We start from the raw sequence: 230,686 nt of genomic DNA on the forward strand, positions 1-230,686 counted from the left end.
CATCAGCGTCGCGAGGGGGTAGTAGACCATCGGCTTGTCATAGATGGGCATGAGCTGCTTGCTGATGCCGCGCGTGATCGGGTGAAGCCGCGTGCCCGAACCACCGGCCAGAATGATGCCCTTCATGGGCGCCACCCTAGCCACCGGAGGTCAGCCCTCGTACCGACACGCCTCGGTCAGTAGCCTTGGGGCCGTGCGCACACTAGTCACCGGCGGTGCCGGCTTCATCGGGTCCAACTTCGTCCACCTCACCCTGGCGGCGCGGCCCGACGTCGAGCTCACAGTCCTGGACTCGATGACCTATGCCGGGAACCGCGCCTCACTGGCGGACCTCGGCGACCGGGTCGAGGTCGTCGAGGGAGACATCACCGACGCCGAGCTCGTCGACCGCCTCGTCGCCGCCACGGACCTCGTCGTGCACTTCGCCGCGGAGTCCCACAACGACAACTCCCTGTCGGACCCGTGGCCCTTCGTGCACACCAACGTCATCGGCACCTACACCCTGCTCGAAGCCGTCCGCCGCCATGACGTGCGCTACCACCACATCTCCACCGACGAGGTCTACGGCGACCTCGAGCTCGACGACCCCGAGCGGTTCACCGAGGCCACGCCCTACAACCCCTCCAGCCCCTACTCGTCGACCAAAGGCGCGAGCGACCTGCTGGTCCGTGCCTGGGTGCGTTCCTTCGGCCTGCGGGCCACGATCTCGAACTGTTCCAACAACTACGGCCCGCGCCAGCACGTCGAGAAGTTCATCCCCCGCCAGGTCACCAACGTCCTCGACGGCATCCGCCCCAAGCTCTACGGCGACGGCCTCAACGTGCGCGACTGGATCCATGTCGACGACCACAACAGCGCCGTCTGGGCGATCATCGACCGCGGTGAGCTCGGCGAGACCTACCTCATCGGGGCCGACGGTGAGGTCGACAACAAAACGGTTGTGCGCGACATCCTCGAGCTCATGGGGCAGGAGGCCGACGCGTTCGACCACGTCACCGACCGTCCAGGGCACGACCGTCGCTACGCCATCGACTCCTCCCGCCTGCGCACCGAGCTCGGCTGGACCCCCGAGTACCCGAGCTTCCGCGAGGGCCTCGCGGCCACGATCGAGTGGTACCGCGACAACGAGGCCTGGTGGCGCCCGATGAAGGACGCGACCGAGCGCAAGTACGCCGCAACGCAGTCCGTCGTCCCGCGCTGATGGCCCGCTGGCTCGTCACCGGCGCGGGCGGCATGCTCGCCCACGACCTGCTCCCCCGGCTCACCGCTGCCGGCCACGAGGTCACCGCCCTGCGCCGCCCCGATCTTGACGTCACCGATGCAGCCGCCTGCGCGTCCGCTGTCGACGGGCACGACGTGGTCGCCAACCTCGCCGCGTGGACGGCAGTCGACGACGCTGAGACCCACGAGGCGGACGCCTTCGCCGTCAACGCCGTCGGCGCCGCCAACCTCGCCTCCGCGTGCGCGCGCACCGGGAGCCGCCTCGTCCACGTCTCGACCGACTACGTCTTCTCCGGAGACGCCACCACGCCGTATGCCGTGGACGCGCCGATCGCTCCTCGCTCGGCCTACGGCCGCACCAAGGCGGCAGGTGAGTGGGCCGTGCTCGCCCACTGTCCCTCGGCGCTCGTGGTGCGCACCGCGTGGCTCTATGGCGCGGGCGGCTCCAACTTCGCCGCGACCATGGCGCGCCTCGCAGGTGAGCGCGAGACCCTGTCGGTCGTCGACGACCAACGAGGCCAGCCGACGTGGACCGGCGACCTCGCCGATGCCCTCGTCCGCCTCGTCGATACCGAAGCCGCCGGTGGGCTCTGGCACGGCACCAACGGAGGCGAGACGACGTGGTTCGGCTTCGCCCGTGCGATCTTCGAGGAGCTCGGCCTGGACCCCGAGCGGGTCACCCCCACGACGACCGATGCCTTCCCGCGTCCGGCGGCCCGGCCGGCATACAGCGTCCTCGACCATGCACGCTGGGAGGAAGCGGGGCTCGAACCGCTCCCGGACTGGCGCGACGCACTGCGTCGAGCGGCACCGACCGTCCTCGGAACGACCTGAGGTCAGCGGCGCGGAGTGATACCGCGCAGGACCCGGCCTGCCAGACCGAGCCCGGCTGCCATTGACGCACCCAGGGCGGCACCCAGCGCGAGGTTGAGCCGGTCGTCCGACCGTTTGGCGGTGGGCGCCACGACCCGGTCCGTGTGCCGTTCGGCCGGGCTCGAGCCCGATGGCACCGTGGCCAGCTCGGGGCGCACGGGCCCTTCGAGCAGCTTGGCGCGCTGGCCGTCGGTGAGGTCGGCGACGGCATCAGGCTCGAGGGAGTTCGCCGACCAGGCAGCCGCCAGGAGAACGACGCGTGACATGAAGTTGAGCCAGGCGAGCAGACCCACGACAAGGCCGATCGAGGTGAAGAGCGGGTTCGACGTCGTCCCGGCGATGAGGGTCGTGCCGAGCACCTTGAGCAGGGTGAGGCCGACGCCGCCGACGACCGCGCCACCGAGGAGGCCACGCCACGGGACGTCGACGCCCGACAGCAGCCGCAGCATCACGAGGACGACGAGGCCGTCGAGCACGGCGCCCACGGCAAAGGCGATGACGCTGAGGAGCCAGCCCTGCCCGCCGAGCCCGATGTGGTCGGCGATCCATGAGGTGGCCGCACCCGCGATGCCAGTGACGGCAGCGGACACGACGATGGCCAGCCCGAGGATGACGAGGACGCCGAGGTCGCGCAGCTTGGCCACAAGGAAGTTCCCGGGCGCGCCCTCGGCGCCGAAGATTGCGCGGATGCCGTCACGCAGGGCGCTCAGCCAGCCCAGACCCGCCCAGAGCAGACCTGCCAGCCCGATGAGTCCCGTCACAGTCAAGGTGTTGCCCGACGGGACCTCGAGCGGGATGAGCCCCCCGTTGTCACCGTCCTTGATAAAGCCCGGGAGCGTGGAGTTGAGGTAGTCCCTGATCTGCTGGAGCCATTGCGGGTTGTCCTGGAGCAGCACCCCGAACACGGTGAACGCGAGGGCCACCGCCGGGAAGATCGAGAAGAACGCGAAGTAGGTCACCCCTCCGGCGAGCAGGTTGCCACGGGCGTCGCCGTAGCGCTTCCAGGCGTGCCAGAGGCGAGTGCGCTGTAGCGTGACCCACAGCTCCTTGAGGCGGTCCATGGTCATCCCTCCAGGGCGAACGAGGACAGTGGTCCCCACACTCCGTCGTCGGTCTGGTGGAACAGCTCGAATGACGACACCTCGAAGGTGCATCGGAAGTCGGCCAGGCCCTCGAAGGCTTCGTCGAGCTGCTCCTCGCTGAGCTTGTGCGCGACGGTGACATGCGGGTGGTAGTTGAAGTCCAGGCAGCGCTCGACCGGCCCCCGGCGGACGGCCTTCTCGAGGCGCTCGCACTGCGAGATGCCCGATGACACCTGGACGAAGACGACCGGCGACAGCGGCCGGAAGGTGCCGGTGCCCGCCAAGGTCATCCGGAACGGCGCCTGGCTCCCGGCGACGACGTCGAGGTGCTCCTCGAAGGCCTCGAGCGACGGCGCGTCGATCTCGGTCGGCGGCAGCAGGGTGACGTGCGGTGGGATGGCGTGGGCCAAGGGATCACCGAAACGTTCGCGGGCCTGCTGCAGCACCGACCCGTGGGGTTCGGGGACGGTGATGGCGACGCCGTGAGTGGGCATGAGCTCGACCCTACCGAGAGGAAGCAGGCAGCAGGCCAACGCGGTCACGCACCCGAGCCATCGTGGCCTCGGCGACGCCCCGGGCGCGCGCGGCGCCCGAGGCCAGGATCCGGTCGAGCTCCGCCGGGTCGTCGAGCAGCTCGCGCATCCGCCCCTGGAACGGCTCGACGGCCGCCACGACCACGTCGGCGACCTCCTTCTTGAGGTCGCCGTAGCCGCGCCCCATGAAGGAGCGCTCCAGCTGCTCCACCGGCGTGCCGGAGAGGATGGAGTGGATGACGAGGAGGTTGGACACGCCGGGCTTGGCGTCTACGTCATAGCGGATCTCGGCCTCGGTGTCGGTCACGGCGGACCGGATGTTCTTCGCGATCTTGGCCGGGTCCTGCATGAGGTCGATGAGGCCCTTGGGCGAGGAGCCGGTCTTGCTCATCTTCGACGTCGGGTCCTGCAGGTCCATGATCTTGGCGGCACCCTTGACGATGTAGGGCTCGGGCACGACGAGCGCCTCCCCGAAGCGCGTGTTGAAGCGGCCGGCGAGGTCGCGAGTGATCTCGAGGTGCTGGCGCTGGTCCTCGCCCACCGGCACGTAGGCCGCGTCATACATGAGGATGTCGGCCGCCATGAGCATCGGATAGGTCAGCAGGCCGACGTTCGCGTTCTGGCCCTTGGCGGTCTTGTCCTTGAACTGCGTCATGCGGCGCGCCTCGCCATCGGCGGTGAGGCAGTTCATGACCCACCCGAGCTCGGCGTGCTCGGTGACGTGGCTCTGGCAGAACACGGCCGAGCGCTCCGGGTCCACCCCGCCGGCGATGAACTGCGCCGCCGTCGCGCGGGTACGTGCCCGCAGCACCTCGGGTTCGGTCGGCACCGTCAGCGCGTGAAGGTCGGCGACGAAGTAGTAGGCATCGAACTCGTCCTGCAGCGTGACCCAGTTGACCAGTGCCCCGAGGTAGTTGCCGAGATGTAGCGAGTCACTGGTGGGCTGCATCCCGGAAAGGATCCGGGGAGCCGCCTGGGGGGTCTCAGGTGCGGACATGCGCGTCATTGTGTCAGGTGCCCGCGCCTAGACTCGCAGCGTGCCGCGCCTCACGAGGACCTTCACCGACCGCTTCAGCCACTCCCCCGAGGGAGTGTGGTCCGCGCCCGGGCGGGTCAACCTCATCGGTGAGCACACCGACTACAACGGAGGGCTGGCCCTCCCCATCGCGCTCCCCCACCGCACCCGGTGCGCCGCCTCCGCGCGCGACGATGACACCCTGCGCATCCACTCCCTCCAGGAGGACTCGTTGGTGGAGGTGCGCATCGACGACGTGGCCGCCGGGCACCCTGGTGGGTGGGCGGCATACGTTGCGGGAGTTCTGTGGTCGCTGCGCGAGGCGGGGTATGCCGTGCGCGGACTTGATGTCGTCGTCGACGGCCAGGTGCCCCTCGGGGCGGGCCTGTCCAGCTCCGCAGCCCTGGAGTGTTCGGTCGCCGCCGCGGCCTCGGACCTCTTCGGGCTCGGGCTGCTGGACACCGCCGAGGGTCGTGAGGTGCTGGCCGCCGCATGCCAGAGGGCCGAGAACGACATCGCCGGGGCACCGACCGGCGGCATGGACCAGGCCGCCGCCATGCACTGCACACCAGCGCACGCGCTGCGCCTGGACTGCCTCGACGGCTCCACGCGCCAGGTGCCCTTCGACCTGTCCGCGCATGACCTGGCCCTGCTCGTGACGGACACGCGGGCCAGCCACGCGCTGGCGGACGGTCAGTACGGCGCGCGCCGCGACGCCTGCGAGAAGGCTGCTGAGATCCTCGGGGTCGAGTTCCTCCGGGAGGTCGACATGGCGTCGCTGGAGGACTCGCTCGCCCGGCTGCCCGACGACGTCCTGCGTCGTCGGACGCGTCACGTCGTCACCGAGATCGCTCGCGTCGACGCCGTGGTCGAGGCGCTGCGCGATGGGGACCTCGCCGAGGTGGGGCGGCTGTTCGTCGCGTCGCACGAGTCGCTGCGGGACGACTACGAGGTGTCGTGCACCGAGCTCGACCTCGTCGTCGACACGGCGATGGCCCATGGCGCCCTGGGAGCACGGATGACCGGCGGCGGTTTCGGTGGCTCTGCGATGGCGCTCGTGCCGGTCGCGGAGGTCGAGCGGGTGTCCTCCGCCATCGCAGAAGCCTTCGCGGATGCCAACCTCACGGCGCCAGTGTCGTTCTCGGTCACCGCTGCCGGCCCCGCGCACCGCGACTAACCGAAGCCGGACCAAAGCGACTGATTGCTCGTTCGGCTGTGCGAGCGCAGCGAGTGCGGCGGAACTCGCAATCAGTCGGCCTGCAATGCGAGGTCATAGTCGACCGTGAGGGGCGCGTGGTCACTCCAGCGCTCGGCATAGGTCGCAGCGCGGCCGACCTCCGCTCGCAGGGCGAGCTTGGCCAAGGATGCACTGGCGAAGCGGTAGTCGATGCGCCAGCCGGCGTCGTTGTCGAAGGCCTTCCCGCGCCACGACCACCACGTGTACGGACCCGGCCCGGGCCCGTGAAGGTCGCGGTGCACGTCGGCATAGCCGTGCTCCCGGATCCAGCGATCGAGGTGGGCCTGCTCCTCCGGGAGGAAGCCGGACTTGCCCACGTTGCCCTTCCAGTTCTTCAGGTCATCCGCCGAGTGGCAGATGTTGAGATCACCAGTAAGGACGGCATATCCGTCGTTCTCGGCGAGCGAGGCCAGGCGGAGGCCGACGGCGTCCAGGAAGCGGAACTTCTCGTCCTGCTTCGCGGTCTTGGCCTCGCCCGTGTGGACGTAGGTCGAGATCACGGTCACCGGCCCGTCTGACCCTGCGAGGTCGGCCTCGAGCCAGCGGCCGGCATCGGCGAACTCGACCGGCCCGACGCAGCTGCTGACGCGCAGGGGCGGCTGGCGAGTGAGGACGGCGACGCCCGCGTGACCCTTGGTGCGGCCCTCGGCGGAGCTCACGTGCCACTCCCCCAGACCGCCGTCGGCGAGGACCTCACGGAGCTGCTCGTCGCTGGCCCGGACCTCCTGCAGGGCGATGACATCAGCGTTCTGCTCGCCGAGCCAGCGAAGGCCCCCACGCCGGGCCGCGGCCCGAATTCCGTTGACGTTGGCCGTGATCAGGCGCATGCGTTCAGTGCCAAGGGGCGGAGTCGAGCGCGCGAGCAGGCACTCCGGCTACCACGACCCCCGAGGGCACGTCTCGGGTGACGACCGCCCCCGCGCCCACCGTGCTGTCCGAGCCGACCGTCAGGCCTTGGAGCACCGTGGCGTTCGCACCGATCTGGGTGCCGGCGCCTATCGTGACGTCCCCCGAGACACACGCCTGCGGGTTGAGGCGCACGAAGTCCTCGAGCACACAGTCATGGCCGACCGTCGCGTTCTGGTCGATGTGGACGTGACGCCCGAGACTGACGTTGGTGTTCAGCCGCGCCCCGGCACAGATGATGGCGCCCTCGCCGAGGATGACGTCCGGGCTCACCCAAGAAGTGGGGTGGACAAGCGTCGCGAACGTCGCGCCCGCGTCGTCGAGCCGTTGGGTGATTGCTTTGCGGGCGGCTGCGCCACCGATGCCGAGTGCCACCTGAGTGCCCCGCGGGTTGCGCATGAGGTCGTCGACCGTGCCGAGCAAGGGGATCCCGAGGCGGTCGAGCCGCTCCCGGTTGGTTGCGGTCGGCGTGTCGTCGACCACGCCTGCCACATCGAACTCTGAACCGGCTGCGCGCAGCTCGCGGACGAGCGCCACGACCTCACGGCCAAATCCGCCGGCCCCCACGACGACAACCCCATCAACCGGCCAGTGCCCCATGCCCGTCAGCGTAGCGGCCAGCGAACAGCCCTGATCACCCGCGAATGTTCGACGCATTCGTGCGGCGCGCATCTCGCGCATAGAGTGCAGACATGCCTGCGGATGCCGACCCCCACGCCGCTTCTGGCCACGTCTTGGTGGTGTGCACAGGCAACGTCTGTCGCTCCCCCTACATCGAGCGTGTTCTCGCCCACGAGCTGGCCGGGACCGGCATCACCCTCTCGAGTGCGGGGACAGGTGCCCTGGTCGGATCACCCATCGATGCGCAGTCGGCCAGCCGCTTGGCGGCCGTCGGGGCGGACGCTGACGGCTTCGCAGCCCGACAGGCAAGTCGTGAGATCGTGGCCGAGGCCAACCTCGTCATCGGGGCAACTCGTGAGCACCTCGGCCCCGTGGTGCAGCTGTACCCGCGGGCCCTGCGCTACGCCTTCGCCCTGCATGACCTGGCTGACCTGCTGGCAGGGGTAAGCTCCACGGACATCGCAGCCGCACCAGGCGACAACCGCGTCGCCAAGGTCGCCGCGACTGCCATCGCTCAGCGCGGCATCGTCAACCCGCGCCTCCCCGAGCAGTCGGGGATCGTCGACCCCTACCGCCAGTCAGCGCAGGTTTTCGACCAGATGGTCGACGAGATCGCAACGTCACTTCCGACCATCGCGACGGCGCTGCGCGGCTGACCGACCCCCAGTCGATCGAGTCAACTACCGACGAGGTCCTTGCGGAGGGGGGTCGTGTCCTCTTCGCCGCGCCCACGACGCCGTCGACGGCCATCGGAGGGCTTGCTCGCGGCCTCGGGACGGTATTCGTAGCGGTAGTCGTAGTAGCCACCACGAGCTTGCCGTGGGACCCGGTTGAGGACGATGCCGAGCACGGTTCCGTTGACGGTCTCGAACGTCTCGAGGGCGTGGTCGAACTGGTCCTTGCTGACGATCCCACTACCAGCGACGATGATTGCCCCGTCAGCGAGTCGGGTGAGTACCGTCGAGTCGGTGACCGGCAGTACGGGCGCTCCGTCGATGAGCACGTAGTCGAAGCGGTGGCGCAGCTCGTCGAGGACGTTGCGCATCGACGTCGAGCCCAGGAGCTCGCTCGGATTCGGCGGGGTCGCACCGGCGCCCAGGACGGTCAGCGAGTGTGCACCGAAGGGCTGGAGCACGTCGTCGAGCTCGTAGCGGCCGATGAGGACGTCCGTGAGTCCGACCGAACCCTCGAGACCGAGGTAGGTCAGCAGTCGGGGGCGGCGGAGGTCACCCTCAACGACGCACACGCTCGCGCCGGACTCGGCCATGGCAAGCGCGAGGTTGGCGGTGGTTGTCGACTTACCCTCGCCGGCGATCGACGACGTCACCACGATCACACGAGGATGGTTCGTGGCATCGACGAACTGCAGGTTCGTCCTCAGCGCACGGAACGACTCGGCCCGACCGGCATGCGGGTCTGCTTGGATGATCAAGGGGTGCTTTTCAGCGTCCCCATCAAAGGGGATCCCTCCGAGGACGACTGCTTCCGTCAGGGCCTCCACGTCCTCCTTGGTGCGCAGCTTGGTGTCGAGGAGCTGTTTGAGCACGGCCGCGCCAAAGCCGAGCAGGAGGCCGAGCACCAACCCCAGAGCGAGGTTGCGGGCGGGGCGAGGACTCACGGGCGAGCCGGCCACGGTCGGCTCTCGAAGCAAGGTGACCTTGACCGGGCTGTCTGCTTTCGGGCTGATCCGCTCGAGGTCGGCGACAGTCGTGGGAAAGACCTCAGCGATCGCTTGCGCGATGTCGCGTGCCTTCGTGGGGCTCGGATCCGTGACGGTGACATCAATGAGCACAGTGTCCGGCGGGGTTGTCGCCGACACCTTGCCGGCCAGCGCCCCCGGCGTGTCAGTCACACCCGCTTTGGCAATGACTGGCTCGAGCAGTTTCGGGGCCTTGAGAAGCAGGCTGTAGGACTTCACGCGCTGCTGGGTGAACGTACTGCCTTGGGCCAGTTGGCTGCTGTTGGCGGAGTCCGCGGTCGACACGAAGAATTGTGTGCTCGACGTGTACTGGGGGGTCGCCAATAGCGTGAAGACGGCCGACAGCGCGACAACGCCCAAGGTCACGCCCATAAAGATCCGCCAGCGGCGTCTCAGGATCTGCACATAGGCCATGAGGTCCAAGCGAGCGTTCCTAACATCAAGGGGGCCGGGCATCGGGACCCATTAACCCTAGCGGGCCCAGATGAACTAGTCTCTTCGGCGTGCCGGGGGAGCCAGCTCGAGGCCCATTCTCGCGCGCCTCCCCCATATCGACTCCTGAGAAGGCGATCCTGATCTCCGTGCCGTCCGTCGTCAAGCCGCGTGAATTGGCGGTTCAAGCAGGCTGGGCCCTCGTGGACGCGATCATCGTCTTCGGGGCGGCCCTTGCAGCCGCTTGGCTGCGCTTCGACCTCGACGCCATCCAAGCGACCAGCACGAGCATCATCGCCTTCGCCGCCGTTGCGTCCGTCACGCAGCTCGTCGTGAGCCTCGGGCTCGACGTGCTCTGGCTCGATCACCGCCGTGGTTCGTTCGAGGAGACCGCTCAGGTGGCCCGTGGTGCACTCATCGTCGGGGTCTTCCTAGCGGCGATGAGGTTCTTCACAGACTGGTTCCCGGTCCCACGCAGCCTTCCTCTCGTCGTGCCACTCGTAGCCCTTGTGGGCATGTTCGCCCTGAGGTTCATCGTCCGCTCCTACCGCTGGGGGCGACCGAGCGTCGGCGACAAGGACATCCCAGTCATCGTCTACGGCGCCGGTGAGGGCGGGCGCCAGCTGCTGCGCGCCCTGGCGCGGGACACCTCCTCCGATGGCCGGTTCATCGCTGTGGCCGTCATCGACGACGACGCCCGCAAGCGGCGCATGCCGGTCGAGGGGCTCCGGGTGAACGGTGGAAGCAGCCGCCTACCCGACGTCCTCAACCGGACGGGCGCGACGACGCTCGTCGTGGCCATGCCGTCGATCTCCGCCGATCGGCTTCGTGACATCCGCGGCCTTGCCCGTCAGCACAACCTGCAGCTCTTGGTGCTTCCTCCGGTCGGTCGCCTCCTCGGGCCGCCGAGCGGTGCTGACCTGCGTCAGCTCAACCTTGAGGATCTCCTCGGTCGCCAGCAAATCACCATGGACGCTGCCTCAATCTCAACCTCCATCACCGGCAAGAGGGTCCTCGTCACTGGGGCCGGCGGTTCGATCGGCTCTGAACTCGCGCGTCAGATCGCGAAGTTCAGCCCTGCGAAGCTCGTGCTGCTCGATCGCGACGAATCCGCACTGCACGGGACCCAAATGAGCCTGACCGGCCGTGCGCTCCTGGACGACGGAACCCTTGCGCTTTGCGACATCCGCGACGTCGACGCGCTGCACCGCCTCTTCCAGAGGGAGCTGCCCGACGTCGTCTTCCATGCTGCCGCTCTCAAGCACCTCACCTTGCTCGAGCAGTATCCGATGGAGGCTTGGCAGACGAACGTGCTGGGGACAGCGAACGTTCTCGAGGCTGCGCGATCCGCAGGGTGCCAGATCTTCGTCAACATCTCTACCGATAAAGCTGCCAGCCCCACGTGCGTCCTCGGTTACAGCAAGCGCCTCGCCGAGCGGCTGACTGCCGAGTACGCCGGCCGCGGTGACGGCACCTACGTCAGCGTTCGATTCGGCAACGTCTTGGGCTCCCGGGGATCGGTCATCACCGCGTTCACCGCCCAGATCGAGCAGGGGGGACCGGTGACCATCACCCACCCTGACGTCGAACGGTTCTTCATGCTCATCCCCGAAGCGAGCCAGTTGGTGCTCCAAGCGGCGGCGATCGGCGCGAACGGCGATGTCATGGTCCTCGAGATGGGTCAGCCGGTGAAGATCCTTGACGTCGCACACACACTCATCGACCTGTCGGGCAAGTCGGACGTCGACATCGTCTTCACCGGTCTGCGGCAGGGCGAGAAGATGTCCGAGGAGCTCTTCGCCGACGGCGAGACCATCCAATCCGCCGGGCACCCCCTGATCAACAAGGTCGAGGTTCCACCAATGACGACAGACGAAGTCTCTCGCGCGCGCCTGACCGAGCCCGAGGATGCGCGCCGCTTCATGCAAGCCGAGTCGACCGAATCGGCGATGCTTCCGTGAAGGAGCGCATCCACCTCTCGAGGGCGCACGTCACGGACGTTGAGGAGAAGTACGTCCTCGAGGCCCTGCGCTCCGGCTGGGTTGCCCCGCTCGGACCGATGGTCGACCGCTTCGAGCATGAGGTCGCCCAGCGCAGCGGTGTCGCCGGCGCCCTCGCGCTCGCCTCCGGCACCGCTGCCCTGCACTTGGCGCTGCTCGAGCTCGGCGCCTGCCCCGGCACCGTCGTCGTCCTGCCGTCGATGACCTTCGCCGCCTCGGCCAATGCGGTGGCCTACACCGGTGCCGAGCCGGTGTTCGTCGACTCCACCGAGGACGCCAACGTCGACGTCGACCTCCTGGTCGAGACGGTCGAGACGCTCCTCGCCGAGGGACGCACGGTCGCCGCCGTGATGACTGTCGATCTGTTCGGTCGCTGCTGCGACTACACCGCGCTCGGCGACCGTCTCGAACGCCTCGGGGTGCCGCTCGTCGAGGACGCTGCCGAAGCCCTCGGCGCGAGCCACGGCAACCGGCCTGCCGGCTCGTTTGGCCGGGCCGCGGCGCTGTCCTTCAACGGCAACAAGATCATGACGACCTCGGGCGGTGGCATGCTCCTCAGCAACGACTCGGACCTGCTGGACCGGGCACGCTACCTCTCGACGCAGGCACGCCAGCCCGCGCCGTGGTACGAACACACGGAGATCGGCTACAACTACCGGATGTCCAACATCCTCGCGGCCCTGGGCATCGGTCAGCTCGAGCGGCTTGACTCGATGATCACGCGCCGCCGCGAGATCCGAGACTTGTATGCCGCGGCGCTGGCCGACATCGAAGGTGTCACCTTCCTTGGTCGGGACCAGGGTGGCGACGCCGAGGACAACCACTGGCTCACCTGCATCATGCTCGACCCGGGATCGGTTGCGGCCGACCCCACCAGGGTCATGCAGGAGCTCGATGCCGCCGGCATCGAGGCCCGCCACCTCTGGAAGCCCATGCATCTGCAACCGATCCACGCATCAGCCCGCGCCGCCATCACCGGCAGGGCCGAGGCACTGTTCCGGACCGGCGTCACCCTGCCCTCCGGCTCCGAGCTCACCGACAGCGACATCGACCGGGTCCTGGGCGTGCTCACTCCCCTGCTTCAGGGCCAGCCCGCGTGACCGACGGCAAGCGGCTGATCGACCTCGTCGTCTCCGTCCCTGCACTGGTGCTGTCGCTGCCGGTGCAAGCCGCCGTCGCCGTCGCCGTGCGCAGGAAGCTCGGCTCACCCGTCCTCTTCAGCCAGGAGCGCCCCGGTCTGGGGGGTCGCATGTTCGTCATGCGCAAGTTCCGCACCATGATGGCGACGGACCCGCGCAAGGGCCTCGTGACCGACGCCGACCGGCTCACTCCGTTCGGCATCTTCTTGCGCTCGACGAGCCTCGACGAGCTACCGACCCTGTGGAACATCGTTCGCGGTGACATGTCTCTCGTCGGCCCCCGCCCGCTCCTCGTGCAGTACCTCGGCCGCTACTCCCCCGAGCAGGCACGCCGCCACCAGGTCCGACCCGGCCTCACCGGGCTGGCCCAGGTGAGTGGGCGCAACGCGGTCGGCTGGGAGCAGCGGCTCGCGCTGGACGTCGAGTACGTCGACAACCACACCATGCGCGGCGACCTCGCCATCATCGGCCGGACGGTGGCGGCGGTGTTGCGTCGCGACGGGATTGCTGCCGAGGGTGACGTGACCATGCCTGAGTTCATGGGCGCCCCCGACGCCACGGAGGTCCGACCATGAGCCTGCCCCGCCTTGTCATCATCGGCGCTGGCGGCTTCGCCCGCGAGACGGCCGAGATCGCCCGAAGCGCCCGCCCCGAGCTGGCCCTGGCCTTCGTCGACGACGCTCCGACCGAAGACGCCCTCCGCCTCATGGCCCTCCACGACGCCGCGTACCTCGGTGCGGTGAACTCTTGGCAGCCCAGTCCCGGCGACACCTGCGTCATAGCCATCGGCGACCCTGGCGCCCGAGCGACGATCGCGGCGCGCCTGACCGAGCAAGCCGTCACGTTCGCGGTGCTCGTGCACGCGGATGCGACGGTCACCCCCTCGGCGGTGCTTGAGCCCGGCGTCATCGTCGCCCCGGGCGCGCGCGTCAGCGCCGACGTCGTCTTCGGGGGCCATGTCCACGTCGACCAGAACGCGACAATCGGTCATGACACGAGGGTCAGGGCCCACGCCCGCCTCAACCCTGCGGCGTGCGTCTCGGGCACCGTGACCATCGGCGAGCGCGCCTACATCAGCGCGGGTGCTGTCGTGCTGCAGGGGCTCACGCTCGGTCGCGGCTCCGTCGTTGGCGCGGGCGCCGTAGTGACGCGCGATGTCCCGGAAGGCTCAACGGTCGTCGGCGTCCCTGCCCGGCGGTCACATCCAGTGGGGTGCACCTCTGACGGCCTCGCACGACCGCAGGATCCGACGTGACCACGATCTGGCTTGTCAACCAGTACGCCCTTCCCGCCGAAGGTTCAGGAGGCACCCGCCACCACGCGTTGGCCTCGGCGTGGTCGGAAGCGGGCCACTCCACGGTCATCTGGGCCGCGCCACACAGCTATGCAACCGGCGACTCGAGGAACCTCGACGGAGCGCAGGTCGCCGGTCGCGGGGTGGTCTTTCACTGGGTCCCAACAAGCCCGCACATCGGCAACGGCGTACAGCGGATCTTAGGGATGGTGGGTTTCGCCGTACGGGTCGCCGCGAGGGGGATGCGGCGAGTGAGCGATACACCCCAGGTCGTCATTGGCTCCTCCCCCAACCTCTTCGCCGCCTTGGCTGCCTATGCCATGGCACGACGGCAGGGCGCCCTGTTCATCCTCGAAGTGCGCGACATCTGGCCCAGCTCGGTCATCGAACTCATGGGAGTGAAGGGCTGGCATCCGTTCGTCCTCCTGCTGTCGTCCATGGAGCGGTTCCTCTACCGGCGGGCCGACCAGATCGTGGGTCTGATGGACGGCCTCGAGTCGCATGTCGAGAGCGTCATCGGTCCGTCCCACCCGCCCGTCGCCTGGATCCCCAACGGTGTCGACCTTCGTCGTTTTGCCATCGTGGCGGCGTCTGCGGCCGACACCGACCAGCCGTTCACCTTGGTGTACGCAGGAGCCCACGGCGTGCCCAACAGTCTCGACACGGCCATCGAGGCGATGCGCGAGCTATCGGGTGAGCCGATCCAGCTGCACCTCTACGGCAGCGGCGTCTCAAAGGAATACCTCCAGCGGCAGGCGGCGGACCTTCCCGCCGTCGTCTTCCATGACGCCGTTCCCAAGACGGAGATTCCCCACATCCTGCACGCGGCTTCTGCGCTGCTCATCTGTTGGCGCGACTCGCCTTTATACTCGCGGGGCGTCAGCGCCAACAAGCTGTTCGACTACCTCGCCAGCGGACGTCCGATCGCCCAGTCCTACTCCGGTGCGAACGACATCGTCGAGGCGTCGGGAGCCGGGGTTACCGTGCCGGCCGAGGATCCGCGGTCTCTGGCCCGCGCGATCCTGCGGCTCTCCCGGATGCCCTCCCCCGAGCTGGACGACATGGGAGAGCGAGGTAAGAGCTGGGTGCGGGACCACCGATCCATCGACGTGCTGGCCGAGCGCTTCCGCAGCCTCTTCAGCAGCAGCGTGTGATGGGGCCGTGTCACCCACCACTCTCTCGCGCCGAGGCCAAGCGGTGAGAGTCGGTGGTGCTCTACGGGGTCTGCGGAGCCGACTGGCCGGAGCTGGCGCCTCGTCGACCGCCGCCATGGCTGCCGCCGCGGTGGCCTTCGTGGTCAACATCCTTATGGCACGCCTCTTGGGACCAGCCGCGCGCGGTGAGGTGGCCTGGATTCTGCAGGGCGCCTACGTCGTTGCCCCCCTTCTCGCCCTCGGCGTCGATCGAGAATCCCTTCGTGGCCTCACTAGCCACAGCGCCGTGTCTCAGCTTCACGTCTGGGTGGTCGTTCCGCCCGTCGCGATCGCCGGTTTCCTCCTCGGGGGGTGGCGCATCGCGGCTCTCGTGGTGCTGGCGGGAATCGGTGCTTCGCTCGGGATTGAGCGCGGCCATGCGATGGCGAGCGGTCGCTTCCAGCGCTACATGGGCTTGCAGCTCAGCGTCCAGGCGTGGACGCTGACCGGGGCGGTCATCCTCTACGTCACCGAGGTCTCGAGCGTCGACGCTTGGCTGCTCATCTACCTCACGCCGGCCCCCTTGCTGTTCGGCCTGTGGCTCGTTTCGATCTGGCGCGGCCGCCCAGTGGCGAGTCCGGCGCGCCCGAGTCGCATCGCCATCTCCACTGCATCGCTGTCGCACGTGCCAGGGACATTGGGCGCGATCATCGCGTCACGCGGAGAGCGACTGCTGCTACCAGTCCTGGCCTCGAACTCCGCCCTAGGGCTCTACGTCGTGGTGGCGACGGCCAGTGAGTCCCTCATCTGGTTCACCCAAGGCATCAGCGACTCCCGCGTGGCCGGCCTCGTCTCCACGCGTCCCACACGTCGTCAGATCGCGAAGTCCGCGGCCCGCGATTTCGTCGTCTTTGTCTGCCTCTCGCTGGTCTTGGCCCTGCTGATCGCCCTGCTCCTGGTCCCCGCCCTTGGACCCGGCTTCACCCAGGCGCGGCACCTTGTCATCCCCGTGTGCATCTCCGCTGCGCTCTGGGCGACGTACCGCCAGGTCATCGCCACTTGGATCGCGCGCCAAAGCGCGGCTAGCACCTCAAGGCTGGAGATCGTCGGTGCCGTCCTGGTGCTGCTGGCCTCAGCCCTCTTGATTCCCGCATGGGGCGCCCTCGGCGCGGCCTTCGCATGCATCACCGCTTACGGTCTCATGATCGTCATCGCCATCCTCACGATGAGAGTCTCGGAGACCGACCATGTCTGACAGCCCGCCGGGGAGCGTGCACCGCTCCAACGCCGGAGCACTCCTGACTCTTCTACTATTCGTCGCCCTGCTCGCCGGTCAGTTCGACTTCGCACGGGTGGGGATGGACAACCCGCTGCTCATCCCGGAGCGTCTCTTCGCAGCGCTCGCGCTCACCTGGCTCGCACTGACCATGGCGAGCAGGCGGGGACCGCGATCGACCCCCGTATGGCCCAGCCACCTGCTCATGGCCCTGGCGCCGCTGATCGTCTTTGTCACCTCTAGCGCGTGGTCACCGCCCGGCGCCGAGCTCGGCCCTGTCTGGGTCGACCTCACATGCATGGTGCTGTACTCGGTGACGTTCGTGGTGCTGCTGGCCTGGGACATGGACGCAGTCATCACCACTCTCATGTGGTGCCTGTGGGTCACGGGTGGGCTCTTCGCCGTCGCCGGACTGGCAGCGTCAGGTGCCGGTGCCCGAGCCACCGCGTTCGGGGGTGGACCCAACGTCTATAGCCGGGTCACCGACCTCGGCCTAGTCGGCCTCGCATGGCTGATCTCCACCGGCCGCATTCCCACCTGGACCTTGGTCACAGCCCCAGTCCTTCTGGCGGCGACAGTGGCCTCCGGATCCCGAGGCGGGATGCTGGCTGGGATCCTCTGCCTCTTGGTGCTCTCACCACTCGTGACCCAGCTGTCGCCCGGAAAACTCATCATGTCCTCCATCGTGGCCATGGCTGGCAGCGTGGCCGTGTTTCGCAGGTTCGGCGACGTCGTCACCGAGACCGTGCAGGGCCGCGTCGTGGAGCTCACGCTTCAGCAGGGGTACTCGTCCGGCCGTGACGACCTGCTAGTCGTGGCTGGGCGCATGTTCGAGGAGCGCCCCCTGAGCGGCTATGGACTACGCAGCTTCGCCACGACGTACGGAAACGGCTTTACCTACCCCCACAACCTCTTGGCCGAGGTGGCCGCCGAAGCGGGACTGCTGGGCCTTTTGCCCCTCCTGATCTTTCTCGGGATGGTCGTTGGCGTCGGCTGGCGCAACTCCGGGTCGATCCACGTACGGTGCCTCAGCGCAGCGACCTCGGTGATCCTGACCTCGTCGATGTTCTCGGGTGACTACTTCGACGCGCGGTTCCTGTGGGTCTTCGGCCTGGGCGTTCTGGCCGCGGGCTGGGCCGAACGTCACCCTGCTGCGCAGCGGTCGACGGGTGCTAGTCGTCGGCCATCCAGGCCGACGACGAGGGCGGCTGGGTTCCACTCCCTCAACAGTGCGGTTCAGTCGCGGCCGAAGAGGTCGCGGGTGTAGACCTTGTCGGCCGCGTCGTCCAGATCCTCGCTCAGCCGGTTGGCAACGATGACATCGGCACGAGCCTTGAACTCGTCGAGGTCGCGGATCACCTGGGAGTTGTAGAACCGCTCCTCTCCCAGCGACGGTTCGTAGAGCACGACCTCCACCCCCTTGGCCTTGATCCGCTTCATGATCCCTTGGATGCTCGACACCCGGAAGTTGTCCGAGCCCGCCTTCATGATGAGCCGATACATCCCGACGACCTTGGGTTTGCGTCGCAGGACGTCGGTGGCGATGAAGTCTTTGCGCGTCGTGTTGGAGTCGACGATCGCGCGGATGAGGTTCTGCGGCACGCGGTCATAGTTGGCGAGCAGCTGTTTGGTGTCCTTGGGCAGGCAGTAGCCGCCGTAGCCGAAGGACGGGTTGTTGTAGTGCGAGCCGATCCGGGGGTCCAACCCAACCCCATCGATGATCGAGCGGGTGTCGAGACCATGCGACACGGCATACGTGTCCAACTCGTTGAAGTAGGCCACCCGCATCGCCAGGAAGGTGTTGGCGAAGAGCTTGATCGCCTCGGCCTCGGTCGGGTCGGTGTGCAGCAAGGGCACGTCGTCGTCCAAGGCACCTTCGACGAGCAGCTCGCCGAACCGGTGCGCCGCGTCGCTGTGGCCGCCCACCACGACCCGACTCGGGTGGAGGTTGTCATAGAGCGCACGCCCCTCACGCAGGAACTCGGGCGAGAAGACGACGTCGAGCTCGGGGTGCATCGCCCGCAAGCGCTCGGTGAAGCCGACGGGCACGGTGGACTTCACGACCACCGTCGCCGCAGGTGCCAGCGCAGCCACGGACTCGACAACGGACTCCACCGACGACGTGTCGAAGAAGTTGCGCACCGGGTCGTAGTCCGTCGGCGTCGCGACGATGACGAAGTCTGACCCCGGCAGCGCTTGCTCAGCATCGGTGGTCGCCGTCAGTGACAGCTCGTGGTGAGCGAGGTAGTCCTCGAGCTCCGGATCCTCCAGAGGGGACTCGCCCCGGTTGACCTGGTCGACGCGCGCGGCGTTGAGGTCGACGGCCACCACCTCGTGACGCTGCGCCAGGACGACGGCGTTCGACAGCCCGACGTACCCCAGCCCCACCACAGAGATCTTCACGCCGCTCACGCTACCGGTCGACAGTGTCGCGTCACGCGCCACGCCATACCCGTGGGCCACAATGGGCGACATGCGGATCCCTCAGATGTCCAAGCGCCTCATTGCCGAGTTCGTCGGCACGTTCTGGTTGGTCTTCGGAGGGTGCGGGGCGGCGATCTTCGCCGCCGGTTTCCTGTCCACCCCGACGCTGGGTTCCGGGTCACCGGTGCACCTCGGCATCGGCTTCCTCGGCGTGGCCCTCGCCTTCGGCCTGACGGTCGTGACCATGGCGTATGCCGTGGGGCACGTCTCCGGAGCCCACTTCAACCCCGCGGTGACGGTGGGCGTCGCCATCGCGAAGCGCTTCGAGTGGAAGGACGTGCCCGGCTACGTCATTGCGCAGGTCCTCGGTGGCTTGGCGGCCGGCACCGCGCTGTGGGCCATCGCCAGCGGGCGTGACCTCTTCGACGCCACCGGCAACATGGCGGCCAACGGCTACGGCGAGCACTCCCCCGGCGGTTACTCGCTCATGGCCGTGCTGTGCGCGGAGATCCTGCTGACGATGTTCTTTGTCTACGTCTTCCTTGGCGTGACGCACGACAACGCCCCCACTGGCTTTGCGCCGCTGGCCATCGGGCTGTGCCTGACCCTCATCCACCTCATCTCCATCCCGATCTCCAACACGTCGGTCAACCCGGCACGGTCCACGGCGGTCGCCTTCTTCAACGGCGACGGTGCACCGGGCCAGCTGTGGCTGTTCTGGCTGGCACCGTTCGTTGGCGGAGCCATCGCCGGCGCGACCTTCCACCTCATCACCGGTGTCGACCGGCGCGACCGCGACATCACCGGCGAGGTCGACCTCGAGGACGTCATGGTCGCCCCGGGCGTCGACCCGGACGCTCCCCGAGTCCTCTGAACGACCAGCCACAGGGGCCGGTGCGTGGGCGGCATACCGGCTTGTCGTGGTGTTCGATAGATTCGCCGCATGGCGAAGATCATCTACACCCTCACCGACGAGGCACCCCTCCTCGCGACCTACTCCTTCCTCCCGGTCATCGAGGCCTTCGCCTCCACCGCCGGCGTCGACGTCGAGACGCGTGACATCTCAGTCGGGGCGCGCATCCTCGCGAACTTCGCCGACCTCCTCCCCGAGGACCAGCGGGTCGCGGACGCACTCGCCGAACTCGGGCAGCTCGCGACGACGCCCGAGGCCAACATCATCAAGCTTCCCAACATCAGCGCCTCGGTGCCGCAGCTCAAGGCTGCGATCAAGGAGCTGCAGGGCAAGGGCTTCGACCTCCCGGCCTACAGCGACGAGCCCAAGACGGACGCCGAGAAGGACGCAAACGCCCGCTACAGCAAGGTCATGGGCAGCGCGGTCAACCCGGTCCTGCGCGAGGGCAACTCCGACCGGCGCGCCCCCGCCGCCGTCAAGAACTACGCGAAGGCACACCCGCACTCGATGGGCGCCTGGAGCTCGGACAGCAAGACCAACGTCGCGACGATGGGACAGAACGACTTCGCGAGCAACGAGCAGTCGGTTGTCCTGCCTGCCGACGACACCCTGACGATCCAGCTCGTCACGGACTCCGGCACGACCGCCCTCAAGGAGGGCCTCAAGGTCCTCGAGGGCGAGGTCGTCGACGCGACCGTTCTGCGCGCCGCCGCGCTCGACCTCTTCCTCACCGAGCAGATCGCCAAGGCCAAGGCCGACGGCGTCCTCTTCAGCGTCCACCTCAAGGCCACGATGATGAAGGTCTCGGACCCGATCATCTTCGGCCACGTCGTGCGCGCGTTCCTGCCCCAGGTCTTCGAGAAGCACGGAGCCGCCCTGGAGGCCGCGGGCCTCTCCCCCAACAACGGTCTGGGTGCCATCCTCGGCGGACTCTCCGAGGTCGACAACGGTGACGAGATCCGGGCCGACATCGAGGCCGGGCTCGCCGCCGGTCCCGAGCTGGCGATGGTCAACTCCGACAAGGGCATCACCAACCTCCACGTCCCCAGTGACGTCATCGTCGACGCGTCCATGCCCGCGATGATCCGCACCTCCGGCCACATGTGGGGCCCCGACGGCGACGAGCACGACACCCTCGCGGTCATCCCGGACAGCTCGTACGCCGGTGTCTACCAAGCCGTCATCGACGACTGCCGGGCCAACGGCGCCTACGACCCCACGACGATGGGGTCGGTGCCCAACGTCGGTCTCATGGCCCAGAAGGCCGAGGAGTACGGCTCGCACGACAAGACGTTCGAGATCGCCGCGGCCGGCAAGGTCCAGGTCGTCAACTCTGCGGGCGACGTCCTCATGGAGCACGACGTGCAGCCCGGCGACATCTGGCGTGCGTGCCAGACCAAGGACGCCCCGATCCGCGACTGGGTCAAGCTCGCCGTGACCCGCGCCCGCGCCTCGCAGACGCCGGCCATCTTCTGGCTCGACGACAAGCGAGCCCACGACGCCAACCTCATCGCCAAGGTCAACACCTACCTCGCCGACGAAGACACCGACGGTCTGGACATCCAGATCCTCAACCCCGTCGAGGCCACCAAGTTCTCCATCGAGCGGATCCGCCGCGGCGAGGACACCATCTCGGTGACCGGCAACGTGCTGCGTGACTACAACACCGACCTCTTCCCGATCCTCGAGCTCGGCACCTCAGCCAAGATGCTCTCGGTCGTGCCGCTCATGGCCGGCGGAGGCCTCTTCGAGACCGGTGCCGGTGGCTCGGCTCCCAAGCACGTGCAGCAGCTCGTGCAGGAGAACTACCTGCGCTGGGACAGCCTCGGTGAGTTCATGGCCCTGGCCGAGTCGTTCCGCCACCTCGCCGACTCGACCGACAACGCCAAGGCCCGCGTCCTCGCTGAGACGCTCGACCGCGCCACCGAGACCTTGCTGCAGGAGAACAAGGGTCCCGCGCGCAAGGTCGGCCAGATCGACAACCGCGGCAGCCACTTCTACCTCGCGCTCTACTGGGCGCAGGAGCTGGCCAAGCAGACTGACGACGCCGACCTCGCAGCCGCGTTCGCCAGCGTCGCGGACAAGCTCACCTCCGACGAGCAGAAGATCAACGACGAGCTGCTCGCCGTGCAGGGCTCGCCGGCCGACATCGGTGGCTACTACCGCCCCGACGAGGCCAAGGTCAGCGCCGTCATGCGCCCGTCGACAACCTTCAACAACGCGCTCGCCATCCTGCTCTGACCACGCGACCGCGCGTGGCCTCACTATCACGCACACCACGCACCGCCGCTCTCCGTGACTCCACGAGGGCGGCGGTGCCGTGGATTGGCCCTGCCGTCGCTGCCACGGCATCACTCGCCATCCTGCTGTGGTCGCTACCGCGGGGCCTCGACCTCACGGACGAGGGTTACTACCTCACCGAGATTGCCCATCCCGGGGACTCGACGGCCACGGCCCTGCTCTTCGGGTGGGTCTGGCACCCCGTGTACGCCGTCCTCGGTGGGTCAGTGGTCGGCCTGCGGCTCGTGTCGTCCGGGCTCGTCGCCCTCCTCACGGCCAGTCTGACCCTCGCAGTCCTGCGACTGGCCCCTTCGCGGACCCGCCCCGGCCGATTCGCGGTGGCCTGCGTCTGCGCGGTGGCAGTGGCGCTCGCCTTCCTCCCCATGTCGACCCTTCCGGCGACCCCGTCCTACAACACCCTCACGTGGCTGGCCATGGCTGCCGCAGCACTTGGGTGCGTGTGGGCTTGGAGCGGGCGGCGGCCCATGCTTGGGGGCGCCCTCGTCGGCGCTGCCGGAGCGGCCGCCGTGATGGGCAAGCCCACTACGGCGCTGGTCCTCGGCGCGGCGGTCCTGTTCACCACGCCGTGGCGGCGTACGGGGCCCCGGCCGGTCCTCGCGGCACTCGCCGTCCTCGTCACCTGCCTCGCCGCCCTTGTCATGGTCACGCCTGGCCACCTCGCCGGTCTCGTCGAGGTGGTGCAGCGGGGAGTGGAGGCGACCGTCGGGCACGCTCGCCTCGTCCGACGGGATCCATTCCTCCGTTCGGCACAAGTGTTCCTCGGCCTCGGGGCCGCCGCGCTGGGTGGAGCCGCGGCCGGATTGCTCGGTCGACACCGTCCTGTCGTGGGGCTCGTCCTCGGATCGGTGTCCGTCGCCGTAGCTGTGGCAAGCCTCTGGAGGTGGCGGGACGTCGGGATGATCGCGTCGATCGACCTGCTGCTGCCGACCGCGGCTCTGACCCTTTTCGGGCTCCTCGGTGCGGTCGCCGTCGTCCTCGTCATGCGGGGAGGCGACGGCATGCCTGGCCCTGAGACGGTCCGGATTCGCCTGGTGGTCCTCCTCGTGCTCCTTCCCTTGGCGTACGCCTTCGGGACGAACAACAACCTCTGGCACTGGTCGGGCCAGTGCGTCGTCTTCTGGTTCCTCGCGGTCCTCCTGCTCGTCGGCACGACCGGTGCCGCTGCGGCAGCGGCAGGCGGGCTCGCGGCATACACGGCTCTCGTCTCGGCAGTCATCACACCACTGGACCCCTACCGCAGCACTTCCCTCACAAAGACCGTCGACGCCCGGGTCTCGCACGACGGGACCATGATGCGGCTACCTCCGCAGGAGGCTGGGCTCGTCACTCAGATGCTCGATGTCGGCGACCGTCTCGGCGTGACCCGCTCCACGAAGGTTCTCGACCTCACCGGCGCCTCCCCCGGCGTCGTCTGGGCGTGGGGCGCGCGACCGCTGGCGTCCGGATGGGTCATCGGCGGTTACCCCGAGAGCCTCCATGCGGCGCGCACGAGCATCGCCCCTGCCCGCTGCGACCTCGATCGGGCACTCGTCCTCTGGGCGCCGGAACAGCCCCGGGCCATCCCGGACGAGGTGCTCGAGCCGTTCGGCGTCGAGCTACCCGGCGACTACCGGGTGGTCGCGACGTTCCCCGGGCCCCGTCCGGCGCCGACCGCAGGTGATCCGGCACCTCATGTCCCTGTGGTCTCGGTGCTTGAGCCAGTCAGCGTGTCCCCAACGGCGTGTGCCGGACCGTGACGCCGCCCAGCACACGGCCGTCGTCGCTGCTTTCACGGCGCGTTGTCAGAGCGAGAGCTTCATGCCGACGTGGCTCGCGACGAAGCCGAGCCGCTCGTAGAAGCGGTGGGCGTCCGCGCGGCTGGCGTCGGTCGTGAGCTGCACGATCACGGCTCCCCGACGGCGCGACTCCTCGACCGCCCAAGTGACGAGCTGCTCACCGAGGCCGTGACCGCGCCGGCTCGACGCCACGCGCACCGCCTCGACCTGGGCCCGCAGTGCGCCGCCACGGGACAGGCCGGGCAGCAGCGTGAGCTGCAACGTCCCGACCACCTCACCGCCGTCATCGAGGACGACGAGCTCGTGCGCCGGATCGGAGTCGATCGCCTCAAAGGCTCTCAGGTAGGCCGTGGGCTCGCCCTGCGTCTCCCGGGTCGCCCCGAGCGGGTCGTCGACGAGGAGCGCGACGATCGCGGGCACGTCCTCACGCGTCGCGCGCCGGACCGCCACCGTCCCACGGCTCACGGGTAGCCGTCGGGGTTGGCGCTCTGCCACCGCCACGTGTCGACACACATGTCGTCGACGGTGCGGGTGGCCCGCCAGCCGAGCTCGGCCTGCGCCTTGGTGGGGTCGGCGTACGACTCGGCGATGTCGCCGGGGCGCCGGTCCACGACCTCGTGGGCGAGCTCGTGGCCGACCGCCCGCTCGAAGGCGTGCAGCATCTCCAGGACCGAGGTGCCGTGCCCCGTGCCGAGGTTCCAGGTGTTGACGGAGGTGTCGGTCTGACCGAGGCGGTGCAGGGCCGCGACGTGTCCGGCCGCAAGGTCCTCGACATGGATGTAGTCGCGCACCCCGGTGCCGTCGGGCGTCGGGTAGTCACCGCCATAGATCGACAGCTTCTCGCGGCGGCCCACCGCCACCTGCGCGATGAAGGGCATGAGGTTGTTGGGGATGTCGCTCGGGTCCTCGCCGATGGTGCCGCTCGGGTGCGCCCCCACGGGGTTGAAGTAGCGCAGCAGCGCGATGCGCCACGACGGGTCAGCCTCGGCCACGTCGCGCAGGACCTGCTCGATCATCACCTTGGTCCACCCGTAGGGGTTGGTCGCGCTCGTGGGCGCGTCCTCCTGCATGGGGACCTGCGCGTTGTCGCCGTAGACCGTGGCCGAGCTGGAGAAGACGAGCTTGCGCACGTCGTGCCGCCGCATCGCCCGTACGAGCGAGAAGGTCGAGACGAGGTTGTTCTCGTAGTACTCCAGCGGCTTCTCCACGCTCTCCCCCACCGCCTTGAAGCCCGCGAAGTGGATGACCGCGTCGATCTGCTCGTCGGCGAACAGGTGCTCGGTCTTGTCATGGTCGGTGAGGTCGAAGGACCGCACGTCCAACGGCATACCGGTCAGTGCCTCCAAGCGGCCCACCACGGACGGCTTGGCGTTCGCGAACGAGTCGACGACGATCACGTCGTGCCCGGCGGCGATGAGCTGGATGACGGTGTGCGAACCGATGTAGCCGGCACCACCCGAGACGAGAACGCGCATGCGGCTCAGCCTAGGGCCGGACTCGGTGACGCCACCTCTGCGTGCGCTGATAGCGTCACGAGCGACCAACATCTGCCCCGTAGAAGAGGTGTCCATCGTGAGCCAAACCCCCGTCAAGGTGGCCGTGACCGGCGCTGCCGGTCAGATCGGCTACAGCCTCCTGTTCCGCATCGCGTCCGGCGCCCTCCTGGGTCCCGACACCCCCGTCGAGCTGCGGCTGCTCGAGATCACCCCGGCGCTCAAGGCTCTCGAGGGCGTCGTCATGGAGCTCGACGACTGCGCCTTCCCGACGCTCGCCGGTGTCCAGATCGGCGACGACGCCGAGAAGGTCTTCGACGGCGTCAACCACGCCCTGCTCGTCGGCGCCCGCCCCCGCGGCCCCGGCATGGAGCGCGGTGACCTCCTCGAGGCCAACGGCGGCATCTTCGCGCCCCAGGGCAAGGCCCTCAACAAGGTCGCGGCCGACGACGTGCACATCACCGTCACCGGCAACCCGGCCAACACCAACGCGCTCATCGCGATGAGCAACGCTCCCGACATCCCCACGTCGCAGTTCTCGGCGCTCACGCGGCTCGACCACAACCGCGCGATCAGCCAGCTCGCCGCCAAGCTCGGCGTGCCCGTCACCGACATCACAAAGATGACGATCTGGGGCAACCACTCCGCGACGCAGTACCCCGACCTCTTCCACGCCGAGGTCGGCGGGCGCAACGCCGCCGAGGCGGTCGGCGACCAGGAGTGGCTGGCCAACACCTTCATCCCGACCGTCGCCAAGCGTGGCGCGGCGATCATCGAGGCCCGCGGTGCGTCCTCGGCCGCCTCCGCCGCGTCCGCGACGATCGACCACGCCCGCACCTGGGTCGAGGGCACTGCCGAGGGCGACTGGGTCTCCATGGCCGTGCGCTCCGACGGCTCCTACGGCGTCCAGGAGGGCCTCATCAGCTCCTTCCCGGTCACCGTCAAGGACGGCCAGTGGAGCATCGTCCAGGGCCTCGACATCGACGAGTTCTCCCGCGGCAAGATCGACGCCTCCGTGGCCGAGCTCGCCGAGGAGCGCGACGCCGTCAAGGGCCTGGGACTCATCTGACCAAACCGGCACACCGGTGCGTTGACAGCGCACCGCACGCACGCGGCATACCTCCAAAGACTCGGAGGTATGCCGCGTTCTTGCGTCCCGTGGTCAGGTAGACAGGGGACATGCCTGAGGAAAACCTGCCCGAAGCCTTCACGCTGTCCGGCGACTGGAGCGGACAGCACGTGGCCACGGCCATCCACACGGGCCATGACCTGCGTCCCGAGGTGGCCGAGCTGATGTCCCTCGACGAGGAGACGCGGCTGCGCGAGGAGGACCCGTTCACCGACGCGATCGGGGCCCGCTGCCCGGCGCGCGTCGTCGTGAACCGCTCGCGCTTCGAGGTCGACCTCAACCGCGCGCGGGACGAGGCGGTCTACCGTCGTCCCGAGGACGCTTGGGACCTCGAGGTCTGGCGCGAGTCACCCCTGCCCGAGGACGTCACCGAGCGAAGCCGCGACCTCCACGACGCCTTCTATGCGCAGCTGGGCGAACGGTTGGACGAGGTCGCCGCGCGAGGGCCGTTCGTGCTCTATGACATCCACTCCTACAACCACCGCCGCGACGGTGCGGACCGGCCGGAGGCGCCGTTCGAGGGCAACCCGGAGGTCAACGTCGGCACGGGCTCGCTCGACCGCGGGCGCTGGGGCGCCGTCGTCGACGCCTTCATGGAGTCGGTCGCCAGTGAGCAGACCCCCGGTGGGCGGATCGACGTGCGCGAGAACGTGCGCTTCAAGGGTGCTGAGCTGTGCCGGTGGGTGCACGAGCGCTACCCGGACCGGGGCGTGGCGCTGGCGCTGGAGTTCAAGAAGACCTACATGGACGAGTGGAGCGGCGAGCCCGACCGCGAGCGCATCGACGCGCTGGCCGAGGCCGTCGCGCAGAGCGTGGAGCCGGTCCTGGCGGCGCTGGCCACCGTGTCCTCGGCGAGGGAGGGCTCGGCTTGAGTGCAGGCACCAGCGAGCTCTCCGTCGCCGACCTCGCGATCGACCACGCCCTGGCCCAGACCGCCGGTGGCATGCAGTTCCTCCTCGACGTCACCCCGGTCAACGCGGACGCAGTCAAGGCGGACTTCCTCGAGGGGCGCATCGCCCCGCCGGAGTTCACCTACCGCGAGCTCGAGGTCGACCCGGACGTGCTGTCCAAGGCGTTGTCGAACATCGACGTCTCCACGGTCGAGGACACGACGCTCGGTCACCTCCTGCGCGCGAAGCACCGTGAGCTCGCGCTGCAGTTCGACATGCTCAAGGCCCGCAACACCTCGGACTTCAGCGCCCTGAGCATCGAGCTCTATGGCGGCACCTCGCTCGAGCTGCGGACCCAAGCGCAGAACATCCTCGACCGCGTGGAGCGCACGGAGGGCAAGGGCGAGCGGGTGAGCGCGCCGGAGTTCCTCGAGCTGGCCCAGGCCGAGATCGACCACTACCGCGAGGTCGACCCCGAGATCGACATCCACGCCGAGATGCGGGACGACGTCAACGGGATCATGGTCACCGGCAACACGCTGCTCATCGACCGCAACTCCGTCGTCCAGCGCGCCCGCGCCAACGCCCTGCTCCAGCACGAGGTGGGCACCCATCTCGTCACCCAGGTCAACGGCGCGGCCCAGCCGATCCAGGTGCTCGGCGCTGGCCTGGCCGGCTACGACGAGACCCAGGAGGGCTTGGCCGTGCTCGCCGAGATCGGGTGCGGCCAGCTGACCCCGTTCCGGCTGCGGCAGCTCGCGGCCCGCGTGCTCACCGTGAACCGCCTGCACGACGGCGCCTCGTTCGTCGACGCCTGGCGCGCGCTCGTCGACGACGGCTTCCCCGAGAGCAGCGCGTTCACCACGACCATGCGCGCCTACCGCTCCGGGGGCCTGAGCAAGGACGCCATCTACCTGCGCGGGCTCGTGGACCTCCTCGTCCACCTGCGCGGAGGCGGCGAGCTGGGCCTGCTGTGGCTCGGGAAGTTCTCGCTGCAGGACCTGCCGCTCATCAGTGAGCTCGCCGACCGCGAGGTCCTTCGCGGCCCGCGTCTCCTCCCCCGTTATCTCCAGGACCCTGCCTCGACAGATCGACTCACCACCGCGGCCGACCGGGCCGACGACGTGGCACGCCTCATCGAAGGAGCAGCATGAAGATCGGATTCGTCGTCAACGACGTCATGAGCGAGAAGCCCGTGTACACGACCACCCGACTGGCCATGGCGGCGAGGCAGATGGGGCACGAGGCCTTCCTCATGGGCATCGGTGACTTCGCCTACGAGCCGGACGGGTCGCTCACCGCTCGCGCTCGCGGCGGAAAGGCGAAGAACTACCGGTCGCTCGAGCGCTTCCTCGACGACGTGCAGAAGCCCGACGTCGAGCAGCAGCTCCCGCTCGGCGAGTTCGACGTCGTCATGCTGCGCAACGACCCCGCCGAGGACGCCGAGGACCGCCCGTGGGCCAACACCGCGGCGGTCGCGTTCGGCGAGCTGTTCGCGAGTTCGGGGGTGCTCGTCGTCAACGACCCCACCAACCTCGCCCAGGCGCTGTCCAAGGCCTACTTCCAGCACTTCCCCGAGGCGGTGCGACCCCAGACGCTCATCACGCGCGACGAGGATCGGATCTCGGGATTCATCGCCGACCTCGGGGGACGGGCCGTGCTCAAGCCGCTGCAGGGCTCGGGTGGCAGCGGGGTCTTCCTCGTCAACAGCGAGGAGTCGCCCAACCTCAGCCAGATCATCGAGGCGATCGCCCGCGACGGCTACGTCGTGGCGCAGGAGTACCTGCCCGCCGCCAGCGACGGCGACGTGCGCATGTTCGTCATGAACGGGCGCCCGCTCGAGATCGACGGCCAGATCGCCGCCTTCCGTCGCAAGAGCAACAGCGATGACCTGCGCAGCAACATGTCGGCCGGCGGCAAGGCGAGCAAGGTTGCGGTCACCGACGAGATGCTCGCCCTCGTCGAGGCCGTGCGCCCCAAGCTCGTTGCCGACGGCATGTTCCTCGTGGGCCTCGACATCGTGGGCGACAAGCTCATGGAGGTCAACGTCTTCAGCCCGGGCGGTCTGGGCTCCTGCGAGAACCTCTACGGCCACGACTACGCGCCGCCGATCATCGCGGACCTCGAGCGCAAGGTCGGGATCAAGCGCCACTACCCCAACGAGCTGACCAACCTCCGGCTCGCGACCCTCTGAGGTGAGCCGCCGGCGGGCGGCGAGCGGACGGCATACGCGGCAAGGACCACCTGACCCCTTGCGTCTGCGGATGTGGCTGCTCCAGCGACCTCTTCCGCGCACGCACCGGTGACGGGCAACGGTCGTGCGGTCAGCGAAGGGCAGCCTGCTTCTCGGCGATCTCGACGACGTTGGTGAGCAGCATGGCCCGGGTCATCGGCCCGACGCCGCCGGGGTTGGGGCTGACCCAGCCGGCGACCTCGGCCACGTCGGCGGCGACGTCACCGGCGATGACCGACTTGCCGTCCTCGACGACCCGGCTCACGCCGACGTCGAGGACGGCGGCTCCCGGCTTGACCATGTTGCCGGTGATGAGGCCGGGGACTCCGGCCGCGGCGATGACGATGTCGGCGCGGCGGACCTCGGCGGCGAGGTCGACGGTGCCCGTGTGGCACTGCACGACGGTGGCGTTCTCGGAGCGGCGCGTGAGGATGAGCGAGAGGGGCCGGCCGACGGTGATGCCACGGCCCACGACGACCACCCGGGCCCCCGCGATCGGCACGTCGTAGCGGCGCAGCAGCTCCACCACGCCGACGGGGGTGCACGGCAGGGGCGCCTCCTGGCCCAGGACGAGCCAGCCCAGGTTGGTCGGGTGCAGGCCGTCGACGTCCTTGGCCGGGTCCACCTCGGCGAGGATGCGGTTCTCGTCGAGGCCAGTGGGCTGCTGCACGAGGAAGCCGGTGCAGTCCGGGTCGGCGTTGAGCTCACGCACCACGGTGAGGACGTCGTCGAGGCTCGAGTCAGCCGGGAGGTCGCGGCGGATGCTCGACAGGCCGATCTCGGCGCAGTCCTTGTGCTTGGCGTTGACGTACCACCTGCTGCCGGGGTCCTCGCCGACGAGCACGGTGCCCAGCCCGGGAGTGATGCCCTGCTCGGCAAGCCGGGCGACCCGGCCGCGAAGCTCCTCCTTGATCGTCGCGAGGATTGCCTTGCCATCCAGAGTCGTCGCAGTCACGCTGGTCATCCTGTCACGCCGGCCAGCGACGTCCTCGCCCCTCGCTGCCGGGGGGGGTACAGCGTCATTCTCGTCGGGGCGCCCCCTCCTCGACCGCGACGGATCCCTGCCACTGAGGTGTCTCCCCGGCCTCGTCGAAGGCGCGCGCCACCACGACGTCGGTCGAAGAGTGCAGGATGATCGAGATCACCACGGTGAGGGCGACGAGGTGGAAGATGAGGTCACTGTCGGGTATGCCGGAGTCCACGACGAGCAGCCCGTAGACGACCGAGGCAAAGCCCTTGGGTCCGAACCACATCGCCGCCGCCTGCTCTCGCATGCTCAGGTGACTGCCGAGGAACGAGAGCCACAGCGCGACCGGACGGGCCACGACGATGGCCAGCACGGCGAGCAGCCACCCCCACACGTCGATCTCGTCGACGAACATCGGCGTGATGAGCGCCCCGAAGACCAGGAGTGCCCCAAGCTTGAGCAGCTCGGAGATGAGCTCCCCGAACTCGGTGAACCGCTCGGCCTGGTGCGGCCCGACACTGGCCAAGGTGATTCCGGCCGCGAACGAGGCAATGAAGAGATTGGCGTGGGTGAGGCTGGCGGCAGCGAACACGAGGAGCCCCACGGCCAGCGCGCTCAGCGGCTCGTAGGCGTGCGAGGCGCGGAAGAACGAGGTGTTCTCCAGCGAGATGGCGACCCAGGGCAGCACCACGCCGATGGCCAGACCGAGAGCGAGCTCACCGGCCAGAGGCCCCAGCTCGAGATCCTTGCTGCCCTGGGACAGCGCCAGGAAGATGACGACGAAGGGCAGCGCCAGGCCGTCGTTGACCCCGGACTCGACGTTGAGCAGGTGCCGGAGCCGACCGGGCACCCGCGCGTTGCCGACGAGAGCGGACGCGAAGACAGGGTCGGTGGGTGACAGAATCGCGCCGATGAGCAGCGCCTGGGGCCAGCCCAGACCCACGAGGTAGTGCGCGAGCACGGCGGTGATGGCCAGCGTGAGCGGCAGACCCAGCAACAGCGCCCGCCCCGGCAACCGCCAGGCTGCTCTCAGGTCAGACCAGCCAGCCCGCATCCCGTCAGTGAAGAGCACGGCAAACAGGGCGATCTCGGCGATGACGGAGACCGTCTCATCCTCTGCGTCAAAGCTGATCGCGCCGATGAGGCCGTCGCCCAGGACGATTCCTGCGACAAGGAAGAGCACCGCGGTGGACAGGATGGTCCGGTTGGCGCGGTGGGAGAGCAACACCGCAACGAACAGTGTTCCGGCGAAGGCAAGGAGCAGCACGAGCACTCACGCTAATGCCTGTCAGGCGTCGGTCGCTGTGAGGCAGTGCCCACCGTGCGTCTGCGGAAGTGGTCGCCAGGGCAGCCACATCCGCAGACGCAAGGGAATCGCGGGTCAGGTGCGGGTGGCCAACGCTGCCAGCGCAGCCGGGAAGCACTCGGCCGGTGGGGTCACGAGCCCGGCTCCGACCTGCCCAGTGCCGGCCACCCGCCCCGCCATGCCGGTGTTGATCTGCGGCAGGATCCCGGTCCGCACGACCGACACCACGTCGATGCCCGTCGGGGTGCCGCGGAAGTCGAGGATCGGCACCTGGAACATCGGGTGCTCCCCCAGCGTGATCTCGTACATCGTCTGCGTCGCCCGCAGCGCGAACGCCACGTCGCCGCCGACGAACTTGACGATCGCGGGTGCCGCAGCCATCGCGAAGCCACCGATGCCGCCCGTCTCGGTGATGGCCGAGTCGCCGATGTCGGGGTTGGCGTCATCGGGACCGTAGTCGCCGAGAAAGAGCCCCTCGGGAGTGTTGGCCGGGCCGGTGAACCACTCGTCGCCAGTGCCGGAGACCCGGATCCCGAAGTCGGTCCCGTTGCGCGCCATGGTCGTCACGAGCGACGAACCGGGTATGCCGTGTGCCGCCATCGTCGCGAGCTTGCAGGCCGGCATACCGAGGTTGAGGAAGAAGTGCTCGTTGGCGCCGGAGAAGCGCACCGCCTCGGCGATGTCGGTCGAGCTCGCGTCGGCGGTGATCATGCCGGGCAGGAGCTCACGCAGCAGCATGAGCGAGCCGGCACGGTTGCGGTTGTGGCCCTCGTCGCCCATCTGGAGCATCTGGGCGAGGATCGACTTGATGTCGAACGGACCGGTGCTGCGCACCGACTGCTGGAGGATCGGGCCGAGCACGTCCGTCATCCAGTGCAGACGGTCCACGACCTCGGGCCCGTAGGCGCCGTAGCGCAGGACCTTGCCCAAACCCTCGTTGAGCGAGCACCAGGACCACGCGTCGTGGACCTCGTCGCGCAGGCCGTACATCCACATCGACGGCGACACGACGCCCGCCATGGGACCCACTGCGTCGCGGTGGTGGCATGGCTCGAAGGTGAACGTGCCTGCGGCGAGCGCCTTCTCGGCCTCCTCCGCGTTGTCGGCCAGTCCCTCGAAGAGCACCGCACCGATGAACGCACCGCGCAGCGGACCGGAGGCGCGCTCCCAGTCGATGGGCGGACCGGCGTGCAGGAAGGTGCCACGCTCGAGACCGAGGGCGTCCTTGGCCTGCTTGACGTCGCAGAGCTCGGCGGTCGACGCGGTCATGCGTGCGTATGCCGTGGCGTTGGCTTCGGCGCGGCGCGCGTCGGCCATGACCTTGGCCAGGTCGGCCTCGGTGCCCTCCATCGGCGGCTGCCAGTCACTCTCGGTGACAGAGACGGCCTGGCCCCGAAGGGCGTCAGCAAAGAGCTGGACTCCCGACGTGGCCACGGACGGCGACTCGGCGGACAGCAGGCCGTGCAGTGGCTGCGCAGTTTCGGTCATGACGCGCTCCCGAGGAAGGTGAGGGCGTGCCGGGTGGCATCGCGGTTGGACAGGAAGACGGACGCGCCCGCCGCGGCGAGCGTCTCGGCAGTGCGGGTCAGGCCCTGGGGGTCGCCCTCGGTGCCGGTGACGGACACGACGACCGGCAGCTCGCGGCCCTGCTTGGCGTCGCGGATGGCCTCGGCGAGCTCGCCAGCCGGGTCCTGGTGCGCGCCGTAGCCCAGGACGAGGTCGAGCAGGAGAACGCCACAGCTGGGGTCGGCGGCCTCGGCGGCGATGCGCTCCATGCGCAGGGTCGGGTCGATCATCGGGTGCGCACGGCCCTGGGTCAGGCCGTCGTCACCGAAGTCGATGACCACGTGGCCATCGTGCTTGAGGTCGGAGCCGAGGGCGAGGTCGTCACGCAGCGGGATGTTGGAGCGGATGTCGCCCAGGCTCTCGGCAGCCAGGAGCATCGCGTCGTCGGCCAGCGTGCCGCCGCAGAAGAGGCCGCGCAGGCTGCCCGTCACCGAGCCCGGCGCGGGATCACCGTCCGCCACCCACTTCGGCCACTCGGGCACGTCGTGACCCTCGGCCTCGAGCACTGCCTCGAGCGCGGTGGTGAGATCAGGCCGGCCCGCGCCGAGCGTGGCCCAGCGAACCGGCAGACCCAGCCCTGCGGCATACGACTCGAGGTCCGCGAGGACCTCCTCGTCCGGCGGCTTCGAGACGACGACGATCGAGGTCGTCGCGGGGTCGGCTGCCAGAGCGGCGAGCGCCTGGCGGGTGGAGCGCCCGCCGACAGCCGTCTTGAGGTCGCGGCCACCGACACCGAGGCAGTGCGAGATCCCGAGCCCGGCGGCGTCGAGGAGGCACATGAGCTGCTGGGCGCCGGTCCCGGAGGCGGCGACCATGCCGATCGGGCCCGAGCTGACGACGTTGGCGAAGCCCAAGGCCACTCCCCCGACGCTGGCGGTGCCGCAGTCGGGGCCCATGACGAGGACGTCGGCCCGCGCGGCGGCGTCCTTGAGCATGACTTCGTCCTCGACGGACACGTTGTCCGAGAACAACATCACCGAGGCGCCGGCACCGATGGCGTCGAGCGCCTCGGTGGTGGCATAGCGCCCGGGGACGGAGATGAGGGCGATCTCGGCGCCGCCTGCACGGATCGCTGCCGCGGTGGTGCGTGGTGCCGGCGCGTCACCGAAGCCACCGCTCGGTGCGGACTTCGCGGACAGGGCGGCCTCGGCAGCAGCAACTCCCGCAGCCACCGCGTCCTCGTCGGCGGCGCGCACGGCGACGACGAGGTCGTTGGGGCCGGCGCCCTCGGGGACGTCGAAGCCCATCCCGGTGAGCACCTCGACGTTGAGCTCGGTCGCCATGGCGACCTGGGCGGCCTCGACGCCATCGACGTCAGCGACGGTGCGCGAGACCTGCAGCAGCGTCACGGAGTCGTGGTAGGCGCCTCGGCGCAGGTCGACGTGGGTGGTACTCACGACGGGATTCCTTCCGGCAGAGGGCAGTGGGAGGTGTTGCGGACAAGATCGATGCCTTCGAGCAGGCCTGCTCCCGAGGTGTGCCCGATGGCGAGCACGGCCTCGCGAGTCGACGTGGTGTCGGCGGACCCGGCCACGACGGCGGTGACGTGGTCGATGACGGCCGGCACGGCATACCCGGCATGAGCGGCCTCGAGAAGTGAAGCCGACAGGCTCGTCGTGCGCTCCACGGGCAAGGTCGCCGGCAACGACACGCCCAGGGCGCGGGCGGCCAGCAGGGCTCCGCAGAGGACGTCATCGGCACGCGGGGTGAGCCCTTCGCCGCGTCCGACCTGGGCCAGCAGCGAGGTCCAGTCGACCGTGACGGCGCTGGGGCTTCCGATGGTCACCCGTCGTGGTCGCCACGAACGGACGACCCGTATGCCGTGTCCGGGCAGGGCGACGAGCCCGCCTCCCAGCGTGACGACGTCTCCAGCGTCGACGCCCCAGTCGTGGGGACCGGGCTCGGCCAGCCGGAGTGCCGTCGGGAGGATGAGCGCGTCGCGGGTGACGACCGGCAGCACCTTGGCGTGCTCGGGCCGCCCGAGGTAGAGCGCCGTGGGGAAGGCCGCGAGGACGACCGCCTGCTGCGACGGGCCCGCGACGAGGTCCAGCGTGAGCGGAGAGGCCGCTGCCGGAATTGTGGGATGCACCCCTCGAACGCTAGCCAGCCTGACTACAGTGGCCGGATGGTAAATGTTGCCAACGATCTCGCCCTTCAGGGCCACACCTTGCCATCGCCTCATGAGGAGGCCGCCGGGGGCGACGCCACGGTGGAGTCCCTGCGTCGCCTTGTCGACCACCAGGCCGAGCTGTTGCGCCGTGAGGACGAGGTCAACCAGATCCTCGTCCAGACCGTGCTGCGCGGGGGCACGCTCGTCGACCTCTGCGAGGCGCTGGTCGGCCTCTTCACCGGCGTCGCCATGGTGGCGACGACGGACGGGCGGATCATCACGACTGCTGGAGCCGACGAGGACCTCGCCGGCGTCCTGGCCCTGGACTGCTTCGACCGCACCGGCCGGCTCATCGTCGAGGACGAACCCGTGGGGGTGCGCGAGAGCGGAGCCGTGAAGTCGGAGCGGACGATGGTGCGCATCGTCGCCGGCACCTCCGACCACGGGCTGCTGGCCGTGTTCACCCCCGGGCGGGTGCTGACGACGACGGACGTGCACGGACTCGAGCGCGCAGCCACCGTGGCCGCCCTGGCGATCACCAAGGAGCAGGCCGTCTCGACGGTGCAGAGCAAGTACCGCGCCGAGTTCCTGCGCGACACCCTGGTCGGCCGCGGCGGTGGTCCCGCCGAGGCCGTCGCCCACGCCGCCTCACTGGGCTGGGACCTCGACCGGCGCATGGTCGTCGTCGTCGCGGAGACGGACGAGGACGACGACCAGACCACCCGTGACAGCGACGAGCTGCGTTCTCTCCAGGAGCGATTCGTGCGGGCGTGGGTCCAGGCGGTGCGCACCCGGGAGCCCAAGGCACCGGTGGCCGGCTTCTCGCAGGAGGTCGTCGCCCTGCTGCCGGCCCCCTCCGAGGGAGAGGGTGCTCACGAGACCGTCATGCGCAACGTCGGCGAGGTCGTCAAGATCGTGCGCGGAGACGGCGGCGGTGGACGGCGCTCCTTCTCGACCGGGGTCTCACGCCCGGTGGACTCCGTCGCCGACATCCCGCGCGCTTATGCCGAGGCGCTGCGCGCGGTGGCCGTCGGGCGCCAGATGCAGGGCGAGTCCGCGGTCATGCACTTCGACGGCCTCGGCATCTATCGGCTGCTGTCTCTCATCCCCGACACGGCCGACCTGAGGGCGTTCGTCGACGAGGCGCTGGGCGAGCTCGCGACCGACGACCAGTCGTCCTATGCCGACCTGCGCCAGACGCTGCAGGTGCTCATCGACACCAACCTCAACGTCGCCGAGACCGCCCGCATCCTGTTCTTCCACTACAACACGCTGCGCTACCGGATCGCCAAGCTCGAGCAGATGCTCGGGCCGTTCACGAGCGACCCGCAGCTGCGGCTGACGCTCGCGCTGGCCCTGCGCATCCGCCAGATGCGCGGCGTCTGACCCGCTTCCTCCTCGCGCTCCGGCGAGTTGCTCCAGACCTGGTCCGCGGGGCTGGCGACCGTGCCACGATGACGCTTACGACGCCCGGTGACCGCGGCCACACCGAGTTGCCAACGGTCCGTGCGGGCGACTGTCACAGATTGACGAATGCCCGACGAGGACGGCCCGGTTAGCGTCCTCTCTATCCACGACGGCGTGGCTCCCTGGCTGCCCGTCCACCTGAGGAAGGTCGCACACGACATGGCTCTCGGACTTGGTTGGAAGCTCAAGGAAGGCGCGCTCGGGCCCGACGACGTCGTCGCCCCTGACGAGCGGCTGGACTGGGGCCGCACCGTCGGCCTCGGTGCGCAGCACGTCGTCGCGATGTTCGGTGCGACATTCGTCTTCCCCCTGGTCATGGGGCTCAACCCGCAGCTCGCCATCATGATGAGCGGCATCGCGACGATCGCGTTCCTCCTCATCGTGCAGGGACGGGTGCCGAGCTACCTCGGCACCTCCGCCGCGTTCGTCGGCGGCGTCGCAGCCATCCGTGCCCAGGGCGGCGACTCCTCCGAGGTCACGGGCGCGATCCTCATCTCCGGCATCGTCCTCGCCCTCATCGGCCTCGCGATCCACTTCCTCGGGTCGGGCATCCTGCACAAGGTGTTGCCTCCCGTGGTGACCGGCGCCGTCGTCATGCTCATCGGCTTCAACCTCGCACCGGTGGTCGCCAACATCTACTGGCCCCAGGACCAGTGGGTGGCGCTGCTGACCATGCTCTTCACCATCGTCTGCGCGGTCGCGTTCAAGGGCTTCATCAGCCGCATCGCGATCTTCCTCGCCCTCATCTTCGGCACCGTGCTGTCGTGGCTCCTCGACAAGGTCGCCGGCCCCATCACCTCCGTCCTCGGCGGTGCCACCGAGGCCACCGAGCACGTCCGCTGGAACACCTCCGGCATCGGTGACGCCTCGTGGTTCGGCTTCCCGGCCAAGACGATCTTCAAGGCCGACGGCAGCGAGGTGGCCGGCTGGCACACCCCGAGCTTCTCGACGACCGCGATCCTGCTCGTCCTGCCCGCCGTCATCGCGCTCATCGCCGAGAACACCGGACACGTCAAGGCCGTTGCCGAGATGACCGGCCACAACCTCGACAAGGACATGGGCCGCGCCATCGCCGCTGACGGTGTCGGCACCATCCTCGCGTCGTCCGTCGGTGGCTCCCCCACGACGACCTACGCCGAGAACATCGGTGTCATGGCCGCGACCCGCGTCTACTCCACGGCCGCCTACTACGTCGCCGCCGTCGTCGCGATCCTCTTCGGTCTCTCGCCCAAGTTCGGTGCGCTCGTCGCCTCCGTCCCCGGTGGCGTCCTCGGCGGCATCACCGTCGTCCTCTACGGGATGATCGGCCTGCTCGGCGCCAAGATCTGGAAGGAGAACGGGGTCGACTTCGCCAACCCGATCAACCTCGTTCCCGTCGCGGCCGGCATCGTGATCGGCATCGGTGACGTCAAGATGAAGTTCAGCGAGGACTTCACCCTCAGCGGCATCGCCCTTGGCACCATTGTCGCCATCGGCGCCTTCCACCTGGCCCGCTCGATCGCCCCGGAGGACCTGCGCAACCGCGCTGACGGTCCCGGCGGCCTCGGCGGCCGCGGGGGCACCGCGATCGCCACCGGTGACCGCGTCTACGGTGACGAAGATGGCATCGACGACCTCTACCAGACCGGCTACCCGGGCGAGCCGGGGACGCGCGACCCCGACCGCGACCGCCGCCTCTGAGATTCTCCCGCCGCCCCGCCCGGGGACGACTCCGGGCGGGGCGGCGCCATTCCCCCAGAACCTCCCCCAGAACTTCCAGCAGGCAGGAGCACCCAGGTGAAACCCGCACCGTTCGTGCACCACTCCCCGCACACCCTCGACGAAGCCGTCGAGACTCTCCGCGAGGTGGGGCACGACGGCAAGGTCCTCGCCGGGGGGCAGAGCCTGATCCCCGTCCTCAACATGCGCCTGGCCCAGCCGGCGCACCTCGTCGACATCAACCGGGTCGCCGGGCTGGACACCATCACGGTCACGGATCACTTCGTGCGCGTCGGTGCGACCGTGCGCCACGCCGCCCTCCAACGACACGACGACGCGTATGCCGTCCTCCCGGTTCTCCGTCAGGCGCTCAACAACGTGGCCCACCCGGCCATCCGCAACCGCGGCACCACCGTGGGCTCCATCGCCCACGCCGACGCCGCCGGCGAGATGCCCTCGATCGCTGTCCTCACCAACGCCGTGATGGAGGTGATCGGGCCCAAAGGCCGACGTGAGGTCGCTGCCGGCGACTTCTTCGAGGGCCCGCTCCAGACCGTGCTCGAGGCCGACGAGCTCCTCGAGGCGGTGCGCTTCGCCCGCTTCGGACCGTCGACCCGCACGGCCTTCCTCGAGTCCGCCCGACGCCATGGCGACTACGCCCTCGCCGGCGTGGGGGTGGCCGTGGACGTCGAGGGTGAGGGCAGTGACGCGGTCGTGCGAGGGGCGCGGGCGGCATACGTCTCCGTCACCGACATCCCCGTCGTCATCGACCTCACCGAAGTCGTTGCCGGACAGCGGATCTCGTCGAGCTGGGACGGCGTGGACGAGCTCGTCCAGGCCGGTATCGCTCCGGAGGCCGACATCCACGCCAGCAGTGACTACCGCCGAGTCCTCGCCGCAGAGCTCACCCGCCGAGCCCTCACAGGAGCCGTTTCATGACCACCGAAACCAGCAACACCACCGTCGAGGTGACCCTGAACGTCAACGGGGTCGCCCACACCCGCGAGGTGGAACCCCGCCGGCTGCTGTCGGACTTCCTGCGGCACGACCTGCGCCTGACCGGCACCCACGTCGGCTGCGAGCACGGCGTGTGCGGTACCTGCACCGTGCTCGTCGACGGCGACCCGATGCGCTCGTGCCTAATGTTCGCCGTGTCAGCCCAGGACGCCCGGATCACCACCGTCGAGGGCCTCGGCACGCAGGACGACATGGGTCCCGTGCAGCAGGCGTTCGTCGAGTGCCACGGCCTCCAGTGCGGTTTCTGCACACCGGGGTTCGTCACGACGATCACCGCCTTCATCGAGGAGAACCCCGACCCCACCAGCGAGGAGGCGCGCGAGGCGATCTCGGGCAACCTCTGCCGCTGCACCGGCTACCAGAACATCTGCAAGGCCGTGCTCCGAGCCGCCGAGATCAAGCGTGAAGGGGCGAACGGGGGCGACGGCGCATGAGCACCCGCCAGTTCGGCCAACCCGTCCAGCGCAAGGAGGACCCGCGCCTCGTCACCGGCAACGGGCGCTACCTCGACGACCTCGGGCAGGACGCCTACGAGGTGGCCTTCGTCCGCAGCCCGCACGCCCACGCGCGCATCACCGACATCGACGTCGACGAGGCAGTCGAGATCGACGGCGTCGTCGCGGTCTTCACGCATGAGGACCTCGACGGCCCGGCCGCCGACCGCCTGCCCCTGCTCATCCCCCACCCGAGCATCGAGGCCGGTCGCACCGGTTACCCGCTGGCCAAGGACGAGATCAACCACGTCGGTGAGGCCATCGTCATGGTGGTCGCCCGTGACCGCTACCTCGCCGAGGACGCGGCGCAGCGCATCGTCGTGACCTACGAGCTGCTGCCGCCCGTCGTCGGGATCGCGAAGTCGCGCGACGGCGAGCTCCTCGTGCACGACGACGCCCCCGGCAACGTCGCCGCCCATCTCCTCCAGGAGGTCGGCAACGTCGAGCCTGCCATGGCCGCGGCCCCGCACACCCTGACCCTCGACCTCGAGATCGAGCGCAGTGCGTGCATGCCGATGGAGGGCAAGGGCGTCCTCGCGCACTGGGACTCCGACGAGCAGCGCATGCGCATCCACTCGTCGACGCAGACCACGACCGGTGTGCGCGCTGCTGTCGCCGCCAAGCTCGCCCTGCCTCTGGCGCAGGTCGAGTGCATCGCCCCCGACGTGGGTGGTGGCTTCGGGGTCAAGATCATGCACCCGTGGCCCGAGGAGGTCCTCATCCCCTGGGCCTCGCGCAGGCTCAACCACGACGTGAAGTGGACCGAGGACCGGCGGGAGCACTTCACCTCGAGCGCGCACGAGCGCGGCCAGCTGCAGACCGTCACCGTCGGCTTCGACGACGACGGGCGGCTGCTCGCCCTCGACGTGAAGTTCTGGCACGACAACGGCGCCTACCTGCCCTACGGCGTCATCGTCCCGATCATCACCGCCACCCAGCTGCTCGGCCCCTACAAGCCGCAGAACTACCGCGTCGAGTTCTGGTCCATGTACACCAACACCGTTCTCGTGACGCCCTACCGGGGCGCCGGACGTCCGCAGGGGTGCTACGCCATGGAGCGCACGATGGACGCCATCGCGGCCGAGCTCGGCCTCGACCGCACCGAGGTCCGCTCCCGCAACTTCATCCAGCCCGAGGAGATGCCCTACGACCAGGGCCTGCTCTTCCAGGACGGGCGCCCGCTAAAGTACGACTCCGGTGACTTCCCCGCCTCCCTCGCCAAGCTCAAGGCGCTCGTGGGCTGGGACGACTTCCCGGCATACAAGAAGGAAGCCGAGGCACAGGGACGCAAGGTCGGACTCGGCATCGGTTGCTACGTCGAGGGCACCGGCGTCGGCCCCTATGAGGGCGGGCACGTGCACGTCGAGACCAGTGGTCGCGTCAACGTCGCCACGGGCCTCACGACCCAGGGCCAGGGCCACCAGACGATCCTCGCCCAGATCGTCGCCGACGAGCTCGGCGTCTCCATCGACGACGTCCACGTCACCACCGGTGACACCCGGCGCATGCCGTATGCCGTGGGGACCTTCGCCTCCCGCGGTGCGGTGATGTCGGGCAACGCCGTGGCCCTCGCGGCGCGCGCCGTGCGTGCCAAGGCCCTGCGGATCGCTGCCGACGCCCTCGAGGTGTCCGAGGACGACCTGCAGATCGAGGACGGGACGATCAGCGTCAAGGGCGCACCCCACGCGTCGATCGCCCTCTCGACCGTTGCCGTCATGTCCAACCCCCTGCGCTACGCCTTCGACGAGTCCGCCAAGGCCGCCACGCAGTTCGCCGGCACCTACGACCCCGACAAGCCGCCCATCGCCGACGACGACGAGCCGGGCCTGGAGGGCAAGGACTTCTACTCCCCCACACAGGCGACGTTCGCCAACGGCATGCACGCGGCCATCGTCGAGACCGACCCCGTCACCGCCGAGATCAAGATCCTGCGCTACTGCGTCGTCCACGACTGCGGCACCGTGGTCAACCCGATGATCGTCGAGGGGCAGGTCCACGGCGGCGTGGCCCAGGGCGTCGGAGGCGCGCTCTACGAGCGCATGGCCTACGACGAGAGCGGGCAGCTGCTCAACGCCTCGTTCATGGACTTCCTCATCCCCTACGCCTCCGAGGTTCCGCACATCGAGACCGACCACCTCGAGACGCCGTCCCCGCTGAACCCCCTGGGGATCAAGGGTGCCGGCGAGGCGGGCACGATCCCCGTGACCGCCACCATCGCCTCCGCGATCTCGGACGCCGAAGGCTTCGCGATCCGCTCGATGCCCATCAGTCCAGACGAGCTGTGGGACCTGCGCCGCCAGCGCGCCCTGGCCGCCACCTCCAGCAGCACTCCCGAGGAGCCCGCATGAACATCTCCGGCACCGCCACCATGGCTGCCTCCCCCGACCAGGTGTGGGCAGCCGTCCACGACCCAGCCGTTCTGGCCCGGTGCATCCCCGGGTGCCAGTCGCTACGGGAGCTCTCCCCCGGCAGCTACGCCATGACCGTCATGGCCGGAGTGGCAGCCATCAAGGGCTCCTACGACGGCCAGGTGGCGATCTCGGACGTCACCGAGCCCAGCGCGTTCGTCATGAAGGCCGAGGGCGCTGGCGCACCGGGCACCATCGCCACGACGGTCGACGTGAACCTCACTCCTGCTGATGGCGGCGGGACGTCGATCACCTATGAGGCGGACGCCCAGGTCGGCGGCCCCATCGGCGGTGTCGGTCAGCGCATGCTCGCCGGGGTCGCCCGCAAGATGGCCGGCCAGATGTTCACGTCCCTCGACGCCGACATCGCCGGGAAGCGCCCTGCCGCGCCCGAACCGGCAGCTGCCGGCGTGTCGCGTCCTGGAGAAGGGGAATCGGCGAGGTCGGGACAGCTGGCGGGCGGAGGGCAGACCGCTTCGTATGCTGGTGGGGCGCCCTCGTCCGCATGCGGACCGGGTCTCGTGCCCAGCGCCCTCCTCGGTGCCGGGATCGCTCTGGCCGGCGTGCTCGTCGGCTGGCTGATTGGAGGTCGTCGCTGATGCGTGCTCTCACTGCTGCTGCCATCCAGGTCGCACCGATCCGGGGTCCGCTGAGCCCCGAGGTCGTGCAGGCCAACATCGAGCGGTGCATCGACTTCGTGCGCCGCTGCGTGGTGGAGACCGACGCCGAGCTCGTCGTGCTGCCGGAGTCGGCGACGACCGGCTTCACGCCCGACTGCTCCGTCGAGGAGCTGTGGGACCTCGTCAGCGAGCTCCCCGGTGCCATGACCGAGCCCTTCCAAGAGGTGGCACGTGAGCTCGGAGTCGTCCTGTGCGTGGGGACCTACGAGCGCGGACCCCAGCGAGGAGTCGTCTACAACGCCTCGGTGCTCATCGACAGCGACGGTGCCCTGCTCGGCGTCTATCGCAAGACCCACCCGTTCTGCACCGAGGCCGTCGATGGTGGCGGCTGGGTGACCCCGGGCGACACGGTGACGGTGTGCGACACCGCGATCGGGCGCATCGGCATGATCATCTGCTTCGACGGCGACTACCCGGAGCTCTCCCGCATCCAGGCCGTGCAGGGCGCCGAGATCATCTGCCGCCCCTCTGCGCTGCTGCGCTCGGCCGACATCTGGGAGCTCACGTCCCGGGCGCGTGCCTATGACAACCACGTGTTCGTCATCGGCGCCAACGCGACCGGCATCGACCCCGCCGGGGTCATCTACTTCGGCAACAGCCACATCGTCACGCCCAACGCGACGATCATCGCCAAGGCCGCCTCGCACGAGGGCTGGGTGTCGGCACGGCTGGACCCCGAGACGGCACTGTCCTCGCTCACGCCCGGGTCCAACATCTCGCAGGGTTTCGACCACCTGCGCGACCGCAACCTCGACCTCATCCGCAACCACCGCGAGGAGCTCGAGTCGCCGGCGAAGACCTCCTTCGCGCACGGAGGCCCGCGCCGCGACCACAAGCCCGAAGGCAACTAGCAGCCGTCGAGAGTAGACAAAGTCCCGCCTCGAAGGGTCCGAGGCGGGACTTTGTCTACTCTCGACAGCTGCTCCACTGGGTTGGCTAAGTCTGGCTAAGGCCGCGCTAGAATCGGTGCATGCCCACTCAGGTCAACGTCCACGAGGCGAAGTCACAGCTGTCCAAGCTCATCGAGAAGGTCCTTGCCGGTGAGCAGGTGACGATCGCCCGCGCCGGCAAGCCCGTGGTCGACCTCGTCGTGCACGAGGAGCCCAAGATCGTCTTCGGGGTCGAGGGCTGGATCGGAGTCGAGTACGACGACGACGTTGTGGAAGGAATCGACCCAGACATCCAAGAGATGTTCTATGGCAAGGACTGGGACAAGTGATTCTGCTCGACTCCAATGCCCTGCTCTGGCTCATCACCCGTGACGGCCGGCTCGGGTCAGCCGCTCAGGGCATGCTCGCTGCCGCCGCAACGCCGGCCTTCTTCTCACCCATCAGCGTCGTGGAGCTCACCATCAAGCAGATGCTGAGCAAGCTCCAGCTCATGGGGCCACTCAGCGACGCCTCTTTCGCGGCAGGCCTGCGCGAGTTGCCTCTCACCGCGCCGCACGCAGAGGGCATCGCGGGCTTTCCAATGTTGGTTCGACACGACCCTTTCGATCGGATGCTGCTGGCTCAGGCACAGGTCGAGGGCATGCGCCTCCTGACGTCCGATCGAACGCTGCTCGCCGCTGCGCCGGACCTGACGATCGACGCACGCGCCTGAGCCCCCGTCGCCGGCCCGGCCCTTGGCGGGTTCTGAGGCGATATCCCCGATCCGTTGGCAGGGATTGACAAGGCGAGCAACCGGCATACCGGGCTTGAATCTCTCCCATGGCGCAACGACGGATCAGAATCGGCATCGACACGGGCGGGACGTTCACGGACGTCGTGGCTTTCGACGAGGACTCGGGTGAGCTCGTCACCACGAAGACCCCGAGCACCCCCAGCAACCCCGCGGATGGCTTCATCAACGGCATCGACAAAGTGCTTGGACTCATGGGGGCGGCCGGTGACGACATCACCGCGGTCTGCCATGGCACGACCGTCGCGACCAACAAGCTCCTCGAGGGCAAGGTCGAGCAGCTCGGGTTCATCACGACCGAGGGCTACGAGTTCATGCTCGAGATCGCCCGCCAGGCGGTGCCCGACGGTTACGGCAACTCCTACTTCTGGGTCAAGCCGCCGCGCATCGTCGCCGCCGACCACGTGCGCACGGTCGGTGGGCGGATGGACTTCGAGGGCAACGAGATCCGCCCCTTCGACGAGGAGAGCGCTGTCGCGGCGGCCCGCTGGTTCAAGGAGCGCGGCATCACGACGATCGGCGTCTGCTTCCTGCACTCGTATGCCGCGGACGACCACGAGCTGCGGATGCGCGAGATCCTGCGCGCCGAGCACCCCGAGGCCATCGTGTCGATCTCGAGCGAGGTGCTGCGCGAGTACCGCGAGTACGAGCGCTCCATGACGACGCTGGTCGACGCCGCGGTCAAGCCCAACGTCAGCCGCTACGTCAGCAACATCCACAGCCGCCTCGAGGGCTTCACCGGCGGCTCGGGACGCGAGATCCCCTTCTACATCATGAAGTCCAACGGTGGCGTGCTCTCCGCCGACGAGGTCGTGCACCAGCCGATCACCACCGTCCTGTCGGGTCCGGCTGCCGGCGCCCTCGGTGCCGCGCTCATCGCCCAGAAGGCCGGCTTCGACAAGGTCCTCACCTGCGACGGCGGCGGGACCTCCACCGACGTCTCGGTCGTCCTCGGCGGCGAGCCGACCCTGACCACCGAGGGCACCGTGGGTGCCTACCCGAGCAAGATCCCGATGATCGACGTCGTGACCGTCGGCGCCGGCGGGGGCTCCATCGCGTGGGTCTCGCCCGAGGGTGCGCTCAAGGTCGGTCCGCACTCGGCCGGTGCCGACCCGGGCCCGCTCTGCTACGGCAAGGGTGGCGCGAACCCGACGATCACCGACGCCCACGTGACGCTCGGCCGCATCCCCGCGCACCTCCTCGGCGGCGAGATCCCGCTCGACGTGGACGCCGCGCGGACCGGGATCGAGTCACTGGCCGGCAAGCTCGGCCTCGACTTCGAACGCTGCGCCACCGGAATCCTCGAGATCTCCGCCTGGAACCAGGCCAACGCCCTGCGCCAGGTCTCGGTCAAGCGCGGGCTCGACGTGCGTGACTTCATGCTCACGACGTTCGGTGGCTCGGGCTCGCTCCTCGCGTGCCTGCTCGTCGACATCCTCGACCTCGCCGGCGTCGTCGTCCCGCAGAACCCGGGCAACGTCAGCGCCTTCGGCCTGCTCACCGTGGACGTCAAGAACGACTACGTGCAGACCCAGGTGGCCAAGCAGTCCGCCCTCGACTTCGCCGCCATCGAGAAGACCTTCACGTCGCTCACCGAGCGCGCGGCGGCCGCCCTCGCCAAGGAGGGCTTCGCGGCCGAGGATCACCAGTTCACCCGCACGGTCGACCTGCGCTACTTCGGGCAGGCCTACGAGGTGCGGGTCACCGCGCCGACCGATGTCGCCGTGGACGAGTCGTATGCCGACGCCGTCGCCCAGGCGTTCCACGACGCCCACCACCAGCTGTACGGCTACGACTTCCGGACCGACCCCACCCAGCAGGTCGAGTGGGTCAACCTGCGCGTCACGGGAGTGGGACCCATCACCCGCCCCGAGCTGCGCGAGATCGACGCGGCCGACGCCGGCGACGGTGGATCGGTCGAGGAGCGAGCACAGCGCTCGACCCGCCAGGTCTGCTTCGACGCCGACCACGGCTACGTCGAAACGGGCGTCTGGTGGCGACCTGACCTGCGGGCCGGCGACACCATCACCGGTCCGGCCGTCATCGAGGAGTTCGGCTCGACCGTCCCCGTCCACCCCGGCTTCACCGTCACGGTCGACGCCTTCGGCAACCTCGTCATCACCAAGGAGGACAAGTGAGCACCACGACTGTGGAGCCCCAGGCAGCACCGGTGAACCCCGCGGGCCTGCCCACGGCATACGAGCACGGAAAGCGCCTCACCGCGCCCGGCAGCACCGTCGACCCGATCCTCGTCGAGATCGTCCAGGGAACCCTGGCGAGCGTCGAGATGGAGGTCGAGACCGCGATCGCGCGCACCAGCCGCTCCCCCATGATCCGCGACGCGCACGACTTCCGCGCCGGCATCCACGACCGCCAGCTGCGCAAGCTCACCGGGCGCTCCTACTCGGCCCTCGTGCACCCCATCGTGCGCGACTTCCCGCTGGAGGAGATGCACGAGGGTGACGTCTTCTTCCACAACGACGTCTACGAGTCCGAGGGTGGCATCGGCCACCTGCCCGACCTCTGCGTCACCGTGCCCGTCTTCCACGACGGTGCCGTCGTCGCGTTCGTCCAGGCCTTCGGTCACCACGACGACATCGGCGGCGCGGTGCCCGGGTCGATGCCGAGCCACGCGACCAGCGTCCACGAGGAGGGCCTGTCCGTCCCGCCGATCAAGCTGTGGGACGCCGGCGTCCCCAACAAGGCCGCGCTGCGGATCATGACGCGCAACTCGCGCATGCCCGACAGCCTCGCCGCCGACCTCGACGCCGAGTGCTCGGCCTGCCTCATGGGCGCACGACGGCTCTCCGACCTCTTCGCGCGCTACGGCCGCGACGAGATCGAGACCGCGTTCGACGCGATCCTCGACAGCACCCAGGAGACCTACCGCCGCGAGATCCTCAGCAAGATCCCCGAGGGCACGTATGTCTGGGAGGACTACGCCGAGCACGACGGCGTCGACGAGCCGATGCTGCACACCCAGCGCATCACGCTGACCAAGGTCGACGACGCACCGGCCGACCCGGAGACCAACTTCGCCGGCGGTGCCCGCCTCATCGTGGACTTCACCGGCACCGCGCCCCAGGCCAAGGGCCCGATCAACCACTGCGGCGACTACGTCGGTGGCAACTTCCTCAAGAAGTGGCTCGCGCCCATCCTGCGCAACCTTGCCGACACCCCCGAGCGGATGGCCGAGCTCGACGTCAACGAGGGCATCGTGCCCCTCATCGAGATGCGCTTCCCGGAGAAGGGCACCTTGCTCACGCCGATCTACCCGGCGCCGACCAACGCCCGCACCTTCGTCATCCTGCGACTGCTCGGCGTCCTGTCCGGCGTGGTCGCCAAGGCGGTCGACGGCCAGATGCCTGCCGACCAGGAGACGATCCGCTACACCGGCGTCTACGGCAAGGACCGCGACGGCAACGACTACCTCATGCGTGAGGTGCTCGGCGGCGGCTCCGGCGGTCGCTACTACGCCGACGGCGAGGACACCATCCACGTCGTGCCCGACTCCCGCAACCTGCCGAGCGAGTTCACCGAGTCACGCTTCCCGTTCCTCGTCGAGCGCCTCGGGCTCGCGGTGGACTCCGGTGGTGCGGGCCGCTATCGGGGTGGACTGGGCTACGAGAAGCACATTCGCATGCTCCAGGACGCGAACTTCATGTCGATCGCCGACCGCTCGATCCTCGCCTGCTGGGGAGTCAAGGGCGGCAAGGCCGGTATGCCGTTCCACGTCACCATCGACGTGGGCGGGCCCGACGAACGGGTCGTCGACGCCCTCGCCGACGCCGAGCCGGTCAAGGCGGGACAGCTCATCCGGATCCGCACCACCGGTGGCGGTGGCTGGGGCGATCCTCTCGAGCGCCCGCTGGACGAGGTCGAACGCGACCTGCGCTGGGGCAAGGTGTCCCTCGAAGGTGCGCGGACGGCATACGGCGTCGTCGCCTCGGGCGGCAAGGACGACGTGAGCATCGACGTCGACGCGAGCGAGGCGCTGCGGGCGCAGCTGCGCGAGGAGCGCGGCGAGGAGCCGTTCTTCGACCGCGGCCCCGGCTACGCCCGGCTCGCGGACGGCGCTCTCGCCAGCGAGTACGACTGGATGTGAGATGGACCTGACCGAGGTGCTCGTCATCGGCGCGGCCGGCAAGACCGGCCGTGCCGTGTCGAGAGCCCTGGTCGGGCGCGGAGTGACCGTCCGAGCTGCGGTGCGTCCGGGGTCGACAAGCCCCGTGTATGCCGCGGGGCAGGTTCGCGCTGTCCCGCTCGACCTGGTCACCGGGGAGGGACTGGGAGCGGCCATGACGGGAGTCGCGGGCGTCTACCACCTCGCACCCAACGTCCACCCGGACGAGGTGGCGATGGCCGAGCGTGTGGCCGAGGCTGCTGCCACAGAGGGGGTTTCGCGGTTCGTCTTCCACTCCGTGCTGCACCCGGACGATACCTCGATGCCGCATCACGTCCGCAAGGGGAAGGCGGAGCGGGCGATCCGTGCGCGTCTGGAGACCGCCACGATCCTGCGCCCGGCGGCATACGCGCAGAACCTCGAGTCAGCCGCGCGAGCCGGACGGATGGGGGTGCCCTACTCGGTGGACACCCCGTTCACGAACGTCGACCTCGAGGACGTGGCCGAGGTTGCGGCCCGCATCCTGACCGAGGAGGGTCACGCAGGTGAGGCCTACGACCTCGCCGGACCCGAGCGGCTCAGTGTGCGTCAGCTGGCGCAGGTGGCCTCCGAGGTCTTGGGACATCCGGTGGTTGCGGTGACCCAGTCACGCGAGGACTGGGTGGCCGGGCCCGGGGCCGGACTGCCGGCGCAGGCACGCGACGACCTGGTGGCGATGTTCCGGACCTACGACCGCGAGGGTTCGTCGGAGACCCCGCGACCCTGGGCTCGCTGCTGGAGCGCGAGCCCAGGACCTGGCGGGAAACCCTCAGTAGCTGAGCTCGTCAGTTCGGGACGATGACGCCGCACAGCGCGGGGTCGGTGGCCTCGGTCGGCAGCGACGGGTCAAGGTCGCTCGCGGTGGCGCCGTCGTAGGCACCGTTGTGGTTGTGGTCGACACCGTGGATCACGATGACGGCCTCACCACGGGTGACCGCCTTCGCGACGTCCTGCGAGACCTTGATCTGGCCGCGCTCGTAGGTCAGGTTGCCCTGGGGCGCGGTGTCGAACCGGTCGATGGCCAAGGCGCTCGCCGGGCTGGTGTCGCCCGTCTTGGTCAACGACACGCGGACGGGACCGTAGGCGGGCGCGCCCTCGGAGGTGTTGAGGGTGTTGCTTGCGTCGAGGTCGTCCGAGGCGGCCGGGCACTCGTGCCGGGCGTCCGCACCGAAGTGGATGTGCGCTGCGTGCGGTGCGTCCGCGAGCAGCCCCGATGCGGCCATGGCGATGTCGATGCGCGTGCCGCGCACGGTGACCAGAGCAGTGCCGCTTCCGTCGACACCGTTGAGCGCGACCGGCTGGAGGGAGGCGGTGAGGTCGCCACTGTTCGCCGTGGCGGTGGTCGCGGCGACGACGGTGAGCGAGGACGCGAGGATGCCGGCGGCCAGGACGGCCTTGGTGGTGCGGGAGATGGTGCGCATGACTGCTCCAGGGGGGAGGTGCCGCGAGCTCATCGTCGGGCTCGCTGTGCATCTGCTCTTCGGAGCCGACGATGCAGGTGGATTGCCTGCCTCGAGGCCGCCGGTGGCACCATGAGCCGGTGACCAACCACCAGAGCTTCCTCGACCGTGCGGTCGACCTCGCGATCACCAACGTCGCCGGCGGCGGTGGACCGTTCGGAGCGGTCGTCGTGAGGGACGGCGTCGTCCTCGGCGAGGGCGCCAACAGCGTGACCACCACGCTCGACCCGACCGCGCACGCCGAGGTCGTCGCGATCCGTGCCGCCTGCCGGGAGGTCGGGGACTTCGCGCTCGTCGGGGCGACGATCTATGCCTCGTGCGAGCCCTGCCCGCTCTGCCTCTCTGCCGCGCTGTGGTCCAGAGTCGACGCCGTCGTCCACGCGGCCGACCAGCACGCCGCAGCGGAAGCCGGCTTCGACGACGCCGTCTTCCACGGACTCCTCGACCCGTCGTCGGACCTCGCTGCCTGGCCGCTGCGACGCCTCCACGTCCCCACCCCACGCTCGCACGAGCCCTTCGACGCCTGGGCCGGGAGGGCTGACCGCACGGCCTACTGACACCTCTCGTATGCCGGCCGCCCACCTGTCGTCCCCGCATCACACCTGGTCGCACACACGGCATACGGCATGGGTTTGGCAGAAGGTGACACCGTGGGCCGCTCGACTTGCCATGACCTGACCGATCCCCTGACCCGTCCCGCTCCCTAGGCTCGACGCATGACCGGCCCCCTCCAGGACATCACCGTCGTTGACCTCTCCCGAGCCCTCGCTGGCCCACACGCCGCGATGATGCTGGGAGACATGGGCGCTCGCGTCATCAAGGTCGAGAGCCCGGGCAAGGGTGACGACACCCGCGGCTGGGGGCCTCCGTTCGTCGGGCCAGAGGACGACCCCATCTCGACCTACTTCCTCAGCGCCAACCGCAACAAGGAGTCGATCACCCTCGACCTCAAGGCCGACGACGGCCGGGACGTCCTCACCAGGCTCGTGCAGCGCGCCGACGTCCTCATCGAGAACTTCCGGCCCGGCGTCATGGACCGACTGGGCTTCTCCAACGATGCCCTCCACGAGCTCAACCCGCGCCTCGTCATCCTCTCGATCAGCGGTTTCGGCCACGACGGACCGCAGGGCGGCCGCGCCGGCTACGACCAGATCGCGCAGGGCGAGGCGGGACTCATGTCGGTCACGGGTCCTGGTCCGGACAACCCGCAGCGCGTGGGGGTGCCCATCGGCGACCTCCTCGCGGGCATGTACGGCGCCTATGGCGTCGTCGCCGCCCTGCACGAGCGCAACACCACCGGCACGGGCCGGGTCGTGCGGACCTCGCTGCTGGCCGCGGTCGTCGGGTCGCACGCCATGCACGGCACGGCTTACACCGTTGCCGGCCACGTCGGGCACGCGCAGGGCAACCAGCACCCGAGCATCTCCCCCTACGGCCTCTTCCACTGTGCCGACGGGGACGTGCAGGTCGCCTGCGGCTCGGAGTCCCTCTGGGTCAAGCTCGCCGAGGGCTTCGGCATCAACCCAGCAGCCGAGGGCATGGCCACCAACCGCGAACGCATTGCCAACCGCGAGCGGGTTGCCGAGACGGTCAACGAGGCCTTCAGCCAGTGGCGCCTCGACGACCTGCTCCCACGCCTCGCCGAGCTCGGCGTCCCGTCGGGCGAGGTGCGCACCATCGACCGCGTCTATGACTGGGACCAGACCCGCTCCCAGGGGCTCGTCCTCGACGTCGACCACCCGGTGCTCGGCTCGATCGAGATCCCCGGTCCGCCGATCCGCTTCGACGACAATGCTTTTGCCGGCGGTCGTGAGACCCACCTGGCGCCCCCGCTGCTCGGGCAGCACAACGACAGCGTCCGCGCCTGGCTCGCCGAGGAGGACCCGAAGTGAGTCCGAAGCCGGTCCGCCTGACGTCGAGCCAGCTCATCTCCGCGGTCCTCGACGACGACACCTGGCAGAGCTGGGACGAGACCCCTCTCACCGTGGCCGAGGAGGGCAGCACCTATGCCGCCGAGCTGGCCGCCGCCGCCGAGAAGTCGGGGGTCGACGAGTCAATCGTCACGGGCGAGGGCCGCATCGGTGGTCACCGGGTCGCGGTCATCGCCGGGGAGTTCACCTTCCTCGCAGGGAGCATCGGTGTCGCCGCCGCCGAGCGCATCGTCCTCGCCTTCGAACGCGCCACTCGCGAGCGCCTGCCGCTGTTCGCGGCCCCGGCATCGGGTGGCACGCGCATGCAGGAGGGCACGCCGGCCTTCGTGACGATGGTCAAGATCTCCGCCGCCGTCGCGGCCTACAAGCAGGAGCACCTGCCCTACATCACCTACCTGCGCCACCCGACCACCGGCGGGGTCTTCGCCTCGTGGGGCTCGCTCGGCCACGTCACCGTCGGCGAACCGGGCGCGACCATCGGCTTCCTCGGGGCCCGGGTCTTCGAGGCCCTCTATGGGCAGCCGTTCCCGGAGGACGTCCAGACCGCCGAGAACCTCTTTGCCCACGGCCTGCTCGATGCGGTCCTCCCGGTCGAGCTCCTCACCGCGACGGCGGTGCGCTTCCTCGACCTCGTGCTCGCTCCTCACGACTCCAGCCCCGCACCCGAGGTCCCGCGCGAGCCCCTGCCCGACATCCCCGCCTGGGACTCGATCACCCGCTCACGCAACCCCGACAGGCCGGGAGTGCGCGCCCTCCTCAAGCTCGGCGCCACCGACGTCCTGCCCCTGTTCGGCACTGGTGCCGGCGAGTGGGACCGCTCCCTCTTCCTCGCGCTGGCCCGGTTCGAGGGCACGCCGTGCGTCGTGCTCGGCCAGGACCGTCGTGGCGAGCAGACCGAGGCGCCGCTCGGACCCTCCGGGCTGCGGGTCGCCCGCCGCGGGATGAAGCTCGCGACCGAGCTCAACCTGCCCCTCGTGAGCATCATCGACACGGCCGGTGCAGCGCTGTCCAAGGAGGCCGAGGAGGGCGGCATGGCCGGCGAGATCGCCCGCTGCCTGTCCGAGCTCGTCGTCCTCGAGGTGCCCACCGTGTGCGTCCTGCTCGGCCAGGGCACCGGCGGCGGCGCCCTCGCCCTCATGCCCGCCGACCGGGTCATCAGCGCGCAGCACTCGTGGCTCTCTCCGCTGCCACCCGAAGGCGCGTCAGCGATCCTGTACCGCACTCCCGACCGGGCGCCCGAGCTCGCCGAGCGCCAGCGCGTCCGCTCCCTCGACCTGCTCCGGGACGGGATCATCGACCGCATCGTGGCCGAGCACCCCGACGCAGCCCAGGAGCCGGAGGCGTTCTGCCAGCGCATGGGCCAGGCGATCCGGCACGAGCTCGCGGACCTCGGCGACCAGGATCGGGTGCAGCGGCTCGGAGACCGACACGCGCGCTACCGCCGTCTCGGGACCGAGCCGGTGCGTCACTGAGTCCGGCAAGGCGTCACAACTGACAAAGGCAGGCGTGTTGCCTGTCAGGTGATGCCAACGCCGGGCCCCAGCGCTCTCCATAGGCTCGCCGCAACGGCATACAACGAAGGTGTGCCGACCCGACCAGGAGGGAAGCGCGTGCGAGTTCTCGTTGCACTCGGAGGGAACGCCATGACCTCGTCGGAGGGGTCGGCGCACCCGGCCGACCAGGTGCGCGCGATCACCGAGGCCATGGAGCACGTGGCCGAGCTTGTCGCCGCAGGGCACGACGTCGTCCTCACCCACGGCAACGGTCCGCAGGTGGGCAACCTGCTCGTCAAGAACGAGCTCGCGGCGCTGGTCGTGCCGCCCGTACCGCTCGACTGGTGCGGCGCCCAGACCCAGGGGACGATCGGCTTCACGATGCTCGACGCCCTCGAGCCGGCACTGGCCCGGCGCAGCGTGCAGCGTCCCGTGGCCGCGCTGGTGACCCGCACGCTCGTCGACGCCGACGACCCGCACTTCCGGAAGCCGACGAAGCCGATCGGGCGCTACCTCAGCGCCGACGAGGCGCAGCCGATGATCGACCACGGCCAGACCTGGGAGGACCGCGGCGACAAGGGATGGCGCCGCGTCGTGGCCTCGCCCGAGCCCAAGGAGATCCTCGACCTCCCGGCCATCCGGGCCCTGGTCGAGACCGGCCACGTCGTTGTCGCCGCCGGCGGTGGCGGCATCCCGGTCGTGCGGAAGGCCGACGGCAGCCTGCACGGCGTCGAGGCCGTCATCGACAAGGACCTCTCGGCCGCGCTGCTCGCGCAGGAGCTCGGGTGCGACATCCTCATCATCGCGACCGACGTCGACGCGGCCATGGTCGACTACGGCACTGCGCAGCAGCGCCCGCTCGGCGTCACCTCGCTCGCCGAGATGCAGGAGCACGCCGCCGAGGGCCAGTTCGCGTCGGGGTCCATGGGCCCCAAGGTCAACGCCGCGATGGCCTTCGCCGAGTCGGGTGGCCGCAGCATCATCACCTCGCTCGCCCACATCACCGACGCCGTCGAGCGCGAGTTCGGCACCGTCATCGACCCCAGCCCCATGAACTAACACAACCTGATCCCACCGCCTGACAACGAAGTCCCACACTGAAAGGTCCAGCCGTGCCAGAAGCCATTGAGGTCCGCAAGGTCCCGCTCCACAGCGTCTCCGACGCCTCCGAGCTGGGAAAGCTCATCGACGACGGGGTCATGGAGGCCAGCCGCGTCATCGCCATCATCGGCAAGACCGAGGGCAACGGTGGCGTCAACGACTACACCCGCATCATCGCCGACCGGGCCTTCCGTGAGGTGCTCATCGAGAAGGGCGCACCCGCGGACCAGGTCAAGCAGGTCCCGATCGTCTGGTCGGGCGGCACGGACGGCATCATCAGCCCCCACGCCACCATCTTCGCGACCGTGCCGGCCGAGAAGGCCGAGCAGACCGACGAGCCGCGGCTCACTGTCGGTTTCGCCATGAGCGAGGCGATCCTGCCCGAGGAGATCGGCTACGTCGGGATGATCACCAAGGTCGCCGACGCAGTGAAGGTCGCCATGGAGCGGGCCGGCATCACCGACCCCAAGGACGTGCACTACGTCCAGACCAAGACCCCGCTGCTGACGATCCACACGATCCGCGACGCCGAGTCGCGCGGCAAGAAGGTCTGGACCCACCACACCCACGAGTCGATGGACCTCTCCAACGGCACCACCGGCCTCGGCATCGCCGTCGCCCTCGGCGAGATCGAGATGCCGACCGACGCGGACGTCATGGAGAACCGCGACCTGTACTCGTCGGTGGCCTCCTGCTCCTCGGGCGTCGAGCTCGACCAGGCGCAGGTCGTCGTCGTCGGCAACGCGAAGGGTGTCGGCGGTCGCTACCGCATCGGCCACTCGGTCATGCGCGACGCCCTCGACGCGGACGGTATCTGGTCGGCGATCAAGGACGCCGGGCTGGAGCTGCCCGAGCGCCCGCACACGAGCGACATCAAGGGCCGGCTCGTCAACGTCTTCCTCAAGTGCGAGGTCAGCCAGGACGGCGAGGTCCGCGGTCGCCGCAACGCGATGCTCGACGACTCCGACGTGCACTGGCACCGCCAGATCAAGTCGGCTGTCGGTGGCGTCACGGCCTCGGTGACGGGTGACCCGGCCGTGTTCGTGTCGGTCTCGGCCGCCCACCAGGGCCCCGACGGTGGTGGCCCCGTGGCCGCGATCGTCGACCTCGGCGAGGGCGAGCCCACGGGTTACGCCGCTCCGGGAGCCCCGTCGGCCTGACCCAGCTTGTGCTCCCCATGAGGGAACGTCGAGGGCCCGGATGGTTTCTTTCCATCCGGGCCCTCGACGTTCCCTCCGGTCAACCGACTGGGTATGCCGTCCGCTGACGTTCGTCGGTTCAGTGGGCGAAGTGGCGGGTACCGGTGAAGTACATCGTCACCCCGGCAGCCTGCGCCGCCTCGATGACCTCACCGTCACGCATCGACCCGCCGGGCGCCACCACGGCGCGCACGCCGGCGTCGAGCAGGACCTGCAGCCCGTCCGCGAACGGGAAGAAGGCGTCCGAGGCCGCCACCGCCCCACGCGCCCGCTCCGAGCCACCCTCGCCAGCGCCCGAGTTGGCGCGCGACACCGCGAGGTGGCAGGAGTCGACCCGGTTGACCTGACCCATGCCGATGCCCACCGAGGCGCCGCCCGACGCGAGCAGGATGGCGTTGGACTTCACCGCACGCACCGAGCGCCAGGCGAACTGCAGGTCGGCCAGCGTCGCCTCGTCCGCCGCCTCGCCTGACACGAGCCGCCAGTTGGCCGCGTCGTCCCCGCCCGTGACCGCGCCCGACTCGTCGGTCACCACGGCGTCGACGGTGTCGCGCTGCTGCATGAGCAGTCCACCGCTGATCGGCCGGATCTCGGCACCGCTGCGCGAGGGCGCAGCAGTCTCGAGTAGGCGGATGTTCTTCTTGGCGGTGAGGACCTCCAGCGCATCGGCGTCGAAGGCGGGAGCCACGACGACCTCGGTGAAGATGTCGGCGACGGTGCGCGCCATCTCGACGGTCACCGGGCGGTTGGTCGCGATGATCCCGCCGAACGCCGACACCGGGTCGCACTCGTGCGCCTTGCGGTGCGCCTGTGCGATGTCGGTCCCGACGGCGATGCCGCACGGGTTCGCGTGCTTGACGACGGCAACGGTCGGCTGGTCGCCATGGTCATAGGCGGCGCGCACGGCAGCGTCGGCGTCGACGTAGTTGTTGTAGGACATCTCCTTGCCGTGCAGCTGCTTGGCCTGCGCAAGCCCGGGCTCGGGCGCGAACCCGTTGGAGAACAGGGCCGCCGACTGGTGCGGGTTCTCGCCGTAGCGCAGCACCGCCGACCTGGTCCACGTCGCCCCCACCCACGCAGGGAAGCCGGTGCCCTCGGAGGTGTCGACGTAGGCGTTGCCCATCCACGACGCCACGTGCACGTCGTAGGTCGCCGTGTGCACGAAGGCCCGCGCCGCGAGCGCCTTGCGCTCCTCAAACGTGAACCCGTCACCGCGCACCGCGTCCAGCACATCGCCGTATGCCGCGGGGTCGACGACCACGGCCACGCTCGGGTGGTTCTTGGCGGCCGCCCGGACCATGGACGGCCCACCGATGTCGATGTTCTCGACGATGTCGTCGGCGGAGGCACCGGAGGCGACGGTGTCGGCGAACGGGTAGAGGTTGACCACGACGAGGTCGAACGGCTCCACACCGAGATCACCGAGCTGCGCGACGTGGTCGGGCTTGCGGGTATCGGCCAGGATGCCGGCGTGCACCATCGGGTGCAGGGTCTTGACGCGCCCCTCGAGGCACTCGGGGAAGCCGGTGAGGTCGGCGACCTCGGTGACCGGGACCCCCAGTCCCTCGAGGAGCTTGGCGGACCCGCCGGTCGAGACGATGGCGACACCGGCCTCGTGCAGGCCGCGGGCGAGGTCCTCGAGCCCGGTCTTGTCGAAGACGGAGATGAGTGCCCGGCGGATCGGGCGGCGGTCCTGGGTGGGACCGGGAGGGGTGACGGAGACGGCCATGGCAATGGCTCCAATCGCAGGACGAGGCACGTGGGGTCTGTTCTCAGCGGGAGGCACCCAGGCGGGCGATGCGGCTCCCAAAGGTGACTCCCCGGTGGTGGTCCACCTGCGCCAGTCGTCCCCCCGAGTCTAGCGGCGGCTCTGAGCCACCCCGCACATCAGGTGAGATGGATGAGGAAGCCCTGGCCCGGCGCCAGGATGGGCAGGGACAACCCGACCCCCGCAAGGGCGACACCACTGACCTGGATCCCGTGGGCGACTGCCTCGTCCCACCACGCCGGTGGAGCGACTTGGACCGTCTGCGGAAGTCCGGCTTCGGGGCGCACCCGCAGCGAGTAGCGGCGCCCGGGATCCAGCCCCGGCAGCGGGACCAGTCCGGGTGAGACGCCCCGTCCGGTCGCCACGCACATCACCCGGAAGACCGCCTCCGACGCGTCGGGCGCGAGCACCCCGTCGATGACCAGCGAGTCGTCGTCGTGGTCGGAGCGGACGGCGTCACCGTGGTGGAGCAGGTGCCGCAGCTCGCGGTAGAGCCCCGACCACTCGCGCAGGGCGCCCAGCTCCGCCTCCGTGCACGTGGTGAGGTCCCACTCCAGCCCTGCGTGGCCTCCGAGGGCGACGAGGGTGCGGAACGAGAGGTCCAGCTCGCGGTGGGTCGTGTGCGCGCGCGGTGGACCGACATGCGTCCCCATCCGCTCCGGGGGCACGAGCAGCCCCGTCCACCGCTGGATCGCGACCCGCTCGAGCGCGTCGTTGCAGTCGGAGCTCCAGACCCGGTCCGTGCGGGTGAGGACTCCCAGGTCCACTCGCGCACCGCCGCTCGAGCACGACTCGATCTCCAGGTCCGGGTGCCGTTGCCTGAGCTCGTCGAGAAGCCGGTATGCCGCGAGCGTCTGGACGTGGACCGCCGGCCGGTCGGTGCCACTCGAGTCCGCGCGGACGGCCTCGTGGAGGTCACGGTTGTGGTCCCACTTGACGAAGTCGACGCCGTTGGCCTCGATGACCGCGCTCATCGAGGACAGGACGTGAGCGAACGCGTCAGGGTTGGCGAGATCGAGGACGTGCTGATGGCGCGACGCGAGCGGCGGGCCGGCCGCAGGACCCACAACCCAGTCCGGGTGCTCGCGCACGACATCCGAGTCGAGGTTGACCATCTCCGGCTCGAACCACAGCCCGAACTCCATGCCCAGGCCCTTGACGTGGTCGACGAGGGGGGCGAGGCCCTGTGGCCAGACCTCTGGCGAGACCTCCCAGTCACCGAGGCCGCGGGTGTCGTCACGCCGCGACCCGAACCAGCCGTCGTCGAGCACGAAGCGCTCCACGCCCACGGAGGCGGCCGTGTCCGCGAGGCGCACCAGGTGGTCGAGGTCGGTCTCGAAGTAGACGGCCTCCCACGTGTTGAGGACGAGGGGACGCGGGGAGGAGCGATAGCCCTCCTGGGCGCGCTGGTGGCGCACGAGCGAGCGGGTGAGGCCGTCCAGGCCCTCACCGGAGTGCACGAGGACCACGGGTGGTGCGGCATACGTCTCGCCCGGTCGAAGTCGCACCTCGCCGGGCTCGAGGGACTCGCCCCCGCCGAGGACCGCCGCGTGCGCCCCAGCGCCTTCGGGGAGGCGCTCGACCAGGTGCGTGTGGTTGCCGCTCCACGCCACGTGGACGCCCCACACCTCCCCCGACCGGAAGCCGAAACCGGGAGTTCCGGCGACCATGAGCAGGGTCGCGTCGTGCCCCGTACGACCACGTCGGCCGGTGCGCAGCACGGTCCCGTCCAGGAGCGGCCTGCGCTGCGGCGAGCGCTCCCGGCACCATCGCCCGGTGAGGTCGAGGACCTCGTCGGCGCGCGAGGGCAGGGGCATCAGGACCCTCAGCGCGTCGACGTCGAGCACGGAGCCGTCGGTCAGTGTGTTGGTGAGCTCTGCGCCGACCGTCAGGACGCCGTGCTCGTCGAGCACGAAGCGGAGCACCACCTCCACCCCGGCGTTGTCGGCGCTCGCACGGACCACGGCCGTGCTCACTCCAGCTGCCTCGGCCGACTCGACGGAGGCAACCCACCGTGGAGCCGAGCGGTCCCCGGTGCGGTGCGCGGCATACGCCGGGGTTCCGAGCCATCCCTGCCCGGACGTGGGCAGCACGCTGAGCTGCCACGCCACGTCGAGCTGGTTGTGCGCGACCGGACGCCCGGTCACGACGGCCAGGTCGCCGACCGCCGCGTCGGGCAGGTCCGCGCCCCAGTGCAGGACGTGCGGCAGTGCGTCACCGGACTGCGCCAGGACGAGCGCCACACGGCCCCCGCGCAACACCGTCACCGACGAGGTCATCCCTTGGTCGACCCCAGCGTGAGCCCTGAGACGAACTGCTTCTGCAGGACGAAGAAGACGATGAGCACGGGCAGGGCGACGATGATCGAGCCGGCCGCGACGAGGTTGGTGTCGGCGAAGAACTGCCCGCGCAGGTTGTTCAGGGCGCTCGTGACCGGAAGCTTGTTGCCCCGCGAGATGAGCACCGTGGCCCAGAAGAACTCGTTGTAGACCCACGTGACCTGGAGGGTGGCGAGCGCGGCCAGGGCCGGGCGCACCAGAGGCATCGTCAGCTGCCAGTACTGGCGCCAGATACCTGCCCCGTCCATCTCCGCGGACTCGTAGATCTCGTAGGGCAGCGTCTTCATGTAGTTGCTCAGCACGAACGTGCAGAACCCCATCTGGAAGGCGGTGTTGACGAGGATGAGCGCCCAGAAGCTGTTGAGCATCGTGCCGCTCTCGCTCATGAACGTCGGCAGCGGGATCTCCCGGAACATGCGGAAGACGGGGATGAGCAGGGCCTGTGGGGGCAGCAGGTTGGCGGCCAGGAAGACACCGAGCAGCGTGAGGTTGAAGCGGTAGGAGAACCGCGCGAGCACGAAGGCGACCAAGGAGGACAGGAAGAGCGTGATGACGACGGCCGGGATCGTGATGAGCAGCGAGTTCTTCAGGTGGAGGCCGAAGTTGCCACGGCTCCAGGCGTTGCTGTAGTTCTCCGTCGTCCAGCCGCCGAAGGAGAGGTAGCCGTTGGTCTGGGTGTAGGAGTAGGAACGGAAGGAGTTGTAGAGCGCCCACAGCAGCGGGAAGAGCCACACGATCGCCAGCACCAGCATGATGATGGTGGCCACCTTGCCGCGACGCCGGTTGAGCACGCCGCCAGAGGGGCCCCTCTCCACGGTGCGACCCTGCGTCACGGGGACGGGTGGAGCTGTGGTGGCACTCATCGGCGCTCCTCCCGGAAGACGATCCGCAGGTAGATGGTGATGAAGACCGAGGAGATGATCATCATGATCACCGCGAGGGCGGAGCCGAAGCCGTAGCGGGTCGCCTCACCGATGACGTTCTGGGACACCAGCGCGGAGATGAGCTCGAGCCCGTTGCGCCCCTTGTTGATGATCCACACGAGGTCGAAGGCGCGCAGTGACTCGATGACGACGATGACCAGGACGATGAGGTTGATCGGGCGCATGACCGGGAAGATCACGTGGAAGAACGTCTTCACCTCGCTGGCGCCGTCCACGGCCGCCGCCTCGCGCAACGATGCGTCGATGCCCTTCAGCCCGGCCAGGTAGATGAGCATGATGTAGCCGGTGTGCCTCCAGGCGGTCGCCACGAGGACCGCCCAGAGGTTGACGCTGGGGTCGCCGTACCAGTCGACCTTCGAGCCGAAGACCTCGTTGATCAGGCCCTGGTCCGTGGAGTAGAAGAGCTGCCAGATGAAGCCCACCAGCGCCATCGAGAGCACGACCGGGAGGTAGAACGCCGTCTGGTAGAACCGGCTGCCCCACATCTCGTGGTCGAGGACCACCGCGAGGAGCATGCCGAGGATGGTCGGGAAGACGAACAGGAAGACGAGCCAGATGACGTTGTGCTGGATCGCCGGCCAGAACGGTGGGTAGATCGTCGTGATGTCCTTGTAGTTCTGGACCCCGACCCACTCGATGCTGCTGAGCTTGAACCCGTTCCACCTGGTGAACGACAGCAGGAACGATGCGATGGCCGGCAGCCAGACGAGCCACACCACGAGCAGCGTCGGGATGCCGATCATCGTGGCGATGATGAGCCGCTCGCGGGTCGACCTTCGCTTCTCGACCCGACGAGTACTCGGTTTGCCTGCGGTGCGCGTGGCCATCGTGGTCGCTTTCCGGGATCGGGTCAGCCGAGGATGGACTTGGCCTGCTGCTGGATCGAGGTGGTGATCGAGTCGATCTTGTCGGGGTTCTTGAGGAACTCCTGGAGCGACGCGGTGATGACGGTGTTCGCGAGGTCGGCGTTGGTGTCGCGGTCGAGGAACTGGGCGATCGACTTGGCGTTCTGGACGACCTCGACCGACTTCTTCTGCAGGGCGCCATACTTCGCGGTGCTGGCGTTGGAGTTGGCGGCGATGAAGGGCGCGGAGGCACTGTTGTTGGCGACGTCCGCGGCCTCGGCGGAGCCGAGGTACGTGATGAACGCCTTGGCCGCATCCTCGTTCTGTGCGTTCGCCGACACGCAGTAGCCGTCGATGGGGGCGTCGAGCGCGTCGGCACCGATGCTCTGGTCGAGGGCGGGGTAGGTGAAGAAGTCGAGGTCGTCCTGCGTCTCCTTCGGGACACCGTCGACCACGAAGGTGCCCAGCAGGTACATCCCGCACTCACCCTTGGCCATGGACGTCGCGGCCTCCTGCCAAGTACGCCCCAGGGCGTTCTCCTGCTGGTAGGGCAGCATCGTCTTCCAGGTCTCGAAGACGCGCCGCACCTCGGGGCTGTCCCAGTTCTTCTTGCCCTTGGTGAGCTCCATGTGGAAGTCGTAGCCGTTGAGGCGCATGTTGAGGATGTCGAAGGTTCCCATGGGCGCCCAGGCGTCCTTGGCGGCGAAGGCGAAGGGGGTGATCTTCTTGCCCTGCATGTCCTTCATCAGGGCCATGAAGTCGTCCTGCGACTTCGGCTCGCTCCAGCCGTTCTTCTCGAAGACCGACTTGCGGTAGAAGACGGCCCACGGGTAGTAGCTGGACGGCACGAAGTACTGCTTGCCGTCCTCTGCCGTCGCGGACTTCTTGAAGGCGTCGCTCATGCCGTCGATGGGCCACACGTCGCTGAGGTCGGCGATCTGGCCGTTCGTCGCGAACTGCGACATCCGGTACCCGGCGAACCAGGTGAAGACGTCGTCCGGAGTGCCCTGAAGGTAGGTGCTGATGCTCTCCTGGAAGGTGTTGTGGTCCACCGCGTTCTGGGAGACGGTGACCCCGGCCTTCTTGGCGTAGGCGTCCGCCATGGCCGACAGGCGCTCGTATGCCGGTCCCGACCCCTTGGCCTCGTTCATCCCGAACTTGACCGGCCCCGCCTTGGCCGATGCACCACCACCGGACCCCGAGGGCTTGGCGTCGCCGCCGCCACACGAGCTGAGCAGCGTCGGCACTCCCAGCAGGGCGCCGGCTCCGAGAGCTCCACGCAGGAGGGAGCGCCGGCCGAGAGCCTGCACCGAGGCGGGCACGGTGGAGCTGCGGCGGTCCAAAGATCCCGAGCCTGTCATGGTGTCTCCTTTGACGAACATGCGACGGCAACTGACAACTTCGATCAGAAACCAACATTGACGAAGCCGAGTGTTCACCGACCCCTTCCCCGTGTCAAGAGGTCCGGAGGCAACGGATTCATCTCGGTGGATGGTGAATTGCGTTGCACGGCAGGGAACTGCAGGAAAGTTCTGCCAGCGCTGGTGACGGCTGTGGCTTTCTGCCGACCGATTTCCGGCTGTCGGAACCTGTTGACAAATGTTCGACGTGTTTGCAGACTGTGCGCCATGCGAGCGTGGCCCAAGGATGGGATTGCCTTCGGTGGCGACTACAACCCGGAGCAGTGGCCCCGGTCCGTCTGGGACGACGACATGCGTCTCATGCGCGAGGCCGGAGTCACCTTCGTCACGCTGGGCGTCTTCTCCTGGTCGTGGCTCGAGCCGACCAAGGGCGAGTACACGTTCGAGTGGCTCGACGAGGCCATGGACCTGCTGCACGCCAACGGGATCGCCGTCGACCTCGCCACCGCGACCGCCACTCCCCCACCGTGGCTCACGTCCGCCTACCCGGAGATCCTGCCGGTGGACCACGACGGCCACACCCTCTGGCCCGGAAGCCGGCAGTCATGGTGCCCCTCCTCGCGCCTGTACCGCGAGCTGGCACTCTCGCTCACCGACCGGTTGGCCGCCCGCTACCACGACCACCCCGCCCTGGCCATGTGGCACGTCTCCAACGAGTACGCCTGTCACAACCTGCCCTGCTACTGCGACACCTGCGCGATCGCCTTCCGGGCGTGGCTCGAGCAGCGCTACGCCGACCTGGACACGCTCAACGACGCCTGGGGGACGGCCTTCTGGAGCCAGCGCTACACCGCGTGGGAGGACATCCTCCCGCCGCGCCGCACCACCACGTTCGCCAACCCCACGCAGGTTCTCGACTACCACCGGTTCGGCAGCGACACCCTCCTCGGCTTCTACCGCGAGGAGTACGAGGTGATTCGGCGGCACTCCTCCCAGGTGCCGATCACCACGAACTTCATGACCCTGAGCAACTTCCGCCTGCTCGACTACCACGACTGGGCTCCGCTCCAGGACGTCGTGAGCACCGACCACTACATCGTCGACTCGCTGGAGCACCCCCGGGCCGAGCTGTCCTTCCACGGCGACCTGACCCGAGGGCTGGCCGGTGGTCGACCGTGGATACTCATGGAGCACTCCACCAGTGCCGTGAACTGGCAACCGGTGAACCCCGCCAAGGCTCCCGGCCAGACGGTCCTCGACTCCCTCACCCACGTGGCACACGGTGCCGATGCGCTGGGGTTCTTCCAGTGGAGGCAGTCCCGGTCGGGGTCGGAGAAGTTCCACTCGGCGCTGGTGCCGCACGCGGGCGAGGACAGCGACCGGTTCCGCGAGGTCTGCGAGCTCGGCGCGATCTCTGCACGCCTCGGCGAGCTGCTCGGCTCGACCGTCGAGGCCGAGGTCGCCGTGCTCTGGGACTACGAGGCCCTGTGGGCCATGTCCGGTCCGTGCATGCCGAGCAGCGCCATCGACTACGCCACGGCTCCGCACACGTTCCACCGCATCCTGCGTGAGCGCGGGATCACCTGTGACGTGGTGCACCCCTCCGCCGACCTCTCGCGCTACCGCGTCGTCATCGTGCCCACCCTGTACGTCGTCTCGGACGAGAACGCCTCGGCCATCGCGAGCGCAGCCGAGAGCGGCGCTCACGTGGTGGTCACCTACTTCTCCGGCATCAGCGACCTCGACGACCACGTGCGGCTGGGCGGCTACCCCGGTGCCTTCCGAGACCTGCTCGGGGTCCGGGTGGAGGAGTTCTTCCCCCTGCGACCCGGCGAGGTCGTCCCCCTCTCGGGGGGCGGCACGGGGTCGCAGTGGAGCGAGGACGCCCGGGCCGTCGACGCCGAGGTCCTGTCCACCTATGCCGCGGGGCCGCTGCAGGGGCGCCCGGCCCTCACTCGCCGAGCCGTGGGGGAAGGCACGGCGTCCTACCTGGGAACACTGCCGGACGACGCCACGCTCGGCTCGGTGCTCGACGAGGTCATCGCGCTGGCGGCGGTCACGCCGGCGGCTCAGACGCCACCAGGGGTTGAGGTCGTGCGCCGGTCCAGCAGTGAAGGGTCGTGGCTCTTCGTCCTCAACCACACGACGCAGGAGCACGAGGTGACCGTCACCGGCCATGACCTCCTCACCGGCCGCGACGTCGGGCCGACGCACCGGCTCGCCGGGCTCTGCGCGGCCGTGGTGCGGGAGGCCTGAGCATGCTCGCCAGCCAGCGCAGGGCAGCCATCCTCCAGCTGGTGCAGGACTCCGGCGCGGTGAAGGTGTCCGATCTCGTCGAGCAGCTGGGCGTCTCCGACATGACCGTGCGACGCGACATCGAGCGCCTGCACGCGGACGGGCTGCTTGAACGGGTGCACGGAGGCGCACTGGCGCTGCTGCCCCGGGCCAGTGACGAGCCCGGGTTCACCGCGAAGTCCTCGCTGATGACCCCCGAGAAGCACGCGATCGCCGCAGCGGCATCTCGACTGGTCGAGCCCGGAGCCACCATCGGGATCTCCGCGGGCACGACGACCTACGAGTTCGCGCGGACGATCCGTGGCATCCCCCACCTCACCGTGGTGACCAACTCCGTCCCGGTCGCCCAGCTCCTCCACGACGGCGACGGCAACCGTGTCGTGGTCCTCACCGGTGGCATGCGCACCCCCTCCGACGCGCTCGTGGGCCCCGTCGCGGTGGCGGCCCTGCAGGGCCTGCACGTCGACCGCCTCTTCCTGGGTGCGCACGGCATCGACATCAGCGCCGGCCTCACGACGCCCAACCTCGTGGAGGCGGAGACCAACCGCGCACTCGTGAAGGCCAGTCGTTCCGTCTGCGTCCTCGCCGACCACAGCAAGATGGGGATCATCGGCCTGTCGACCTTCATGGCGCTCGACGAGGTCGACACCCTCATCACCGACTCGGGCATGCCCTCTCGGGCCCGGACCGTGCTCGAGGAGAGCGTGGAGCAGCTCGTGCTCGCCGAGGTTGCCAGCCCGGGGCCGCGCAAGACCAAGCGGGCCCCCCGCACGGCCTGAGCGCTCGCTGTCACGCGACTGGTGGCCCGCCCCCGGTTGCGAGGCTGCGCACGAGGTCGACGAGCAGCTCGCGCTCGTGCACCTTGATGCGCTCGTGCAGCGTCTCCTCGGTGTCGTCGTCGAGCACCTCGACCGCTCGCTGGGCGAGGATCGGCCCGGTGTCGACGCCGGCGTCGACGAGGTGGGCGGTGGTGCCGGTGACCTTGACCCCGTGCGCCAGCGCATCGCGGACGGCATGTGCCCCGGGGAAGCTCGGGAGCAGCGCGGGGTGCGTGTTGAGGATCGTCCGCCCGCTCAGCGTGGCCGGCCCGAGGATCTTCATGAAGCCCGCCGTGACCACGAAGTCCGGCGAGCGAGAGGCGAGCTCGGCAGCAAGCCCCGCGTCCCAAGCCCCCCGGTCCGGGAAGTCGCGCACCCGGCATACGAAGGTCTCGATGCCGGCGCGCTGGGCGCGGCGAAGGCCCTCGATGTCGTCGCGGTCGGCTCCGACGGCCAGGACGCGAACACCGTATGCCGGGTCGAGACTTGCGTCGATCAGCGCCTGAAGCAGCGTGCCCGAGCCGGAGACGAGGACGACGATGCCGGCGGGAGGGGTCACGCCGGAAACCCTATCGGCGCAGGCGCCAGGCGTCCCACGCGACCACGGCGAGAGCGCCCACGACCAGCTCGAGCGCCACCGTCAGGGACAGCCACAGGGCCGGAGCCCCGATGTCGGAGAGGCGGTAGGCACCGAGCGAGCCGCCCGCGAGACCGTCGAGCACACCGACGGTCACGGCCACCATGGTGCACGCGACGACGGCGACCGTGGCCTTGGTCCGCAGCGACGACAGCCGGGCCACGGAGACCAGCGCGCGTCGGCCGATGTGGCCACCGACGACCACCGGCACGAGGACCAGGAGCCGGAGGACCCACGGAGCGGGCCCCGGCTCGGGAACGGCACCGAGCACCGGGACCAGGGGCATGAGCCCACCGGCCGAGCCTGTGAGCGAGGTGTGCGCGCCCTCGACCACCGAGAAGCCGGGCCCGGCGAGGAAGGACAGCGCCCACAGGGCGAGGTTGGGCAGGGCGGCGAGCTGGGCCAGCACGAGGAGGATGCCGCCGAGGAGCCCGGCTCCGGTTTCACGGTGGAGGTTGGTCACCGAGCCCCACGACACGACGACGGCGAGGAGGACGAGCAGCAGGCCCACGCCCAGCAGCACCTGGAGGCCGCGCCTGGCCGGAGCCCATGCGCGGCGCACCGCCTCGGGGGCGACGAACACATCGAACCGCGGCCCGAGGATGTCGGCGTCACGCGCCAGCCTCCTCAGGGCCAGCACCAGCGCCAGCGCGGGGGCGACCAGCAGGGGCACGACCAGGCTCAGCCACCGCAGTGGCAGCGATCCCAGCAGAGTGAGAGCAGCCGCAATGGCCACGGCCAGGGCATAACCGAGCCACCACCGACCGGCGCTCGACGCGACCGAGCGCGGCAGGGCGTCGGCGACGAACACGTCCTCCACGTCGGCGGTGTCGAGGACGCGCGACGCACCGCGTGAGGCACCCCAGACAGCGAGGGCTCCGAGCACCAGCGGCACGAACGCCACGGTCGTGGCCCCAGCACCCAGGTGTGCGCCCTGGACGAGCAACCACAGCGAGGCGGCCGCCCCCAGCGGGTCGGCGAAGGAGTCGCCCGGGCGCGGGTCGAACATCCAGCCGAGCACGGTGGGCACGACCACGACGAGCAGCGAGAGCAGTCCGGTGGCGACGCCGAGGAGCACGTCACGGGCGGAGTAGGGCAACCACGGCGCCGCGGGCGACTCCTCGCCGTCCGCGTCGTCGGCAGGGCGCCCTCCCCGCAACATCTCCAGAACACTCATTGCCGACCAGTCTCCCCCGAGCCGGTGGCCCACCCCGGATGCACACGCCGACGGCGACGAAATCGAGCGCAACGCGAGCGGGCGGCATAGATCTCGGTATGCCGCCCGCTCACGTTGCGCGCGAAAGGCCCTTGTCAGAGGTTGCGCATGATCTCGCGCATGAGCTCTGCCGTCTCGGACGGCGTCTTGCCGACCTTGACGCCGGCGGCCTCGAGGGCCTCCTTCTTGGCCTGGGCGGTGCCCGACGAGCCGGAGACGATGGCGCCGGCGTGGCCCATGGTCTTGCCCTCGGGAGCCGTGAAGCCCGCGACGTAGCCGACGACCGGCTTCGTGACGTGCTCCTTGACGTAGGCCGCTGCGCGCTCCTCGGCGTCGCCACCGATCTCGCCGATCATGACGATCGCGTCGGTGTCGTCATCGGCCTGGAACGCCTCGAGCGCGTCGATGTGCGTGGTGCCGATGACGGGGTCACCGCCGATGCCGATGGCCGTGGAGAAGCCGAACTCACGCAGCTCGTACATCATCTGGTAGGTCAGCGTGCCCGACTTCGACACGAGGCCGATGCGGCCGGCGCCGGCGATGTCGCCCGGGATGATGCCGACGTTGGACTTGCCGGGGCTGATGAGGCCGGGGCAGTTCGGGCCGATGATGCGGGTGGACTTGCCGAGGCTGTAGTTGAAGAACTCAGCGGAGTCCTTGACCGGGACACCCTCGGTGATGACGACCACGAGGGGGATCTCGGCGTCGATCGCCTCGACCACTGCGGACTTGGTGAAGGCCGGCGGGACGAAGACGACGGAGACGTTGGCGCCGGTGGCCTCCATGGCCTCCTTCACCGACCCGAACACGGGGACGTCCTTGCCATCGACGTCGACCGAGGTGCCGGCCTTCTTCGGGTTGACGCCACCGACGACGGCGGTGCCGTCAGCCAGCATCAGCTTGGTGTGCTTCATGCCGACAGCGCCCGTCATGCCCTGGACGATGACCTTGCTGTCTGCGTTCAAAAAGATTGCCATGTGCTGTGTTTCCTCGTCCTTCGTCAGTTCGCGGACTGGGCAGCGAGCTCGGCGGCCTTGGCCGCGGCGCCGTCCATGGTCTCTTCGATGGTCACGAGCGGGTGGTTGCGGTCAGCGAGGATGCGGCGACCCTCCTCGACGTTGTTGCCGTCGAGGCGGACGACGAGCGGCTTGGTCGCTGCGTCACCGAGCGTGTCAAGCGCGCCGACGATGCCACGGGCGACCTCGTCACAGGCGGTGATGCCACCGAACACGTTGACGAAGACGGCGTTGACCTGCTCGTCGCCGAGGATGATGCCGAGGCCGTTGGCCATGACCTCCGCGCTCGCGCCTCCACCGATGTCGAGGAAGTTGGCCGGCTTGGAGCCGACCTTCTCGCCGGCGTAGGCGACGACGTCGAGGGTGCTCATGACGAGACCCGCGCCGTTGCCGATGATGCCGACGTTGCCGTCGAGCTTGACGTAGTTGAGGTTCTTCTCCTTGGCGGCCGCCTCGAGCGGGTCCGCAGCAGCCTTGTCCTCGAGCGCGAGGTGGTCGGGCTGGCGGAAGTCGGCGTTCTCGTCGAGGGTGACCTTGCCGTCGAGGGCGACGATCTCGCCGTCGTTCGTCTTGACCAGCGGGTTGACCTCGACCAGCGTCGCGTCCTCGTCGCGGTAGACCGCCCACAGCTTCTCGAGCACGGGCACGATCTTGGCGCCGGTCTCGGCATCGAACCCGGCTGCGTCGACGATCTCCTGGCCCTTGGCCGCGTCGATGCCGACGTTGGGGTCGACGGCGACCTTGGCGAGAGCATCGGGACGCTCGACGGCGAGCTGCTCGATGTCCATGCCGCCCTCGACGCTGCACATGGCGAGGTAGGTGCGGTTGGTCCGGTCGAGCAGGACGGAGAAGTAGTACTCCTCGGCGATCTGCGCACCCTGGGCGATCATCACCTGGTGGACCGTGTGGCCCTTGATGTCCATGCCGAGGATCTCGCCGGCGAGCTGCTCGGCCTCCTCCGCAGACTTGGCGACCTTGACGCCGCCGGCCTTGCCTCGCCCACCGGTCTTGACCTGGGCCTTGACGACGGTGACGCCGCCGCTCTTGGCTCCGATGGTCTCGGCGGCCTCGCGGGCCTGCTCAGGGGTGGTGGCGACTGCGCCTGCCAGCACGGGTACCCCGTGCTTCTCGAACACATCGCGTGCCTGGTACTCGAAAAGGTCCACGGATTCGTTCCGTCCTCACGTCGTCTGCTGACCCCAGGTCTGTGTACCGACCATGGTCCGTCCGGGCCCGAGCCTAGACCCGCCGCGCGCGCCGGGACGCCGACGGGTCTCGATCTGGTGACGCTGAAGATGTGATCCCGGCGACATCCACCACGACGAAGGACCGGCGGCTACGGTGACTCCACCATGCAGGCATCAGTGACGACGCAGCAGGCGCAGGCCCCCTCGTGATGGACCGGGCACGCCGAGCCGCGATGGTCGGCGCCTCCATCGCTCGAGGCGTCGGGACGCTCCTCACGCCGCGGGCCATCGTCGGCATGGCCATCGAGGGAGCGTGGGTCTCCACCCACCTCGCGACCTATCCCCTCGGCATCTTCCAGGAGCGCACCGAGGGCCTGCGCGGCTACCGCATCGAGCACCTCGCCCCCATCCAGCGCGGCCTCATCATCTCGCACCTCGAGGCCTCGGGGACCCCGATCCTGCTCGTGCACGGCTTCGTCGACAACCGGTCGATCTTCACGTTGCTGCGCCGAGGGCTGACCCGTCGCGGGTTCGGCTCGGTCTACGCGATGAACTACTCCTCCCTGACCGCCGACGTGCGCACCGCAGCCGCGCAGCTCGGCGAGGAGATCGAGGCCATCGTCGCGGAGACCGGCTACGAGAAGATCCACATCGTGGGGCACAGCCTGGGTGGCCTCATCGCCCGCTACTACGTCACCCGTCTCGGTGGCGACGAGCACGTCCACACCCTCGTCACGCTGGGCACCCCGCACCAGGGCAGCTACAGCGCCTATGCGTTGCCGAGCCGGCTGGGCACCCAGATGCGCCCGGGCAGCGCCCTCATGCGTGAGCTCCAGGAGCCGGTGCCGAGGTGCACGACGCGCTTCATCAGCTACTGGTCGGACACCGACGTCGTCGTCGTCCCGCAGGGCAACGGCGCGCTGCGCCACCGCGACCTGTCCGTGCGCAACATCCGCCTGCACGGCGTCGGTCACATCTCCCTGCCGATCGTGGGCGACATCGTGCACGGCATCTCCACCGCACTCGCCGAGCTGGACCAGGAGGGCGACACCGTCACCGCCGGCGTCACCCCGCTCGCCCCTCGCACCCGCAGGGACGCCTCCGAGAGCGGCCCGCAGCAGGCGGGCGGACGGCATACGGCGCAGGCTCATCCCTGACCCGGCGACCCACGGTGGCGGCGATGCGGGATGACTCCCGCACCCGTATACCTCATTTCTGCAGGTCACAGGCCTTCTGTGGACAGCGAATTTGTATAACGGTGAGGTCACGCTACGGTAGTGACTCCCTTCTCCCCTGCCTTGAGGTATCCCGCTTTGACTTCTCCCTACCAGGGGCGCCACCGCGGCCGGCATCGCAGACCTGCGACGAACCGTGTCCCGCGCGCCCTGCACCCGGGTTTCGTGTTGCCCGTTGCCGCAGCTGCGGCTCTGGTGGTGACGGCCACGGGCGCCACCGTCGCGGAGTCCGCGCCGCTCAAGCTCGACCTCACCGCTGCCCAGGCGCAGACCGCCCGCGACCAGGCTGCCACCGAGGTCGCACAGCAGGCCGACCTCTCCACCCGCCGCCAGCAGGTCTCGATCCAGACCGCCGCACTCCAGGGCCGCGTCACCGAGCAGAAGCGCGTCGCGCGCAGCAAGGCGCGCGTCGCCGAGAAGGCGAAGGCGGACGCCACCGCCAAGGCCGCCGCCAAGGCCGCGAAGGCCGCTGCCAAGGCCGCCGCCGAGGCCAAGCTGGAGCGCGAGGGCAAGCGCTGGGTCATGCCGATCGAGGGCGCCTCGTTCACGTCCGGCTACGGCATGCGCTGGGGACGCATGCACTGGGGCAACGACTTCGGCACGCCCGTCGGCACGCCGCTGCGCGCGATGTCCCGCGGCACGGTCACCTTCGTCGGGCAGCACGGCAACATGGGCAAGCTCGTCCGCATCACCTACTGGGACGGCACCGAGACCTTCTATGCCCACATGAGCCGCTTCTCGACCAGCATGGGCGCCACGGTCATGCCCGAGGACGTCGTCGGCTACAGCGGCAACTCGGGACGCTCCACCGGCCCGCACCTGCACCTCGAGATCCACCCCGGTGGCGGCGGCCCCGTCGACCCGGCGCCGTGGCTCGCCAAGAAGGGCCTGCAGTGAGCTGACAGCTCCTGCTCCGACGTCGAAGGGCGGCACCCATTGCGGGTGCCGCCCTTTCGCGTATGCCGGGCGCCCACCTCCCGTGCTCGGCCGCCCCTCCCGCCGCCGGTCGCCCCAACTTTTGCTCCTGGGGAGGGGAGCTTGGCGTCGGGACGGTTCCTAACCCTCCGGACCCCAAAGGTTCCCGCATGGGGAGCGAATGTTGAGGCAGGGCGGGAGGGCGGGTGCCGGGGTGGGGGCGGAGGCCCTGGCGACTCAGAGCTTCTCGAGGGGGGCGAAGCGCAGCAGGAAGCGCTTGACGCCGGTGTCGCCGCCGAAGTCCACCTCGGCCTGCGTCTTGTCGCCCTCGCCCATCGTGCGCACGACGCTGCCCATCCCGAACGTGTCGTGGGTGACCTTGTCGCCGGGTGAGAGCGCGATGATCGGCCGGTTGCCCGGCGAACGCACGCCGGGGCGGGCCGCGAGCGACGCGACGGCCGGGCGCTGACCCCGCTGACCGATGGCCGCGAGCCCACTGAGCTCGCGCTCCCACGACAGCAGGTCGCCGGGGATCTCGTCAAGGAACCGGCTCGGCGGGTTGTACTGCGGCGCACCCCAGGCCGAGCGCACCGCGGCCCGCGACAGGTGAAGGCGCTCGCGTGCGCGGGTGATCCCGACGTAGGCCAGGCGCCGCTCCTCCTCGAGCTCCTTGGGGTCGGCCAGGGAGCGCAGGTGCGGGAAGGTGCCGTCCTCCATGCCGGTGAGGAACACGACCGGGAACTCGAGGCCCTTGGCCGTGTGCAGGGTCATGAGGGTGACCACGCCCTGCTCCTCGGCCTCGGCAGAGTCGGGGATCTCGTCGGCGTCGGCCACCAGCGAGACCTGCTCGAGGAAGTCCTCGAGGCTGTTGACCTCGCCGGTCTCGGCGCGGGCCTCATCGAACTCGCGGGCCACGGCGACGAGCTCGGCGAGGTTCTCGACGCGGGTCTCGTCCTGCGGGTCGTGGCTCGCGCGCAGCTCGGCGAGGTAGCCGGACTTGTCGACAATCGCCTCGAGGAGGTCGGCGACACCGGCGTCGTCGTCGTCGCGGACCTTGCCGAGGTCCTCGAGCAGGGCCGTGAACCCCTTGATGCAGGTGATGGAACGCGTGGCGATGCCCGGGGCGTCCTCGGGGCGCCCGAGCGCCTCGACGAACGAGATGCGCTCGCGCTCCGCCAGGGCGGCGACGACGGCCTCGGCGCGGTCACCGATGCCGCGCTTGGGGACGTTGAGGATGCGACGCAGGTTGACCGTGTCAGCCGGGTTCGACAGCACCCGCAGATAGGCCAGGGCGTCTTTGACCTCGCGCCGCTCGTAGAACCGGGTGCCGCCCACGACCTTGTAGGGCAGCCCCACCCGCACGAACACCTCTTCGAGGGCACGCGACTGGGCGTTGGTGCGGTAGAACACCGCGACGTCACCGGGCTTCACGCCGTGGTCGTCCCCCAGCTTGTCGATGGACCGTGCGACGAACGACGCCTCGTCGTGCTCGTTGTCCCCGACGTAGCCCACGATCGGGGCACCGGACCCCGAGTCGGTCCACAGGTTCTTCTTGCGGCGGGACTCGTTGCGCGAGATGACGGCGTTGGCGGCGCTGAGGATCGTCTGGGTCGAGCGGTAGTTGCGCTCGAGCAGGATCGTGCGCGCGTCCGGGTAGTCCACCTCGAACTCGACGATGTTGCGGATCGTCGCGCCACGGAAGGCATAGATCGACTGGTCGGCGTCACCCACGACGACGAGCTCGCTCGGCTCGACCGAGTGCTCACCGCGCTTCTCGTCCGAGCCCACGAGCTCGCGGATCAGCTGGTACTGCGCGTGGTTCGTGTCCTGGTACTCGTCGACCATGATGTGGCGGAACCGGCGGCGGTAGTGCTCGGCGACATCCGGGAACGCCTGCAGCATGTGCACGGTGAGCATGATGATGTCGTCGAAGTCGAGGGCGTTCGCCTGCCGAAGACGACGTTGGTATGCCGTGTAGGCCTCCGCAAGAAGGCGTTCCGTATGGGTGCCACCCGGGTTCTCGGCGCTGGGCTCGGAGCCCACGCGGGCGGCGTACGTCTCTTCGTCGATGAGCTCGTTCTTGAGGTTGCTCACCTGGTGGCTGAAGGTGCGCGGGTTGTAGCGCTTGGTGTCGAGGTCCATGTCGCGGATCACCATCGACATGAGGCGTTGGCTGTCGGCTGCGTCATAGATGGAGAAGGTCGACTTCATGCCGACCTTGTCGGCCTCGCGGCGCAGGATGCGCACGCAGGCACTGTGGAACGTCATGACCCACATGGCCCTGGCACGCGGGCCCACGAGGTCGCTGACCCGCTCCCGCATCTCGGCGGCGGCCTTGTTGGTGAAGGTGATGGCGAGGATCTGGCCGGGCTGGACCCCGCGGGCGGCCAGCAGGTAGCCGATGCGGTGGGTCAGGACCCGGGTCTTGCCCGAGCCGGCGCCGGCGATGATGAGCAGCGGCCCGCCGGCGTGGATGACGGCCTCACGCTGCTCCTCGTTGAGCCCCTCGAGGAGCGTCTCCGGGTCCTGCGCCGCTGGGCTGCCCCAAGCCGGCTCGGGCGGGGCCTGCTCGTCGGACATGGCCCACGAGGGGACGCCTGCCACGTTGACGACGGCCGCATGCGCGCTCGCGTGCGTGTCGTGGTCCGTGGTGGGGGCGGCGTCGCGGTCGTGGGCGGAGTCGGGGTCGCCGAGGCCCGAACCGTTGAAGTCCATGCCGTCAAAAAGGGTGCTCATCTCGGGGTCAACCCTACGTCGTGGCACCGTCACCCCAGGAGCACCCGCGTGCCGCCCCACCGCTCCCGCAGCCAGCGATCGTGGCTGGCGACGAGGACCGTGACCGGCGTGCGCGACAGGGCGGCTTCGACTTCCTCGACGAGGGCGAGCGAGAGGTGGTTGGTCGGTTCGTCGAGCAGCAGCAGGTCGGGCTGCTCACCGATGACGATGGCCAGGGCGAGCCGTCGCTGCTGGCCCTCGCTGAGGAGCCCCACCGGCCGGTCGACGTCGCGCGGATGGATGAGCCCGAGCTCGCCGAGGAGCAGCTCCGAGCCGGTCGCGCGATAGGTCGCCCGGACCGTGGACACGGGGTCGGCGAACTCCACATCCTGAGTGAGCAGACCCACGCGACGCGCTGAAACCTGCACGTCTCCCGCGTCGGGTTCGATGCGCCCGGCGAGCACCTTGAGCAGGGTGGACTTCCCGGAGCCGTTGGCCCCCTCGACGAGGACGTGCTCTCCTGCGGCGATGTCGAGCCGCGGCAGCCGCAGCCGTCCATCGACCACGAGCTCGCGGACCCGAACGGAGCCGGCACCGCCACCGGCCGCGGCGACGTCCGCGGCGAACGCGAGCGGTGGGCGTGGTTTGGGGACGCGGTCGCGCTCCAGCACCTCGATGCGCTGCTGGGCGTCGCGGCTTCGGCGGGCCGCCGACTTCTGCACCCGTGAGCCCTTGAAGGCGTGGATGAACTTGTCGTTGTCACGCGGGCCCCGGTTGTGCGCGACATCGCTTGTCGCCGTGCGCGCGGCGGTCCGCAGGTCGGAGAGCTCGGCCTGCTGGACGGCATACGCCTCCTCCCAGCGTCGCTGGGACTCGTGACGAAAGCGCAGGTATGCCGTGTAGTTGCCGGTGAAGCGTCGCCCACCTTCACCGTCGGTCCCGAAGTGGCTCGGGTCGAGGTCGACGACGGCCGTGCAGACGGTGTCAAGGAACGTGCGGTCGTGGCTGGCGACGAGGACGACGCCGGGGAGCTGGGTGAGCTCGGCCTCGAGGTGCTCCAGTGCTTGGTCGTCGAGGTGGTTGGTGGGTTCGTCGAGGACGAGGCACTCGGGGCGGCGGGTGAGGAGGGCGGCGAGGGCGAGGCGGCTGCGCTGTCCGCCGCTGAGGTGGGCGATGCGGGTCGAGCGGTCGAGGGCATCAAGGCCGAGGCGCTGGGCGGAGAGCTGGGCTCGGCGGTCGGCATCCCACGCATCGTGGAAGGTCGCCCAGGTGAGCAGCTCGTCATAGGCCTGTGCCGCAACGGGATCGGCGAGGTCGTGCGCGAGCTGTTCGAGGTCGGCGACGGCCTCATGAAGCGGCGCGAGAGCCTGGGTGAGGACGTCGCCCACGGTGTCGTTGGGGTCGAGCCCGCTGTCCTGGGCCAGGTGGCCCAGGTCGTTCGGCGTGGTGATCGTGCCGTGGTCGGGCTGCTCGATCCCGGCGACGAGACGGATGAGCGTCGACTTGCCAGAACCGTTCTCGCCGATGAGGCCGACGCGCTGGCCGGGAGCGACCGTGAGGTCGATGTGGTCGAGGACGGTGCGGCCCGCGTAGCCGTGGGATACGTCGCGGACCGTGAGGGGATGGGACATGGGACTCCAGCGAGGGCGCGTTTCGGGTGCTCGCGCGGGCGGTGGGCCTCGGGCGCGTGCAGGGTTCGCTGGTCAGCTCTTCATGGTGAGGACAAGCCTAACGGTTGATGAAGGCACGCCGCACGCGCGTTTTCCACGTCACGGGTGTGGCCGGATCCGCCGGGAGGGAAGCGTTGCGGTGACTGCCGATGAAGGCCAGCCCCGGCAGACAGACGAAACCCATCAGGACGAGCACCCACTTGGGCGCCGAGAACAGAACTCCGCCTTCGTCCGTGAGCATCGTGGCGATGCCCCAGATCACGGCCGCCGTTGAAAGGGCAATCGCCACGAGCATGCCCCATACCGGAACCCCCTCAGGGGTGCCGACTCGTCGTCCGCGGCGGCGGGCGAGCCAGACCTCCACGGTCCACGGCAGAACACCCATACACACCACCCAAGTGAGCCACAGGATGACGGAAGACCAGTCGATGTCGACCGGGCCGGACCATGGCCCCGGCCTCAACCCCTTGGCAAGCGCCAACAGGCCGGTGACTCCCGCGGAGGCTGCGGCGATACGCCTCACCCACCGGCCCGATTTCGGCCTGACCCAGGTCATTGCATAGTCCGTGGGCTGGCCGAAGGCCCCAACGGGATCTTGCTGCGTGCCCAGGACATGGTGCTGCACCTCGGCCACGACCTCTTGGACCTGCTCCTCCTTCATGCCATTGAGGCGCAGTTGCTCCGCGAGGACCTTCGAGTACTCCCATAGGTCGGTTGACACGAGTCAGCCCTCCAGTGCCTTGGTCATGGTGTTTGAGAAGGTGCGCCATCCGTCGCGGCCCGAGTCGAGCTCGGCGCGGCCTGATGGTGTGAGCCAGAAGTACTTGCGCGGCGGTCCCGACTCCCCCGTGACCCACTCGCTCTTCACCAGTCCGTCGTCCTCGAGCCGGCTCAACAACGGATAGATCGTGCCGCCCTTGATCCCCTCGAACCCGAACTCGGCAAGGCTGGTCATCAGGGTGTAGCCATAGGCCGACGTTTCTCGCGACAGGGCCGCCAGGACGGCGAGGTCCAAGACGCCCTTGAGCCACTGGCTCTGCCTGTCCTCCCGTACCTTGGCTCGTCCCATGGCTAGATGGTCTACCCATCTAGTTAGGAATGTCACCTAGTCAGCCGAGGGACTGTCAGAGGCGAGTGGTTTGATGGAGACGTAGATCTGTGACGGCGCGCGTGTTCGCCTGCGGCAGAACGGAATTCATGCCTTTCTACCTTGACTGTCGAACTCCTGTTCGGATAGGATCAGGCCATGGAAACCAGCGCCGCGACCGCCGCCCTTGAGGGCCGGTATGCCGCGTTGCGGTCTTCCGCGGATCGGTTGAGTTCCGAGGAGCTCCTGGATGTCATCGAGCTTGCGCAGCGCGAGAAGGACGCCGCGTCCGCTCGGCAGGCGGTGGCGTTGGCGCATCTGGCGGCGCGGGACTGCCACGTGCAGGAGGACGAGGGCCGGTATGCCGCGTTGCGGTCTTCCGCGGATCGGTTGAGTTCCGAGGAGCTTCTGGAYGTCATCGAGCTTGCGCAGCGCGAGAAGGACGCCGCGTCCGCTCGGCAGGCGGTGGCGTTGGCGCATCTGGCGGCGCGGGACTGCCACGTGCAGGAGGACGGCACGAGCGCGGAGGTGGATCACGGGTTGGGGTACCAGCGTCTGGAYGGGCCCGAGCTGGTCGCGCCACGGCTGGGGTGTTCGGTGCATGTGGCGGGCAACCGGATCCTGGACGCGATCCGGCAGCTGACCCGCACCCCGGCCGTGGTGGACGCCATGGCGTCGGGTGATCTGGAYGAGCAGCGGGCGCGGGTGGTGACCGAGGAGACGGAGTTCCTGTCGCCGCAGTCCGCCTTCGAGGTGGTGGAGCGGGTCAAGGACGTGTGGGGGCAGCTGACGCAGCGGGCGCGGGTGGTGACCGAGGAGACGGAGTTCCTGTCGCCGCAGTCCGCCTTCGAGGTGGTGGAGCGGGTCAAGGACGTGTGGGGGCAGCTGACCGTGGGGCCGTTGCGTCAGCTGTTGGCGCGCACGGCCGCGAAGGTGGATCCGGACGCGGTGAGCGCGCACGCCGAGGATGAGCGGGCGAGGCGGGGGTTGACCCGCCGGCTGGGGTCGCATGGTACGGATCACTGGCGGGGGGATTTCCGGGTCGAGGACGCCCGCAGGGCGTGGGAGGCGGTGACGGTTCGCGCCCGCCAGCTGGTGCGCGAGGGCAAGGCCGACACTTTGGCGATGGCCCGCTCCGACGCGGCCATGACACTGATCCTGGAGCACAGTGACGTCAAGGTCGTCGTGCACGCCACCCGCGCCGCCGACGACACCACCAGACGCAGCGCAGACAACACCACAGAAACCGGCGCAGGCAACACCGGCACGGCGAGCACCGGCACGGCGGGCACTGGTGGATCGCGTGAGACGCCCACTGCCGCCCCTGCTGCGCCCGGTGCTGCCTCCGGTACGGCCGAAGATCTGGTCGAGGTGGGTGGGTTGGGTGCGCCCGGGACGACGTTCGTGCCTGCGGACTGGCTCGACGACGCCGGCACCTCCACCCCTGAGCGCGAGCTGGACTGCGACCCCGACACCGGTGCCTTGGTCCACGGTGACGTACCGGCGGCGTTCGCCCGCGGCCAGGACCGTGCCCGGCGTGCCCACCGCGCCCGGCAACGAGCCAGGGACCGCGCGAGTGAGCAAGCAAGGGGACGGACAGGAACAGGGACGTCGGGCACGACGAGCCCTGATGAGCCCAGCCTTGAAGAGACCGTCGATTTCAGCGAGTCCTACCGGGTGCCCGACCCGATGGCCCGACTGATCCGGTTGCGTGACGGGTCCTGCCGCTTCCCCGGCTGCTCCACCCCGGCCCGCCAGTGCGACCTCGACCACGTCCGTCCCTGGCCGGGCGGGCCCACGTCCCCCATCAACCTGATGTGTCTGTGCCGGCGCCACCACCGCATCAAGCAACGCCACGGGTGGACCGCGAAGCTCCACCCCGACGCCACCGTCACCTGGGTCGACCCCACCGGGCGGTCCAGCACCACCTGGCCCGTGGACCACCTGCACCTGCTCACCGCCGGACACACCGACCGCGACACCGCCACACGCGCCCATCTCCCTGCCGACCCGGCGATGATCCCCACGGCGTTCGAGGAGCAGCTCATCGAGCTCCTCGGCGGACCCGACCACGCACGACTCCACGCCCACCCCACCACCTACGAGGCACTCGGCAACACCACCGGCGAACCACCACCCAACATCGACCTCGACCTCGGCCCGGGCTGGAAGCGTTACGTCGTCGACTTCCCACCACGACCACCCCGCCCACCCGAACCCATCCCCTTCTGAGCAGACGACCACCGACGGCTCTCCCGCGAAGGCGGGCGGACGGCATACGGTGTGGTGCATGGCTTCTGGCAAGGGGAAGTTCGGCGAACCGGTGATCCTCGACGTCTCCGGTCACGAGGTGAAGCTGTCGAGCCCCGAGCGCGTCTACTTCTCTGCCAGGGGCGAGACCAAGCTCGACCTCGCCAACTACTACATCTCGGTGGGCGACGGCATCGTCAACGCCCTGCGGGAGCGGCCGACGATGCTGCACCGCTTCCCCGACGGCGTGGACGGCACAAAGGTCCACCAGAAGCGCGTCCCCCGAGGCGCTCCACCATGGCTCGAGACGGTGCGGCTGCACTTCCCGCGCTACGGGCTCCACGCTGACGAGCTCTGCCCCACCGACCTGGCGCACGTCATCTGGGCGGTCCAGATGAGTACCGTCGAGTTCCACCCGTGGAACAGCCGCCGCGCCGACACCGAGCAGCCCGACGAGTGGCGCATCGACCTCGACCCGATGCCCGACGCACCCTTCGACCGCGTCCGGCGCGTCGCCCATGTCGCTCACGAGGTCCTCGACGAGCTGGGCGCCACCGGCTTCCCGAAGACCAGCGGCGGCAACGGCCTCCACGTCTACGTCAGGATCAAGCCCGACCACGGCTTCCAGGAGGTGCGGCGTGCCGCCCTCGCCTTCGCACGTGAGGTGGAGCGGCGCGCGCCCGAGGACGTGACCACGACGTGGTGGCGCAAGGACCGCGACCCCGAGGCGATCTTCGTGGACTACAACCAGAACGCGCGCGACCACACGATCGCCAGCGCGTACTCCGTGCGCGGCAACACGATCGGCACCGTCTCGACCCCCATCGCCTGGGAGGAGGTCGACGACGTGGAGCCGCAGGACCTCACCATCGCCACGGTCCCGAATCGCTACGCCGAGCTCGGCGACCTCCATGCCGACATCGATGAGCACGTCTTCGAGATCGGGCCGCTCCTGGAGTGGGCCGACCGGGACGAGAAGGAGGGCGCCGAGACACCGCCGGAGCCCGAGGGCGACGATGCCAAGCCATGAGCGTCCCTGACGACATCGCCCGCACCGGCCCTGATCCACATCCCGTCACCGGCCAGCCCTTCCTCTCACCTGTCCCACCGGGCACCGGCTGGCCCGACGACTCGGCGACTGCCGTGACACCCGTGGCACACACCCCCGAGGACGTCCTCGAGCTCGCAGCCAGCGCCAGCAGCCTCGCCGAGGTCGATGCCCGACTCAGCGTCTGCCGCGCCTGTCCGCGACTCGTCGACTGGCGCGAAACCGTTGCGAGACAGGGACGCCGGGCGTCGTTCGCCGATCAACCCTACTGGGGGCGTCCGGGACCGTCCTTCGGCGACCCCACCGCTGACACCCTCATCGTCGGGCTGGCACCGGCGGCCAACGGCACCAACCGAACCGGGCGGATGTTCACGGGCGACGCCTCAGGCGACTTCCTGTATGCCGCCCTCCACCGCACCGGCTACGCGAACCAGCCGACGTCCGTCGCCGCAGGTGACGGGCTCGCCCTCACCGGCCTGCGCATCGTCGCCTCCGTGCGGTGCGCACCACCGGCCAACGCGCCGACCCCGCTCGAACGGGCCACCTGTGCCACCTGGCTGGGCCGCGACCTCGAGCTGCTCGGTGACTCCCTGCGCGTCATCATGACGCTCGGTGCCATCGGCTGGCAGGGAGTGCTTGCCGCCACCTCGTCGCTCGGCTGGACCGTACCGAAAGTCCGCCCCAAGTTCGGTCATGCAGCCGAGACCATCCTGGTGACGCCCACCGGCCACCCGGTGCGTCTCGTCGGGTGCTTCCACGTGAGCCCGCACAACACCTACACCGGGCGCCTCACGCCGCAGATGCTCGACGAGGTGCTCCTCAGCCTGCGCGACTGAGCCACGCGAGCCCCATGCCGCAGATGCGGGTCTAGAGTGTCATCCATGCCGCAGATGCGCCTCGCCGAGGCCGCCAAGTTCCTGGGAGTCAGCGACGACACCATCCGTCGCTGGATCGAGAGTGGGTCGCTCGACGCCGACACCGATGACAGCGGCCGCAAGGTCGTCGACAGCCATGCGGTCGCGCTGCTCGCCCGCGAGCAGGCCCGGACCATCGCGGACCCGTCGAGCGTCGGCCGCTCGGCCCGCAACCGCTTCGTGGGCCTCGTCACCGACATCACCATGGACACCGTGATGGCCCAGGTCGAGCTGCAGTGCGGCCCGTTCCGGGTCGTCTCCCTCATGTCGAGCGAGGCCGTCCGTGAGCTGGGCCTCGAGCTCGGGTCCGTCGCCGTCGCCGTCGTGAAGTCCACGACGGTCATCGTGGAGACGCCATGAGCTTCCTCAGGACGAACCACCACTCGTATGCCGTTCGCTCGTGGTCCGCCGTCGCTGGACTTCTCCTGCTGGCGGCCTGCGGAATCGGAGCGGGTGCGGACGCGGACACCAACTCGACTGCCAGACAGCAGAGCTCGGCATCGACCCCTGACCGGACCCTCACCGTCTTTGCCGCCGCCTCGCTCCAGAAGCCGTTCACGCAGATCGGCAAGGACTTCGAGAGCGCCCACCCCGGCGTCACAGTCCGGTTCAGCTTCGGTGGCTCCTCCGGTCTCGTCACGCAACTCTCCGACGGCGCTCCCGCCGATGTCCTTGCCACGGCCAACGAGGCGACGATGGACCAGGCGACGGCCGCCGACCTCGTCTCCGGCCAGCCGACACCGTTTGTGTCCAACACCCTCCAGATCGTTGTGCCGCAGGACAACCCGGTCGGCATCTCCTCGCTGACCGACCTCACGAAGCCAGCTGCCAAGGTCGTCGTCTGCGCCCCCGCCGTGCCCTGTGGAGCCGCCACTCTCGCGGTCGAGAGGGCCGCGGGCATCGACCTCAAGCCGGCGAGCGAGGAGCAGTCCGTCACCGACGTCCTGGGCAAGGTGCGCTCGGGCCAGGCCGACGCCGGCCTCGTCTATCTCACGGACGTCGCGGGCGCGGCCGGCGATGTGAAGGGCATCGACTTCCCCGAGGCCAAGGCAGCGGTCAACACCTACCCGATCGCGCGCCTCAGGGACGCCCGGGACGCCGCGCTGGCCACACAGTTCATGGCTGCCGTCACCGGCCCGCAGGGGCAGGACGTGCTGAAGGCCGCGGGATTCGCCGCACCATGACCCAGCTGTCCGTCCCCAAGTGGCTCCTCCTCCCCGCCGCGCTCGGGGCCCTGCTCGTCGCCGTACCCATCCTGGCCATGGCCCTCAGCGTGGACTGGTCCAACTTCTCGTCCCTCGTGACGTCGGAGGCCTCGACGGACGCCCTCTGGCTCAGCCTGCGCACGGCCTCGGTCAGCACCCTGCTCTGCCTCCTCTTCGGCATCCCACTTGCCGCAGTCCTGGCTCGCACCGCCGGCACCGCGGCCACCCTGCTGCGCTCGCTCGTCCTGCTCCCGCTCGTCCTGCCGCCCGTCGTGGGCGGCATCGCCCTCATCCAGGCATTCGGGCGACGGGGACTGCTCGGCTCCACCCTCGACGTCCTCGGCCTCCAGGTCGCCTTCAGCACCACGGCGGTCGTCATCGCCCAGACGTTCGTCGCGATGCCCTTCCTCGTCATCAGCCTCGAGGGCGCACTCCGCGCTGCCGGCACCCGCTACGAGGACATCGCGGCCACCCTCGGGGCCGGACCGACCACCGTCTTCCGCCGCGTCACCCTCCCGCTGGCCCTTCCGGGGCTCGTCTCCGGCACGATCCTCGCGTTCGCCCGCTGCCTCGGGGAGTTCGGCGCCACGATCACCTTCGCCGGCAGCCTGCAGGGCACGACCCGCACGCTCCCCCTCGAGATCTACCTCCAGCGTGAGGGAGACCCGCGCGCCGCCGTCGCCCTCTCCCTCGTCCTTGTCGCGGTGGCCGTCATCGTCATCGGGCTGACCCGCACCCGCCGCTACTCACTGACCGCTGGCACGCCATGAGCCCGACCCTCGTCCTCGACCTCACCGTCGCCGCCCGCGACGTCGCCATCGCCCTCACCGTCGCCCAGGGCGAGACCCTGGCACTCCTTGGCCCCAACGGTGCCGGCAAGTCCACCGTGCTGGCGGCCGCCGCCGGACTGCTCCGCCCCGACTCCGGCACCGTCCGCCTCGGGGACCACACGCTTTCCGACCACCAGACCCGCACCTGGGTCCCGCCCCACGCCCGACGCATCGCCCTGCTCGCCCAGGACGCCCGGCTCTTCCCCCACCTGAGCGCCCTCGACAACGTCGCCTTCGGCCCCCGGTCCCAGGGCCAGCCGAAGCGGACCGCGCACGAGGCGGCGGCGCGGTGGCTCGAGGAGGTGGGCATGACGGCATACGCCCGACGTCGTCCCCACGAGCTGTCCGGCGGCCAGGCCCAGAAGGTCGCGATCGCCCGCGCCCTGGCGACCGAGCCCGCAGCGCTCCTCGTCGATGAGCCGCTGTCCGCGCTGGACGTCGAGGTCGCCCCCGACGTGCGCGACCTCCTGCGGCGCGTCACCTCTGACCTCACGACGGTCATCGTCACCCACGACGCCCTCGACGCGGCCCTGCTCTCCGACCGTGTGGCCGTGATGCACGCCGGCCGCGTCGTCGAGCACGGGGAGACCGGCCGCGTCCTCAGCCGGCCCACCAGTGACTTCGGCGCGCGGTTCGCGGGCCTCAACCTCGTGCGCGGCGTCACGAGCGGTGGTGCCCTCCGCATGCCGGATGGTCGCCTGCTGCACGGGATAGCCGAGTCAGACCTGGGCCAGGACGGTGGGCCCGTCGCCGCCGTGGTCGCGCCGTCGGCCGTGAGCATCCACCTCGAGGCCACGCACGGCAGCCCACGCAACAGCCTCGCCGCCTCGGTCGTGGACCTCGAGCCCCACGGCCCGACCGTGCGCGTGCGCACTGACCTGCTCAGCGCCGACATCACCCCCGCCGCCGTGGCCGAGCTGCGACTCGCGCGCGGGAACCGGGTTGTCCTCTCCGTCAAGGCCACCGAGGTCCACCTGCACCGCGCCTGAGACTTCTCGCTAGCCTCAAGGGATGACTTCCGGTTCAGCGCTGCCCGAGTCCGCTCCCGCCCTCGTCGTCCCCCGCAACGGGGGTGGCGAGGTCCTCGAGGTCCGAGACCAACCACTGCCCACGCCCGGCAAGGGCCAGGTTCTCGTGCGGGTCGCTGCCGCAGGCGTGAACTTCATCGACACCTACCAGCGCGAGGGCGTCTACCCGATTCCGACGCCGTTCGTCGGTGGCAGCGAAGGTGCCGGAGAGGTCGTCCAGGTCGGCGAGGACGTCAGCGCGTTCGTCGTCGGCGACCGGGTTGCGTGGGCCCAGGAGCTGGGGTCGGCACAGACCTATGCCCCCGTCGACGTCACGAACCTCGTGCAGGTCCCCCCGGGCGTCGACCTCGAGACCGCCGCGGCCGCCATGCTCCAGGGCCTCACCGCGCACTACCTCTCGACGAGCACGTATGCCGTGCAGCAGGGTTCCGTGGCGCTCGTCCACGCCGCTGCCGGCGGTGTCGGCCAGCTCCTCACCCAGATGGTCAAGAAGCGCGGCGGGCGCGTCATCGCGACAGCTGGCTCCGCCGAGAAGCTCCAGACCGCGCGCGAACGCGGCGCCGACGAGCTGCTCAACTACTCCGAGGTCGACGACCTCGCGGCAGCCGTGCGAGAGCTCACCGAGGGTGTGGGCGTCGACGTCGTCTATGACGGCGTCGGCAAGGACACCTTCGAGGCGTCGCTGGCGTCACTTCGGCCGCGCGGTCTCCTGGTGCTCTACGGCGCCGCCAGCGGCCAGGTTCCACCGTTCGACCTCCAGCGCCTCAACGAGCGCGGGTCGCTCTTCGTCACCCGCCCGAAGCTCGCCGACTACATCGCGACACCCGACGAGCTGCGCGCCCGCACGACCGAGCTCTTCGGCTGGATCGAGTCCGGTGAGGTGCAGGTGACGATCGGTGGGCGCTATCCGCTCAGTGACGCGCACACGGCATACGCCGATCTCGAGGGTCGCCGCACCCAGGGCAAGCTGCTCCTCATCCCTTAGGGGTCAGGTCCACAGCACCGCAACGAGGGTGTTGAGCACGGCGAGACCGCCGGCCGCGTGCACGAGGTTGGGGTTGCCCTGACCGCGGCGCTCGCGTCCCGCGGCGATCTCGGCGCACGCGGCAACACCCAGGGCAACGAGCAGCTTGACGCCGATCTTGGTGTGGTTGACGGGGTCGTCACCGGCCTCGTTCAGCCCCACGAGGAGCAGGCCGGTGAGGATCTGCGCACGTGCGCCCCAGACCAGCGCCGGCGTCGGGACGCCACGGGCGACGAACACCGCGCTGCCGACGATCGCGGCGAGGCCGAGCAGGTGCAGGACGACGAAGAGGTTGGTGAGCAGCTCCATGCCGGGGAGGGTATCTCCCGGCGTCGGCAGGAGTGTGCGCCGGTCGGGCGACCGGCGCAGGAATGTCAGACCAGGCGGCGGCCCATAGCCCACGCCGTGAGCTCGTGGCGTGAGGAGAGCTGGAGCTTGCGCAGCACTGAGGACACGTGCGTCTCGACGGTCTTCACCGAGATGAACAGCTCCTTGGCCACCTCCTTGTACTGGTAGCCGCGGGCGATGAGCCGCATGACCTCACGCTCACGCGCCGACAGCCGGTCGAGCTCCTCGTCGACCTCGGCGATCTCACCGGCAGCGGCACCGAACGCATCCAGCACGAAGCCGGCAAGTCGCGGCGAGAAGACCGCGTCGCCGTCGGCCACCCGTCGCACCGCCGTGCCGAGGTCGCGCGCCGTGATCGTCTTGGTGACGTAGCCGCGAGCGCCCGCCCGGATGACCGCGATGACGTCCTCGGCGGCGTCGGAGACCGAGAGCGCGAGGAAACGCACCGGCGCCCCGGCCTGCGACTCGACCCCGAAGCAGCCGTTGATGACGTCGGCGCCGCCCTTGCCCGTGCCGCCGGGCAGGTGGACGTCGAGGAGCACGACGTCGGGGCGCGTCTCGCGGATGACCTTGACCGCGGCCTCGACATCGGGGGCCTCGCCGACGATCTCGATGGCCGCACCGGCCTCCTCGGCGAGCTCGCTGCGCACGCCCGTGCGGAACATCCGATGGTCATCGACGAGGACGACGCGAACGCTCTTGCGGGAATCCGCCGACCGTGTCGGCTTCGTCGGCTCAGTGGTCATGCTGCTCTCCTTCGAGAGGCGGCAGCGTGAGCTCCACCTCGGTTCCGTCCTCACGGCGGCGAACCTTGGCGCTGCCACCGTGTCGTTCCATCCTGCCGAGGATCGAGGCCCGCACACCCAGCCGGTCCGGCGGGATGTCGGCCAGCTCGAACCCCTGGCCGCGGTCCCGCACGAAGGCCTCGACGCCACTGGGCCCGATCTCGGCGTAGGCCGTGACCGGGGGCTCGCCGTGCCGGGTCGCGTTGAGCATGGCCTCGCGCATTGCGCGGACCAGGGCGGTGCCGTGCTCCTCGAGGGGCCGGTCACCCGTGACGACGAGGTCGACGACGACGCCGTTGCGGTCCTCGACGTCGTGGGCGGCCGCCGTCACGGCGGAGGCGAGGGTCTCGTCGGAACCGGCGGGGCCGGCATACAACCACGAGCGGAGCTCACGCTCCTGGGCGCGGGCCAGCTGGGTGACCGATGCGGGATCGTGCGAGCGCCGCTGGATGAGGGCCAGCGTCTGGAGGACCGAGTCGTGGAGGTGCGCGGCGATGTCGGCGCGCTCGTTGGCCCGGGCGGCGACCTCCTGCTCCTCGCGGTAGTCACGCCACAGCCGCACCACCCACGGCGCGGCGATGAGGCCGGTGCCCACGAGGACGGCGACCGTCGCGAGGAGGGCGTCCCCGATCGCGGCCACCGAGTCGCCCCGGATGGTGAGCACGAGGATGCCGATGACGGCCACGGCGATGCCGAGACCGAGCCGCAGGACGAGCAGTCCGCGGTCCTGGTGCTGGGTGCCGAGCCACTTGCTGCGCTCGGCGTCGTCGAGGTGCGACCACGCGACGGCGACGCCACCGGCGATCAAGAGCAGCGGCAGGAGGACGCCGGCTCGCACGTTCACCCCGGCGATCTGCAGGCCGACGACGGCGCCGATGAAGACGAGCAGGCCACCGCCGGCGATGAACATGCCCCACCGGGACTCGCCCAGCCCGGTGACGGCGCGCACCGCGCCCGGCTCGCGCTGGGTGCCCGCGGTGTCGCTCGACGGGGTCACCGCCCACAGGAAGGCGTACATGGGGATGCCTGGCCCGGAGAGGGCGAGCACCACCATCGCGATGTGGACCGTCCTCCGGCTCACCCCGAGGTGCTGTGCAATCCCCGCGCACACCCCTGCGACCCACCGTCCCTTGACCGGTCGCGTCAGCGCTGGACGTCCCTGTGCCGGGACGTCGCTCGGCGGCGAGACGCGTTCGTAGGGTGTGGGCACGTCCCTATCCTGACGCACGATCGAGCTGCTGTCGGCGGCTGCAGGGGTGTCGTGGGGGTTCCCTCAGGGGACCGTCAGGGTCGACCCTCATGGCAGAGCGCTCCCGCGTCGGCCACTGTTGGTGACATGACACAGACACCTCACCCGGCGGAGACCGCCCAGTCGCAGGGCAGCAAGTTCTGGGACGACATCCTCGCGGTCGGCGTGCGCCGCGACCGTTCCCGCCAGTGGTTCGGTGGCGTGTGCGCCGGTATCGCGCGCCGCTTCGACATCGACCCGGTGCTGGTGCGGGCCGCAGCCATCGCGCTGGCCCTCTTCGGTGGCTTCGGCATCGTGGCCTACATCGTGGCCTGGCTGCTGCTCCCCGACGAGAACGGCCGCATCATGGCCCGCGACGCCCTCGACCGCGACGGCAGGACCGAGTCCGGCGGCGCCATCGCCCTGACCGTCTTCGGGCTCCTCGTCATCGCGGCGATCGTCTTCGGCGACAACGGCTTCCTCATCGGCTGGGGCATCGTCCCGGTGGCGATCATCGGCTGGCTCGTCTGGCGTCACCAGCAGGGCAGGGACGGCGCCACCGCGTCTGCGTGGCAGCCCGCCGCCCAGGACGGCCCTGCCGGACCGAACGTGTATGCCGCGAGCTCGGCTCCCGCATCCACCGCACCGACCGGGGCCTCAGCTCCCTACGCGCCGGTTGCGCCCGCCGCGCCGGCTGCGGCCCACGCACCGGGCGGTTCGTCCACCGGTGGCTGGCAGCCACCGCCGGCTCCGCCCGTGCCCCCGCACGCCCGCCTCCCGCTCGCTCCCCCGCCCCCGCCGCGTCCTCGCCGTCGTCGCGCAGGCTTCGCCGGGTTCGCCCTGGCCCTTGGTGCCGGCGTGGTCGGCTACGGAGCGGGTCTGATGCTCGACGGACCACTGGGCTTCAGCGGCTCCCGCGAGCTGTTCGCCGGCGTCATCGCACTGGGTGCCGCGTCCCTCGCGACCCTGGTCATCGGCCTCATGGGTCGTCGCAGCATCCTGTCGTCGATCCTCGTCCTCATCCTCGGTCTCGGTACCGTCGCTGCCGCGGCCGGCGAGGACACGTGGGGCAGCGGCCAGGGCACCCGCACATGGACGCCCACCCTGTCGAGCACCGTCACCCGCTACGAGCTCGGTGCCGGGGAGACCACCCTCGACCTGCGGTCCCTCGTGGCTGAGCTCGCGGCTCCCGAGCCGTCCCCGGCGCCGAGCGTCCTCCCGTCACCCAGCGCCTCGGTGGCCGCACCCTCGGCACCCTCGGCACCAGCAGCCCCTCCCGCCACCCTCGTCCCCCAGCAGATCGAGGTCACCCAAGGAGCTGGTGAGATGCGGATCATCGTGCCCAAGGGCGCCGCAGCGCGGATCACGGCGAAGGCCAGGTTCGGCGAGGTCCAGCTCAGCGGGGACCTGCCGGCCGTGCTGTCCGACCGTGACCGCGGTGAGACCGACGGGCCCAGCGAGACCATGACCGTCAACGTCGGCACCGGCACGCCCACCATCATCGTCGACGCCACCGTGCGCGTCGGCCAGATCACCATCCAGGAGGGCTGACCCATGAGCCAGCACGACGCCACCAGCAACGACGCAGAGACCACGCCCATCGAGACCCTCCTCGACGAGGGGGACGCCACCTCTCCCACCACCTCGAGTGCGCCCGCGTACGCATCGCCGTACGCATCGCCGTACGAGTCCGCGTACGAGTCCCAGGCACCGCACGGTGCCCACGTGGCGCCCACCCCGGTGCCGGAGTTCAGGACCGGTCCAGCACCGGTCACCTCCCTCATCGGCCTCCTCGGCCTACTCACCGCCATCGCGGTGCTCGTCTCGCAGGCCACCGATCTCGACATCCCCTGGGGTGTCGTCGGACCCGTCGTCGTCGTCGGCGCCGGCGTCCTGCTCGTCGTCCTCGGACTGGCGGGTCTGCGTGGTCAGCGTTTCAGGGGTTGAGCGAGGGCCACGCGGACACGCCGGCGACGGCGAGTGCTTCAGGGACCGAGCTCGCGAGCGGCAGGCTCGCGAGCTCGGTCTCGGGCACCCAGCGGGCGGCCGAGGTGGAGCCGCCCACATCAAGGACCACCGGGTCGGTCGGCTCCGGGCAGGAAGCAGCGTGGAACAGGCGCACGGCGTGGAAGTCCTCGACCCGCCCGCTCGGCGCCCGGCCCACCCAGTGCCGCGTCATCACGGTGAGCAGCTCCACCCCGGTGACGCGCTGCTCCGTCTCCTCGTGCACCTCACGGATCACCGCGTCGATGGGCTCCTCGCCGGGGTCGAGGCCGCCTCCCGGGAGGTTCCACAGACCCGCCGCGTTGGTCCTCACCGAGAGCTCGGTCATGAGGACGCCCCGCGAGCTGCGCACGACGGCATACGCGGCAATGCGTTGGTGGGGAACAGCATTCGAGACGTCAGTCGCTTCCAGGTCGTCATCGCGGGTCACCGGCGAACCCTCGTCCCCGGGTACGCGGACGCAGGGCTCCACCGCAAAGGTGATGGCGAGGTCGTCCGGTGAGGTACGGGTCGCCGACACGGCCGGTCCGGCCCACCCGCGGCGGGCCAGCTGTGCCGATGGGTCAGCTCCGTGCGCCAGCGCGAACCGCGCGACCTCACGGCTGCCCTGCAGCGCCACGATCTCGATCACGAGGCACGTCCATGGAGGCGCTGGGCGCGGGCGTACTCCGCCAGGGTCGACTCGACCACGCGCTCCCACGCCTGGTCGGGAGGCGTCGCGAGGTTGTGGGCGCGAACCTGCGCCAGTCGTGCGGGGTTCCCGGCGAGCTCTGCGAGTCCCGTGGCGAGCGCCTCGTCGGACCCACGGAGTATGCCGTTGCGCCCGTCCGTGACGAAGTCCTCGACCCCCGTGCCCCGCAGGGAGACGACCGCCAGGCCCGCGGTGCGCGCCTCCAGTGCCGCGATGCCGAACGCCTCGAGGCGGGCCGTGGACAGGTAGATGTCGCTGCGGCGGTGCAGGTCGCGCAGCTCGTCGCGGCTGACCCGGCCGGGCAGCCGGATCCAGGAGATGCCGTGCCGGGCCAGGTGGGCCCGGATCAGCCGCCGTTGCGGCCCGTCCCCGACGAGGTGCGCCTCGAGCCGCACGCCCGGCGCCAGAGCGTCGAGCTGCTCGCGCGCCGAACGCAGCACGTCGATGAGCGCGCCGGGTCGCTTGCGCCGGACCAGTCGCATCGCGGTGACGACCCTGACCACACCGTCATCGGGCCGGGCCACGCTCGTGCCGGAGGTCCACCGGTCGACGTCGATGCCGTTGCCGAGGACGTGCACCTCGGGTCGAGCGCCGTGGTCGGCACCGGCGACCCGGGAGACGCGCTCCGCCGCCATCGAGGACACGGCCGACAGGGCCACGCCTGCGCCGGCCCACCTCCTCGCGTGGCCGAGAGCGCGGAAGAGAGGTGCGCTACGGTCGATGACGCAGTGCCAGGTCGCTGCGGTGGGCAGTCCCGCCTCGACGGCCACCCCGATCATGTCGGTCGCGAAGGGGCTGACGACTCCCATGTGCCCGTGGACCACGTCGAAGCCCCCAGCCGTCAGCAGCGTGCGGACCTCGTCCTTGACGAACGGGTTGACCGGCGGGGCACCGGGGATCGACAGGGGCAGTCGGTGGACCATCACCGACGTGGTGCCGGACACGCCGCTCTCGTCGGTCTCCGGTCCGCTGGTCGTCGCTCGTGTGTCTGCGGGGGTGGCCGTCACGACCTCGACCTCGTGCCCGGCAGCGCTGAGCCGGTGCGCGAGGTCGTGCACCTGGACCTCGATCCCACCGAGGCGAGGCAGGTAGCAGTCCGACAACAGGGCGACCTTCACGAGCGTCAACCTTGCCATGCGTCAGGATGGTCGCGATGACGCGCACGCTCGTGGCCTTCCACGCCCACCCCGATGACGAGGCCCTCCTCACCTCCGGCACCATGGCCAAGGCCGCCGCAGCGGGGCACCGCGTCGTGCTCGTGGTCGCCACCGACGGGGCCCTCGGGCTGGCTGCCGAGGAGTTCAAGGGTGAGGGCGCGACCGACGGCGCCGACGGCACCGACGGCACCGACGGCACGGCGCTGGCCGACGTCCGGCTCGCGGAGGCACGAATGTCCGCCGAGGCCCTCGGCGTCGCTCGGGTCGAGTGGTTGGGCTACGCCGACTCGGGCCACGACGGGCCGATCCCGCCCGACCCGCCCGGGCAGGTGCGCTTCTGCCGTGCACCCGTGGAGGAGGCCGCCGAGCGGCTCGCCGCCATCCTGCGCACGGAGCAGGCGGATGTCCTCCTGTCCTACGACGCGGCCGGTGGCTACGGGCACCGTGACCACGTGCGCGTCCACGAGGTCGGGGCACGAGCCGCCGAGATCGCTCGCCTTTCCTCCAACAGCCAGCTCCCGCGCGTGCTGGAGGCGACCGTCCCCCGCGACACCATCGCCCGCGCGGTGCGCCTCGCCGCCAAGGTCCACCGCTTCCCGGACGAGTTCGACCCGACCACGTTCGAGCGCAGCTTCACGGCCCGCGCCGAGATCACCCACCGCATCAACGTGCGAGCGCACATCAGCGCCAAGAGGGCGTCGATGCGCGCCCACGCCTCGCAGGCCTCCAACGACGGCTCCCAGAGCGGCGACCGCACCCTCGCCGCGTTCCTGCGCATCCCCCGGCCGCTCTACGACGTCGTCTTCGGTCGCGAGTGGTTCCGCGACCCGAGCCTGCCGCGCGGGGGCGCGGACGGCATCCGCACCGACATCTTCGAGGGACTGCCGTGAGCGCGCGCACCAAGCAGATCCTGCGAGCAGTCGTGGGGCTCGCCCTGGCCGTGGCCCTGCTCGGCTGGGGCTTTCCCAAGGTCGCCCAGACGACCTGGAGCGAGGTCTTCGGCCAGCTGGAGCAGGTGACTCCGTGGGAGTCCCTCGGCTTCGGCGCCCTCGTGCTGGTCGGCCTCGGCTGCTACACGTTCACGTTCACCGGTTCACTGCCCGGCCTCAGCCAGTGGCGCGCCTTCATCGTCAACATCTGCGGCTCGTCGGTGAGCAACCTCCTGCCCGGCGGTGGGGCGGTGGGACTTGCGGCGACCTACACGATCCTGCGGTCGTGGGGCTTCAAGAACCGCGACGTCTCGACCTCGGCCATCGTCACGGGCGTCTGGAACACGCTCGCCCGCATCGCGCTGCCGATCGTCGCCATCGTCATGCTGTGGTTCGGCAACGACGGTCTGCCGCGATCGCTCACCAGCGCGGCCTGGGCGGCCACCGTCTCGGGGCTGGCGATCTTCGCCGCGTTCGTCGCCATCCTCGCCAGTGAGAGGGCCGCCCAGAGCATCGGGCGTGGTCTCGACCGGGTGCTCGGTCCACTCTTCCGCCGGCGCAAGCGCACGATGAGCGTGAGCGAGCTCGTCCACGACATGCGCGGCCGCATCAACGAGGTCGTGCGCACCGGCTGGGTCCAGATGACGCTCGGGATGATCGGGTTCTTCGGCTTCTACTACCTGCTCTTCGTGCTCATCATGCGCACCGTCGGCGTCGACATGCTGCCGTTGGGAATCCTCTTCGCCGCGTTCGCCATCGGGCGGCTGCTCACCGCTGTAGGCGTCACGCCGGGCGGTGTCGGAGTCACCGAGATCGCGTCGGTCGCCGCGCTCGTCGGCTGGGGAGCCTCGCCCGAGGCAGCGGCCGCGGGGATCTTCCTCTTCTCGATCTTCACCCACCTCATGGAGGTACCTCTCGGCGCGCTGGGCTGGCTCGTGTGGTCGATGAGCCCGCGCATCAAGGGCGCCACCGGCGACGACGACGACCCGGCCGACAAGGAAGCCACTCAACCAGCCACCCCCTGATCCCCGTCCCCACCGCGGGACTTATTGCGACTTCGGGTAGTTGCGAGGGGAGCGAGCCACTACCCGAAGTCGCAATAAGTCGGAAGTCCGGAGGGTCAGCTCAGTCCTGGACGAAGACGAGGGCCATCGGGGTCTGCTCGCTTCCCTGACCGAGTGGGTTGTCGGCGAACATCTCCTCGAAGCGCGCCTTGTCGTCCGGCACGTCGCTGCCCAGCACGTTGCGGCCGATGTCGTTGGCGTCCATGACGATCGTGCCGGCGAACGATTCCCGGTATGCCGCAGGCACCCGTGCCCGGATCCCTGCGGACAGCCGGGCGGCCACCTCGTCGGGGTCCTTGGGAGCGAGCTTGGCAGAGACGTTGGACGGGTAGGCGGAGTACTCGGTCGGGCCGTCGATGGCGGCGATCTGGTTGCCGACGAGCTCGTAGAACAGCCCCTTGCGACCGATGGCCTTGCCCACGGCACCCCCGGCAGCGGCATACAGGACGCGGGGAAGCCCGGCCTCCTCGATGGCGAGCTGCATCGTGAACGGCGAGCCCAGACCGATGCCGGCCGGGGTACGGGTGACGTACTTGGACAGCACCCGAGCGGGCTTGCCCACCTTGATGTCCCAGACGAAGAATGAGCGGCCCTGCGTGATGGCGATGACCTTCTCGGAGATGAAGAAGTACCAGCGGCCGCGGGTCGCCGCGTCGTGCTCTGGACCGGCCTGCGGCAGCGCCGAGAAGAACTCCTCGACCCGCGGCAGCACCTTGGCGTCGAGGTCGTCGCCCTTGGCGAAGAGCTCTGTGCGCAGCGGGTAGCGCCGCACGGTCTCGCCCCGGGGGGTGGTGATGTCGAGGGCCTTGCCGGCGTTGGGCTCGACGTCACTCTTGGGAGCGGCCTGGACCGTGGCCTTGTCGACCTGCGGCTCCTCGTCGAAGTACTCCTGGAGCCAGAGCTCGAGGTTGAGGAAGCGCCAGAACATCATCGTGTCGGAGTTGTTGCTGCCCTTGATCCAGCCCTCGAAGGCGTGCAGCACCTCGGTCTGGTTGAAGTAGGGGCGGTTCGCGAAGGACTCGCTGAGGAAGATCGAGTAGAAGTGGTTCTTGAGCCGCATGAACCACTCGGACTGCGGCGTCGTGAAGCCGATCTTGTTGCGACGGCGGTTGATCGACTCGGGCAGCACGCCACGGGTCGCGTCACGCAGGATGCGCTTGTTCCAGCCGTCCTTGATGATCGCCTCGTCGGTGAGGCTGAAGATGAACTTCACGACCTCCTTGTCGAGGAACGGCACGCGACCCTCGAGCGAGAAGCGCATCGTGTTCTTGTCCTCGTAGCGCAGCAGGCTGGGCAGCGAGTTGTGGAAGAGGTCCTCGATGAGGCGCTTCTTGAGGTTGTTCTGCTCGACCGGGAAGCGCTCGTCGGCCCACTTCGACGTGAACGCGGGGTTGAGCAGCGACGTGACCGGCACGTCCTTGCGGCCCTTGAGCTTGGCCTTGACGCGGAAGCGCCCGAGCCGGAAGAGCACGTCGAGCGACTTGCTCAGCTCGGCGGCCGCGACCTTGGCGCCCTGCGCGCGGAGCTGACGGAGGTAGACGGCGTAGTACGGGATGTAGCCGGCCATCATCTCGTCGGCTCCCTGGCCGTCGAGGAGCACGGTGACGTGCTTGGTGGCCTCGCGCATCACCTGGAACTGCGCGTAGGGACCACTGGAGATCAGGGGCTCCTCCTGGGTGCGGATGAAGTCGCGCAGGTCGGCCTTGAACTCCTCGGGCTGCGGGAGGATCTTGTGCCCGTCGACGTGGCCCTCGCAGATCTCGAGGACCTCGTCGACGTACTTCTCCTCGTCGTTGATCGAGTTGGGGAACACGGCACTGAAGGTGTTCTGCTGCACTCCCACCGAGGCGGTGCGCTCGTCACCCTCGTTGATGAGCTGGTTGATGACGACGGCGACGGCGGAGCTGTCGAGCCCGCCCGAGAGAGACGTCCCCACCGGCACCTCGGACTGCAGCCGCAGGCGGACCGCCTCGATGAAGCGCTCCTTGTACTCGGCGGCAGCCGCGTCGTCGTAGGGACGCTGCTCGAGCGCGAGCTCGGCCAGCTCCTCGCGCAGCCGCGTGAACATCGAACGTCGTATGCCGTCCGCATCGGCTTCCAGCATCTCTCCCGGCTGCAGCCGCTCGATGCCGTCGAAGAACGTCTCGGTCCCGTCCTCGTGGGCGCGGAACCTGAGGTAGCGGTAGATCGAGCGCTCGTTGGGCTTCTTCTCGTAGAGGCCGCTGGCGAGGATCGGGCGGATCTCGGAGGCGAACAGCAGACCCTCGGGCACACGGCATACGTAGACGGGCTTGATCCCGAAGTGGTCGCGCGCGAGGGTGAGCCGCTGCTCGTCGCGGTCCCAGATGGCCAGCCCGAACATGCCGTTGAAGCGGTCGAAGGCCTCGCCACCCCACTGCGCGAACGCCTGGAGGACGACCTCGGTGTCGCTGTCGGTCTCGAACGTGCGGCCGAGGCCCTCGAGCTCCGCGCGCAGGTCGAGGTAGTTGTAGACCTCGCCGTTGTAGGCGATCGTGTAGCGCCCGTCGGCGGTCGCCATCGGCTGCTGCCCGTGGGCCCGGTCGATGATCGACAGGCGGCGGTGCGCCAGCCCGCACGGTCCGTCGACGAAGAGGCCGTCACCGTCGGGGCCGCGGTGCTCCATGCAGTCGTTCATCGTGCCCAGGAGTGCCTCGTCGGCGCTCAGGCCGTAGTAGCCGGCGATGCCACACATGCGTTGGGGTCCTCAGTTCTCGCGTTCAGGGGGACATGCAAGGGTATGCCGGGTGGGCGCCTTCGCGTGAACACCCCGCCTTTCCCTTGCTCGGGTGGCTCACTCCCACTCGATCGTGCCCGGCGGCTTGCTCGTCACGTCGAGCACGACCCGGTTGACCTCGGGCACCTCGTTGGTGATGCGGGTCGAGATCTTGGCGAGCACGTCGTAGGGGACGCGGGTCCAGTCGGCCGTCATCGCGTCCTCGGAGGACACGGGACGCAGCACGACCGGGTGGCCGTAGGTGCGGCCGTCGCCCTGGACGCCCACGGAGCGCACGTCGGCGAGGAGCACGACCGGACACTGCCAGATCTCACGGTCGAGCCCGGCGGCCGACAGCTCCGCGCGGGCGATCTGGTCAGCAGCCCGCAGGATCTCGAGACGCTCGCCGGTGACCTCACCGACGATCCGGATGCCGAGTCCGGGTCCGGGGAACGGCTGGCGCCACACGATCTCCTCGGGGACGCCGAGCTCGAGGCCGACTTGGCGCACCTCGTCCTTGAAGAGCAGCCGGAGCGGCTCGACGAGCTTGAACTGGAGGTCATCCGGGAGGCCGCCCACGTTGTGGTGCGACTTGATGTTGGCGGTCCCGGTGCCCCCGCCGGACTCGACGACGTCGGGGTAGAGGGTGCCCTGGACGAGGAACTCGACCGGGTGTCCGTCGCGCTCGGCGGAGCCGACGACGTCACGAGCGGCCTGCTCGAAGACGCGGATGAACTCGCGGCCGATGATCTTGCGCTTCTCCTCGGGGTCACTCACTCCCGCGAGCGCCGACAGGAACTGCTCCTTGGCGTCCACGACGACGAGGTCGACACCGGTCGCGGCCACGAACTCCTTCTCGACCTGCTCGGCCTCGCCCGAGCGCAGCAGCCCGTGGTCGACGAACACGCAGGTCAGCTGGTCGCCGACGGCGCGCTGCACGAGGGCAGCGGCCACGGACGAGTCCACCCCACCGGAGAGCGCGCACAGCACGCGCTTGTCGCCGATGGTCTCCCGGACCTGGTCGACGAGGGACTCGACGACGTTGTGGGCGGTCCACTCCCCGGAGAGGCCTGCGCCCCGCAGGAGGAAGTTCTCGAGCACCCGCTGGCCGAAGGTCGAGTGCATGACCTCGGGGTGCCACTGCACGCCGTAGAGGCGTCGCTCGTCGTCCTCGAAGGCCGCGACGGGCGCGCCGGACGTCGCCGCCGTGACGCGCATGCCCTCGGGTGCCTCGGTGGCCGAGTCACCGTGGCTCATCCAGACGGACTGCTCGGACGGCTGGCCGTTGAACAGGGTCGAGGTCGCGTCGGAGATCAGGGCCGGCGTCGAGCCGTACTCACTCAGCCCCGTGCGCTCCACCGTGCCGCCGAGCGCCTGGACCATGGCCTGGAAGCCGTAGCACATGCCGAAGACCGGGATCCCGGCCTCGAGCAGCGCCGGGTCGAGGCCGGGCGCACCCTCGGCATAGACCGAGCTCGGTCCCCCGGACAGGATGATGGCCGCCGGCTGCTTGGCGAGCAGCTCCTCGGTGGACGTCGTCGAGGGGACGACCTCGCTGAAGACGTTGGCCTCCCGCACGCGCCTCGCGATGAGCTGCGCGTACTGCGCGCCGAAGTCGACGACGAGGACAGGGCGGTCGGACAGGACTTCGGAGTGGGGGGCGTCGCTCACAGGCACAGGCTACCGGCGAGCCAGACGACCCTCGACCTCCGCGGCGACCTTGCGCTCCACCCAGAACGACAGGAACGGCACGCACCCGGCGAGCATGACGAGCACCATCCGGGGCAGCGACCAGCCCACCTTGAAGCCGAGGTTGGCGGTGGCGACCAGGTAGAGCATGTAGATGAAGCCGTGCGGCTGGGGCCACCAGCGCAGCGGGTTGTCCGGCCCGGACATCGACGTGGCGTACTCGAGGACGATCTCGACGACGAGCACGAGCAGCCCGACCCCGACGATGAACGCCATCACCTTGAAGAACATCAGCGCTTTGTGCGCGGCGGCCTCGTCGCGGATGGTCGCCCGGTCACTGCTCTGCTTCTCGTTCGCCTGGGTCACGTCCGCCATTGTCCCCCGCCGCCCTCGCGCCGTTGCGCTCGGTGTCCTCGCGCACGGTCCGCCACCACAGGTAGAGCGCAAAGAGCGCGAAGACCCACCACTGCAGCGCGTATGCCGCGTTGCGCCACTTGATTCCCGTCTCACCGGTCGGGGTGGGCACCCGCTCCAGCGCGCCGAGCGCCCCGGCGGCCGGCGCCGGCGTCTCGCTCTTCTGGAAGACGAAGGCGTTGTAGAGGTCGCCGGGCCACCGGTTCACGAGGAGGGAGGTGTCGACCGAACCGAGCAGGCCCTCGGGAGGTGGCGGGCCGGCATACGGGGACTCGGGTGGGGCCAGCCCACCCGTGATCGTGACGGTCCCGCTCGGCACGGGCGGCGCGTCCTCCGGGGAGGGGACCCAGCCGCGCAGGACCGGGAGGTTCGCGCCGGTGGCGGCGACCTTGAGCGGCGCCACGACCCAGTAGCCGCTGCGGCCGTCGAGGCGACGCCCGGCGACGATGACCTGGTCGGTGCCGAACTCGCCGACCGCCGAGACCGGGTGGGTGCTCAGCGTGTTGGGGAAGTCCACGTGCGGCCGGAGCACCGTCTCGATGGGGACGGGCTGCCGCGAGCGCGCCTGCTGGAGCGACTCGCGCAGGGCCTCGTCCTCGGCGACACCCAGCTGCCAGCGGCCGAGCTGCACGAACGCGATGACGATGAGCACGGCAACCGCGAGCAGCCCGAGGTGTCGGGGCTTGAGGGCGGAGCGGAGCACGCGACGAGCGTAATCGGCTGCTCTGAGGGGAAACTCGGTGGCTGCCTGACGGTGCCGCCTCCTACGGTTGGGGTGCGATGCCGACACAACCCTGGCCCTACGCCCTCGCGGACGACGCCACTCCCCCGCTCGACGCCGACCGCCTCATCCTGTGGCTGGTCCGGCGCCAGTGGCGAACCATCGTGGCAGGAGCCGCCTTCGGGATTCCGTGGATGCTGTCGATCGCCCTCGTCCCGGCCGCGATCGGCAAGGCCATCGACGACGGGATCGTGGCACACGACGGCCGCGCATTGCTCCTGTGGGCTGGCGTCATCATGGCGATGGGACTGGTGAGCGCGGCCACCACCAACCTGCGCCACTGGTTCGCGGTGACCAACTGGCTCCTCGCGGCGTTCCGGGCGGCGATCGTCACCGAGCGTGCCGTGCGGCGGGCCGGTCCGGCGCTGACCCGCGAGAAGCCGGCCGGTGAGGTCCTCACGGCCTTCGCCAACGACTTCTGGAAGCTGGGCAACGTCTTCGACGTGTCCGCCCGGATGGCCGGTGCGGTCGTCAGCTTCGCCGTCGTGTCCGTGATCCTCCTGCGCGGGTCGGTGACCCTCGGGCTCGTCATGCTCATCGGCGGGCCCGTCCTGCTCGCCTCCCTCTCCTTCGTCATGCGCCCGTTGCAGAGACGGCAGCACGCGCAACGCGAGGAGTCGGGCCGGCTCACCGCCCTCGGCGCCGACACCGTCTCCGGGCTGCGCGTCCTGCGCGGCGTCGGCGGGGAGGAGAACTTCCTTGCCCGGTATGCCGTCCAGTCCGGTCGTGTGCGCGACGCCGGTGTGCGGCTGTCGGGTGTGCAGGCGCTGCTCGACGCCTCACAGGTCCTGCTGCCCGGTGTCTTCGTCGTCGTCGTGACCGGGCTCGGCGCCCACCTGGCGGTGGCGGGTGACATCAGCCCGGGCCAGCTCGTCGCCTTCTACGGCTACACCGCGTTCCTGACGATGCCGCTGCGCACGGCGACCGAGTTCGTCAACAAGGCCATCACCTCGCGGGTCATGGCCGGCCGCCTCGTGGAGATCCTCGCCGCGCAGCCCGACCACCCCCTGCTTTTCTCACCAATTCCCCCCAAAAGCACAGACACGCCGGTGCATATCCCGGGAATTGGTGAGAAAAGCACGGACACGCCGGTCCCGCACGGGGGCGACCTGGTGGACCCGGTCTCGGGAGCGCGGATCGAGTCCGGCCGGCTCACCGCCCTCGTCTCCGCCCGACCGGAGGAGAGCGCGGACATCGCCGCCCGGCTGGGTCGCACCACCCCCGGCCGGCACGGCGTGCGCTGGGGCGACACCGACCTCGACGACCTGCCCATCGAGCAGGTGCGCCGGAGCATCGTGGTCGCGCAGTCCGACCCCCACCTGTTCAGTGGTCCCGTGCGGCGCGAGCTGGGCGTCGAGCCCGAGGTCTCGGGCGACGACTGCGCCCTGCGAGCCGCCCTGCACACCGCCGACGCCTCCGACGCCGTGGACTCCATCGACGGCGGGCTCGACGGTGAGCTCGAGGAGCGCGGCCGCTCCCTCTCGGGCGGCCAGAGGCAGCGCCTGGCACTGGCCCGCGTCCTCCTGCGCGACCCCGAGGTGCTCGTCCTCATCGAGCCCACGAGCGCGGTCGACGCCCACACCGAGGCCCGCATCGCCGAGCGGATCCCCAAGCACCGCAGCGGGTCCACGACCGTCATCGTCACGGCCAGCCCCCTCGTGCTCGACCGCGCCGACACCGTCCTCGTCGTCGAGGACGGCATCGTGACCACCCGCGGGACGCACCGTGACCTGGTGCGCAACGACCCGGCATACCGGCGCATCGTCCTGCGCGCGGAGGAGGACTGAGCCATGGCCCCCATCCTCAGCCAGCTCGGCGACACCGACCACGCCAGGCGCTCGCTGCCCATCGCCACCCGTCAGACCGTGGTGGCCCACACCCGCGTGCTGCTGCGCGACCACCGACGGCCGCTCCTGTGGGTCCTCGCGCTCCACGGCCTGGCGGCGCTCGTGGGGCTCGTCGGCCCGTGGGTCGTCGGGCAGATCGTGCAGGAGGTGACGCAGGCGGGCTCCGGTGGTGCGAGCCTGCGCCGCATCGACGTGCTCATCGGCATCCTCGTGGCGGCGATCCTGGCCCAGGCCGTCCTCACGTGGTTCGCCCGCCGGGCCGCCTTCATCCTCTCCGAGCACGTCTTCGCCCGCCTGCGCGAGGACTTCGTGCGCGATGCCGTGCGCCTGCCCCTGTCGACCCTCGAGCGGGCCGGCACGGGTGACCTCGTCGCGCGCACGACCAACGACATCGAGGCCATGACCCACGTCATCCGCTTCGGCATCCCCGCGATGATGGTGGGCGCCATGTCGGTGACGGCCACGGTCGTCGCGGCAGTCGTCACGTCCCCGCTGGCGGCGCTGGCGCTCCTCACCCCGCTCGTGCTGCACATCCCCTCGAGCATCTGGTACCTCCGCCGTGCCGAACGCGTCTACCTCTGGGAGCACGCCAGCTATGCGCGGCTGAACTCCGTGGGCGCCGAGACGATCGAGGGTCTGCGGACGATGGACAACCTCAGCCTCTCGGCCGAGCGCGGCAGGCGCTTCGACGAGGCCCTGCACGAGGCTGGCCGTGCCGAGCGGGTCGGGGTGAGCCTGCGCCTGCGCTGGTTCCCCTGGCTCGAGATCGGCTTCTTCCTGCCCATCGCGGTCTCGGTGCTGTGGGGCGGGTGGCTCGCGTGGGGCGGCTACATCAGCATCGGCGCGGCGACCGCCGTCACCCTCTACATCCAGCAGATGCTCGATCCGCTGGGCGACCTCATCAGCTGGCTCGACGAGATCCAGTTCGCCGCGACCTCGCTCTCGCGCGTGCTCGGTGTCGGCGAGGTGCCGCCCGACCGGGTGGCGACCGGGAAGGAGCCACGCGGCTCGACGATCATGGTCGAGGACGTCCGCTACTCCTACCGCGAGGGCCACGACGTGCTGCACGGGGTGACGCTCACCCTGCGTCCCGGTGAACGGCTCGCCATCGTCGGGCCCTCCGGCGCGGGCAAGTCCACGCTCGGGCGGCTCATGGCCGGCATCGACGGCCCGCGCACCGGCCGGGTCACGGTCGGTGGTGTCCCACTCGTGGACCTCACCCTGACGACCCTGCGCGGTGAGGTCGCCCTCGTCACCCAGGAGCACCACGTCTTCGTCGGCACCGTGGGCGAGAACCTGCGTCTCCCGCGCCCGCTCGCCACCGGCGACGAGGTCCATGCCGCCCTGACCGCCGTCGACGCCGAAGCCTGGGTCCGGGCGCTGCCGGACGGGCTCGACACCACCGTCGGTTCGGGCGGGCACCCGCTCACCGAGGCCCAGGCCCAGCAGCTGGCCCTGGCTCGGCTCGTCCTCGCGGACCCGCACACCCTGGTGCTCGACGAGGCCACCTCGCTCATGGACCCGCGGGCGGCTCGGCACCTCGAGCGCTCGCTGGCGGCGGTGACCCAGGGGCGCACCGTCGTGGCGATCGCGCACCGGCTGCACACGGCATACGACGCGGACCGGGTCTGCGTCGTCGAGGACGGGACGATCAGCGAGCTCGGCACGCACGACGAGCTCATCGCGCGAGACGGTGCCTACGCCAGGCTCTGGCGTGCCTGGCGCGACGAGGACTGAGCAGACCACGGCGCGTTGCGCCTGCGTCGGTGGCTCCTCTGGCGACCACCGACGCAGACGCAACGGTCAGGAGGAACGCACCAGCGGCAGGCCGAGGTCGACGCCCGCACTGTCGACCCGGTGGACCTCACGCACGGCCGGGTTTCGGGCGGGCACTGGGTCGAGACGCCGGTAGGCCTCGCCCTGTGCGGGCCGGGCGTCCGCCTCACCCTTGTTGGGCCACAGCGACATCGCCCGCTCCGCCTGAGCCGTGATCGTGAGCGACGGGTTGACCCCGAGGTTGGCCGACACCGCCGAGCCGTCGGTGACCGAGATGCCCGGGTGTCCCCAGAGGCGCTGGTAGGGGTCGAGGACACCCGTGTCCGGGCTGTCCGAGATGGCCGCGCCGCCGAGGAAGTGGGCGGTGAGGGGCACGTCGAACACCTCTGGCCACGAGCCACCGGCGATCGTGTAGTCGTCCGTGAGCTCCTGCAGGCGCCGGGCGACTGCCCTCATCGACTCGTGGCCGGCCTTGATGAAGGTCGGGTTCGGCTCACCGTGTCCCTGCTGCGAGGTGAGCCCGCGGCGGCCGAAGAGACCCTTGCGTCCGGACACCCGCAGAGAGTTGTCGCGCGACTGCATGACCAGGCCGATGATCGTGCGCTCGCTCCAGCGCGTCGTCATGGGGAACTGCTTCACCAGCGCCTTGGGGTCGCGCAGCAGGGCCAGGAGGAACTCCACCGGCCGCGGCCGGCCGGTGTCACCGGGAACCATGAGCGTCGACAGCAGGCCCATCGCGTTGGAGCCAGGGCCGTAGCGGACGTTCTCGACGTGCGTGTCGGCATCGGGGTGGAACGACGACGTGATGGCGACCCCCTCGGACAGGGCAGCCGTGGAGCTCACGTGCTGGGTCATCGCGCCCAGCAACGCCTCGCTGTTGGTACGCGTGAGGTGCCCGAGCCGGTCCGAGACCCGCGGCAGCTCACCCTCGTCGCGCATGGCGTGCAGCAGCATCTGGGTGCCCCACGTGCCGGCGGCGACGACGACCCGGCGCGCGGTGATGACCCGGGCGTCCCGGCCCCCCACCGGTCCGGTGCGCTCATGGAGGACTCGGTACCTCGTGTCCTCCCCGTATGCCGGGTCCGCACCTTCGCTGCCCGGCACGACTCCCAGCCGGGTGACGGTCCGCATCGGCTCGATGACGACCCCGAGGTTCTCGGCGAGGTGGAGGTAGTTCTTGCGCAGCGTGTTCTTGGCACCGTGGCGGCAGCCGACCATGCAGTTGCCGCACTCGACGCAGCCTCGCCGGCTGGGTCCCGCACCACCGAAGTAGGGGTCGTCGACCTCGATACCGGGCGCGCCGAAGAAGACACCGACCGGTGCCTTGCGGAACGTCTCGGGGACCCCCATGTCACCGGCGACCTCACGCCAGATGTCCTCGACCGGTCCCTCACAGGGGTTCTCGACGACTCCCAGCATCGCCGAGGCCGTCTCGTAGTGGGGGGCGAGCTCACTGGCCCAGTCGGTGATGTGGCCCCACTGCCGGTCCCGGAAGAACGGCTCCGGCGGGACGTAGAGCGTGTTGGCGTAGTTGAGGGACCCACCGCCGACCCCGGCGCCGGCCAGAATCATGACGTCGGGCAGCCGGTGCACGCGCTGGATGCCGTAGAGGCCCAGCGCCGGGGCCCACAGGTAACTGCGCAGGTCCCACGAGGTCTCGGCGAAGTCCTCGTCCTCGAAGCGGCGACCCGCCTCGAGCATGTGGACCGTGTAGCCCTTCTCGGCCAGGCGCAGGGCGGCGACGGAGCCGCCGAACCCGGTCCCGATGACCACGACGTCGACGTCCACGCTGGCATCCGTCGTGGCGCTGGCATGCCTCACGTGAGACCGAGCCGCTTCATCGCCCGCAGCGCAAGGGTCAGGCCCGCGGCGTACGTGTCGTCCGGGACGCCGGGCAGCCCGCCGATCCCGACGAGGTGCTGAGCCGTGACGTTCTGGCTCTCGGTGTACTTGACGATGCCCTCGCGGCCATGACGGCGGCCGATGCCCGAGGCCTTCATCCCGCCCATCGGGGCGGCGACGCTGGCCCACGCCGCGGCATACCCGTCGTTGACGTTGACCGTCCCCGTCTGGATCTGCGCGGCGATCCGGCGGCCCCGACGGACGTCGCGCGTCCACACGGAGGCATTGAGGCCGTACTCCGTGTCGTTGGCCAGGGCGATGGCCTCGTCGTCGGAGCCGACCTCGTAGAGCGAGACCACCGGCCCGAACGTCTCGTCGTCGCGGCAGGCCATCTCGGCCGTCACGCCGGTGAGGACGGTGGGCTCGTAGGCGAACGGCCCGACATCGGGCCGTGGGCGACCACCGGTCAGCACGACGGCGCCATGGGCACGGGCGTCCTCGACGTGCCGGGTCACCGTGTCGAGCTGGCCCTGGTTGACCAGCGTGCCCATGTCGTAGCCGTACTCGAGGGCGGTGCCGAGCCTCATCGCCTCGACGGCGTCGACGAACCTCGTGACGAACTCGCCGTAGACGTCGCGGTGGACCAGGAGTCGCTCGGCGCTGATGCAGAGCTGACCGGCGGAGGCGAAGCAGGCACGGAGGGCACCGGCCACGGCCCGGGGGACATCCGCGTCGGCGGCGACGTACATCGAGTTCTTGCCACCGAGCTCGAGGCTGAAGCCGACGAGACGCTGGGCCGCCGCCTGCCCCACGCTGCGGCCCGTCCGGGTGGAGCCGGTGTAGCAGACGTAGTCGGCCTGGTCCACGACCGCCTGGCCGGTGGAGGCTCCCGGGCCGAGCACGACCTGGAAGACCCCCTCGGGCAGCCCGGCCTCGAGCAGCAGCTCGTGGCCCGCGAGCGCGGTGAGGGAGGACTGCTGGTCCGGTCGCAGGACCACGGAGTTGCCCGCCATGAGCGCGGGCAGGGCGTCGGTGATGGCGAGGCTCAGGGGGTAGTTCCACGGTGAGACGATGCCGACCACGCCCTTGGGGTGCGAGCTCACCACGGTCTGCGAGAGCACCGGGATGCCACCGCGCACCCGTCGGTCGCGAAGGTGGTCCGCCGCCGACCGCGCGTAGTACCGGGCGACGATCGCGCAGTCGGCCACCTCCTCGAAGGCGGAGCTGCGCGCCTTGCCGGACTCGAGCTGGATGAGGTCGAGCAGCTCGACCTGGCGCTCGAGGACGAGGTCGTGGAAGCGCAGGAGCACCTCGCCGCGCCGCTCGATGCTCAGCCTGGCCCACGACCGCTGGGCGGCGCGGGCCGTGCCGATGGCGACCTGCACGTCCTCGGGCGTGGACACCGGCAGGGAGGCCAACGGCGCCCCCGTCATCGGTGTGCGGCTCAGGTGCTGCTCGGCACCCGGACCGGCGACGACGCGGGAGGCGAGCCTGCGCGCGCGGGTCGGGTCCACGGCATACGTGGCGGTCGGGTCCAGCTCCGGGTCTGCGACGACATCGGTCATTACCTGAGGGTAACCAAGTCCCGCCCTGCGCGACAGGGGTGGGAGCAGTCGGTCAGTCCGCGTCGTAGGGCGCGACGACGACCTCGACCCGCTGGAAGTCCTTGAGCTCGGTGTAGCCGGTGGTCGCCATGGCTCGTCGCAGCGCCCCGACGAGGTTCGTCGTACCGTCCGCGACCCGGCTCGGCCCGAAGAGGACCTCCTGGAGGGAGGCGACTGCCCCCACCTGGACGCGTTCGCCGCGCGGCAGCTCGGGGTGGTGCGCCTCGGCGCCCCAGTGGAAACCGCGACCGGGAGCCTCTGTGGTGCGGGCCAGGGCGGCGCCGAGCATCACGGCGTCGGCACCGCAGGCCACAGCCTTGACGATGTCGCCACTGGTGCCGACCCCACCGTCGGCGATGACGTGGACATAGCGGCCACCACTCTCGTCGAGGTAGTCGCGGCGCGCGGCGGCGACGTCGGCGATGGCCGACGCCATGGGCGCGTGGATGCCCAGGGTGCGGCGGGTCGTGTGCGCCGCACCGCCACCGAAGCCGACGAGCACGCCGGCGGCGCCCGTGCGCATGAGGTGCAGGGCCGCGGAGTACGAGGCGGCGCCACCGACGATGACGGGGACGTCGAGCTCGTAGATGAAGCGCTTGAGGTTGAGCGGCTCGGCCCGGCTCGACACGTGCTCGGCCGAGACGGTCGTGCCGCGGATGACGAAGAGGTCGACCCCGGCGTCGACGACGGTCTTCCAGAGCTGCTGCGTGCGCTGCGGGGTCAGCGCGCCGGCGACCGTGACCCCGGCCTCGCGGATGGTGCGCAACCGCTCGACGATGAGCTCGGGGACGATGTCGGCCCGGTAGATCTCCTGCATGCGCGCCGTCGCGAGCGCGGGCTCCAGCGTGGCGATCTCGGCCAGCAGCGGTGCCGGGTCCTCGTAGCGCGTCCACAACCCCTCGAGGTCGAGCACCGGCAGCCCACCGTGCCCACCGAACGCGATCGCGGACTCGGGCGACACCACCGAGTCCATCGGGGCCGCGATGACCGGGAGGTCGAAGTGGTAGGCGTCGATCTGCCACCCGATGTTGACCTCCTCCGGGTCACGGGTGCGCCGCGAGGGCACCACCGCGACATCGTCGAAGGAGTAGGCGCGCCGGGCACGCTTGCCACGTCCGATCTCGATCTCGTTCACCCCCGCAGCCTAACCACGCACCGCGGAACCTCAGACTGGCGCCAAGGGTTGGCTGGGGAGCACAATGTTCCGTGCGGGTTTTCCCGCGTCCCGGCAGCGTCGCCGACCTTCCCGCCCCTTTCGCTCCGAGGAGCCCCGCTTGTCCAGCCCTGCCCAGATCGAGTACCCCGAGAAGATCGACGGGGCGGTTCTCAAGATCGCTGGCGTCGTGGTCCTCGGCGCCGTCATGTCGATCCTCGACATCACCGTCGTCAACGTCGCCCTCCCGGACCTCCAGGTGACGTTCACCGGCGCCGACAACCCGCTGCCCTACTCCACCGTCGCGTGGACGGTCACCGCCTACACGCTGGCCCTGGCCACGGTCATCCCGCTCACCGGCTGGGCGGCAGACCGCTTCGGCACCAAGCGCCTCTACATGCTCGCGCTGACGCTCTTCACGCTGGGCTCGCTGCTCTGTGCTGCAGCCACGAGCATCAACATGCTCATCCTCTTCCGCGTCATCCAGGGCCTCGGTGGCGGGCTCCTCATGCCGCTCGGCATGACGATCATGACCCGGGCGGCCGGCCCTGCCCGCATGGGCCGCCTCATGGCCATCCTCGGCATCCCGATGCTGCTCGGCCCGATCGGTGGCCCGATCCTGGGTGGCTACCTCATCGACAAGGTCTCCTGGCACTGGATCTTCCTCATCAACCTGCCCCTGGGCGTCGTGGCCCTCGTCTATGCGTGGTGGGCCCTGGCCAAGGACGCCCCCGAGCCCACCGAGTCCTTCGACTTCGTCGGCATGCTCATGATGAGCCCCGGCCTCGCGGCCTTCCTCTACGGCATCTCGTCGATCCCGACCGAGGGCACGTTCTTCTCGGCCAAGGTCCTTGGCTTCTCCGGCGTCGGCCTCGCGCTGATGATCGCGTTCGTGTTCTACAGCTTCAAGCCGGAGCACCCGCTGCTCGACCTGCGCCTGTTCCAGAACCGCAACCTCACGTGGTCGATCGTCACGATGTTCATCTTCGCGGGTGCCTTCTTCGGGGGCCTGCTCCTCGTCCCGACCTACCTCCAGCAGGTCCGCGGTGAGGGTGCGCTCGAGGCGGGCCTGCTCGTGGCCCCGCAGGGCGTCGGCGCCATGCTCACCATGCCGATCGCCGGAGCGCTCGCCGACAAGTACCCCGTCGGCCGCATCGTGCCCGCCGGCCTGCTCCTCATCACCGGTGGCATGTTCGCCCTCACCCAGGTGGACGGCGACACGTCCTACTGGGGCTACCTCATCCCGGTCCTGTTCGTCATGGGCCTGGGCATGGGCGCGACGATGATGCCGCTCATGACCTCGGCGATCAAGACGCTGACGGCCCACCAGGTCGCGCGCGGTTCCACGCTGCTCAACATCTCGCAGCAGGTCGCGAGCTCGATCGGTGTCGCCATCATCTCGGTGGTGCTCACCAACGGGCTGAGGAGCGACCCGCTCGTCTCCCAGGCAGCGGCCTTCAGCGAGGCGTCCAAGGCCAACCCGTCCTCGGTCCCGCAGCTGCTCGAGAAGTTCCCGCTCGTGGGCGAGATCCTCGGCCGGTTCCAGGACCAGGCGGCCGGGCAGAACGCGCTGATGAGCGCCGTCCACGACGCGATGGGCAAGGTCTTCGGGCACTCGTTCCTCATCGCGGCGCTGATGCTCATGTTCACCCTGGTCACCGCGGCCTTCCTCCCCCGCAAGCACGAAGAGAGCCACCTGCTCGACGACGCGGACGCCAGCGACGTCGCTCCTCCGGTGCTCCTGCACTGAGTTCCGATCGACTTATTGCCCGTTGGGCCAGTTGCGAGGGCAACGAGCCACTGGCCCAACGGGCAATAAGTCGTTCTAGGGCATGCTCGGGGGCATGGACAGTGCGCGGCCCGGACCCCTCAACGCGATCACCGATGTCGCCGGCCTCCGCGTCGGCCACGTCACCCGGGACGAGCCGGGCTGGCTCACCGGGGTCACGGTCGTCCTGCCGCCGGCGGGCACGGTCGGCAGCGTCGACGTCCGTGGTGGCGCGCCCGGCACCCGTGAGACGGACCTGCTCGACCCGACCCGCCTGGTCGACGGGGTCGACGCGGTCGTCCTGTCCGGTGGGAGCGCCTTCGGCCTCGCGAGCGCCGACGGTGTCCTGCGGGAGTCGTACGCCGACGGGCGCGGCTGGCCGGTCAACGCCGAGGACGAGTCCGAGGTGGTGCCGATCGTGCCGGCAGCCGTCATCCTCGACCTGGGACGTGGGGGCGAGTTCGAGCACACCCCCTGCGCCGAGGACGGTGCCCGGGCCTGGGCGACGGCAGCCGGCGGCCCGGTCGCCCAGGGCTGCGTCGGAGCCGGCACCGGCGCCCGGGCCGGCGGGCTCAAGGGCGGCGTCGGCACGGCGAGTGCCTTGGTGGACACGGAGTCGGGGCCGGTGGTCGTGGGGGCGATCGTGGTCGTCAACGCGATGGGCTCACCCTGCGCTGCTGACGGATCGCTGTATGCCGCCGGCTGGGCTCTCGCTGACGAGTTCGCCCAGGTGCCCGAACCCGACCCTGCGGCGGCCCGGGCCTACTGGGCGGCACTGGCCGCCGCCGAGGCGGAGCTGCGGGCAGGCACGGCGACGACGATCGGGGTCGTGGCCACGGACGCCACCCTCACCAAGGTGCAGTGCCGCAAGCTCGCCGAGGTGAGCCACGACGGGCTGGCCCGGGCACTGTCACCGGTGCACACGGCATACGACGGGGACACGATCTTCACCCTCGCGACCGGTGGACGTGACGCGCCCGGGGAGCTCGACCAGGTCCACCTGCAGACCGCCGCGGCCGACTGCGTCACCCGCGCGATCGGTCACGCCATGCTCGCGGCGACGTCGGTGGACCGCACGGCCGACGGAGGAGTGGCGCTCAGCAGCTGGGCGGACGCACTGACCCGCTGAGCTGTCGGTCACATGTGGCGGAGCATGAACTCGGTGTCGACGTCCCGCCCACCCGTGGGGTCAGGCGGCGGTTCGGTGTCCTGCGTCGTGGACATCTCGTCGGCGGTGATGCGGGGCAGGTCGACGTGCACGCGCTCCGCGAGGTCGCGCTGCTTCTCGGTTCCGCACACGGTGACTCCTGAGGTGTGGTGGGTTCAGCGCGAGGTGGAGTAGTTCGGTGCCTCGACGATGCCGGAGATGTCGTGCGGGTGGCTCTCCTTGAGGCCGGCCGTCGTGATGCGGACGAACTGGCCCTTGGCCTTGAGCTCCGGCACGGTGCGGGCACCGACATAGAACATCGACTGGTGCAGGCCACCCATGAGCTGGTGGACGACGGCGCCGAGGGGGCCGCGGTAGGGCACCCGGCCCTCGATGCCCTCGGGGACGAGCTCGTCGTCGCTGGCGACGTCGGCCTGGAAGTAGCGGTCCTTGGAGTAGGACTTCTTGCCGCGGGAGGCCATCGCGCCGAGCGAACCCATGCCGCGGTAGGCCTTGAACTGCTTGCCGCCCACGAAGACCAGCTCACCCGGGGACTCCTCGCACCCCCCGAAGAGGGAGCCGATCATCACCGTGTCGGCTCCGGCGACGAGCGCCTTGGCGATGTCGCCGGAGTGCTGGAGGCCACCGTCGCCGACGACCGGCACGCCGGCCGCTCGACAGGCGAGGGATGCCTCGTAGATCGCCGTCACCTGCGGGACGCCGACCCCGGCGACGACGCGCGTCGTGCAGATGGATCCGGGGCCGACACCCACCTTGACGCCGTCGGCACCCGCGTCGACCAGGGCCTGGGCACCCGCGCGGGTCGCGACGTTGCCGGCGAGTATCTGCACGTGGCGGGTGGCCGGGTCGCTCTTGAGCCGCCTGATCATGTCGAGCATGAGGCGCGCGTGGCCGTTGGCGACGTCGGGCACGAGCACGTCGACACCGGCCTCGACCAACGTGGTCGCGCGCTCCCAGGCGTCGCCGAAGTAGCCGACGGCCGCACCGACCAGCAGCCGGCCGGAGGCGTCCTTGCTCGCGTGGGGGAACTGCTCGGACTTCACGAAGTCCTTGACGGTGATGAGGCCGGTCAGGCGCCCCTCGCCGTCGACGAGCGGCAGCCGCTCGCGCTTGTGCTGGCGCAGCAGGCTGGTCGCCTCGTCGTGACTGATGTCCTCGCGGCCGGTGATGAGCGGCATGTGGGTCATGACGTCGCGCACGAGCGTGGTGGACCACTCGGCGACCGGCGTGAAGCGCAGGTCGCGGTTGGTGACGATGCCGAGCAGGTGCATGCCGGGGTCGACGACGGGCAGGCCGGACACGCGGTAGCGGCCACACTCCTCGTCGAGCTCCTCGAGGGTCGCGTCCGGTCCGATCGTCACCGGGTTGGAGATGCGCCCGGTCTGGGTGCGCTTGACGAGGTCGACCTGGTAGGCCTGGTCCTCGATCGAGAGGTTGCGGTGCAGGATCCCGATGCCACCCTGGCGGGCCATGGCGATCGCCATGCGCGCCTCGGTGACGGTGTCCATGGCGGCCGAGACGAGGGGCACGCGCACGCTGAGCTCGCGGGTGAGGCGCGAGGTGGTGTCGACCTCGCTGGGGATGACGTCCGTCTCTCCGGGCTGGAGCAGGACGTCGTCGTAGGTCAGGCCCAGGGCGGCGAACGGGGCGGGGAGCGCCGGCTGGGCGGCGTCGGCCGGGCTCGCAGCGGGCTCTGCGGACGGGATGGTCGCCGGCGCCGGAGCAGCCAGGTCGGCCTCGAGGCGGGTGGAGGAACGGTCAACACCAAGGCTCATCGCCCAAGTCTAGAGCAGCCCGACGATACCTCCGAACCGGCGATCAGCCGGCCACGACAGGCTGCCGCAGCCCCCACGGTTGACCTGAGGGGATCCCGCGGGGGACCGAATTTGCCAACTTCTTACCTGGGCCAGACCCGGTCCTTGCCAACCCGTTCCTAGCCTGATGCTGCGCGCAGGGGCGCAGGGCGACGACGGTTGACCGACGTGGTCGGCCACTGAGGACAGGAGGGGTCATGAGCGACATCGCACGACTGCCGAGGCCGACGCTCGATGTCTGGGAGTGGCAGTTCGAGGGGCACTGCCGCCAGGTCAGCCCCGAGGTGTTCTTCCACCCCGAGGGTGAGCGCGGCAACCAGCGACGCAGCCGCGACGACCGCGCCAAGGCCGTCTGCATCTCGTGCCCGGTCCTCAAGCTCTGCCGGGAGCACGCGCTTGCGTCACGAGAGCCCTACGGCGTGTGGGGCGGCATGACCGAGGACGAACGCATCCGGGTCATCAACCAGCGTGAGCTCGCGAGCTGACCGACGTCGCCGCGAGCACCCAGGACGGCCGGGTGGCCGAGGGCGACCAGGGACGTGCCTCGACTGTCCGGCACTCGATCGGGTGGCTGGAAGCGTTCAGGGACGCTTCCGGCCACCCGGCGGTTTCGGCTACGAGCCCAGGATGAACTCGACGCCGGCGTCGGCGTGGATGCGCGTCGTGTCGTAGAGCGCGACCGCGCTGTCGTCGGGCCCGACGAGCAGCGAGATCTCGGTGCAGCCAAGGACGACCGCCTCGGCTCCGCGCTCGACGAGCGAGGCCATGGCGCCCCGGTAGGTCTCACGCGAGGAGTCGAGCACGACGTCGAGGCACAGCTCGTCGTAGATGACCCGCTGGACCTCGGCACGCTGGGCTGCGTCGGGGACGACGACGTCGATGCCCTTGTCACGCAGCCGCCCGACATAGAAGTCCTGCTCCATCGTGAACGCGGTCGCGAGCAGCCCCACCCGCGTCAGCCCGTCCGCGAGGACGGCTTCGGCCGTGGCGTCGGCGATGTGGAGCAGCGGCAGGCCACAGGCCCGCTCGACCTCGTCGGCCACCTTGTGCATCGTGTTGGTGGCGATGAGCAGCCCCTCTGCTCCGGCTCGGGCCAGCCCCTGCGCCGCCTGCGACAGGACCGCGAGCGTGGCGTCCCAGTCGCCGTCGTGCTGGGCCTGCGCCACCGGCGCGAAGTCGACACTGTGCAGCAGCAGCTGAGCCGAGTGGAGCCCGCCCAGGCGTGCGGCGACGCCTTCGTTGAGCAGCCGGTAGTAGGTCTGGGTGCTGGTCCAGCTCATCCCGCCGAGAACCCCGAGCGTGCGCATGCCTGGCACCCTAGGCCACTGCGCCGCGCACCTATCCTTGAGGCGTGACATCCACCGAGATCCCCATCACCGGCGAGAGCATCCGCCTCGGGCAGCTCCTCAAGTACGCCTCGGTCGTCGAGGACGGAGCCGACGCCCGGGCCGTCGTCGAGGCCGGCGAGGTCCGGGTCAACGGCGAGGTCGACACCCGGCGCGGCCGCCAGGTGCGCCCGGGCGACACGGTGACCTACGCGGGTGAGACGTTCACGATCGTCTCCGACGGCTGAGGCGAGTCACGCACGCTCACGGTGTGGGCGGCATACACCGGATGAGGGTCACCTCTCCGCTCACCGTGACGTCGCCCGCGCAGTGGGGCACGAGCAGGACGTCGCCGGCTGCGATCCGGCGGGTGCCGTGGCGGGTCGACAGCGTCCCGGAGCCGTCGACGACGACCACGGCGGCGTATGCCGCGTCGACCGTCACGTCGCCCGTCACCGGCCGCACCACCTGGGCCCGGAAGTAGGCGTCCGCCTCGGTGGGCAGGGCCGAGCCGCTGCCCTCGACGTCGGCCCACCGGCGGCGGAGCGTCGTGATGCGGTCGGGCGTCAGCGGACCGTGGTCGACGCTCTGCAGCGCGAGCGAGCGGTCGAGCCCGAGGAAGGCGTGGTCGAGCTCGAGCGCGAACCGCTCGTGCTCGAGCATGACCGAGAAGTCGGTGGGCTCCTGGAGCTCGAGGATGAGCACTCCCTGACCGATGGCGTGCGGCTGGCCCGCGGGCACGAGCACCGCGTCACCGGCCGAGACCGGGATCGGGTTGAGGGCTGCGAGGAGCCGGTCGTCCTGGGCGTCCACGAGCTCGGCGAGTGCCTCCGGCGCCAGCTCGTCGTGGAAGCCCACCCACACCGTGGCGCCGGGCTCGGCGACGAGGACGATCCAGGCCTCGGTCTTGCCGTGGTCGCAGTCGAGGTGCGACATGGCGAACTCACGGCTCGGGTGGGAGTGCACGGGCAGCCGCTCACCGCTGTCGAGCAGCTTGGTGAGCAGGTTGGGGTCGCCACCGAAGCGCGACACATGGGCCGTGCCGAACCAGCCCTCGGCGTCGGCCGCGAAGGCGTCCGGGAGCTCCACCCCACCCTCGAGGGTGGTCACTCCCCCACCGCCCTCGGCGAAGAGCCGTGCGGTCGAGCCGATCCAGTCCTCCGGCCGGTAGCCGTCGAAGTCGCTCGTGGCCTCGACGCCCCGGAAATCAAGGACCCGCTCGCCCCCGCGATAGAACCTGCGGGGCGTGTTGGGCGCGAGCGAAGCGGTCGCGGCCTGGGCTGCGCCCGTCGACGTGTCGGTCATGAGGCGACCTTCCGGGAGGAGGATGCGGGGAGCCGAGCGGACTCGGTGTGACAGCCCTGATCTCACCAAACTCCGCGCCCAGAGGCAATGCAGGGGCCCCCATCGGGTCGACCGCGGCGGCCTCGACAGAGGGTCATCGTCACCAGCCCCACCATCGACAGGTCAATGCACGCGTATGCCGCGTGCTCCCCCTGTACGGGAGCACGCGGCATACGCGGTTGTTCGGGTGGTGCGACCAGTCTCAGTGAGAGTGGCCGTGACCGCCACCGGAGGACTGCTCCTCGTCGACCTTCTTGTCGACGACGAGGGTGTCGGTGGTGAGGACCATCGACGCGATCGACGCGGCGTTGCGCAGCGCGGACCGGGTCACCTTGACCGGGTCGATGACGCCGGCCTTGACCAGGTCCTCGTACTCGCCGGTCGCGGCGTTGAGGCCCATGCCGGGCTCGAGCTCGGAGACCTTGGCGACGGCGACGTAGCCCTGGAGCCCGGCGTTCTCGGCGATCCAGCGCAGCGGCTCGGCCGCGGCCTTCTGCACGATGCTGGCGCCGACCTTCTCGTCACCCTCGAGACCGAGCTCGTCGATGACCTTGACGGCCTGGATGAGCGCCGAGCCGCCACCGGCGACGATGCCCTCCTCGATGGCCGCGCGGGTCGCCGAGATGGCGTCCTCGATGCGGTGCTTCTTCTCCTTGAGCTCGACCTCGGTGTGGGCACCGACCTTGATGACGCAGACGCCACCGGCGAGCTTGGCGAGGCGCTCCTGGAGCTTCTCGCGGTCCCAGTCGGAGTCGGTGCGCTCGATCTCGGCCTTGATCTGGCCCACGCGTCCCTCGACCTCGGCCGTGTCGCCCGAGCCGTCGATGATCGTCGTGTTGTCCTTCGTCACGACGACGCGGCGGGCCTGGCCGAGGACGGTGAGGTCCGCGGTGTCGAGCTTGAGGCCGACCTCCTCGGCGATGACTTGGCCGCCGGTGAGCACGGCGATGTCCTGGAGCATCGCCTTGCGGCGGTCTCCGAAGCCGGGGGCCTTGACGGCGGCGACGTTGAACGTGCCGCGGATCTTGTTGACGACCAGCGTCGAGAGGGCCTCACCGTCGATGTCCTCGGCGATGATGACCAGCGGCTTGCCCGACTGGACGACCTTCTCGAGGATCGGGAGGACGTCGGCGATCGCGGAGATCTTGCCCTGGTTGATGAGGACGTAGGCGTCCTCGAGGACGGCCTCCATGCGCTCGGTGTCGGTGACGAAGTAGGGCGAGATGTAGCCCTTGTCGAACTGCATGCCCTCGGTGAACTCGAGCTCGGTGGAGGCGGTCGAGGACTCCTCGACGGTGATGACGCCGTCCTTGCCGACCTTGTCGAACGCGTCGGCGATGGTGGCGCCGATCTCCTTGTCCTGGGCGGACAGGGAGGCGACCGAGGCGATCTCGTCCTTGCCGTCGACCTCGCGGGCGGTCTCGAGCAGGCGGTCGGACACGGCGTCGACGGCCTTGTCCATGCCGCGCTTGAGCGCGGCGGGGGCAGCACCGGCGGTGACGTTGCGCAGGCCCTCGTGCACCATGGCCTGGGCGAGCACGGTCGCGGTCGTCGTGCCGTCACCGGCCACGTCGTTGGTCTTGGTCGCGACCTCCTTGGCGAGCTGGGCGCCGAGGTTCTCGTAGGAGTCCTCGAGCTCGATCTCGCGCGCGATGGTCACGCCATCGTTGGTGATCGTGGGGGCGCCCCACTTCTTGTCGATGACGACGTTGCGGCCCTTGGGGCCGAGCGTCACCTTGACGGCGTTGGCGAGGGCGTCGACGCCCCGCTCGAGCGCCTTGCGGGCGGAGTCGTTGAACTCCAGTTCCTTGGCCATGAATGTCCTTGTCTGGTCGTTGCGTCTGCACCGGTGGTGGCTCTTGCAGCCATCCGCGCAGACGCAAGCGGTGTGTGGGAATGCGCGTATGCCGTGAGCTCACCGTGGGAGGTGGGCCCACGGCATACGTGGTGGTTCAGGGTGGTGGAACGAGCGAACCGCTCGTTCAGCCCACGACCGCGAGGACGTCGCGAGCGCTGAGGATCAGGTACTCCTCGCCCCCGTGCTTGACCTCGGTGCCGCCGTACTTGCTGTAGATGACCTTGTCGCCGACGTTGACGTCGAGCGGGACACGGTTGCCGTTGTCGTCGATGCGACCGGGGCCGACCGCGAGGACCTCGCCCTCCTGGGGCTTCTCCTTCGCGGTGTCCGGGATGACGAGACCGGACGCCGTGGTCTGCTCGGCCTCGAGCGACTTGATGACGATGCGGTCCTCGAGCGGCTTGATGGAAACCGACACTGTGTGACCTCCCCTTTGGGATGAGTCGAAGGTGGACAGATGCAAAGTGCGCGCAGCAGGCTCCACATCGCCGTCGCGGGGGTCGATCCGGTCCGCTGCGCTGGCACTCACGCAAGGTGAGTGCCAATGAGGCAAATCTAGGTCTGTCGTTAGCACTCGGTCAACTCGAGTGCCAAAACTCCTCCTCGTGTTCGCCACCGGCACAACTCGCGTCAAAGCATTTGCGGCGGAGGTCGTGCGCGCGCAAGGTTCTGGGCATGAACGACGCTGACCCCGCTGCCCTGCTCGCTGCCTACGACAGCCAGCTGCGGCGCGACGCCGAGCTGCCCTCGGCGCTGACGAGGACGCCGCTCGGGCCGTTGCTGCTCGCGACCTACCTGGGAGGGCGGGGGTTCATCACCTACCGCAGCCTGGCGACCGAGGACGGGCCGGCCACGCAGAAGTCGGTGCGAGCGCTGGTCGCAGGCGCCCTCGAGCACTACCGCGCGATGCCCGAGATCACCCGGGTCGAGTGGAAGACCCGAGGGCACGACCACGCCCCGGGCCTGCACGAGTCCCTCCTCGCGGCCGGTTTTGAGCCGCAGGAGAGCGAGTCGGTCATGATCGGTGACGCCTCGCTGCTGGCCCTCGACCTCGCGATGCCCGCCGGTGTCACGATCCGTCAGGTGACGGACGAGGCGGACGTCCGGCGCATGGTGGACCTGCAGTGCGAGGTCTTCGGTGACGACCCCGAGGAGGCCGACGCCCACTACGAGGAGATCGTCCACCGTCTGCGCACCCGCGGTGACATGGAGATGTGGGTGGCCGAGCTCGACGGTGAGCTCGTCAGCGCCGGTCGCCTCGAGCCGGTCGAGGGCACGGAGTTCGCGGGCATCTGGGGAGGCTGCACCCGCCCCGAGCACCGGGGCCAGGGCATCTACCGCGCGCTGACGGCGGCCCGGGCGCGATCGGCCATCGAGCACGGCAAGCGGTGGATCAACAGCGACTCCACCGAGCTCTCCCGCCCCATCCTCGAACGGTCCGGACTCGTCAAGGTCTCGACCACCACTCCCTACGAGTGGAGACGTCACGGTGGTCGCGCCCCTGCCTGATCCCGGCAACATCATGCACTCTGGTCCCATCTGGCGCATGATTGCCCCGTGAACCAGCTGACCTCGATCGCCGCCGCCGCGATCCTCCTCGCCGCGCCCATGACGTTCGTCGCGGCCCCCTCCACCGCCATGCCGCGTGACACCGCCACGCCGGCGGCCACTCCGCTCGGCTCGGCACCAGCAGCGGACTCGCTGGCGACCCAGCCGGCTCCCCAGTTGGGCTCGCGCGCGTCGGGCAGCACTGCCACGACCACCGCGGCCACCACCACCGCAGCCACCGGGCCGGTCATCGGCCTGAACGGGCGCGGCTTCGGCCACGGGCGCGGCATGTCGCAGTGGGGGGCGCGGGGCGCGGCCAGCCAGGGTCGGACCGTCGCCCAGATCCTCGACTTCTACTACCCCGGCACGACCACGGGCAGCATCGGCAACCCGCTCGTCCGCGTCCGGCTCTCGGCTCTCGGGACCTCGGCGACCACCGTCCTCGCCGAGTCCGGCCTGACGATCACCGACGGCACCTGCACCGCGGCCCTCAACCAGTCCGGCGCCACCCAGTGGAGGGTCCAACGGACCAACAACAGCTGGAACCTCCAGGGCTACTACCCCAAGAACGGGTTCACCACGTGGTGGAACCACACCACGGCCTGCACCGGCTTCGGCGCGGCCGAGGACCTCACCTTCGTCGGTGAGGGTTCGGTCGAGGCCTCGACGTTGACGTTGAGCACCTCCTCGGGCAACCGGGCCTACCGCGGGGCGATCCGCGCCGCCAAGGACAACCGTCCCGGCCTGGTCGGGTTCGTGGCCACCGTCAACGTCGTGCCGATGGACAGCTACCTGCAGTCCGTCGTCCCTGCCGAAATGCCGGCATCGTGGCAGCTCGAGGCCGTCAAGGCCCAGGCCGTGGCAGCGCGCACCTATGCCGCCGCACGGCTGGGCAGCGCGTACACCTCCGACATCTGCGACACGACGACGTGCCAGGTGTACCCGGGCCTCACGAGCTCCAACCCCGAGCACGCGAACTCGAACGCCGCCGTTGCCGCGACCACCGGCCAGGTGCGCAAGTACGGCAGCTCCATGGCCCTGACCGAGTTCAGCTCCACCAACGGTGGCCAGATCGTCGGGTCCGGGCTGGCCTACCAGGTCGCCAAGGCGGACCCCTACGACGGTGTCTACGCCGCCGCGCCCGACACCTGGTCCTATCTGACGATGCCGGTGAGCGCGATCGAGAGCTGGTGGCCCGAGATCGGCTCGTTCCGTTCGCTGCAGGTCTCGCGCAACGGCCAGGGCGCGTGGTTCGGTGGCCGGGCCAGCAGCCTCACGTTGCAGGGCACGTCCGGCTCGAAGACGGTCGACGCCGAGACCTTCCGCACGCGGCTCAACCTGAGGTCCACGTGGTTCATCCCGGTGGGTTCCTCCGTCGGCACCGACTTCGCCGGCAACGCCTTCTCCGACGTCCTCACCCGCGACCGCTCCGGAAACCTGTGGAACTACCCCTCCAACGGTCGCGGCGGCTGGCTGCCCCGCACCCTGGTCACCACCGGCTTCCCGGACGTTCCCGAGATGCTCGCACCGGGTGACTTCTCGGGCGACGGCATTCCCGACCTCATGCGCAGGACCACGTCCGGGGCCCTGATCCTCCACCGCGGCAGCGGCACCGGCACGATCGCCTCGACCGCGACCATCGGCTCGGGCTGGCACGCCTTCGATGCCGTCATCGCCCCCGGTGACGTGGACGGCGACGGTGCGATCGACATCCTCGCTCGCGACAAGAAGGGCGTGATGTGGCTCTACCCCACCACCGGGACCGGCGCCTGGAAGACCAAGGTGAACAAGGGCTCCGGCTGGGGCGGGCTGCGCGAGCTCGAGGCCGTGGGTGACTTCGACGGGGACGGCGGCGTCGACCTCGTGGGCACCGACTCCACTGCTCGGCTCTACCTGATGCGCTTCTCGCCGACCGGTGCCTACCTCGGCAAGCAGGTGATCGGCTCCGGCTGGGGCTCCTTCTCCGCCTTCACCGGCATGGGGGACGTCGACGGTGACGGCAACGTCGACCTCGTGGCCCGCTACAGCAACGGGACCCTCTACGCCTACCGGGGCAACGGCCGTGGCGGTTTTCTCCCCCGGATCACGATCGGCTCCGGCTGGTCCACGCTCACCATCGGGAGCTGATCGCCTGGAATGAGAGGGTGGGCCCGTGGACGTCAGCACGGTGAGGGCCCTGGCTGCCCCGGACGGGCAGGAGCTGCTGCGCTCGCTCCCTCCCTACGACGACGCCGACGTCCTCGCCGTGCAGGAGCGGTTGCGCCGGGCCGGGCACCCGGCGGAGCTCACGGCGGCAGCACTGACGCAGCAGCGCCTGCGCTCCAGGGCGACCGCGAAGTTCGGGGAGTTCGCCTTCGACATGCTCTTCACACCGGACGGGCTCGAGCAGGCCACCCGCCTCGAGGTCGCCGTCGCCCACGCCCACCGCTTCAGCCGCGCGAGCCTGGCACAGGTCCACGACCTCGGCTGCGGGATCGGCGCCGACGCCGTGACGCTGTCATCCCTCGGTGTCACCGTGCGGGCCGTCGACACCGACCCGGTGACCGCGGCCGTCGCCGATGCCAACCTGCGCCCCTGGCCGGACTCGCGGGCCCGGGTCGGCCGCGCCGAGGACGCAGACTTCGGACCGGACCCCGGGCGCAACAGGGTCGGCGCCTGGCTCGACCCCGCCCGGCGCACCCGCGGCGTCGCCGACATCACCGGCCGCACCCGGCGCACCTTCCGCCTCGAGGAGATCTCGCCCTCGTGGGAGTTCGTCCAGCAGGTTGCCGCCGCCGTGCCCGCCACCGGCGTCAAGCTCAGCCCCGGCTTCGACCACGCCGCGATCCCCGCGGGCACCGAGGCGCAGTGGACCTCCTGGACCGGTGACGTCGTGGAGTGCGCCATCTGGTGGGGGCCGCTCGTCGTGAACCGCGGCCGCACCGCGCGGGTCATGGGCCCCGACGCCTCACCCGTCCTCGTCACGGAGTCCATGGCCGATGACGTGCCACCGGTGGCCGCGTCCATGGCCGACGTGGGTACGTGGCTCCATGACGTCGACAAGGCGGTCATCCGGGCCGGCTTGGTGGGCGCGGTCACGCGGTCCACCGAGGGGGTCGAGTCCGACGAGGGCACCGGCTACGTCCTCACCTCGCGCGACGTGTCGCTCCCCCACACCCGCCGGTATGCCGTCCGAGAGGCCATGCCGTTCACCGTCAAGATCCTGCGGGGATGGTTGCGCACGCACGGTGTCACCGGCCTGACGATCAAGAAGCGCGGCATCCGCCTCGACGACGAGCAGCTGCGGCGCGACCTGCAGATCGGCACCAAGGCCGGGGACGGGGACCAGGCCACGGTCGTGCTGACCCGAGTCGCCGGCTCCCCCGCAGCACTCATCGTCTCCCCGGCCTGACCCAGCGCACGTTTCTCACCCAATTCCCCCGATATGCACACGGCGTGTCCGTGCATATCGGGGGAATTGGGTGAGAAACGTGCGGTCAGAGGGCTGGGTGCGGTTGGGCTCCTTGGTGTTGGACTGCTGCTGCTCCGGCGGCCAGGGCGCTCTCGAGGGCTTCGTGGTGGGGAGCTCCGGTGGCCAGGGCTGCGGCCAAGGCGCCGCAGAAGGCGTCACCGGCTCCGGTGGTGTCGAGGACGTCGTGGGGGGCGACCTTGTGGGCGGGCGTGGTGTGGCCGTCCCAGGTGACTCCGTTGGGGCCGAAGGTGACGAGGAGCGACGCCGGTTCGGCGGCGGACTCGGCGAGGGCCACCATCTCGTGCTCGTTGGCGACCACCGGGTCGGCGAGGGCGATCACGTCGGCCGGCAGGGCGGCATACGGCGCGGTGTTGACGACGACGCGAGCGCCGCGGTGGGCCGCTCGGCGGGCGGCACCACAGACCACGGGCAGCGGCACCTCCAGCTGGAGCAGGAGGACGTCGCCGGGACCCAGCACGTCGACGGCGTCGACCTCGGTGTCGTCGAGCCGGCCGTTCGCGCCGGGGATGACGATGATGCTGTTCTCACCCCGGTCGTCAACGGCGATGAGGGCGTGCCCGGTGGCCTCGCCCGTGATGACGCGCACGGCGGAGACGTCGATCCCCCTGTGCCGCAGGCGTTCGATGTAGGCCGAGCCGCCGGCGTCATCGCCGACGCATCCGACCATGAGTACCTCGGCGCCGGCCGCCGCGGCGGCGACTGCCTGGTTGGCGCCCTTGCCCCCGGCAGACCGTTCGAGGCCCTCACCGAGGAGGGTCTCGCCCGGCCTCGGATGGCGCTCGACATGGGTCACGAGGTCGACGTTGAGCGAGCCCAGCACCATGACACGTCCCATCAGCGGACTCCCTTGATCGTGTCGAGCCACAGGCGCGCGACGCGTGGACCGTCGATCTCCAGGGCCACGTCGACCTGCGCGTGGGCCAGTCCGTGCGGATCGTGCTCCATGTCGCCCGACCAATCGCGGGTGTCGACGATGGTGCGGCCGCGGGTCCAGGTGCCGGAGAGCTCGACCCGAACGGGCAGCCGCTCGGTGCGGACGGCCCCGGGGTCGATGAGCATTGCCACGGTCCCGGCGTCACCGATGGTCATCGCGTCGGAGCGGAAGCGGCCACTCATGAAACGGACCAGCCCGGCCGCCAGCGCTCCCGGACCGTGGTCGTCGAGGGCGGCCAGCTCGTCCGCCTCGGCAAGCGTCACCTGCGGTCCGTAGAAGACGTCGAGCCCATACATCGTCACCGGCACCTCGTGGTCGACACTGGCGTCGAGGACCACCGCCGTGGCCTCCGGGTCGTGGAAGACGTTGAACTCCGCGGAGGCCGTCGCGTTGCTCACCATCGCGCCGCCTCCCATGAAGGCGATGCGGCCGATGCGCGCGAAGGACTCCGGATACATCCGGGCGAGCAGCGCGATGTTGGTCATCGGCGCCAGCGGCACGACCGTGACCGAGGCACCGGCGTCAGCGGCGGCCTCGATCGTCTCGCGCAGGAGCTCCACGGCATGCCGCGCATCGACGCTCCTGCGTGGGGCGGGCCAGCCGAGGTCGGCCATGCCGTCGTCGCCGTGCACGTGGCGCGCATCGACCGGCCGCTCGAGCAGCGGGTGCGAGGCCCCGGCGGCCACTGGGACGGTGTCCGCGCCACACGCCTCCAGCACGGTGAGCGTGTTGCGCACGACGTCTGCCAGGGGCGCGTTGCCACCGACGCAGGTGACGGCGCGGAGGTCCAGACCCGGGTGCAGGGCGGCGAGCAGGAGGGCGCAGGCGTCGTCGACTCCGGTGTCGACGTCGAGGATCACGGGTTCGGCCATGGGGCGAGCGTATGCCGTGGGTCGGCTAGCGTCGTGGGGTGACTTCCCGCTCCACGGCCCTCGTGCGTCCCCGCCTGACCGCTGCAGTGGCGCTGGCCCTCGTGGGTGCGCTCGCCGCGGCCTGCGGAGGCGGCGACGCTCCGGACGACAGGGGCTCCGCGCCCTCAAGCCCGAGCAGCGCGGCGGCCTCGGACACCACGACACCGTCGGGCACACCGACGGCCTCGAGCACGCCGTCGACCTCCCCGTCAGCAACGGCGTCGGAGACATCGAGCCCGCCCGATGCCGGGGGGACGGCCAACGTCAGCGCCTGCGCCCGCCGGACGGCCGACGCCCTCACCGAGCAACAGGCCCTGGGCCAGCTCCTCATGGTGGCCTTCCAGACCGGGGACTCCCGCACGGCGCTGGACGACCTCATCGCCGACCAGCACGTCGGCAACGTCATCTACCTGGGCGGCTGGGACGGTGCCTCGCTGGTCAAGAAGACGAGCGCGCACCTGCAGGCGCAGGCCACGAAGGCCGCGACGGCCGGCATACCGCTGCTTCTCGCCGCCGACCAGGAAGGTGGGGAGGTGCGCCAGCTGCGCGGTGAGGGCTTCTCGAAGGTTCCGTCCGCCAAGGTGCAGGCGCAGATGTCGTCGGCCGAGCTCACCGCCGCCGCCAAGGGCTGGGCCGGGGAGCTCAAGGCGGTGGGGATCAACGTCAACCTCGCGCCGGTCACCGACACGGTGCCGGCCGACATCGGCACGGCCAACGAGCCGATCGGCAAGTACGGCCGCCAGTACGGCTCCGACCCCGCGACCGTGACCAAGGCGTCCACGGCCTTCCTCAAGGGCATGATCGAGGGCGGCATCATGGGCACGGTCAAGCACTTCCCCGGCCTGGGGCGCATCCGCAACAACACCGACTTCAACGCCACCGGCATCACCGACAACATCGCCACCCCCAAGGACCCGTTCCTCGCGCCGTTCACGGCCGGAGTCAAGGCCGGCGCGGGACTCGTCATGGTGGGCTCGGCGCGCTACCCGGGTCTGGACGACACCAGGACGCAGGCGATGTTCAGCAAGCCGATCATCACCGGGCTGCTGCGCGACCAGCTCGGCTTCGACGGCGTCGTCATCACCGACGACATCAACGCCAAGGCCGTCCAGGCCATCCCGGTGGCCGAGCGCGCCACGAGCTTCCTCCGGGCCGGGGGCGACATCCTCCTGACCGGCGACCCGAAGTCCGTCCCGGCGATGACGAAGGCCATCACCGACAAGGCCCGGGCCGACGAGGGCTTCGCCCTGCACGTCGACGCCGCGGTGCTGCGGGTCGTCGCCCTCAAGGAGCGCATGGGCCTCATCAGCTGCAGCTGACGCCCGACCGCCCCACCCGATCTCCCGTCCCTCCCCGGTGCGTCCCCGCCCCACCTTTTCCGGCTGGTCACGGAAACGGAGCGTTCAGCCGGGAACTGTTCCCGGCTGAACGCTCCCTTGGCGTGATGAGCCGGAAAAGGGGAGGTCAGCTCTGGATCTGGGTGACCGGCATCGAGGAGTCCGCGGGCAGGTCGAGGCGGGAGGCGTCTCGTCCCTTGAGGACCATCTGGGCGCCCAGCGCCGCAACCATCGCCCCGTTGTCGGTGCACAGGCCGGGCCGCGGCACCCGCAGCTCGATGCCCGCGTCGTCGCAGCGCGACTGCGCCATGGCCCGCAGCCGCGAGTTGGCCGCGACCCCGCCGCCGATCTGCAGGTTCTGGGCACCCTGCTCACGGCAGGCGAGCACCGCCTTGCGGGTCAGCACGTCGACGACCGCCTCCTGGAACGACGCCGCGACGTCGACGACCGGCACGGGCTCCCCTGCGACCTCGCGGGCCTGGACCCAGCGCGACACGGCCGTCTTGAGACCCGAGAACGAGAAGTCGAAGCGGTGGCGCTCCATGTCGCGCCCGGTCGTCAGCCCCCGGGGGAAGTCGATCGTGACCTGCCCGTCCCGGGCCGCGCGGTCGATGTGCGGGCCGCCGGGGAACGGCAGGCCGAGCACGCGCGCGACCTTGTCGAAGGCCTCGCCGGCAGCATCGTCGATCGTTGACCCGAGGCTGCGGATGTCGCTCGTGACGTCGGGGACGAGGAGCAGGGAGGAGTGACCGCCGGACACGAGCAACGCCACCGTCGGCTCGGGCAGCGGCCCGTGCTCGACGATGTCGACGGCGACGTGCGAGGCGAGGTGGTTGACGCCATAGAGCGGGAGGCCGAGAGAGAGGGCCAGCGCCTTGGCCGACGCGACGCCCACCATCAGCGACCCGGCCAGACCCGGTCCGGACGTCACCGAGATCGCGTCGAGGTCGCGCAGCTGCACCCCCGCCTCACGGCAGGCACGCTCGATCGTGGGCACCATCTCCTCGAGGTGGGCCCGGCTGGCGACCTCGGGCACGACGCCGCCGAAGCGGGCGTGGTCGTCGACGCTGCTCGCCACTGCGTCGACGAGCAGGGTCTCGCCACGCACGAGGCCGACGCCGGTCTCGTCGCAGGACGTCTCGATGCCGAGGACGAGTGGCTGCTCGGCGGTCATGACTGCACTCCCTTGGATGGCAACAGCTTGCGCATGACGACCGCGTCGACATTGCCGGGCTGGTAGTAGCCGCGGCGCACGTTGAGCACGTCGTAGCCGCGCCGGTCATAGAGGGCACGGGCCGCCGCGTTGTCGGCGCGCACCTCGAGCATCAACGCCTCGGCGCCAGCACCGGCCGCTCGCGCCTCGAGCTCGTCGAGCAGCCCGTGCGCGAGTCCGGCGCCGCGGTGCGCGGGTGCGACGGTGATCGTCATGAGGTCGGCGACCTGTCCGCCGTGGTCCAGACCGGCGTATGCCGCCAGCTCACCTTCTCGCGTCACGACGACGTAGTCGCGGCGCGGGCGTCCGGCCAGCTCCGCCCACCAGGAGGCCTCGGACCAGGCGTCGTCGGGGAAGGCCTCGTCCTCGAGGCGGACGAGGTCGGGGATGTCGGTCCAGGCCAGCTCGCGCGTGGTCATCGGGCCGCCCGCTCCGCGGTGGTCAGCGCATCGGGGCGACGCAGGTAGAGCGGCTCCACCGGCATCGGCTCCCCGGCGAGGATCCGGGAGACAGCGACTCGCGCCAGAACGGCGGCATCGACGTCCAGCACCGGTACGGGGCTGGCGAACAGGTCGGGGTAGAGCACGGGGCCACGGCCCGCGGTCGGCAGCGCTCGCACCTCGTCGGGGAGTTCGCCCGGACGGTCGACGGCCGGGTCGGTGAGCCGCTCCACGGAACCGGGGCGGACGGCATACCGCGCCCAGTAGACCTCCTTGCGCCGGGCATCGGTGGCGACCAGCAGCTCACCCTCGACGAGCGTGGCCGCCTGCGCCGCCAGGGCGTCGAGGCTGCAGACGCCGTGCACGGGCACGCCGAGGGCGTGTCCCATCGTCAGGCCGGTGACCATGCCGACCCTGAGCCCGGTGAAGGGGCCGGGACCGACACCCACAGCCACATCCGTGAGGTCCGACGGCCGCTTGCCGGCCTCGGCCAGGCAGGACTCGATCAGGGGCGCGAGCCACTCGGTGTGCGCCCGGGCGTCGAGATGGGTGCGCTCTGCCAGGGCGCGGCCCTCGTCGTGCAGGGCCACGGTGATGGCGGAGGTCGAGGTGTCGATGGCGAGGATCAGCACGGTGGGCCAGCCTTCCAGCGTTCGCCGTGGCCCGTGACCACGGCGGTGCGCGACTCGGTCTCGGGGTCGGCCTCGAGGAGGATCTCGAGGCGGTCCTCGGAGAGGTCCTCGGCCAGGCCATGGCCCCACTCGACGACGGTCACACTCTCGTCGAGGGAGGTGTCGAGGTCGAGGTCGTCGAGCTCGGCCAGGCCGCCCAGGCGGTAGGCGTCGACGTGGACCAGCGCCGGTCCGCCGACGAGCGAGGGATGGATGCGCGCGATGACGAACGTCGGGGAGGTGATGGGCCCACGCACCCCCAGGCCGGCAGCCAGGCCCTGGGTGAGGGTCGTCTTGCCCGCGCCCAGCCCACCGGTGAGGAGGACGAGGTCACCTGCTCGCAGCTGGCGCCCCAGGGCCTCGCCGAAGCCGCGGGTGTCGTCGGCTGTGCCCAGCTCGCGATCCGTCACGAGCTGGCCCCGCTCTTGCCCTTGGTCCTGCTCTTGGCCCTAGTGGCGGGTCCGGGCGTCGTGGTCGAGCCGCCCCTGGCCTGCACCTGGGTCTTGGCCTGGGCCTTGGCCTTGGAGCCGGCCTTGGAGCCGGCCTTGGTCCGTGCTTGTGCCCGGCGGATGAGCCGGCCCTTGGCGATGTCGATGACGGTGCGGCGCACCCGTGGCTTGGAGCTGGCCCCGACCCCGGCTGCGGCGTCGGTCTCGGCGCGGTGGATGAGGGCGAGGACCTGGCCCGTGACGACCTCGGGGTGCTCGAGCATGATGAGGTGCCCGGAGTCCTGGACGACGACGTGCTCGGCGCCGGGCAGTCGCTCGACGATCTCCTCGCTCCGAGCGGGCGGGGTCAGCAGGTCACCCGCACCGTTGACGACGAGAACCTCCTTGTCGACCAGCGCTGCGAGGGACTCGAACTCGTCGTGCATCCGGATCGCCGGCAGGAAGGCCGCCATGACCTCGAACGGGGTGGCGAGGATGAGGTCGGCCGCGAAGCTCACCGTCGACTCACCCACCGGGGAGTCGAACGAGAACCGCTCGACGACGGAGTCCTCGATGTTGCGACCGAACCGGCGCACCGGCGCGAGCCACCTCTGGTGCGGAGCGAGGCGGGAGAGCACGCGTGGTCCGGCCTGACCGATGGCCCGGCCGACGAGCGGCCCCATCCCCAGGTCGGTCAGTCCCTCGCCACCGGCGGCGGTCGAGATGAACGCGACCGCCATGACCCGTTCGCGCACGAGCTCGGCGTGGTGACGCGCCAGCGCCATCGTCGTCATCCCACCCATCGAGTGGCCGACGAGGACGAGCGGCCCCTCGGGACAGGCCGCGTCGATGACCGCGCGCAGGTCGTGGGCGAGCTGCTCGATGGTGCTGCTCGCAAGCTCGGACATCTCCGAGCGCCCGTGGCTGCGCTGGTCCCAGAGGACGACGCGGTAGCCGGCCTGCACGAACGCGCGCCGCTGCAGGACCCAGCCGCGCAGGCTGAGGCAGAACCCGTGCGACATGACGATCGTCGGCAGGGCTGGGTCGAGGTCCGCGGGAGTGTCGATCTCGACGTGGAGGTTGAGCCCATCGGTGGCGATGACCTTGAGCTCGACGTCGGCCACGTGGGCGAAGCCGTCGTCCGGGTCGAGCACGCTGAGCCGTCGTCGACCGGCAGCAGCCCGGTCGGCAGCCACCCCCGCCGCGGCAGCACCTGCTGCGGCAGCGGCCGCCGCTCCGAGCCCGATCGCTGCGCCGACACGCGCCATCAGGCGTCGCCCCCCACATGGACGCGAGGCAGCCGCCCGCTGATCCGGGTGACGATCTCGTAGTTGATGGTGTCGATGGCGGAGGCCCAGTCCTGAGCCGTCGGCTCACCATCGGTCCCCCGCCCGAAGATGACGACCTCGTCACCGGCACCGCCGGCGAAGTCGGGCCCGAGGTCGAGGACGAACTGGTCCATGCAGACCCGGCCGGCGATGGTGAGGCGCTGGTCGCCGACCCTGACCGGTCCGAGGTTGCCGGCGTGCCGCGGGATCCCGTCGGCGTAGCCGAGCGGCACCAGGCCCAGCACGGTGTCGCGAGGCGTCGTGTAGATGTGGCCGTAGCTCACGCCCTGACCGGCCGGCGCCGCCTTGACGAGGGCGAGACGAGCCGTGACCCTCATCGCCTCGCGGAGCCCGAAGTCCTGAGGCGCACCGAGGTTGGGCACCGGCGACAGCCCGTAGACGGCCAACCCGGGCCGGACGAGGTCGAAGTGGACGTCGGGGTTGGTCAGCGTGGCGGCGGAGTTCGCGAGGTGCCGGACCTGCGGTCGTATGCCGGCTCGCTCGAGCTCGGCGACCGCCTCGACGAATCGTTCGCGCTGGGCCAGGACGGTCGGGTGCCGTGGTGCGTCGGCCAGGGCGAAGTGGGACCAGACGCCGATGACCTCGACGGCATGCTCTGCCACCACGGGGCCCAGGGTGGCAATGAGCTCGGTCCAGCCCTCCCCCAGCGCCCCGTTGCGCCCGAGGCCGGTGTCCACCTTGACGTGGATGCGTGCGGTCCGCCCACGCTGACGGGCAGCCGCCACCACCGCGTCGAGGGCCCACGGCGCCGAGACCGAGACGTCGATGTCGGCGTCGATGGCGGCCCCGACGTCGGCACCGGGCACATAGAGCCACGTGAGCAACCGGGTCGTCACGCCGCCGGCGCGCAGTTGCAGGGCTTCGTTGAGCTGGGCGACACCCAGCCAGGTCGCGCCTCCGGCCACTGCGGCCCGGGCACTCGGCACGAGGCCATGGCCGTAGGCGTCGGCCTTGACGACCGCCATGACCTCCGCGTTCGCCGCGCGCCGGGCGAGCTCACGCACGTTGTCGGAGATCGCATCGAGGTCGACGGTCACCCAGCCGGAGGCGCCCTCGGGCGGCGTGGCTGAGACGGGGGCGGCTGGCGTGGTCATGAGGCGATCAAGTCTAGGTGCGGTCGACTTCAGGGATCAGCCGCGGGTGAGGAGGTGGGCAACCGCATCCGGTATGCCGTGTGCGACCCGCAGCGCACGCAGTGGCCCTCCGCGGCTGACCCGGTCGGCCGCGACGCCGTGGACGAGCGCGCCGAGCGCGCCCGCCCGGCTCGGCTCGAGGCCGGCGGCGAGGAGCGTCCCGATGAGCCCGGCGAGGACGTCACCGGCTCCGGCGGTCGCGAGCCACGGTGGGGCGTCGGACTGCGAGTACACGGGCTGCGTCGGGTCGGCGGGCACGACGAGGGTCGTCGAGCCCTTGAGGAGCACGGTCATGCCGGTGCGGTCGGCGAGCGCACGGGCGTGGCGCAGGGGCTCGGCCTCGACGGCCTCACGCTCGACCTGGCCTGCGCCGCGGGCCCGCCGTCGCGCACCCAGGCGGGTGAGGAGGGTGGCGAGCTCACCGGCGTGGGGGGTGAGCAGCGTCGGCCGCTCACGCCGGGCGTCGATGACGTCGTCGTCGACGAGCGCGAGCCCACCCGCATCGACGAGCACCGGCTCTGCCCCCGTGAGCGCCGCCCGGGCCACGTCGAGCTGCATCCTCGCCTCGCGGCGGGTGGACGTCGCGTCGAGCCCGGGACCGAGAACCCAGGCCTGCACGCGGCCCTCCCCGTGCACGACCTCGGGGACGGAGGCACGGATGAGCCCTTCGGGCGTGGGCGTGCCGATGTAGCGCACCATGCCGGCCCCGGCCTCCACGGCTGCCGTCACGCTGAGCACCGCGGCGCCGGAGTACTGCTCGCCACCGGCGACGACGCCCAGGACGCCTCGGGAGTACTTGTCGTCGTCCGGGCCCGGCACCGGCCAGAGGTCGGCGACGTCGTCGAAGGTCAGCCGGACGACAGCCGGCTCGGTGTCGAAGGTGAGGCCGATGTCGACGACGCTGAGCGTGCCGCAGGCCTGCTCGGTCGGGGGAAGAAGGTGCACGGGCTTGGCCACCGAGAACGTCACCGTCTCGTCGGCGAGGACCCCGTCGGGGTCGAACGCGGTGCCGTCGGCCGCCTGCCCGGACGGCACGTCGACGGCGATGACGTGCGCGTCGTCCGGGATGGCGGCGACCCACGCCGCCGCAGCCTCAGGAAGGCCCGGGCGGCCACCGAGGCCCACGATCCCGTCGAGGACGATGTCCGCCTCGGCGATGTCCTCGAGCGCCTCGGCGCCAGTCACGAGCACCACGCCCGCCGCCCGGGCCGCCTCGAGCGCCCCAGCGTGCACTGCGGTGACGTCCAGGGCGGCAGCGCAGGTGACGCCGGACTCCGCGAGCTGCGCCACGGCATACAGGGCGTCTGCGCCGTTGTTGCCGCCGCCCACGAGGGCGACGACGGTCTCGGCGCCGAGCTGCGAGACGCGGGCCGCGACCACCTCGGCGAGGCCCTCGACCGCCCGTGCCATGAGCTCACCGGACGCCAGCTCGTCCTCGAGAGCCGCCTCAGCGGCATACACGTCTGCGGGCGACCAGGCCTCGATCACGATGGCTCCTCAGCTGTTCAGGACTCGGCGATGACGACGGCGGAGGCGATTCCCGCGTCGTGGGACAACGACACGTGGATGTGGTTGACGCCGAGCTCCGCGGCGCGTGCCGCCACCGTGCCGATCATCTCGATGCTGGGGCGACCGTTGTCGTCGCGGACGACCGTGGCATCGGTCCAGGCGAGTCCGACGGGAGCACCGAGCGCCTTGGCCAGGGCCTCCTTCGCCGCGAACCGTGCTGCCAGAGAACGCATCGGCAGGTCGCGCTCGGTCTCGGTGAACAGCCGTGTGCGCAACGCCGGCGTCCGCTCCAGCGTCTCCGCGAAGCGCGCGATGTCGACGACGTCGATCCCGGTGCCGAGGATCACGTCACTCGACCGTGACGCTCTTGGCGAGGTTCCTCGGCTGGTCGACGTCGAGGCCCTTGGCCGTCGAGAGGTGCAGGGCGAACATCTGCAGGGGCACGACCGTGAGCAGCGGCTGCAGCAGGGGCGACGTGTGCGGCACCCGGATGACCTCGTCGGCGAACGGGACGACGTCCTCGTCACCCTCCTCCGCGATGACGATGGTTCGGGCACCGCGGGCGCGGATCTCCTGGATGTTGGAGACGACCTTCTTGTGCAGGTCGTGGGGGGTGTCGGGCCCCGGGACCACGATGAAGACCGGCTGGCCGGCGTCGATGAGCGCGATCGGTCCGTGCTTGAGCTCACCGGCGGCGAAGCCCTCGGCGTGGATGTAGGCGAGCTCCTTGAGCTTGAGCGCACCCTCCATGGCGATCGGGTAGCCCACGTTGCGGCCCAGGAACAGCACCGAGCGGGTGTCGGCCATGAACCGGGCGATCTCCTTGACGCGGTCCATCTGCCCGAGCAGGTCCTCGATCTTGGCCGGGATCTCGTGGAGCTCGCGCATGACGGCCTTGGCGTCGTCGGCGAAGGTGCCACCGCGCAGCTGGGCGAGGTAGAGGCCGAGGATGTAGCAGGCGGTGATCTGGGCGAGGAATGCCTTGGTCGACGCCACGGCGATCTCGGGGCCGGCGTGGGTGTAGAGGACGGCGTCGGACTCGCGCGGGATGGTCGAGCCGTGGGTGTTGCAGATGCTCAGGGTGAGTGCGCCGAGGTCGCGGGCGTGCTTGACCGCCATGAGGGTGTCCATCGTCTCGCCGGACTGGCTGATCGAGACGACGAGCGAGCGCTCGTTGACGATCGGGTCGCTGTAACGGAACTCGTGGGCCAGCGCGACCTCGACCGGGATGCGCGTCCAGTGCTCGATGGCGTACTTCGCGACCATGCCCGCATAGGCAGCCGTGCCACAGGCGACGACGGTGATGCGGTCGATGTTCTTGAGCTGCTCCTCGCTGATCCGCAGCTCGTCGAGCACGAGCTCGCCGTCGTCCTTGGTGCGTCCCAGCAGGGTGTCGCCCACGGCGTGCGGCTGGTCGAAGATCTCCTTCTCCATGAACGTCGCGTAGCCGCCCTTCTCGGCGGCGGCGGCATCCCAGGTGACCTCGTAGGCCTTGCCCTCGGCGGGAGCGCCGTCGAAGGTGATGACCTCGTGGCCCTCGGGGGTGATCGTGACGATCTGGTCCTGGCCGAGCTCGAGGGCATGGCGGGTGTAGCCGATGAAGGCCGCGACGTCGGAGCCGAGGAAGTTCTCGCCGTCCCCCAGTCCCACGACGAGCGGGCTGTTGCGGCGGGCGCCGACGACGACGCCGGGCTGGTCGGCATGCACGGCGAGGAGCGTGAACGCACCCTCGAGCCGGTTGACCACCTGCAGCATGGCCTGGGTGAGGTCGCCGATCTCGTCGAACGCGCTTCCCACGAGCTTGGCGGCGACCTCGGTGTCGGTCTCGCTCTGGAACTCGACGCCCTGCGCGAGCAGCTCCTTCTTGAGCGAGTGGAAGTTCTCGATGATGCCGTTGTGGATCAGGGCCAGCTTGTCGGCCGTGCCGCCCCGGTGCGGGTGGGCGTTGCCGTCGGTGGGTCCCCCGTGGGTCGCCCAGCGGGTGTGCCCGATGGCCGTGCGCGAACCGGAGAGCGGGTGCTCCTCGAGGGCGCCGCGCAGGTTCTCGAGCTTGCCGGCGCGCTTCTGCGACTGGACACCGCCGTCGGTGACCACGGCGATGCCGGCCGAGTCGTAGCCGCGGTACTCGAGGCGGGCCAGCCCCTCCATGACCACGTCTTCCGCGCGGTCATCCATGGCCCTGCCGACATATCCGACGATTCCACACATGGTCGCCAGCCTAATGGCTCGGATCGCACCGCCCGCACCACGCGCGCGCGTGCCTGAGCGGCCATCTCCCGCCCGATCTGCGGCCGGTGCGCCACAATGGCGCGCGTGCCTGCCACTCCCCCAGTCCCCTCGTCGGAACCGGATCCGACGGAGCCGCTGCCGTCGCCCTACCTGGACTTCACGCGCGGGAACTGGGCGGCCCGCAGGGACAACCACCCGCTGAGCCTGACGCCGGACGACATCGCGCGGGTGCGTGGTCTCGGTGACCGCGTCGACCTGCGCGAGGTGGAGCAGGTCTACCTCCCGCTCTCGCGCCTGCTCGCCTTCTACGTCAACGCCACTGCGGGCCTGCATCGCGTGACGACGGACTTCCTGGGTGACCGTCCTGCCAAGGTGCCGTTCGTCATCGGTGTCGCCGGGTCCGTCGCCGTCGGCAAGTCCACGACAGCACGCGTGCTGCGCGAGCTGCTGCACCGCTGGCCCCAGACGCCTCGCGTCGACCTCATCACCACCGACGGCTTCTTGAGGCCCAATGCCGACCTCGAGGCCCGAGGCCTGTTGCAGCGCAAGGGTTTTCCCGAGTCGTACGACCGTCGCGCACTGTTGCGCTTCGTCGCCGACGTCAAGTCCGGTATGCCGCGTGTGTCAGCCCCCGTCTACTCGCACCTGACCTACGACATCGTTCCGGGCGCCGAGATCGTGGTCGACCAGCCCGACGTGCTCATCGTCGAGGGCCTCAACGTGCTGCAGCCAGCGACGGTGCGATCGGACCGCAGCACCCGCCAGGTGCTGTCGGACTACTTCGACTTCTCCGTCTATGTCGACGCCCCGGTCGAGCAGCTGCGCACTTGGTACGTCGAGCGCTTCCTGCGGCTGCGGGAGACGGCCTTCGCGGACCCGGAGTCCTACTTCCACCGCTATGCCGACCTCACCGACGCACAGGCACGCGAGACGGCGGCCGGGATCTGGGAGCGCATCAACGAGCCCAACCTGCTGAGGAACGTGCTCCCCACCCGCGAGCGCGCCACCCTCGTGCTGACCAAGGGGCCCGACCACGCGGTGACCAACATCCGCCTGCGCCGCCTCTGACGGTGCCGCCGGCGCGTGGGTGCGGGCCGGTCAGTACCAGTGCGGGAAGCGGTTGTTCCAGAAGTCCCAGGCGCCGCAGGGCGTGCCGTAGGACTGCTTGATGTAGTCGAGCCCCCACTTGATCTGGGTGGCGGGGTTGGTGCGGTAGTCCGCGCCGGCGCTCGCCATCTTGCTGGCGGGCAGGCTCTGCGGGATGCCGTAGGCGCCCGAGGAGGAGTTCGTGGCCTTGAAGTTCCAGCCGCTCTCGCCCTCCCACAGGAGGTTGAGGCAGTTCCACTGGCTCGCCCCGCTGAAGCCGTAGTCCGACATGAGCTCGCGTGCGGCCGACCTCGGGTCGGCCTGGGCGCCGGCGATGAGCGAGGCACGCTTCTTGGCGCGGGCGGCCTTCTCTGCGGCGGCCACCCGAGCCTTGGCGACGGCCTCCGCCTTGGCCTTGGCTGCCGCCTGCGCCTTGGCACTGAGGGCGGCGCGCTGGGCGTTGGCGCCGGCTCGCTCGCTCGAGATGCGGGCGGTATCGGCCGAGGTCTGCTCGGCGGACAGGGTCGCCTGGTGCGTGGCCGCGGCGCTGAGGGTGAAGGGCTCGGCGTCGGCCACTGCGTCATGGCCACCGACACCGACGGCGCCCGTGCCGACGAGCGCCAGGGCCATCGAGGCGGTGACGGCGGGACGCCGGACGAGCGAGAGGGCCTGCATGAGGGGTGCCCCGGAAGGACGGGCGTGACGCCCGCGGTGGGTTCCGCGGTACCTGCTGCTCATACGAAGGCCTTCCTTTCCCACACGACGACTGCTCCGGACGCACAACAGCCCGGCTGACGAAGCAGCCGGGCTGCGTTACCAAATCGAGACCAAATGTACTCGACGTCCCCGGCGGCGACCAAACCGGGGTCACGATGACGACGAGGTATGCCGTCCGCTCGAGCGAGCGGACGGCATACCTCGTCGTGTCCTCAGGTGGGGAAGGTCCTCCTCAGAGGTCGCCGTGCTCCTGCTCGAGCAGGTCGGTCACGAGCGCGGCGATCGGGCTGCGCTCGCTGCGCGTCAGGGTGACGTGCGCAAAGAGCGGGTGTCCCTTGAGCTTCTCGATGACCGCGGCGACCCCGTCGTGGCGACCGACCCGCAGGTTGTCGCGCTGGGCCACGTCGTGCGTCATGACGACCTTGGAGTTCTGGCCGATCCGCGAGAGGACGGTCAGCAGGACGTTGCGCTCGAGCGACTGCGCCTCGTCGACGATGACGAACGCGTCGTGCAGCGAGCGCCCACGGATGTGGGTCAGCGGCAGGACCTCGAGCATCCCGCGGTCGAGGACCTCCTCGACGACCTCGCGCGAGACGAGCGCCGAGAGGGTGTCGAAGACGGCCTGCCCCCACGGGTTCATCTTCTCGGACTCCGAGCCGGGCAGGTAGCCCAGCTCCTGACCACCGACGGCATACAGGGGACGGAACACGACGACCTTGCGCTGCTGCCGGCGCTCCATGACGGCTTCGAGCCCGGCACAGAGCGCGAGGGCCGACTTGCCGGTGCCGGCGCGGCCACCGAGGCTGACGATGCCGATGTCGGGGTCGAGCAGCAGGTCGAGAGCGATGCGCTGCTCCGCACTGCGGCCGTGCAGCCCGAAGGCGTCCCGGTCTCCCTTGACGAGGCGGACCTGCTTGTCCGCACCGACCCGGCCGAGTCCGCTGCCGCGCGGGGAGAGCAGCTTGAGCCCGGTGTGGCAGGGCAGCTCGGCGGCACCGAGGTGCTCGAGCCGGCCGTACTCGTAGAGGTGGTCCATCTCCTCGACACTGACCTCGACCTCGTCCATACCGGTCCACCCCGAGTCGACGGCGAGCTCGGCGCGGTACTCCTGGGCCTCCATCCCGCAGGCCGACGCCTTGACGCGCATCGGCAGGTCCTTGCTCACGATCGTCACGGCGCGACCCTCGTTGGCGAGGTTCTTGGCGACCGACAGGATGCGGGTGTCGTTGTCCCCCAGTCGGAAGCCCGAGGGCAGGGATGACGGGTCCGTGTGGTTGAGCTCCACGCGCAGGGTCCCACCCTCGTCACCGATGGGGACGGGAGCGTCGAGCCGGCCGGCCGTGACCCGCAGGTCGTCGAGCAGGCGCAGGGCGGTGCGCGCGAAGAAGCCGAGCTCGGGGTGGTGGCGCTTGGCCTCGAGCTCGGTGATGACGACGATGGGGAGGACGACCTCGTGCTCCTGGAAGCGCAGGATCGCGCGCGGGTCCGAGAGCAGCACGGAGGTGTCGAGCACGTAGGTGCGCAGGTCTGCCGGGGCGCCCGCTCCCTTCGCGTGCTGTCGCTGCCGGACGCTCCCGGCGGAGGTCGTCGGGGAGGTGGCAGTCGATCGGGAGGGTGTGGCCACGGCGGGGCTCCTAGGCGCGCACAGCGAGGTCGTGCGCTGACTCGAAGGTCTGGTTCCCGGTTGGCCCACTGCCCTCAACAGGGAGCCGGGACCGGTCCCTCCTCCGGAGCGTGGCGTGCTCCATGCGATGGGCCTCCCGTAGCGCGTCAGGGTGACGTGCTACTCCCGACGCTACGACGTCCGCATGCTCGTGTGTCACGCATCACGTGCGGCGTGTCGACCCGTTTCCCCAGGCTCCATGGGACCTGGCATGCAGGTGGGGCTGGTGTGACGAGAGAGGCCCCTGAGGCCGGGTTCAGGTCCCGAAGCGGCGGTTGCGCTCGCCGTAGGCGCGCAGGGCCCGCAGGAAGTCGACCTTGCGGAAGTCCGGCCAGTAGGCCTCGCAGAAGTAGAACTCGGAGTGGGCGCTCTGCCACAGGAGGAACCCGCCGAGCCGCTGCTCCCCCGAGGTGCGGATCACGAGGTCCGGGTCGGGCTGGCCCTTGGTGTAGAGGTGGTCGGCGATGTGCTCGACGTCGAGGATCTCGGCGAGCTCCTCGATCGTGGTGCCGCGGTCGGCGTGCTCGAGGAGCAGCGACCGGACGGCGTCGGCGATCTCCCGGCGGCCGCCGTAGCCGACGGCGATGTTGACCAGCAGGCCGTCGACGTCGGCCGTGCGCACCGCGGCGGCCTCGAGCCGGTCCCGTGTCGCATCGGGCAGGAGCGACAGCGCCCCCACGGGGTTGAGGCGCCACTGCCCGGAGTCCGCGAGGGTCTCGACGGCCCGTTCGATGATGCCGAGCAGGGGCCGCAGCTCGGACTCGGCTCGGCTGAGGTTGTCGGTCGAGAGCAGCCAGAGCGTGACGACCTCGACCCCGACCTCCTCGCACCAGTGCAGGAAGTTGGCGATGTTGTCGGCACCGGCCTGGTGCCCCTCGCTCGTGCCGGCCCCTCTCGCGCGGGCCCAGCGTCGGTTGCCGTCGAGCATGACTCCGACGTGGCGCGGGACGCTTTCGGGGGGCAGTCTCTTGGTCAGTCGACGCTCGTATGCCGCGTAGAGAACATCGCTGACCGCCATGCCCGTCACCGTACCGCTGGGCGCATGACGAGACGTAGGACACCACTCCCGGCGCCGGAACCTACGCAGACGTAGGTATCGTTGTAGGGGTCATGGACAAAGGACGCGAAACCCGCAACCGGGACGTGCTCGAAGAGCGCGTCGATGCCGTGCTGGACGCGGTCAAGCCCAAGCTGCGGGGCTGGTTGCACCTCGCCATGGCCCCGATCGCCTTCGTCGGTGGACTCGTCCTCGTCGTGCTCGGCGACACCGTGCAGGCCCGGGCCGCGGCGGCGGTCTTCACCCTCACCGCCGTGCTGCTCTTCGCGATGTCGGCGGTCTACCACCGCGGCGACTGGTCACCCCGCTGGGGGACTGCCCTCAAGCGGATCGACCACTCCAACATCTTCCTCATCATCGCTGGCAGCTACACGCCGTTCGCGCTCCTGCTGCCGCGCGGCCAGGCCACCACGCTGCTCGCGATTGTCTGGGGTGGAGCGCTCCTCGGGGTGGCCTTCCGCCTGCTGTGGATCCATGCGCCCCGCTGGCTCTACGTCCCCGTCTACGTCGCGCTGGGCTCGGTGGCGGTCTTCTTCCTCGGGCCGCTACTGCGTCACGCCGGGACGACCGTCGTCACGCTCGTCATTGTCGGAGGGGTGCTCTACACGCTCGGTGCCATCGTCTACGGGATCAAGCGACCCAACCCCTCGCCCCGTTGGTTCGGGTTCCACGAGATCTTCCACAGCCTGACGATCCTGGCGTTCGTCACGCACTACATCGCCGCCTCGATCGCGCTGTACGACCGGGTCTGACACGGCGCCGGCTCCGGCCGCGTCGGCACTCCTCGTGCGGTAGGACATCCGACGCAGGCGCGCGTTCATGTTGCGCATGAGCAGCCACAGGCAGATCACCAGGAAGAGGAACGCGAGGAACGCCCACACCCCGGGCGCCGCGGCCTGGCTCGGCGTGACGTCCGAGGTGGGACTCGGGCTGGGCACGGGCGAGGGGCTGGCAGCAGCGCCGAGCAGCGGCAGCAGAAGGGAGATCATGCGGTGCGAACCTTCCGTCCGTCGTGGGCGAGCGTGAGGTCGGTCGACGTCGCGAGGGCGTCCGCCTCGGCGACATCGGTGGGCAGGCCGGCGAACAGGTCGTCCTCGTCGTCGACGATCGGCACGTAGGACAGCCCGGCCTCGTAGTCCTCCCACGGCCAGACCCGGGCCTGCTCCTCGCGCGAGACCTTGAAGAAGGTGCCATCGGGGTCGACCTGGGTCGCATGGGCCAGCAGGGCCCGGTCGCGCCGGTCGAACCACTGGTCGCAGCGCACGCGCGTGGTGACCACCCGGTCGCGCGACGAGTCCCAGTTCTCGAGCCACGCGGCATACGGGCTCTCCTCGCCGAGCGCGGTGAGGGCCTCGTGGAAGGCGACGACCCGTCCGCGGCTGAAGGTCTGGTTGTAGTAGATCTTGAGCGGCTGCCACGGCTCGCCGGCATTCGGGTATGCCGTCGGGTCGCCGGCCGCCTCGAAGGCCGCCATCGAGACGTTGTGGCACATGATGTGGTCCGGGTGCGGGTAGCCGCCGTTCTCGTCATAGGTCGTCATGACGTGGGGGCGGAAGCGCCGGATCTCGCGCACGAGGGCCTCGGTCGTCACGTCGATCGGCTCAAGGGCGAAGCACCCCTCGGGCAGGGGCGGGAGCGGGTCGCCCTCGGGCAGGCCGGAGTCGACGAAGCCGAGCCAGACGTGGTCCACGCCGAGGATCTCCTGCGCCCGGCGCATCTCGTCACGGCGTACCTGGGCGAGGTCACGCAGGATGTGGGGGTCGTCGGCGAGCTTGGGGTTGAGCACGTCACCGCGCTCGCCTCCGGTGCAGGACACGACGAGGACGTCGTGGCCCTCGTCGACGTACTTCGCCATGGCCGCTGCGCCCTTGCTCGACTCGTCGTCGGGGTGCGCGTGCACGCACATGAGACGGAGGGCTTGTGACACGAGAGGGTCCTTCGGGGTCGGGGAGTCGCTCAGGCGACAATGGACGCCGTCCATCCTTGCACTGACCGCCCACACCGCCACTGTCGACCCAGGACCCTTGATGCCCCTTCCCCGCCCGGCCCCCGGCACCACCCGTTGGTGGGTCGTCGGCACCATCGGGATCTCGCTGGCCCTCGTCGTCATCGTGTGGTTCGCCGTGGAGTCCTCGAAGGCCCTGCGGGCCGACGTCACGGCATACCGGGACGTGACCGACACACAGATCACCGTCGCCTACGACGTGCACCGGCCCGATGGTGCGGCCGTGCGCTGCACCGTCGAGGCGCAGGACACGCGACACGGCCGGGTGGGGACCGTCACCGACGATGTGCCCGCCGGTGCGACGTCCGTGCACCGCGTGGTGACGGTCCGCACGAGTGCCCGCGCGGTCGTCGGCCTCGTCTCGTCGTGCGTGCGCCTGCCCTGAGGGGGAGCAAGAGCTGGGGTGGCGCGGGGCCGTGCGCCGGCAAGGAAGTGCTTTCCGGCGGGGAGGTTGCTATCCTAGTTCTTTGCACCAACGGGTCTGGGGCCCACCGAACCGCACGAGGTTCAGGCCCCGGACCCTTTCACGTAGGACCACCATCTCCCGCCAAGCGGCGCAACCGCCCGGTCAGGGAACTCGAGGAGTGAACTTCAGTGAGCGAGACCGTCGTCAAGACGAGCTACCTGACCCAGGAGGCGTACGACCGCCTCAAGGCTGAGCTCGGTGAGCTCTCCGGGCCGGGCCGTGCCGACATCGTCAACAAGATCGAGGCAGCCCGTGAAGAGGGCGACCTCAAGGAGAACGGGGGCTACCACGCGGCGCGCGAGGAGCAGGGCAAGAACGAGGCCCGCATCCGCCAGCTGACGCAGCTGCTCGAGAACGCCATCATCGGCGAGACCCCTGCCGACGACGGCATCGTCGAGCCCGGCATGGTCGTCACCGTCGAGATGTTCGGCGACGAGGAGACCTTCCTCCTCGGTTCGCGCGAGATCGCCGACGGCTCCCTGCAGGTCTACAGCGAGCAGTCGCCCATCGGCTCGGCCGTCAACGGCAAGAAGGCCGGCGACGCGACGAGCTACGAGGCCCCCAACGGCAAGCAGATCGACGTCAAGATCCTCTCGGCGAAGCCCTACACCGGCTGACCCGACAGACCTGACCCGAGAGGGCGCCCACCCCAGCCCGGGGTGGGCGCCCTCTCGTCATGTCCCCAGCTCGCCAATCCCCCCGTTCGGGACACGACACACCGTGAGCCTCGGCACCGAGCGCGCCTCAGAGTGCTGGGATCCACCGGACTCACCGGCGGGTGCTCGCCTCAGGCGTGGAGGTCCTCGTGGACGACGGTGTAGCCCTTGGCGCGCATCGCCGCGAGCACCCTCTCGCAGTGCTCGGGACCGCGCGTCTCGAGCCGCAGGGCGATCTCGACCTCGTCGACGTTGATGTTGTGACCGGTGCGGATGTGCTCGATCTCGAGGACGTTGGCGTCGACGCCGGCACAGTCGGCGAGGATCCCCGCCAGCGAGCCGGGCGTGTCCGGGACCCGCACCGAGAACTGGAGGTAGCGCCCGGCCGCGACCATGCCGTGGCGGATGATCCGCATCATGAGCAGCGGGTCGATGTTGCCGCCGGACAGGACGGCGACCACGGGACCCTCGATCGGCTGCCCGTCATCGGTCTCGGCGTTCTCGAGGAGCCAGCCGACCGCCGAGGCCCCGGCGGGCTCGACGACGAGCTTGGCGCGCTCGAGCAGGAAGAGCAGGGCACGGGACATGCCGCCCTCGGTCACCGTCTCCACGCTGTCGACGAGGTCCCGCACGACCGGGAAGGTGACGTCGCCGGGCAGCCCGACCGCGATGCCGTCGGCCATGGTCGACATCTTGCCGGCGGCCAGCGGGTGTCCTGCAGCCAATGAGGCAGGGTAGGCCGCGGCCTGCTCCGCCTGGACACCGATGATGCGGACGTCCGGCTTGAGCTCACGCACGGCCAGGGCGATGCCCGCGAGAAGTCCCCCACCACCGAGACCGACGACGATCGTCCTCACGTCAGGGCACTGTTCGAGGATCTCCAGCCCGCACGTCCCCTGCCCGGTGACGATGTCGTCGTGGTCGAAGGGGTGGATGAGGACGGCGCCGCTCTCCTCCGCCCACGCCCGGGCGTGCACGAGGCTCTCGTCGAGGTTCTCCCCCACCTGCTCGATCGTGGCGCCATAGGCCTTTGTTGCCTGGACCTTGGGCATCGGCGCGCGCACCGGCATGTAGACCTTGACGGAGATGCCGAGCAGCTGCCCGGCGAGCGCGACCCCTTGGGCGTGGTTGCCGGCGCTCGCCGCGACGACACCGCGCGCCTTCTCCTCCTCGCTCAGGTGGAACATGCGGTTGTAGGCGCCGCGAATCTTGAACGACCCGGCCCGTTGGAGGTTCTCGCACTTGAGGAAGACCTCGGCGCCGACGCGTTCGGACAGGCCGCGGTTGAACTCCATGGGTGTGGGAGCGATGACGGTTGAGAGCAGGTCAGCGGCGGCACGGATCTCGGCCACCGTCACCGACGACGATGTGGGTGTCATGGCGCGAGGCTATCGCCGCCACCCCCACATGGCGGAAGGGCCAGGTCGAGGTGGCGGTGGGCACGCCCCCCGTCAGTCGGTCGTGCGCCTGTTGAACGCCCTCAGGGCCAGCGGCGCGATGACGGCCGTGATGGCGAGCGACCAGAGCAGGGTGGCGAGCTCGGGGTGGTGGAGCGGCCACGGGGCATCTGCCCGGACCGGGATACCCGCGATCCCCCAGTTGTCGCGCATGGCCTGGCTCAGCGCGCTGATCGGGTTCCACTCCGCGATGGTCCGCAGCCAGGAGGGCATGACGTCGGTACGCGCGAAGGCGTTGGACAGGAACGTGATCGGGAAGATCGTCGTGAACATCAGCCCGTTGACGGCCTCGACCGAGCGCATCGCCGAGCCCACGAGGATGCCCACCCAGATCATGGCGAACCCGAACAGGAGCAGCAGCGCGTAGCCCAGCAGCCCCTTGAGCACGCCCTCGTGGATGCGCCAACCGATGAACAGGCCGGTCACCGACATGACCGCGACCCCGATGCTGGAGTGGATGAGCGCGGCGATGGAGCGGGAGACGAGGATCGAGGAGCGCTGAATCGGCAGCGAGCGTAGCCGGTCGACCATGCCCTTGCCGATGTCGGTGTTGAGGCCGATGGCGACGATGAACGCGCTGAAGGCGATGGTCTGGGCCATGATCCCGGGCAGCAGCCACGGCTTGTAGTCGACCCCGGGGATGGTGATGGAGCCACCGAAGACGTAGGCGAAGAGCAGCACGAACATGATCGGCTGGACCGTCACGTCGGTGAGCATCTCGGGCTGGCGCTTGATGTGGGTCAGGTTGCGCCGCACGAGCGCAGTGATCTGGCGCAGCCGGCTCGCGCCCTGCGGCTTCGGGGCCGCTCGCTCGATGGCGATCGCATCCGTGGCGGCGCTCATGCCGACACCTCTTCCTGGTTGCTGGACTCCTGCGCCGTGTGCCCGGTGAGGGCGAGGAACACGTCGTCGAGGCTGGGCCGCTGCATGCCGAGGTCGTCGACCTCGATGTTGGCCTCGTCGAGCTGGGCCGCGATGCGCGTGAGGGCCGCGACGTCCCCCGACGGCGCCGTGAGCTTGCGGGCGTCGGCATCGACATGGACGTCCCCGACGACACCGCGCAGCAGCTCGGCCGCCTGCTGGACCTCGTCATGGCGCGAGACCGTCACGACGAGGCTGGCGGCTCCCGACTGGTTCTTCAGCTCGAGCGGGGTGCCCTGGGCGATGATGCGGCCCTTGTCGATGACGACGATGTCGTCGGCGAGCTGGTCGGCCTCGTCGAGGTACTGCGTCGTGAGGAGCAGGGTCGTGCCGTCACGCACCAGCTCGCGCAGCACGTCCCACAGCTCCACGCGGCTTCGGGGGTCGAGACCGGTCGTGGGCTCGTCGAGGAAGAGGACCGACGGGTGAGCGATGAGGCTCACCGCGAGGTCGATGCGCCGTCGCATGCCTCCCGAGTAGTCCTTGACGACCTTGTCGCCCGCCTCGGTGAGCGAGAACTGCTCGAGCAGGTCCTCGGACCGTGACCGCACGAAGCGCCGGTCCAGCCCGTAGAGGTCGCCGATGAGCCGGAGGTTCTCACGCCCCGTGAGGAGCTCGTCGACCGTCGCGCTCTGGGCGGTCAGTCCCATGGCCGCGCGCACCGCCGCGGGCTGCGTGGCGACGTCGTGCCCAGCGACCCGGGCCGAACCGCTCGTCGGCACGGCCAGCGTCGTCATCATCCGCACCGTGGTCGTCTTGCCGGCACCGTTGGGCCCGAGCAGCCCGAACACCGTCCCCTTGGGGACCTCGAAGCTCACGTCGTCGACGGCGGTGAAGTCCCCGAACTTCTTCACCAGGCCGTCGGCCTCGATGACGACCTCGCGGCTCATGAGTTCATCCCGCGGCACAGGCAGAACGGATGCCCGGCCGGGTCGAGATAGACCTTGAACCCGCCGTTCTCGCTCGGCTGGTGCTCATGGATGCGCGCACCGGCGGCGAGGACCGCGGGCTCGGCCGCGGCGATCTCGGGCACGGCGAAGTCGAGGTGGAACTGCTGCGGGTGCGCACCGCCCGGCCAGGTGGGCGCCACCCAGTCGTCGATCTGCTGAAAGGCCAGGGTGGCCCGTCCCCGGGGCCGGTCGGGCGTGACGCCCCCTCCGGACGGCACGAGCGTCGCCCAGCCGGCGTCGGAGCCGTCCTCCAGCGACCAGCCGAGGACCTCGCTGTAGAAGCGGGCGAGCTCGAGGGCGTCCGGGCAGTCGAGGACCACGAGGTCGAGGATCGGTCGGACGGGAGCGGCTTCTTCACTCATGCCTGCGAGCGTAGAACCGACTCCCGACAGCGCCCAGCCCTTTTTCCCCGGACCGCCTCAGCGCACCGAGGCCGCGAGCGCGCGTGCGGCGCCATGGTGCGCCTGCGCGAGCAGTCCGCAGGCAAAGAGCAGGTATGCCGTGTCGACACCCTGCGCCGCCGCCGCCGGCACCGTCCACCCGCCGGCGTGGTCGCCCACCACGGCGCCGAGGACGTCACGCGCCAGGTCCTGTGGGCCGTGGCGCAGCACCCCACCCGACCCGAGGACCAGCCCCACGTCCGCGAGCGGCCTGGGGCGGTCGCCCCCGACCCGGGCCCGACCGTGCCGGCGCGCAGCCACCACGGCGGCGACCCGGGCGAGCTCAGCCTCGTGCGCCCACTCCCCCGCGCTCGAGGCGCGGTGACCGGTCGCGGAGGCGACGTGCCCGGCATACGCCGCTGTCCCGGAGGACAGCTCGAGGTGCTCGCGCTGCGCGGCCTCGACGATGCCGAGGGCGTTCCAGCGCATGCCCAGGTCGGCCTCGACGGTGCGCTCCTGCCACATCGAACCGGCGACGTCGCGCTCGATGGTGGCATCCTCGCCCTGGGGTCGCAGCACGGAGTAGACGTCGGTCGTCGCCCCGCCGATGTCGATGACCATGACGTCCTCGCCGCGGACGTCAGCGAGCAGCTCGACCCCTCGCAGAACCGCGTCGGGGGTCGCGGCGCGGACGAGCTCGGTGAAACCACGACCGCGCGACAGCCCCTTGCCGCCGATGACGTGCTCGAGGAAGGAGGCCCGGATCGCCGCACGCGCCGCGTCGGGCGCGATGACTCCGATGCGGGGCAGGACGTTGCTGGTCACGACGTGTCGACGGCCGGTGCGCGACAGCTCGGACGACACGTCATCGGCGACGTCAGCATTGCCTGCGACGACGATGGGCATCGTGACACGGGCCTTGGCGAGTCGAGCTGCGTTGTGCTGCAACACTTCTGAGTTGCCACCATCGGTCCCACCGACGAGCAGGACGAGGTCGGGGGCCGCCGCCCGGAGCTCCCGGACACCCTCTCCGCTGAGCGCGCCGGCCGACACGTGGACGACCCGGCCGCCCGCGGACAGGGCGACCCGATACCCGGCCTCGGCCGTGACCTCGCGCTCGTATCCCACGACGGCGATCCGCAACCCGCCACCGGCCGAGCTGCACACGAGCGTCTCGGTGACGGGACCGTGGGAGGCGAGCTCACGGCATACGGCATCGACTCCGTCCATGACATCGGTCGAGACGGTCGTCGGCGACGACGCAGCCCCAACCAAGGCCCCGGAGCCGACGTCGACGAGGACGGCCTTGGTGAAGGTCGACCCGACGTCGACGCACAGGACGAGCCCTGCATCACGGGAAGGCACGGGTCAGGTGAGCCGGTCGAGCGCCTGCTTCAGGTCGGCGACGAGGTCCTCGACGTCCTCGATGCCGACGGAGAGCCGGATGAGGTCCGAGGGCACCTCGAGCTCGGTGCCGGCGACGGACGCGTGGGTCATGCGGCCCGGGTGCTCGATGAGCGACTCCACGCCACCCAGCGACTCGCCGAGGGTCCAGATCTGGGTCTCGGCGCACACCTTGACCGCGACGTCCTCGCCGCCCTTGACCCGGAACGCGACCATGCCGCCGAAGCGCTTCATCTGGCGGGCGGCGACCTCGTGGCCGGGGTGCTCGGGCAGGCCCGGGTAGTGGACCGCGGTGACCCCGTCGTGGCTCTGGAGGAACTCCACGATCGCCTCGGCGTTGTCGCAGGTGCGCTCCATGCGGATGGCGAGCGTCTTGAGGCCACGCTGGACGATCCACGAGTCGAACGGGCCGGCGACGGCACCCATCGAGTTCTGGTGGAAGGCGACGCGGTCGCTCGCGGGCTCGTTGTCGAACCACGGCACAGTCACGCCGTGGCCGACGACGAGGGCGCCACCGACGACATCGGAGTGGCCGCCGCAGTACTTCGTCGTCGAGTGCATGACGATGTCGGCGCCGAGCGCGAGCGGCTGCTGGAGGTAGGGCGAGGCGAACGTGTTGTCGACGACGAGCAGGGCGCCTGCCTCGTGGGCGATCTCGGCGAGCGCGGCGATGTCCGCGATGCCGAGCATGGGGTTCGTGGGCGTCTCGACCCACACCACGCGCGTCCTGCCCGGCTGGATCGCCGCACGCACGGCGTCGTTGTCGGCGATCGCCGCGATGGAGTGCTCGACGCCCCAGTGCGCGAGGACCTTGTTGAAGAGGCGGTAGGTGCCGCCATAGGCGTCCGACGGCACGACCACGTGGTCACCGGGGCTGAGCAGTGCGCGCAGGACGGTGTCCTCGGCGGCGAGTCCGGAGGCGAAGGCGAAGCCACGCTCGCCGCCCTCGAGCGCGGCCAGACCGGTCTCGAGAGCGGTGCGCGTCGGGTTGGCGCTGCGGCTGTACTCGTAGCCGTTGCGGAAGCCCCCGATGCCGTCCTGCTTGTAGGTCGAGGTCTGGTAGATCGGGGTGACGACGGCGCCCGTCGTCGGGTCGGGGTCCTGGCCTGCGTGCAGGGCGCGGGTGGAGAAGCCGAGGGTGTCGTCATTCATGGCGACAGCGTATGCCGCGTGGTTGCCGACGCTCCGCCCTCCCCGCTTCGGGGGTACCAGCGCGCGCCCCGGCGCGTCCTGAGGCACACGGCGCGAGGAACAATGTGGGCGCTGAGGCGTTGAACCAGACGTCCCCTGTCGCAGCACGAGGAGTGCCCCCATGTTCGGATCGCGCGCCAAGACCACCATGCCCACCGCCGCGGACGCCCTGCCCGGACGCGAGAGCCGTCCGTTTGCCGTCCCCACCACGCACGCGGTGCTCGGCACCCCGCTCGAGGGCCCGTGGCCCGAGGGCACCCAGGTGCTCTACGTCGCGATGGGCTGCTTCTGGGGCACCGAGCGCATCTTCTGGCAGCTGCCGGGCGTCGTGACCACCGCGGCCGGCTACATGGGCGGCTTCACGCCGAACCCCACCTACGAGGAGACCTGCACGGGCCGTACCGGCCACGCCGAGTCCGTCCTCGTCGCCTACGACCCGGCGCAGACGAACCCCGAGCTGCTCCTCAAGGCCTTCTGGGAGAACCACGACCCCACGACGGCGAACCGGCAGGGCAACGACATCGGCACGGCATACCGGTCCGCGATCTTCTGGACCACGCCCGAGCAGGAGGCTGCAGCGCGGGCGACCCGCGAGGCGTTCCAGGGTGAGCTCACCCGCGTCAACGCCGGCGAGATCACGACGCAGCTCACACCGGCGGAGGACGTCGGCCCGTTCTGGTACGCCGAGGACTACCACCAGCAGTACCTCCACAAGAACCCCAACGGCTACTGCAACCACGGTCCCAACGGGCTCACCTGCCCCGTCGGCGTCGCGAACCTGCCGGCGCAGACCGACATCCTCCCGCCCGCGTGACGACCGGGTCCGGACACCGACAATCCGGTATGCCGTGCGCCTCGACGCATGGCACAGTCACCTTCCATGACCGCTGGACTCTCGGACAACGCTGACTTCGCGTCCACGCGAGGCGCTGCTCTTCGACGGTGAGTGGGTCGACGTCCACTCCATGGGGATGCTCGAGTCCGACTGGACCGCCTGACGGCGCTTGGCCCGTCTTGAGGCAGGGCCTGACGCGGAAATCGGGGATCGTCCCGGTTGCAACCGGGACGATCCCCGATTTCCGGTCAATGGCGCGGCCGGGCCGCCAACAGGCGCCCCAATCCACCGGCCGAGAGCCCGCGAAGGGCCGGCCCAGGAAGTGTCTTTGCTCCCGCAGGTGAAGCAAAGACACCCCCCTTTGCTCCGGCCAGGCGATGCACAGGGGAGTGTCTTTGCTCCAGCAGGTGGAGCAAAGACACGTCTGGAGCGGGACCCTGCTGAGGAGGGTGGTGGACCCGCTCAGAGGCGGGCGGCGAGCTCGATGCCCTGACGGATCGCGCGCTTGGCGTCGAGCTCCGCCGCGACGTCGGCTCCGCCGATGACATGGACGGGTATGCCGCTGTCGCCGAGCTCGTCGGCCAGGGTGCGGACCGACTCCTGCCCGGCACAGAGCACGACCGTGTCGACGGGGATGACCCGCGGAGCAGCAGCGCCCTCGCCATCCCCGAACGACACGTGGAGGCCATCGTCGTCGATGCGGTCATAGGACACCCCGATGAGCTGCTCGACGCCCTTGGCCTTGAGCGCCGCGCGGTGCACCCACCCCGTGGTCTTGCCCAGACCCTTGCCGATGCCGGATGCCTTGCGCTGCAACAGGACCACGTCGTGCTTCGGGGTCTCGACGACAGCCGTCGCGAGTCCCCCACGCGAGACCGCCGGGTCGCCCACTCCCCACTCGGCCCGCCACAGGCCGAGGTCCAGGGTCGCCGACGGCTGTGCCGTGAGGAACTCCGACACGTCGACACCGATGCCCCCGGCTCCGATGACGGCCACCCGCGGACCGGGCTCACGCTCCCCACGGACGAGCTCGGCATAGGTCATGACGGACGAGTGGTCCACCCCCGGGATCGACGGGATCCGGGGCCGCACGCCCGTGGCGACGACCACCTCGTCGAAGCCACCGGCGACGAGCTCGTCAGCGGTGGCCACACGACCGAGGTGCAGCGTCACGCCGGTGACCTGGAGCCGTCGGCGGAAGTAGCGGATCGACTCGGAGAACTCCTCCTTGCCCGGGATGCGCTGGGCGATGGCGAACTGCCCACCGATGTCGTCACGCGCCTCGAACAGCTCGACCGTGTGACCCCGCTCGGCCAGCGCGGTCGCGCACGCCAGGCCGGCCGGTCCGGCACCGACCACGGCGACGCGGCGAGCGCGGCGCGTCGGGCCGAGGACCAGCTCGGTCTCGTGGACGGCGCGCGGGTTGAGCAGGCAGGTCGCCCGTTGCCGCTTGAACGTGTGGTCCAGGCAGGCCTGGTTGCAGGCGATGCAGGTGTTGATCTCGTCGGTGCGTGACTCGGCGGCCTTGCGCACCCACTCCGGGTCCGCGAGGAACGGCCTGGCCAGGGACACCAGGTCGGCGTCGCCGGCACCGAGGATCCCCTCGGCCACCTCGGGCAGGTTGATCCGGTTCGTCGCGATCACGGGAAGCGACGTCTCGGACTTGAGGCGGGCGGCATACGAGGCAAAGGCGGCCCGCGGCACGGAGGTGACGATCGTCGGGACGCGGGCCTCGTGCCAGCCGATCCCCAGGTTGAGCACCGAGGCGCCCGCTGCCTCCACCTCACGGGCCAGAGCGGCGACCTCGTCCCAGGTCTGGCCGTCGGGCACGAGGTCGACGGCGGAGATGCGGTAGATGACGAGGAAGTCCTCCCCCACCGCCTCCCTGATCCGGCGCACGATCTCGACCGCGAACCGACGACGCTTCTCGGGGGTCCCACCCCAGGCGTCGGTGCGTTTGTTGGTCCGCGGAGCGAGGAACTGGTTGATGAGGTAGCCCTCGGACCCCATGACCTCGACGCCGTCGTAGCCCGCCTGACGCGCCAGCCGCGCCGAGCGCACGAACGCCTCGATCGTCCGCTCGATGCCGCGAGACGTCAGGGCACGCGGCCGGAACTTCGAGATCGGGCTCTTGATGGCCGAGGGGGCGACGCACCACGGGGTGTAGGAGTAGCGCCCGGCGTGCAGCAGCTGCAGCGCGATCCGGCCGCCCTCCGCGTGCACGGCCCGGGTGAGAACGCGGTGCTGCTTGCCCTCACGCGCCGTGGTCAGCTTGGAGGCCAGCGGCAGCAGCGTCCCCGCGATGTTGGGCGAGAACCCCCCGGTGATGATGAGCGAGGCCCCACCTCGTGCACGCTCCGCGAAGAACGCCGCCAGCTTGGGGAAGTCCCGGGCGTGGTCCTCGAGACCGGTGTGCATCGAACCCATGACCACCCGGTTGGGCAGGGTGACGTGGCCGAGGTCGAGGGGCGCGAGCAGGTGCGGGTAGGCAGTCACTACTCGAGAGTAGGGAACATCGACCCGCACCGGCAGGCCCGAGTGGTGTGTTCCTGCCCACCGTGCCCGAGGTCAGCCGGGCGAGATCGCCTGGACCATGCCACCAGTGGGTGTCAGCTGACGAGGTGGCCCAGCAGGTCCGCCCGGGTGAGGACACCGACCGGCTTGCCGTCCTCGATGACCAGCACCGCGTCGGCCGTCTCCAGCTCGTGGCGTGCCGTCGACACGGGCTCACCGGCTCCCACGAGGGGCAGGCCCCCGCCCATGTGCTTCTCGACCGAGTCGTGCAGCGTTGCCTTGCCGTGGAAGAGCAGCTCGAGCAGCTCGCGCTCGCTCACTGCGCCGGCGACCTCGCCCGTCATGACGGGCGGCTCGGCCTTGACGACGGGCATCTGCGAGACGCCGTACTCGCGCAGGATCTCGATGGCGTCGCGGATCGTCTCGTTGGGGTGGGTGTGCACGAGGGCGGGCAGGTTGCCCGACTTGCCGCGCAGGATGCTCCCGACCGTCGTCCCACCGTCAGAGTGCATGAACCCGTAGGAGCTCATCCAGTCGTCGCTGAAGATCTTGGACATGTAGCCGCGGCCGGAGTCGGGCAGCAGCACGACGACGACGGCCTCGGCGGGCAGGTCCTTGGCGACCTCGAGAGCGGCGACGACGGCCATGCCGCACGAGCCGCCGACGAGCAGGCCCTCCTCGCGGGCGAGGCGACGGGTCATCTCGAACGAGTCCGCGTCAGAGACGGCGACGATCCGGTCGACGACCTCGGGGTCGTAGGCGCTCGGCCAGAAGTCCTCACCGACGCCCTCGACGAGGTAGGGCCGACCGCTGCCGCCCGAGTAGACGGAACCCTCGGGGTCGGCGCCGACGATCTGGACGCGCCCGCCCTCCCGGGACTCGCTCTGGTCCCTGAGGTAGCGACCGGTGCCGGTGATCGTGCCCCCCGTGCCGACGCCGGCGACGAAGTGCGTCAGCTGGCCGTCGGTGTCGTTCCAGATCTCCGGACCGGTGCTCTCGTAGTGCGAGGCCGGGCCGTTCTGGTTGGAGTACTGGTCGGGCTTCCACGCCCCCGGTGTCTCGCGCACGAGGCGGTCGGAGGTCTCGTAGTAGGAGTCCGGGTGGTCCGGCGCGACGGCGGTCGGGCAGACGACGACCTCGGCCCCGTAGGCCTTGAGCACGTTGCGCTTGTCCTCGCTGACCTTGTCGGGGCACACGAAGATGCACTTGTAGCCCTTGCGCTGGGCGACGAGCGCCAGGCCCACTCCAGTGTTGCCACTGGTCGGCTCGACGATGGTGCCGCCCGGCTGGAGGGCGCCCGACGCCTCGGCCGCCTCGACCATCTTGACGGCGATGCGGTCCTTCACGGAGCCGCCCGGGTTCATGTACTCGACCTTGGCCAGAACGGTCGCGGCGATCCCGTCGGTGACGGAGTTCAGCTTCACGAGCGGGGTGTTGCCCACGAGGTCGACGATGTGCTCGGCATACTTCATGACCCCATCCTCCCATCCCGGCGGACCACCGCGGTCCGTCACCTTCCCACTCCCGTATGCCGGGTGCCCGCCTCCTCCCCACCGGCGAGCGTTAGCGTGGACGCTGGATCGAGGAGGTCACGAGACGTCATGGGACGCGCACGACGAGCACGCAAGATCGCCGCGACGGCGGCATACGGCGGTGGTGGCCTCGCAGCAGCCAGCGCAGCACTGGGAGTCGTGAGCTATGGCGTCATCCGCGCGGAGGCACTGCTCGCGCGCCGGCTCGTCGGGACCCCGTTCGACTCCTCACCCGACGACAACGGCACCTACGGGGCCGGGCCGGGCGAGCCGGTCGAGATCCTCTTCCTCGGTGACTCCAGCGCGGCCGGCATGGGTGCGCACCACCGGCACGAGACGGTCGGGGCCATCGTCGCCGGAGGGGTGAGCGCGCTCATGGGCAGGCAAGTGCACCTCACGAACTGCGCCGTGGTCGGCGCGGAGTCCAGCGACCTCGAGCGCCAGCTCGCCGAGGGCCTCGAGAGCGTGACACGGCCGGATGTCGTCCTCATCATGATCGGCGCCAACGATGTCACCCACCGGGTCGACCGGGCGACTGCCGTCCGGCAGCTCGAGCTGACCGTGAGGCGGATCCGCGCGCTCGGCAGCGAGGTCGTCGTGGGTACCTGCCCCGACCTGGGCACCATCGAACCTCTGGCTCAGCCGCTGCGGCTGCTGGCCCGGCGCTGGAGTCGCGACCTCGCGGCAGCGCAGACGATCGCCGTCGTCGAGGCCGGTGGACGCACCGTGTCGCTGGGTGACCTGCTCGGCGAGGAGTTCGCGGCCTCCCCCAAGACGATGTTCAGCGAGGACCGGTTCCATCCCTCCGCGGCCGGCTACGCCAAGGCGGCGGCCGCCCTGCTTCCGTCGGTGTGTGCCGCCCTCGGCGTGTGGGGGCACGACGCCGCCGACCGCCGGCCGGAGGCCCGACGGGGCGAGGGCGTCGGCCCGGTCGCCGTGGCTGCCGGTCAGGCCGTCAAGGACGCCGGCTCCGAGGTGGCCCCCACCGAGGTCGGCGGCCAGGACCGCGGGCCTCGGGGACGGTGGGCGGTGCTGCTGCGCCGCGGCAACGACGCCCTGCCCGCGGCTGCGAAGCCCCGGCCCTCAGCGGCAACGGCAACGGGTGAAGGCGAGTCTCCCCCGTCGGCACCTGAGGGTGAGGACGCAGAAACCGCTGGTTGACGCGGACATATCTGCGTCAGGGCGCGCCTTCCGCGTCACGGGCCGGTCCAGCCACTGACGGTCAGGGCAGGGTGCGGCGCAGCTCGGCGAGGCGCGCGGCGAGGTCGGGGACGCCGGCGGAGGCCGCATCCCACACGAGCACTCGCAGCTGGTCGAGAAGCACGGCCGACCCCAGCTCGGGGACCGGTTGGGCCGCGGTGGCGTCCGCGAGGTCCTGGACGAGCTCGCGCACGTCCCGGGATGCGGCGAGCGCGCGGTCCGCGGGCAGCTCACGCCACCTGCGGACCACGCGCTCGAGCTCCCGCGAGACGTCGTCGGGGAGGCTGTGCATCAGCGCCGGGTCAGTCGCGCATCCGCGCGAAGAGGCGCAGGAACTCGATGTAGAGCCAGACGACGGTGACGATGAGGCCGTGCGCGAGCAGCCAGCTGTACTTCTGCGGGGCGCCGGTCGCGATGGCGCGGTCGATCATGTCGAAGTCGAGCGCCAGGGTGACCGAGGCCAGGCCCACCGCGAAGAGCGAGATGCCAATTCCGAGGGCGCCGCCACCGCCGATACCGAACCGGGTGTCAGTGAACATGGCGAAGAGGAAGTTGACCACGGCGAAGATCGCGTAGCCGAAGACCATCATCGTGACGACCCGGCGGAACTTGTCGGTGACCTTGATGAGCCCGCTCTTGTAGGCGAGGAACATGCCGGTGAAGGTCGCAGCCGTGGCGAGCGCTGCGGTTGGGACAACGCCCTCCCACTGCTTCTCGAAGATCTGGCTGATCGCTCCGACGAAGAGGCCTTCGAGCACGGCGTAGCCGACGATGAGAGGGACACTCAGGGTCTTCTTGAAGGCAATGACGAGACCGAGGACGAGCGTGCCGATCATGCCCCCCATGGCCAACATGAAGCCGAGGCTCTGGCTCTGCGCCGAGGCGATCCAGCCGACGGCACCGAAGCCGAGGACGAGGGCGAACAGGCCCAGCGTCTTCATGATGACGTCGTCCATGGTCACGCGGCCGGTGTCGGTCGGGCCTGCGGTGGGCCCGTTGTAGAGGTCCTGCAGCTGCTGCGGGCTCATGCCCTGCGCGCCCTGCTGGGCATAGGACCCACCGGGAACGCCGGCCTGGGTCTGTCGCTGGTCCTGGAATCCGGCGTAGCCGGACCGCGCGTCCTTCTCGAGTCGGTTGAAGGCCGGGTTGCTGGCCATCGTGTCCTCCATAGGTCTGGCGCCGTGGCGATCCGCGGCGTCGTTCACCTATTCAATCGTGCGAGGACCTCTGGGTGTTCCCCGCCCCGGCATCCTGTGGACAACGATTCGGGGCCCACCTGACGGGGGAACGAGCCTGCGAGTGCCCCCGACGGCGGGTCCTGACGGGGGAACGAGCCTGCGAGTGCCCCCGACGGGACTCGAACCCGCACCTGGAGCGATTTTAAGTCGCCTGCCTCTGCCAGTTGGGCCACGGGGGCGAACTCACCCTATGCCGTGGCCGGGCGGTGTTTCCCAACCCCGGGAGGGTGCGTGGGACAGGCCGGTAGGCTCGGGCCCAGACGAATCACCCAGAACGGATGACGACGCTCGCATGACCACCACGGACAGCACGGACGCCGCGGCCCCTCGACGTCGCGGTCCTGCCAAGGGAACCCCGCGCGCGCCCCGGATGAAGCGCGCCGAGCGCGAGCGCCAGCTGCTCGAGGTGGCCGAGTCGGTGTTTGCCGAGCACGGCTACCAGGACACGACGATGGAGCTCATCGCGCACGAGGCCGGCATCACCAAGCCGGTCATCTACGACCACTTCGGCTCCAAGGAGAACCTCCTCGTCGCCGTCGTGGCGCGTGCCCGTGAGGACCTGCTCGACTCGACCGCCTCGGCCCTGGAGGCTCTCCCGCCGCACGCTCCGGTCGAGGACCACTTCCGGGCTGGGGTGCGCGCCTTCATGGAGTTCTTCGAGCGCCGTCGCGGCAGCTTCCGCGTCTACATGCAGGAGGCTGCGGTCGCCGTCGTCGCGGGTCAGGACATCGAGAACCTCCGCCAGGCCCAGGCTCGCGAGATCGCCGAGCGCTTCGGGGACAACCCGCAGATCGCCGCCTACCCCATCGTCTACCGCGAGGCCATGGCCGAGATCATGATCGCGACCAACGAGCGGGTGGCGGCGTGGCGGCTGCGCAACCCCGAGATCGACCTGGACACGGCTGTCGAGATCGTCATGGCCGTGCTCTGGAACGGCTTCAGCTCCTACAGCGCCGAGACGACGCCGGACGTCGAGGTCAGCTCGCGCAGCTGAGGGCGATGCCGTCGAGGATGTCGTGCTCCGACGTCACCACCTGCGCGTCGGGCGAGCGCTCGAGGACGCGTCCGAGGACCTCGTGCCAGACCAGTGCCCCCGCACCGATGACGTCGACGCGTCCCGGGTGCATGTAGCCAAACGCCGCACGCTCCTCCGTCGTCGCGCGCAGCAGGCTCTGCGCCGACTCACGGTGCGCCTGCGGGCTGAGGTTGGCGAGGTGGATGCGGGCCGGTTCGTATGCCGTGAGCTCGAGTGCGTGGGCCGTCACCGTCGTGATGCTGCCCGCGAGGCCGACCACCGTGGCGATGCCGCTGAGGTCGACGACCTCCTCGGCCCGGTCGATGGCCGCGTTGATGTCGGCCGTCGCTGCCTCGATCTGCTGGGCGCTCGGGGGGTCGCTCGTCAGGTGGCGCTCGCTGATGCGGACGCACCCCACGTCGACCGAGCGCGCGCTCTCGACGTGGGAGGTTCCGCGCACGAACTCGGTCGAGCCGCCACCGAGGTCGATGACCAGGTAGGGGCCTGGGGTCCGGGCGGCGACGAGGTCGCCCGTCGCACCGGTGAAGGAGAGGTTGGCCTCGACGTCGCCGCTGACGACCTCGGGTGAGACGTCGAACCCCGCTGCGGCAAAGGCCTGCTCGACGCCGGCGACGAACTCGGCCGCGTTGCTCGCGTCGCGCGAGGCAGAGGTGGCGACGAAACGCACCCGTTCGACGGAATGCTCGCGGCACTGGCCGGCATACTCGCGGGCCTGTGCCAAGGTGCGCTCCATCGCGACCGGGTCGATGACACCCGTGCGGTCCACGCCGTAGCCGAGGCGGACCACCTCGGTGCGCCGCACGACGTCGGTGAGGACGCCGGATCCGTCGATGTCGGCGATGAGCAGACGGATCGAGTTGGTGCCGCAGTCGACGGCTCCGACGCGGGTCACCGCGGGTCGCTCCCGGCCTCGCCGGCGAGCTCGGTGCAGGAGTGGCTGGCCCACCAGTCGGGCAGCATCTCGAGCGCCTCGTCACCGAGCGGGTTGACGCCCGGTCCGGCGCTGAGCGAGTGGGCGACGAGGACGTGCAGGCACTTGACCCGGGTCGGCATGCCGCCTGCACTGATGCCGTCGATCTCGTCGACCTGTCCGAGCTCGGAGCGGCGGGTGAGGTAGTCGTCGTGGGCCGCGGCATAGCGGCGAGCGAGGTCGTCGTCCTCGGCCAGGCGGTCGGTCATCTCGCGCATGACACCCTGCGACTCGAGGGTGCTGATGGCACCGGTGAGGCGTGGGCACGTGGCATAGAACGACGTGGGGAAGGGCGTGCCGTCCGGGAGGCGGGGCAGGGTGCGCAGGACGTCGGGCTCGCCGCAGGGGCAGCGGTGCGACACCTCGACGACCCCGCGCGGGAGACGGCCGAGCTGGCGCTCGACGGCGTCGAGGTCCTCCTGGGCGACCGGCGGCCGGTCGGGAGCCGCTGTCACCGGCGCTGGTTGGACGGCACGTCCGCGGCCCGCATGGAGGCCCAGATGGAGTCGTACCAGGGGTCGGTGCTCTCGGGCACGGGCGGGACGGCCGGCTCGCCCTTGGGGACCTTGGGGTCGAGGACGGTGTAGGACTTCTCGCCGACCTTGACGAACTTGAGGCGGGTGCGGGCCTGCTGCTCGACGTAGGCGCGGTCCTCCCAGCGGGCCTGCTCCTTCTGGAGCTCCTCGACCCTCACCTTCTGCTGGGACACCGTGTCGCGCAGGGCGCTGATGTCGGACCGCTGCTGCACGTAGGCGCGCAGGGTGGGGGCGACGAGGATGACGAGGAAGAGCGCGACGATGCTGAACCCGACGCGACGGATCGTGCGCTGGTTGGCGCGGGCCGCGTTGAGCCGCTCACGCCAACCGCCGGCCGTGGGTTCGGCCAGCTTGCCCGTGCCCGTCTCGCGGGAGGCCCGCTGGGCCAGGGGGCTGCGAGCAGCCCCGGCACGCGACGAGGGTCGCGAGGACGCCGGACGTCGTGGTGACGATCGGGGTCCTCGACTGGTGCCGCGCGCCATGGGTGCTGCCTCAGGCCTTCGTGCGGGCGGTGAAGCGCGGGAAGGCTGAGGCGCCGGCGTACTCGGCGGCCTCGTCCAGCTCCTCCTCGATACGCAGGAGCTGGTTGTACTTGGCGACGCGCTCCGAGCGGGCGGGTGCACCCGTCTTGATCTGGCCGCAGTTGGTCGCCACCGCGAGGTCGGCGATCGTCGTGTCCTCGGTCTCGCCCGAGCGGTGGCTCATCATGCAACGGAACCCGGCGCGCTGGGCCATCTCGACGGCGTCGAGGGTCTCGGTGAGGGAGCCGATCTGGTTGACCTTGACGAGCAGCGAGTTGGCGGTGCCGGTCTCGATGCCACGGGCCAGGCGCTCGGGGTTGGTGACGAAGAGGTCGTCACCAACGAGCTGCACCTTGTCGCCGAGGCGGTCGGTCATGGCCTTCCAGCCGTCCCAGTCGTCCTCGTTGAGCGGGTCCTCGATGGAGACCAGCGGGTACGCGTCGACGAGCTCGGCGTAGTAGTCGACCATCTCGGCCGCCGACTTCGTGCCTCCCTCGAACGCGTAGCTGCCGCCGTTCGCCTCGTCGAAGAACTCTGTGGCCGCGACGTCGAGCGCGAGCGCGACGTCCTGCCCGGGGGTGTAGCCGGCCTTCTCGATGGCCTCGAGAATGAGGTCGAGGGCGGCTCGGTTGCTCTCGAGGTTGGGCGCGAACCCGCCCTCGTCGCCCAGGCCCGTCGACAGGCCCTTCTCCTTGAGCACCGCCTTGAGCGAGTGGTAGACCTCGGTGCCCCAGCGCAGGGCCTCCCGGAAGGTCTCGGCGCCGATCGGCGCGATCATGAACTCCTGGATGTCGACGTTGGAGTCGGCGTGGGAGCCGCCGTTGAGGATGTTGAGCATCGGCACGGGCAGGACACGGGCGTTGGGTCCACCGAGGTAGCGGAAGAGCGGCAGACCGGCCGACTCGGCCGCGGCCTTGGCGACGGCCAGGCTCACACCGAGGATGGCGTTGGCGCCGACCTTCTCCTTGTTCTTGGTGCCGTCGATGGCGATCATCTCGGCGTCGATGAGGCGCTGGTCGTGGGCCTCGAAGCCGAGGAGCTTGGGGCCGAGCTCGTCGATGACGGCGTCCACGGCCTTCTCGACACCCTTGCCGCCATAGCGGTTCTTGTCGCCGTCGCGGCGCTCGGCAGCCTCGAAGGCCCCAGTCGAGGCGCCGCTGGGAACGGCCGCGCGGGCGATGGTCCCGTCGTCGAGGGCGACCTCGACCTCGACGGTGGGGTTGCCTCGCGAGTCGAGGATCTCGCGTGCTCCGACGGCGTCGATGCTGGCCACTGGTGCTCCTGGGGGTGGGGTGTGGGATTCCCCTCGAGCCTAGCCAATCCGGGAGGTCACCTGACCGACCGACCCGCATCCCGGCATACCCAGAAGCGGTTCGCAAACCTCATCGCGTATGCCGTCCGCCCGCCTCACGCTCCTGCCGCCAGAGCGCGCCGGACCGTGGCGACGACGCGGTCCGGGTGGCGCAGGTCGGCCCAGGTGAGGCGCACGACCCGGAACCCCGCCTCGCGCAGCCGATCCTCCCGAGCCTTCTCACGGGCCAGCGCCAGCTTGCCGTCGGCCCCGTCGTACTTGACCAGGCGGTCGAACTCGACGACGACGTCGGTGCCGACGAGGAAGTCGACCCGGCCGATGTCTCCCCGTGCGTCGGTGATCGTCACCTGTGATCGCACCACCAGCCCCGCTCCGAGGAGGATCAGCCGGGTCCGGGACTCCCCCGGCGACTCGGCCAAGGGGTCGGCATGCGTGATCGCCGCCCGTGCCAGCCCGATGCCGAACCGCGCACCCGGGAGCGACAGCGCCTCGGTCAGCCTCTCTGTCGTGGTGATCCTGCGGTGCAGCGCCGCGTCCATGGCGACCACTGCGGCCTCGACGCCACTCGCGGTGGCCGTGAGCACGCAGGCTGCCGCCACCGGAACGGCGCGCGCGGACGTGCTGCGGGCGAGCTCGAGGTGGCTGGGGTCGGCCGCGTGCACGTGCAGCCCGGGGCGGATCTTGCTCGCACGAACCGGCGCGGCGACATCCACCACGCCGAGGTCGACATCATGGAGCGGCAGCCCATGCTCCGCGAGGGCGGCGTGGTGCGAGGCCAGCCAGGTCGGGTGGGCGAGCAGCAGCCCACGGACGGTGAGCGCGTACCGCTCGAGGGTTGCGCCGCCGCCCATCTCTGCGTCGTGACGCACACTCCGGACGCACGCGGTGCAACGACCCCGCGCCCACCGCAGCGCGGAGCACCGCGGGCGAGAGGTGCCGTGCTCGCGTGTGGACGCGGGTGATGATCCCGTCGTGTTCGCGCGCGATCGCGGCGAGCTGCGGGTGAAGGGGCTCCATCCCACGAGGCTGCCCCAACCAGCCGAGGCGCCCGGGAACTTTCCACAGGCCGCGGGCGAACGGGCACGGAGCAGGCGAGCACACGGCATACGCACAAGGCGGTTTGCGAACCTCAAGGTGCTTCGACATCCGGATCGATCCGGATGTCGAGCAAGGCGAAGGTTCGCAAACCGCTCTGGGTATGCCGGAGAGTCGCCTCAGGCGGTCGGCGCCACTGCCGCGTAGGCCTTGGCCAGGGCCGCACCGAGGCGGGCGTTGCTGCGCACCAGCGCGATGTTGGTGTCCAGGCTCCTGCCACCGGACAGCTCGACGATCCGGCCGAGGAGGAAGGGCGTGATGTCCTTGCCGAGAATGCCGCGCTCGGCGGACTCGGCGACGGCCTGGTCGATGAGGGCGCCGATCTCGTCCTGCGTCATCTCGTCCTCGGCGGGCACCGGGTTCGTCACCGAGATGCCGCCCTTGAGGCCGAGGTCCCACTTGATCCGCATCATCTCGGCGAGCTCCTCCGGGGAGTCGCTGCGCATGGGGGCGCTGTAGCCCGACGAGCGCGAGTAGAAGGACGGGAACTCGTCGGCGCCGAAGTTCACGACCGGCACGCCGAGCGTCTCCATGACCTCGAGGGTGCGGCCGATGTCGAGGATGGACTTCACGCCGGCGGAGACGACGGCGACGTCGGTCTGGCTGAGCTCGGTGAGGTCGGCGGAGATGTCCATCGAGCTCTCGGCGCCGCGGTGGACGCCGCCGAGGCCGCCGGTCACGAAGACCTTGATGCCCGCGAGGGCCGCCAGCCGCATGGTGCTCGCGACGGTCGTGGCGCCGTGGCGCTTGGTGGCCATGACGTGCGGCAGGTCGCGGATGCTCACCTTGGCGACGTCCTCGTGCGTGGCGAGCAGCTCGAGCTCGTCCGCCGAGAGGCCGATGCGGGCGACGCCGTCGAGGATGGCGATCGTCGCCGGGGTGGCGCCGCCGTCACGGACGATCTGCTCGACCTCGCGAGCCATCTCGACGTTGCGCGGGTAGGGCATGCCGTGACTGATGATCGTCGACTCGAGGGCGACGACGGGTCGGCCGGCGGCGAGAGCCTCGGCGACCTCGGGGGCGAGGGCCAGGGCGGGGTGTGGCATGGACTGAGGAGCTGCGGGCTGAGTTTTCACTGGGATCCTTGCTGGGTGAGGCGCCCGGTCACGAGCGCGTGGGTGAGGTCGGGGCGCACGGTGTGTGCTGACTCGGTGGTCAGGGCGGCGGTGGCCTGGCCGAAGGCCGCGGCGCCGGCGGGGTCGCCGTCGCGCAGCAGTGCGTGGACGAAGCCGGCCGTCATGGAGTCGCCGGCGCCGGTGACGTCGACGACGCCCCGGCTGACGGTGGCGTTGGTGGTGACCGTCGGGCGGCCCTTGCCATCGGCAGGGGTGGAGGACAGCACGCTTCCGCGGGCACCGCGGCGCACCCAGACATGGGTGACGCCGAGTTTGTGCAGCTCGGCCGCGGCCCGGCTGATCGCCGGGATGGTGTCGGCGACGTCGTGGTCGACCAGGGCGGCGAGCTCGTCGATGTTGGGTGTCACGGACAGCACGGGACGGTCGGGGGCGAGCAGTGGGCGCAGCCGCCGTGCCTTGACGACGGAGACGGGCTCGATGACGACGGGGACGTCTCCGTCGCGGGCCACGTCGCCGAGCCAGCGGGCCACGTCGAGCGGGATGTTGCCGTCGACGACCAGCAGGTCGCAGTGCTGGATGAGCGAGCGCACGGGTTCGATGTCGGCGACGGTGAGGGTGTCGGTCGCGCTCATGTCGGACACGGCGACGGACAGGTCCCCCACGTGGTCGAGCACGGCGAGGTAGGTGCCGGTCGGCCGCGGGCTCGTGATGACGTGGTCGACCTGCACTCCCGCACTGCGCGTGTGCGTGAGCAGCTCCTCGCCGAAGGAGTCGCTGCCGACGGCGGCGACCAGGTGGGTCGGGGTGCCGAGGCGGGCGAGGTTCTCGGCGATGTTGCGGCCGACCCCGCCCGGATCGGTGGTGACCTGGCCCGGGTTGCTCGTCTCCGGGTCGAGGGGCTCACTCGAGCGGGCCTTGACGTCCATGACCGCTCCGCCCACCACGACGACCGCGGCCTCACCACGCACGAGGTAGCCGCGTCCGAGGATCGCGCCCTTGCGGGTGAGGTTGGACAGGGCGACCGAGACCGACGCCTTCGTCGTGCCGAGCTGCTCTGCCAGACCGGCCGCGTCGAGCAGCGGGTCGGCACGGAGCAGGCGGAGGATCGTCTGTTCCTGAGGAGTGAGTTTCACATTGACTATCTAAGCACTACTTGCTTTTCCAAGCAAACCGACAGTATGCCGGCGCACGCCGGTGCGCTTGCAGGTGACCCGGATGAGGAGTTGAGTGAAGGGGCTTTGCCGGGCTTGCCAACGACGTGCACCCTCCGGACCTGCGGCGAAAGGGACTCTCCGATGGCCAGTGACACTGCCTCCCCCACGACCGAGGAGCCACAGCTGAAGCGTCACATCGGCATCGTCGGTCTGCTCTTCGCAAGCATCGGTTCGATCATCGGGTCCGGCTGGCTCTTCGGGGCCCTCAACGCGTCCAAGGAGGCAGGTCCGGCGGCCGTGATCTCGTGGGCCCTCGGTGCCCTCATGGTCCTGGCCATTGCCCTGGTGTACGCCGAGCTGGGTGTGATGTTCCCGCTGTCGGGGGGCGTGATCCGCTACCCGCACCTGGCGTTCGGCTCCTTCGCGAGCTACACGACGGGCTGGATCACCTGGATCGGCGCGAGCACCACCGCCCCCATCGAGGTGCTGGCCGCGCTCCAGTACGGCACGAAGTACGCCCCCTTCACGGTGGAGCAGAAGGTCGGGAGCCTGACCGTGCACACGCTGACGGCGGTGGGGTACACGGCGGCGGTCATCCTCATGGCGCTGTTCGTCGTGGTCAACTACTTCGGCATCCGCTGGTTCGCCCGCATCAACAACGTGCTGGTGTGGTGGAAGCTGTTCATCATCGTGCTCGTCGTCCTCGCGTTCTTCTTCACCGCCTTCCATGGGTCGAACTTCACCGACCACGGTTTCAAGCCGCAGGGCTGGCACGGCGTCTTCAGCGCCATCGCGACCTCCGGCATCGTGTTCTCCTACCTCGGGTTCCGACAGGGCGTCGAGCTGGCAGGAGAGACGGACAACCCCAAGAGGAACGTGCCCATCGCCGTCATCGGTTCGGTGCTCATCACCGCACTGATCTACATCGCCCTCCAGGTGGCCTTCATCGGCGCCCTGGAGCCCACCCTGCTCAAGGGGTCCGATGCCTGGGCCAACCTCAGCTTCACCAACGACTTCGGGCCGTTGGCCGCCCTGGCCACGGCGCTAGGGCTGGGCTGGCTGGCCGTCCTGCTCTACATCGACGCCATCATCTCGCCCGGAGACACCGGACTGATCTACACCACGTTGACCTCTCGCCTGTCCTACGCCATGGCGCGCAACGGCAATGCCCCGCAGCGGCTGGCGAAGACGACCGACCGGGGCGTTCCGCTGTTCAGCCTCATCGTCACCTTCGTGGTGGGCCTGATCGTCTTCCTGCCGTTCCCGAGCTGGCAGCAGCTGGTCGGCTTCATCACCTCGGCCACGGTCCTCTCCTTCGCCTCCGGCCCGTTGGTGCTGTCAGCTCTGCGCAAGCGCGTCCCGGACCAGCCCCGGCCGTTCCGCCTCCCCGGCGGTCACGTGATCCCGATCCTGGCATTCTGGGCCTCGAACCTCATCGTGTACTGGTCCGGATGGCTGACCGGCTGGAAGCTCTACCTCGCAGTGCTGTTCGGATTCCTGTTGCTGGCCATCTTCAAGGCCTTCGGTGGCGTGCAGCAGGGCGCCTTCCACTTCTGGCAGGGCTTCGCCTGGCTGTTCCCCTGGCTCGGCGGGCTGGCTCTGATCTCCTTCCTGGGCAACTTCCCGGAGAAGTCCGCAGGAGCCGGGAACCTGGGCCTGCTCAACTTCGAGTGGTCCGCGCTCGCCCTGGCTGCGCTGTCCGTCCTCGTCTATGTCATCGCCAACCACGTCTGTCTGAGCGCCGACATCGTCGAGGAGCACATCGAGCAGTCGAGGAAGGAGGCAGCGGTCGAGGACGAGGAGCTCGGCGTGGCGCCGTAGACCCCTGCCTCACCGGCCGAACCCACCGCGCACCCGAGGCAGGGATCGCTCTCAGATCGACAGCCCGTGCCCGAAGGCGAACAGGGGGTCGTCGTAGCCGGGGACGTCCTCGGGGTGGGCCCGGACCTGGTCCATCGACCGTGGTAGGTCGAAGGGCAAGCGGCCACGCAGCCGCACCTGTCCGGTGAGGGCGGCGAGCAGCGCCTCGTCGCTCGTGCCGAAGCTGGCCACGACCGCCGCGGCGAGTGGGAGCAAGGGGGTGAGGATCGCCGGCCGGTCCATCGTCACGTCGAGCACGAGCGGACAGGCTGCTGCGACCCGCGCCAGCCGGGAGACGAGACCGGGCGGGAAGTCCAGCGAGCCCTGGTGGAACCACGCCTCGAGGAAGAGGTCCGAGCGCGGCTCGAAGGGGGCTCCCAGGCGGACGAGGGCGACATCGGCCTGCTCCGGGCTGTCGACCGGCGTCCCGTGGCGGCTCACGACCTCGGCCGAGACGTTCTCGGCATAGATCCGCAGGCCGGGGAGCAAGGGCAGCACGGCCCCGGGGTCTGCGCCATTGGTGAGCACGGTCACGGACTCGGCCTGGGCGGCATACCCGGCCTCGCGGAAGTCAGCACGGCCCACGGTGCGGGCGGCGGCGTCCTCGTCGACGTAGGGGTCGTCGAAGAGACCAAGCCGGAACTTCACGAGCAGCAGGCGCCGTGCCGACTCGTCGATCCGCGCTTCGCTGACCCGCCCCTGCGCCACGAGGTCGAGCAGGATCTCCACGCACTCCTCACCCCCGAACTGGTCGGCACCGGCCTCGAGGATGAGCTCCATCCGGCCCGCAGGGTCGAGGTGCTCCACGCCCCACGCCCGGGCGGGCAGCACCTGGTCGCCCACGTGGTTGTCATTGACGAGCTCCCAGTCGGTGACCACGACGCCTTGGTAGCCGAGGCCCTCGCGCAGCATCCCCGTGACCACCTGCTTGTTGTAGCCGAAGCCGACCTCTTCGATGGGCTTGCCGTCGACCTCGAGCCCGATGGGCATCCCGTAGTACGGCATGATCGCGGCCGTCCCGGCCCGGACCACCGCGGGGAACGGTGCGACGTGGTCGGCGAACCGTCCCCCCGGGTAGACCTGCTCGCGGCCGTAGGGGAAGTGCGCGTCCTCGCCGTCCTTCTGCGGCCCGCCGCCGGGGAAGTGCTTCGAGGTGCAGGCCACGCTGCCCGGTCCGAGGGAGTCGAGCTGGAAGCCCTCGAGGTAGGCGACGGCGAGCTCGGTGACCAGCGCCGGGTCCTGGCCGAAGGTGCCTGCCTGCCGGGCCCAGCGGGGTTCGGTCGCGAGGTCGAGGGTGGGATGAAGGGCGGCCCGGATGCCGACGGCGACGTACTCCTGCCGGGCGATGTCGGCGAACTCGCGTACGGCAGCGGCGTCGCGCAGCGCCGCGAGCCCGAGGGGCTCGGGCCACTGCGAGAACGCCGCAGCGGTGAAGGAGACGCCCGCGTTCTCGATGAAGGCATGCCGAGGGTCGGTGGAGATGGTGACCGGTATGCCGTGGGGCGTGCGCGCGGCCAGCCCCTGGAGTGCGTTGTGCCATCGCGCCGCCATACGCGGGTCCTCGAGGACGTGGACGTTGAAGTGGGTGAGGTGCTTCTCGAGGACCACGGTGCTCGTCGCCGACTTGCTGATCCGGCCCGACGACTCGACCAGCGTGCCGTCCTCGCCGGCCTCGATGACGGTCTGGAACATCAGACCGACCTTCTCCTCGATCGAGAGACGGCGCAGGAGGTCGTCGGCACGGGCCCCCGGGTCGAGCCGGGGGTCCTCGTAGGGATCCATCACGCCGTTGCCGTTGAGGTCGCGGAACTCGACGCCCTCGGGGCTCGTCATCCGCAGCTCGTCCACACCCATCTCCACACCGATCTCCTCGTTCGTCCACGGTCCGTGGACTCACCGCCCTCCCCCGCCAGAGTCACCTGACGAGGCCGGCGCCGAACTCCTCCATCCCGATGACGGGACGCAGGGCCGCCTCGACGTCCGGCGTGCTGAACGCACGCCGGAGCAGGTCCTTGCCCAGGACGTTGCCCAGCGCGCCCATCACCATCGCCTGGTCGAGCGAGAGGTATCGACGGGCAATCGTGCCGCTGCGCACAGCCACCGCATCGAAGAAGCCTCCCTCACCGTACGCGTCGAGCTTCTGCTGGATCTTCAGCAGGTTCGCCGTCGCCTGACCCCGCTCGAACATCATGGCGAGGAAGGATGCGTGCGGTGTGACGACCCCGTCGCCGTAGGTGGGCGTGGGGTTGGTGGCTGGCCGGCAGTCGCCGAAACCCACGTCATAGTTCGTCTTCTCCTGGTCGGAGAAGTAGCCCTCCGGATTCATGCCGAGGGCGTCCACGCCGTACTCTCGGTAGCCACCGTCGGGGTTGCTCGACGGCGAGAACCCCCAGTAGCCGTAGTCGGCGTCCCGAAGCCCGTGCTCTCGCTCGGCCCGCACGTGCAGCGGGTGGTTGACCCCCCAGCTCCGGGGCGCCCAGGTCTCCTCGGGAACGAACACGGCGGGCATGAGCTCCTCGAACATGCTGCCGCCCCATCCGGGAACGATGCGCATGCCGCGGTAGGTGTAGGCGCCCTCGTAGACGTCGATCCCCAGGTAGGTCCTGGTCTCACCGACCGGCTGCATCTCGTGCCAGGACCAGTCACAGGTCGCGGGGAAGGTGCGCCACGCAGCGAAGTAGTGCTTGGCAGGCACCTGGCCGGTGAGGATCCCGAGGTAGCTCGTGATCCTCGTCTCGGAGACGATCGTGTCGTAGTGGTGGGTCGTGAGCCAGACGTCCTCGCCGCCGATGTGGGTGCCCAGGAACGTCTGTCCGGGACGACCGTCGGCGAACGGGTAGAAGCCGCCGTGCATCAGCCCACCGGGACGGATGTTGGTGTGTCCCTCGATCTCGCCCGCGTCGTAGAACGCGTCCCAGCGCATCCTGTCGAAGAGCTCGGCGGCCACCTTGGCAGCAGCCGGGTCTGCGGCGTTCTTCACGACCAGCAGCGCTGCGCCCAGCCAGCCGCTGTCGACGCTGGAGACGAACGGCTCGACCGGTTTGCCGTCCTCGGGCCAGGTCCGCAGGGCCTCGCCGGTCGCCGGGTCGTACCAGTTGAAGTACATCCCGCTCGCCTCGTGGTGTTCCATGCCCTCGAGGGTGTGCAACGTCCGCAACAGACGCGCTCTGCACGCGGCCGCCGAGATGATGCCCAGATCGCGGGCGACGATCGCCGACCACAGGTAGCCACCGATGTTGGTGGGTGACGTGTAGCCGGAACGGTCGCCGGCCGCGAGCGACTCCGCGATGTTGTCGGCGGGCAGGCCGGTCGAGGGATCGGTCATCGCGTCGAGGCTGTGCCAGGTGTCGGCCGCCCACCGATGGAGGCGGGAGTTCGGCACACGGTCAGCACGTGGCGCGGCGGCCCCGGCGGGGGAGGTGCCGGCGTGCGCGGATGCGGGCGTGAGCCCGAAGGCGGCGAGTGCCGCGGCGCCTCCGACGAGGAGGTCGCGGCGCCGGGGGGTGTGGCTCGTGGCGTGGGTCTGGTCGGTCATGGTGAGCTCCGTTCCTGGGTGCCGCGTCGCTGCGGCTGGTGTCGTACGTGGGGGAGGTCGGTCTTGCGGGTGGGATGTGGACCCCGGCTCCTGGGAGCTGCGGGTTCACTTGATGCCGGTGGTCGCGATTCCCTCGATGACCCGGCGCTGGAAGGCGAGGAAGACGAGCAGGACCGGCATGACCACGACAGTCGCGCCGGCGAGGAGCAGCCCGTAGTTGGTCGAGTTCTGGCCCTTCGAGTAGAGGGCGAGCGCGACGGGCAGGGTGTAGGTGTCCTCGGTCTGGGCCACCACCAGGGGCCACAGGAAGTTGTTCCAGCTCCCGAGGAAGGTGAGGATGCCGAGCGTTGCGAGAGCGGGCCCGCACAGGGGTAGGAAGATGCGGGCGAAGATCCGGAGCTCCCCCGCACCGTCGACGCGGCCGGCGTCAAGGAGGTCGCGCGGGAGCCCGAGGATGAACTGCCGCATCAGGAAGACCCCGAACGGAGCGGCGAGGAAGGGCAGCATCAACCCGGGAAGGGTGTCCACGAGCCCGGCGTTGGCGACAAGGACGAACAACGGGACGAAGGTGACCACGCCAGGGATGAGCAGGGTGGCCATGACTACACCGAAGAGCGCCTTCTTTCCGCGGAAGTCGAGCATGGCCAGGGCGTAGCCGAGCATGGAGCAGAACAGCAGGTTGCCCGCCGTGACGACGACAGCCACGACCGTCGAGTTGAAGAAGTACGTTCCGAAGTCGAGCCGTGCGAACAGCTGCGTGTAGTTGTCGAGGGTGGCGTGCTCGGGCAGCCACGTCGGAGGGTTGCGGCGCAGCTCGGGGGTCGTCTTGAAGCTGCCCACCACCATCCAGAGGAACGGCGCGGAGACGATGACGACGGCGATGCTGAGCAGGCCGTAGAGCCACCATTTCCCGGAGGTCGAGCGGTTCACGGCGTCACTCCTTCTCACGCAGGGCGCGGAACTGCAGTGCCGTGACGATCGCCACGACGACGAAGATGATGTAGCTCAGCGACGCGGCATACCCGTAGTTGCCGAACCCGAACTGGCGGTAGGTGTAGAGCGACATGGAGACCGTGCTGTTGAGCGGCCCGCCGTTCGTCATGACGAAGGGCTCCTCGAAGAACTGCAGGTAGCCGATCATCGTGGTGACCGACACGAAGAGCAGAGTGGGGCGGAGCATGGGCAGCGTGATGTGCCGGAAGCGCTGCCAGGCACTGGCACCGTCGATGGCCGCCGCCTCGTGCAGGGCCCACGGGACGGCCTGCAGCCCCGCGAGGAAGATGATCATGCCGGTGCCGAAGTTGCGCCAGGAGGCCATCATGATCAGGGCCGGCATCGACCAGTCCGGGTCACCCAGCCAGTTCGGCCCGTTGATCCCGACCCAGCCGAGCACGGTGTTGATGAGCCCGAACTGGCGGTTGAGCAGGAACTGCCAGACCACGGCGACGGCCACGATGGAGGTCACGACGGGGGTGTAGAAGCCCAGCCGGAACACCGACCTGAAGCGGGAGATCCCTCGGTCGAGCGCCACCGCGGCGGCAAGGGCCATGACCAACGTGAGCGGGACCCCCACGACGACGAAGTAGGCGGTGTTGCGCACGGCCTGCAGGAAGTTCTCGTCGGAGAGGGCGCGGGTGTAGTTGTCGAGGCCGATGATGTCGACGGAGAACGGGGTCCGCAGGTCCTTGGCACGGGTGTCGGTGATGCTCATGAAGAGCGACTGGAGCACCGGCCACACCGTGAACACGAGGAACAGCAGGCAGAACGGCAGGGCGAGCAGCCACGCCGCGTTCCCCTCCTGGCGGCGCCGACGTGGTCGACGCCGCCCCGGAGGAGCCTCTTCACGGCGCGCGGTGTCGACGCCGTCCGCGAGGGTGCTCATGTCAGCTGCCGGTGCCGATCGACTCGGCCTGCGACTGCACGGTCTTGAGCGCGGCGGCAGGGTCCGCGCCGGTCTTGGTGACCTTCTCCATCTCGGTGTCGAAGGACGTCACCACCTGCTCCCACGTGGGGAAGCTCGGCGGAGCCTTGGCAGTCTCCAGCTGCTTGCCGAACACGGCGAGCTTCTTGTCCTCCGTGAGGGCCGGGTCCTCCCAGGCGCTTTTGACCGACGGGAGGTCGGTCGAGATGCCGTACCACTTGACCTGGGTCTTGGGGTCGGCGAGCCACTCCACGAACTTCCAGGAGGTGTCGCGCTCCTTGGTGTTCTTGAAGACGACGAGGTTCGAGCCGCCGACGAACGAGCTGGACTGCTTGTCGGCCGGGATCTGCATGACGTCGTACTTGTCCTTGAATCCCTTGCCACCCGCCTTCTCGACCGCGGACATCATCCACGGACCGGAGATGAACATCGGGACCTTGCCGCTGGCGAAGTCGGGTTCCGTGGTCGGGGTGGCTGGAGCAGCCTTGTCGGAGATCCCGTCGGTGAAGTACGACTGGTAGTACTTCACGGCTTTGAGCATCTCCGGCGTGTCGAAGTTGTAGGCCTTGCCGTCGTCCTTGGTGAGGTCGGCGCCCGCCGACCATGCGAACGGCATGATCGACTGCCACGAGCCGGTGCCACCGGCCTGCAGCCCGATCCCCCACTTCGCGCCAGCCTTGTCCTGCATGGCCTTGGCCATGTCCTTGAGGCCCGCCCAGTCCGTCGGTGGGGTGGTGATGCCGGCCTTCTTCGCGAGGTCGGTGCGGTAGTAGACCAGACGGGTCTCGACGTACCAAGGGATGCCGTAGGAGGTGCCGCCGACCTCGGTGGTCTTCTGGGCGCCGTCGAAGAAGACGGACTTGTCGATGCCCCCAGGAGTCGGGTCGAGGGCGTCCATGCCGGCGAACTCACCCATCCAGGTGGTGCCGACCATGGCAACGTCAGGCGTCTTGTTGGCCGTGATGGCAGTGGTGAACTTGTCGTGGGCGGCGTCCCACGGGATCGCGGTGACGTTGACCTTGGAGCCCGGGTTCGCCGACTCGAACTCCTTGGCCAGCTTCGGGAGGTTCTCTCCCTCCGCACCCATCGCCCACACGGTGATGGTTCCTGTGGCGGCGCCGGACTTGACGGGGGCGCCGGTCTCGCTCCCGCCGGACTTCGCATCGTCCCGTCCGCACGCGGACAGGGTCAGTGCCACGGCGGCCAGGCCGGCCACGGTGATGGTGCTCTTGCGTCTCATCGGACTCTCACTTTCTGGGGGTGGGGCAGGGTCGGCAGATCGAGGTCTGGGGCGCTCGCGTTCTCGGGGCATCCGCACGAGCCGCGGATGACGACCTCCGTCGGGAGGACGTGCCGATCAGGTTCGCGAGCAGCACCCGTGACGAGCTGGTGGAGCCGGTCGGCGGCGAGTGCGCCGACGTCACGAACCGGCTGGCGCACGGTGGTCAGGCCCGGACGGACGTACCTCGACGTCATCACGTCGTCCCAACCCACGACGGAGATGTCCCCCGGCACGTCCACCCCTGCGCGCAGCAGTCCGGCCATGATGGCCAACGCCAGCTCGTCGTTGCCGCACACGAGCGCGTCGGCACGGAGGTCGCCCGCGATGATCCGCTCGGCCACGCCCTGACCCTCGCTCTCCCGGAACGACGCCAGGACGGGCTGCGCCGGCTCCAGGCCGGCGCCCACGTGGGCGGCGACGAACCCGTCGAACCTCTCGCGCACGTCGTGGGCCGCCCCGGGGTCACCGACGAACAACAGCCGTGACCGACCGTGCCCCAGCACGTGGTTGGTGAGTCGCCTCGAGCTGTCGAGGTTCTCGGTTGCGATGACCTCCACGTCGGGATCGTCGTCCCCGGCAATGAGGACGACCTTCTTGGTCCCGGCCCTCAGCTGCTCCAGGTCGCAACCGAGGACCGCGATACCGTCGACGCGGGTCGCGAGGCTGCGCACGGCGGACGTGCTGGCGCGGGCGTGGCCCGCGATGACGAGCATGACGCCCTGCTGGAGCTCCGCCGCCCTCGTCTCGAAGCCGGCGAGGAGCTCGGCGTAGTAGGGCCCACCCAGCTCCGGGAGAACCAGCCCGAGAGTGTGGTGACGTCGGGCGGCCAGGCTGCGCGCGGCCCCGGAGGGGAGGTAGTCGAGGTCGTCGACAGCGGCAAGGACCTTGCGCCGGGTTGCTTCCGTGACCCGCGCGGAACCGGCCAGGACCCTCGACACGGTGGCGATGGAGACGCGCGCGCGGTCGGCCACCGCGTAGATGGTTGCGGCCACCTGCGGTCGTCCCTGCGCATCGTCCGTCATGAGCCCTCATCCTTGAAAGCGCTTACAAGATGCCTTCGAGAATGGCGAGGCCGCTGAGGACTACGGTCTGGTAACTAGGTCACGGTTCGGTAACGGAGCGTGGGGCACGCTCACGGGTGGTTCTGTCCGGCCTTCTCCTGCGCCTTGATGCGGGCCCAGGCCTCCTCGACCTCTTCGGGCGTCGAGGCGTCCCCGTCGGCGAACACGTGGGGATGGCGCCGGACGAGCTTGGCGACGAGGACGGCAGCCACCTCGTCGATGTCGAACTGGTCCTGCGGCGACTCGGCGTCCTCGGCGACCCGCGAGTGGAACAGCACCTGCAGCAGGACGTCACCGAGCTCCTCGGCGAGGTGCTGACGGTCCCCGGAGGCAATGGCCTCGACCGCCTCGCCGGCCTCCTCGGTCAGGTACTTGGCCAGCGACTCGTGCGTCTGCTGGGCGTCCCACGGGCACCCGCCGGGTGAGCGCAGCCGGTCCATGACCGCAACAGCGTCGAGAAGCCGGGAGCCCGGCACGTCCCACGAGCCGACGATGACCTCGACCTCGGGCGGGTCCTCGAGCCGCGACACCTCGGAGGCGATGGCGTCGGTGAGGCCCGGGTCGGCGTCCGAGGAGCCCAGCCAGACGACATCGGTCTCGAGCGAGCGCGTCACGAGCAGCCGGGCGACGTCCGGCGCGGACAGGTCGGGACCGACAGGGTCCACCCCGAGGCCGGACTCGACGATGGCGTCCACGACCGGCTCCGACAGGTCCCGGCACAGGCGCGCGGAAGCCGACTCCACGGCATACCACGCACTCCTCGTCAGCAGGCCCGGTGCGACACGGGGACTGGTGACGAGCAGGCTCAGGCGCCCCACGCGGTCATCCCGCGTTGGATGCGGAGACGAGCCAGTTGGGCTGGTCGGGGATGACTGCGGCCACGGACGGGTCGAAGGTGCCGTAGCGGGGGTTGACCGTCATGTCGATGGCCGCGAACTTCTTGGTGAGGTCCTGGCGCCCGGCGTCGTCGATCTGCTGCAGGCTCGCCTCGGCCTGCAGGATCTCGACGGTGGCGTCACTGGGCTCCTCGGGGAAGTCCTTGAAGGCGGCCCGCGCGGCCGAGCGGCTCTGGGGCGCACCCGCCTTGGCTGCGGCCTCGTTGATGTAGGGCGCGCGGATGAGCAGGGTGAGCGCCTGGTCGGCGGTGAGGGGCTGCTCGGGCTTGAAGGCCTTGTTGATCTGCTCGGTGGCCACCCGCACCTGCTGCTCGGTGATGACCCGACCGTCGACGACGGCTGCCGTCTGCGCGGACGTGGTGCCCGAGCAAGCGGAGAGCGCGAGCACGCTCGCGAGGGCGAGAACGGTGGTGCGAGCCTTCACGGCCTTCACAGGGTGTCCCTTCGTCATCGGGTGGAACGCGCTCCGGTCGAGGATCCGGTGCCGGATCCGGAGGTGGCCACCCTTGCTGCTTCTCCCACATTGTCCATGACGACGCTGCGGATGACCGCACCTGCCCACTCGAGCACCGCGTGGTTGCGCAAGGGCTGGCCTCCGACGCGTGCCGTCATCGGCTTCGGGACGAGGATCGTGCCGAGCGCCTCCTTGACGATCGAGCCGGGGTAGAGGCGTTGGAGCCGCAGCTCCTGGCTCTCGCGCAGCTCGATCGGGCCGAAGCGCACCGTGCTGCCCTGCACCGAGATGTCCTTGATCCCGGCAGCACGGGCGACGGTGCGCAGACGAGCCACCTCGATGAGGTTGCGCACCGCCTCCGGCGGGGTGCCGTAGCGGTCGACGAGCTCGGCCTCGATGTCGGCCAGGGCCGCCTCGTCGGCGACGGTTGCGAGCTTCTTGTAGGCCTCGAGGCGCAACCGCTCCCCCGGCACGTAGTCGTGCGGCAGGTGCGCATCGACCGGGAGCTCGATCTTGATCTCGCCGATCTGCTCGTCGACGTCGCCCCTGAAGCTGGAGACGGCCTCACCGACGAGGCGCACGTAGAGGTCGAACCCGACGCCGGCGATGTGGCCCGACTGCTCGCCGCCGAGGAGGTTGCCGGCACCGCGGATCTCGAGGTCCTTCATCGCGACCTGCATCCCGGCGCCGAGGTCGGTGTGACTGGCGATGGTCTGGAGCCGGTCGTGGGCCGTCTCGGTCAGCGGGCTCTCGGGCGGGTAGAGGAAGTAGGAGTAGGCGCGCTCACGACCACGGCCGACCCGGCCACGCAGCTGGTGCAGCTGGCTCAGGCCGAGCCGGTCGGCCCGCTCGACGATGAGCGTGTTGGCGTTGGAGATGTCGAGGCCGGTCTCGACGATCGTCGTGCAGACGAGGACGTCGAAGCGGTTCTCCCAGAAGTCGAGCACGACCTGCTCGAGGCGGTGCTCGCCCATCTTGCCGTGGGCGACGGCGATGCGCGCCTCGGGCACGAGCTCGCGGATGCGGGCGGCGGCACGCTCGATCGTGGACACCTTGTTGTGGATGTAGAAGACCTGTCCCTCGCGCAAGAGCTCGCGCCGGACAGCCGCGGTGATCTGCTTCTCCTCGTACGCACCGACGTAGGTGAGGACCGGGTGGCGCTCCTCGGGGGGCGTTGCGAGAGTGGACATCTCACGAATCCCGGTGACGGCCATCTCGAGTGTGCGCGGGATCGGGGTCGCGGACATCGCAAGAACGTCGACGGCCGTGCGGAGCTGCTTGAGCTGCTCCTTGTGCTCGACCCCGAAGCGCTGCTCCTCGTCGACGACGACGAGCCCGAGGTCCTTGAACGTGATGGTGTCGGAGAGGAGCCGATGGGTGCCGATGACGAGGTCGACCGAGCCGTCGGCCAGGCCCTCGATGACGGCCTCGGACTCCTTCTTGCCCTGGAAGCGGCTCAGCGCCTTGACGTTCACGGGGAAGGGCGCGTAGCGCTCGGTGAACGTCTGCAGGTGCTGCTGGACGAGCAGCGTCGTGGGCACGAGCACGGCCACCTGCTTGCCGTCCTGAATCGCCTTGAACGCCGCGCGCACCGCGATCTCGGTCTTGCCGTAGCCGACGTCGCCGCAGATGAGGCGGTCCATCGGGACCTCCCGCTCCATGTCGGCCTTGACCTCGTCGATGGAGCTGAGCTGGTCGGGTGTCTCGATGTAGGCGAAGGCGTCCTCGAGCTCGCGCTGCCAGGGCGTGTCGGGCGCGAAGGCGTGGCCCTTGGTCGCCATCCGCGCCGAGTAGAGCTGGATGAGCTCGGCCGCGATCTGCTTGACGTAGCGACGAGCCTTGGACTTGGTGCTCTTCCAGTCCGAGCCGCCCATCTTGTTGAGGGTCGGCTGCTCACCACCGACGTAGCGCGTGATCTGGTCGAGCTGGTCGGTCGGCACGAACAGCCGGTCACCGGGGTGGCCACGCTTGCCGGGGGCGTACTCGAGCACGAGGTACTCGCGCGTCGCGCCCTGCACCGTGCGCTGCATCATCTCGACGAACTTGCCGACGCCGTGCTGCTCGTGGACGACGAAGTCGCCCGGCTTGAGCTGCAGCGGGTCGACCTGGTTGCGCCGACGCGAGGGCATGCGCCGCATGTCCTTCGTCGAGGGACCCGTCGACGGCGTGCCGGTGAGGTCGGTCTCGGTGAGGACGACGAGCTTGCTGGACGGGTGCACGAAGCCCCGCCCGAGCTGGGCCGTGGTGACGTGCACGATCCCGGGCTCGAAGGCGTCGAGGGTGGCGTCGAGGCGGGCGGGCACCTCGGCCTCGCCGAGCACCTCCGTGATGCGCTTGGCCGAGCCCTGCCCGTCGGTCGCCACGAGGACGTGCCAGCCGTTGCCGGTCCACGTGCGCAGGTCGGCGGCCGCCGACTCGATGTCACCCCTGTATGCCGTGGGGTCCTGAGTGCCCGTCTCCGCGACCTCGCCGTCGGTCGTGTCGACCGTCTCGGTGTCGAGCGCGAACGGGGTGAGGTCCCACCACGAGTGCCCGGTCTCGCGGGCGTGGTCGCGCAGCTCGGCCACGGACCAGAACGAGGCGGAGCCGAGGATCTTCTCGAGGTCGATGGGGACGGCGTTGCCGGCGGCGGCGTTGGCCCAGCCGGCCTCGAGGAACTCCTGGCTCGTGGCGACGAGGTCGTGGGCACGGGTGCGGACCCGCTCCGGGTCGCACGTCACGACGGGCGAGCCGTCGGGGAAGCTGTCGAGCATCGACTCCATGCCGTCGACGAGGGCCGGTGCGAGCGACTCCATGCCCTCGACGGCGATGCCGGCGGCGAGCTTGTGGAGCAGGTCCGCGGCTCCGGGAAGCTGGTCGGCAAGAGCGGCAGCGCGGTCACGTACGGCGTCGGTGAGCAGCACCTCCCGGCAGGGGGGCGCCCAGAGACCGTGTGCCGCGACCTCGAGCGAACGCTGGTCGGCGACCTTGAACCAGCGGATCTCCTCGATCGTGTCGCCCCAGAACTCGACGCGGAGCGGGTGCTCCTCGGTCGGTGGGAAGACGTCGAGGATGCCACCGCGCACGGCGAACTCCCCACGCCGCTCGACGAGGTCCGTGCGGCTGTAGGCCGCGCCAGCGAGGGCCTCGACGACGTCGTCCAGGTTGTGGTCCTCCCCCGCACGCAGGGCCACGGGAGTGAGGTCGCCGAGCCCGGTGGAGATCGGCTGGAGCACGGCACGCACCGGCGCCACCACGACGGACAGCGGCCCGTGGGCCACGTCGTCGTCGGCGACCGAGGCGGGGTGCGCGAGACGGCGCAGCACGGCCAGGCGACGGCCGACGGTGTCCGAGCGCGGGCTCAGCCGCTCGTGGGGCAGCGTCTCCCACGACGGGAAGTCGGCGATGACGTCGGGGTCGAGCACGCAGCCGAGCGCGGCGGTGAGGTCCTCGGCCTCACGGCTCGTGGCCGTGACGACGAGCAGTGGCAGGCGGTCGGGCGCGGTGGCCCGCAGTCGTCCGACCGCTGCGGCGATGAGGGCAGGGCGGGCACCGGCGCTCACGGAGACGTCGAGAGTCCCCGCGCCAGGACCAGTGGCGGTCTCGAGAAGGGAGGAGATCTGTGGGGCGGCGCCGAAGTGGTCGACTACCGGTTGCAGCGTGGGCATCGCCCCACAGCCTAGTTTCTGTTTCCGGGGTCGCGACACGACGGGGCGTGGGGACGGATCTCGCGCAGCCCCCCGGGCTCACGCGGTCACGGTTGCAGGCGCAGCAGCCACCGGACCAGCCTCGTCATCCGGTCGGGGACGGGGAGGATGCCGAGGGTGTTGCGCACGATGTGTGCGCCGACGAGCCGGAGCACCGCCAGGTAGGCGACGCCGGTGACGAGCCCACCCACGAGCACCTGCACGACGGCGGAGGAGACACCGTCGAGGGCTGTCATGGCGAGCAGGCCCGCCGCGAGGCACAGGGCCGTGGGAGCAAGCACGACCGCGAAGGGTCGCGCGACCGATGCGACCGGCGCCCCGATGAGACGCGCCACGAGGAGCCACCGGGCCGCCGTTGCGAGCACGGCCACGACCACGAAGCCGACAGCGACACCGAGCAGGCCCCAGCGGACCGCGACCACCGTGGTGCCCACGGTCACGGCGTCGACGACGACGGCGTAGGCGAGCCAGGCACCGGGCCGGGAGAGGCCATAGAAGAGGCCGTGGTCGACCATGGCCCCGAGCGTGATGATGCCCGCGACGGCGAGGGCCTGGCTGGGCGCGACGCTCTGCCGCCACTGCTCCCCGAAGAGCAGCGGTACCAGCACCGGAGCCGTCACCACGATGACCGCCATGAAGGGCGCCACCACGGCGTAGGCGACGCCCAGCGCCTTGGCGTAGGAGCCGCGGACGCGGTCGGGAGCCTCGCGGACCCGGGCGAACAGGACGGTGGACACGGGGACGAGCGAGGCGGAGGTCAGCTCCTGGGCCGTCTGCACCAGGCGTTGCGCGATGCTGAGCAGACCGAAGGTCGCCGGTCCCAGCGTCACGGTGATGACCCACGCCTCGGCCCACAGCCGGGAGGTCGCCACGAGGTCCACGCCCGACACCCGCAGGCCGAAGGAGGCCATCCGGCGGAACTCCGCCGGAGCCACCACCAGCGAGGGCCGCCACCGCGCCGTCCGCCAGGCAAGGACCGCGATGACCCACTGGCCCACGACGACCTGGCTCACCAACGCCCATACCCCACCCCCGGAGAGCGCGACGGCGACGGCGACCACCTGGGCGAGCAGGGCCGCGCCCATGCCCTGCAGCGCCACCGTGCGGAAGGCCAGGGCCCGGCGCAGCAGGGCCAGCGGGACCGCGGCGAGGACGGTGGCAGCCACGGCGAGGGCGAGGGCCCGGAGGACGTCCGTCAGCTCCGGGAGCGAGAACGCCGCCGCGAGCAGCGGCGCGACGGCGACGAGCCCGGCCGACAGCAGGGTCCCGGCGCCGACGGAGAGCCACAGCGCCGTGCTCAGCGTGCGCTGGTCCGGCTCCTCCGCCTGCAGCAGGTAGGTCGAGAACCCGAGGTCCGCCAGGAGGTACACCATCGGGATGACCGTCATCGCGGCAGCCACCACGCCGAAGTCCCGCGGCGACAGCTCTCGGGTGAGGACCAGCAGGGTGACGAAGCCGAAGGCCCGCACCACCCACTTCTGGGCTGCCAGCCACGCGACGCCCGCCGCCGCCTGGGCACCGAGCCCTTCCTGGGGGCGGACCCGCTCCGCGCTCGTCGACATCTCGCTCATCGCTCCGTTGTCCTCAGCCGACGACGGTCCGCAGGGCTGCAGCGAGGACGTCGACGACCCGTTCCTGCTGTTCGGCGGTGATCCCGGGGAAGATCGGCAGGGAGAGAATCTCGGTCGCGGCCTGTTCGCTCACCGGGAAGTCTCCGGGCCCGTGGCCGAGGCGCTCCATCGCGGGCGTGAGGTGCACCGGGACCGGGTAGTGCACCGCGGCGCCCACCCCCTCGTCCTGGAGGTGCCGCAGGACCGCGTCGCGTTCCGGGACACGCACGACGTAGAGGTGCCACACGTGCTCGTTGCCCGGGAGGGTGACCGGCAGGCGCACACCTTGCATGCCGGCGAGGAGGGAGCCGTAACGGGCGGCCGCTTCGCGGCGCTGCTCGTTCCACCCGCCCAGCCGGGCCAGCTTGGCCCGCAGGACCACGGCCTGGAGCGTGTCGAGCCGCGAGTTGAACCCGGCCCGGGTGTGGACGTACTTCGCCGGGCTGCCGTGTGCGCCCATGAGGCGGACCTCCCGGGCCAGGTCCTCGTCATCGGTGAGCACCGCGCCTGCATCCCCGTAGGCGCCGAGGTTCTTGCCCGGGTAGAAGCTGGTCGCGGCCATGACGCCGAACGTTCCGGCTGACTGCCCGTTCCGCGTGGCGCCCTGGGACTGTGCGCCGTCCTCGATGACGGCGACACCGTGCTCGAGGAGCGTGGACGGCAGCTGTTCGAAGGGTGCGACCTGCCCGTAGAGGTCGACCGGCAGCACCGCCCGCGTGCGCTCCGTGACCACGCCGTCGACCGCTGCGGCGTCGAGGAGCAACGCCTCGTCGTCGACATCCACGAGGACCGGCACTGCGCCGATCCGCACGACCGCCTCCGCCGTGGCGATGAAGGTGTTTGCGGGGAGGACGACCTCGTCGCCCACCCCCACGCCGACTGCCCGCAGCGCCATCTCGAGGGCATCCGTGCCGTTGGCGACGCCGACGCACCACCGAGCGCCGGTGAAGTTGGCGTACTCCTCCTCGAAGGCGGCGACCGCCTTCCCACCGATGAAGTCCCCCGCCGCGAGGACCTGCTGGAACCCCTCAAGCACCTCCTCCGCCACCACGGCGTGCTGTGCGGAGAGGTCGACGAGCGGGATCGACGTCACGATGCCACCTCCGTTGGTCCCTGTGCCTCGGTGAGGGCCATCGGGCCCTCGGGCCACGGCAGGGGCGCGCGTCTCACGTCGCGGGCAGGGGTGCCGAACCAGAGGCGCTCGTCGGGCACGTCACGGGTCACCGTGGACCCCATGCCGACCATGGCCCATTCACCGATCCGGCAGCCCTCACGCACACAGACGCCGCTCGACACATAGGCACCGGTTCCCACCTGCACACCGCCCCCCAGGCGCACGCCCGACGCCAGGGTGGCGTGGTCGCCCACCTCGACGTCGTGGGTGAACACGACCTGCGGCATGACGGCGACATGCGCCCCCACCACCACGTCGGCCGTGAGGACCACGTGGGCCAGGACGACCGTCCCCGGGCCGAGCCGGCAGCTGGAGCCGACGCTCGAGTCCGGGTGGACCAGCGTCGCCCACCGGTCCGGCTCGAGACCGAGCCGCGAGACGATGTCGCGACGGGTGGTGTAGTCGTCGGGCCGACCCACTGCGACGACCACGGCTGCGTCCGGGTGGGCGGCCAGCTGGTCGACCCCGCCCAGGACCGTCCCTCCGACCAGGGTGCGACCGTGCAGCGTCGGGTCGTCGTCGAGGAACCCGCGCAGCTCGACCGAGCCGTCGCGCGCGTGCAGGGCGTGCACCGTCTCAGCGGTCTCGCGGGCAAACCCACCCGCGCCGATGATGACGACCGGCCGTGCCCTCACGAGACGGCCCTCGACTCGGCTGCCCGCCGGAGGACGCCGATGACGACGCCCTGGTCCTCGTCGGACAGGTCGTGGTACAGCGGCAGGATCAACGTGTTGTCGGTCAGTCGCTCGGTCGTCGACAGGTCACCGTGGGGGTGACCGGCGTAGGCCGGCTGCCGGTGTGCCGCCATGATGCCGGCACGGGCCGAGACGCCGGCGTCGGCGAGCGTGCGGAGCAGCTCGTTGCGCGTCAGCGGGAACTGCGGTCCGAGCTCGACCCAGAAGGACTGGAAGTTCGACTCCCCGTGGCCCGGGTCGTGAACCGTCCGCAGACCGGGTATGCCGGCCAGCGCCTCCTGGTAGCAGGCCGCGAGCATCCGCCGACGCTCCACCATCTCGTCCAGCTTGCGGAGCTGGACGAGACCCACACCCGCCTGGATGTCGGTCATCCGGAAGTTGAAGCCGACCTCGAGATAGCTCTCGAGGACCGGCTGCCGGCTCTGGTGGCGCTCTGCCGCACTGACGCTCATCCCGTGCTCCCGCAGCCGTCGCGCCCGCGAGGCGAGCTCGGGCTCGGTCGTGGTGAACATGCCGCCCTCCCCCGTGGTGAGCAGCTTGCGCGGGTGGAAGGACCAGGCTGCGAGCTCCGCGCCCGTGCCCACCGGCGCTCCGAGATGGGTGGACCCGGCGGCGCACGCCGCGTCCTCGACGAGGGCGATCCCCCGCTCCCGGCAGAGCGCGTACAGCGGTTCGACATCGGCCGGCATACCTCCCTGGTGCACGACCACGACGGCCCGCGTCCGGTCGGTCAGGGCGGCCTCGACCGTCCGCCGGCTGAGGTTCCCGTCCTCGAGCTCGACGTCGGCGAAGACTGGCGTCGCGCCCACGTAGACGGCAGCGTTGGCCGTCGCGATGAACGAGAAGGACGGTACGACGACCTCGTCCCCGGGCTCGAGCCCGAGCAGGTGCAGGCAGAGGTGCAGCGCCGTGGTGCACGACGAGACGGCCACCGCGTGGGGGGCGGCCACACGCTCCGCGAACCGGGTCTCGAACTCTGCGACCCGTGGGCCCTGCGCGACCCACCCCGATCGCACGGCATCGGCGGCGGCGGTCGCCTCCTCCTCGCCCAGCCAGGGCTTCATGACGGGGATCATGTCGCGCTCCGCTCGCCCGCCCACCAGTCGACGAGGAGGCGCAGACCGGCCTCCAGGTCGACGGAGGGTTCCCAGCCCAGCACCTCACGGGCCGCCTCGATGGACGCCAGCCGGCGGGATACGCCGTTGACGGCCCGGGGAGGACCGAACTCCACCGGCAGGGTGCTGTCCATGACCCGGAGCAGGGCCTCGGCGAGGCCGAGGAGGCTCGTCTCGGTGCTGCTGCCGATGTTGAAGACCCTGTCCGTCACCGACGACTCCGCCGCCAGCAGGTTCGCGCGGGCGATGTCGGTCGTGAAGACGAAGTCCATCGTCTGCTGACCATCGCCGAGGATGAGCGGTGCCTCCCCCGCAGCGATGCGATCCATCCACCGGATGAGCACCTCGGTGTAGAGGCCGTGCACGTCCATGCGCGGGCCGTAGACGTTGAAGTACCGCAGGGCCACGTAGTCGAGGCCGTGCATGGCGTGGAAGCTGCGGAGCATGCCCTCGTTGAACACCTTGGCGGCTCCATAGAAGGTGTCGTTGTCCCAGGGGTGCTGGGTCTCGGTCGTCGGGAACTCGGTCGCCAGCCCGTAGACGGACGCGGACGAGGCCGCCACCACCTTGCGCACGCCTGCGGCGACGGCCGCCTCGAGGACGTTGAACGTCCCGTCGGCGAGCACCTCGAGCGCCAGGCGAGGCTCCTCGGCGCACTGGGTGATGCGGATGGCCGCCTGGTGGAAGACGACGTCCGCACCGGCGATGGCCCGGCGGACGTCGTCCAGGTCACGGATGTCTCCCTTGATGACGTCGACGCGCCCGGACCCCATCGCCTCGGTGAGGTTCTCGGTGCGACCGCGCACGAAGTTGTCGAGGACCCGCACCTCGGCCACCCCGGCTGCCAGGAGCTGGTCCACGATGGTCGAGCCGATGGTCCCGGCCCCACCGGTCACCAGGCACACGCTGTCGGCGAGCATCACACCGCCTCCATCGCGACGAAGGTTCCCTCGTGCTCCAGGCTGTGCTCCGCCGCCTCGAGGATCCTCATGACGCGGAGGCCGGCACGCCCGTCGGTCGCGGCCTGCCGTCCTTGGAGGATCGCGTCCCCGAACTCGGTCATCATGGCCCGCAGTGCCTCCTGCTCCGGCAGGGCTGGCGCCACCATCTCGCCGGTGCGGTAGGAGACGCGGATCTGCTGGCGGTCGTCGGGATCGAGGTCCCGGGCGACCTCACGGTCGACCCCGCGGTCGTAGACGGCGAGGCGCTGGCTGGGGTTCATGTCGTCCCACACGACGGTCCGGTGGGAACCCCCGATGACCATGGTCCGGATCTTGATCGGGCTGAGCCAGTTGACGTGCACGTGGGCGATGGCACCCGTCGACAGCCGCAGGGTGAGGTACCCGACGCAGGCCATGCCGTGACCCAGCGGATCGGCCCCCTGAGCGGCCACCCCCACGACCGACACCTCCTCGGGGAGGAGGAAGTCGAGGATCGACAGGTCGTGCGGGGCAAGGTCCCACAGCACGTCGACGTCGGGTTGCACGAGCCCGAGGTTGATCCGCACGGAGTCGACGAACTGGATGTCCCCGATTCCGCCGTCGTGGACGAGGCGCCGCATCTCGCGCACGGCCGAGGTGTAACAGTAGGTGTGGTCGCACATGAGGACCAGCCCCCGGTCCTCGGCCGCCTGGACGAGCTTCTCGGCGTCGGCGAGGCACGACGTGAGGGGCTTCTCGACGAGCACATGCTTGCCGGCGTCCAGCGCCGCCATCGCGAGGGCGAAGTGCGACGCCGCCGGGGTGGCGATGGCGACGGCCTGCACGTCGGGGTCGTCGAGGACCCGGTCGTAGGAGCTCGTCGCGGTGATCGTCGAGTAGCGCCCGAGCACCTGCCGTGCGCGTGCCTCGTCGAGGTCGCACAGGTACCTCACGTCCACCGCGGGAGTGGCCATCGCGTTGCGCACGAGGTTGGGCCCCCAGTAGCCCGCTCCGATGACTGCCAGTCCGATCGAGTCGGTCATGATCCGGTCCTTCCGTTGGTGTTGCGTGGTGGTCATGCGAACCGCACCGACTGGCGTCCCGGCCGGGCCAGAGCCTCGACCGCCTCCCACGTGGTGTCGTAGCGGTCACGGCTCTCGACGAGGAACCGCACGCCCCGGGCCGGCGGGACGACCGGTGCCAGGGCCGCCATGGTTCGCGGGCCGAGGAGGCGCCGGAGGCGCAAGGTGTGGAAGATCGGCATACGGCTCGCGGACGGCCAGCACTCGCTCGCGAACTCCACGAGCCCGTCGATCGGGGCCTCTGCGGCGCGGCCCTCGTCGTAGGCCCGGGTCGCGGCGAACAGCGCCTCCCACGCGAGCTTGCGGTGGACGAGCCGAGCCATCCGGGTCACGTCGACACCCTCGGCTGCGAGGGTCTGCAGGATGCTGTCGAACGCGATCCGGCCCTGGCGGAGCTCGGCCACCTCGTCGTAGGCCAGTGACATGTTGTCCGCGTGCTGCCGGTACCACGCCTGGTCGACACCACGCACGTAGCCCACGTCGGAGCGTGACGCGAGCCGCATCCACATCTGCGTGTCCCCGAGGTGTGGCAGGCCGGCGTCGTAGCCACCGACCTCTTGCTGCACCGCGGTCCGGACGACGACCTCGGGCGAGGAGATCCCCGAGCGGGCGAGGCGGAAGCGGCGGTCGAGCCAGTCGCGCCCGCTCCACACCGACCACCCCCGGCTCTCCGTGAGCGGGGCCGGGAGCGACTCACCGTCACGGAACCGGACGGCATACCCGTAGGCAAAGCCGACACCCGGATGGGCGTCGAGCAGGTCCACGGACCGGCGCAGCGAACCCGGTGTGAGCAGGTCGTCCGCCGACATCAGAACGCTGTAGGTCCCGTCGGCCCAGTCGAGGAGACCCTCGTTGTAGGTCGCGATGTGGCCCCGGTTGGTCGCGTGGGCGACGGCCTCGACGCGGGGGTTGGCAGCAGCGATGGCCATGGCGACCTCACCACTGCCGTCCGGGGAAGCGTCGTCGATGATGAGCACCCTCACGTCCATCCCGGGCTGTGCGTCGAGCACGCTCGCCACGGCTTGCTCCAGGTAGTGCCCGTAGCGGTAGCACGGGATGACGACACTGACCGAGCTCATGACTTCCTCCTGGTGTGGTGTGTGGCGCAGCGGAGTCCCACGGCGGCTCACCCACTCGCGAACACGACGTCGACCCAGTAGTTCGTGGCGTTCCAGCTGCTCGCCGGGAAGCCACTGGTCGTGCCGTAGCGGTAGACACCGTTGCCTCCGGAGACCCCGTCGCGCAGCGCGTGCAGCGGGGGCCGGTCCACGCCGGAGGAGGTGAAGGAACCCCCGTCGGCGGCATAGTGGCCCCGGGGCGCGAGGTAGGACGCGACGTAGGTCGTGCCGGCGGTGATCGCCACGGGGGTGGAGAAGGACGCCTGCTGCCAGCCGGTCGTGCTCTCGTTGCGGAAGGTGACCGTCGCGAGCTTGGTTCCCGAGGCGGTCCACAGGTTGCCCACGTGGGTGCCGGTGTTGCCGGTGCCCTTGTAGAACCGGACACCGGTGACCCGCCCACCGACGTCTGCCGTGAACTTCACCCCGATCTCGACGGCACTGCTGTCGTTGTGGCTCGGGTTGGCCGGAACGGCCGTGGAGGCCCAGATGGTGCAGGCGGCGCACACGCCGGACGTGGGTGTGGTGGTTGGTGAGGGGGTGGAGTCGGGGCTGGTGCCGGCGATGTTGGTGGCGCTGACGCGGAAGGTGTATGCCGTGCCGTTGGTCAGTCCGGTGAAGCTGGCTGTCGTGGGGGCCGGGTTGCCGGTCACCGTCTTGGGTGTCTGTGCGGTGGTGCCGACGTAGGGCGTCACGGTGTACGAGGTGATGCGGCTGCCGCCGTCCGCTGGTGCGGTCCAGTTGACCACGGCCGAGGCGTCACCCGCGGTTGCCGTGACCCCGGTCGGGGCCTGTGGCACGGTGACGGGTGTGGTGGGGTTGCTGGCGAAGACGACGTCGACCCAGTAGTTCGTGGCGTTCCACGTGTTGGTGGGGAAGGTGCTGGTGGTGCCGTACGCGTAGACACCGTTGGGGCCGTCGGCGCCGTCACGCAGGGCGTGCAGCGGTGCCCGGTCCATCGCGGTGGTGAAGTAGCCCCCGTCGCCGGCGTAGTGACCCGCTGGTGCCAGGTACGAGGCGACGTAGGTGGTGTCGGCGGTGACCGCGACCGGGGTGGAGAACAAGGCCTGCTGCCAGCCGGTGGCGCTCTCGTTGGTGAACGTCACCGACGCCAGCTTGGTCCCGGTCGAGGTCCACAGGTTGCCCACGTGGGTGCCGGTGTTGCCACTTCCCTTGTAGAACCGGATACCGGTGACCGTGCCGTCGACGTCGGAGCTGAACCGCACCCCGAGCTCGAGGGCGCTGGTGTCGGAGTCGGCGGCGTTGGCCGGAACCACCGACGCGGGCCAGATCGTGCACGCCGCGCACCCACCAGCGGTGGGCGTGACCGGCGAGGACGGTGCCGACGCCACCGAGGTGCCCACGCTGTTCGTGGCCGTGACCCGGAACGTGTACGCGGTGCCGTTGCTCAGCCCCGTCACCGTGGTCGACGTCGCCGGCGGGGTACCGGTCACCGACGTGGACGTCAGCGCCGTCGACCCCGCGAAGGGCGTGACGGTGTAGCCCGTGACCGGACTGCCGCCGTCCGAAGGAGCCGTCCAGGACACCACCGCCGAACCGTCACCGGCAGTGGCCGACACCGCGCTCGGCGCCGCCGGGGCTGTCGCCGGAGCGGTCGGGGTCACCGACGCCGACGCCGCCGACGCAGGACTGGTCCCCACCGCGTTGGTGGCCTTGACCGTGAAGGTGTACGCGGTGCCGTTGCTCAGGCCCGTGATGGTGGCCGACGTGGCCGGCGGGGACCCCGTCACCGACGTCGACACCTGAGCCGTGGCACCGATGTACGGAGTCACCGTGTACCCCGTGATCGGGCTGCCACCGTTGGACGGAGCCGTCCACGAGACCGCCACCGAACCATCACCMGGCGTGGCCGACACACCCGCCGGCGYACCCGGAGCAGTGTCACCGGTCGGTGTCACCGACCCCGACGGCGCCGAGGCCGGGCTCGATCCGACGGCGTTGGCGGCACTGACCCTGAACGTGTAGGCCGTCCCAGTGGTCAGCCCGGTGACCGTCGTCGACGTCCCCGGCGGGGAGCCGGCGACCGTCTTGGGCGTCTGGGCGGTCGTGCCGATGTAGGGCGTGACGGTGTAGCCCGTGAGCGGGCTGCCGCCGTCCGACGGGGCGGTCCACGAGACTGTGGCCGAACCCGCGCCCGCCGTCGCCGAGACGTTGGTCGGTGCGTCCGGCGCCGTGGCCGCGGTCGTCGAGTACACGACGTCGACCCAGTAGTTCTCGGAGTCGTAGGTGCTGGTGGGGAACGCGCTGGTGGCGCTGATCGCGAAGATCCCCTGGCCGCCACTCTCGCCGTCTGCCGGTGCGTGGAGCGGGCCGGAGTCCACCCCGTTGCCCGCGAAGTAGGAGCTGTCGGCGGCGTAGTGCCCTCGGGGCGCGAAGTAGGAGGCGACGTAGAGGGTCCCGGCCGTGATGTTGACCGGCGTCGAGAACAGCGCCTCCTGCCAGCCGGTGGCGCTCTCGTTGGTGAACGTCACCGACGCCAGCTTGGTCCCGGTCGAGGTCCACAGGTTCCCCACGTGGGTGCCGGTGTTGGACACCGCCTTGTAGAACCGGATCCCCTTGATCTGCCCGTTGAGGTCAGCCCGGAACTTCACCCCCAGCTCGAGTGCTCGCGTGTCGAGCTGGTCCGGGGTCGCCGGGACCGTGGAGGGCGGCCACAGCGTGCACGCCGAGCAGCTCACGAGCGTCGGGACGACGGCGTTGGACGCCGCCGAGTCCGAGCCCGAGCCGACAGCGTTCGTGGCCGCCACCCGGAAGGTGTACGACGTGCCGTTGGTCAGCCCGGTGACAAGGGTGGTGTTGTCGGGCGGGTTGCCCGAGACGGTCCTCGAGGTCTGCGCGGCCGACCCGACATAGGGCGTGACGGTGTAGGAGGTGATCGCACTGCCGCCGTCGGGCGGCGCCGACCACGACACCGCGGCCGACGCATTGCCGGGCGTGGCCTGGACCCCCGAGGGAGCCCCCGGCACGGTCGCCGGACCCGAGTTCACGTCGAACATCACGTCGACCCAGTAGTTCGCTGCGCTCGGGCTCCCCGTCGGGAAGGCGCTCGTCGTGCCTGTTCTCGCCAGCCCGTTCACCGTTCCGTTGCTGTTCCGGAGGGCGTGCAGGGGCCGGCTGTCGACGCTGCTGTAGAGGTCCGGCCGTGGGGAGGGGTTGGGGTAGAAGTACGAGTCGTCCTTGGCGGTGTGCCCGTTCGGGGCGAAGTACGACACGACGTAGGTCGTGTTGGCATTGATGGACACCGGGCTGGAGAAGAGTGCCTGCTGCCATCCGGAGGCCGTCTCGTTGGAGAAGGTGACCGATGCCAGCCGGGTGCCGGACGCCGTCCACAGGTTGCCGATGTGTGAACCGGTGTTGCCCGAGGACTTGTAGAACCGGACGCCAGTGACCTTGCCCGACACCTCCGAGCGGAACTTCATGCCGACCTCGGTGCCGGTGGCGCTCCCCGAGTCGTTGGCCATCGGCGTGGAACCCATCCCCCAGACCGAGCAGGTGCAGCCGACGTCGAGGGAGCGACCGGCCGAGGGGGCCTCGACGTTCCCGCTGTCGTCGACGGCCCGGGTCCGGATCATGCTGGTCGGGCTGCCGTGGGCCACCCACGCGTAGGTCCAGCTCGTCGTCCCGGTCGCCGGGTGCCACGTCGTCCCGCCGTCCGTGGACACCTCGACGCCTGCCACGACTCCCCCACCGGTGTCCGCCGCAGTACCGCTCAGAGTCATGGAGGTGCCGTCACCGACAGCCGTACCGGCCGCCGGGGACGTGATGCTCGACGTGGGTGCGGTGGTGTCGGTGGAGGCCGTGGCCGGCGACACGCCGGTGTACGGCACGGCATACGGCTGTGCTCCCATGTCCGCGAGGAGGTTGACGGTCGCCTGGCGCATGTTCTTGTCGGGCGTGGACGTCGGGTCATCGAGACCGAACGACCACTGCACCGTGCCGGCGCCGAAGACGCGCGCCCCGCTCGGCGCCCGGTACAGCGACATCCGGTGGGTCGCAGTGCTGCCCGTCTGGACGGTGGAGCCGTAGTCGGTGAAGGCCTCGGCCGTGGTGCTCGTCGTCGAGGAGAGGTCGAACAGGCCGGCCGGACGGAAGCCGTTGTCCGGCTCCACGTCCCACTCGTAGCCCAGCGTCTCCTGGCCCGGCGCGAGCGTCAGCGCCTGCGTCCCGGTGAGGGTGGCTGCCGCCGTGTTGCGCCAGAAGCGGAGCTTGCCGTACCGGGCGGGAACCTTGATGTCGGTGCTTCCCGCGTTGACCACGAACAGCTGCCCGGTCAGCGCGTTCTGCGGACGGCCACCGTCGCCCGGGGGGCTGAACCGAGGATCCTCCCAGGTGCCGGTCCAGGTCGAGGGGCCCTGGGGGTCGACCGAGCCGTCGTAGTGGGTCTCCTTGTAGGACACCAGCGTCCGGTCCGGGGTGGCGGTGCTGTCGATGCTGCGCTCGAACCTCGTCTTCCAGAACACCTCGTTCCCGCTGAAGAAGGCGAGGTTGACGCCGGCGTCACGCGCGGCCTCGACATTGGCGCGCTGGGTCCCCGACCAGTACTCGTCGTGCCCGACCGACATGAACGTCTTGTGGTTGGTCAGCAGGGCACCCCCGGCTGCGCTGCTCACGTCGGTGCCGCTGGTGTAGGCGACGTCGTACCCGTTGGCCTCGAGGAAGCGGATCATCGGGTACTCCGCGTACATGAGCCAGCTGCGCCCCAGGTCGTCCTCCGCCGAGTGGAAGGGACGGTTGTAGGACACCTTCGCGGCACCCTTGTAGGCGGTGGGGTTGCCCGGGGGACAGTTGGACGTGCAGGTGTAGAGACTGTTGCCGCCGTAGGTGTTGTAGGCCTGCCACGTCTCGTCGGAGGTCTGGAACAGCATGTCGGAGTGTCCGGCGTCGTTCCTGACGACGAAGGGGATCTGGCTGACGCCTGTGGTGTCATCGCGCACGAGGTTCGCGAGGTAGACCCCGGAGACCGCCGTCGTCGGCACGGCCCAGGACGCCGAGACGCCCCAGTTGCCGCAGTCGATCAGCCCGGTCGGCGCGGTGTCGTTGAGACAGGTCGGCTGCGTCTGTGGGAGCGGGGCCGTCGGCAGGAGCCCGGAGACCACCCGGCGAGCGCCGTTGCCCTGGTAGTAGCCCATCCTCAGGATGTCGACGTGGTACTTCGTGCTGGGGGTCTTGATCTTGAACTGCACCGTGTCACCCGGGTTGACGCTCATGCTGGTCGCGAAACCCTGGATCGTGGTGGACCCGGCACCGGTGACCTGCCAGGTGCTCGGGGCCGCTCCCGGCTTGGTGTTCTCGCACGCGATGACGCTGGCCACCGGTGCCGCACAGGGATCGGCCGCGCGGGCGGTCGGCACACCCACCGCGAGGGCGAGGACGACGGCCAGGACCCCGACCAGCGCCGTGAGCGAGGACCCGGACCAGAACCTCGTGTGTGTGCCGGATGGCGTCATGGCGTGTTCCTCTCGGTGAGGTCCGACTGTCGATGGCTGGGCACCAACGCGGGCATGGTGGGCTTCGTGCGGCGGCAGGGGCGGCACAGTGGAACGCGGTGCCCGGATCGCCGACCCTCGAGGCGGCGGTGGAGGACCATGGGGCCATGCGGCAACGGAAGGGCCACGAGACGGCCAACGGCCTGACCTGGGCCGTGCTGACCGGGGTGCTCCTCGTGCTGTTCATCGCGCTCACGGCTGTCGTCCTCAGCGGAGCTGCAGACTCCCTCGACGTCCCGGTGGCGCACTTCTTCCGCCCGGACGAGGCGTGGGGTGCACCCCAGGACCGCGTGGCCCCGTGGCTGACCCGCCTGGGGCCCGTGCCGATGTTCGCGCTCCTGGCGGTCACGTGCCTCGCGGTGGCAGCGTGGCGACGGTCCTGGGACAGCGTGGCCTTCGGCGCCGTGACCGCACTGTCCAGCGTCGTGGCAACCCTGCTCGTCAAGGCTGCCGTCGCCCGGACGGACCCGCTCGGGGGCATCTCGCCCGATGGTGGGAGCTACCCCTCCGGCCACATGGTGGCCATCGTCGTCTCCTTGGCCACCTGCCAGCTGGTGCTTCTCCCACGCGTGCGCTGGTGGTGCTGGCTGCTGCTCGCCGTGCCCTCGGGTCTGCTCGCGGTCTCCTTGGTCGTGACGACCAGCCACTGGGTCACCGACGTCGTCGGCGGTGTCCTGCTCTCCGGTGCCCTCGTCGCAGCGACGACCTGGCTGTGCCGCGGATACCGTCCGCGCGCCCGGCGCCCCATGCCAGAGTGGGAGCCAGGACAACAACAGTCCCGGGAGACGTCGTCCGGGTGACGTCAGGAGGTCGGTGCCGTGCCCTGCACACCCCCCGGTGCGAATGAGATCGTCGTCGCCACGCTGTTGCGACCAGAGGGCGCCACTGGTGTCCAGAGCCACGTCCGCGACATCCTCGAGAGCGGCCGCCGCCTGGGCCGACAGGTCGAGCTCGTCACGCCCTTCGACGCCCGGTCGCCGCTCCTGGCACCGGTGTTCGGGATGCGTCAGCTCCTGCGGCCCCTCAGCCGCCCCACTGCGGTGTGGTGGTACCGGCGATGGCACGCCCACTACCTCGAGGCCGCGCTGCGGAAGCACCTTCGACAGGGCGGAGGCCGGCGCACCATCTATGCCCAGTGTCCGGTGTCCGCGGAGGTTGCGCTGCGAGCCAGGACCACCGAGCGCGTGGCCCTCGTCGTGCACTTCAACGTCTCGCAGGCCGACGAGTGGGCTGACAAGGGCGAGATCCGGGCCGGCGGCCGGCTCCATGCGGCCATCCACCGTCAGGAGGAGCGCGTGATCCCGGCCGTCGACGGCCTCGTCTTCGTCTCGGCCTTCATGCGTGACGCGGTCCGGTCCCGCCTCCCCCAGCTGACCTCGGTCCCCACGGTCGTCGCGCCCAACTTCGTGCGTGCGGCCGCACCGCGCGGCGCGGTCCCCGAGCGCGACATCGTCACCCTCGGCTCGCTGGAGCCGCGCAAGAACCACGGCTATCTCCTCGAGGTCCTCGCTGCCGCGGCGCGCCGAGGACACCGCTTCACGCTCACCGTGGTGGGTGACGGCCCGGACCGTGCGGCTCTCCAACGGCGGGCGGGCTCCCTGGGCATCGGCGACCTGGTCGACTTCGCCGGCTTCAGCGATGATCCTCGCGTCCAGCTGCGCCGCCACCGGGTGTACTGCCACACCGCGCGGATGGAGAGCTTCGGGATAGCCCTCATCGAGGCCATGGCGGAGGGCCTTCCGGTGGTCGCTGCTGCTGTCGGCGGCATTCCCGAGATCGTGCGGCCAGGGGTGAACGGTGAGGTGTGGCCCCTCGACGACGCCGAGGCCGCGGCGGAGGTGCTGGTGCGCCTGCTGCGCGACCCCGCGCGGATCGCGGCTCTGGGGCAGGCGGCCCGTGAGGACGTGCAGAGCCGGTTCTCCGACGCGGAGGTCGCCCCCCGGCTGCTCACCTTCCTCGACTCGCTCGACCAAGAGGGGACCCGAGCCTGACCTGGTCATCGCGCCACCGCCACGGCGTTCCCCACGGCGAACGCATAGATGTCGAGCAGGCGGTCCACACTGTCGGACGCCTCGAAGCGCTCGGCGAAGGACTCCCGAGCCGCCCGGCCCATGCGGCCCCACCGGTCAGGGTCCACGTCCACGTCGTGCAGGGCCCCGGCGAGGGCGGACAGGTCGGCGGGGGCGACGAGCACGCCGTCGACACCGTCGCTGACCACCTCGGGGAAGGACCCGCGCCGGGTGGCTACCGCCGGGACGCCCGCCGCCATGGCCTCGACCGCGACCAGTCCAAAGGTCTCCTCGCACACGGACGGCAGGAGCACGGCCCGGGACCGGGCGATGAGATCCGCCGCCGCCTCCCTGCTCAGGTGACCGTGGACGGTCACGTCGTCGCGCTCGTGAGCCCAGTCCCGCAGCATCCCGTCGAGCGGTCCCCCACCGGCGATGTCGAGTCGCAGGGCCGAGTCGGGCCAGCGCTCCCGGAAGGCACTCCACCCCGCGAGGAGGGTGGGGATGCCCTTGGGCTCGTCCAGGCGGCCGACGTAGGCGACGGCGTGCTCCTTCCGGACCGCCCGCTGCGGCGGAGTCGGGACGAAGTGGTGACGCACGAAGAGCCGCTCCGGCGGCAGGCCCAGGCCGGCCATGAGGTCACGCTCGGACGCCGAGACGAAGATGAAGGCGGACACGAGCTCGCGCCACCTCCAACGGTTCACCCGTAGCCCCATGACCACGGGCACCGTGGCTACGCTGGAGCCCTTGTAGCAGCCGTGACGCACCCCCGGTGAGAGGCGGCCGTCGGCGCACTCGTGGCACGGCTGCCCCTCCCGGAAGAAGCCACCGCCCGCGCAGAGCAGTGTGTAGTTGTGCACGCTCGCCACGACCGGCACGCCCGCCCGGGCACAGGCGTCGAGCACCGACGGGGTCAGCAGCGGGAAGGTGTTGTGGACGTGCACCACGTCCGGGCGGTCGTTCTCCAGTCGTGCGGCGAGGGACCGGCGGGCGCCGACGTCGTGGACGCTCCGGAAGGCGAGCCCGGCCTTGCGCGCGAGGGACCACTCGGCGATGTCGTCGCTGTGCCGCTCGAACTGCGCGACCTCGACGCCGCGCTGCCGCAGGGCTGCCACCTCTTGGTCGACCACCGAGTTCTCACCACTGGGGGCAGCCGAGCGGTAGCGGTTGTGCACCACGAGGACCTTCATCGCCCCACCTCCTCAGCAGGCGCGGCGAGCAACGAAGCGGCCACCGCGAGCTCCAGCAGGTAGGGCGACGCGTCACCCAGGCCGGTCTCGGTGATCGAGGCGATGATGCAGTAGACGATGAGGAAGAGGGCCAAGGCACGGCGTGGCCCCTGGACGTGGGTGGCCGCGGCCAGCAGGAGCACGAGCACGAAGCTCATCTCGACCAGCACGCCGAACCAGCCCTGGTCGACATAGCTCGCGAGCCAGTTGCTGTCGACGGCCAACCCGTCGAAGGACTTGTTGGACAGTCCGGAGCCGAACATCTGCTCCAACAGTGGTCTCGGGGTGGCCGCAATCGCCGCCCACACGTCGGTGCGGCCGGTCAGCCGGCTCGCCTCGCTCGCCGACTGGCCCCGCGCCAGCCAGTTGACGACCTGGGGCGCAAAGAGCGTGGCCCCCACGATCAGCCCGATCAGCGTCGAGATCGAGAACCGACGGACCCGTGCGTGGCCCAGGAACAGGCTGGCCGACGCCACGATGGTCCCGAGGAGAGCACCGAGGAGGGCGGTGCGGGTGTGGGTGCCGATGAGCACCGCGACGGTGACCACCACGGCCACGAGGGCGTGCCGACCCGTGACGAGGTGGCACAGCCAGAGGATCAAGGTGGTGCCGAACAGCACGGCCGCGAAGTGGGCCACCTGGGTCGCTGGTACCGGCCACAGCGCACCGCCAAGCCGGCCCTCGAACGCAAACGCCTTCCCGGGGGCGACGGCCGCTCCGACGATGACGGTGACGAGGACCCCCCACAGGCAGAGCCTGTGTGCTCGCAGAAGCACGAGGTCACGCCGCCCCCACCATGGGGACAGCAGCCACAGCACCGTGACGAAGAGGACCAGTCGCACCCCCCGATAGAGGGAGCCGAGGAAGAACTCGCTGCCCAGGCTCACGACGAAGGACGCGAGCGCGAGCACGGTCAGCAGTCCGAGGAACAACGTGGGACGCACCAGTAGGCGCCGGTTGGCGAGGAGGGCCAGCGACAGGGCGAGCACGAGCGCGCCCTGGGTCACGAGCTGGAGGAGCCGTGGCGGGATCGGCACGAGGGTCTCGACGGAGGCCGGCGGCATCACGTTCAGGAAGAGCGCCGCCCACGCCGTCAGCACCACGACCGGCACCCGATGGGGCCTGGCGACGGGTCGACCGCCCGCCTCGGGCGCCGTGCGCGCCTGGAGGTTCACTGTCATCGGGAGCTCGCCACCTTCGCCGGCAGCTGCTCGTCGGCAGCCTCGTCCTGGCGGCCCAACGTGCGGTCCGTCCGGTCGGCGCCCTCGAGTAGGGCGAACGGGACGAGCACACCGCTTCGCGTGACGAGGGCTGTCACCGTCTCGAGCAGGTCGCGGTTGGCGCTTCCGGCCGAGACGAGGGGCACGACCTGGGTCACCCACGTGGCCACGATCCCCAGGTCGACGCCCGGGTCCACCTCCAGCAGCACCAGCACGACCTCGGCCTGCTCCCACAGGTCGTGCAGCCCGTCGACCTCCTGGGCCTCACCACGGGTGGAGCTGCCCCCGCGCTGAGGCCCTTCGATGAGGGCGGGGTTGCCGGCGGGGCGGTAGAGGCCTGGTGATCCGGGGCCGCCCGTCGAGGTCCCGGCGAGGTTCGTGGGGGCGGGCCCGGTCAGGGCACCGGAGGAGGTGAGGTCCACGAGGAGCACGGGCACGCCCTCGGTCGCCAGACGGTTGCCGAGAGCTGCCACGAGAGCGGCGGCCGCACGGGGCCGGTCGATCCCGACCACACCGATCGTGCAGGGACGCGGCGGCCTGCGGCCAGTGGCGCCCTTGGCCCCCGCCGTCAGCCCTCCGGCAGCGGAGCCGGCCCCACGCGGGCGCGTGCCCTGGCCGTGGGCGGCACCCGGGCTCGGGGAGTCGGCGCGCCGCAGGACGGCGTGGAGCCGCGGGGGCAGCGCATGCCCGAGACCGTGGACCAGCGCCTCGAGACGCCAGGATCGACCGCCCCTGCCGCGCGTCGGGTGGGCATGCCGGGCGACCGTGCCGGACGTCCCACGTGACCGTGGCGCCAAGGCGCCCGCCGACCGGCGCCGCCACCATGCTCCGACCCGTCCGACGCTGACGAGCACCGGCACCCCCAGGGCCGCAGCGATGTCGCGACGCCGACGCAGCCGGTCCGACGTCAGCGTCGTGAAGAGGATCGTCCCGATCGCCAGACCCCCTCCGACGATCGCTCCGGCCACCGGGACCACGACGGCCTCGCGCCGCGACGAGGAGGGTTTCGTCCCGGCCTCATCGAGCACGTGCGTGGCGCTGATGGCCGCGTCAGCCCGCAGGTGTGCGTCCTCGATGGACCTCTGCAGCTCGGTGACCTCCGCCCCCAGGGCGGCGCGCCGGCTGACGATGTCGCTGACGAGGACCTGGTCGGGGGCCGGCTGGGCAGAGAGTCGTCGGTACTGCCGGGTGAGCTCCGCGATCTCGGACTGCAGTGCAGTCACCCGCTTCGTGTACCCATCGACCAACCCCCCGGAGATGGACTGAAGCTGCTCGGTGCGGAAGGCCAGGAAGTTGTCGACGAGGGACGTGGTGCGCGAAACCGCCTCGTCGGAGGTCGCCGCACCGACCTCCACCTTGAGGATCTGGCTGCTCACCGGCGTCGCCGTGACCGACGACAGGAACTGCTCCGGCGACTCGCGCAACCCCAGGTCCTCGACGACGCGCGCCCCGACGGCCCGGGTCTGCAGCAGGGTGACGTCGGTGGTCATCGCCGATGAGTCGTCCGGGTTCGGCGACACCATGAGCAGGGTGGCCGTGGCACTGAACGGTCGGGGCAGGATCCGGAATGCCCCCATCCCGAGGAGCGCACCGATGAGGGCGGCCGCGCACCACAGGGGCCAGGTGCGCCGCAGGGCGCTGACGAGGGCACGCCCGGTGACGAGCACAGCTCCGGGGCTGGCGTCGAGGTCCAGCGCCGCGTCGTCGTTGTCCGCACGGAACGTCGGGGCCCTCATCGCGGGGCCTCGCGGCTCTCCGGCCGGCGCCGTGGGGCGCCAGAGACGACTCCGGGCGCGGACCGGTCGGCGATGTTGCGCGGACGCGGTTCGCGTCGGGGGCGGCGGCGCTCCACCGGCGCCAGCCGACCGGTGGTGCGGTCGAGCGGGTCCGGGTTGGCGACGACGATGCCCTCGACCGAGAGTCCCGCCTTGTCCGCTGCCACCACGGCGTCTGCGAGGTTGCGGCGGGTGGCGGTGGCAGAGCTGACGGCCAGGAGGCCGACACCCCCGGTGACGACGGCGGTGTCGGGCACGGGGTGCGCGCGGTCCAGGACCACCAGGCGCACCGACAGGGTCGCGCCGGCCGAGGGCTCGACTGCTGTGCTCACCGTCAACGCTCCAGCGGTCTCGTCCTCGGTAGCGATGCCCTGGGAGCACGCTGCCCACAGGGTGGTCGCGGACTCGTGGTGCTGCGCCGCGACGAGCTCGGTCGTGGTCCCCGTCGACGCGGCGAAGGCAGCGATCTGGGCAGCGACAGCCAGCGCACCGGCGTCTGCGCTGACGCAGAGCACGACGAGCACGACCGGCTCGCGGGAGGCGCCGTCCTTCCTCAGGTCGTTCATGAGGTCGTGGAGCAGACGACGCAGGGCCCAGCCGTCGACGCTGTCCGGGGAGTAGGTGCGCAGCAGGTCCGCCCATGCCGCCGCGGACCGCGGGGGTCGGGCGCGCAGGGAGGCCACGACAGGGATGTCCACGGCATCAGCGATCTCGTCACGCGAGCGCAGCTTGGGGTCACGTTGGTTGGTGACGACCAGGAGAAAGCAGGTGAGCAGCAGGAGCAGTGCACTGGCCCCAAGGATGCGAACGACCGCGCCTTCGAGGTAGCCGTCCTGCGTTCCGGGAGAGGCGTGCTGGGCGATGCTCGCACTCGATCCGTCGTCGGCGCCCTGCTTCCCTGCGCCGTCCGCCGCGGAGATCTGCTCCGTGAGCGCGTCGATGTCGAGGACGGTCGACGCCCGGACGGCGGTCAGCTCGGACAGCGCCGCGGCATCCGTCGCGCCGGCGGCGCTCGTCCTGCCCTCGGCGGCGATCCGGTCGGTCGCCTTCCGAATCTCCTCCGTGATCGTGGCCAGGCTCGCCTTGAGCGTGTCGAGCCGCCCCTGCAGCTGCACCCGGCGTGCGGCCCCCATCGACTCCCGGGTGTCCTCGAGGTAGGCCACGACCGACTGGGCCACCGCGAGTGCCAGCCCTTCGGCCTGGGTGCTCGTGGGGCCGGAGGCGGTGATGCGCAGGTAGGACGGTGAGGCCGCCTCCACCTTGACCCGCTCTGTCACCTCGGCCTCGGTCAGCCGGGGGCTAACCCGGCTCGCGGCGTCGGTGAGGATCTCCGAGCTGGTGGCGATGAGGACCTGGGTGTCGCTGTCGTAGCCACCCGTCCGGCCCGATCCCGGTTGCGCGACGGAGGGAAGCAACACCCCGCTGGTGCTCGTGTAGGCCGGCGGCGCGAGCAGCAGCAGCCCGGCCCCGCCCAGCGCACCGACGATGGCCACCGCAAGGAGCATCCGGCCGCGCCGGCGGACGACGGCCCAGATGGCGCGCAGGTCCACGACCTCCTCGTTCATACCCGCTCCCCGACCTGCTGGCGGTGCGCGGGCGACGTGGTGTCGGCGTCGAGCTGCAGGTGGAGGGTGCTGCGCAGCTCGAGCAGGCCCTGCCACTCCCCCACCCCGACCAGGGTGGTGCTCGGCACCCGCGTCCCGAACCGTGGCGAGTACCACCCGAGTGGCGGGTCGCTCTCGCCACGGTGGGTCGACCACGTGAGCCCCGATGGGAGCGTGAGGCGCCCTTGGTGCGACTCACCCCCTCGTCCCTCCCAGGACAGGTGCGCCACACCGTCCCCGAGCTCGGCCGTGACCGCGGGCCCGAGGTGCCAGGAGAGTCTGGCCCGGTGGGTCGTCCCCGACATGAGCGTGTCCCTCACCGACAGTCGCCCGCCGTCTTCGTCGAGCTCGACCTGCCGGTCGTGACGCAGCTCCGGGTCCAAGCGCGCGTATGCCGTGTGGTGGGCTGACCACGCCTGCGATCCCCCCGCTGTGGTGGTCACGGTGTCGCCGGCCGCGTCGGCCCGGCCGCTCCAGAGGAACGGCCCGGCGGACATCACCTGGTCGGCACCATCCACCTCGACGGTGTTGTGCGCGCGCGTCGACCTGAAGTACGACCGCCACTCCTGTTCACCGTGGTAGCAGTAGGTTCCTGGGTCCACGAGGAGCTCGACCCCGTCGTGGCGCACCTCGATGGAGAGGGCGTCGGCGTGCGCGTGGGCGGCGATCGACAGGAAGCCGTGGGGGCCACCGTCACAGCGGCACCAGATTTCGGGCTCTCGCCCGGCCGGAGTCCGCAGGACGTGGAGACCGGCGTCGGCGAAGTCCTGCGGCCGCACCCGGGGACGTGCGCCCATGGCCCGGACGATGTCGTCGGCCGCCTCGGCCTCAGCCGAGGCGTACAGGGCTGAGAGGAGCGTACTCGTCACACCCGGCCGGGCTTCCGGCCACCAGGAGCAGCGTCCCACCGTCCCCGCTCCGGTGGCGAGGAGCACCTCCCAGGGGTCCTCGTCCTGGTCGTCGAGCACCAACGCCCTTCCCTCGTCACCGTCGCCCTGACGGGGCGGTCGCCCCGCGACGTCGAGCTGGGCGGCGGCTGCGTCGAGGGATCGCACAGCCAGGTCGCGCAGGCTCGGCGAGAGGGGGTGGCCGGCCACCCCGGTCTCGACGCCCGCGACGAGGGCGAGCTCGGTGACGAAGCGGTGGTAGTCGGTCGCGAGCTCCCGGTTCACGCCGCTGGGGAACGTGTTGGCGGTGAGCGCCTGCTCCAGCTGGTCCGCGGCGGCCCGTCGCCAGCCCTCGCTCTGCGCGAACCAGGGGAACGCACACGCCGCCACCAGTCGTCCGGTCGCTTCCGCGACGAGGTGGTTGTTGGCGGACGACCCACGGCTGGGGAAGGCCGCGAGGTACTCCTGGTGCCAGCTCAGCTGGGCGAGGGCCACGGGGTTCTCCTCGAACAGGGCAACCACACCCGGCCAGCCGTCGAGCAGGCGACGGGTCCACGCCCAGCTGATGAGGCGGACTCCGAGCTCGATGCCGCTCGTCCAGTGGATGCCCGAGAGGAAGGGGTTCGCGAGCCACCACGAGCGCAGCTGCGCGGCGGCCGCCTCGGCGTAGCGAGTGTCTTCGGTGAGCCACCATGCTGCCGCGAGGATGGTGACGTGGTGGTGGCGCGAGACCTCCCACACCGACTTGATGTTGCCGGTGACGCTCTCGTCGCGATGGTCGATGCGGAACGCCAGGGTGTCCTCCGGGGCGCGCCGTCCCGTGACGGCGTCGAGGAACCAGTCGGGGTCGGCGAGGTCTGGGCGCGCTGTCCCGAGGACGACACCCTCACCTGCGAGGATCCGGTCCGCGGCAGCCACGAGGCGGCGTGCCGCGTCCTGCGGAAGCTGTTCCCGGGCCGAAGGAGGAAGCGGGGCAGGCGCTCGGCGCTCCGCTCGGACCCCCGCCGGAGCCTGGACCGGCTCACCGGGACGCACCCGGCGCCGGGACCACCGCGCCTGTCGGGCGCGGTCACCGAGTCGCCACGTCATCTCGGCCGGTGACATCCGGCGGAGGCGGTGGGCGTACCACACCAACGACCGGCTCACGGGGTCACCGCCCTGCCCGACACGATGCTCTCGCCCACCGCGAGCGTCGCCCGCGTCGTCGCCACGAGGGACTCCAGCGAGATCGGCATGGCGGCACCCAGGCGCACTGCTTCGAGGAAGGCGTCGAGCTCCGCGCGCTGTCCCTTGTCCGGCCCGGTGAGAGCTCGCGCGGTCCGACGTGCTCCGCCGGTCCACACCGTGGCCCGGCTGAAGTTGTCGAGCCGGGCGTTGCGGCCTCCGCCCGCCACGTCGACGACCTCCTTCGGCACGCGCGGGTCGCCGTTCGTGGAGTAGGTGATCGTCGCGAGCGAACCCTCCTCGAAGAGCAGGGTGGCCTGGAGGTTCGCCCCGTCGGACGTCTGGACGGCGCGGACCTCGACCGGGTGGTGGCCGACCCACCAGCTGACCGTGTCGATGAAGTGACCGCCCTCGCCGAGCCAGCGCGAACCCTCCAGCTGCTCGTCGAGGTACCAGCTGCCCGCAGCCATCCGGCCGGCGTTGACGAGGTAGCGCAGGCTGACCGGCGCGGAACTGGACCCGAACCGGTGACGCATCCCCACGAGGAGGGGTGCGAAACGACGGTTGAAGCCGACCATGATCCGGTCGTTCCCCGTGCGCTCGACGACCTCGAGGATGCCGTCCACCTCCGCCCGGGTGAGGGCCAGCGGCTTCTCCACGAAGACGGCTTTGCCGTGCTCGAGCGCCCGGCAGACGAAGGCCGCGTGCGAGTGGTGACGCGTGACGACGAAGACGGCGTCGACGTCCGGGTCGGTGAGGACGTCGTCGACGTTCGTCGTGGCCGTCTCGAAGCCGAACGTCCGCTGCGCGTTGACCGCCGACAACGACCTGGTGGTGGCCGCCACCCGCAGGGTGGCGCCGTCGTGCTTGGCGAGGTGCGGCAACAACATCGAGGAGGCATAGCTGCCGGCGCCGACGAAGCCGAGCCGGACCGTCGTCCCGGTCGGCCGGCTCGCACGGCGTCCCTCGAGGCGGCCGCTGGTACGGGTGGACGCGGCCCGCTGCGCTTGCTCGGCCGAGGGATCGGGGCGTGGGTACTCGAGGAGGAACCCCACCCCGCGCAGGGACCCGGTGCGGAGCTGTTCGTAGACGCTCGTGGCCTCCGCGATCGGCCGCGTGGCGGAGACGAGGGTCGTGACGTCGACGGAGCCGGTTGCCAGCAGGTCCAGGAAGCAGCCGAGGTTGCGCCGCTCGGTCCAGCGGACGTACCCCGCCGGGTAGTCGACGCCCTCGAGCTCGTAGCGGTCGTCGTAGCGACCCGGTCCGTAGGAGCGCGAGAAGCGGAGGTCGAGCTCCTTCTCGTAGTAGGCGTTCCACGGCAGGTCCAGGCGCGTCTTGCCGATGTCGACGACCCGGGCCCGGTCGCGGGCGAGGCGGGCGGCGAGCTGCACGGGGCCGTTGGTGTCCCCACCCGCGGCGAGGAAGACGTGGTCGGCGCCGATGCCGCCGGTCGCCGTGCGGACCACCTGCTCGATGTAGGCCGCGCCCTCGTCGTCGGGTGAGGCGCAGCTCATGGCCCCCCCGTCCTCGGCCAGGCGGCAGCGCTCCTCCACCGTGTCGATGCCCACGACCCGGACGCCGGCCGCGACGAGGAGCCGGACAACGAGCTGGCCCACCAGGCCCAGGCCGATGACGCAGGCCATCTCCCCGAGCTGGGGCTCGCCCTGTCGCACCCCCTGCATGGCGATCGCACCGACGGTGGCGAACGCCGCGTGCTGCGGGTCGGCACCCTCGGGGACCGGGACGCAGAGGTTGACCGGTACCCAGTTGACCTCGGCGTGGAGGGCGAACTCGTTGCCCGCCGCTGCGACGAGGTCACCGACGGAGAACTCCTCGGCGCCCGCACCGACCTCGATGACGACGCCGCACAGCGAGTAGCCGAGAGGGGTGTAGCTGTCGAGCTTGGTGATCGCCTTCTTGTAGGTCGCCACCGGCCCCTGCTGGGTCATCGAGTCCAGCACCTTCTTGACCTGGTCGGGCCGGGCGCGAGCCTTGCCCAGGAGCGACAGGCGGGCCTCGCTGACCTTCATCAGCTCGGTGCCGGTCGAGATGAGCGAGAAGAGCGAGCGCACCAGCACTCCCCCCGGCTTGCACGCCGGCTCGGGCACGTCGAGCACGACGAGCTCTCCGGACCGGTAGTTCTGCCCCACCTGCTTCATCGGGTCCCCACCCCCGCCTCGCGGGCGTTCCGGTACCACAGCTCGAGGCTGAGCAGCTGCCACACCTGCTTGGACTCGTCGCGCCGCCCACTGCGCTGGTCGTCGACGAGCCGCTGCAGGGCGCCCGCACGGAGGAACCCCGTGCCGACCAGCTCCCCGCCCAGGAGCACATCGTCGACGAGCTCCTTGAGGTCATTGGTGACCCAGGCCCGCAGTGGTGCGCCGAAGCTGGCCTTCGGTCGGTCGATGATCTCGTCGGGCAGCCACGCGCGGGCGGCGTCCTTGAGGGCCGCCTTCTGCTGCCGTCCGCGGATCTTCTCGTTCCCGGGGAGGGAGAACGCGGCTGCCATGACGACCGGGTCGACGAAGGGGACGCGCACCTCGGTGGAGGCGGCCATGCTCGCGCGGTCCGTGTAGGTGAGGTTGAGTCCCGGCATGAACATGCGGGTGTCGGCCAGGCACATACGGCTGACGACGTCCTCGAGGTCGTTGTCCTCGTAGACCTCACGGTGGCGGTCGAGGACCTCGTCGACGCACACCGACAGGGCCGGGTCGAGGAGGTCGACGAGCTCGTCCCGGTCATAGAGGGTGTAGCTGCGGCGGAAGGCCTCCTGCTCCGGGAGCTCGGCGAAGGTCAGGAACCGCTGGCCCCAGCGCACCGTCCGCAGGCCGCGTCCGCCGACCGCCACGGGCAGGGCACGGGCGGCCGGCCCGATGAGGGAGCGCACTGCTGCCGGGGTCCGCCGGTAGCGCGCGGCGAGGAGCATCGCCAGGTGCTTGCGGTAGCCGCCGAAGAGCTCGTCGGCCCCCATCCCCGACAGGAGCACCTTGACGCCCGCCTCACGGGCCGCGTCGCACATGAGGAGCGTGTTGATCGCGGCGGGGTCACCGACCGGCTCGTCGAGGATGTCGACCATGCGCGGGAGCAGGTCGACGATGTCGGGTGAGATCTCGATCTCGTGCAGGCGGATGCCGAGGTGGGTCGCCAACCGCCGTGCGTAGCGAGCGTCGTCCGGCATCGACTCCAGGCGCTGGTCCTCGGGCCGGAAGACGATGGTGTAGGCCTCGATCGACGGGTCGGCCCGGTGGGCGAGGGCGGTGATGATGCTCGAGTCGAGTCCTCCGCTGAGGAAGGAGGCCACCGGCACGTCGGCGACGAGGTGGTCCAGGACCGAGTCCGCGACGACCTGCCGGATGTCGGCGCGTGGCCCCTGCGCTGCCATCGCCGCCTCTGCGGCAGCGTCCCAGAAGCAGCCCTGAGTGGCCGAGCCGTCACGGCGGTACTCGGTCCAGGTGCCCGACGGGTGGCGGTGCACGCCCTGGACGGCGTCGAACTCCTGAGGCAGCCAGTAGTAGAGCGTGGACGCGACCATCGCGGCGGGGTTGATGCTCAGCTCCGGACCGACCGCGGTGACGATCGCCTTGAGCTCGGAGGCGAAGAGGATGCCGTTGCCGCGCGGCATGACGTACAGGGGCTTGATGCCCAGCGGGTCGCGCGCGAGGGTGAGGCTTCCCGTGGCGGCATCGTGGATGGCGAAGGCATACATCCCCCGGAACCGGCGGAGCGCACCAGGGCCCCACGCTCGCCAGGCCTCGAGCACGACCTCGGTGTCGGAGTCCGTGGCGAAGCGCGCACCGAGGCCTCGCAGCTCGCGACGCAGCTCACGGAAGTTGTACAGCTCGCCGTTGTAGGTCAGCGTCAGGCCGTCCTTGGTGAACGGCTGGTCCGCAGCGCTGGACAGGTCGATGATCGACAGCCGCCGGTGCCCCAGGACCACGGCGGTCTCCGGGTCGACGAGCTCCACCACCGCACCGGCATCCGGACCGCGATGGGTCAGGCGGTCGACCATGACCGAGACGAGCACCTTGCCGTCATGCTGCTGGTACGCCCCGGCGACGCCGCACATGCTCAGGCCCCCATGCCCACGAGGGAGCTGTCGGCAGCGTCGCCGGCGCCACGTGAGCCTCGGCCCACCAGCTCGTCGAACACCCGCAGGTAGCCGCGCTGCTGGTGCTGCCAGGCCAGGTGCTGCTCGACCCGCTCCCGGCCACGGCGGCCCATCTCTGCGCGGCGGCCCGGGTCGTCGACGAGGTCGACGACGGCGCGGGCGTACTCGACGACGTCGTTGGGTCGCACGTAGACAGCGGCGTCGTCAGCGGAGACGCGTGTCTCCCTGAGGTCGAACGCGACCACCGGTAGGCCGAAGGCCATGTACTCCATCGTCTTGTTCATCGTCGAGACGTCGTTGAGGGGGTTGAGCGGGTCCGGGGACAGTCCGACGTCAGCGGTGGACAGCACCTCGGCCACGAACTCGTCCGGGACGCGACCGGGGAGCTCGACGGCGTCGGTGAGGCCGAGCTCGTCGCGGCGCCGGACGAGCTCCGCGTGGCTGTCGCCCGAGCCCATGAAGGTGAAGCAGATGTCCTGCCGACCCATCTGGTTCACGATGACGTCGGCCGCACCGAGGGCGAGGTCCACCCCGTCCTGCGGCCCCATGACGCCGAGGTAGGCGACCAGGTGCGGGCGACCGCGCCGCAGCGAGGGGACCGGCTCCCGTCGCCGGAGCACCTCGGGGTCGGGACCGGTGCGCACCACCGTCACCTCGTCGGGGGACTTGCCGCCACGTGAGCCGGCGATCGCGGCATACGACTCGTTCGTCGAGGTGACCCGGTCCGCGGTCCGGAACGTCTGTCGCTCCAGGAACAGCAGGCCGCGGTACTGGGCTCCTCGCTGACCCTCGAAACGCGAGAGGTACAGCTCCGGGCACAGGTCGTGGTGGTCGAAGACGAAGCGGGTGCCGTCACGACCACGGAGCCAGCGGGCGAGCGGCCAGAAGATGTCGGGTGGGTTGCACGCCTGCATCACGTCGAACGCGCCGTCGCGGCGAGCCCTCAGCACGAGGCCCGCCGTGGCGAGGAAGGACCAGGCGTACTCGACGACGTAGCTGAGCGCCCGCCCACCGGGGGCGTATGCCGGGTAGGCCAGGATGCGCACCCCGTCCACCACCTGCGTGGACCGGGTGCCTTCGCCCTGCGGGCAGACGACCGTGACGTCGTAGCCGTGGCCGACGAGCGACTGGCACTCGAGCCACACCCTGCGGTCGAACGGAACCGGCAGGTTCTGCACGATGATGACCACCCGGGGACGCTCGCTTCGGGAGGGTCGTGCCTGTCCGCTCACCAGCTCACCCCCTGGTAGCCCGCGATGTGCTCGACCTCGTCGCCGAGACGGCCGTTGATGTCGATGACCAGTGCGGGCCCGGCGCTGTGCAGTGCTTCGAGGCACGCCGGGTCGGACGTGGCGACGATGGCGACCTCTGCGTCCTCGAGGGCGAGGGCCGGGCTCGCCACGAGGAGGCGGTTGACGTGCGCGAGCTTGCTCTGGAAGTGCCGGAGGTTGGCGCCCACGAGCTTGGCGGGGTTGACGACCGGGTCGTAGATGCGCACGTCCAGCCCCTTGCCGACGAAGCGCTCCGCGATCTCCAGGTTGGGGCTCTCACGCAGGTCGTCGGTGTTCATCTTGAAGCTCAGCCCGAGGATCGCGACCCGGCGGTACCCGGTCTCGAGGACGCAGTCGACGAGGGAGCGCACCGTCAGCTCGTTGCTCGTCAGGGTCGAGCTGACGAGTGGCAGGTCGACCCCGACCGAGCGGGCCATGCTCTGCAGCGCCCGCACGTCCTTGGGCAGGCACGAGCCGCCGAACGCGAACCCGGGGCGCAGGTAGGACGACGAGATGTTGAGCTTGTGGTCCTCGCAGAACAGCTGCATGACGGTGCGGGGGTCGACACCGTACTGGGAGAAGATCCGGCCCATCTCGTTCGCGAAGGTCACCTTGACGGCGTGGAAGGCGTTGCAGGCGTACTTGAGCGACTCGGCGGTCCCGACGTCGACGTGGTGCAGTTCCAGGTCGAGGAAGCCGAAGAGCTCCTCACAGCTCTCACGGGTGCGCTCGTCAGCGGTTCCGACGACGACGAAGGGCGGTGCGAAGAAGTCCTCCACCCCGCAGCCCTCGCGCAGGAACTCGGGGCACATAGCCGTCCCGACCGACCACCCAGCCGGGAGGACGTCCGGCGCGAAGGTGGGCTCGACGACCGAGGCTCCGGTCCCCGGGGGGACCGTGGAGCGGATGACCACGGAGTGGAAGCCCGACGCCGGCGGCCGCGCCGCTGTCATCGCCTCCCTCAGGTCGGTGAGGGCTCTGACGATGAACGACAGGTCCGTGTCGCCGCGGGGCCGGGAGGGCGTCCCCACGCACACGAGCGAGAGGTCGGCGTGGTCCATGGCCAGGGCGACGTCGGTCGTGGCGTGCAGCCGTCCCGCCTGCACGGCGTCGAGGACGAGGCGGTCCACTCCCGGTTCGATGACGGGACTGGTGCCACCGTTGATCGCGGCGACCTTGCCGGCGTCGACGTCGACGCCGACCACGTCGTGGCCCCGGGACGCCAGTCCCGCAGCCGTGACGGTTCCGACATATCCCAGACCGAAGATGACGACCTTCATGAGAGCACCTCTCGCTCGACGCCCGGCAGCGACCGTGGCTGTGATGACCGTGGCTGTGATGCCCCAGCGGGGCGGTGTGCGCACCGGCGGCGAGCGCCGCCGACGGGAAGTACTGGGTGGGAGCGCGGGCCAGCCAGGGGCGCGCGGAACCATGGGGCGGTCGCCATCAGAAGGCTCCCCGCCCGCCGAGCACGGCTCGCACCGTGCGGATGAGGATGAGCAGGTCCAGCGTCGAGGACCAGTTGTCGACGTACCAGAGGTCGAGGCGCACGGTCTGCTCCCAGTCGAGCGTCGCCCGGCCACTCACCTGCCACAGGCCGGTCATGCCCGGACGGACACGCAGGCGCCGCATGGCGTCGGGCTCGTAGTGGTCGACCTCCGAGGCGAGCCCGGGGCGCGGGCCCACCAGCGACATCTCCCCGCGCAGGACGTTGAGCAGCTGCGGTACCTCGTCGAGCGAGAACCGGCGCAGCCACCGGCCCACGCGGGTGATGCGCGGGTCGTGCTGGCTCTTGAACAGCACCGAGTTGACCTCGTGGCCAAGGCTCGCGAGGGCACTCAGCCTGGCGTCCGCGTCGACCACCATGGTGCGGAACTTGTAGATGCTGAACTCCTGCCCGCTCTGCCCAATTCGCTTCTGGTGGAACAGGACCGGCCCCTTGGAGTCCAGCCTGACGGCCAGCGCGACGAGGAGCAGCATGGGCAGCAGGACGAGGCTGAGCATGACGGCGAGAGCGAGGTCCTGGACCCTCTTGACCATGAGGCGGGACCCGGAGCGGACGGGCCGCTCGAGGTGCAGGAGCGAGACCCCGGCCTCGGCGCGGATCGACAGCCGGGGACCGGCCACCTCGAAGATCCCGGGGGAGATCACGAGGTCCACGTGCCGCTCCTCCAGGTCCCACGCGAGCTGGCGCAGCTCCTTGCCGGTCAGCCCGGGGTGACCGCTGATGGCGACGAGCGCCGCATCGCTGAAGTCCACGGCGAGGGTCACGTCGCGCGGCCTGCCGGCCACCGGCACCCCTTCGACGACGGGAAGGTGCTTGGCGCCGGCGATGCACGCGCCGACGATCTCGAAGGAGTTCGACGGCGACCGCCGCAGCTCACGGATCAGCTCCCCTGCCGACTTCACCGTCCCCACCACGACGGTCCGCTGCCGGTACCTGCCGTGGGCCCGGGCACTGCTCAGCCACAGGCGCAGGCCCTTGCGGAGCAGGAGGGACAGGACCACGACGCAGGGGACGACGAGGAAGACGTAGCCGCGGGCCAGCTCGAGGGTGAGCGCGTACGACGTGAAGCCGGCCGCGCCGAGGAGCACCGCACCGGCCCACAGGACCGACCGGTACTCCTGGGCGCCCTGGCCCAGGTGGCGTCCCTGGTAGCCCTGCAGCAGGCGCACGGCCATCGTCCACGTCACGGGAGTCATCACGACCACGACGGCGAACGCCCTGGGGAGCTCGCCCACCCTCAACATCGAGGCGGCGGCACTGGCCACCAGGGCACAGACCAGGTCGCCGATGACCATCCGCAGGCGATAAGCCGCCGGCCACTCCAGCGCTGGACGCACGAGCGGCTGGGGGCGCGCAGCGCCTCCCCTCCACGGCCGGAACTGGGGCCTTTCGAGGCGGCGGGAGACTCTGGGCAGCAGCGTGCCGACCTCGACGTTCCCTGCTTCGCGACGGTCGTCCATCACCACACCCCGTGGCCCTCAGTGGTTCACTTCGCGGGCGAGTGTCCTTGCCCAAGCACAGACGCTAGGGACGAGGTGGGTCGACGGAGGGGCAACGCCCAAAGATGGACAAGTCGTGCCCCAGCCTGATCAGGAGTGGCCACCCATACGCATCAGCCAGTGTCAAGCACATGTGGGTAACGACACACCCCCACTGCGCCTTCCACCCCGGCGTTGCCCAAAAGCCCACGGCCAGTGGGCTGCTCGCTCATGCGGGGAGACGAGCGGCTGTCACCGGGGCGCGTGCACCTTCTGCTGCGCGTCGAGGAGACCCTGGGTCACGAGCATCTCGACCGCGTCGGCCGCATCACCGAGGAGGAACGGCAGCTCCTTGCGCTCGGTCGGCGAGAAGTCCTTGAGCACGAAGTCGGCGGCATCCTGTCGTCCCGGCGGCCGGCCGATGCCCACCCGCACCCGCAGGTAGTCGCGGGTGCCGATCGACTTCGAGATCGACCTCAGCCCGTTGTGCCCACCCTCGCCACCGCCGAGCTTGAGCCGCACGTCACCGGCCGGGATGTCGAGCTCGTCGTGGACGACGACGAGCCGGTCGGGCTCGACCGAGAAGAAGCCCATGAGCGCCTTGACCGGCCCGCCCGACTCGTTCATGTAGCTGTGCGGCACGGCGATCACGGCGGCCGGACCCGGCACTCCCCCGGGGCCGGTGCCGATCCGCACCTGCGCCGCCGATGCCCGCGCCTTGTGCCCGCGCAGCGGGCTCCTCGTCCGAGACGCCAGCTCGTCGACGACCATGGCTCCCACGTTGTGGCGGTTGCCGGCATACGTCGGTCCGGGGTTGCCCAGTCCGATGACCATCCACGTCTCACTCACACCGCACGAGTATGCCGTCCGCCCTCGGCCCATCCCAACCGCGCCTGTCGCGGTGGCCGGGCACGCAGCAGGCCCGGTCCGTCGTGGTGACGGACCGGGCCTGCCGGTGTTCGGTGGAGCGTGGGGACTCAGGCGTCCTCGGACGTGGCCTCGTCGCCCTCGGCGGCGGCGCCCTCGGCAGCCTCGCCCTCGGCGGCCTCCTGGTCGGACTCCTCGTGCTCGATGCCCGCGTCGGCCTCGGCCTCGGCCAGCTCGGCCTCCAGCGCCTCCTCGGAGATCTGCTGGGTGACGTTGACGACGAGCGCCTCGGGGTCGGTGACCAGCGTCGCGCCCTCGGGCAGCTCGACGGCTCCGGCCAGGATCTGCGTACCGGCCTCGACACCCTCGACGGAGACGGTGACCGACTCGGGGATGTTGGTGGCGAGGACCTCGAGCTGCAGGCTGGAGTGGTCCAGGTTGACGATGGTCTCGGGAGCGGCCTCGCCCTCGACGTGCACGTTGACGTCGACGGTGACCTTCTCGCCCTTGCGGACGATGACGAGGTCGATGTGCTCGATGACCGGCTTGATCGGGTCGCGCTGGACGTCCTTGGCCAGGGCCAGCTGCTCGTCACCGTCGAGGACGATCGTGAGGAGGGCGTTCGGGTTCTTGAGCGCCATCATGGCGTCGTGGCCCACGAGCGTGATGTGGATGGGCTCGGCGCCGTGGCCGTACATGACCGCGGGGATCTTGTGGGCGCGGCGGATCTGGCGGGCAGCGCCCTTGCCGAAGGTGGTGCGGGCCTCGGCCTGCAGCGTGATGGTGTCGTTGGACACGGTGGACTCCTGGTGACTTTGAGGTCTGATCGGTCAGGGACGACGTCGGGGGAAGGTCGACGCCTGCGGCGGCCTCGACGCGGGACACGGCACGGACAGGCGCGCTGGCCCGCGGATCATCCGGTCACGGGGACCTGAGGATCTGCGGCCACCGCGTCGATCACGGACGCTCTGGCCCGAACATCACTGGCCGGTGCAGCGTCCCTCGCCGAGGCAACCCCGAGAGTCTAGGTGACGGGGCGCGGGGCAGGGAAATCGGCCGTATGCCGCCCGCTCACCTTGGGAGTTCGGCCGACGTCCACCCAGTCTGCTGGCTGGGCGACCGCCCGACTACACGCTGCCGTCGACAACGCCTGCGACGAGCACGCTCTCACTGGTCGGCACCGGCGGTGTGTCGTCCTGCGGCACGTCGAGTGCTGCGTCGGACCGCTCCCCCAGCCGGACCGCGACGACCCCGCCGAGGATGAGCAGCCCACCAGCGAGCTGCATCCAGCCGGGCAGCTCACCGAGCAGGACCCAGGCGAACAGGACGGCGAACAGGACCTCGGAGAGCCCGACGAAGCTGGCGATGGTGGCGCCGACGATCCGGGTGCCGATGACGCCGGTGGCATAGGCGATCGCCGCGGCCACGACGGCCAGCTCGACGACCGGCACCCACCAGGGCGCGTCGAGGCCGGCGATGGCGACGTCGAACCGGGCGGTGCCGTAGTCGATGAGCCCGGTGGTGCTCGCCGCGACCAGGGCGACGGCCCCGACGCCGAGTCCGAAGCCGGCCAGCGCCAGCGGAGGCAGCGACTCGTCGTGGTCGTGGCTGGAGGAGACGTAGAAGGTGGCGAGGCCGACCGCGGCGAGCAGTCCCCAGATGACGCCGACCCAGCTGACCTCCACCCCGGACAGCACGTCGAGGACGAGGAGCAGCCCGAGGACCGACAGGACCACCCCGCCGAGGGTGAGGCGTGACGGGCGGTGTCCGTGCCGGGCCCACATCCACCCAACGACGAGGACGATGCCGAGGTACTCGAGCAGGAGGGCCACGGCCACCGACAGGTGCTCGACGGCGTTGAAGTAGGCGAACTGGCAGCCCGCGACGGCGACGAGCCCGAAGGCGAGGACCGCTGCGGCGTTGCGGCGCAGGAGGTGCCAACGGCCGCGCATCGACCACGCCGCCACGGGGACGAGCAGGACGGCCGCGATGCCCACGCGCCAGGTCACGACCCCGGCCGGGGTCCACCCGGCGAGCAGCAGGGACTTCGCGAACGCCCCGGAGGTGCCGAACGCTGCTGAGGCCAGCACCACGAGCAGGAACCCGAGCAGCAGGGTGCGCGCCGAGTCCTTCTGGTTTCCAGCCTTCACACGTCACCATGCTGTCAGGAGTAAAGTAGGGCATTGCCCCTTACATGGCTTACGGTAGGGGCTCGCGATGTCAGGAGTCAAGATGCTTTTTGCCCATGACACCGAGCTGGCGCTGCAGTACGTGGCGTCACTCATCAACACCGCCCCCGGTCACGGCGACTCCATGGCCGAGGACCTCCCGAGCGTGGACTCGCTGGTGGCCCACATGGACGGGTGGCAGTGGAGCGGTCCCCGCCCCCGCACCCGGGCCGCCCTCGACGAGGTGCACGCTTTGCGGCCGCGACTCCTCGACCTGTGGTCACGCGACGTCGACGACCTCGTGTCCGGCGTGAACGAGCTGCTCGCCGAGCACCAGGCCCTGCCCCGCCTCGTCAAGCACGACGACCTCGACTGGCACATCCACGCCACCCGTGACGACGAGCCCATCGCCAAGCGCATGGCCGTCGAGGCGGCCATGGCGCTCATCGACCTCATCCGGGCCGGGGAGACCGAGCGCCTGCGCGTGTGCGCGGCCGACGACTGCGACGACGTCGTCATCGACCTCACCAAGAACCGGAGCCGGCGCTACTGCGACGGGACGTGCGCCAACCGGGCCCACGTCGCGGCATACCGGGCTCGTCAGCACTAGGCACGAGGCACGAGGCCGAGCGCGGTCCGGGAGGGGGGCGGACGGCATACCCGAGAGGTCGACCGGAGGGAAGATCGGGGTGCGGAGGGAAATGAACCCTCCCGACTCCTCACGTTCCCGCACGGGGAGCGAAAGCTGAGGCGCGTGCGCGCGGGTTGTCAGGCGCGGCCGCCGAAGAGGCTCGTGACCGACCCGTCCTCGAAGACCTCCTTGATCGCAGCGCTGATGAGCGGCGCGATCGACAGCACGGTCAGCCCCTCGAACTCGCACTCCGGCGCGATCGGCAGGGTGTTGGTGACGATGACCTCGCGCGCCGCGCACTCGCGCAGCCGCTCGGTCGCCGGCGCCGAGAGGATTGCGTGCGTGGCGGCGATGATGACGTCCTTGGCGCCGTCGGCCCTGAGCGCGTCGGCGGCCTTGGCGATCGTGCCGCCTGTGTCGATCATGTCGTCGACGAGCACGCACACCCGGCCGGCGACCTCACCGACGACGCGGTTGGCCACGGCCTGGTTGGGCTGGTTGATGTCGCGCGTCTTGTGGATGAACGCCAGCGGCGCCCCACCGAGACGCTTGGACCACTGCTCGGCGACCTTGATCCGGCCGGCGTCGGGCGAGACGACCGCGAGGTCCTCGTGGCCGTACTTCGCCGACACGTAGTCCGACAGCACCGGCTGGGCCATGAGGTGGTCCACCGGCCCGTCGAAGAAGCCCTGGATCTGGTCCGTGTGCAGGTCGACGGCGATGAGGCGGTCGGCGCCGGCGGTCTTGAACAGGTCGGCGACGAGGCGGGCCGAGATCGGCTCACGTCCGCGGTGCTTCTTGTCCTGGCGGGCGTAGCCGTAGAAGGGCATGACGACGGTGATCCGCTTCGCGCTGGCCCGCTTGAGCGCGTCGATCATGATGAGGTGCTCCATGATCGCCTCGTTGAGCGGGGCGGCGTGGCTCTGGATGACGAACGCGTCGGACCCGCGCACGGACTCCTCGTAGCGGACGTAGATCTCACCGTTGGCGAAGTTGTAGGCGCTCGTCGGGACGAGCTCGGTGCCGATGAGCGCGGCGATCTCCTGCGCCAGCCCGGGGTGCGCGCGCCCCGAGAAGACCATGAGCTGCTTCTTGGGCTTCTTGCGGATGTTGGCCGACTTCGGGCGGTCTTCCTTGGACATGCTCAGGCCTCGCCTTCGTCGGACCCGGTCGCCGGATCCGCGCTTTTTTCCGTATGCCGGGTGCCCGCCCGGGTGGCCGCCTGGGCTGCCGCGGCCGTCGCCGTTCCGGCGCGGGCCCGGGCGACCCACCCGTCGACGTTCTTCTGGCGGCCGCGGGCCACCGCGATCTGGCCCGGCTCGACGTCCCCGGTGAGGGCGCTGCCCGCCGCGACATAGGCGCCGTCCGCGACGTCGACGGGCGCGATGAGCACCGAGTCGGAGCCGACGAACGAGTTCTTGCCGATGGTCGTGTGGTGCTTGGTGACGCCGTCGTAGTTGGCGAAGATCGTGCCTGCCCCGATGTTGGCGCCGTCGCCGATCGTGGCGTCGCCGGCGTAGGTGAGGTGCGGGACCTTGGCGCCGTCGCCGATCCTGGCGTTCTTGGTCTCGACGAAGCCGCCGATCTTGCCCTTGGTGCCCAGGATCGTGCCGGGGCGCAGGTAGGAGAACGGGCCGACGGTGGCCTGGGCGCCGATCGTGGCGAGGTTGGCCTCGGTGCGCTTGACCTCGGCGCCCTCACCCACCTCGGTGTCGGTGAGCGTGGTGTCGGGTCCGATGCGGGCGTCGGCGCCGATCGAGGTCGCTCCGAGGATCTGCGTGTTCGGCAGGATCGTCGCGTCGCGGCCGATGGTGACGTCGGCGTCGATCCACGTGGTGGCGGGGTCGACGATGGTCACGCCCTCGCGCATCCACCGCTCGTTGTTGCGCCTGTTGAGCTCGCGGCCCAGCGTCGCGAGCTGGACGCGGTCGTTGACGCCCTCGGTCTGCCACAGGTCGTCGATGACGTGGGCGCTCACGCCCTTGCCACCCTCTCGGGCGATGCGGAGCACGTCGGTGAGGTACTTCTCGCCCTGGGCGTTGTCCGTGCCGACCTGGCCGAGGGCCTCACGCAGCACGGCGACGTCGAAGGCGTAGATGCCCGAGTTGATCTCGGTGATCGCGCGCTGCTCGTCGGTGGCGTCCTTCTGCTCGACGATGCCGGCGACGCTGCCGTCGGTGTCGCGCACGATGCGGCCGTAGCCCTGCGGGTTGTCCAGATGCGCGGTGATCACGGTGGCGGCGCTGCCCGACTCGTCGTGGCGCGCGACCAGCTCGACGAGCGTGTCGCCCGTGAGCAGCGGCACGTCGCCGTAGGTCACGAGGACGGTCCCGGTGAGGTCGCGCGGCAGCGCGTCGAGGGCGCACTCGGTCGCGCGACCGGTGCCCTTGACCTCGTCCTGGTCGGCGATCGTCGCCGTGGCGTCGACCTGCGCGATGTGCGCGGCGACGAGGTCGCGCTCGTGGCGCACGACGACCGCGAGGTGCTCGGGGTCCGTGGCGCGGGCCGCGGCCATGGCGTGTCCGACGAGGCTGCGACCCCCGATCCGGTGCAGCACCTTGGGGGTGGCCGACTTCATCCGGGTTCCCTCACCTGCGGCGAGGATGATGACAGCGGTGGGCCGAGCAGTGGTCACGAGTGGGACTCCCGGGGTTCGCGGCGGCGTACCGCGCCACTGTACCGACGACGAGCCGGTATGCCGTCCTCGCCCGTTGTCGGTGCACGCTGGGAGGCGGCGCGCCCGTCCTGCCGCGCCACGTCGAGCTGCGACTCGAGGAGGTGGCGAGAAACCGCGAGGTCCTGTGCGGCCGCTACACGGTCGTGCGCTGAACGCGCAGGCGTGGGCCCGGGCCTGACGTCGCCAGAGCCGCGAGCTCCCCGGGTAGGAGTCGAACCTACGTCGCTAGTCCTGATTCAAAGTCAGGCGGGCCCTGCCGGCAGACCAACCGGGGAACGATGCGCGAGGCGAGCACGCGGCATACGACGCACAGGGTAGTTGACCCGTGCGCGCCCGCACGCACGGTCCGGTCGGCGACGTCTGCACCCCCAAGGCACAATGGCGCAGGTGAGTCGAGACGAGGCCGTGACCAAGGCGCGCACTCCGCGGGGGCGGATGACGGGCGCGCAACGGCGCGAGCAGCTCATCGGCATCGGGCGCCAGCAGTTCGCCAAGCGGGGCTACGAGGCCACGACGGTCGAGGAGATCGCCAGTGCTGCGGCGGTGTCCAAGCCCGTGGTCTACGAGCACTTCGGCGGCAAGGAAGGCCTGTATGCCGTCGTCGTCGACCGTGAGATCCAGTCTCTGCTCGGGGCGATCGCGGGGGCGCTGAGCTCCGGCGGCGGGTCGAGGGCCCTGCTCGAGCGGGCCGCAACCGCACTACTGGACTACATCGAGGGGTCGACCGACGGGTTCCGCATCCTCGTGCGCGACTCACCGCCCGGTCAGCAGACCGGCAACTTCGCCTCGCTCATGTCCGACGTCGCCTCGCAGGTCGAGCACCTGCTCGCGGCGCAGTTCACCTCACGCGAGCTCGACCCGAAGCAGGCGCCGATGTATGCGCAGATGCTCGTGGGCATGGTGGCGCTGACCGGCCAGTGGTGGCTCGAGAACCCCAAGGCCAAGAAGCGCGACGTCGCCGCCGCCCTGGTCAACCTGGCGTGGAACGGCCTCACCGGCCTCGAGGCCAAGCCGCAGATCACCCACGTCTGACGCGCTGCCAGGGCTGAGGGCCGGCGGGAGTCAGACGTAGAAGTCGGCCTTGCGGCTCGGCACCTGCTGGAACTCGACCCGGTTGCCCACGGGGTCGGTCGTGTGGAAGCGGCGCACGCCGGGGATGGAGTTGTCCCACAGGACCACGGCGCCGACGCCCGCGATGGCTGCGGCGAGCCCGTCGACGTTGTCGGTGGCCAGGCACGGGTGCGCCTTGAGGGCGGGCAGGAAGCCCTCCTCGACGCCGCAGTGCAGCTGCTGGTCACCGGCGGCGAACCACACCCCGCCGCGCGCTGCGAGGACCGGCGGCTTGGGGATCTCGGCCATCCCGCAGACGACTCCGTAGAAGTGGCGGAGCAGGTCCTCCGAGCCTGCGGGGCAGGCGATCTGCACGTGATGGAGCCCGATGATGGTCATGAGGCATCCTCCTGCGATGACGGGGTCTCGTCCTTGCGGGCGACCGCGAAGACGCGACGGAACGGGAACAGGACACCGACCTCGCTGCGCGGATAGGCCTCACGCAGCGCTGCGGCATACGGCTCGAGGAACGCCTCGCGCTCCTCGCCTTCGAGAAGGATGTCGAGGACCGGGCGCAGGCCGGTGGCGCTCACCCAGTCGAGCACGGGGTCCGGCGAGCTGCCCTCGGGGTCGAGCACGTGCGCATAGACCGTCTCCCACGCATCCACCGTCGCGCCGAGGCGGCTGAGGAAGGTGAGGTAGGTCTTGGGCTCCCCCACGGCCGGCAGGTCCAGGGCGGCCAGGAGCTCGTTGGCCCGGGCGTGGCCCGCGGCCGTCTCCCGCATGAGGGCGTGGCTCGGGGCGTCGAAGTTGTTGGGGACCTGCAGGGCGAGCCACCCACCGGGCGCCAGTGCCTCGACCCAGACCGGCAGGAGGTCGAGGTGTCCGGGCACCCACTGCAGGGTCGAGTTCGTGATGATGACGTCGGGCGCCTGGCCCAGGGAGGCGGGGTCCCAGTCCCGGAGGTCCGCCTGGACCCACTCGACCCGGCTCTGCGTGTCCATCGCCCGGGCCGCCTCGAGCATCGACTCGGCGTCGTCGATGCCGACCACCCGCGCGTCCGGCCAGAGCTGCGCCAGCATGAGGGTCGCCGGTCCGTTGCCGCAGCCGAGGTCGACGACGAGCTCCGGGTCGTCACAGCGCACCTGCGCGACGAGGTCGGCGAAGGGCCGGCTGCGCTGCTCGCCGAACCGTGCGTATGCCGTGGGGTCCCAGCTCGGCTGTTCGCGCATCGTTGCTCCTCCTGCAGGTCTCCGCTGACCTGGCGGCTGGTTCTCCCGAAGACTTCCCCGCACCTTATCTTGATGTCAAGATACTTGACGCGGGTACAGTCGCCCTCATGCCCGAGGATGACGTCGACCGTATCGTCTCAGCTTGGCGACGCGAACGTCCCGAGCTCGACGTCGCGCCCCTCGAGATCCTCAGCCGCGTCTCCCGCCTCGCACGCCGCCTCGACCTCGCGCGCGGCAAGGCCTTCGCCGAGCACCGGCTCGACGGCTGGGAGTTCGACGTCCTGTCCGCCCTGCGCCGCGCCGGGGCTCCCTACGAGCTCTCCCCCGGCCAGCTGGTCACCGAGACCCTCGTGACCAGCGGCACCATGACCAACCGCGTCGACCGGCTCCTGGCGCGTGGCTTCGTCGAGCGCCATCCGGCACCCCGCGACCGCCGTGGCGTCATCGTGCGGCTCACCCCCGCGGGCATGCGGACGGTCGACGCGGCCCTCGACGACCTCCTCGCCCACGAGCGCGACCTCCTCGCCGAGCTGCCCCACGGCGAGCGCACCTCCCTCGCGGCACACCTGCGCGTCCTCCTCACCCCCTTCGAGGCCCCCGACTGATTGCCCGTCTGGCGCCTTCCAGCGAACGTGCGTGTTCCCCGGAACTGGCCAAACGGGCAATTCGTCGGGCGAGAACTGGTCAGGGCTCAAGGGTGTCTGCGGCCTCGAGCCACTCGAGCTCGAGGACCTCGCGCTCGTCGACGACCTCGCGCAGCTCCTGGTTGAGCTCGAGCACCTTGGCATGGTCGGCCGCGTGCTCGGCCATCGCCGCATGGATGCGCTCCTCGCGGGTCGCCAGCTTGGACAGCTGCTTCTCGACGCGGCTCATGACCTTGCGGGCCTCGCGCAGCTCCGCCGGGCTCGCCGTCGGCCCACCCATAGCCCCTTGCGACTGGGTCGACGGCTGCTCTGGCGACCCTTCGCGCAGACGTTGCGAGGGCGAGGCGGTGACGGTGGGGGTGACGGTGGCGCGCAACCGCAGGTACTCCTCGACACCGCCGGGCAGCTGGCGCACGTGACCGTCACCGAGCAGGGCGACCTGCTGGTCGGCCACGCGCTCGAGGAGGTAGCGGTCGTGCGAGACGACCAGCAGCGTGCCGGCCCAGCCGTCGAGGACGTCCTCGAGCGCGGTGAGCGTCTCGATGTCGAGGTCGTTGGTCGGCTCGTCGAGGAGCAGGACGTTGGGCTCGTCCATGAGGATGCGCAGCACCTGCAGCCGGCGTCGCTCGCCACCGGAGAGGTCCCCCACCCGGGTCTGCTGCCGCGGCCCGGGGAAGCCCAGACGCTTGGCCAGCGAGGACGCCGTGACCTCCTTGCCGCCGAGCATGGTGACCTTGCGGACCTCCTCCACGGCGTCGATGACCCGGCTGCCGCTGAGCCGGTCGAGCTCGCGCACGTCCTGGGTGAGGTGCCCGATGCGGACGGTGAGGCCCTCCTTGCGCTTGCCGGCGGTCAGCGGGATCTCGCCGGCCAGGGCCCGCAGCAGCGTCGACTTGCCGGAGCCGTTGACGCCGACGATGCCGATGCGGGCTCCCGGAGCGAGGTGCCACGTGATGCGCTCGAGCAGGGTGCGGTCGCCGACCGAGACCGAGGCGTCGAGGAGGTCGATGACGTCCTTGCCGAGGCGGCTCGTCGCGAACGCCATGAGCTCGACGTCGTTGCGCGGCGCCGGCTCGTCCTCGATGAGGGCGTTGGCGGCGTCGATGCGGAACTTGGGCTTGGACGTGCGCGCCGGCGGCCCGCGACGCAGCCACGCGAGCTCCTTGCGCAGCAGGTTGCTGCGGCGTTCGGCGGTGACCTTGGCCATCCGCTCGCGCTCGGCCTTGGCCAGGACGTAGGCCGCATAGCCGCCATCGAACCCGTTGACCTGACCGTCGACGACCTCCCACGTGCGGGTGGCGACGGCGTCGAGGAACCAGCGGTCGTGGGTGATCGCGACGAGGGCGTTGTCGGGCCGGGAGCGGTAGTTGACGAGGTGGTCGGCCAGCCAGGCGACACCCTCGACGTCGAGGTGGTTGGTCGGCTCGTCGAGAAGCAGGATGTCGGGGTTGTCCACAAGGAGCGAGGCCAGGGCGAGCCGGCGCCGCTCGCCGCCCGACTTGCCCCCCACGGTCGACTCGAGGCCGCCGAGCGCGGGGGCGTCGATCCCGCCGAGCAGGCCGGTGAGGACGTCGCGGATGCGCGAGTCCCCCGCCCAGACGTACTCCTCGAGGTCGCCCAGCACGACCTCGTGCACGGTTGCCGACGGGTCGAGCGTGTCGTCCTGCGTCAGGACACCGACCGTGCCGCCGCCGAGACGAGCCACTCGGCCGCTGTCGACCGACCGCTCACCGGCAAGCACCCGAAGCAGGGTCGTCTTGCCGCCACCGTTGCGTCCGACGATGCCGATGCGGTCGCCGCCGGAGACACCCAGCGAGACGCCGTCGAGCACCTGGGCGGTGCCGAGCGCGAGGGCGGCGCGCTCGACGGAGATGAGGACGGCCACTAGTCGACCCGGGCCGGGATGACGTGGGCGCCGTGGACCGGCCCGATGGCCTTGCGCACCTCACGTGCAGCACCGGTGGCGGTCAGGGCGACGGTGAGGTCGATGGCGGACTCGACGTCCTCGACGAGGAAGGCGACCGTGGGCCCGGACCCGGAGACGACGCCACCCAGGGCACCGAACTCCATGCCACTGGCGAGGAGCTCGCCGAGCTCGGGACGCAGCGAGATCGCGGCGTCCTGCAGGTCGTTGTTGAGCTGCGGGGCGAGGATGTGCGGGTCACCGGAGCGCAGGGCGCTCATGAGCTCCGAGTTCGGCTCCGGTTGGACGCCGGCCGATGTCGCGGTGCCGCGCAGCCGGTCGCACTCGGCATAGACCTCGGGCGTGGACAGTCCGATGTCGCTGATGGCGAACACCCAGTGGTAGCTGCCGCGGGCCAGAACCGGCGCGAGTCGCTCCCCCCGCCCACTGCCCACGGCAGTGCCACCACGGATGAGGAACGGCACGTCCGAACCGAGCTCCGCGGCATACTCCTCCAGCTCCTCGGTCGACAGACCGAGCGACCAGAGCCGGTCGCAGGCCACGAGCGCTCCCGCCGCGTCGGCCGACCCGCCCGCCATGCCGCCGGCGACGGGGATCGACTTCGCGACGGAGACGTGCACGGGGGTGTCCACTCCGGCCTCGGCGGCGAGCAGCCGGGCAGCGCGCAGAGCGAGGTTGCTCGAGTCCATGGGGACGATGTCCGAGTAGGGCCCGGTCACCGAGCAGCTCCAGTCCTCGTCGAGGGCGACGGTGACGTCGTCGTGGAGGTTCACGGCCTGGTAGACCGTCGAGAGCGAGTGGAAGCCGTCGTCGCGCACGGGTCCGACGAGGAGCTCGAGGTTGACCTTGGCGGGGACGCGCACCGTGACGGGGGTGGGGTCCGAGTGGGCCGAGGTCATGTCGCCACCCTAGTCATGGCCGGGTCGCCGACTGACATCCGCGCCCTGAGCATCGCCGTCCCACCTTCCCCGCCTGAAGTGGGTTTCTCTCACCTCGCGGCACCGCCGCGATGACGCGAAGTGAGAACTTCCCCGGCGAAGTGCTCAGCCAGCAGCGCGGTGGGCGCTCGCGATCGCGGCGAACTGGGAGACGTCGAGCTGCTCCCCCCGGGTGCGCGGGTCGATCCCGGCGGCGATGAGCGCCGCCTCGGCCTTCTGCGCGGACCCGGCCCACGACGCCAGCGCGGCGCGAAGAGTCTTGCGGCGCTGCGCGAAGGCAGCATCGATGCACGCGAACACCTCGGCGCGGGTCGCGTCCGTCTGCGGCGGCTTCCGGCGGACGAGCTTGACCAGTCCGGAGTCGACGTTGGGCACGGGCCAGAACACCGACCGGCTGACGTTGCCGGCGAGGGTGACGTCGGCATACCAGGCCGCCTTGACGCTCGGCACGCCATAGGTCTTCGAGCCCGGCCTGGCGGCGAGCCGCTCGGCGACCTCAAGCTGCACCATGACGAGGATGCGCTCGATCGTCGGGAAGCGCTCGAGGAAGTTGAGCACGACCGGCACCGAGATGTTGTAGGGCAGGTTGGCGACGAGGGCGGTGGGTGCGTCACCGGGCAGCTCGTCGATGCGCAGAGCGTCGGCGTGCACCACCGTCAGCCGGTCGGCGAGCTCGGGTGCCACCATCTCGACGGTCCCCGGCAGCCCGCCCGCCAGGAGCGGGTCGACCTCGACGACGGTGACGTGCTGCGCGACCGGCAGCAGGGCGAGGGTGAGTGAGCCGAGCCCGGGGCCGACCTCGACGACGACGTCCTCCTCCCCGACACCGGCGACCCGCACGATGCGCTGGACCGTGTTGGCGTCGATGACGAAGTTCTGGCCCCACGTCTTGGTGGGGCGGATGCCGAAGCGGGCCGCGAGCTCTCGGACCTGCGCGGCCCCGAGCAGCCCTGACGTCGACATGGCCGCCACCCTATTGCCCCGCTCGAACCGAGCGATGCACTGAGGCCGTGCGCCCCACCGAAGTGGGGTGCACGGCCTCAGAGGTGTCGTGAAGCGTCAGGCTGCGTGCGCACAACCCCAAGGGCCGAGGCCAGCCTTGGCGTAGTAGCGGTTCGCGATGGTGATCTGCTCGGCGCGCGAGGCCAGGTCGGCACGCGAGGCGAAGTCGTCGCCACCGTTGGCGAGCCAGGAACCGTAGTCGAACTGGAGACCGCCGTAGTAGCCGTTGCCCGTGTTGATGGACCAGTTGCCACCGGACTCGCACTGCGCGATGCGGTCCCACATCGCGGCATTGCTGAGGTTGATGCCGGCGCCAGAGGTGTTGCCTGCTTCCGGCTTCGGGGCCGGGGTGCTGGCGGTCCGCTTGGGCGTGGGCTTGGCGACCGGCTTGGCCACGGGCTTGGGGGCCGGCTTGGCCTTGGTACCGACGGCGACGACCTCGGTCACCGGGGCCTTGGTGACCTTGCTGCTCAGCGCCTTGGTCGCAGTGACCTTGCCGTCGGTGATGGTGCGACGGACGGTGACGGTCTTGGAGCCGTCGCGGCCCTCGGTGAGCACCTTGCGGGTGCCGGTGTAGAGCGAGGCGTCCTTCTTGGTGGTGCTCGCGTGGGGGACCGCGACCTTGCTCGTGACGTTCTTGAGTACGACGCGCTGCACCGTGATGCCGAGGCCGTCCTTGAGTGCCGTCGTGGGCGCCGGCGACACCTTGTCGTCCTTGTCGTACGTGACGCCGAACTCACGCAGGGCGTCGGCGACGGTGGCCGACGTCGAGGTGCGCGAAAGCTTCTTCTTGTCGACCTTGACCGTGACGGTCTTGGGGGTCGTGAGCGTCAGGGACAGGCCCTGGCGACCGAGCGCCTGCGAGCGGGAGGCCGAGAGCTTGGCGTCACTGCCGGCGCGGATGTTCAGGTCGCGCAGCGCGGCGTCGACGGTCGTGGCCGTCGTCCAGTACTCCTTCTTGACACCGTCGATGGTGACGGTGAGCTTGCGCCCGTAGCGCACGGAGATCGTGTCACCGTCCTCGAGCGGGGAGCCGACGGAGGGGACGACCTGGTCGTGCTCGCCCAGGGTGATGCCCTTCTTGGCGAGGGCATCGCCGACGGTCGAGCCGAAGACGTGCATTGACGAGGACTGGCCGTCGACGGACAGCGCGACAGCCTTGTCGAGGTGGGCGACGCCGAAGGAACCGGCGGCCACCGTCAGTGCCGCAGCACCTTGGGCAGCGAGGCGCATGGGACGAGAAATCAAGAGTGCTCCGATGATCGAACTCTCCGGACACCGAGGCGAGCGACAGTCCCTCAGGGAGGACCGCGGGACTCCGCAGGGGAGAAGTCCCGACAACATGAGAGCGAGGTGCGCACGGTGTCAAACCGGCGTCCTCGCCCCTGTCTTCGCCCGAAGCCCAGCTCCGGCCAACCCATCAACCATGAAGCAGAAAAGGGGGCAAGGTCAAATTTCGGTAACGGTGACGTGTCCCACGCGTGTCACTCCTGGTGCCCTTGAGGCCAGTGTGACTCGATGCCAGAGCGCCCCCGTCCTCACCAAGGGCCGTAGATGCGCTCCGAGTTCTCGGACAGGGCCTGGCACAGCGTGGGTACCGCGACCCCGAGCGTGGCCGCCATCGCTCGCACGGTCAGCGGCACGAGGTGGGGCGCGTTCACGGCGCCCCGCCACGGGTGCGGCGTGAGGTAGGGAGCGTCGGTCTCGACGAGCAGCCGGTCCAGCGGAGTGACCGACAGGGCGTCCCTCAGGCCGTGCGCGTTCTTGAAGGTCACCGTGCCGGCGAATGAGAGGTAATAACCCCGCTCCACGCACTCCTGCGCCATCGCGAGGTCACCCGAAAAGCAGTGCAGCACAGTCGAACTCGGCGCGCCCTCCTCCTCGAGGATGCGCATCACGTCGCCATGGGCGTCCCGGTCGTGGATCTGCAACGCCTTGCCGAGCCGCTTGGCCAGGTCGATGTGCCACCGGAAGCTCTCGCGTTGTACGTCCTGCCCCTCCGGGCCGGTCCGGTAGTGGTCGAGACCGGTCTCCCCGATGACCCGGACTCGCGGATGTGCCGCGAGACCCTCGATCTCTGCGTATGCCGCGTTGAGACTTCCGCTGTCGGCCAACCCCGGCACCTCGTTGGGGTGCAGGGCGACACCTCCGAGCATGGACGGGTGCGCCTCGACCATCTCGATCGTCGCGCGCGCCCCCGGCAGGTCGCAGCCGATCTGGACGACCCGGTCCACGCCGACCGCGGCGGCCTTCGCCAGCGCCTCCGCGACGTCGACGGGGTGACCGTCACGCTCGATGTCGAGGTGCGTGTGGTTGTCGACGACCGCGATCGGCAGAGGGTCGGGCAGGTCCGGGACACCCCGGCTCGACGAGCTCACGGCTGCTGGAGCCGCGCGAGCTCCTCGTCGACGACGGCCTCGTCCAGCTTGACGAAGACCCCTGTCGGCTTGGCGATCGGCGCACCGATGCTGACCGGTCGGGACTCCCAGCGCGGCGTCGTGGTGTAGTCCCCGGTGATGATCGGGTAGGTGCGGTCCTTGTCGCCCTCGTCCAGGCCCGAGACCTCCTCGACGACCGGCATCGGCATGAACTCGCCCTCACCACCGAGGAAGGCGTGCACCCGGTTGGCTGCGTGCGGCAGGAACGGCGCCAGCACGGTGTTGAGGTCGCTGACGCACTGGATCAGCGTGTGCAGGACGGTGGCCAGGCGCTCCTGCTGGTCCTCACCCTTGAGCTTGAAGGGCTCGGTGTCGCTGACGTACTTGTTGACCTCACCCACGGCACGCATCGCCTCGTTGACCGCCGACTTGATGCGCTGGTGGGAGAGCAGCTCCCCGACCGTGTCGAAGGCCTTGAGCGTCGCCGCACGCACCGCCTCGTCGACCGGCTCGAGGGGGCCCGGCTTCGGAATCTCCCCGAAGCTCTTGGCGATCATGGCCCCGGTGCGGTTGACGAGGTTGCCCCAGCCGGCCACGAGCTCGGAGTTGTTGCGCTGCACGAACTCGGCCCAGGTGAAGTTGCTGTCCTGGTTCTCAGGGCCGGCCGCGCAGATGAAGTAGCGGATGGGGTCGGGGCCGTAGCGCTCGAGGACCTCGCGGATGCCGATGACGTGGCCACGGCTCGAGGAGAACTGCTTGCCCTCCATCGTGAGGTACTCGCTGCTGACGACCTCGGTGGGCAGGTTGAGGACCCCGAACGAACCGGGCTCGCCCCCGCGACTGCCGCGGCCGGCATACGCAAGGAGCTCTGCGGGCCAGATCTGGGAGTGGAAGGTGATGTTGTCCTTGCCCATGAAGTAGTAGGACCTGGCGTCCTCGTCGTTCCACCACTCGCGCCAGCGCTCCGGCTCACCGAGGCGTCGCGCCCACTCCACCGACGCGGACAGGTAGCCCACCACGGCGTCGAACCAGACGTAGAGACGCTTGGCGTGCTGGTCCTGCCACCCCTCGAGCGGCACGGGGATGCCCCAGTCGATGTCGCGGGTCATGGCACGCGGACGGATGTCGTCGAGGATGTTGAGGCTGAACTTGATGACGTTGGGGCGCCATGTCCCGCTCGCCTCGCGGTCGTCGAGCCACTCGCGCAGGGCGTCGGCCAGGGCCGGCAGGTCGAGGAAGAAGTGCTGCGTCTCGATGAACTCGGGCGTCTCGCCGTTGACCTTGGACCTGGGGTCGATGAGGTCGGTCGGCTCGAGCTGGTTGCCACAGTTGTCGCACTGGTCACCGCGGGCCTCGGCGTAGCCGCAGATCGGGCAGGTGCCCTCGATGTAGCGGTCGGGCAGGGTGCGGCCGGTGCTGGGGCTGATCGCGCCCCGGGTCGTCTGCTCGATCATGTAGCCGTTGGCGTGGACCTGCCTGAAGAGCTCCTGCGCCACGGAGTAGTGGTTGGCCGTCGTCGTGCGCGTGTAGAGGTCGTAGGAGCAGCCGAGGTCGGCCAGCTCACGGGCGATGATCGCGTGGTTCCTGTCGACGAGCTCCTGCGGCGTGACGCCCTGCTGGTCGGCGAGCACGAGGATCGGGGTGCCATGCTCGTCGGAGCCGCTCACCATGAGCACGTCGTTGCCGGCCATGCGCATGTAGCGGCTGAAGACGTCGGAGGGCACACCGAACCCGGCCACGTGGCCGAGGTGGCGCGGACCGTTGGCGTACGGCCAGGCGACAGCGCTGAGGATTTTGGTCACGGGTGAATCCTAGGCGTCACCCACAACCGCCTCTGCCTCCGTCCGACGCCGTCCCCAACTCGCCAATTCCCCCGTTCGGAACACGACACGCCGGTATGCCGTCCGCTCAGGTGCGCCGTCCCCTCACGTGGCGCTGTCCGCAGCGGCGAGCTCGGACTTCCAGTCCCGGAAGCCCTCCTCGGTGCGCCCGAGCCGCCAGTAGCCCGAGATGGACACCTGCTCACGAGCCAGTCCGCGCTCGCGCAGCAGGTACGGCCGGATGCCGTGCATGACGGCACCGCCCTCTCCGTGGACGAAGGCGTGAACGCGGCCCTGCGGCCAGTCCATCGCACGAACCGCCTCGACGAGGTCTCCCCCGGTCTCGCGGTGCACGAAGGCCAGCTCGGCGCCGGCCGGCCTGGCGAGGTCCAGCTCGTGCCCGGGTCCGTCGACGAGGAGCACGACGCGAGCAACGGCATCCGGGGTGAGGGCCGCGAGTGCTGCCGTGATCGCCGGGATCGCGGACTCGTCACCGGCGAGCAGGTGCCAGTCGGCGGTCGGGTCCGGCCGGTACCCGCCACCCGGCCCGTTGGCCAGCAGCGTGTCCCCGGGCCGGGCAGCGGCGGCCCAGGGCCCGGCCACGCCCTCGTCGCCGTGGACCACGAAGTCGATCGCCACGGTGCCGGCCGCGACATCGGGGAAGAGCGCGGTGTAGGTGCGCACCAGCGGCAGGTCCTCGGGCGGGATGGTCCCGCGCAGCGCCCGCATGTCGAGCGGCTCCGGGTAGACCACCCCCGGTTTGGGGAAGACGAGCTTGACGTAGCGGTCGGTGGAGTCGCTGCCCTCGAACGCGGACAGGTCGTCGCTGGAGAACCACACGCGGGTGAGGCGCGGGGTCAGCTGCTCGGTGCTGGTGACGGTGAGAGAGGTCGACACGCGAAGGCTCCTCGGACGGGGCGGTGACACCGTCCACTGTGCTCCACGACCCGGGAGGCCGGCCCAGCGGGTGCGACGCGCAAGCGCGGCTGGGTGGCACCCGTCGAGTAGACATGTCCTCAGATCGGTGCCGGTGGCGCGCCGACGCACCAGGAGGTTGACACGTGATCGCCGCCCTCACCGGCATGGGGCTGTCCGCCGCAGCCGGGCTCAACGCCTACATCCCGTTCATGATCGTGGCCCTCCTCGCCCGGTTCACCGACGTGATCACGCTCCCTTCCGGCTTCCAGTGGATCGAGTCGCCGTGGGCGATCGGCGTCGGAGCCATCCTCCTGCTCACCGAGCTCGTCCTCGACAAGATCCCGGCGATCGACACGGTCAACGACGCGATCCAGACCTTCATCCGCCCGAGCATGGGTGGACTGATCTTCGCGGCGACGACGGCGGCCGAGGACCTCGACAGGTCGACCTGGATGGGCGACAACCCCTGGGTCGGGGTCGTCCTCGGCATCGCCGTCTCGGGGCTCGTGCACTCGGGCAAGATGGCGGCGCGCCCGGCCATCAACGCGGGCAGCCTCGGCCTCGGGGCGCCGGTGGTCTCCACCGCCGAGGACGGTGCCTCCATCGGGTTGTCGCTGGTCGCCCTCTTCATCCCGGTGCTGGTGGTCGTCGCGCTTCTCGCGCTGGCCTGGTTCCTCGTGTGGATGTGGCTCAAGGTCCGCAGCTGGAAGAAGCGGCGACTCGACCGCAATGGCCGCGACACGGCATACCCACGCGCCTGACAGGGGACGTCCAGCGGACGTCCACCTTGGCTGCCTAGGCTGCCACCCATGGAGGCACCCGTCGAGCAGCGCGCGTTGACCCGCCGCGGCCTGCTCGTCGAGTCGTGGCTCGTCCTGGGTGTCTCGCTCGGGGCGTCGGCGATCTGGAGCGTGCTGTCGCTCATCCGCAAGCTCACGGCCGAGGTGTCGCTGAGCAAGCAGACGACGGCGATGAACTCCTCCGTCACGCCGGACCGGCCCTGGCTCGACCTCGTCTACCAGCTCGTCGGCATCGGCCTGGCCCTCGTGCCGGTCGTGCTGGCGCTGCACCTGCTGTCACGTGGCGACCGGCGGGCCCGGTTCACGATCGGGGCCGACTGGACGCAGCCGGCCCGAGACCTCGTGCGCGGACTGGGTCTCGCGGCTCTCGTCGGCATCCCGGGACTCGGCCTGTATGCCGTCGCGCGGGCTCTCGACCTCAACACCACCATCGCTGCGGCGAACCTCACCGACGTGTGGTGGGCGGTCCCGGTGCTCGTGCTGGCGGCGGCGCAGAACGCCGTCCTCGAGGAGGTCGTGATGATCGGCTACCTCTTCACACGGTGGTCGCAGGCCGGCTGGTCGACGACGAGAGTGATGGTGTCCTCGGCGCTGATCCGCGGTTCGTACCACCTCTACCAGGGCTTCGGCGGGTTCGTCGGGAACGCCGTCATGGGGCTGATCTTCGGCTACTTCTACACGAGGACCAAGCGGGTCGGGCCGCTCGTCGTGGCGCACACGGTCCTCGACATCGTCGCCTTCGTCGGCTACGCCCTCCTCAAGAACCACCTCAGCTGGCTCTGACCGGGTGGTCGGGAGCCAGCCCGGCGTCGGTCGGGGGCTGCGTGACGGGTCGCCCCGCCCGGGCACCCCGACCCGTCACGCGACCCCCGACCGCTCGCCCCGGCCGTCCCCGTCGAGACAGGTCGACCGTCGCTCCGCCTGATGCCCTGGTCGGCCAGGACCGTGAGCAGCCGCTGCGGCCTGACGAGGTCGGCCCACACCCGACCAGTCGCGACGTCTGGGCATCCCGACCCGTCACACAGGTGCCGACAGGCCAGAACACGAGCACGCGGCATACCGAAGAACTCTCGGTATGCCGCGTGCGAGCGTTCGCGGGTCGGGCTCAGCGGCCGTGCTTGAGGGCCGTGCGCAGGTCCATGTTGAGCTGGCTGATGACGTCCTGCGGGATGCCCTTGGGGCAGGCCGACGAGCAGGCACCGATGTTGGTGCATCCACCGAAGCCCTCGTGGTCGTGCTGGTTGACCATCGCCACGACGCGGGCGTCGCGCTCGGGCTGGCCCTGGGGCAGCTCGCCG

The 230,686-nt window shown here is 70.2% G+C and carries 198 protein-coding genes, 2 tRNA genes and 1 riboswitch (2 of these 201 running past the window's edge); of the genes, 77 read left to right on the forward strand and 123 right to left on the reverse strand.

The window, feature by feature from the left end:
• On the reverse strand, window positions 1-126 hold the 5' portion of the coding sequence (rfbA, locus tag ASG74_RS02880; protein WP_056138771.1) for a glucose-1-phosphate thymidylyltransferase RfbA. The gene continues 753 nt to the left of window position 1, outside the view; 126 of the gene's 879 nt are visible here — the first part of the coding sequence; it begins with the start codon at window positions 124-126; its stop codon lies off the left edge, out of view.
• Between the two features lie 67 nt (window positions 127-193).
• Here rfbA and rfbB point away from each other — a divergent pair, with 67 nt between their 5' ends.
• Together rfbB and rfbD are read left to right on the forward strand one after the other, a co-directional pair.
• Window positions 194-1,201 carry a dTDP-glucose 4,6-dehydratase gene (gene rfbB, locus ASG74_RS02885; protein WP_056138773.1) on the forward strand — a complete coding sequence of 336 codons (1,008 nt, stop codon included), beginning with the start codon at window positions 194-196 and terminating at the stop codon, window positions 1,199-1,201.
• Window positions 1,201-2,055, forward strand: a complete 855-nt coding sequence (gene rfbD / locus ASG74_RS02890) for a dTDP-4-dehydrorhamnose reductase (RefSeq protein WP_056138774.1) — start codon at window positions 1,201-1,203, stop codon at window positions 2,053-2,055. Before rfbB ends, rfbD begins: the two co-directional genes overlap by 1 nt.
• Before the next feature lie 2 nt (window positions 2,056-2,057).
• Here rfbD and ASG74_RS02895 read toward each other — a convergent pair whose 3' ends face one another.
• The 3 genes from ASG74_RS02895 to trpS are packed head-to-tail and all read right to left on the reverse strand — an operon-like array spanning window position 2,058 to window position 4,715.
• The gene (locus ASG74_RS02895) at window positions 2,058-3,161 is read right to left on the reverse strand and encodes a YihY/virulence factor BrkB family protein (RefSeq protein ID WP_235498780.1); all 1,104 of its coding nucleotides are present in this window, start codon (window positions 3,159-3,161) and stop codon (window positions 2,058-2,060) included.
• Window positions 3,158-3,670 (reverse strand): 2'-5' RNA ligase family protein, encoded by a 513-nt coding sequence (locus ASG74_RS02900; RefSeq protein ID WP_056138778.1) that lies wholly within the window; start codon window positions 3,668-3,670, stop codon window positions 3,158-3,160. The genes ASG74_RS02895 and ASG74_RS02900 overlap by 4 nt, the downstream gene beginning before the upstream one ends.
• Before the next feature lie 10 nt (window positions 3,671-3,680).
• The gene (gene trpS, locus ASG74_RS02905) at window positions 3,681-4,715 is read right to left on the reverse strand and encodes a tryptophan--tRNA ligase (RefSeq protein ID WP_056138781.1); all 1,035 of its coding nucleotides are present in this window, start codon (window positions 4,713-4,715) and stop codon (window positions 3,681-3,683) included.
• A gap of 31 nt (window positions 4,716-4,746) precedes the next feature.
• Here trpS and galK point away from each other — a divergent pair, with 31 nt between their 5' ends.
• Complete coding sequence (galK, locus tag ASG74_RS02910; protein ID WP_056138783.1) at window positions 4,747-5,901, forward strand: galactokinase; 1,155 nt, start codon at window positions 4,747-4,749, stop codon at window positions 5,899-5,901.
• 71 nt (window positions 5,902-5,972) lie between these two features.
• Here galK and ASG74_RS02915 read toward each other — a convergent pair whose 3' ends face one another.
• Both ASG74_RS02915 and ASG74_RS02920 read right to left on the reverse strand, forming a co-directional pair.
• Window positions 5,973-6,788: an exodeoxyribonuclease III gene (locus tag ASG74_RS02915; RefSeq protein ID WP_056138784.1), complete on the reverse strand. Its 816-nt coding sequence runs from the start codon at window positions 6,786-6,788 to the stop codon at window positions 5,973-5,975.
• Window positions 6,789-6,792: 4 nt separating this feature from the next.
• Window positions 6,793-7,467, reverse strand: a complete 675-nt coding sequence (locus ASG74_RS02920) for an acetyltransferase (protein WP_056138786.1) — start codon at window positions 7,465-7,467, stop codon at window positions 6,793-6,795.
• A 92-nt stretch (window positions 7,468-7,559) separates the two neighbouring features.
• On the opposite strand from ASG74_RS02920, the gene ASG74_RS02925 reads away from it, so the two are divergent.
• Window positions 7,560-8,144 carry an arsenate reductase/protein-tyrosine-phosphatase family protein gene (locus tag ASG74_RS02925; protein WP_056138788.1) on the forward strand — a complete coding sequence of 195 codons (585 nt, stop codon included), beginning with the start codon at window positions 7,560-7,562 and terminating at the stop codon, window positions 8,142-8,144.
• Window positions 8,145-8,164: 20 nt separating this feature from the next.
• Here ASG74_RS02925 and ASG74_RS02930 read toward each other — a convergent pair whose 3' ends face one another.
• Window positions 8,165-9,601 carry a polysaccharide biosynthesis tyrosine autokinase gene (locus ASG74_RS02930; RefSeq protein ID WP_056139569.1) on the reverse strand — a complete coding sequence of 479 codons (1,437 nt, stop codon included), beginning with the start codon at window positions 9,599-9,601 and terminating at the stop codon, window positions 8,165-8,167.
• A 167-nt stretch (window positions 9,602-9,768) separates the two neighbouring features.
• On the opposite strand from ASG74_RS02930, the gene ASG74_RS02935 reads away from it, so the two are divergent.
• The 7 genes from ASG74_RS02935 to ASG74_RS02965 all read left to right on the forward strand — a co-directional run bounded on the left by ASG74_RS02935 (window position 9,769) and on the right by ASG74_RS02965 (window position 17,728).
• On the forward strand, window positions 9,769-11,580 hold the full coding sequence (locus tag ASG74_RS02935) for a nucleoside-diphosphate sugar epimerase/dehydratase (RefSeq protein ID WP_056138790.1): 1,812 nt from the start codon (window positions 9,769-9,771) through the stop codon (window positions 11,578-11,580).
• Window positions 11,577-12,719, forward strand: coding sequence for a DegT/DnrJ/EryC1/StrS family aminotransferase (locus ASG74_RS02940; protein ID WP_056138792.1), 1,143 nt, complete (start codon window positions 11,577-11,579; stop codon window positions 12,717-12,719). Before ASG74_RS02935 ends, ASG74_RS02940 begins: the two co-directional genes overlap by 4 nt.
• Window positions 12,716-13,333, forward strand: coding sequence for a sugar transferase (locus ASG74_RS02945; RefSeq protein ID WP_056138794.1), 618 nt, complete (start codon window positions 12,716-12,718; stop codon window positions 13,331-13,333). Before ASG74_RS02940 ends, ASG74_RS02945 begins: the two co-directional genes overlap by 4 nt.
• Entirely contained in the window at window positions 13,330-14,013 is a 684-nt protein-coding gene (locus tag ASG74_RS02950) for an acetyltransferase (RefSeq protein WP_056138796.1), read from the forward strand. Before ASG74_RS02945 ends, ASG74_RS02950 begins: the two co-directional genes overlap by 4 nt.
• On the forward strand, window positions 14,010-15,206 hold the full coding sequence (locus ASG74_RS02955) for a glycosyltransferase family 4 protein (protein WP_082569469.1): 1,197 nt from the start codon (window positions 14,010-14,012) through the stop codon (window positions 15,204-15,206). Before ASG74_RS02950 ends, ASG74_RS02955 begins: the two co-directional genes overlap by 4 nt.
• A 115-nt stretch (window positions 15,207-15,321) precedes the next feature.
• Window positions 15,322-16,440, forward strand: a complete 1,119-nt coding sequence (locus tag ASG74_RS02960) for a hypothetical protein (protein WP_056138800.1) — start codon at window positions 15,322-15,324, stop codon at window positions 16,438-16,440.
• Window positions 16,433-17,728, forward strand: coding sequence for an O-antigen ligase family protein (locus ASG74_RS02965; protein ID WP_056138801.1), 1,296 nt, complete (start codon window positions 16,433-16,435; stop codon window positions 17,726-17,728). Before ASG74_RS02960 ends, ASG74_RS02965 begins: the two co-directional genes overlap by 8 nt.
• Here the strand turns inward: ASG74_RS02965 and ASG74_RS02970 are convergent.
• On the reverse strand, window positions 17,698-18,864 hold the full coding sequence (locus ASG74_RS02970) for a nucleotide sugar dehydrogenase (protein WP_056139571.1): 1,167 nt from the start codon (window positions 18,862-18,864) through the stop codon (window positions 17,698-17,700). The two genes, ASG74_RS02965 and ASG74_RS02970, sit on opposite strands and share 31 nt — an antisense overlap.
• 70 nt (window positions 18,865-18,934) lie before the next feature.
• Between ASG74_RS02970 and aqpZ the strand changes: the two genes are divergently transcribed.
• The 3 genes from aqpZ to ASG74_RS02985 all read left to right on the forward strand — a co-directional run bounded on the left by aqpZ (window position 18,935) and on the right by ASG74_RS02985 (window position 23,835).
• Window positions 18,935-19,759, forward strand: coding sequence for an aquaporin Z (aqpZ, locus tag ASG74_RS02975; protein WP_056139573.1), 825 nt, complete (start codon window positions 18,935-18,937; stop codon window positions 19,757-19,759).
• Between the two features lie 69 nt (window positions 19,760-19,828).
• On the forward strand, window positions 19,829-22,039 hold the full coding sequence (locus ASG74_RS02980) for an NADP-dependent isocitrate dehydrogenase (protein WP_056138803.1): 2,211 nt from the start codon (window positions 19,829-19,831) through the stop codon (window positions 22,037-22,039).
• Window positions 22,040-22,113: 74 nt separating this feature from the next.
• Window positions 22,114-23,835, forward strand: a complete 1,722-nt coding sequence (locus tag ASG74_RS02985; RefSeq protein WP_056138805.1) for a hypothetical protein — start codon at window positions 22,114-22,116, stop codon at window positions 23,833-23,835.
• A gap of 45 nt (window positions 23,836-23,880) precedes the next feature.
• Here ASG74_RS02985 and ASG74_RS02990 read toward each other — a convergent pair whose 3' ends face one another.
• Both ASG74_RS02990 and galE read right to left on the reverse strand, forming a co-directional pair.
• Window positions 23,881-24,339, reverse strand: coding sequence for a GNAT family N-acetyltransferase (locus ASG74_RS02990; protein WP_200942507.1), 459 nt, complete (start codon window positions 24,337-24,339; stop codon window positions 23,881-23,883).
• Window positions 24,336-25,349, reverse strand: a complete 1,014-nt coding sequence (gene galE, locus ASG74_RS02995) for a UDP-glucose 4-epimerase GalE (RefSeq protein WP_056138807.1) — start codon at window positions 25,347-25,349, stop codon at window positions 24,336-24,338. The genes ASG74_RS02990 and galE overlap by 4 nt, the downstream gene beginning before the upstream one ends.
• A gap of 97 nt (window positions 25,350-25,446) precedes the next feature.
• On the opposite strand from galE, the gene ASG74_RS03000 reads away from it, so the two are divergent.
• The 4 genes from ASG74_RS03000 (at window position 25,447) to ASG74_RS03015 (ending at window position 29,580) form a co-directional block, all read left to right on the forward strand.
• Window positions 25,447-26,436 carry a malate dehydrogenase gene (locus ASG74_RS03000; RefSeq protein WP_056139577.1) on the forward strand — a complete coding sequence of 330 codons (990 nt, stop codon included), beginning with the start codon at window positions 25,447-25,449 and terminating at the stop codon, window positions 26,434-26,436.
• Window positions 26,437-26,546: 110 nt separating this feature from the next.
• Window positions 26,547-27,368 (forward strand): N-formylglutamate amidohydrolase, encoded by an 822-nt coding sequence (locus tag ASG74_RS03005; RefSeq protein ID WP_056138809.1) that lies wholly within the window; start codon window positions 26,547-26,549, stop codon window positions 27,366-27,368.
• Window positions 27,365-28,540, forward strand: a complete 1,176-nt coding sequence (locus tag ASG74_RS03010; protein ID WP_056138811.1) for a tyrosine/phenylalanine carboxypeptidase domain-containing protein — start codon at window positions 27,365-27,367, stop codon at window positions 28,538-28,540. Before ASG74_RS03005 ends, ASG74_RS03010 begins: the two co-directional genes overlap by 4 nt.
• Window positions 28,537-29,580, forward strand: coding sequence for a glutathione synthetase (locus tag ASG74_RS03015; protein ID WP_056138813.1), 1,044 nt, complete (start codon window positions 28,537-28,539; stop codon window positions 29,578-29,580). Before ASG74_RS03010 ends, ASG74_RS03015 begins: the two co-directional genes overlap by 4 nt.
• 130 nt (window positions 29,581-29,710) lie before the next feature.
• Here ASG74_RS03015 and ASG74_RS03020 read toward each other — a convergent pair whose 3' ends face one another.
• The 5 genes from ASG74_RS03020 to ASG74_RS03040 all read right to left on the reverse strand — a co-directional run bounded on the left by ASG74_RS03020 (window position 29,711) and on the right by ASG74_RS03040 (window position 35,547).
• A complete protein-coding gene (locus ASG74_RS03020) occupies window positions 29,711-30,574 on the reverse strand; it encodes a bifunctional methylenetetrahydrofolate dehydrogenase/methenyltetrahydrofolate cyclohydrolase (RefSeq protein ID WP_056139579.1) in 864 nt (287 codons plus the stop codon).
• Window positions 30,575-30,638: 64 nt separating this feature from the next.
• Window positions 30,639-31,853, reverse strand: coding sequence for a cation:proton antiporter (locus ASG74_RS03025; RefSeq protein WP_235498782.1), 1,215 nt, complete (start codon window positions 31,851-31,853; stop codon window positions 30,639-30,641).
• A 114-nt stretch (window positions 31,854-31,967) separates the two neighbouring features.
• Window positions 31,968-33,380 carry a DUF1116 domain-containing protein gene (locus ASG74_RS03030; RefSeq protein WP_056138817.1) on the reverse strand — a complete coding sequence of 471 codons (1,413 nt, stop codon included), beginning with the start codon at window positions 33,378-33,380 and terminating at the stop codon, window positions 31,968-31,970.
• The gene (locus ASG74_RS03035; RefSeq protein ID WP_056138819.1) at window positions 33,377-34,855 is read right to left on the reverse strand and encodes an FdrA family protein; all 1,479 of its coding nucleotides are present in this window, start codon (window positions 34,853-34,855) and stop codon (window positions 33,377-33,379) included. Before ASG74_RS03035 ends, ASG74_RS03030 begins: the two co-directional genes overlap by 4 nt.
• Window positions 34,852-35,547, reverse strand: coding sequence for an oxamate carbamoyltransferase subunit AllH family protein (locus tag ASG74_RS03040; protein WP_056138821.1), 696 nt, complete (start codon window positions 35,545-35,547; stop codon window positions 34,852-34,854). Before ASG74_RS03040 ends, ASG74_RS03035 begins: the two co-directional genes overlap by 4 nt.
• Before the next feature lie 36 nt (window positions 35,548-35,583).
• On the opposite strand from ASG74_RS03040, the gene ASG74_RS03045 reads away from it, so the two are divergent.
• The 12 genes from ASG74_RS03045 to ASG74_RS03100 all read left to right on the forward strand — a co-directional run bounded on the left by ASG74_RS03045 (window position 35,584) and on the right by ASG74_RS03100 (window position 49,976).
• Window positions 35,584-36,954, forward strand: coding sequence for a PucR family transcriptional regulator (locus tag ASG74_RS03045; RefSeq protein WP_056138823.1), 1,371 nt, complete (start codon window positions 35,584-35,586; stop codon window positions 36,952-36,954).
• A gap of 240 nt (window positions 36,955-37,194) precedes the next feature.
• Window positions 37,195-38,715 carry a uracil-xanthine permease family protein gene (locus tag ASG74_RS03050; RefSeq protein WP_056139581.1) on the forward strand — a complete coding sequence of 507 codons (1,521 nt, stop codon included), beginning with the start codon at window positions 37,195-37,197 and terminating at the stop codon, window positions 38,713-38,715.
• 96 nt (window positions 38,716-38,811) lie between these two features.
• The gene (locus ASG74_RS03055) at window positions 38,812-39,672 is read left to right on the forward strand and encodes an FAD binding domain-containing protein (protein ID WP_056138826.1); all 861 of its coding nucleotides are present in this window, start codon (window positions 38,812-38,814) and stop codon (window positions 39,670-39,672) included.
• Complete coding sequence (locus tag ASG74_RS03060; RefSeq protein WP_056138827.1) at window positions 39,669-40,184, forward strand: (2Fe-2S)-binding protein; 516 nt, start codon at window positions 39,669-39,671, stop codon at window positions 40,182-40,184. Before ASG74_RS03055 ends, ASG74_RS03060 begins: the two co-directional genes overlap by 4 nt.
• Window positions 40,181-42,592, forward strand: a complete 2,412-nt coding sequence (gene cutA, locus ASG74_RS03065) for an aerobic carbon-monoxide dehydrogenase large subunit (RefSeq protein ID WP_056138829.1) — start codon at window positions 40,181-40,183, stop codon at window positions 42,590-42,592. Before ASG74_RS03060 ends, cutA begins: the two co-directional genes overlap by 4 nt.
• Window positions 42,589-43,251, forward strand: coding sequence for an SRPBCC family protein (locus tag ASG74_RS03070; protein ID WP_056138832.1), 663 nt, complete (start codon window positions 42,589-42,591; stop codon window positions 43,249-43,251). Before cutA ends, ASG74_RS03070 begins: the two co-directional genes overlap by 4 nt.
• Complete coding sequence (locus tag ASG74_RS03075) at window positions 43,251-44,183, forward strand: carbon-nitrogen hydrolase family protein (protein WP_056138833.1); 933 nt, start codon at window positions 43,251-43,253, stop codon at window positions 44,181-44,183. The genes ASG74_RS03070 and ASG74_RS03075 overlap by 1 nt, the downstream gene beginning before the upstream one ends.
• Before the next feature lie 119 nt (window positions 44,184-44,302).
• Window positions 44,303-44,551: a type II toxin-antitoxin system Phd/YefM family antitoxin gene (locus ASG74_RS03080; RefSeq protein ID WP_056138835.1), complete on the forward strand. Its 249-nt coding sequence runs from the start codon at window positions 44,303-44,305 to the stop codon at window positions 44,549-44,551.
• The gene (locus ASG74_RS03085) at window positions 44,548-44,934 is read left to right on the forward strand and encodes a type II toxin-antitoxin system VapC family toxin (RefSeq protein WP_056138837.1); all 387 of its coding nucleotides are present in this window, start codon (window positions 44,548-44,550) and stop codon (window positions 44,932-44,934) included. The genes ASG74_RS03080 and ASG74_RS03085 overlap by 4 nt, the downstream gene beginning before the upstream one ends.
• Before the next feature lie 107 nt (window positions 44,935-45,041).
• Window positions 45,042-47,150 (forward strand): hydantoinase/oxoprolinase family protein, encoded by a 2,109-nt coding sequence (locus ASG74_RS03090; RefSeq protein WP_056138839.1) that lies wholly within the window; start codon window positions 45,042-45,044, stop codon window positions 47,148-47,150.
• Window positions 47,147-49,117, forward strand: a complete 1,971-nt coding sequence (locus tag ASG74_RS03095) for a hydantoinase B/oxoprolinase family protein (protein ID WP_235498784.1) — start codon at window positions 47,147-47,149, stop codon at window positions 49,115-49,117. Before ASG74_RS03090 ends, ASG74_RS03095 begins: the two co-directional genes overlap by 4 nt.
• A gap of 1 nt (window position 49,118) precedes the next feature.
• Window positions 49,119-49,976, forward strand: coding sequence for an NmrA family NAD(P)-binding protein (locus ASG74_RS03100; protein WP_235498786.1), 858 nt, complete (start codon window positions 49,119-49,121; stop codon window positions 49,974-49,976).
• On the opposite strand, the gene ASG74_RS03105 is transcribed toward ASG74_RS03100, so the two are convergent.
• A complete protein-coding gene (locus ASG74_RS03105) occupies window positions 49,960-50,595 on the reverse strand; it encodes a hypothetical protein (RefSeq protein ID WP_056138841.1) in 636 nt (211 codons plus the stop codon). The two genes, ASG74_RS03100 and ASG74_RS03105, sit on opposite strands and share 17 nt — an antisense overlap.
• A 119-nt stretch (window positions 50,596-50,714) precedes the next feature.
• Between ASG74_RS03105 and ASG74_RS03110 the strand changes: the two genes are divergently transcribed.
• From ASG74_RS03110 to ASG74_RS03130, 5 genes are all read left to right on the forward strand, one after another.
• Window positions 50,715-51,191, forward strand: coding sequence for a nucleoside deaminase (locus tag ASG74_RS03110; RefSeq protein WP_235498787.1), 477 nt, complete (start codon window positions 50,715-50,717; stop codon window positions 51,189-51,191).
• 159 nt (window positions 51,192-51,350) lie between these two features.
• Window positions 51,351-52,526, forward strand: coding sequence for a CaiB/BaiF CoA transferase family protein (locus ASG74_RS03115; RefSeq protein WP_056138844.1), 1,176 nt, complete (start codon window positions 51,351-51,353; stop codon window positions 52,524-52,526).
• Complete coding sequence (locus ASG74_RS03120; RefSeq protein WP_056138846.1) at window positions 52,523-54,037, forward strand: acetyl-coenzyme A carboxylase carboxyl transferase subunits beta/alpha; 1,515 nt, start codon at window positions 52,523-52,525, stop codon at window positions 54,035-54,037. Before ASG74_RS03115 ends, ASG74_RS03120 begins: the two co-directional genes overlap by 4 nt.
• Before the next feature lie 51 nt (window positions 54,038-54,088).
• The gene (locus ASG74_RS03125) at window positions 54,089-55,117 is read left to right on the forward strand and encodes a carbamate kinase (RefSeq protein ID WP_082569473.1); all 1,029 of its coding nucleotides are present in this window, start codon (window positions 54,089-54,091) and stop codon (window positions 55,115-55,117) included.
• Window positions 55,118-55,170: 53 nt separating this feature from the next.
• Window positions 55,171-56,319, forward strand: coding sequence for a ring-opening amidohydrolase (locus tag ASG74_RS03130; RefSeq protein WP_056138850.1), 1,149 nt, complete (start codon window positions 55,171-55,173; stop codon window positions 56,317-56,319).
• A gap of 118 nt (window positions 56,320-56,437) precedes the next feature.
• Here the strand turns inward: ASG74_RS03130 and purH are convergent, their stop codons facing one another.
• The 5 genes from purH to ASG74_RS03155 all read right to left on the reverse strand — a co-directional run bounded on the left by purH (window position 56,438) and on the right by ASG74_RS03155 (window position 63,615).
• Window positions 56,438-58,087, reverse strand: coding sequence for a bifunctional phosphoribosylaminoimidazolecarboxamide formyltransferase/IMP cyclohydrolase (purH, locus tag ASG74_RS03135; RefSeq protein ID WP_056138852.1), 1,650 nt, complete (start codon window positions 58,085-58,087; stop codon window positions 56,438-56,440).
• 48 nt (window positions 58,088-58,135) lie between these two features.
• A riboswitch (ZMP/ZTP riboswitch) is annotated at window positions 58,136-58,216 on the reverse strand.
• Between the two features lie 29 nt (window positions 58,217-58,245).
• The gene (locus tag ASG74_RS03140; protein ID WP_056138854.1) at window positions 58,246-60,405 is read right to left on the reverse strand and encodes an alpha-galactosidase; all 2,160 of its coding nucleotides are present in this window, start codon (window positions 60,403-60,405) and stop codon (window positions 58,246-58,248) included.
• Window positions 60,402-61,328 carry a carbohydrate ABC transporter permease gene (locus tag ASG74_RS03145; RefSeq protein WP_056138855.1) on the reverse strand — a complete coding sequence of 309 codons (927 nt, stop codon included), beginning with the start codon at window positions 61,326-61,328 and terminating at the stop codon, window positions 60,402-60,404. The genes ASG74_RS03140 and ASG74_RS03145 overlap by 4 nt, the downstream gene beginning before the upstream one ends.
• Entirely contained in the window at window positions 61,325-62,236 is a 912-nt protein-coding gene (locus tag ASG74_RS03150) for a carbohydrate ABC transporter permease (RefSeq protein WP_056138857.1), read from the reverse strand. Before ASG74_RS03150 ends, ASG74_RS03145 begins: the two co-directional genes overlap by 4 nt.
• Window positions 62,237-62,259: 23 nt before the next feature.
• Complete coding sequence (locus tag ASG74_RS03155) at window positions 62,260-63,615, reverse strand: ABC transporter substrate-binding protein (RefSeq protein WP_056138859.1); 1,356 nt, start codon at window positions 63,613-63,615, stop codon at window positions 62,260-62,262.
• Window positions 63,616-63,882: 267 nt separating this feature from the next.
• On the opposite strand from ASG74_RS03155, the gene ASG74_RS03160 reads away from it, so the two are divergent.
• Entirely contained in the window at window positions 63,883-65,871 is a 1,989-nt protein-coding gene (locus ASG74_RS03160; RefSeq protein ID WP_056138861.1) for a beta-galactosidase, read from the forward strand.
• A 2-nt stretch (window positions 65,872-65,873) separates the two neighbouring features.
• Window positions 65,874-66,689, forward strand: coding sequence for a DeoR/GlpR family DNA-binding transcription regulator (locus ASG74_RS03165; RefSeq protein WP_056138863.1), 816 nt, complete (start codon window positions 65,874-65,876; stop codon window positions 66,687-66,689).
• 10 nt (window positions 66,690-66,699) lie between these two features.
• Here the strand turns inward: ASG74_RS03165 and purN are convergent, their stop codons facing one another.
• The 4 genes from purN to sucC all read right to left on the reverse strand — a co-directional run bounded on the left by purN (window position 66,700) and on the right by sucC (window position 70,763).
• Window positions 66,700-67,287: a phosphoribosylglycinamide formyltransferase gene (purN, locus tag ASG74_RS03170; protein WP_056138865.1), complete on the reverse strand. Its 588-nt coding sequence runs from the start codon at window positions 67,285-67,287 to the stop codon at window positions 66,700-66,702.
• Window positions 67,288-67,297: 10 nt separating this feature from the next.
• Entirely contained in the window at window positions 67,298-68,542 is a 1,245-nt protein-coding gene (locus ASG74_RS03175; RefSeq protein ID WP_156465253.1) for a cell division protein PerM, read from the reverse strand.
• Window positions 68,543-68,676: 134 nt separating this feature from the next.
• Window positions 68,677-69,558: a succinate--CoA ligase subunit alpha gene (sucD, locus tag ASG74_RS03180; protein ID WP_056138871.1), complete on the reverse strand. Its 882-nt coding sequence runs from the start codon at window positions 69,556-69,558 to the stop codon at window positions 68,677-68,679.
• A 23-nt stretch (window positions 69,559-69,581) separates the two neighbouring features.
• Entirely contained in the window at window positions 69,582-70,763 is a 1,182-nt protein-coding gene (sucC, locus tag ASG74_RS03185) for an ADP-forming succinate--CoA ligase subunit beta (RefSeq protein WP_056138873.1), read from the reverse strand.
• A 230-nt stretch (window positions 70,764-70,993) separates the two neighbouring features.
• On the opposite strand from sucC, the gene ASG74_RS03190 reads away from it, so the two are divergent.
• Together ASG74_RS03190 and ASG74_RS03195 are read left to right on the forward strand one after the other, a co-directional pair.
• Window positions 70,994-71,941: an esterase/lipase family protein gene (locus ASG74_RS03190; protein ID WP_056138876.1), complete on the forward strand. Its 948-nt coding sequence runs from the start codon at window positions 70,994-70,996 to the stop codon at window positions 71,939-71,941.
• Between the two features lie 243 nt (window positions 71,942-72,184).
• A complete protein-coding gene (locus ASG74_RS03195; protein ID WP_156465254.1) occupies window positions 72,185-72,916 on the forward strand; it encodes a M23 family metallopeptidase in 732 nt (243 codons plus the stop codon).
• A 255-nt stretch (window positions 72,917-73,171) separates the two neighbouring features.
• Here ASG74_RS03195 and pcrA read toward each other — a convergent pair whose 3' ends face one another.
• The 4 genes from pcrA to ASG74_RS03215 form a co-directional block, all read right to left on the reverse strand.
• Window positions 73,172-75,670, reverse strand: coding sequence for a DNA helicase PcrA (gene pcrA, locus ASG74_RS03200; protein WP_056138879.1), 2,499 nt, complete (start codon window positions 75,668-75,670; stop codon window positions 73,172-73,174).
• Between the two features lie 29 nt (window positions 75,671-75,699).
• Window positions 75,700-77,280 carry an ABC-F family ATP-binding cassette domain-containing protein gene (locus tag ASG74_RS03205; protein WP_056138881.1) on the reverse strand — a complete coding sequence of 527 codons (1,581 nt, stop codon included), beginning with the start codon at window positions 77,278-77,280 and terminating at the stop codon, window positions 75,700-75,702.
• A gap of 97 nt (window positions 77,281-77,377) precedes the next feature.
• The gene (locus tag ASG74_RS03210) at window positions 77,378-77,980 is read right to left on the reverse strand and encodes a hypothetical protein (protein WP_235498788.1); all 603 of its coding nucleotides are present in this window, start codon (window positions 77,978-77,980) and stop codon (window positions 77,378-77,380) included.
• A gap of 63 nt (window positions 77,981-78,043) precedes the next feature.
• Window positions 78,044-78,388, reverse strand: coding sequence for a PadR family transcriptional regulator (locus tag ASG74_RS03215; RefSeq protein WP_056138886.1), 345 nt, complete (start codon window positions 78,386-78,388; stop codon window positions 78,044-78,046).
• 177 nt (window positions 78,389-78,565) lie between these two features.
• Here ASG74_RS03215 and ASG74_RS03220 point away from each other — a divergent pair, with 177 nt between their 5' ends.
• The 8 genes from ASG74_RS03220 to ASG74_RS03255 are packed head-to-tail and all read left to right on the forward strand — an operon-like array spanning window position 78,566 to window position 86,666.
• Entirely contained in the window at window positions 78,566-80,638 is a 2,073-nt protein-coding gene (locus ASG74_RS03220) for an HNH endonuclease signature motif containing protein (RefSeq protein ID WP_056138888.1), read from the forward strand.
• A gap of 58 nt (window positions 80,639-80,696) precedes the next feature.
• On the forward strand, window positions 80,697-81,686 hold the full coding sequence (ligD, locus tag ASG74_RS03225) for a non-homologous end-joining DNA ligase (protein ID WP_056138890.1): 990 nt from the start codon (window positions 80,697-80,699) through the stop codon (window positions 81,684-81,686).
• Entirely contained in the window at window positions 81,683-82,540 is an 858-nt protein-coding gene (locus tag ASG74_RS03230) for a uracil-DNA glycosylase (RefSeq protein WP_056138892.1), read from the forward strand. Before ligD ends, ASG74_RS03230 begins: the two co-directional genes overlap by 4 nt.
• A 45-nt stretch (window positions 82,541-82,585) precedes the next feature.
• Window positions 82,586-82,978, forward strand: a complete 393-nt coding sequence (locus tag ASG74_RS03235) for a TOBE domain-containing protein (protein ID WP_056138895.1) — start codon at window positions 82,586-82,588, stop codon at window positions 82,976-82,978.
• Window positions 82,975-83,802, forward strand: a complete 828-nt coding sequence (gene modA / locus ASG74_RS03240) for a molybdate ABC transporter substrate-binding protein (protein WP_056138897.1) — start codon at window positions 82,975-82,977, stop codon at window positions 83,800-83,802. Before ASG74_RS03235 ends, modA begins: the two co-directional genes overlap by 4 nt.
• A complete protein-coding gene (locus ASG74_RS03245) occupies window positions 83,799-84,593 on the forward strand; it encodes an ABC transporter permease (RefSeq protein WP_056138899.1) in 795 nt (264 codons plus the stop codon). Before modA ends, ASG74_RS03245 begins: the two co-directional genes overlap by 4 nt.
• Window positions 84,590-85,642 carry a sulfate/molybdate ABC transporter ATP-binding protein gene (locus tag ASG74_RS03250; protein ID WP_056138901.1) on the forward strand — a complete coding sequence of 351 codons (1,053 nt, stop codon included), beginning with the start codon at window positions 84,590-84,592 and terminating at the stop codon, window positions 85,640-85,642. The genes ASG74_RS03245 and ASG74_RS03250 overlap by 4 nt, the downstream gene beginning before the upstream one ends.
• Window positions 85,643-85,664: 22 nt before the next feature.
• The gene (locus ASG74_RS03255) at window positions 85,665-86,666 is read left to right on the forward strand and encodes a quinone oxidoreductase family protein (protein ID WP_056138902.1); all 1,002 of its coding nucleotides are present in this window, start codon (window positions 85,665-85,667) and stop codon (window positions 86,664-86,666) included.
• A 3-nt stretch (window positions 86,667-86,669) separates the two neighbouring features.
• Here the strand turns inward: ASG74_RS03255 and ASG74_RS03260 are convergent, their stop codons facing one another.
• The 3 genes from ASG74_RS03260 to ASG74_RS03270 form a co-directional block, all read right to left on the reverse strand.
• Window positions 86,670-87,014, reverse strand: a complete 345-nt coding sequence (locus ASG74_RS03260) for a hypothetical protein (RefSeq protein ID WP_056138905.1) — start codon at window positions 87,012-87,014, stop codon at window positions 86,670-86,672.
• Window positions 87,015-87,079: 65 nt separating this feature from the next.
• Window positions 87,080-87,799, reverse strand: a complete 720-nt coding sequence (locus ASG74_RS03265) for a LuxR C-terminal-related transcriptional regulator (protein ID WP_056138907.1) — start codon at window positions 87,797-87,799, stop codon at window positions 87,080-87,082.
• Window positions 87,789-89,048, reverse strand: coding sequence for an ATP-binding protein (locus ASG74_RS03270; protein WP_235498789.1), 1,260 nt, complete (start codon window positions 89,046-89,048; stop codon window positions 87,789-87,791). The genes ASG74_RS03265 and ASG74_RS03270 overlap by 11 nt, the downstream gene beginning before the upstream one ends.
• Window positions 89,049-89,174: 126 nt before the next feature.
• Here ASG74_RS03270 and ASG74_RS03275 point away from each other — a divergent pair, with 126 nt between their 5' ends.
• Both ASG74_RS03275 and ASG74_RS03280 read left to right on the forward strand, forming a co-directional pair.
• The gene (locus ASG74_RS03275) at window positions 89,175-90,617 is read left to right on the forward strand and encodes a PspC domain-containing protein (protein ID WP_056138908.1); all 1,443 of its coding nucleotides are present in this window, start codon (window positions 89,175-89,177) and stop codon (window positions 90,615-90,617) included.
• Window positions 90,618-90,620: 3 nt separating this feature from the next.
• Window positions 90,621-91,013 carry a hypothetical protein gene (locus ASG74_RS03280; RefSeq protein ID WP_056138910.1) on the forward strand — a complete coding sequence of 131 codons (393 nt, stop codon included), beginning with the start codon at window positions 90,621-90,623 and terminating at the stop codon, window positions 91,011-91,013.
• Here the strand turns inward: ASG74_RS03280 and ASG74_RS03285 are convergent.
• Entirely contained in the window at window positions 91,003-91,701 is a 699-nt protein-coding gene (locus ASG74_RS03285) for an NUDIX hydrolase (RefSeq protein WP_056138913.1), read from the reverse strand. The two genes, ASG74_RS03280 and ASG74_RS03285, sit on opposite strands and share 11 nt — an antisense overlap.
• Window positions 91,698-92,897: a glycosyltransferase family 4 protein gene (locus tag ASG74_RS03290; protein ID WP_056138916.1), complete on the reverse strand. Its 1,200-nt coding sequence runs from the start codon at window positions 92,895-92,897 to the stop codon at window positions 91,698-91,700. Before ASG74_RS03290 ends, ASG74_RS03285 begins: the two co-directional genes overlap by 4 nt.
• Window positions 92,898-92,905: 8 nt before the next feature.
• On the opposite strand from ASG74_RS03290, the gene ASG74_RS03295 reads away from it, so the two are divergent.
• Together ASG74_RS03295 and ASG74_RS03300 are read left to right on the forward strand one after the other, a co-directional pair.
• A complete protein-coding gene (locus ASG74_RS03295) occupies window positions 92,906-93,808 on the forward strand; it encodes a PIG-L deacetylase family protein (protein ID WP_056138918.1) in 903 nt (300 codons plus the stop codon).
• Window positions 93,805-94,872, forward strand: a complete 1,068-nt coding sequence (locus ASG74_RS03300; protein WP_056138920.1) for a lysylphosphatidylglycerol synthase transmembrane domain-containing protein — start codon at window positions 93,805-93,807, stop codon at window positions 94,870-94,872. The genes ASG74_RS03295 and ASG74_RS03300 overlap by 4 nt, the downstream gene beginning before the upstream one ends.
• Before the next feature lie 100 nt (window positions 94,873-94,972).
• On the opposite strand, the gene asnB (ASG74_RS03305) is transcribed toward ASG74_RS03300, so the two are convergent.
• The 4 genes from asnB (ASG74_RS03305) to ASG74_RS03320 all read right to left on the reverse strand — a co-directional run bounded on the left by asnB (ASG74_RS03305) (window position 94,973) and on the right by ASG74_RS03320 (window position 100,451).
• Window positions 94,973-97,624, reverse strand: a complete 2,652-nt coding sequence (asnB, locus tag ASG74_RS03305) for an asparagine synthase (glutamine-hydrolyzing) (RefSeq protein WP_056138923.1) — start codon at window positions 97,622-97,624, stop codon at window positions 94,973-94,975.
• A gap of 99 nt (window positions 97,625-97,723) precedes the next feature.
• The gene (gene guaA / locus ASG74_RS03310; RefSeq protein WP_235498790.1) at window positions 97,724-99,316 is read right to left on the reverse strand and encodes a glutamine-hydrolyzing GMP synthase; all 1,593 of its coding nucleotides are present in this window, start codon (window positions 99,314-99,316) and stop codon (window positions 97,724-97,726) included.
• Window positions 99,317-99,325: 9 nt separating this feature from the next.
• Window positions 99,326-99,625 (reverse strand): DUF3817 domain-containing protein, encoded by a 300-nt coding sequence (locus ASG74_RS03315; RefSeq protein WP_056139589.1) that lies wholly within the window; start codon window positions 99,623-99,625, stop codon window positions 99,326-99,328.
• A gap of 43 nt (window positions 99,626-99,668) precedes the next feature.
• The gene (locus tag ASG74_RS03320; protein WP_056138925.1) at window positions 99,669-100,451 is read right to left on the reverse strand and encodes an SURF1 family protein; all 783 of its coding nucleotides are present in this window, start codon (window positions 100,449-100,451) and stop codon (window positions 99,669-99,671) included.
• A 77-nt stretch (window positions 100,452-100,528) separates the two neighbouring features.
• On the opposite strand from ASG74_RS03320, the gene ASG74_RS03325 reads away from it, so the two are divergent.
• Window positions 100,529-102,316: an ABC transporter ATP-binding protein gene (locus ASG74_RS03325; protein ID WP_056138927.1), complete on the forward strand. Its 1,788-nt coding sequence runs from the start codon at window positions 100,529-100,531 to the stop codon at window positions 102,314-102,316.
• A gap of 3 nt (window positions 102,317-102,319) precedes the next feature.
• On the forward strand, window positions 102,320-104,113 hold the full coding sequence (locus ASG74_RS03330; protein WP_056138929.1) for an ABC transporter ATP-binding protein: 1,794 nt from the start codon (window positions 102,320-102,322) through the stop codon (window positions 104,111-104,113).
• Between the two features lie 66 nt (window positions 104,114-104,179).
• Here the strand turns inward: ASG74_RS03330 and ASG74_RS03335 are convergent, their stop codons facing one another.
• The 3 genes from ASG74_RS03335 to ASG74_RS03345 are packed head-to-tail and all read right to left on the reverse strand — an operon-like array spanning window position 104,180 to window position 108,733.
• Window positions 104,180-105,973, reverse strand: coding sequence for a GMC oxidoreductase (locus ASG74_RS03335; RefSeq protein WP_056138931.1), 1,794 nt, complete (start codon window positions 105,971-105,973; stop codon window positions 104,180-104,182).
• Window positions 105,970-107,559 (reverse strand): succinic semialdehyde dehydrogenase, encoded by a 1,590-nt coding sequence (locus ASG74_RS03340; RefSeq protein ID WP_056138933.1) that lies wholly within the window; start codon window positions 107,557-107,559, stop codon window positions 105,970-105,972. The genes ASG74_RS03335 and ASG74_RS03340 overlap by 4 nt, the downstream gene beginning before the upstream one ends.
• A 52-nt stretch (window positions 107,560-107,611) precedes the next feature.
• The gene (locus ASG74_RS03345) at window positions 107,612-108,733 is read right to left on the reverse strand and encodes a GuaB3 family IMP dehydrogenase-related protein (RefSeq protein WP_056138934.1); all 1,122 of its coding nucleotides are present in this window, start codon (window positions 108,731-108,733) and stop codon (window positions 107,612-107,614) included.
• A 139-nt stretch (window positions 108,734-108,872) separates the two neighbouring features.
• Between ASG74_RS03345 and ASG74_RS03350 the strand changes: the two genes are divergently transcribed.
• Both ASG74_RS03350 and ASG74_RS03355 read left to right on the forward strand, forming a co-directional pair.
• Window positions 108,873-110,501: a DHA2 family efflux MFS transporter permease subunit gene (locus tag ASG74_RS03350; protein ID WP_056138936.1), complete on the forward strand. Its 1,629-nt coding sequence runs from the start codon at window positions 108,873-108,875 to the stop codon at window positions 110,499-110,501.
• Window positions 110,502-110,595: 94 nt separating this feature from the next.
• Window positions 110,596-111,648 carry a P1 family peptidase gene (locus tag ASG74_RS03355; protein ID WP_156465255.1) on the forward strand — a complete coding sequence of 351 codons (1,053 nt, stop codon included), beginning with the start codon at window positions 110,596-110,598 and terminating at the stop codon, window positions 111,646-111,648.
• 8 nt (window positions 111,649-111,656) lie between these two features.
• Here the strand turns inward: ASG74_RS03355 and ASG74_RS17080 are convergent, their stop codons facing one another.
• Window positions 111,657-111,818, reverse strand: a complete 162-nt coding sequence (locus ASG74_RS17080; protein ID WP_156465256.1) for a heme biosynthesis protein HemY — start codon at window positions 111,816-111,818, stop codon at window positions 111,657-111,659.
• Window positions 111,819-111,842: 24 nt separating this feature from the next.
• Window positions 111,843-113,462, reverse strand: coding sequence for an IMP dehydrogenase (guaB, locus tag ASG74_RS03360; protein WP_235498791.1), 1,620 nt, complete (start codon window positions 113,460-113,462; stop codon window positions 111,843-111,845).
• Between the two features lie 236 nt (window positions 113,463-113,698).
• Here guaB and ASG74_RS03365 point away from each other — a divergent pair, with 236 nt between their 5' ends.
• Entirely contained in the window at window positions 113,699-113,986 is a 288-nt protein-coding gene (locus ASG74_RS03365) for a WhiB family transcriptional regulator (protein WP_056138940.1), read from the forward strand.
• A gap of 129 nt (window positions 113,987-114,115) precedes the next feature.
• On the opposite strand, the gene ASG74_RS03370 is transcribed toward ASG74_RS03365, so the two are convergent.
• Window positions 114,116-114,808, reverse strand: coding sequence for an aspartate/glutamate racemase family protein (locus ASG74_RS03370; protein WP_056138942.1), 693 nt, complete (start codon window positions 114,806-114,808; stop codon window positions 114,116-114,118).
• 44 nt (window positions 114,809-114,852) lie between these two features.
• Between ASG74_RS03370 and ASG74_RS03375 the strand changes: the two genes are divergently transcribed.
• Complete coding sequence (locus ASG74_RS03375) at window positions 114,853-115,074, forward strand: RNA-binding S4 domain-containing protein (protein ID WP_056138945.1); 222 nt, start codon at window positions 114,853-114,855, stop codon at window positions 115,072-115,074.
• A gap of 16 nt (window positions 115,075-115,090) precedes the next feature.
• Here the strand turns inward: ASG74_RS03375 and ASG74_RS03380 are convergent, their stop codons facing one another.
• From ASG74_RS03380 to groES, 3 genes are all read right to left on the reverse strand, one after another.
• The gene (locus ASG74_RS03380) at window positions 115,091-116,131 is read right to left on the reverse strand and encodes a class I mannose-6-phosphate isomerase (RefSeq protein ID WP_056138947.1); all 1,041 of its coding nucleotides are present in this window, start codon (window positions 116,129-116,131) and stop codon (window positions 115,091-115,093) included.
• A gap of 241 nt (window positions 116,132-116,372) precedes the next feature.
• Window positions 116,373-117,986, reverse strand: a complete 1,614-nt coding sequence (gene groL, locus ASG74_RS03385; RefSeq protein ID WP_056138948.1) for a chaperonin GroEL — start codon at window positions 117,984-117,986, stop codon at window positions 116,373-116,375.
• A gap of 166 nt (window positions 117,987-118,152) precedes the next feature.
• Window positions 118,153-118,446, reverse strand: coding sequence for a co-chaperone GroES (gene groES / locus ASG74_RS03390; protein ID WP_056138950.1), 294 nt, complete (start codon window positions 118,444-118,446; stop codon window positions 118,153-118,155).
• A gap of 257 nt (window positions 118,447-118,703) precedes the next feature.
• Between groES and ASG74_RS03395 the strand changes: the two genes are divergently transcribed.
• Genes ASG74_RS03395 through ASG74_RS03405 form a run of 3 tightly spaced genes read left to right on the forward strand, consistent with a single transcriptional unit; the run spans window position 118,704 to window position 122,967 of the window.
• On the forward strand, window positions 118,704-119,537 hold the full coding sequence (locus ASG74_RS03395; RefSeq protein ID WP_056138952.1) for a GNAT family N-acetyltransferase: 834 nt from the start codon (window positions 118,704-118,706) through the stop codon (window positions 119,535-119,537).
• Between the two features lie 48 nt (window positions 119,538-119,585).
• Window positions 119,586-121,703: a SpoIID/LytB domain-containing protein gene (locus ASG74_RS03400; protein WP_056138953.1), complete on the forward strand. Its 2,118-nt coding sequence runs from the start codon at window positions 119,586-119,588 to the stop codon at window positions 121,701-121,703.
• A gap of 25 nt (window positions 121,704-121,728) precedes the next feature.
• On the forward strand, window positions 121,729-122,967 hold the full coding sequence (locus ASG74_RS03405) for a class I SAM-dependent methyltransferase (protein WP_056138954.1): 1,239 nt from the start codon (window positions 121,729-121,731) through the stop codon (window positions 122,965-122,967).
• Between the two features lie 85 nt (window positions 122,968-123,052).
• Here the strand turns inward: ASG74_RS03405 and ASG74_RS03410 are convergent, their stop codons facing one another.
• On the reverse strand, window positions 123,053-123,883 hold the full coding sequence (locus ASG74_RS03410) for a PfkB family carbohydrate kinase (RefSeq protein ID WP_056138955.1): 831 nt from the start codon (window positions 123,881-123,883) through the stop codon (window positions 123,053-123,055).
• The gene (locus ASG74_RS03415; RefSeq protein WP_056138958.1) at window positions 123,883-124,854 is read right to left on the reverse strand and encodes a nucleoside hydrolase; all 972 of its coding nucleotides are present in this window, start codon (window positions 124,852-124,854) and stop codon (window positions 123,883-123,885) included. Before ASG74_RS03415 ends, ASG74_RS03410 begins: the two co-directional genes overlap by 1 nt.
• 38 nt (window positions 124,855-124,892) lie before the next feature.
• Between ASG74_RS03415 and ASG74_RS03425 the strand changes: the two genes are divergently transcribed.
• Window positions 124,893-126,212 carry a glycoside hydrolase family 3 N-terminal domain-containing protein gene (locus tag ASG74_RS03425; RefSeq protein WP_235498792.1) on the forward strand — a complete coding sequence of 440 codons (1,320 nt, stop codon included), beginning with the start codon at window positions 124,893-124,895 and terminating at the stop codon, window positions 126,210-126,212.
• A 145-nt stretch (window positions 126,213-126,357) separates the two neighbouring features.
• On the opposite strand, the gene tsaD is transcribed toward ASG74_RS03425, so the two are convergent.
• From tsaD to glmS, 9 genes are read right to left on the reverse strand one after another with little or no spacing between them, the layout of a single operon-like run.
• Window positions 126,358-127,404, reverse strand: a complete 1,047-nt coding sequence (tsaD, locus tag ASG74_RS03430; protein ID WP_056138965.1) for a tRNA (adenosine(37)-N6)-threonylcarbamoyltransferase complex transferase subunit TsaD — start codon at window positions 127,402-127,404, stop codon at window positions 126,358-126,360.
• The gene (rimI, locus tag ASG74_RS03435) at window positions 127,401-127,862 is read right to left on the reverse strand and encodes a ribosomal protein S18-alanine N-acetyltransferase (protein WP_056138967.1); all 462 of its coding nucleotides are present in this window, start codon (window positions 127,860-127,862) and stop codon (window positions 127,401-127,403) included. Before rimI ends, tsaD begins: the two co-directional genes overlap by 4 nt.
• On the reverse strand, window positions 127,859-128,515 hold the full coding sequence (tsaB, locus tag ASG74_RS03440; RefSeq protein ID WP_056138968.1) for a tRNA (adenosine(37)-N6)-threonylcarbamoyltransferase complex dimerization subunit type 1 TsaB: 657 nt from the start codon (window positions 128,513-128,515) through the stop codon (window positions 127,859-127,861). Before tsaB ends, rimI begins: the two co-directional genes overlap by 4 nt.
• On the reverse strand, window positions 128,509-128,964 hold the full coding sequence (gene tsaE / locus ASG74_RS03445; RefSeq protein ID WP_056138970.1) for a tRNA (adenosine(37)-N6)-threonylcarbamoyltransferase complex ATPase subunit type 1 TsaE: 456 nt from the start codon (window positions 128,962-128,964) through the stop codon (window positions 128,509-128,511). The genes tsaB and tsaE overlap by 7 nt, the downstream gene beginning before the upstream one ends.
• Window positions 128,961-130,250: an alpha/beta fold hydrolase gene (locus ASG74_RS03450; protein ID WP_082569475.1), complete on the reverse strand. Its 1,290-nt coding sequence runs from the start codon at window positions 130,248-130,250 to the stop codon at window positions 128,961-128,963. The genes tsaE and ASG74_RS03450 overlap by 4 nt, the downstream gene beginning before the upstream one ends.
• Complete coding sequence (gene alr / locus ASG74_RS03455) at window positions 130,250-131,425, reverse strand: alanine racemase (RefSeq protein WP_056138973.1); 1,176 nt, start codon at window positions 131,423-131,425, stop codon at window positions 130,250-130,252. Before alr ends, ASG74_RS03450 begins: the two co-directional genes overlap by 1 nt.
• 36 nt (window positions 131,426-131,461) lie before the next feature.
• Window positions 131,462-132,952, reverse strand: coding sequence for a bifunctional ADP-dependent NAD(P)H-hydrate dehydratase/NAD(P)H-hydrate epimerase (locus ASG74_RS03460; RefSeq protein WP_056138975.1), 1,491 nt, complete (start codon window positions 132,950-132,952; stop codon window positions 131,462-131,464).
• A gap of 17 nt (window positions 132,953-132,969) precedes the next feature.
• Window positions 132,970-133,320 carry a holo-ACP synthase gene (locus ASG74_RS03465; RefSeq protein WP_056138977.1) on the reverse strand — a complete coding sequence of 117 codons (351 nt, stop codon included), beginning with the start codon at window positions 133,318-133,320 and terminating at the stop codon, window positions 132,970-132,972.
• A 1-nt stretch (window position 133,321) separates the two neighbouring features.
• On the reverse strand, window positions 133,322-135,181 hold the full coding sequence (glmS, locus tag ASG74_RS03470) for a glutamine--fructose-6-phosphate transaminase (isomerizing) (RefSeq protein WP_056138979.1): 1,860 nt from the start codon (window positions 135,179-135,181) through the stop codon (window positions 133,322-133,324).
• Between the two features lie 96 nt (window positions 135,182-135,277).
• Between glmS and coaA the strand changes: the two genes are divergently transcribed.
• Window positions 135,278-136,270, forward strand: coding sequence for a type I pantothenate kinase (gene coaA, locus ASG74_RS03475; RefSeq protein WP_056138981.1), 993 nt, complete (start codon window positions 135,278-135,280; stop codon window positions 136,268-136,270).
• 30 nt (window positions 136,271-136,300) lie between these two features.
• Here coaA and ASG74_RS03480 read toward each other — a convergent pair whose 3' ends face one another.
• The 3 genes from ASG74_RS03480 to ASG74_RS03490 all read right to left on the reverse strand — a co-directional run bounded on the left by ASG74_RS03480 (window position 136,301) and on the right by ASG74_RS03490 (window position 139,686).
• A complete protein-coding gene (locus ASG74_RS03480; RefSeq protein ID WP_235498794.1) occupies window positions 136,301-136,963 on the reverse strand; it encodes a transglycosylase SLT domain-containing protein in 663 nt (220 codons plus the stop codon).
• A 274-nt stretch (window positions 136,964-137,237) separates the two neighbouring features.
• The gene (locus ASG74_RS03485) at window positions 137,238-138,530 is read right to left on the reverse strand and encodes a PhoH family protein (RefSeq protein WP_056139595.1); all 1,293 of its coding nucleotides are present in this window, start codon (window positions 138,528-138,530) and stop codon (window positions 137,238-137,240) included.
• Between the two features lie 394 nt (window positions 138,531-138,924).
• On the reverse strand, window positions 138,925-139,686 hold the full coding sequence (locus ASG74_RS03490) for an isoprenyl transferase (RefSeq protein WP_056138983.1): 762 nt from the start codon (window positions 139,684-139,686) through the stop codon (window positions 138,925-138,927).
• Window positions 139,687-139,778: 92 nt separating this feature from the next.
• Between ASG74_RS03490 and trhA the strand changes: the two genes are divergently transcribed.
• Entirely contained in the window at window positions 139,779-140,477 is a 699-nt protein-coding gene (gene trhA / locus ASG74_RS03495; RefSeq protein WP_056138985.1) for a PAQR family membrane homeostasis protein TrhA, read from the forward strand.
• Window positions 140,478-140,710: 233 nt separating this feature from the next.
• Here the strand turns inward: trhA and mca are convergent, their stop codons facing one another.
• Window positions 140,711-141,652, reverse strand: a complete 942-nt coding sequence (gene mca, locus ASG74_RS03500) for a mycothiol conjugate amidase Mca (RefSeq protein WP_056138988.1) — start codon at window positions 141,650-141,652, stop codon at window positions 140,711-140,713.
• Between the two features lie 100 nt (window positions 141,653-141,752).
• On the opposite strand from mca, the gene ASG74_RS03505 reads away from it, so the two are divergent.
• Both ASG74_RS03505 and greA read left to right on the forward strand, forming a co-directional pair.
• A complete protein-coding gene (locus tag ASG74_RS03505) occupies window positions 141,753-142,115 on the forward strand; it encodes a DUF4307 domain-containing protein (protein WP_056138990.1) in 363 nt (120 codons plus the stop codon).
• Between the two features lie 209 nt (window positions 142,116-142,324).
• Window positions 142,325-142,813 carry a transcription elongation factor GreA gene (greA, locus tag ASG74_RS03510; protein WP_056138993.1) on the forward strand — a complete coding sequence of 163 codons (489 nt, stop codon included), beginning with the start codon at window positions 142,325-142,327 and terminating at the stop codon, window positions 142,811-142,813.
• Window positions 142,814-142,983: 170 nt separating this feature from the next.
• On the opposite strand, the gene ilvA is transcribed toward greA, so the two are convergent.
• The 6 genes from ilvA to ASG74_RS03540 all read right to left on the reverse strand — a co-directional run bounded on the left by ilvA (window position 142,984) and on the right by ASG74_RS03540 (window position 149,116).
• Entirely contained in the window at window positions 142,984-144,231 is a 1,248-nt protein-coding gene (gene ilvA, locus ASG74_RS03515) for a threonine ammonia-lyase (RefSeq protein ID WP_056138996.1), read from the reverse strand.
• A gap of 72 nt (window positions 144,232-144,303) precedes the next feature.
• On the reverse strand, window positions 144,304-145,152 hold the full coding sequence (locus ASG74_RS03520) for an ABC transporter permease (RefSeq protein WP_056138998.1): 849 nt from the start codon (window positions 145,150-145,152) through the stop codon (window positions 144,304-144,306).
• Window positions 145,149-146,120: an ATP-binding cassette domain-containing protein gene (locus ASG74_RS03525; protein WP_056138999.1), complete on the reverse strand. Its 972-nt coding sequence runs from the start codon at window positions 146,118-146,120 to the stop codon at window positions 145,149-145,151. The genes ASG74_RS03520 and ASG74_RS03525 overlap by 4 nt, the downstream gene beginning before the upstream one ends.
• A complete protein-coding gene (locus ASG74_RS03530; protein ID WP_056139001.1) occupies window positions 146,117-146,542 on the reverse strand; it encodes a VOC family protein in 426 nt (141 codons plus the stop codon). The genes ASG74_RS03525 and ASG74_RS03530 overlap by 4 nt, the downstream gene beginning before the upstream one ends.
• Window positions 146,543-146,599: 57 nt before the next feature.
• Window positions 146,600-147,925, reverse strand: a complete 1,326-nt coding sequence (locus ASG74_RS03535; protein ID WP_056139002.1) for a glutamate mutase L — start codon at window positions 147,923-147,925, stop codon at window positions 146,600-146,602.
• Between the two features lie 3 nt (window positions 147,926-147,928).
• Window positions 147,929-149,116: a cystathionine gamma-synthase gene (locus ASG74_RS03540; RefSeq protein ID WP_056139004.1), complete on the reverse strand. Its 1,188-nt coding sequence runs from the start codon at window positions 149,114-149,116 to the stop codon at window positions 147,929-147,931.
• Between the two features lie 160 nt (window positions 149,117-149,276).
• Between ASG74_RS03540 and msrA the strand changes: the two genes are divergently transcribed.
• Window positions 149,277-149,969: a peptide-methionine (S)-S-oxide reductase MsrA gene (gene msrA, locus ASG74_RS03545; RefSeq protein WP_056139005.1), complete on the forward strand. Its 693-nt coding sequence runs from the start codon at window positions 149,277-149,279 to the stop codon at window positions 149,967-149,969.
• 483 nt (window positions 149,970-150,452) lie between these two features.
• Here the strand turns inward: msrA and ASG74_RS03550 are convergent, their stop codons facing one another.
• Both ASG74_RS03550 and ASG74_RS03555 read right to left on the reverse strand, forming a co-directional pair.
• Window positions 150,453-152,486 carry an NADPH-dependent 2,4-dienoyl-CoA reductase gene (locus ASG74_RS03550; protein ID WP_056139007.1) on the reverse strand — a complete coding sequence of 678 codons (2,034 nt, stop codon included), beginning with the start codon at window positions 152,484-152,486 and terminating at the stop codon, window positions 150,453-150,455.
• A 113-nt stretch (window positions 152,487-152,599) separates the two neighbouring features.
• Window positions 152,600-153,976: a cystathionine beta-synthase gene (locus tag ASG74_RS03555; RefSeq protein ID WP_056139009.1), complete on the reverse strand. Its 1,377-nt coding sequence runs from the start codon at window positions 153,974-153,976 to the stop codon at window positions 152,600-152,602.
• A gap of 129 nt (window positions 153,977-154,105) precedes the next feature.
• On the opposite strand from ASG74_RS03555, the gene ASG74_RS03560 reads away from it, so the two are divergent.
• Window positions 154,106-155,197, forward strand: a complete 1,092-nt coding sequence (locus tag ASG74_RS03560) for an SGNH/GDSL hydrolase family protein (protein ID WP_056139011.1) — start codon at window positions 154,106-154,108, stop codon at window positions 155,195-155,197.
• Window positions 155,198-155,258: 61 nt separating this feature from the next.
• Here ASG74_RS03560 and ASG74_RS03565 read toward each other — a convergent pair whose 3' ends face one another.
• From ASG74_RS03565 to ASG74_RS03575, 3 genes are all read right to left on the reverse strand, one after another.
• Complete coding sequence (locus ASG74_RS03565; RefSeq protein WP_056139016.1) at window positions 155,259-155,528, reverse strand: hypothetical protein; 270 nt, start codon at window positions 155,526-155,528, stop codon at window positions 155,259-155,261.
• Window positions 155,529-155,538: 10 nt separating this feature from the next.
• On the reverse strand, window positions 155,539-156,393 hold the full coding sequence (locus ASG74_RS03570) for a Bax inhibitor-1/YccA family protein (RefSeq protein ID WP_056139598.1): 855 nt from the start codon (window positions 156,391-156,393) through the stop codon (window positions 155,539-155,541).
• Window positions 156,394-156,578: 185 nt separating this feature from the next.
• A tRNA-Leu gene (locus ASG74_RS03575) sits at window positions 156,579-156,653 on the reverse strand.
• Window positions 156,654-156,766: 113 nt separating this feature from the next.
• Here ASG74_RS03575 and ASG74_RS03580 point away from each other — a divergent pair.
• Window positions 156,767-157,468: a TetR/AcrR family transcriptional regulator gene (locus tag ASG74_RS03580; RefSeq protein ID WP_162252775.1), complete on the forward strand. Its 702-nt coding sequence runs from the start codon at window positions 156,767-156,769 to the stop codon at window positions 157,466-157,468.
• Here the strand turns inward: ASG74_RS03580 and ASG74_RS03585 are convergent.
• The 7 genes from ASG74_RS03585 to ASG74_RS03615 all read right to left on the reverse strand — a co-directional run bounded on the left by ASG74_RS03585 (window position 157,452) and on the right by ASG74_RS03615 (window position 164,153).
• A complete protein-coding gene (locus ASG74_RS03585; protein ID WP_056139019.1) occupies window positions 157,452-158,402 on the reverse strand; it encodes a Ppx/GppA phosphatase family protein in 951 nt (316 codons plus the stop codon). The two genes, ASG74_RS03580 and ASG74_RS03585, sit on opposite strands and share 17 nt — an antisense overlap.
• Complete coding sequence (locus ASG74_RS03590; protein ID WP_056139021.1) at window positions 158,399-158,935, reverse strand: DUF501 domain-containing protein; 537 nt, start codon at window positions 158,933-158,935, stop codon at window positions 158,399-158,401. The genes ASG74_RS03585 and ASG74_RS03590 overlap by 4 nt, the downstream gene beginning before the upstream one ends.
• Window positions 158,932-159,498, reverse strand: a complete 567-nt coding sequence (locus ASG74_RS03595) for an FtsB family cell division protein (RefSeq protein ID WP_056139023.1) — start codon at window positions 159,496-159,498, stop codon at window positions 158,932-158,934. Before ASG74_RS03595 ends, ASG74_RS03590 begins: the two co-directional genes overlap by 4 nt.
• Before the next feature lie 10 nt (window positions 159,499-159,508).
• Window positions 159,509-160,810, reverse strand: a complete 1,302-nt coding sequence (gene eno, locus ASG74_RS03600; RefSeq protein WP_056139025.1) for a phosphopyruvate hydratase — start codon at window positions 160,808-160,810, stop codon at window positions 159,509-159,511.
• Between the two features lie 134 nt (window positions 160,811-160,944).
• Window positions 160,945-161,718, reverse strand: a complete 774-nt coding sequence (locus tag ASG74_RS03605) for a hypothetical protein (RefSeq protein WP_235498795.1) — start codon at window positions 161,716-161,718, stop codon at window positions 160,945-160,947.
• A gap of 345 nt (window positions 161,719-162,063) precedes the next feature.
• Window positions 162,064-162,990: a pseudouridine-5'-phosphate glycosidase gene (locus tag ASG74_RS03610; RefSeq protein WP_056139031.1), complete on the reverse strand. Its 927-nt coding sequence runs from the start codon at window positions 162,988-162,990 to the stop codon at window positions 162,064-162,066.
• A gap of 26 nt (window positions 162,991-163,016) precedes the next feature.
• On the reverse strand, window positions 163,017-164,153 hold the full coding sequence (locus ASG74_RS03615; protein ID WP_056139033.1) for a PfkB family carbohydrate kinase: 1,137 nt from the start codon (window positions 164,151-164,153) through the stop codon (window positions 163,017-163,019).
• Window positions 164,154-164,315: 162 nt separating this feature from the next.
• On the opposite strand from ASG74_RS03615, the gene ASG74_RS03620 reads away from it, so the two are divergent.
• Window positions 164,316-165,995: an APC family permease gene (locus ASG74_RS03620; protein WP_056139035.1), complete on the forward strand. Its 1,680-nt coding sequence runs from the start codon at window positions 164,316-164,318 to the stop codon at window positions 165,993-165,995.
• 51 nt (window positions 165,996-166,046) lie between these two features.
• Here the strand turns inward: ASG74_RS03620 and ASG74_RS03625 are convergent, their stop codons facing one another.
• The 17 genes from ASG74_RS03625 to ASG74_RS17800 form a co-directional block, all read right to left on the reverse strand.
• Window positions 166,047-167,888, reverse strand: a complete 1,842-nt coding sequence (locus ASG74_RS03625; RefSeq protein WP_200942527.1) for a glycoside hydrolase family 3 protein — start codon at window positions 167,886-167,888, stop codon at window positions 166,047-166,049.
• Between the two features lie 61 nt (window positions 167,889-167,949).
• The gene (locus tag ASG74_RS03630; RefSeq protein ID WP_056139037.1) at window positions 167,950-169,569 is read right to left on the reverse strand and encodes a glucoamylase family protein; all 1,620 of its coding nucleotides are present in this window, start codon (window positions 169,567-169,569) and stop codon (window positions 167,950-167,952) included.
• Window positions 169,570-169,674: 105 nt separating this feature from the next.
• Window positions 169,675-170,499, reverse strand: a complete 825-nt coding sequence (locus tag ASG74_RS03635; protein WP_056139039.1) for a carbohydrate ABC transporter permease — start codon at window positions 170,497-170,499, stop codon at window positions 169,675-169,677.
• A gap of 4 nt (window positions 170,500-170,503) precedes the next feature.
• Complete coding sequence (locus tag ASG74_RS03640) at window positions 170,504-171,451, reverse strand: carbohydrate ABC transporter permease (RefSeq protein ID WP_056139041.1); 948 nt, start codon at window positions 171,449-171,451, stop codon at window positions 170,504-170,506.
• 1 nt (window position 171,452) lies between these two features.
• Window positions 171,453-172,730 (reverse strand): sugar ABC transporter substrate-binding protein, encoded by a 1,278-nt coding sequence (locus ASG74_RS03645; RefSeq protein WP_056139043.1) that lies wholly within the window; start codon window positions 172,728-172,730, stop codon window positions 171,453-171,455.
• Window positions 172,727-173,794, reverse strand: a complete 1,068-nt coding sequence (locus ASG74_RS03650; RefSeq protein WP_056139044.1) for a LacI family DNA-binding transcriptional regulator — start codon at window positions 173,792-173,794, stop codon at window positions 172,727-172,729. The genes ASG74_RS03645 and ASG74_RS03650 overlap by 4 nt, the downstream gene beginning before the upstream one ends.
• 110 nt (window positions 173,795-173,904) lie before the next feature.
• Window positions 173,905-174,651: a MazG family protein gene (locus tag ASG74_RS03655; RefSeq protein WP_056139046.1), complete on the reverse strand. Its 747-nt coding sequence runs from the start codon at window positions 174,649-174,651 to the stop codon at window positions 173,905-173,907.
• A gap of 4 nt (window positions 174,652-174,655) precedes the next feature.
• Entirely contained in the window at window positions 174,656-175,162 is a 507-nt protein-coding gene (locus ASG74_RS03660; RefSeq protein WP_056139048.1) for a hypothetical protein, read from the reverse strand.
• Window positions 175,163-175,176: 14 nt separating this feature from the next.
• Window positions 175,177-178,830, reverse strand: coding sequence for a transcription-repair coupling factor (mfd, locus tag ASG74_RS03665; protein WP_056139050.1), 3,654 nt, complete (start codon window positions 178,828-178,830; stop codon window positions 175,177-175,179).
• 86 nt (window positions 178,831-178,916) lie between these two features.
• Window positions 178,917-180,440 (reverse strand): oligosaccharide flippase family protein, encoded by a 1,524-nt coding sequence (locus tag ASG74_RS03670; protein ID WP_056139052.1) that lies wholly within the window; start codon window positions 180,438-180,440, stop codon window positions 178,917-178,919.
• A 13-nt stretch (window positions 180,441-180,453) separates the two neighbouring features.
• On the reverse strand, window positions 180,454-181,572 hold the full coding sequence (locus ASG74_RS03675) for a DegT/DnrJ/EryC1/StrS family aminotransferase (RefSeq protein ID WP_056139054.1): 1,119 nt from the start codon (window positions 181,570-181,572) through the stop codon (window positions 180,454-180,456).
• On the reverse strand, window positions 181,569-182,288 hold the full coding sequence (locus tag ASG74_RS03680) for an acetyltransferase (protein ID WP_056139056.1): 720 nt from the start codon (window positions 182,286-182,288) through the stop codon (window positions 181,569-181,571). Before ASG74_RS03680 ends, ASG74_RS03675 begins: the two co-directional genes overlap by 4 nt.
• Window positions 182,285-183,424: a DegT/DnrJ/EryC1/StrS family aminotransferase gene (locus ASG74_RS03685; protein ID WP_235498796.1), complete on the reverse strand. Its 1,140-nt coding sequence runs from the start codon at window positions 183,422-183,424 to the stop codon at window positions 182,285-182,287. The genes ASG74_RS03680 and ASG74_RS03685 overlap by 4 nt, the downstream gene beginning before the upstream one ends.
• Window positions 183,421-184,383 (reverse strand): SDR family NAD(P)-dependent oxidoreductase, encoded by a 963-nt coding sequence (locus ASG74_RS03690; protein WP_056139603.1) that lies wholly within the window; start codon window positions 184,381-184,383, stop codon window positions 183,421-183,423. The genes ASG74_RS03685 and ASG74_RS03690 overlap by 4 nt, the downstream gene beginning before the upstream one ends.
• On the reverse strand, window positions 184,383-185,426 hold the full coding sequence (locus tag ASG74_RS03695) for a Gfo/Idh/MocA family protein (protein WP_156465258.1): 1,044 nt from the start codon (window positions 185,424-185,426) through the stop codon (window positions 184,383-184,385). The genes ASG74_RS03690 and ASG74_RS03695 overlap by 1 nt, the downstream gene beginning before the upstream one ends.
• A gap of 32 nt (window positions 185,427-185,458) precedes the next feature.
• A complete protein-coding gene (locus tag ASG74_RS03700) occupies window positions 185,459-186,544 on the reverse strand; it encodes a glycosyltransferase family 2 protein (RefSeq protein ID WP_082569478.1) in 1,086 nt (361 codons plus the stop codon).
• Between the two features lie 47 nt (window positions 186,545-186,591).
• Window positions 186,592-192,048 (reverse strand): DUF4082 domain-containing protein, encoded by a 5,457-nt coding sequence (locus ASG74_RS17800; RefSeq protein WP_082569479.1) that lies wholly within the window; start codon window positions 192,046-192,048, stop codon window positions 186,592-186,594.
• A gap of 146 nt (window positions 192,049-192,194) precedes the next feature.
• Between ASG74_RS17800 and ASG74_RS03710 the strand changes: the two genes are divergently transcribed.
• Together ASG74_RS03710 and ASG74_RS03715 are read left to right on the forward strand one after the other, a co-directional pair.
• Window positions 192,195-192,887 carry a phosphatase PAP2 family protein gene (locus ASG74_RS03710; RefSeq protein ID WP_156465259.1) on the forward strand — a complete coding sequence of 231 codons (693 nt, stop codon included), beginning with the start codon at window positions 192,195-192,197 and terminating at the stop codon, window positions 192,885-192,887.
• A gap of 18 nt (window positions 192,888-192,905) precedes the next feature.
• Entirely contained in the window at window positions 192,906-194,078 is a 1,173-nt protein-coding gene (locus ASG74_RS03715) for a glycosyltransferase family 4 protein (RefSeq protein WP_056139062.1), read from the forward strand.
• A gap of 5 nt (window positions 194,079-194,083) precedes the next feature.
• Here the strand turns inward: ASG74_RS03715 and ASG74_RS03720 are convergent, their stop codons facing one another.
• The 13 genes from ASG74_RS03720 to ASG74_RS03780 form a co-directional block, all read right to left on the reverse strand.
• Window positions 194,084-195,286: a glycosyltransferase family 4 protein gene (locus tag ASG74_RS03720; protein ID WP_056139064.1), complete on the reverse strand. Its 1,203-nt coding sequence runs from the start codon at window positions 195,284-195,286 to the stop codon at window positions 194,084-194,086.
• On the reverse strand, window positions 195,283-196,506 hold the full coding sequence (locus ASG74_RS03725) for an O-antigen ligase domain-containing protein (RefSeq protein ID WP_156465260.1): 1,224 nt from the start codon (window positions 196,504-196,506) through the stop codon (window positions 195,283-195,285). Before ASG74_RS03725 ends, ASG74_RS03720 begins: the two co-directional genes overlap by 4 nt.
• On the reverse strand, window positions 196,503-198,281 hold the full coding sequence (locus ASG74_RS03730; RefSeq protein WP_056139067.1) for a hypothetical protein: 1,779 nt from the start codon (window positions 198,279-198,281) through the stop codon (window positions 196,503-196,505). Before ASG74_RS03730 ends, ASG74_RS03725 begins: the two co-directional genes overlap by 4 nt.
• Window positions 198,278-199,885, reverse strand: a complete 1,608-nt coding sequence (locus ASG74_RS03735; RefSeq protein WP_056139069.1) for a Wzz/FepE/Etk N-terminal domain-containing protein — start codon at window positions 199,883-199,885, stop codon at window positions 198,278-198,280. Before ASG74_RS03735 ends, ASG74_RS03730 begins: the two co-directional genes overlap by 4 nt.
• The gene (locus tag ASG74_RS03740) at window positions 199,882-201,957 is read right to left on the reverse strand and encodes an alginate lyase family protein (RefSeq protein WP_082569480.1); all 2,076 of its coding nucleotides are present in this window, start codon (window positions 201,955-201,957) and stop codon (window positions 199,882-199,884) included. The genes ASG74_RS03735 and ASG74_RS03740 overlap by 4 nt, the downstream gene beginning before the upstream one ends.
• On the reverse strand, window positions 201,954-204,134 hold the full coding sequence (locus tag ASG74_RS03745; RefSeq protein WP_056139071.1) for a bi-domain-containing oxidoreductase: 2,181 nt from the start codon (window positions 204,132-204,134) through the stop codon (window positions 201,954-201,956). The genes ASG74_RS03740 and ASG74_RS03745 overlap by 4 nt, the downstream gene beginning before the upstream one ends.
• Entirely contained in the window at window positions 204,131-206,041 is a 1,911-nt protein-coding gene (asnB, locus tag ASG74_RS03750; RefSeq protein ID WP_056139073.1) for an asparagine synthase (glutamine-hydrolyzing), read from the reverse strand. The genes ASG74_RS03745 and asnB (ASG74_RS03750) overlap by 4 nt, the downstream gene beginning before the upstream one ends.
• A 2-nt stretch (window positions 206,042-206,043) precedes the next feature.
• Entirely contained in the window at window positions 206,044-207,315 is a 1,272-nt protein-coding gene (locus tag ASG74_RS03755; RefSeq protein ID WP_056139076.1) for a glycosyltransferase family 4 protein, read from the reverse strand.
• Window positions 207,312-208,634, reverse strand: coding sequence for a nucleotide sugar dehydrogenase (locus tag ASG74_RS03760; protein WP_056139078.1), 1,323 nt, complete (start codon window positions 208,632-208,634; stop codon window positions 207,312-207,314). The genes ASG74_RS03755 and ASG74_RS03760 overlap by 4 nt, the downstream gene beginning before the upstream one ends.
• 166 nt (window positions 208,635-208,800) lie before the next feature.
• On the reverse strand, window positions 208,801-210,321 hold the full coding sequence (locus ASG74_RS03765) for a sugar transferase (protein ID WP_082569482.1): 1,521 nt from the start codon (window positions 210,319-210,321) through the stop codon (window positions 208,801-208,803).
• A gap of 270 nt (window positions 210,322-210,591) precedes the next feature.
• Window positions 210,592-211,173 carry an aminoacyl-tRNA hydrolase gene (pth, locus tag ASG74_RS03770; RefSeq protein WP_082569483.1) on the reverse strand — a complete coding sequence of 194 codons (582 nt, stop codon included), beginning with the start codon at window positions 211,171-211,173 and terminating at the stop codon, window positions 210,592-210,594.
• Between the two features lie 143 nt (window positions 211,174-211,316).
• Window positions 211,317-212,003 carry a 50S ribosomal protein L25/general stress protein Ctc gene (locus tag ASG74_RS03775; protein ID WP_056139083.1) on the reverse strand — a complete coding sequence of 229 codons (687 nt, stop codon included), beginning with the start codon at window positions 212,001-212,003 and terminating at the stop codon, window positions 211,317-211,319.
• A gap of 330 nt (window positions 212,004-212,333) precedes the next feature.
• Complete coding sequence (locus tag ASG74_RS03780) at window positions 212,334-213,356, reverse strand: EamA family transporter (RefSeq protein ID WP_056139084.1); 1,023 nt, start codon at window positions 213,354-213,356, stop codon at window positions 212,334-212,336.
• Window positions 213,357-213,438: 82 nt separating this feature from the next.
• Here ASG74_RS03780 and ASG74_RS03785 point away from each other — a divergent pair, with 82 nt between their 5' ends.
• The gene (locus ASG74_RS03785; RefSeq protein ID WP_056139086.1) at window positions 213,439-213,984 is read left to right on the forward strand and encodes a CGNR zinc finger domain-containing protein; all 546 of its coding nucleotides are present in this window, start codon (window positions 213,439-213,441) and stop codon (window positions 213,982-213,984) included.
• A 158-nt stretch (window positions 213,985-214,142) separates the two neighbouring features.
• Here ASG74_RS03785 and ASG74_RS03790 read toward each other — a convergent pair whose 3' ends face one another.
• Window positions 214,143-215,147: a ribose-phosphate diphosphokinase gene (locus ASG74_RS03790; RefSeq protein WP_056139089.1), complete on the reverse strand. Its 1,005-nt coding sequence runs from the start codon at window positions 215,145-215,147 to the stop codon at window positions 214,143-214,145.
• A gap of 2 nt (window positions 215,148-215,149) precedes the next feature.
• Window positions 215,150-216,640: a bifunctional UDP-N-acetylglucosamine diphosphorylase/glucosamine-1-phosphate N-acetyltransferase GlmU gene (gene glmU, locus ASG74_RS03795; protein WP_056139090.1), complete on the reverse strand. Its 1,491-nt coding sequence runs from the start codon at window positions 216,638-216,640 to the stop codon at window positions 215,150-215,152.
• 2 nt (window positions 216,641-216,642) lie between these two features.
• Between glmU and ASG74_RS17385 the strand changes: the two genes are divergently transcribed.
• A complete protein-coding gene (locus ASG74_RS17385) occupies window positions 216,643-216,834 on the forward strand; it encodes a hypothetical protein (RefSeq protein ID WP_056139092.1) in 192 nt (63 codons plus the stop codon).
• Between the two features lie 44 nt (window positions 216,835-216,878).
• On the opposite strand, the gene ASG74_RS03805 is transcribed toward ASG74_RS17385, so the two are convergent.
• A tRNA-Gln gene (locus ASG74_RS03805) sits at window positions 216,879-216,957 on the reverse strand.
• A gap of 160 nt (window positions 216,958-217,117) precedes the next feature.
• Here ASG74_RS03805 and ASG74_RS03810 point away from each other — a divergent pair.
• Window positions 217,118-217,714 (forward strand): TetR/AcrR family transcriptional regulator, encoded by a 597-nt coding sequence (locus tag ASG74_RS03810; RefSeq protein WP_056139094.1) that lies wholly within the window; start codon window positions 217,118-217,120, stop codon window positions 217,712-217,714.
• Between the two features lie 30 nt (window positions 217,715-217,744).
• On the opposite strand, the gene ASG74_RS03815 is transcribed toward ASG74_RS03810, so the two are convergent.
• Both ASG74_RS03815 and ASG74_RS03820 read right to left on the reverse strand, forming a co-directional pair.
• A complete protein-coding gene (locus tag ASG74_RS03815; RefSeq protein ID WP_056139096.1) occupies window positions 217,745-218,131 on the reverse strand; it encodes a glyoxalase in 387 nt (128 codons plus the stop codon).
• Window positions 218,128-218,964, reverse strand: coding sequence for a methyltransferase domain-containing protein (locus ASG74_RS03820; RefSeq protein ID WP_056139098.1), 837 nt, complete (start codon window positions 218,962-218,964; stop codon window positions 218,128-218,130). Before ASG74_RS03820 ends, ASG74_RS03815 begins: the two co-directional genes overlap by 4 nt.
• Window positions 218,965-219,071: 107 nt before the next feature.
• Between ASG74_RS03820 and ASG74_RS03825 the strand changes: the two genes are divergently transcribed.
• Window positions 219,072-219,569, forward strand: coding sequence for a MarR family winged helix-turn-helix transcriptional regulator (locus ASG74_RS03825; RefSeq protein ID WP_056139100.1), 498 nt, complete (start codon window positions 219,072-219,074; stop codon window positions 219,567-219,569).
• 79 nt (window positions 219,570-219,648) lie between these two features.
• Here the strand turns inward: ASG74_RS03825 and ASG74_RS03830 are convergent, their stop codons facing one another.
• From ASG74_RS03830 to ASG74_RS03860, 7 genes are all read right to left on the reverse strand, one after another.
• The gene (locus ASG74_RS03830) at window positions 219,649-221,493 is read right to left on the reverse strand and encodes an ABC-F family ATP-binding cassette domain-containing protein (RefSeq protein WP_056139102.1); all 1,845 of its coding nucleotides are present in this window, start codon (window positions 221,491-221,493) and stop codon (window positions 219,649-219,651) included.
• Window positions 221,493-222,431: a 4-(cytidine 5'-diphospho)-2-C-methyl-D-erythritol kinase gene (locus tag ASG74_RS03835; RefSeq protein ID WP_056139103.1), complete on the reverse strand. Its 939-nt coding sequence runs from the start codon at window positions 222,429-222,431 to the stop codon at window positions 221,493-221,495. Before ASG74_RS03835 ends, ASG74_RS03830 begins: the two co-directional genes overlap by 1 nt.
• Before the next feature lie 144 nt (window positions 222,432-222,575).
• Window positions 222,576-223,433 (reverse strand): 16S rRNA (adenine(1518)-N(6)/adenine(1519)-N(6))-dimethyltransferase RsmA, encoded by an 858-nt coding sequence (gene rsmA / locus ASG74_RS03840; RefSeq protein ID WP_056139106.1) that lies wholly within the window; start codon window positions 223,431-223,433, stop codon window positions 222,576-222,578.
• Between the two features lie 96 nt (window positions 223,434-223,529).
• The gene (locus ASG74_RS17545; RefSeq protein WP_056139111.1) at window positions 223,530-224,705 is read right to left on the reverse strand and encodes a resuscitation-promoting factor; all 1,176 of its coding nucleotides are present in this window, start codon (window positions 224,703-224,705) and stop codon (window positions 223,530-223,532) included.
• Between the two features lie 305 nt (window positions 224,706-225,010).
• Window positions 225,011-225,850 (reverse strand): TatD family hydrolase, encoded by an 840-nt coding sequence (locus tag ASG74_RS03850; protein ID WP_056139113.1) that lies wholly within the window; start codon window positions 225,848-225,850, stop codon window positions 225,011-225,013.
• Window positions 225,847-227,652 (reverse strand): methionine--tRNA ligase, encoded by a 1,806-nt coding sequence (metG, locus tag ASG74_RS03855; RefSeq protein WP_056139115.1) that lies wholly within the window; start codon window positions 227,650-227,652, stop codon window positions 225,847-225,849. Before metG ends, ASG74_RS03850 begins: the two co-directional genes overlap by 4 nt.
• Window positions 227,653-227,775: 123 nt before the next feature.
• On the reverse strand, window positions 227,776-228,567 hold the full coding sequence (locus ASG74_RS03860; RefSeq protein ID WP_156465261.1) for a siderophore-interacting protein: 792 nt from the start codon (window positions 228,565-228,567) through the stop codon (window positions 227,776-227,778).
• A 164-nt stretch (window positions 228,568-228,731) separates the two neighbouring features.
• On the opposite strand from ASG74_RS03860, the gene ASG74_RS03865 reads away from it, so the two are divergent.
• Both ASG74_RS03865 and ASG74_RS03870 read left to right on the forward strand, forming a co-directional pair.
• On the forward strand, window positions 228,732-229,349 hold the full coding sequence (locus ASG74_RS03865) for a DUF4126 domain-containing protein (protein WP_056139119.1): 618 nt from the start codon (window positions 228,732-228,734) through the stop codon (window positions 229,347-229,349).
• A gap of 48 nt (window positions 229,350-229,397) precedes the next feature.
• Complete coding sequence (locus ASG74_RS03870; RefSeq protein ID WP_056139120.1) at window positions 229,398-230,171, forward strand: CPBP family intramembrane glutamic endopeptidase; 774 nt, start codon at window positions 229,398-229,400, stop codon at window positions 230,169-230,171.
• Window positions 230,172-230,493: 322 nt separating this feature from the next.
• Here the strand turns inward: ASG74_RS03870 and ASG74_RS03875 are convergent, their stop codons facing one another.
• Window positions 230,494-230,686, reverse strand: partial view of a succinate dehydrogenase/fumarate reductase iron-sulfur subunit gene (locus ASG74_RS03875; protein ID WP_056139122.1) — the end only. The gene runs 551 nt beyond the window's last position; the window shows 193 of its 744 coding nt (coding positions 552-744); the start codon falls outside the window, past its right edge; it ends in the stop codon at window positions 230,494-230,496.

Origin of the sequence: Knoellia sp. Soil729, from assembly GCF_001427985.1 — a bacterium.
Lineage (GTDB): Bacteria > Actinomycetota > Actinomycetes > Actinomycetales > Dermatophilaceae > Knoellia.

Bases quoted from the DNA above. Each gene is read 5' to 3' on its own strand.
- rfbD (WP_056138774.1), top strand. From the start codon at position 1,201: ATGGCCCGCTGGCTCGTCACCGGCGCGGGCGGCATGCTCGCCCACGAC.
- ASG74_RS02895 (WP_235498780.1), bottom strand. From the start codon at position 3,161: ATGACCATGGACCGCCTCAAGGAGCTGTGGGTCACGCTACAGCGCACT.
- ASG74_RS02900 (WP_056138778.1), bottom strand. From the start codon at position 3,670: ATGCCCACTCACGGCGTCGCCATCACCGTCCCCGAACCCCACGGGTCG.
- trpS (WP_056138781.1), bottom strand. From the start codon at position 4,715: ATGACGCGCATGTCCGCACCTGAGACCCCCCAGGCGGCTCCCCGGATC.
- ASG74_RS02915 (WP_056138784.1), bottom strand. From the start codon at position 6,788: ATGCGCCTGATCACGGCCAACGTCAACGGAATTCGGGCCGCGGCCCGG.
- ASG74_RS02920 (WP_056138786.1), bottom strand. From the start codon at position 7,467: ATGGGGCACTGGCCGGTTGATGGGGTTGTCGTCGTGGGGGCCGGCGGA.
- ASG74_RS02925 (WP_056138788.1), top strand. From the start codon at position 7,560: ATGCCTGCGGATGCCGACCCCCACGCCGCTTCTGGCCACGTCTTGGTG.
- ASG74_RS02930 (WP_056139569.1), bottom strand. From the start codon at position 9,601: ATGGCCTATGTGCAGATCCTGAGACGCCGCTGGCGGATCTTTATGGGC.
- ASG74_RS02950 (WP_056138796.1), top strand. From the start codon at position 13,330: ATGAGCCTGCCCCGCCTTGTCATCATCGGCGCTGGCGGCTTCGCCCGC.
- ASG74_RS02960 (WP_056138800.1), top strand. From the start codon at position 15,322: ATGGCTGCCGCCGCGGTGGCCTTCGTGGTCAACATCCTTATGGCACGC.
- ASG74_RS02965 (WP_056138801.1), top strand. From the start codon at position 16,433: ATGTCTGACAGCCCGCCGGGGAGCGTGCACCGCTCCAACGCCGGAGCA.
- aqpZ (WP_056139573.1), top strand. From the start codon at position 18,935: ATGCGGATCCCTCAGATGTCCAAGCGCCTCATTGCCGAGTTCGTCGGC.
- ASG74_RS02980 (WP_056138803.1), top strand. From the start codon at position 19,829: ATGGCGAAGATCATCTACACCCTCACCGACGAGGCACCCCTCCTCGCG.
- galE (WP_056138807.1), bottom strand. From the start codon at position 25,349: ATGCGCGTTCTCGTCTCGGGTGGTGCCGGCTACATCGGTTCGCACACC.
- ASG74_RS03005 (WP_056138809.1), top strand. From the start codon at position 26,547: ATGCCTGAGGAAAACCTGCCCGAAGCCTTCACGCTGTCCGGCGACTGG.
- ASG74_RS03015 (WP_056138813.1), top strand. From the start codon at position 28,537: ATGAAGATCGGATTCGTCGTCAACGACGTCATGAGCGAGAAGCCCGTG.
- ASG74_RS03030 (WP_056138817.1), bottom strand. From the start codon at position 33,380: ATGACCGAAACTGCGCAGCCACTGCACGGCCTGCTGTCCGCCGAGTCG.
- ASG74_RS03045 (WP_056138823.1), top strand. From the start codon at position 35,584: ATGGTAAATGTTGCCAACGATCTCGCCCTTCAGGGCCACACCTTGCCA.
- ASG74_RS03050 (WP_056139581.1), top strand. From the start codon at position 37,195: ATGGCTCTCGGACTTGGTTGGAAGCTCAAGGAAGGCGCGCTCGGGCCC.
- ASG74_RS03060 (WP_056138827.1), top strand. From the start codon at position 39,669: ATGACCACCGAAACCAGCAACACCACCGTCGAGGTGACCCTGAACGTC.
- cutA (WP_056138829.1), top strand. From the start codon at position 40,181: ATGAGCACCCGCCAGTTCGGCCAACCCGTCCAGCGCAAGGAGGACCCG.
- ASG74_RS03070 (WP_056138832.1), top strand. From the start codon at position 42,589: ATGAACATCTCCGGCACCGCCACCATGGCTGCCTCCCCCGACCAGGTG.
- ASG74_RS03075 (WP_056138833.1), top strand. From the start codon at position 43,251: ATGCGTGCTCTCACTGCTGCTGCCATCCAGGTCGCACCGATCCGGGGT.
- ASG74_RS03080 (WP_056138835.1), top strand. From the start codon at position 44,303: ATGCCCACTCAGGTCAACGTCCACGAGGCGAAGTCACAGCTGTCCAAG.
- ASG74_RS03090 (WP_056138839.1), top strand. From the start codon at position 45,042: ATGGCGCAACGACGGATCAGAATCGGCATCGACACGGGCGGGACGTTC.
- ASG74_RS03100 (WP_235498786.1), top strand. From the start codon at position 49,119: ATGGACCTGACCGAGGTGCTCGTCATCGGCGCGGCCGGCAAGACCGGC.
- ASG74_RS03105 (WP_056138841.1), bottom strand. From the start codon at position 50,595: ATGCGCACCATCTCCCGCACCACCAAGGCCGTCCTGGCCGCCGGCATC.
- ASG74_RS03115 (WP_056138844.1), top strand. From the start codon at position 51,351: ATGACCGGCCCCCTCCAGGACATCACCGTCGTTGACCTCTCCCGAGCC.
- ASG74_RS03125 (WP_082569473.1), top strand. From the start codon at position 54,089: ATGCCAACGCCGGGCCCCAGCGCTCTCCATAGGCTCGCCGCAACGGCA.
- purH (WP_056138852.1), bottom strand. From the start codon at position 58,087: ATGGCCGTCTCCGTCACCCCTCCCGGTCCCACCCAGGACCGCCGCCCG.
- ASG74_RS03140 (WP_056138854.1), bottom strand. From the start codon at position 60,405: ATGACCTCGTCGGTGACGGTGTTGCGCGGGGGCCGTGTGGCGCTCGTC.
- ASG74_RS03145 (WP_056138855.1), bottom strand. From the start codon at position 61,328: ATGAGTGCCACCACAGCTCCACCCGTCCCCGTGACGCAGGGTCGCACC.
- ASG74_RS03150 (WP_056138857.1), bottom strand. From the start codon at position 62,236: ATGGCCACGCGCACCGCAGGCAAACCGAGTACTCGTCGGGTCGAGAAG.
- ASG74_RS03155 (WP_056138859.1), bottom strand. From the start codon at position 63,615: ATGACAGGCTCGGGATCTTTGGACCGCCGCAGCTCCACCGTGCCCGCC.
- ASG74_RS03160 (WP_056138861.1), top strand. From the start codon at position 63,883: ATGCGAGCGTGGCCCAAGGATGGGATTGCCTTCGGTGGCGACTACAAC.
- ASG74_RS03165 (WP_056138863.1), top strand. From the start codon at position 65,874: ATGCTCGCCAGCCAGCGCAGGGCAGCCATCCTCCAGCTGGTGCAGGAC.
- ASG74_RS03175 (WP_156465253.1), bottom strand. From the start codon at position 68,542: ATGAGTGTTCTGGAGATGTTGCGGGGAGGGCGCCCTGCCGACGACGCG.
- sucD (WP_056138871.1), bottom strand. From the start codon at position 69,558: ATGGCAATCTTTTTGAACGCAGACAGCAAGGTCATCGTCCAGGGCATG.
- ASG74_RS03190 (WP_056138876.1), top strand. From the start codon at position 70,994: ATGGACCGGGCACGCCGAGCCGCGATGGTCGGCGCCTCCATCGCTCGA.
- pcrA (WP_056138879.1), bottom strand. From the start codon at position 75,670: ATGAGCACCCTTTTTGACGGCATGGACTTCAACGGTTCGGGCCTCGGC.
- ASG74_RS03205 (WP_056138881.1), bottom strand. From the start codon at position 77,280: ATGTCCCATCCCCTCACGGTCCGCGACGTATCCCACGGCTACGCGGGC.
- ASG74_RS03210 (WP_235498788.1), bottom strand. From the start codon at position 77,980: ATGAAGGAGGAGCAGGTCCAAGAGGTCGTGGCCGAGGTGCAGCACCAT.
- ASG74_RS03215 (WP_056138886.1), bottom strand. From the start codon at position 78,388: ATGGGACGAGCCAAGGTACGGGAGGACAGGCAGAGCCAGTGGCTCAAG.
- ligD (WP_056138890.1), top strand. From the start codon at position 80,697: ATGGCTTCTGGCAAGGGGAAGTTCGGCGAACCGGTGATCCTCGACGTC.
- ASG74_RS03230 (WP_056138892.1), top strand. From the start codon at position 81,683: ATGAGCGTCCCTGACGACATCGCCCGCACCGGCCCTGATCCACATCCC.
- ASG74_RS03235 (WP_056138895.1), top strand. From the start codon at position 82,586: ATGCCGCAGATGCGCCTCGCCGAGGCCGCCAAGTTCCTGGGAGTCAGC.
- modA (WP_056138897.1), top strand. From the start codon at position 82,975: ATGAGCTTCCTCAGGACGAACCACCACTCGTATGCCGTTCGCTCGTGG.
- ASG74_RS03245 (WP_056138899.1), top strand. From the start codon at position 83,799: ATGACCCAGCTGTCCGTCCCCAAGTGGCTCCTCCTCCCCGCCGCGCTC.
- ASG74_RS03250 (WP_056138901.1), top strand. From the start codon at position 84,590: ATGAGCCCGACCCTCGTCCTCGACCTCACCGTCGCCGCCCGCGACGTC.
- ASG74_RS03255 (WP_056138902.1), top strand. From the start codon at position 85,665: ATGACTTCCGGTTCAGCGCTGCCCGAGTCCGCTCCCGCCCTCGTCGTC.
- ASG74_RS03260 (WP_056138905.1), bottom strand. From the start codon at position 87,014: ATGGAGCTGCTCACCAACCTCTTCGTCGTCCTGCACCTGCTCGGCCTC.
- ASG74_RS03265 (WP_056138907.1), bottom strand. From the start codon at position 87,799: ATGACCACTGAGCCGACGAAGCCGACACGGTCGGCGGATTCCCGCAAG.
- ASG74_RS03275 (WP_056138908.1), top strand. From the start codon at position 89,175: ATGACACAGACACCTCACCCGGCGGAGACCGCCCAGTCGCAGGGCAGC.
- ASG74_RS03280 (WP_056138910.1), top strand. From the start codon at position 90,621: ATGAGCCAGCACGACGCCACCAGCAACGACGCAGAGACCACGCCCATC.
- ASG74_RS03290 (WP_056138916.1), bottom strand. From the start codon at position 92,897: ATGGCAAGGTTGACGCTCGTGAAGGTCGCCCTGTTGTCGGACTGCTAC.
- ASG74_RS03295 (WP_056138918.1), top strand. From the start codon at position 92,906: ATGGTCGCGATGACGCGCACGCTCGTGGCCTTCCACGCCCACCCCGAT.
- asnB (WP_056138923.1), bottom strand. From the start codon at position 97,624: ATGTGTGGCATCGCCGGCTACTACGGCCTGAGCGCCGACGAGGCACTC.
- ASG74_RS03315 (WP_056139589.1), bottom strand. From the start codon at position 99,625: ATGTTCTTCAAGGTGATGGCGTTCATCGTCGGGGTCGGGCTGCTCGTG.
- ASG74_RS03325 (WP_056138927.1), top strand. From the start codon at position 100,529: ATGCCGACACAACCCTGGCCCTACGCCCTCGCGGACGACGCCACTCCC.
- ASG74_RS03330 (WP_056138929.1), top strand. From the start codon at position 102,320: ATGGCCCCCATCCTCAGCCAGCTCGGCGACACCGACCACGCCAGGCGC.
- ASG74_RS03340 (WP_056138933.1), bottom strand. From the start codon at position 107,559: ATGACCGATGTCGTCGCAGACCCGGAGCTGGACCCGACCGCCACGTAT.
- ASG74_RS03355 (WP_156465255.1), top strand. From the start codon at position 110,596: ATGGACAGTGCGCGGCCCGGACCCCTCAACGCGATCACCGATGTCGCC.
- guaB (WP_235498791.1), bottom strand. From the start codon at position 113,462: ATGAGCCTTGGTGTTGACCGTTCCTCCACCCGCCTCGAGGCCGACCTG.
- ASG74_RS03365 (WP_056138940.1), top strand. From the start codon at position 113,699: ATGAGCGACATCGCACGACTGCCGAGGCCGACGCTCGATGTCTGGGAG.
- ASG74_RS03370 (WP_056138942.1), bottom strand. From the start codon at position 114,808: ATGCGCACGCTCGGGGTTCTCGGCGGGATGAGCTGGACCAGCACCCAG.
- ASG74_RS03380 (WP_056138947.1), bottom strand. From the start codon at position 116,131: ATGACCGACACGTCGACGGGCGCAGCCCAGGCCGCGACCGCTTCGCTC.
- groL (WP_056138948.1), bottom strand. From the start codon at position 117,986: ATGGCCAAGGAACTGGAGTTCAACGACTCCGCCCGCAAGGCGCTCGAG.
- ASG74_RS03395 (WP_056138952.1), top strand. From the start codon at position 118,704: ATGAACGACGCTGACCCCGCTGCCCTGCTCGCTGCCTACGACAGCCAG.
- ASG74_RS03410 (WP_056138955.1), bottom strand. From the start codon at position 123,883: ATGGGACGTGTCATGGTGCTGGGCTCGCTCAACGTCGACCTCGTGACC.
- ASG74_RS03415 (WP_056138958.1), bottom strand. From the start codon at position 124,854: ATGGCCGAACCCGTGATCCTCGACGTCGACACCGGAGTCGACGACGCC.
- tsaD (WP_056138965.1), bottom strand. From the start codon at position 127,404: ATGACCGCCGAGCAGCCACTCGTCCTCGGCATCGAGACGTCCTGCGAC.
- rimI (WP_056138967.1), bottom strand. From the start codon at position 127,862: ATGACCACGCGCGAGCTGGCCTGGACCGACATCCCCGACCTCGTCCGC.
- ASG74_RS03450 (WP_082569475.1), bottom strand. From the start codon at position 130,250: ATGGCGCGTGTCGGCGCAGCGATCGGGCTCGGAGCGGCGGCCGCTGCC.
- alr (WP_056138973.1), bottom strand. From the start codon at position 131,425: ATGACCACGCCAGCCGCCCCCGTCTCAGCCACGCCGCCCGAGGGCGCC.
- glmS (WP_056138979.1), bottom strand. From the start codon at position 135,181: ATGTGTGGAATCGTCGGATATGTCGGCAGGGCCATGGATGACCGCGCG.
- coaA (WP_056138981.1), top strand. From the start codon at position 135,278: ATGGCGCGCGTGCCTGCCACTCCCCCAGTCCCCTCGTCGGAACCGGAT.
- ASG74_RS03480 (WP_235498794.1), bottom strand. From the start codon at position 136,963: ATGCAGGCCCTCTCGCTCGTCCGGCGTCCCGCCGTCACCGCCTCGATG.
- ASG74_RS03490 (WP_056138983.1), bottom strand. From the start codon at position 139,686: ATGGCGGTCAGCGATGTTCTCTACGCGGCATACGAGCGTCGACTGACC.
- trhA (WP_056138985.1), top strand. From the start codon at position 139,779: ATGGACAAAGGACGCGAAACCCGCAACCGGGACGTGCTCGAAGAGCGC.
- ASG74_RS03505 (WP_056138990.1), top strand. From the start codon at position 141,753: ATGCCCCTTCCCCGCCCGGCCCCCGGCACCACCCGTTGGTGGGTCGTC.
- ilvA (WP_056138996.1), bottom strand. From the start codon at position 144,231: ATGACACCCACATCGTCGTCGGTGACGGTGGCCGAGATCCGTGCCGCC.
- ASG74_RS03520 (WP_056138998.1), bottom strand. From the start codon at position 145,152: ATGAGCGCCGCCACGGATGCGATCGCCATCGAGCGAGCGGCCCCGAAG.
- ASG74_RS03525 (WP_056138999.1), bottom strand. From the start codon at position 146,120: ATGAGCCGCGAGGTCGTCATCGAGGCCGACGGCCTGGTGAAGAAGTTC.
- ASG74_RS03530 (WP_056139001.1), bottom strand. From the start codon at position 146,542: ATGAGTGAAGAAGCCGCTCCCGTCCGACCGATCCTCGACCTCGTGGTC.
- ASG74_RS03540 (WP_056139004.1), bottom strand. From the start codon at position 149,116: ATGAATGACGACACCCTCGGCTTCTCCACCCGCGCCCTGCACGCAGGC.
- msrA (WP_056139005.1), top strand. From the start codon at position 149,277: ATGTTCGGATCGCGCGCCAAGACCACCATGCCCACCGCCGCGGACGCC.
- ASG74_RS03555 (WP_056139009.1), bottom strand. From the start codon at position 153,976: ATGAAGTATGCCGAGCACATCGTCGACCTCGTGGGCAACACCCCGCTC.
- ASG74_RS03560 (WP_056139011.1), top strand. From the start codon at position 154,106: ATGGGACGCGCACGACGAGCACGCAAGATCGCCGCGACGGCGGCATAC.
- ASG74_RS03565 (WP_056139016.1), bottom strand. From the start codon at position 155,528: ATGCACAGCCTCCCCGACGACGTCTCGCGGGAGCTCGAGCGCGTGGTC.
- ASG74_RS03570 (WP_056139598.1), bottom strand. From the start codon at position 156,393: ATGGCCAGCAACCCGGCCTTCAACCGACTCGAGAAGGACGCGCGGTCC.
- ASG74_RS03580 (WP_162252775.1), top strand. From the start codon at position 156,767: ATGACCACCACGGACAGCACGGACGCCGCGGCCCCTCGACGTCGCGGT.
- ASG74_RS03595 (WP_056139023.1), bottom strand. From the start codon at position 159,498: ATGGCGCGCGGCACCAGTCGAGGACCCCGATCGTCACCACGACGTCCG.
- ASG74_RS03610 (WP_056139031.1), bottom strand. From the start codon at position 162,990: ATGCCACACCCCGCCCTGGCCCTCGCCCCCGAGGTCGCCGAGGCTCTC.
- ASG74_RS03620 (WP_056139035.1), top strand. From the start codon at position 164,316: ATGGCCAGTGACACTGCCTCCCCCACGACCGAGGAGCCACAGCTGAAG.
- ASG74_RS03625 (WP_200942527.1), bottom strand. From the start codon at position 167,888: ATGGGTGTGGACGAGCTGCGGATGACGAGCCCCGAGGGCGTCGAGTTC.
- ASG74_RS03630 (WP_056139037.1), bottom strand. From the start codon at position 169,569: ATGACCGACCAGACCCACGCCACGAGCCACACCCCCCGGCGCCGCGAC.
- ASG74_RS03640 (WP_056139041.1), bottom strand. From the start codon at position 171,451: ATGAGCACCCTCGCGGACGGCGTCGACACCGCGCGCCGTGAAGAGGCT.
- ASG74_RS03645 (WP_056139043.1), bottom strand. From the start codon at position 172,730: ATGAGACGCAAGAGCACCATCACCGTGGCCGGCCTGGCCGCCGTGGCA.
- ASG74_RS03650 (WP_056139044.1), bottom strand. From the start codon at position 173,794: ATGACGGACGATGCGCAGGGACGACCGCAGGTGGCCGCAACCATCTAC.
- mfd (WP_056139050.1), bottom strand. From the start codon at position 178,830: ATGCCCACGCTGCAACCGGTAGTCGACCACTTCGGCGCCGCCCCACAG.
- ASG74_RS03670 (WP_056139052.1), bottom strand. From the start codon at position 180,440: ATGAGCGAGATGTCGACGAGCGCGGAGCGGGTCCGCCCCCAGGAAGGG.
- ASG74_RS03685 (WP_235498796.1), bottom strand. From the start codon at position 183,424: ATGATCCCCGTCATGAAGCCCTGGCTGGGCGAGGAGGAGGCGACCGCC.
- ASG74_RS03690 (WP_056139603.1), bottom strand. From the start codon at position 184,383: ATGCTCGCCGACAGCGTGTGCCTGGTGACCGGTGGGGCCGGGACCATC.
- ASG74_RS03695 (WP_156465258.1), bottom strand. From the start codon at position 185,426: ATGACCGACTCGATCGGACTGGCAGTCATCGGAGCGGGCTACTGGGGG.
- ASG74_RS03700 (WP_082569478.1), bottom strand. From the start codon at position 186,544: ATGAGCTCGGTCAGTGTCGTCATCCCGTGCTACCGCTACGGGCACTAC.
- ASG74_RS03710 (WP_156465259.1), top strand. From the start codon at position 192,195: ATGCGGCAACGGAAGGGCCACGAGACGGCCAACGGCCTGACCTGGGCC.
- ASG74_RS03720 (WP_056139064.1), bottom strand. From the start codon at position 195,286: ATGAAGGTCCTCGTGGTGCACAACCGCTACCGCTCGGCTGCCCCCAGT.
- ASG74_RS03725 (WP_156465260.1), bottom strand. From the start codon at position 196,506: ATGACAGTGAACCTCCAGGCGCGCACGGCGCCCGAGGCGGGCGGTCGA.
- ASG74_RS03730 (WP_056139067.1), bottom strand. From the start codon at position 198,281: ATGAGGGCCCCGACGTTCCGTGCGGACAACGACGACGCGGCGCTGGAC.
- ASG74_RS03735 (WP_056139069.1), bottom strand. From the start codon at position 199,885: ATGAACGAGGAGGTCGTGGACCTGCGCGCCATCTGGGCCGTCGTCCGC.
- ASG74_RS03745 (WP_056139071.1), bottom strand. From the start codon at position 204,134: ATGAAGCAGGTGGGGCAGAACTACCGGTCCGGAGAGCTCGTCGTGCTC.
- asnB (WP_056139073.1), bottom strand. From the start codon at position 206,041: ATGTGCGGCGTCGCCGGGGCGTACCAGCAGCATGACGGCAAGGTGCTC.
- ASG74_RS03760 (WP_056139078.1), bottom strand. From the start codon at position 208,634: ATGAAGGTCGTCATCTTCGGTCTGGGATATGTCGGAACCGTCACGGCT.
- ASG74_RS03765 (WP_082569482.1), bottom strand. From the start codon at position 210,321: ATGGACGACCGTCGCGAAGCAGGGAACGTCGAGGTCGGCACGCTGCTG.
- pth (WP_082569483.1), bottom strand. From the start codon at position 211,173: ATGGTCATCGGACTGGGCAACCCCGGACCGACGTATGCCGGCAACCGC.
- ASG74_RS03785 (WP_056139086.1), top strand. From the start codon at position 213,439: ATGCTTTTTGCCCATGACACCGAGCTGGCGCTGCAGTACGTGGCGTCA.
- ASG74_RS03790 (WP_056139089.1), bottom strand. From the start codon at position 215,147: ATGTCCAAGGAAGACCGCCCGAAGTCGGCCAACATCCGCAAGAAGCCC.
- ASG74_RS03810 (WP_056139094.1), top strand. From the start codon at position 217,118: ATGACGGGCGCGCAACGGCGCGAGCAGCTCATCGGCATCGGGCGCCAG.
- ASG74_RS03815 (WP_056139096.1), bottom strand. From the start codon at position 218,131: ATGACCATCATCGGGCTCCATCACGTGCAGATCGCCTGCCCCGCAGGC.
- ASG74_RS03820 (WP_056139098.1), bottom strand. From the start codon at position 218,964: ATGCGCGAACAGCCGAGCTGGGACCCCACGGCATACGCACGGTTCGGC.
- ASG74_RS03825 (WP_056139100.1), top strand. From the start codon at position 219,072: ATGCCCGAGGATGACGTCGACCGTATCGTCTCAGCTTGGCGACGCGAA.
- ASG74_RS03835 (WP_056139103.1), bottom strand. From the start codon at position 222,431: ATGACCTCGGCCCACTCGGACCCCACCCCCGTCACGGTGCGCGTCCCC.
- rsmA (WP_056139106.1), bottom strand. From the start codon at position 223,433: ATGTCGACGTCAGGGCTGCTCGGGGCCGCGCAGGTCCGAGAGCTCGCG.
- ASG74_RS17545 (WP_056139111.1), bottom strand. From the start codon at position 224,705: ATGCGCCTCGCTGCCCAAGGTGCTGCGGCACTGACGGTGGCCGCCGGT.
- ASG74_RS03870 (WP_056139120.1), top strand. From the start codon at position 229,398: ATGGAGGCACCCGTCGAGCAGCGCGCGTTGACCCGCCGCGGCCTGCTC.